Origin of the sequence: Marinobacter sp. 1-3A (assembly GCF_016597775.1) — a bacterium.
Classification (GTDB): Bacteria; Pseudomonadota; Gammaproteobacteria; order Pseudomonadales; family Oleiphilaceae; genus Marinobacter; species Marinobacter xiaoshiensis.
Window position 1 is genome coordinate 230,687 of the sequence record NZ_VCGZ01000002.1, and the last position, 230,686, is coordinate 461,372.

Annotated in this window: 181 protein-coding genes, 1 tRNA gene and 1 riboswitch (2 of these 183 cut by a window edge); of the genes, 105 read left to right on the plus strand and 77 right to left on the minus strand. The window is 54.3% G+C overall.

Translation table 11 applies throughout. The features are described 5' to 3' along the window. The 3 genes in view from fdhF to FE848_RS04245 are tightly spaced (at most 17 nt apart) and all read right to left on the minus strand, a layout consistent with a single transcriptional unit that may run on beyond the window. A protein-coding gene (gene fdhF, locus FE848_RS04235; protein WP_200201503.1) for a formate dehydrogenase subunit alpha crosses the window boundary here: on the minus strand, window positions 1-650 show its 5' end (the start). The gene continues 2,287 nt to the left of window position 1, outside the view; the window shows 650 of its 2,937 coding nt (coding positions 1-650); it begins with the start codon at window positions 648-650; the stop codon falls past the left edge of the window. Window position 651: 1 nt separating this feature from the next. Continuing rightward, a complete protein-coding gene (locus FE848_RS04240) occupies window positions 652-2,211 on the minus strand; it encodes a formate dehydrogenase beta subunit (protein ID WP_200201504.1) in 1,560 nt (519 codons plus the stop codon). A gap of 17 nt (window positions 2,212-2,228) precedes the next feature. Further along, window positions 2,229-2,759, minus strand: a complete 531-nt coding sequence (locus tag FE848_RS04245; RefSeq protein WP_200201505.1) for a formate dehydrogenase subunit gamma — start codon at window positions 2,757-2,759, stop codon at window positions 2,229-2,231. A gap of 92 nt (window positions 2,760-2,851) precedes the next feature. Between FE848_RS04245 and FE848_RS04250 the strand changes: the two genes are divergently transcribed. The 4 genes from FE848_RS04250 to FE848_RS04265 all read left to right on the plus strand — a co-directional run bounded on the left by FE848_RS04250 (window position 2,852) and on the right by FE848_RS04265 (window position 6,907). Then, complete coding sequence (locus tag FE848_RS04250; RefSeq protein WP_200201506.1) at window positions 2,852-3,922, plus strand: substrate-binding domain-containing protein; 1,071 nt, start codon at window positions 2,852-2,854, stop codon at window positions 3,920-3,922. Window positions 3,923-4,029: 107 nt separating this feature from the next. After that, the gene (locus FE848_RS04255; protein ID WP_200201507.1) at window positions 4,030-5,754 is read left to right on the plus strand and encodes a potassium/proton antiporter; all 1,725 of its coding nucleotides are present in this window, start codon (window positions 4,030-4,032) and stop codon (window positions 5,752-5,754) included. A 108-nt stretch (window positions 5,755-5,862) separates the two neighbouring features. Then, window positions 5,863-6,423 carry a L,D-transpeptidase family protein gene (locus tag FE848_RS04260; RefSeq protein ID WP_200201508.1) on the plus strand — a complete coding sequence of 187 codons (561 nt, stop codon included), beginning with the start codon at window positions 5,863-5,865 and terminating at the stop codon, window positions 6,421-6,423. A gap of 202 nt (window positions 6,424-6,625) precedes the next feature. Next, window positions 6,626-6,907, plus strand: a complete 282-nt coding sequence (locus tag FE848_RS04265) for an Lpp/OprI family alanine-zipper lipoprotein (RefSeq protein ID WP_200201509.1) — start codon at window positions 6,626-6,628, stop codon at window positions 6,905-6,907. A 67-nt stretch (window positions 6,908-6,974) separates the two neighbouring features. Here FE848_RS04265 and FE848_RS04270 read toward each other — a convergent pair whose 3' ends face one another. The 6 genes from FE848_RS04270 to FE848_RS04295 form a co-directional block, all read right to left on the minus strand. After that, entirely contained in the window at window positions 6,975-7,727 is a 753-nt protein-coding gene (locus tag FE848_RS04270; protein WP_200201510.1) for an SDR family oxidoreductase, read from the minus strand. Window positions 7,728-7,775: 48 nt separating this feature from the next. Next, window positions 7,776-8,825 (minus strand): L,D-transpeptidase family protein, encoded by a 1,050-nt coding sequence (locus tag FE848_RS04275; RefSeq protein ID WP_200201511.1) that lies wholly within the window; start codon window positions 8,823-8,825, stop codon window positions 7,776-7,778. A gap of 53 nt (window positions 8,826-8,878) precedes the next feature. Further along, window positions 8,879-9,448, minus strand: coding sequence for a TMEM165/GDT1 family protein (locus FE848_RS04280; RefSeq protein ID WP_200201512.1), 570 nt, complete (start codon window positions 9,446-9,448; stop codon window positions 8,879-8,881). A gap of 80 nt (window positions 9,449-9,528) precedes the next feature. Continuing rightward, a riboswitch (yybP-ykoY riboswitch) is annotated at window positions 9,529-9,638 on the minus strand. Window positions 9,639-9,676: 38 nt separating this feature from the next. After that, window positions 9,677-11,071, minus strand: a complete 1,395-nt coding sequence (locus FE848_RS04285; protein ID WP_200201513.1) for a DHA2 family efflux MFS transporter permease subunit — start codon at window positions 11,069-11,071, stop codon at window positions 9,677-9,679. Window positions 11,072-11,075: 4 nt separating this feature from the next. Then, on the minus strand, window positions 11,076-11,501 hold the full coding sequence (locus FE848_RS04290; RefSeq protein WP_200201514.1) for a MarR family transcriptional regulator: 426 nt from the start codon (window positions 11,499-11,501) through the stop codon (window positions 11,076-11,078). A 171-nt stretch (window positions 11,502-11,672) separates the two neighbouring features. Beyond that, the gene (locus FE848_RS04295) at window positions 11,673-12,959 is read right to left on the minus strand and encodes an MFS transporter (protein WP_200201515.1); all 1,287 of its coding nucleotides are present in this window, start codon (window positions 12,957-12,959) and stop codon (window positions 11,673-11,675) included. A 218-nt stretch (window positions 12,960-13,177) separates the two neighbouring features. On the opposite strand from FE848_RS04295, the gene FE848_RS04300 reads away from it, so the two are divergent. The 3 genes from FE848_RS04300 (at window position 13,178) to FE848_RS04310 (ending at window position 17,088) form a co-directional block, all read left to right on the plus strand. Further along, the gene (locus FE848_RS04300; protein ID WP_200201516.1) at window positions 13,178-14,080 is read left to right on the plus strand and encodes a helix-turn-helix transcriptional regulator; all 903 of its coding nucleotides are present in this window, start codon (window positions 13,178-13,180) and stop codon (window positions 14,078-14,080) included. 94 nt (window positions 14,081-14,174) lie between these two features. Further along, entirely contained in the window at window positions 14,175-15,851 is a 1,677-nt protein-coding gene (locus FE848_RS04305; RefSeq protein WP_200201517.1) for an ExeM/NucH family extracellular endonuclease, read from the plus strand. 166 nt (window positions 15,852-16,017) lie between these two features. Further along, the gene (locus FE848_RS04310) at window positions 16,018-17,088 is read left to right on the plus strand and encodes an AraC family transcriptional regulator (RefSeq protein WP_200201518.1); all 1,071 of its coding nucleotides are present in this window, start codon (window positions 16,018-16,020) and stop codon (window positions 17,086-17,088) included. Window position 17,089: 1 nt separating this feature from the next. Here FE848_RS04310 and queE read toward each other — a convergent pair whose 3' ends face one another. The 3 genes from queE to FE848_RS04325 all read right to left on the minus strand — a co-directional run bounded on the left by queE (window position 17,090) and on the right by FE848_RS04325 (window position 18,790). After that, a complete protein-coding gene (gene queE / locus FE848_RS04315) occupies window positions 17,090-17,746 on the minus strand; it encodes a 7-carboxy-7-deazaguanine synthase (RefSeq protein ID WP_200201519.1) in 657 nt (218 codons plus the stop codon). Next, complete coding sequence (gene queC / locus FE848_RS04320) at window positions 17,746-18,411, minus strand: 7-cyano-7-deazaguanine synthase QueC (RefSeq protein WP_200201520.1); 666 nt, start codon at window positions 18,409-18,411, stop codon at window positions 17,746-17,748. Before queC ends, queE begins: the two co-directional genes overlap by 1 nt. A 139-nt stretch (window positions 18,412-18,550) precedes the next feature. After that, window positions 18,551-18,790, minus strand: a complete 240-nt coding sequence (locus FE848_RS04325) for a hypothetical protein (RefSeq protein ID WP_200201521.1) — start codon at window positions 18,788-18,790, stop codon at window positions 18,551-18,553. 442 nt (window positions 18,791-19,232) lie between these two features. Between FE848_RS04325 and FE848_RS04330 the strand changes: the two genes are divergently transcribed. Next, window positions 19,233-19,505: a hypothetical protein gene (locus tag FE848_RS04330; protein WP_200201522.1), complete on the plus strand. Its 273-nt coding sequence runs from the start codon at window positions 19,233-19,235 to the stop codon at window positions 19,503-19,505. 25 nt (window positions 19,506-19,530) lie between these two features. Here the strand turns inward: FE848_RS04330 and FE848_RS04335 are convergent, their stop codons facing one another. Genes FE848_RS04335 through FE848_RS04345 form a run of 3 tightly spaced genes read right to left on the minus strand, consistent with a single transcriptional unit; the run spans window position 19,531 to window position 24,009 of the window. Next, on the minus strand, window positions 19,531-19,944 hold the full coding sequence (locus tag FE848_RS04335) for a response regulator (RefSeq protein WP_200201523.1): 414 nt from the start codon (window positions 19,942-19,944) through the stop codon (window positions 19,531-19,533). 55 nt (window positions 19,945-19,999) lie between these two features. Further along, entirely contained in the window at window positions 20,000-20,551 is a 552-nt protein-coding gene (locus FE848_RS04340) for a hypothetical protein (protein ID WP_200201524.1), read from the minus strand. Then, the gene (locus tag FE848_RS04345) at window positions 20,548-24,009 is read right to left on the minus strand and encodes a response regulator (protein WP_200201683.1); all 3,462 of its coding nucleotides are present in this window, start codon (window positions 24,007-24,009) and stop codon (window positions 20,548-20,550) included. The genes FE848_RS04340 and FE848_RS04345 overlap by 4 nt, the downstream gene beginning before the upstream one ends. Before the next feature lie 95 nt (window positions 24,010-24,104). On the opposite strand from FE848_RS04345, the gene FE848_RS04350 reads away from it, so the two are divergent. Continuing rightward, window positions 24,105-25,184: a hypothetical protein gene (locus FE848_RS04350; RefSeq protein WP_200201525.1), complete on the plus strand. Its 1,080-nt coding sequence runs from the start codon at window positions 24,105-24,107 to the stop codon at window positions 25,182-25,184. Here the strand turns inward: FE848_RS04350 and FE848_RS04355 are convergent. Next, window positions 25,178-25,435 carry a hypothetical protein gene (locus FE848_RS04355; protein WP_200201526.1) on the minus strand — a complete coding sequence of 86 codons (258 nt, stop codon included), beginning with the start codon at window positions 25,433-25,435 and terminating at the stop codon, window positions 25,178-25,180. The genes FE848_RS04350 and FE848_RS04355 overlap by 7 nt on opposite strands. A gap of 195 nt (window positions 25,436-25,630) precedes the next feature. On the opposite strand from FE848_RS04355, the gene FE848_RS04365 reads away from it, so the two are divergent. Then, a complete protein-coding gene (locus tag FE848_RS04365) occupies window positions 25,631-25,975 on the plus strand; it encodes a hypothetical protein (protein ID WP_200201528.1) in 345 nt (114 codons plus the stop codon). A gap of 9 nt (window positions 25,976-25,984) precedes the next feature. Here the strand turns inward: FE848_RS04365 and FE848_RS04370 are convergent, their stop codons facing one another. Then, entirely contained in the window at window positions 25,985-27,271 is a 1,287-nt protein-coding gene (locus FE848_RS04370; RefSeq protein ID WP_200201529.1) for a serine hydrolase domain-containing protein, read from the minus strand. A gap of 193 nt (window positions 27,272-27,464) precedes the next feature. Between FE848_RS04370 and ybaK the strand changes: the two genes are divergently transcribed. Continuing rightward, window positions 27,465-27,935 (plus strand): Cys-tRNA(Pro) deacylase, encoded by a 471-nt coding sequence (gene ybaK / locus FE848_RS04375; RefSeq protein WP_200201530.1) that lies wholly within the window; start codon window positions 27,465-27,467, stop codon window positions 27,933-27,935. Between the two features lie 80 nt (window positions 27,936-28,015). Here the strand turns inward: ybaK and FE848_RS04380 are convergent, their stop codons facing one another. From FE848_RS04380 to FE848_RS04415, 8 genes are all read right to left on the minus strand, one after another. After that, the gene (locus tag FE848_RS04380; protein WP_200201531.1) at window positions 28,016-30,259 is read right to left on the minus strand and encodes an NADP-dependent isocitrate dehydrogenase; all 2,244 of its coding nucleotides are present in this window, start codon (window positions 30,257-30,259) and stop codon (window positions 28,016-28,018) included. A 561-nt stretch (window positions 30,260-30,820) separates the two neighbouring features. Then, window positions 30,821-32,812, minus strand: coding sequence for an acetoacetate--CoA ligase (locus FE848_RS04385; protein WP_200201532.1), 1,992 nt, complete (start codon window positions 32,810-32,812; stop codon window positions 30,821-30,823). A 16-nt stretch (window positions 32,813-32,828) separates the two neighbouring features. Beyond that, window positions 32,829-33,608, minus strand: coding sequence for a 3-hydroxybutyrate dehydrogenase (locus FE848_RS04390; RefSeq protein ID WP_200201533.1), 780 nt, complete (start codon window positions 33,606-33,608; stop codon window positions 32,829-32,831). A 62-nt stretch (window positions 33,609-33,670) separates the two neighbouring features. Continuing rightward, window positions 33,671-35,041 carry a TRAP transporter large permease gene (locus FE848_RS04395; RefSeq protein WP_200201534.1) on the minus strand — a complete coding sequence of 457 codons (1,371 nt, stop codon included), beginning with the start codon at window positions 35,039-35,041 and terminating at the stop codon, window positions 33,671-33,673. Window positions 35,042-35,058: 17 nt separating this feature from the next. Continuing rightward, window positions 35,059-35,604 (minus strand): TRAP transporter small permease subunit, encoded by a 546-nt coding sequence (locus FE848_RS04400; protein ID WP_227715169.1) that lies wholly within the window; start codon window positions 35,602-35,604, stop codon window positions 35,059-35,061. A 149-nt stretch (window positions 35,605-35,753) separates the two neighbouring features. Continuing rightward, the gene (locus FE848_RS04405; RefSeq protein WP_200201536.1) at window positions 35,754-36,839 is read right to left on the minus strand and encodes a TRAP transporter substrate-binding protein; all 1,086 of its coding nucleotides are present in this window, start codon (window positions 36,837-36,839) and stop codon (window positions 35,754-35,756) included. Window positions 36,840-37,071: 232 nt separating this feature from the next. Further along, complete coding sequence (locus FE848_RS04410; RefSeq protein WP_200201684.1) at window positions 37,072-38,484, minus strand: sigma-54 interaction domain-containing protein; 1,413 nt, start codon at window positions 38,482-38,484, stop codon at window positions 37,072-37,074. A gap of 263 nt (window positions 38,485-38,747) precedes the next feature. Continuing rightward, window positions 38,748-39,110, minus strand: a complete 363-nt coding sequence (locus FE848_RS04415; protein ID WP_200201537.1) for a DUF6164 family protein — start codon at window positions 39,108-39,110, stop codon at window positions 38,748-38,750. Window positions 39,111-39,197: 87 nt separating this feature from the next. Here FE848_RS04415 and FE848_RS04420 point away from each other — a divergent pair, with 87 nt between their 5' ends. From FE848_RS04420 to FE848_RS04435, 4 genes are read left to right on the plus strand one after another with little or no spacing between them, the layout of a single operon-like run. Then, complete coding sequence (locus tag FE848_RS04420; RefSeq protein ID WP_200201538.1) at window positions 39,198-40,610, plus strand: DUF2868 domain-containing protein; 1,413 nt, start codon at window positions 39,198-39,200, stop codon at window positions 40,608-40,610. Next, window positions 40,607-42,037 carry a GTPase/DUF3482 domain-containing protein gene (locus FE848_RS04425; protein WP_200201539.1) on the plus strand — a complete coding sequence of 477 codons (1,431 nt, stop codon included), beginning with the start codon at window positions 40,607-40,609 and terminating at the stop codon, window positions 42,035-42,037. The genes FE848_RS04420 and FE848_RS04425 overlap by 4 nt, the downstream gene beginning before the upstream one ends. A gap of 50 nt (window positions 42,038-42,087) precedes the next feature. After that, on the plus strand, window positions 42,088-42,483 hold the full coding sequence (locus FE848_RS04430; RefSeq protein WP_200201540.1) for an ectoine synthase: 396 nt from the start codon (window positions 42,088-42,090) through the stop codon (window positions 42,481-42,483). 6 nt (window positions 42,484-42,489) lie between these two features. Further along, a complete protein-coding gene (locus tag FE848_RS04435) occupies window positions 42,490-43,680 on the plus strand; it encodes a CynX/NimT family MFS transporter (RefSeq protein ID WP_227715144.1) in 1,191 nt (396 codons plus the stop codon). Window positions 43,681-43,822: 142 nt separating this feature from the next. On the opposite strand, the gene FE848_RS04440 is transcribed toward FE848_RS04435, so the two are convergent. Next, the gene (locus FE848_RS04440; protein WP_200201541.1) at window positions 43,823-44,998 is read right to left on the minus strand and encodes a type III PLP-dependent enzyme; all 1,176 of its coding nucleotides are present in this window, start codon (window positions 44,996-44,998) and stop codon (window positions 43,823-43,825) included. A gap of 335 nt (window positions 44,999-45,333) precedes the next feature. Here FE848_RS04440 and FE848_RS04445 point away from each other — a divergent pair, with 335 nt between their 5' ends. Beyond that, window positions 45,334-47,688 carry a fatty acid cis/trans isomerase gene (locus tag FE848_RS04445; RefSeq protein ID WP_200201542.1) on the plus strand — a complete coding sequence of 785 codons (2,355 nt, stop codon included), beginning with the start codon at window positions 45,334-45,336 and terminating at the stop codon, window positions 47,686-47,688. Between the two features lie 32 nt (window positions 47,689-47,720). Here FE848_RS04445 and FE848_RS04450 read toward each other — a convergent pair whose 3' ends face one another. Continuing rightward, window positions 47,721-48,539 (minus strand): ATP-grasp domain-containing protein, encoded by an 819-nt coding sequence (locus FE848_RS04450; protein WP_200201543.1) that lies wholly within the window; start codon window positions 48,537-48,539, stop codon window positions 47,721-47,723. A gap of 160 nt (window positions 48,540-48,699) precedes the next feature. On the opposite strand from FE848_RS04450, the gene FE848_RS04455 reads away from it, so the two are divergent. Further along, complete coding sequence (locus FE848_RS04455) at window positions 48,700-49,068, plus strand: DUF6746 family protein (RefSeq protein ID WP_200201544.1); 369 nt, start codon at window positions 48,700-48,702, stop codon at window positions 49,066-49,068. Here the strand turns inward: FE848_RS04455 and hrpB are convergent, their stop codons facing one another. The 7 genes from hrpB to FE848_RS04490 form a co-directional block, all read right to left on the minus strand. Next, the gene (hrpB, locus tag FE848_RS04460) at window positions 49,069-51,567 is read right to left on the minus strand and encodes an ATP-dependent helicase HrpB (RefSeq protein WP_200201545.1); all 2,499 of its coding nucleotides are present in this window, start codon (window positions 51,565-51,567) and stop codon (window positions 49,069-49,071) included. Between the two features lie 5 nt (window positions 51,568-51,572). Then, window positions 51,573-52,787, minus strand: coding sequence for a YbfB/YjiJ family MFS transporter (locus tag FE848_RS04465; RefSeq protein ID WP_200201546.1), 1,215 nt, complete (start codon window positions 52,785-52,787; stop codon window positions 51,573-51,575). A 97-nt stretch (window positions 52,788-52,884) separates the two neighbouring features. Then, the gene (locus FE848_RS04470) at window positions 52,885-53,550 is read right to left on the minus strand and encodes an SCO family protein (RefSeq protein WP_200201547.1); all 666 of its coding nucleotides are present in this window, start codon (window positions 53,548-53,550) and stop codon (window positions 52,885-52,887) included. 152 nt (window positions 53,551-53,702) lie between these two features. Beyond that, window positions 53,703-54,623 (minus strand): heme o synthase, encoded by a 921-nt coding sequence (gene cyoE, locus FE848_RS04475; RefSeq protein ID WP_200201548.1) that lies wholly within the window; start codon window positions 54,621-54,623, stop codon window positions 53,703-53,705. Beyond that, on the minus strand, window positions 54,620-55,711 hold the full coding sequence (locus FE848_RS04480; RefSeq protein WP_200201686.1) for a COX15/CtaA family protein: 1,092 nt from the start codon (window positions 55,709-55,711) through the stop codon (window positions 54,620-54,622). Before FE848_RS04480 ends, cyoE begins: the two co-directional genes overlap by 4 nt. 64 nt (window positions 55,712-55,775) lie before the next feature. Continuing rightward, window positions 55,776-56,426, minus strand: a complete 651-nt coding sequence (locus FE848_RS04485) for a hypothetical protein (RefSeq protein WP_227715146.1) — start codon at window positions 56,424-56,426, stop codon at window positions 55,776-55,778. Further along, window positions 56,407-57,144 (minus strand): SURF1 family protein, encoded by a 738-nt coding sequence (locus tag FE848_RS04490; protein WP_200201549.1) that lies wholly within the window; start codon window positions 57,142-57,144, stop codon window positions 56,407-56,409. Before FE848_RS04490 ends, FE848_RS04485 begins: the two co-directional genes overlap by 20 nt. Before the next feature lie 53 nt (window positions 57,145-57,197). Here FE848_RS04490 and FE848_RS04495 point away from each other — a divergent pair, with 53 nt between their 5' ends. Further along, window positions 57,198-57,401, plus strand: coding sequence for a twin transmembrane helix small protein (locus FE848_RS04495; protein ID WP_200201550.1), 204 nt, complete (start codon window positions 57,198-57,200; stop codon window positions 57,399-57,401). A gap of 18 nt (window positions 57,402-57,419) precedes the next feature. Here FE848_RS04495 and FE848_RS04500 read toward each other — a convergent pair whose 3' ends face one another. Genes FE848_RS04500 through coxB form a run of 4 tightly spaced genes read right to left on the minus strand, consistent with a single transcriptional unit; the run spans window position 57,420 to window position 61,702 of the window. Next, entirely contained in the window at window positions 57,420-58,307 is an 888-nt protein-coding gene (locus tag FE848_RS04500) for a cytochrome c oxidase subunit 3 (RefSeq protein WP_200201551.1), read from the minus strand. 16 nt (window positions 58,308-58,323) lie between these two features. Next, window positions 58,324-58,923 (minus strand): cytochrome c oxidase assembly protein, encoded by a 600-nt coding sequence (locus FE848_RS04505; protein WP_200201552.1) that lies wholly within the window; start codon window positions 58,921-58,923, stop codon window positions 58,324-58,326. A 13-nt stretch (window positions 58,924-58,936) separates the two neighbouring features. Beyond that, on the minus strand, window positions 58,937-60,520 hold the full coding sequence (gene ctaD / locus FE848_RS04510) for a cytochrome c oxidase subunit I (RefSeq protein ID WP_200201553.1): 1,584 nt from the start codon (window positions 60,518-60,520) through the stop codon (window positions 58,937-58,939). 60 nt (window positions 60,521-60,580) lie between these two features. After that, window positions 60,581-61,702: a cytochrome c oxidase subunit II gene (coxB, locus tag FE848_RS04515; protein WP_200201554.1), complete on the minus strand. Its 1,122-nt coding sequence runs from the start codon at window positions 61,700-61,702 to the stop codon at window positions 60,581-60,583. A 204-nt stretch (window positions 61,703-61,906) separates the two neighbouring features. Here coxB and FE848_RS04520 point away from each other — a divergent pair, with 204 nt between their 5' ends. From FE848_RS04520 to FE848_RS04555, 8 genes are all read left to right on the plus strand, one after another. After that, window positions 61,907-63,235, plus strand: a complete 1,329-nt coding sequence (locus FE848_RS04520) for an MATE family efflux transporter (RefSeq protein WP_200201555.1) — start codon at window positions 61,907-61,909, stop codon at window positions 63,233-63,235. Window positions 63,236-63,433: 198 nt separating this feature from the next. Next, window positions 63,434-64,084 (plus strand): hypothetical protein, encoded by a 651-nt coding sequence (locus tag FE848_RS04525; RefSeq protein WP_200201688.1) that lies wholly within the window; start codon window positions 63,434-63,436, stop codon window positions 64,082-64,084. 42 nt (window positions 64,085-64,126) lie between these two features. Further along, window positions 64,127-64,792: a methylamine utilization protein gene (locus FE848_RS04530; protein ID WP_200201556.1), complete on the plus strand. Its 666-nt coding sequence runs from the start codon at window positions 64,127-64,129 to the stop codon at window positions 64,790-64,792. Next, complete coding sequence (locus tag FE848_RS04535) at window positions 64,792-67,146, plus strand: putative bifunctional diguanylate cyclase/phosphodiesterase (RefSeq protein ID WP_200201557.1); 2,355 nt, start codon at window positions 64,792-64,794, stop codon at window positions 67,144-67,146. Before FE848_RS04530 ends, FE848_RS04535 begins: the two co-directional genes overlap by 1 nt. A gap of 59 nt (window positions 67,147-67,205) precedes the next feature. Continuing rightward, a complete protein-coding gene (locus tag FE848_RS04540) occupies window positions 67,206-68,057 on the plus strand; it encodes a DUF3034 family protein (RefSeq protein ID WP_413785006.1) in 852 nt (283 codons plus the stop codon). A gap of 2 nt (window positions 68,058-68,059) precedes the next feature. After that, window positions 68,060-68,509 carry a group I truncated hemoglobin gene (locus FE848_RS04545; protein ID WP_200201559.1) on the plus strand — a complete coding sequence of 150 codons (450 nt, stop codon included), beginning with the start codon at window positions 68,060-68,062 and terminating at the stop codon, window positions 68,507-68,509. A gap of 41 nt (window positions 68,510-68,550) precedes the next feature. Continuing rightward, window positions 68,551-68,781, plus strand: coding sequence for a DUF1653 domain-containing protein (locus FE848_RS04550; RefSeq protein WP_200201560.1), 231 nt, complete (start codon window positions 68,551-68,553; stop codon window positions 68,779-68,781). 115 nt (window positions 68,782-68,896) lie between these two features. After that, window positions 68,897-70,219: a Na+/H+ antiporter family protein gene (locus tag FE848_RS04555; RefSeq protein ID WP_200201561.1), complete on the plus strand. Its 1,323-nt coding sequence runs from the start codon at window positions 68,897-68,899 to the stop codon at window positions 70,217-70,219. Between the two features lie 471 nt (window positions 70,220-70,690). On the opposite strand, the gene FE848_RS04560 is transcribed toward FE848_RS04555, so the two are convergent. Both FE848_RS04560 and prlC read right to left on the minus strand, forming a co-directional pair. Further along, the gene (locus FE848_RS04560; RefSeq protein WP_200201562.1) at window positions 70,691-70,942 is read right to left on the minus strand and encodes a YheV family putative zinc ribbon protein; all 252 of its coding nucleotides are present in this window, start codon (window positions 70,940-70,942) and stop codon (window positions 70,691-70,693) included. 56 nt (window positions 70,943-70,998) lie between these two features. Then, window positions 70,999-73,044, minus strand: a complete 2,046-nt coding sequence (gene prlC, locus FE848_RS04565; protein ID WP_200201563.1) for an oligopeptidase A — start codon at window positions 73,042-73,044, stop codon at window positions 70,999-71,001. Window positions 73,045-73,250: 206 nt separating this feature from the next. Here prlC and FE848_RS04570 point away from each other — a divergent pair, with 206 nt between their 5' ends. Next, window positions 73,251-73,787: a gamma carbonic anhydrase family protein gene (locus FE848_RS04570; protein ID WP_200201564.1), complete on the plus strand. Its 537-nt coding sequence runs from the start codon at window positions 73,251-73,253 to the stop codon at window positions 73,785-73,787. Here the strand turns inward: FE848_RS04570 and FE848_RS04575 are convergent. From FE848_RS04575 to FE848_RS04610, 8 genes are all read right to left on the minus strand, one after another. Next, window positions 73,784-74,095: a PA4642 family protein gene (locus FE848_RS04575; RefSeq protein WP_200201565.1), complete on the minus strand. Its 312-nt coding sequence runs from the start codon at window positions 74,093-74,095 to the stop codon at window positions 73,784-73,786. The genes FE848_RS04570 and FE848_RS04575 overlap by 4 nt on opposite strands. A 32-nt stretch (window positions 74,096-74,127) precedes the next feature. Next, window positions 74,128-74,961 (minus strand): flagellar motor protein MotB, encoded by an 834-nt coding sequence (locus FE848_RS04580; RefSeq protein ID WP_200201566.1) that lies wholly within the window; start codon window positions 74,959-74,961, stop codon window positions 74,128-74,130. Window positions 74,962-74,965: 4 nt separating this feature from the next. Continuing rightward, complete coding sequence (locus FE848_RS04585; RefSeq protein ID WP_200201567.1) at window positions 74,966-75,739, minus strand: motility protein A; 774 nt, start codon at window positions 75,737-75,739, stop codon at window positions 74,966-74,968. 51 nt (window positions 75,740-75,790) lie between these two features. Continuing rightward, the gene (aroE, locus tag FE848_RS04590) at window positions 75,791-76,618 is read right to left on the minus strand and encodes a shikimate dehydrogenase (RefSeq protein WP_200201568.1); all 828 of its coding nucleotides are present in this window, start codon (window positions 76,616-76,618) and stop codon (window positions 75,791-75,793) included. 12 nt (window positions 76,619-76,630) lie between these two features. After that, entirely contained in the window at window positions 76,631-77,557 is a 927-nt protein-coding gene (hemF, locus tag FE848_RS04595; RefSeq protein ID WP_200201569.1) for an oxygen-dependent coproporphyrinogen oxidase, read from the minus strand. Window positions 77,558-77,565: 8 nt separating this feature from the next. Then, window positions 77,566-78,138 carry an L-threonylcarbamoyladenylate synthase gene (locus tag FE848_RS04600; protein ID WP_200201570.1) on the minus strand — a complete coding sequence of 191 codons (573 nt, stop codon included), beginning with the start codon at window positions 78,136-78,138 and terminating at the stop codon, window positions 77,566-77,568. A gap of 44 nt (window positions 78,139-78,182) precedes the next feature. Then, complete coding sequence (dprA, locus tag FE848_RS04605) at window positions 78,183-79,307, minus strand: DNA-processing protein DprA (protein ID WP_320159499.1); 1,125 nt, start codon at window positions 79,305-79,307, stop codon at window positions 78,183-78,185. Window positions 79,308-79,374: 67 nt separating this feature from the next. Continuing rightward, the gene (locus FE848_RS04610) at window positions 79,375-80,394 is read right to left on the minus strand and encodes a LysM peptidoglycan-binding domain-containing protein (RefSeq protein WP_200201571.1); all 1,020 of its coding nucleotides are present in this window, start codon (window positions 80,392-80,394) and stop codon (window positions 79,375-79,377) included. A gap of 408 nt (window positions 80,395-80,802) precedes the next feature. Here FE848_RS04610 and def point away from each other — a divergent pair, with 408 nt between their 5' ends. From def to FE848_RS04650, 8 genes are all read left to right on the plus strand, one after another. Then, window positions 80,803-81,309: a peptide deformylase gene (def, locus tag FE848_RS04615; protein WP_200201690.1), complete on the plus strand. Its 507-nt coding sequence runs from the start codon at window positions 80,803-80,805 to the stop codon at window positions 81,307-81,309. Window positions 81,310-81,411: 102 nt separating this feature from the next. Further along, a complete protein-coding gene (gene fmt / locus FE848_RS04620) occupies window positions 81,412-82,347 on the plus strand; it encodes a methionyl-tRNA formyltransferase (RefSeq protein ID WP_200201572.1) in 936 nt (311 codons plus the stop codon). 1 nt (window position 82,348) lies between these two features. Then, on the plus strand, window positions 82,349-83,647 hold the full coding sequence (gene rsmB / locus FE848_RS04625) for a 16S rRNA (cytosine(967)-C(5))-methyltransferase RsmB (RefSeq protein ID WP_200201573.1): 1,299 nt from the start codon (window positions 82,349-82,351) through the stop codon (window positions 83,645-83,647). Then, the gene (trkA, locus tag FE848_RS04630) at window positions 83,647-85,023 is read left to right on the plus strand and encodes a Trk system potassium transporter TrkA (protein ID WP_200201574.1); all 1,377 of its coding nucleotides are present in this window, start codon (window positions 83,647-83,649) and stop codon (window positions 85,021-85,023) included. Before rsmB ends, trkA begins: the two co-directional genes overlap by 1 nt. A gap of 152 nt (window positions 85,024-85,175) precedes the next feature. After that, entirely contained in the window at window positions 85,176-86,183 is a 1,008-nt protein-coding gene (gene glyQ / locus FE848_RS04635; RefSeq protein ID WP_200201691.1) for a glycine--tRNA ligase subunit alpha, read from the plus strand. Window positions 86,184-86,185: 2 nt separating this feature from the next. Then, window positions 86,186-88,267 carry a glycine--tRNA ligase subunit beta gene (gene glyS / locus FE848_RS04640; RefSeq protein WP_200201575.1) on the plus strand — a complete coding sequence of 694 codons (2,082 nt, stop codon included), beginning with the start codon at window positions 86,186-86,188 and terminating at the stop codon, window positions 88,265-88,267. A gap of 3 nt (window positions 88,268-88,270) precedes the next feature. After that, a complete protein-coding gene (gene gmhB / locus FE848_RS04645) occupies window positions 88,271-88,840 on the plus strand; it encodes a D-glycero-beta-D-manno-heptose 1,7-bisphosphate 7-phosphatase (protein ID WP_200201576.1) in 570 nt (189 codons plus the stop codon). 24 nt (window positions 88,841-88,864) lie between these two features. After that, window positions 88,865-88,941, plus strand: a tRNA-Pro gene (locus tag FE848_RS04650). Window positions 88,942-89,014: 73 nt separating this feature from the next. Here FE848_RS04650 and FE848_RS04655 read toward each other — a convergent pair. Genes FE848_RS04655 through FE848_RS04665 form a run of 3 tightly spaced genes read right to left on the minus strand, consistent with a single transcriptional unit; the run spans window position 89,015 to window position 95,140 of the window. Further along, complete coding sequence (locus FE848_RS04655) at window positions 89,015-90,097, minus strand: hypothetical protein (protein ID WP_200201577.1); 1,083 nt, start codon at window positions 90,095-90,097, stop codon at window positions 89,015-89,017. A 19-nt stretch (window positions 90,098-90,116) separates the two neighbouring features. Continuing rightward, window positions 90,117-91,214: a hypothetical protein gene (locus tag FE848_RS04660; RefSeq protein WP_200201578.1), complete on the minus strand. Its 1,098-nt coding sequence runs from the start codon at window positions 91,212-91,214 to the stop codon at window positions 90,117-90,119. Beyond that, on the minus strand, window positions 91,211-95,140 hold the full coding sequence (locus FE848_RS04665) for an ABC transporter permease (protein ID WP_200201579.1): 3,930 nt from the start codon (window positions 95,138-95,140) through the stop codon (window positions 91,211-91,213). The genes FE848_RS04660 and FE848_RS04665 overlap by 4 nt, the downstream gene beginning before the upstream one ends. A 147-nt stretch (window positions 95,141-95,287) precedes the next feature. On the opposite strand from FE848_RS04665, the gene hsdR reads away from it, so the two are divergent. Then, window positions 95,288-98,815, plus strand: coding sequence for a type I restriction-modification system endonuclease (hsdR, locus tag FE848_RS04670; RefSeq protein WP_320159500.1), 3,528 nt, complete (start codon window positions 95,288-95,290; stop codon window positions 98,813-98,815). A gap of 18 nt (window positions 98,816-98,833) precedes the next feature. Here the strand turns inward: hsdR and FE848_RS04675 are convergent, their stop codons facing one another. The 3 genes from FE848_RS04675 to FE848_RS18955 form a co-directional block, all read right to left on the minus strand. Next, window positions 98,834-99,094: a bacteriocin immunity protein gene (locus FE848_RS04675; protein ID WP_200201580.1), complete on the minus strand. Its 261-nt coding sequence runs from the start codon at window positions 99,092-99,094 to the stop codon at window positions 98,834-98,836. A gap of 162 nt (window positions 99,095-99,256) precedes the next feature. After that, on the minus strand, window positions 99,257-99,508 hold the full coding sequence (locus tag FE848_RS04680) for a bacteriocin immunity protein (RefSeq protein WP_200201581.1): 252 nt from the start codon (window positions 99,506-99,508) through the stop codon (window positions 99,257-99,259). Continuing rightward, the gene (locus tag FE848_RS18955) at window positions 99,505-101,070 is read right to left on the minus strand and encodes an S-type pyocin domain-containing protein (RefSeq protein WP_200201582.1); all 1,566 of its coding nucleotides are present in this window, start codon (window positions 101,068-101,070) and stop codon (window positions 99,505-99,507) included. The genes FE848_RS04680 and FE848_RS18955 overlap by 4 nt, the downstream gene beginning before the upstream one ends. A 278-nt stretch (window positions 101,071-101,348) precedes the next feature. Between FE848_RS18955 and FE848_RS04690 the strand changes: the two genes are divergently transcribed. The 4 genes from FE848_RS04690 to FE848_RS04705 all read left to right on the plus strand — a co-directional run bounded on the left by FE848_RS04690 (window position 101,349) and on the right by FE848_RS04705 (window position 105,559). Then, window positions 101,349-103,007, plus strand: a complete 1,659-nt coding sequence (locus FE848_RS04690) for an N-6 DNA methylase (RefSeq protein ID WP_200201583.1) — start codon at window positions 101,349-101,351, stop codon at window positions 103,005-103,007. Then, window positions 103,007-104,365, plus strand: a complete 1,359-nt coding sequence (locus FE848_RS04695) for a restriction endonuclease subunit S (protein ID WP_200201584.1) — start codon at window positions 103,007-103,009, stop codon at window positions 104,363-104,365. The genes FE848_RS04690 and FE848_RS04695 overlap by 1 nt, the downstream gene beginning before the upstream one ends. A gap of 88 nt (window positions 104,366-104,453) precedes the next feature. Beyond that, window positions 104,454-105,155 (plus strand): DUF433 domain-containing protein, encoded by a 702-nt coding sequence (locus FE848_RS04700; protein WP_200201585.1) that lies wholly within the window; start codon window positions 104,454-104,456, stop codon window positions 105,153-105,155. Continuing rightward, a complete protein-coding gene (locus FE848_RS04705; RefSeq protein ID WP_200201586.1) occupies window positions 105,152-105,559 on the plus strand; it encodes a hypothetical protein in 408 nt (135 codons plus the stop codon). Before FE848_RS04700 ends, FE848_RS04705 begins: the two co-directional genes overlap by 4 nt. A 20-nt stretch (window positions 105,560-105,579) precedes the next feature. On the opposite strand, the gene FE848_RS04710 is transcribed toward FE848_RS04705, so the two are convergent. Continuing rightward, window positions 105,580-107,145 carry a phospholipase D family protein gene (locus FE848_RS04710; RefSeq protein WP_413785005.1) on the minus strand — a complete coding sequence of 522 codons (1,566 nt, stop codon included), beginning with the start codon at window positions 107,143-107,145 and terminating at the stop codon, window positions 105,580-105,582. A gap of 170 nt (window positions 107,146-107,315) precedes the next feature. Between FE848_RS04710 and FE848_RS04715 the strand changes: the two genes are divergently transcribed. From FE848_RS04715 to FE848_RS04725, 3 genes are all read left to right on the plus strand, one after another. Continuing rightward, a complete protein-coding gene (locus tag FE848_RS04715; RefSeq protein ID WP_200201587.1) occupies window positions 107,316-107,861 on the plus strand; it encodes a rhodanese-like domain-containing protein in 546 nt (181 codons plus the stop codon). A gap of 61 nt (window positions 107,862-107,922) precedes the next feature. Beyond that, entirely contained in the window at window positions 107,923-109,533 is a 1,611-nt protein-coding gene (locus FE848_RS04720) for a tetrathionate reductase family octaheme c-type cytochrome (RefSeq protein WP_227715148.1), read from the plus strand. After that, window positions 109,530-110,141, plus strand: a complete 612-nt coding sequence (locus tag FE848_RS04725; protein WP_200201589.1) for a cytochrome b/b6 domain-containing protein — start codon at window positions 109,530-109,532, stop codon at window positions 110,139-110,141. Before FE848_RS04720 ends, FE848_RS04725 begins: the two co-directional genes overlap by 4 nt. Before the next feature lie 97 nt (window positions 110,142-110,238). Here the strand turns inward: FE848_RS04725 and FE848_RS04730 are convergent, their stop codons facing one another. Then, window positions 110,239-110,679: a hypothetical protein gene (locus FE848_RS04730; RefSeq protein WP_200201590.1), complete on the minus strand. Its 441-nt coding sequence runs from the start codon at window positions 110,677-110,679 to the stop codon at window positions 110,239-110,241. Between the two features lie 218 nt (window positions 110,680-110,897). Here FE848_RS04730 and FE848_RS04735 point away from each other — a divergent pair, with 218 nt between their 5' ends. After that, window positions 110,898-113,258, plus strand: coding sequence for an EAL domain-containing protein (locus FE848_RS04735; RefSeq protein WP_200201591.1), 2,361 nt, complete (start codon window positions 110,898-110,900; stop codon window positions 113,256-113,258). A gap of 45 nt (window positions 113,259-113,303) precedes the next feature. Then, window positions 113,304-113,675, plus strand: a complete 372-nt coding sequence (locus tag FE848_RS04740) for a VOC family protein (protein WP_200201592.1) — start codon at window positions 113,304-113,306, stop codon at window positions 113,673-113,675. Between the two features lie 28 nt (window positions 113,676-113,703). On the opposite strand, the gene FE848_RS04745 is transcribed toward FE848_RS04740, so the two are convergent. The 5 genes from FE848_RS04745 to FE848_RS04765 all read right to left on the minus strand — a co-directional run bounded on the left by FE848_RS04745 (window position 113,704) and on the right by FE848_RS04765 (window position 120,209). Beyond that, the gene (locus FE848_RS04745; RefSeq protein ID WP_200201593.1) at window positions 113,704-115,968 is read right to left on the minus strand and encodes an ATP-dependent DNA helicase; all 2,265 of its coding nucleotides are present in this window, start codon (window positions 115,966-115,968) and stop codon (window positions 113,704-113,706) included. Beyond that, entirely contained in the window at window positions 115,965-117,677 is a 1,713-nt protein-coding gene (locus tag FE848_RS04750; RefSeq protein ID WP_200201594.1) for a VRR-NUC domain-containing protein, read from the minus strand. The genes FE848_RS04745 and FE848_RS04750 overlap by 4 nt, the downstream gene beginning before the upstream one ends. A gap of 95 nt (window positions 117,678-117,772) precedes the next feature. Next, on the minus strand, window positions 117,773-118,804 hold the full coding sequence (locus tag FE848_RS04755; protein ID WP_200201595.1) for a tetratricopeptide repeat protein: 1,032 nt from the start codon (window positions 118,802-118,804) through the stop codon (window positions 117,773-117,775). Window positions 118,805-118,978: 174 nt separating this feature from the next. Beyond that, a complete protein-coding gene (locus FE848_RS04760) occupies window positions 118,979-119,338 on the minus strand; it encodes a DUF4124 domain-containing protein (RefSeq protein ID WP_320159501.1) in 360 nt (119 codons plus the stop codon). 88 nt (window positions 119,339-119,426) lie between these two features. Next, window positions 119,427-120,209, minus strand: coding sequence for a hypothetical protein (locus FE848_RS04765; protein ID WP_200201596.1), 783 nt, complete (start codon window positions 120,207-120,209; stop codon window positions 119,427-119,429). Between the two features lie 397 nt (window positions 120,210-120,606). Here FE848_RS04765 and recC point away from each other — a divergent pair, with 397 nt between their 5' ends. Genes recC through recD form a run of 3 tightly spaced genes read left to right on the plus strand, consistent with a single transcriptional unit; the run spans window position 120,607 to window position 130,144 of the window. Beyond that, entirely contained in the window at window positions 120,607-124,155 is a 3,549-nt protein-coding gene (recC, locus tag FE848_RS04770) for an exodeoxyribonuclease V subunit gamma (RefSeq protein WP_200201597.1), read from the plus strand. Then, window positions 124,152-127,880: an exodeoxyribonuclease V subunit beta gene (gene recB / locus FE848_RS04775; protein ID WP_200201598.1), complete on the plus strand. Its 3,729-nt coding sequence runs from the start codon at window positions 124,152-124,154 to the stop codon at window positions 127,878-127,880. The genes recC and recB overlap by 4 nt, the downstream gene beginning before the upstream one ends. Further along, on the plus strand, window positions 127,877-130,144 hold the full coding sequence (gene recD / locus FE848_RS04780) for an exodeoxyribonuclease V subunit alpha (RefSeq protein ID WP_200201599.1): 2,268 nt from the start codon (window positions 127,877-127,879) through the stop codon (window positions 130,142-130,144). Before recB ends, recD begins: the two co-directional genes overlap by 4 nt. 350 nt (window positions 130,145-130,494) lie before the next feature. On the opposite strand, the gene FE848_RS04785 is transcribed toward recD, so the two are convergent. Then, the gene (locus tag FE848_RS04785) at window positions 130,495-132,303 is read right to left on the minus strand and encodes an ABCB family ABC transporter ATP-binding protein/permease (RefSeq protein ID WP_200201600.1); all 1,809 of its coding nucleotides are present in this window, start codon (window positions 132,301-132,303) and stop codon (window positions 130,495-130,497) included. Window positions 132,304-132,411: 108 nt separating this feature from the next. Between FE848_RS04785 and FE848_RS04790 the strand changes: the two genes are divergently transcribed. The 3 genes from FE848_RS04790 to FE848_RS04800 all read left to right on the plus strand — a co-directional run bounded on the left by FE848_RS04790 (window position 132,412) and on the right by FE848_RS04800 (window position 136,361). Then, window positions 132,412-134,148 carry an ABC transporter transmembrane domain-containing protein gene (locus tag FE848_RS04790; protein WP_200201695.1) on the plus strand — a complete coding sequence of 579 codons (1,737 nt, stop codon included), beginning with the start codon at window positions 132,412-132,414 and terminating at the stop codon, window positions 134,146-134,148. 93 nt (window positions 134,149-134,241) lie between these two features. Beyond that, on the plus strand, window positions 134,242-135,519 hold the full coding sequence (gabT, locus tag FE848_RS04795; protein ID WP_200201601.1) for a 4-aminobutyrate--2-oxoglutarate transaminase: 1,278 nt from the start codon (window positions 134,242-134,244) through the stop codon (window positions 135,517-135,519). 107 nt (window positions 135,520-135,626) lie between these two features. Continuing rightward, window positions 135,627-136,361 (plus strand): VC0807 family protein, encoded by a 735-nt coding sequence (locus FE848_RS04800; RefSeq protein ID WP_200201602.1) that lies wholly within the window; start codon window positions 135,627-135,629, stop codon window positions 136,359-136,361. A 110-nt stretch (window positions 136,362-136,471) separates the two neighbouring features. On the opposite strand, the gene gyrB is transcribed toward FE848_RS04800, so the two are convergent. From gyrB to dnaA, 5 genes are all read right to left on the minus strand, one after another. Then, window positions 136,472-138,886, minus strand: coding sequence for a DNA topoisomerase (ATP-hydrolyzing) subunit B (gyrB, locus tag FE848_RS04805; RefSeq protein WP_200201603.1), 2,415 nt, complete (start codon window positions 138,884-138,886; stop codon window positions 136,472-136,474). 78 nt (window positions 138,887-138,964) lie between these two features. Next, window positions 138,965-140,098, minus strand: a complete 1,134-nt coding sequence (gene recF / locus FE848_RS04810) for a DNA replication/repair protein RecF (RefSeq protein WP_200201604.1) — start codon at window positions 140,096-140,098, stop codon at window positions 138,965-138,967. A gap of 124 nt (window positions 140,099-140,222) precedes the next feature. Further along, complete coding sequence (locus FE848_RS04815) at window positions 140,223-141,494, minus strand: ABC1 kinase family protein (RefSeq protein ID WP_200201605.1); 1,272 nt, start codon at window positions 141,492-141,494, stop codon at window positions 140,223-140,225. Between the two features lie 10 nt (window positions 141,495-141,504). Continuing rightward, entirely contained in the window at window positions 141,505-142,608 is a 1,104-nt protein-coding gene (dnaN, locus tag FE848_RS04820; protein ID WP_200201606.1) for a DNA polymerase III subunit beta, read from the minus strand. Window positions 142,609-142,682: 74 nt separating this feature from the next. Beyond that, complete coding sequence (gene dnaA, locus FE848_RS04825; protein WP_200201607.1) at window positions 142,683-144,149, minus strand: chromosomal replication initiator protein DnaA; 1,467 nt, start codon at window positions 144,147-144,149, stop codon at window positions 142,683-142,685. A gap of 680 nt (window positions 144,150-144,829) precedes the next feature. Between dnaA and rpmH the strand changes: the two genes are divergently transcribed. The 6 genes from rpmH to FE848_RS04855 all read left to right on the plus strand — a co-directional run bounded on the left by rpmH (window position 144,830) and on the right by FE848_RS04855 (window position 151,533). After that, window positions 144,830-144,964, plus strand: coding sequence for a 50S ribosomal protein L34 (rpmH, locus tag FE848_RS04830; protein ID WP_008172542.1), 135 nt, complete (start codon window positions 144,830-144,832; stop codon window positions 144,962-144,964). A 15-nt stretch (window positions 144,965-144,979) separates the two neighbouring features. After that, a complete protein-coding gene (gene rnpA / locus FE848_RS04835; protein ID WP_200201608.1) occupies window positions 144,980-145,387 on the plus strand; it encodes a ribonuclease P protein component in 408 nt (135 codons plus the stop codon). Continuing rightward, the gene (gene yidD / locus FE848_RS04840; protein WP_200201609.1) at window positions 145,387-145,680 is read left to right on the plus strand and encodes a membrane protein insertion efficiency factor YidD; all 294 of its coding nucleotides are present in this window, start codon (window positions 145,387-145,389) and stop codon (window positions 145,678-145,680) included. The genes rnpA and yidD overlap by 1 nt, the downstream gene beginning before the upstream one ends. 4 nt (window positions 145,681-145,684) lie before the next feature. Continuing rightward, entirely contained in the window at window positions 145,685-147,406 is a 1,722-nt protein-coding gene (gene yidC, locus FE848_RS04845) for a membrane protein insertase YidC (RefSeq protein WP_200201610.1), read from the plus strand. 93 nt (window positions 147,407-147,499) lie between these two features. After that, on the plus strand, window positions 147,500-148,888 hold the full coding sequence (gene mnmE / locus FE848_RS04850) for a tRNA uridine-5-carboxymethylaminomethyl(34) synthesis GTPase MnmE (RefSeq protein WP_227715149.1): 1,389 nt from the start codon (window positions 147,500-147,502) through the stop codon (window positions 148,886-148,888). Between the two features lie 182 nt (window positions 148,889-149,070). Then, window positions 149,071-151,533, plus strand: coding sequence for a YCF48-related protein (locus FE848_RS04855; RefSeq protein ID WP_200201611.1), 2,463 nt, complete (start codon window positions 149,071-149,073; stop codon window positions 151,531-151,533). 9 nt (window positions 151,534-151,542) lie between these two features. On the opposite strand, the gene FE848_RS04860 is transcribed toward FE848_RS04855, so the two are convergent. After that, window positions 151,543-152,001 (minus strand): YchJ family protein, encoded by a 459-nt coding sequence (locus FE848_RS04860; RefSeq protein WP_200201612.1) that lies wholly within the window; start codon window positions 151,999-152,001, stop codon window positions 151,543-151,545. Window positions 152,002-152,118: 117 nt separating this feature from the next. On the opposite strand from FE848_RS04860, the gene FE848_RS04865 reads away from it, so the two are divergent. Beyond that, window positions 152,119-152,322 carry a DUF2892 domain-containing protein gene (locus FE848_RS04865; protein ID WP_200201613.1) on the plus strand — a complete coding sequence of 68 codons (204 nt, stop codon included), beginning with the start codon at window positions 152,119-152,121 and terminating at the stop codon, window positions 152,320-152,322. Window positions 152,323-152,428: 106 nt separating this feature from the next. On the opposite strand, the gene FE848_RS04870 is transcribed toward FE848_RS04865, so the two are convergent. Next, a complete protein-coding gene (locus FE848_RS04870; RefSeq protein ID WP_227715150.1) occupies window positions 152,429-152,746 on the minus strand; it encodes a c-type cytochrome in 318 nt (105 codons plus the stop codon). A 391-nt stretch (window positions 152,747-153,137) separates the two neighbouring features. Between FE848_RS04870 and clrA the strand changes: the two genes are divergently transcribed. The 9 genes from clrA to FE848_RS04915 all read left to right on the plus strand — a co-directional run bounded on the left by clrA (window position 153,138) and on the right by FE848_RS04915 (window position 165,941). Further along, window positions 153,138-155,912: a chlorate reductase subunit alpha gene (clrA, locus tag FE848_RS04875; RefSeq protein WP_200201614.1), complete on the plus strand. Its 2,775-nt coding sequence runs from the start codon at window positions 153,138-153,140 to the stop codon at window positions 155,910-155,912. Window positions 155,913-155,924: 12 nt separating this feature from the next. Then, a complete protein-coding gene (gene clrB / locus FE848_RS04880) occupies window positions 155,925-156,905 on the plus strand; it encodes a chlorate reductase subunit beta (RefSeq protein ID WP_200201615.1) in 981 nt (326 codons plus the stop codon). A 16-nt stretch (window positions 156,906-156,921) separates the two neighbouring features. Continuing rightward, on the plus strand, window positions 156,922-157,665 hold the full coding sequence (locus FE848_RS04885; protein WP_200201616.1) for a molecular chaperone TorD family protein: 744 nt from the start codon (window positions 156,922-156,924) through the stop codon (window positions 157,663-157,665). Window positions 157,666-157,695: 30 nt separating this feature from the next. Next, window positions 157,696-158,526 (plus strand): ethylbenzene dehydrogenase-related protein, encoded by an 831-nt coding sequence (locus tag FE848_RS04890; protein ID WP_200201617.1) that lies wholly within the window; start codon window positions 157,696-157,698, stop codon window positions 158,524-158,526. A gap of 10 nt (window positions 158,527-158,536) precedes the next feature. Further along, window positions 158,537-159,628: a P-loop NTPase gene (locus tag FE848_RS04895; protein WP_200201618.1), complete on the plus strand. Its 1,092-nt coding sequence runs from the start codon at window positions 158,537-158,539 to the stop codon at window positions 159,626-159,628. Between the two features lie 25 nt (window positions 159,629-159,653). Then, complete coding sequence (locus tag FE848_RS04900; RefSeq protein ID WP_200201619.1) at window positions 159,654-161,525, plus strand: WD40/YVTN/BNR-like repeat-containing protein; 1,872 nt, start codon at window positions 159,654-159,656, stop codon at window positions 161,523-161,525. Window positions 161,526-161,614: 89 nt separating this feature from the next. After that, entirely contained in the window at window positions 161,615-163,723 is a 2,109-nt protein-coding gene (locus FE848_RS04905) for a TonB-dependent receptor domain-containing protein (RefSeq protein WP_200201620.1), read from the plus strand. 142 nt (window positions 163,724-163,865) lie between these two features. After that, the gene (locus FE848_RS04910; RefSeq protein ID WP_200201621.1) at window positions 163,866-164,921 is read left to right on the plus strand and encodes a cytochrome-c peroxidase; all 1,056 of its coding nucleotides are present in this window, start codon (window positions 163,866-163,868) and stop codon (window positions 164,919-164,921) included. A gap of 261 nt (window positions 164,922-165,182) precedes the next feature. Further along, entirely contained in the window at window positions 165,183-165,941 is a 759-nt protein-coding gene (locus FE848_RS04915) for a substrate-binding periplasmic protein (RefSeq protein WP_310965491.1), read from the plus strand. A 66-nt stretch (window positions 165,942-166,007) separates the two neighbouring features. Here the strand turns inward: FE848_RS04915 and FE848_RS04920 are convergent, their stop codons facing one another. Further along, entirely contained in the window at window positions 166,008-167,828 is a 1,821-nt protein-coding gene (locus FE848_RS04920) for an acyl-CoA dehydrogenase C-terminal domain-containing protein (protein WP_200201622.1), read from the minus strand. A gap of 255 nt (window positions 167,829-168,083) precedes the next feature. Here FE848_RS04920 and FE848_RS04925 point away from each other — a divergent pair, with 255 nt between their 5' ends. The 25 genes from FE848_RS04925 to FE848_RS05045 all read left to right on the plus strand — a co-directional run bounded on the left by FE848_RS04925 (window position 168,084) and on the right by FE848_RS05045 (window position 197,686). Next, window positions 168,084-168,668, plus strand: a complete 585-nt coding sequence (locus tag FE848_RS04925; RefSeq protein WP_200201623.1) for a DUF3833 domain-containing protein — start codon at window positions 168,084-168,086, stop codon at window positions 168,666-168,668. A 37-nt stretch (window positions 168,669-168,705) separates the two neighbouring features. Then, complete coding sequence (locus FE848_RS04930; RefSeq protein ID WP_200201624.1) at window positions 168,706-169,800, plus strand: efflux RND transporter periplasmic adaptor subunit; 1,095 nt, start codon at window positions 168,706-168,708, stop codon at window positions 169,798-169,800. A 3-nt stretch (window positions 169,801-169,803) separates the two neighbouring features. After that, window positions 169,804-172,917 carry an efflux RND transporter permease subunit gene (locus FE848_RS04935; RefSeq protein WP_200201625.1) on the plus strand — a complete coding sequence of 1,038 codons (3,114 nt, stop codon included), beginning with the start codon at window positions 169,804-169,806 and terminating at the stop codon, window positions 172,915-172,917. Between the two features lie 38 nt (window positions 172,918-172,955). Continuing rightward, complete coding sequence (locus FE848_RS04940; RefSeq protein ID WP_200201626.1) at window positions 172,956-174,236, plus strand: MFS transporter; 1,281 nt, start codon at window positions 172,956-172,958, stop codon at window positions 174,234-174,236. Window positions 174,237-174,580: 344 nt separating this feature from the next. Next, a complete protein-coding gene (gene mnmG / locus FE848_RS04945) occupies window positions 174,581-176,467 on the plus strand; it encodes a tRNA uridine-5-carboxymethylaminomethyl(34) synthesis enzyme MnmG (protein WP_200201627.1) in 1,887 nt (628 codons plus the stop codon). Window positions 176,468-176,475: 8 nt separating this feature from the next. Beyond that, window positions 176,476-177,117, plus strand: coding sequence for a 16S rRNA (guanine(527)-N(7))-methyltransferase RsmG (gene rsmG, locus FE848_RS04950; RefSeq protein ID WP_200201628.1), 642 nt, complete (start codon window positions 176,476-176,478; stop codon window positions 177,115-177,117). 64 nt (window positions 177,118-177,181) lie between these two features. Then, window positions 177,182-177,976, plus strand: coding sequence for a ParA family protein (locus tag FE848_RS04955; RefSeq protein ID WP_200201629.1), 795 nt, complete (start codon window positions 177,182-177,184; stop codon window positions 177,974-177,976). Between the two features lie 65 nt (window positions 177,977-178,041). Then, window positions 178,042-178,917 carry a ParB/RepB/Spo0J family partition protein gene (locus FE848_RS04960; RefSeq protein WP_200201699.1) on the plus strand — a complete coding sequence of 292 codons (876 nt, stop codon included), beginning with the start codon at window positions 178,042-178,044 and terminating at the stop codon, window positions 178,915-178,917. 203 nt (window positions 178,918-179,120) lie between these two features. Beyond that, window positions 179,121-179,513, plus strand: coding sequence for an ATP synthase subunit I (locus FE848_RS04965; RefSeq protein WP_200201630.1), 393 nt, complete (start codon window positions 179,121-179,123; stop codon window positions 179,511-179,513). Window positions 179,514-179,528: 15 nt separating this feature from the next. After that, window positions 179,529-180,380, plus strand: coding sequence for a F0F1 ATP synthase subunit A (atpB, locus tag FE848_RS04970; protein ID WP_200201631.1), 852 nt, complete (start codon window positions 179,529-179,531; stop codon window positions 180,378-180,380). A 53-nt stretch (window positions 180,381-180,433) separates the two neighbouring features. After that, window positions 180,434-180,661 carry a F0F1 ATP synthase subunit C gene (gene atpE / locus FE848_RS04975; protein ID WP_200201632.1) on the plus strand — a complete coding sequence of 76 codons (228 nt, stop codon included), beginning with the start codon at window positions 180,434-180,436 and terminating at the stop codon, window positions 180,659-180,661. 95 nt (window positions 180,662-180,756) lie between these two features. Next, window positions 180,757-181,227: a F0F1 ATP synthase subunit B gene (locus tag FE848_RS04980; RefSeq protein ID WP_200201633.1), complete on the plus strand. Its 471-nt coding sequence runs from the start codon at window positions 180,757-180,759 to the stop codon at window positions 181,225-181,227. Between the two features lie 11 nt (window positions 181,228-181,238). Beyond that, a complete protein-coding gene (locus FE848_RS04985) occupies window positions 181,239-181,775 on the plus strand; it encodes a F0F1 ATP synthase subunit delta (protein ID WP_200201634.1) in 537 nt (178 codons plus the stop codon). 28 nt (window positions 181,776-181,803) lie between these two features. Next, window positions 181,804-183,348 carry a F0F1 ATP synthase subunit alpha gene (gene atpA, locus FE848_RS04990; protein ID WP_200201635.1) on the plus strand — a complete coding sequence of 515 codons (1,545 nt, stop codon included), beginning with the start codon at window positions 181,804-181,806 and terminating at the stop codon, window positions 183,346-183,348. 67 nt (window positions 183,349-183,415) lie between these two features. Continuing rightward, window positions 183,416-184,276, plus strand: coding sequence for a F0F1 ATP synthase subunit gamma (gene atpG / locus FE848_RS04995; RefSeq protein ID WP_200201636.1), 861 nt, complete (start codon window positions 183,416-183,418; stop codon window positions 184,274-184,276). Between the two features lie 53 nt (window positions 184,277-184,329). Next, on the plus strand, window positions 184,330-185,724 hold the full coding sequence (atpD, locus tag FE848_RS05000) for a F0F1 ATP synthase subunit beta (protein WP_200201637.1): 1,395 nt from the start codon (window positions 184,330-184,332) through the stop codon (window positions 185,722-185,724). A 36-nt stretch (window positions 185,725-185,760) separates the two neighbouring features. Then, window positions 185,761-186,183 carry a F0F1 ATP synthase subunit epsilon gene (locus FE848_RS05005; protein WP_100687617.1) on the plus strand — a complete coding sequence of 141 codons (423 nt, stop codon included), beginning with the start codon at window positions 185,761-185,763 and terminating at the stop codon, window positions 186,181-186,183. A 119-nt stretch (window positions 186,184-186,302) separates the two neighbouring features. Further along, window positions 186,303-187,667 (plus strand): bifunctional UDP-N-acetylglucosamine diphosphorylase/glucosamine-1-phosphate N-acetyltransferase GlmU, encoded by a 1,365-nt coding sequence (glmU, locus tag FE848_RS05010; RefSeq protein WP_200201638.1) that lies wholly within the window; start codon window positions 186,303-186,305, stop codon window positions 187,665-187,667. 56 nt (window positions 187,668-187,723) lie between these two features. Then, entirely contained in the window at window positions 187,724-189,556 is a 1,833-nt protein-coding gene (gene glmS, locus FE848_RS05015) for a glutamine--fructose-6-phosphate transaminase (isomerizing) (protein WP_200201639.1), read from the plus strand. Window positions 189,557-189,657: 101 nt separating this feature from the next. Then, entirely contained in the window at window positions 189,658-190,518 is an 861-nt protein-coding gene (locus FE848_RS05020) for a TnsA endonuclease N-terminal domain-containing protein (RefSeq protein ID WP_320159502.1), read from the plus strand. Next, on the plus strand, window positions 190,502-192,577 hold the full coding sequence (locus tag FE848_RS05025) for an integrase catalytic domain-containing protein (protein WP_200201640.1): 2,076 nt from the start codon (window positions 190,502-190,504) through the stop codon (window positions 192,575-192,577). Before FE848_RS05020 ends, FE848_RS05025 begins: the two co-directional genes overlap by 17 nt. Beyond that, window positions 192,574-194,229: an AAA family ATPase gene (locus tag FE848_RS05030; protein WP_200201641.1), complete on the plus strand. Its 1,656-nt coding sequence runs from the start codon at window positions 192,574-192,576 to the stop codon at window positions 194,227-194,229. Before FE848_RS05025 ends, FE848_RS05030 begins: the two co-directional genes overlap by 4 nt. A gap of 11 nt (window positions 194,230-194,240) precedes the next feature. Continuing rightward, window positions 194,241-195,797: a TnsD family Tn7-like transposition protein gene (locus FE848_RS05035; RefSeq protein ID WP_200201642.1), complete on the plus strand. Its 1,557-nt coding sequence runs from the start codon at window positions 194,241-194,243 to the stop codon at window positions 195,795-195,797. Continuing rightward, the gene (locus FE848_RS05040; protein WP_200201643.1) at window positions 195,733-197,355 is read left to right on the plus strand and encodes a Tn7-like element transposition protein TnsE; all 1,623 of its coding nucleotides are present in this window, start codon (window positions 195,733-195,735) and stop codon (window positions 197,353-197,355) included. The genes FE848_RS05035 and FE848_RS05040 overlap by 65 nt, the downstream gene beginning before the upstream one ends. A 112-nt stretch (window positions 197,356-197,467) precedes the next feature. Further along, the gene (locus tag FE848_RS05045) at window positions 197,468-197,686 is read left to right on the plus strand and encodes an MbcA/ParS/Xre antitoxin family protein (protein WP_200201644.1); all 219 of its coding nucleotides are present in this window, start codon (window positions 197,468-197,470) and stop codon (window positions 197,684-197,686) included. Window positions 197,687-197,784: 98 nt separating this feature from the next. On the opposite strand, the gene FE848_RS05050 is transcribed toward FE848_RS05045, so the two are convergent. From FE848_RS05050 to FE848_RS05075, 6 genes are read right to left on the minus strand one after another with little or no spacing between them, the layout of a single operon-like run. After that, a complete protein-coding gene (locus tag FE848_RS05050) occupies window positions 197,785-198,120 on the minus strand; it encodes a hypothetical protein (RefSeq protein WP_200201645.1) in 336 nt (111 codons plus the stop codon). Then, entirely contained in the window at window positions 198,117-199,472 is a 1,356-nt protein-coding gene (locus FE848_RS05055; protein ID WP_200201646.1) for a PD-(D/E)XK nuclease family protein, read from the minus strand. Before FE848_RS05055 ends, FE848_RS05050 begins: the two co-directional genes overlap by 4 nt. Next, window positions 199,472-202,510 (minus strand): type I restriction endonuclease subunit R, encoded by a 3,039-nt coding sequence (locus FE848_RS05060; protein ID WP_200201647.1) that lies wholly within the window; start codon window positions 202,508-202,510, stop codon window positions 199,472-199,474. The genes FE848_RS05055 and FE848_RS05060 overlap by 1 nt, the downstream gene beginning before the upstream one ends. 40 nt (window positions 202,511-202,550) lie before the next feature. Continuing rightward, entirely contained in the window at window positions 202,551-203,420 is an 870-nt protein-coding gene (gene dinD, locus FE848_RS05065) for a DNA damage-inducible protein D (protein WP_200201648.1), read from the minus strand. Beyond that, window positions 203,413-204,771 (minus strand): restriction endonuclease subunit S, encoded by a 1,359-nt coding sequence (locus FE848_RS05070; protein ID WP_200201649.1) that lies wholly within the window; start codon window positions 204,769-204,771, stop codon window positions 203,413-203,415. Before FE848_RS05070 ends, dinD begins: the two co-directional genes overlap by 8 nt. Then, window positions 204,771-207,029, minus strand: a complete 2,259-nt coding sequence (locus FE848_RS05075; RefSeq protein ID WP_200201650.1) for a type I restriction-modification system subunit M — start codon at window positions 207,027-207,029, stop codon at window positions 204,771-204,773. The genes FE848_RS05070 and FE848_RS05075 overlap by 1 nt, the downstream gene beginning before the upstream one ends. Window positions 207,030-207,390: 361 nt before the next feature. Between FE848_RS05075 and FE848_RS05080 the strand changes: the two genes are divergently transcribed. From FE848_RS05080 to FE848_RS05090, 3 genes are all read left to right on the plus strand, one after another. Continuing rightward, a complete protein-coding gene (locus tag FE848_RS05080; protein WP_200201651.1) occupies window positions 207,391-208,578 on the plus strand; it encodes a hypothetical protein in 1,188 nt (395 codons plus the stop codon). 49 nt (window positions 208,579-208,627) lie between these two features. Beyond that, the gene (locus FE848_RS05085; RefSeq protein ID WP_200201652.1) at window positions 208,628-208,843 is read left to right on the plus strand and encodes an MbcA/ParS/Xre antitoxin family protein; all 216 of its coding nucleotides are present in this window, start codon (window positions 208,628-208,630) and stop codon (window positions 208,841-208,843) included. 397 nt (window positions 208,844-209,240) lie between these two features. Further along, complete coding sequence (locus tag FE848_RS05090) at window positions 209,241-210,806, plus strand: hypothetical protein (RefSeq protein WP_200201653.1); 1,566 nt, start codon at window positions 209,241-209,243, stop codon at window positions 210,804-210,806. Window positions 210,807-210,945: 139 nt separating this feature from the next. Here the strand turns inward: FE848_RS05090 and FE848_RS05095 are convergent, their stop codons facing one another. Continuing rightward, the gene (locus FE848_RS05095; RefSeq protein WP_200201654.1) at window positions 210,946-211,947 is read right to left on the minus strand and encodes a WYL domain-containing protein; all 1,002 of its coding nucleotides are present in this window, start codon (window positions 211,945-211,947) and stop codon (window positions 210,946-210,948) included. A gap of 149 nt (window positions 211,948-212,096) precedes the next feature. Between FE848_RS05095 and FE848_RS05100 the strand changes: the two genes are divergently transcribed. The 10 genes from FE848_RS05100 to FE848_RS05145 form a co-directional block, all read left to right on the plus strand. Continuing rightward, a complete protein-coding gene (locus tag FE848_RS05100) occupies window positions 212,097-213,500 on the plus strand; it encodes a Wadjet anti-phage system protein JetA family protein (protein WP_200201655.1) in 1,404 nt (467 codons plus the stop codon). Continuing rightward, window positions 213,493-214,155: a DUF4194 domain-containing protein gene (locus FE848_RS05105; RefSeq protein WP_200201656.1), complete on the plus strand. Its 663-nt coding sequence runs from the start codon at window positions 213,493-213,495 to the stop codon at window positions 214,153-214,155. The genes FE848_RS05100 and FE848_RS05105 overlap by 8 nt, the downstream gene beginning before the upstream one ends. Further along, window positions 214,139-217,657 (plus strand): SbcC/MukB-like Walker B domain-containing protein, encoded by a 3,519-nt coding sequence (locus FE848_RS05110; protein WP_200201657.1) that lies wholly within the window; start codon window positions 214,139-214,141, stop codon window positions 217,655-217,657. The genes FE848_RS05105 and FE848_RS05110 overlap by 17 nt, the downstream gene beginning before the upstream one ends. Beyond that, entirely contained in the window at window positions 217,654-218,895 is a 1,242-nt protein-coding gene (locus FE848_RS05115; RefSeq protein ID WP_200201658.1) for a Wadjet anti-phage system protein JetD domain-containing protein, read from the plus strand. Before FE848_RS05110 ends, FE848_RS05115 begins: the two co-directional genes overlap by 4 nt. Window positions 218,896-218,959: 64 nt before the next feature. Then, a complete protein-coding gene (locus tag FE848_RS05120) occupies window positions 218,960-219,328 on the plus strand; it encodes a mCpol domain-containing protein (RefSeq protein ID WP_200201659.1) in 369 nt (122 codons plus the stop codon). Further along, a complete protein-coding gene (locus FE848_RS05125) occupies window positions 219,329-219,943 on the plus strand; it encodes a hypothetical protein (RefSeq protein WP_200201660.1) in 615 nt (204 codons plus the stop codon). It abuts the gene before it with no gap. 88 nt (window positions 219,944-220,031) lie between these two features. After that, the gene (locus FE848_RS05130; RefSeq protein WP_200201661.1) at window positions 220,032-220,958 is read left to right on the plus strand and encodes a nucleotidyltransferase domain-containing protein; all 927 of its coding nucleotides are present in this window, start codon (window positions 220,032-220,034) and stop codon (window positions 220,956-220,958) included. Further along, window positions 220,955-221,587, plus strand: coding sequence for a hypothetical protein (locus FE848_RS19025; protein WP_200201662.1), 633 nt, complete (start codon window positions 220,955-220,957; stop codon window positions 221,585-221,587). The genes FE848_RS05130 and FE848_RS19025 overlap by 4 nt, the downstream gene beginning before the upstream one ends. A gap of 753 nt (window positions 221,588-222,340) precedes the next feature. Next, on the plus strand, window positions 222,341-223,051 hold the full coding sequence (locus FE848_RS05140; protein WP_200201663.1) for a PEP-CTERM sorting domain-containing protein: 711 nt from the start codon (window positions 222,341-222,343) through the stop codon (window positions 223,049-223,051). Window positions 223,052-223,134: 83 nt separating this feature from the next. Then, on the plus strand, window positions 223,135-230,686 hold the 5' portion of the coding sequence (locus tag FE848_RS05145) for a putative Ig domain-containing protein (protein ID WP_200201664.1). It continues 218 nt past the right edge of the window; 7,552 of the gene's 7,770 nt are visible here — the first part of the coding sequence; its start codon is at window positions 223,135-223,137; its stop codon lies beyond the right edge, outside the window.

The following is a 230,686-nucleotide window of genomic DNA, read 5'->3' on the forward strand; positions in this document are numbered from 1 at the left end:
TTGGAATCAAACCCGCGGCCTTCGATGGTCAGTGCAAAGGTGCCTTGCACCTCGTCGCAGGCTCGCACGCAGCGTGAGCAGACAATGCACTTGCTGGGATCGAAGCTGAAATAGGGGTTGGAGTTGTCGATTTCGGCGTCCAGATGGTTCTCGCCTTCAAACCCGTAACGCACTTCCCGCAGGCCCACTACGCCGGCCACATCCTGCAGCTCGCAATTGCCGTTGGCCGGGCAGGTGAGGCAATCCAACGGGTGATCGGAGATGTACAACTCCATGATGTTGCGCCGCAGTTTCGCCAGCTTGCCGGTCTGGGTGGTAACGGCCATGCCTTCGGCCACAGGCGTAGTGCAGGAGGCCGGGTAACCGCGGCGGCCTTCGATCTCTACCGCGCACAGGCGGCAGGAGCCAAAGGCTTCCAGATTGTCGGAAGCGCACAGTTTGGGGATGTTGATGCCGGCCAATGCCGCTGCGCGTAATACCGAGGTGCCTTCGGGAACCGTGATATCACGACCATCCACCGATATGGAAACCAACTCTTCTGAGAGACTGGGCGGTGTGCCCAGATCCCTGGAAAAAGAGTCAAAATCAGGGTTCAGGCCGTTCTTGCCAGGCTCGTAGCTTTGGGTACTTGGATCGTAGTAGTGCAACATATCAAGCCTCCACCTGGTGCGGACTGGCCATCAGGTCTTCTGAGAAGTATTTCATAACGCTCTGTACCGGGAAGGGGGTCATGCCGCCCATGGCGCAGAGGGAACCGTCCACCATGGTTTCACACAGGTCTTCCAGCAATTCCAGATTGCTGTCCCGGTTTTCGCCGGCACGGATACGGTCAATCACTTCCACACCGCGCACCGAACCGATTCGGCATGGGGTGCATTTGCCACAGGATTCAACAGCGCAGAACTCCATGGCAAAACGGGCTTGTTCGCCCATATCCACGGTGTCATCAAACACCACCACGCCGCCGTGGCCAATACCGGCACCGAGTGCGGCGAAGGCTTCGTAATCCATGGGAGTGTCCCATTGGCTTTCCGGCATGTAGGCCATCAACGGGCCGCCCACTTGTACGGCTTTCATTGGCCGGCCAGTAAAGGTGCCTGCGCCAAAGTCTTCCAGCACGGTGCGCAAGGTAACGCCGAAGGCCAATTCAATCAGGCCTCCCTGTTTGATATTGCCCGCCAGCTGAATGGGCAGGGTGCCCAGTGAGCGGCCCATGCCGTAATCCGCGTAGGCTTTGCCGCCGTTCGCCATTATGTATGGCACGGCCGCCAGCGAGAGCACGTTGTTTACCACTGAAGGTTGCCCGAACAGCCCTTTGATGGCGGGTAGTGGCGGCTTGGAACGCACCAACCCGCGCTTGCCTTCCAGGCTTTCCAGCAATGAGGTTTCTTCACCACAAATATAGGCACCTGCGCCGAGGCGCACTTCCAGGCGGAATTTGCGGCCATTGCCGCAAACGTTATCACCAAGATAGCCGTGGGCTTCTGCCCTGCGAATGGCTTCATCCAGCATTTTTTTGGACAGCAGGTATTCCGAACGCACGTAGATAAAGCCAAGAGTGGCGCCCACTGCCAAGCCGGCAATGGCCATGCCTTCGATCAGCATGTACGGATCGCACTCCATCACCAGGCGATCGGCAAAGGTGCCGGAATCGCCTTCGTCAGCGTTGCACACCACGTATTTTTGCTGGCCATGCGGCTCGTCCAGCACGGTTTGCCATTTAATGCCCGCCGGGAATGCCGCGCCACCACGGCCACGGAGGCCAGAGGCTTTTACTTCGTCCACAATATTCTGGGGCGTGAGTGCTGCGGCTTGCTTCAAGCCGGCGAAGCCGCCAAGGGCAATATAATCGTCAATACAAGTGGGATCGGTGATGCCTATGCGGGCAAAGGTCAGGCGCTGCTGCTGTGCAAGGTAGGGGTGCTTTTCAATTTCGCCCAGATACAGTGGGTGATCCGGTTTGCCTTCAAACAGGCCTGCAGCTGCTAACTCGTCTACTTGCTCTGGCTCTACCGGGCCATAAGCCACTCGGCCCTCGGGTGTTTGTACTTCCACCAAGGGTTCCAACCAGAAGAGCCCGCGGGAACCATTGCGCACCAGGTTTATTTCCTGGCCTTGCGCTGCGGCTGCGTGCTTTAGTTCTTGCGCTACACGGTCGGCGCCCAGAGAAAGAGCTGTGGTATCGCAGGGCACATACACGGTTATTGTCATTGGATTTGCTCCTGCCTTCATTTTAGCTGCAAAACAGACGTGGTGAGTGTGTCCGCCAGCTGGTCGAACTTTTGGGGGGTCATTCGGCCGATCGTTTCATTGTTTACGCGAATAGAGGGGCCGCAGGCGCAGTTGCCCAGGCAATACACCGGCTCAAGCGTGAACTCGTTGTCCGCTGTGGTTTGGTGGTAGTCCACACCCAGCTTTTCCTGAACGTGTCGCTCAAAGGCGCGGCCACCCCGGGCCTGACAGGCTTCCGCACGGCATACTTCCAGCAGGTTGCTGCCAGCAGGGCGGGTACGGAAGTGGTGATAAAAGCTGATAACCCCGTGAATATCGGCGCGGGTCTGTTGCAGCATTTCAGCAATAATGGGCACAGCGCCCTCTGGCACATAGCCAATGCGGTTCTGTATGGCATGCAGAATGGGTAAAAGCGCTCCCGGCTTATGCTGCAGGGCTGCGACTTCCTGGCGAATGATGTCAGGGCTCCAATCCTCGGGCAGGACCGCCACCGCTGCGCTGTGGTTAGCGTTCTCTGACATATGCATAATCGTTCCTACCTGTTTTTATTCTGATACAGTAATCAAGCTCTCTTCAGGCAAATTAGCACTCCCAGCACACCTAAGGAATATGAACTCGAATGCATAACAAAAAACTGGACATAGCCCCTGCCTGGGTGTTTCGCACCGACTCAGATGAATTCTTCGAGCCGGTTCTGTTTCGTTTGCTCGAAAGCATTCGCGATACCGGCAAGCTAACGGTTGCGGCAGCAACTGCAGGGATTTCATACCGCCATGCGTGGAACCTTCTGAACCGGGCGGCGGATATTCTGGGGTTGCCGCTGGTGATTATGCGCAAGGGCCATGGCAGTCAGCTCTCTGCCCTTGGTGAAACGTTGCTATGGGCAGAGCATCGAGTGAAAGCCCGGCTGGGACCGCAAATCGACAGCATGACGGCAGAACTTAACGATCAGGTTCAGCAGTTGCTCGCGGGTGCGCAACCCACCCTGCGCCTGCATGCCAGCCACGGGTACTCGGTGGCACTGCTGCCGGAGTTTTCACAGCAGGTAAACATCAACCTGCAGTACCGGAACCCGGAAGACGCTCTTTCTGCACTCAATAGCGGTGAATGCGACGTTGCGAGTTTTCACATACCGACCTGCCCGGCACTCGCTCGACAGATTCTCAGCCACTACCAACGGCACCTGAGCGACAACAATCATCGCCTGATCCGTTTTGTTACCCGGCGCGAAGGGCTGATGATGCGCAAAGGTGAGCATGAACACATTCGCACCTTGAAGGATCTGAGCGAATCCGGCCTCAGTTTTGTCAGCCGCGACCGCCATTCCGGCACCCGCATCCTCTTTAACTTGTTACTGAAGCAGCAGGGGCTTGCAGAGCGCAGCATAAATCGCACGCCTCAACAGGAGTTTACCCACACGGCGATTGCCGCTTTTGTGGCTTCGGGTATGGCAGAGGTAGGCTTTGGTGTGCAGGCAGCGGCGGAGCAGTTCAATCTGAGCTTTATTGAATTGGCGAGTGAGCACTACATGCTGATTTATCGTCAGGACCGAATGCCCAACTCCACACTGGAGCACCTGACCGCACTGATTAAATCGCAGGCGCTGATCGAGAAAATCAACAGTGTACCGGGGTACGAACCGGACAATCCCGGTGAAACCACCACACTTGATGCGCTGGTCGCCAGGTGACATCGAGGAACACTCTTACTTGTCTATCGGGCCCGCGATGGGCAAACTTGGACTAGCCCACTCGCGCTTCCGCCATTTCCCGGCAAGCAGTCACATACGGAGTTCTAATGGATCCAATGCTCACCCTGGTCGGTGCTCTGATGCTTGTCATCAGCATCCTGTTGAGCCCGCTTTCCAGCCGGGTAGGCATGCCGGTCCTGCTTGTTTTCCTTGCGGTGGGCATGATGATGGGCAAAGACGGCCCGGGCGGCATCGAATTCGATGATTTCCAACTTTCCTTCCTTGTAGCCAGCCTGGCGCTCGGCGTTATCCTGCTTGATGGCGGCATGCGAACCCGGGCTGAAACCTTCCGCGTTGGCCTGAAACCCGCCATGTTGCTAGCTACGGTCGGTGTTGCCATAACAGCACTGGGGGCAGCGCTTGTCGCCTGGCTTGTGTTCGATTTGAGCTGGATGACCGCATTGCTGGTGGGCGCCATCATTTCATCCACCGACGCGGCTGCCGTATTTTCGTTGCTGCAGGGGCGCGGACTGCACCTGAATGAGCGGGTGAGTGCCACTCTGGAAATCGAATCCGGTAGTAACGATCCCATGGCGATCTTCCTGACGCTAATGATGGTTACCCTGATTGCCAGCGACGGCGATCACGCCATTCAGGATTCACTGATTCTGTTGTTCAAGCAGTTCAGCATTGGTGGGATTGGCGGCGTCCTTGGCGGCTTTCTGATTTCCGAGCTGACCAACCGCATTCGCCTGATGCCATCACTCTATCCACTGCTGGTAGTAGCCGCAGGCATTCTGTTGTTCTCCGTTATTAACCTGTTGGGCGGCAGCGGATTTTTGGCAATCTATCTTTGCGGCGTGGTGATCGGCAACCGCAAGGTTCGGATGATGCCGATGATTCTGCAGGTGCACGACGGCCTGGCCTGGCTGGCTCAGCTTTGCCTGTTCCTGATTCTGGGGCTTCTGGTGAACCCCTCCGACCTGCTGCCACTGGCGGGAGCGGGCCTGGTACTGGCGTTGGCAATGATTTTCGTGATCCGGCCGATCACTGTTCTGGCGACGCTCTGGCCCTTCGGCTTTAACCGCCGGGAGCTGGGCTTTATCAGCTGGGTGGGTTTGCGAGGTGCCGTGCCGATCGTGCTGGCACTATTCCCGATCATAGCCGGCCTACCGGAAGCACAACTGGTGTTCCATGCGGCTTTCTTTATTGTTCTGGTTTCTTTGTTGGTTCAGGGCACCACAATAACACCGCTTGCGCGCCTGTTGCGCCTGGAAATCCCGGCAGATGGTGAGCCTTTTCGCCGTTTGCCCCTGGACGCCCCTGCGGCGGGCGACCACGAATTGATGCTATTCCCGTTGCGAGGCGAGAACTGGGAAACCCCAAGGTTGCTGAGCCAACTGCGCTTCCCTGAAAACACGGCTGTTGCCGGCGTATTCCGCAACCGGGTGTGTCTACAGCCAAAAGCTGATCTGGAGGTATCCAGTGGCGACATGGTGGCCATGTTTGCCACGCCCAGCGTGCTGAAGGAGCTGGGCAAAGCACTAAGCGGCCGTCACACGCCGAAGTATCTCGCGGAAAGAGCTTTTTTTGGGGACTTTGTGCTGAACGGCGATGCGCTGCTTGGTGATGTAGAGCAGGTTTACGGCATTGAGTTTGATGAGCTGGCCCCGGAGCTGTCGCTGGCTGAGTGCTTTGCCAAACGCACCAAGGGCCACCCGGTTATTGGCGATACCGTGGTCCTCGGGCCCGTCACGCTGGTGGCAAGGGCAACAGAGGCCGACCAGGTCACCAAGGTAGGCTTAAAAATGGATCGGTCACAAAACGTGTGACCTATGCACGAGATAGCCATAAAAGTTAACAAAACCCCTTAACATTCCAATGAGCAGTTATGTTATAAACTGAACTGCGTAAAGATTAATCATTGGTAAGCTTAGGATATGGCTATTCCCCGTTTATTACCCCGATTCCTCCTGGCGTTTTTCATTACGGCTTGTGTTCCGGCCTATGGCACAGAGTTGCTGGCCAGAGCCGATACCCACATGCCGGTAGTCAAGGATTCACCAAGCGACTCCCTGGTGGTGAACAAGGTATTGGTGAAAAAAGGGCAACGCCGTCTTTTCCTGATGAACGGGGAAGAAGTTGTACGCAGCTATCGCATATCCCTTGGGGATAACCCCGAGGGGCACAAGCTCTACGAGGGCGACCAGCGAACCCCCGAGGGCGAGTACACTCTTGACTGGCGGAACCCCGGCAGCGACTTTTACAAGTCCATTCATATTTCCTACCCCAGCAAAACAGATCGCGAGATGGCCGAAAACTGGGGGTTGAGCCCTGGTGGCAGCATTATGATCCACGGCTTGCCAAATGGCGCCGAGGATATGGCCTTTGCCTATGCCGGACTGGACTGGACCAATGGCTGCATTGCAGTCAACAACCAGGAGATGGATGAAATCTGGCAACTGGTCAACGACGGCACCCCAATTCGCATCCTTCCCTGATGACATCCCCGTGGCACAAGTATTAAGTTGCTGTCACATCCTAAGAAAATATACATATACTGAGTTAACATTTACTCTCAGAGTGTTTTACACTGTTTCACGACTCCGGTAGTCAATGCCTATCGGGCCGCAGCTGTGAAAAAGTCGTCTACACTGACTTTTGGAACATCAGGAAATAACTCGACCAATAAGGGGATTTACAATGCGTAAACTGACAATCGCCGGAATCGCACTGGCTACTGCTCTGACTGCAGGCTGTGCAACTACCGATCAGGGCGCTCTTGACGAAGCAAATGCAACTGCAAGCTCTGCTGAGCAGTCCGCAGACAAGGCACTGAACACCGCTAACAGTGCAGCAAGCGCTGCGCGTTCTGCCCAGCAGACCGCTGACCGTGCACTGGCCGCCGCTAAAGCAGCTCAGAAATCTGCTGACGAAGCAAACGAGCGCGCCAAGCGTATGCTCGAGCGTGCAAGCAAGAAGTAATACTTCTGCTTGAAAGCACGATAGAAAAAGGCCGGGAATCCCGGCCTTTTTTATTGCGTCTGATTCGTCAGAACAGCTTCGCCAATACCGAAACCGGCAGGCGGCGGATAAGGAAACCGATAGGCGTCCAGGGCCAGCCGGGTACAAAACTCTCGCTCTTCCCGGACTCAATGGCTTTCACCATCGCCTTGCAGCCGGTTTGTGCATCCACAATGAACGGCGCATTCTTCACCTTCTCATTGATTGCCGTTCTGATGTAGCCCGGATACAGCGTTGTCACCTTGATGGGGGATTTCGCCTTTTTCAGCTCAACCCTCAAGCCCTCTGAAAGCGCCGCAAGGCCCACCTTGGTTGCCGCGTAGGTGTTCACATTACCCGGCATGCCTCGCACAGCAGTTACTGACGACACAGTAACCAGGTGCCCCCGGTTTTGCTCACGGAAAATCTCCATGGCCGCTTCCATTTGCGCCAGGGCGGCAACAAAGTTGGTTTCTGCAGTTTGGCGGTTGGCGTTGAAAGCACCAGTGCCCAGAGGTTGGCCTTTGCCAATGCCGGCATTAACGATAATCCGGTCCAGGGTGCCAAATTCCTCTTGAAAGGCCCGGAACACCTCAAAATTCTGTTCGTGATTATTTACATCAAGAGCACGAATACTGATGGTGATCTGCGGGTATTTACCCGCCAACTCCTCCCTCAGGGCTTCCAGCCGCTCGGTGCGACGAGCGCACAGGGCCAGGTTATCACCTCTGGCCGCAAACTCACGGGCCATGCCCTCACCAAGCCCGGAACTGGCTCCGGTGATCAGTATGGTGCGTTTCATGAATTCTCCCGATTTATCGTTATATGGAAAACTGCGCTGCGCGCGACATCAGAAATACAGCTTCTGTTCCGGCTTATCTGATACTGGGCTCTGTTTGTCTTTAGACGTTTTGTCTGAAGCCACCTGTGAAATCTGCTCTCCCACCATAGCCGGAATACCGTCGGCCTGGTCTACCGCCAGCTCTATCGCCTTGCGCTGAACCTCTACACCCGGGTGTTTCAAGCGGAAGGCTTCAACCTCCTGAGTTACTTCTCGCCATAGGCGATCTCTGTCCTGCTGGCTGTAGTCTTCATGGGGGCGGTGAACTTCAAGCCACACTTCTCCTCCGGACATGCCCATCTTTACCGGCTTATTCACAATCTGGACCGACGTCCCTTTGCTCACCTGATAAACAAAACGCGAAATGTCTTCGTTGTACATGCGAAAGCAGCCATGACTGACAGGCATTCCAACGCCAAACCGTTTGTTGGTGCCGTGAATCAGATACCCCTTCTCACTCAGCAAAAGAGCGTGGGTTCCTAACGGGTTATCCGGGCCAGGCGGAATCATGCGGGGGAGGAAATCACCCGAGGCTGCATGCTCGGCACGAATGCTCTCGGGGGGATACCACGCCGGCGATTCCAATGGCATGGTGACCTTTGCATCGGCCAGTGGGGACGGATTCTCGGAGGTGCCGACGCCCACCGGATAGACCTGCACACCATCTTCTGCGAAATAGTAAAGTCGGTATTCCGCCAGGTTAATCACAATGCCTTCACGGCGGACATCCGGAATTATGTACTGGCGCGGCAGGGTGATGTTGGTGCCTTCACCCGGGAGCCAGGGATCGACCCCCGGATTGGCTTTCACCAATTCCAGATAGCCCATTGCAAGCTGGCTACCCACTTCGGCAAAGGTATCTTCGTACTGGGTGGTAAACACGTCGAGCCGGCCCGCCAGATCCCCTTTGATCTCGAACGTTGGTACACGGGGGCTACGATCCGTTGCCTGCACCGTCGCAGGCTGCTCTGGTGTGCTTTTTGGCTTTGCCGCCCACACCGGCTGAAAAGCCAGGCTTCCTGCTAGTAACGCCAGTACTGAATACGTTTTAAATCCCATAAACCCCATTCCAGATAAACCTGCTTCTTGGCATGCAGTGACAGCCGACACCCTCAGTAGTTCCAAACCACTGATGACAGTGTCACCACCGCCATAACTGCGAACAATATACTTGCACAAACCCGGGCAGCTGCCAGCGGCAATCTGTCCATCAACCAGTGCCCCGCTATGATAACCGGTATATTGGCCAGCAACATCCCCGCTGTTGTACCGATAACAACCCAGAGCGTCTCAGTATAGCGAGCTGCCAGAACAACGGTGGCTATCTGGGTTTTGTCGCCCATCTCTGCGAGAAAGAACATCACCGTGGTTGCTGTGAAGGCGCCCATGCCCAGAAACCGTGAGCTTTCGCTGTCGTCTTTATCTGGCACCAACAACCACAGGGCAATTACCACAAAGCTCAGGGCGAGAATCCAGGGTAACCAGGCTGCAGGAATCCAGGCGGCCACCCAGGCTCCCAACCAGGCCGATAGTGCGTGATTCAGGATCGTCGCAATGAGTATGCCCATAATGATGGGAAAGCGCTGGGAGTAGCGAGCAACGAGGAACAGCGAGAGTAGCTGGGTTTTGTCGCCAATTTCGGCAATGGCAACGGCTACTGTAGAAGTGAGAAATGCGTCCATGGATTCTTCCGGGGCGGATAGTCAGACATGAGACAGCTCACCATCCGCCCTTGGGGGTGAAACTGCCTCAGGTCTCGCCAATTTCACTGAATCCAAGTGAAACACGGTAGCCATGGGGATTGAGCCCCAAGTATGTTGACTACCGTCCGCCCCGGATAACCGATGCGGAGGCTACTCCCCTGAAGAGTTGGACCAATGCTAGTCAATCACGCGGAGTTTGGCAAATCACTAGGCACGCATGCGCCAAACAGGTACCACCGCAACCGCCACAAACACAGCAACCAGCCACCAGGCCGTATGGAACGCATTGATGGTGGGTACGCCGCCGCTGTGCTCACCGAACTCAATAGTCAGTGCCACAATGTTCACGCCAAAAGCGCCACCCAACTGACGGGTAAAGTTGATGGTACTGGAGCCTGCGCCCAGCTCTTCGGGTTTGAGCGGGTTCAGTGCGCCTATAGACAAGGATGGCAGCATAAACCCTATTCCTATCCGGCCGAACACCGTCCATAGCGCAAGCCAGCCAAACGCCAGAGTAAGATTGGATAACGCAAAGAGGATAGCCGATGAAGCAAACATCGCCATGCCGAAAATAACCAGTTTGCGGGCATCGCCGCCGCGGTCAGCCAGTTTTCCCGCCAGTGGGAAGGTCATTCCCAAAACAATGCCCGCTGGCAGCATCAACAGCCCTGCCTGAGTAGCTGTGTAGCCCAAGGCCGTTTGAACGTATAGCGGTATCAGGTAAGTGGAACCAAACAGGGCCAACCCCAGTGCCATAGCGCCCAGATTGGCGTAAAGGAAGCTGGGCTTGCGCAGCAGGCCAACATTCACCAGGGGGTGTTCTATGCGCCTTTCACGCAGTACAAACATGAGCAGAAACACCAGCGCCACCAGCCCTTCGAGGGCAACCCGAACCTCCTGGCCACCCAGGTTTTGCAGGCGGTTCAGAGTATCAAGGGCAAACCCGATAGTGGCACCCAGCAACACCAGCCCGGGCAGATCAAAGCGGTAAGGAGCTGGCCGGGTGGCTGGCACCGGCAGAAATCTCAGTGCCATAAATACGCCAATGAACGTGACCGGTGCTGGTGCAAACATTACAAAACGCCAGTCCAGCTGATCCACCAGAAAGCCGCCAAGAACCGGCCCGAGTGCCGGGGCCAGCACCACGCCCATGCCATAGATACCCATAGCCTGACCGCGTTTATTGCGGGGAAAGATGCGGAACACCAGGTACATGCCCATGGGCTGCATAAGGCCAGCCATGGCGCCTTGGCCAATTCGGGCCGCAATGAGTTGCTCCGGCGAACTGGCAAAACCGCCAATCACGGAAATCACCGTAAATGCAGCCATGGCAACCGCCAGCGTCTTGCGCACGCCGAAGTGATCAAGCAGCCATGAAGAGGCCAGCATGGTGGTGGTCATGGCTGCAATAAACCCGGTTGCCAGCCAGTGCACCATGCCTTGGCGGATATTGAATTCCACCATGATTTCGTGGAGCGCCACGTTCACCACAGTGGCACTCAGCACCGTAGCGATGGTGCCCACCATGACCGTGCAGACGGCTAGCCAGCGCCAGCTGTTACCATATCGGGCCGTCAGCCCCGCAACTGAATTATCACTCAAGTGATTACTTCTGCTTTTCGCCGTTTTCCATGATTCTGTGGAACACCTTCAAGGCAACTGCAATATCGCCTTCGTCCACGCCTTCGAGCATTTCGTCCCGAAGCATGTTGGCGCGGTCGGTGAGGACTTCCATGAATTCACGGCCCGGGTCGGTCAGGTGCAGTCGACGGGCTCTGCGGTCGTTAGGGCATGCCCGGCGCTCAATCAGCCCCTGTTGTTCCAGGTTATCGAGCAGGCGCACAAGTGTCGGGTTCTCAATGGCCATCAATCCGGCCAGTTCGCGCTGGGTCAGGCCTTCACCGCCTTCTTGCAGGTAGACCATTGTGGTCCAGCGAGCCTGGGTAACACCCAGATCTTTCAGGCGTTCGTCTAACAGCTTGCGCCAGCGACGGGTTACCCGGGCGACAGCAAAAGGGAACTGATCTTTCATAACTAATACTCCGTTCCGGGGCCGGATTCGCGCTCCGCGAATCGCGCAGCGCCGACCAAAAGGCTTACATTACAGGAAAGCTACCAATAGCAAGCTAACAATTGTATTAAAAATAGATGTAAACGCAAAACAGAATCGGCAAAAAAACAGAAAAAATACAGATCCTGTGAGTCAGCCCGTTTGGCGCAGGGACTCCTCATGCATTTCTTCAACCTCGGGGGACTCGCAGAACTCTGTATTTCGCGGATCGAGCTCAGTAAGCACAGAGGATGTTTCCGGCATGGCCGGCACATAGTGCTCCTGATCTTCTACTGCCACGTCTTCTGTGTAGGTAATGCGCAGGGATGTAACGATGGCAAGAACCAGCAGGAACCCGGCGTTGCCCAGGAATAAACCTTTCGGACCCAGCAGGTTGATCAGTTCAGCCATCACAATAGGACCAATCACGCTGCCAACACCATAGCTAAGCAGCAGCGTGGCACTGGCCGCCACAATACGTGTGCTTTCCATACGGTCGTTGGTGATCGCAACGGAGATCGGGTAAATCGTTGCCGAAAGGCCAGTGAACGCGCCAACAAGAAGCGTTAGCTGCCAAAGGTTATCTGCACCGGTAAAGCTGACACCAACCGCTGCAAGTGCGGCAAAAGACACCACCCAGAACATTACACGGCGACGATCAAAGCGGTCACAAAGCCGCCCCAAAGGCCAGGCCAACAGCATGGCCGCAATAATAGCACTGGCCATAAAGGTTGAAGTTTTGGCGACATCAAGCCCCATCAGGGTGGCGTAAACCGGCCCCATGGCATAAAACCCACCAATTAGCACGCCACAGATCAGGGCGCCGGCAACACCGGTGAACGACTCTCGGGCCAGCGTGAAAAAGGAGATGCGCTGCACCTGTTCAATAACCGGCGCTTCCATCCGCGTTAGCGACAGAGGTACCAACGCCAGTGTCAGCAAGATTGCAGCAATGGAAAACGGCATGAAGTTGGCGGGGTCGCCCACGTTGATTATGAGCTGACCACCTGCAGCAGAAAGGTAAAAAACAATCTGGTATACCGCGAACATTGCCCCGCGATTGCTGTTGCTCGCGCGGCTGGAGAACCAGCTTTCAATAACGACCAGAACACCAGCAATGGTAAAACCGGAGAGCACACGCAGGAGCGCCCAGAACACCATCGATATCGCCATCGGGTACATTAGTGACGTTACCGCCGCAATCGCTGCAAATACGGCAAACGCGCGTATGTGCCCAACACGGCCGATAATATGGTGTACGTAGAGAGTGCCCAGAACAAAGCCGATGGAATAGCACACCAGCACCCAGCCGATGATGTCGGGCGAAACCGCTTCAATGCTCAGGCGAATACCCAGCAACGTCATCAGAAATGCATTTCCGCTGACCAGCAAAACGATGCTCAAAAGGAGAGCTGAAAGAGAGGCGACCATTCGGGTCATGGCGGAAACTCCGGGGGTTTCTAACAAGCTATTACAGCAGCCCTTTGCGGGCCTGACTACTAAGCACTTCCCGAAGCCGAAGAAGGCCTCAAAGCATACCAACAAGCGGCCATGGCGACGTTTTACAATGTTTTACATTAATGTGCCGTAACAGACCCGCAAGTCCATAGGAGGTAACATCAATAATCATTATTCAACGAAACCGTGAGCGCCTGGTTATGAAAAAAACGGACTGGCCCATCCGATGGGATTTGCTGCTTCGCTACCGTCTCATCGAAACCATCGCACTGTGGGAAGGTCGCCTTACGACAAACCACATTTGCCACAGCTTTGGCATCGGCAGGCAGCAGGCATCCAAGGATATCAATACATACCTGCGCGAACTCGCTCCGGGCAACCTTGTTTATGATCGTCATCTCAAGGGCTATGTGCCATCTCCCCGCTACCAGCCTGTAGTAACCCGCGGGCACGTCAGCGAGTACCTGGATCTTCTGGCCCGCCAGCAAAGCCTCAGCAGCACATTTGAAGCCCTGGATATCGGCTTGCCAGACAGTACCGTTGTATACAGCCCCAACAGAGTCATTGCACCCGAAACCATGCGCGCTGTGGTAACAGCAACACGCCATGGCAGGCAACTCCGGGCCAGCTACTCCTCACTGAGCCGCCCCGAAGCCGTAGAAGGTATTCTTGAGCCACATACTCTGGTGTGCACAGGTGATAACTGGCACCTGCGAGCCTGGTGCGATTCCAACCGGGAGTTCCGGGACTTTGCCCTCAGCCGTTTCCACGCAGCACCTGTGGCCCTGCGGCAAAAAGCCAAGCACCCGATACAGCAGGACGAAGACTGGAACCGCACGGTTACCATGTCCATCTCCCCAGATCACCGCCTTACCGAAGCACAGCAAAAAATCATCGAGCTGGATTACGGCATGGAACATGGCTGCCTGGAAGTTGAGACCCGCGCGGCTCTTGCACCCTATGTGTTATCGCGCCTGGGCATCACTCTGGATAACTACCACCCCGACCCCCTCGTTCAGCAGCTTGAGCTGACCAATCCGGACCACCTAGGGTTTGGCAGCAAACGTGAGCGTGCTCTGAAAGCCGTTGCGGGCCTCCGTTAACCGTTAAGCGAGCAGTGTGAATCCAAGAGCCGGATACCTTCGCGCCCTAGTTTTAATTCTATTGCTGCTGCCGTCCTTTCAGGCATGGGCTGCCATGTCCTGTGGAGGACCAGCAACGCCGATCTCCAAAATTCAGGGGAAAGGCGACCGCTCCCCGCTTGCAGGTCAAAAAGTTACTGTCGAGGGCGTGCTCACACTCGATGCCCGCATGAAAGGCGGTTTTAGCGGCTTTTACCTGCAACAGGCTGACACTGAAACCGATGGCAACCCTGAAACCTCGGAAGCCCTGTTTGTTTACACCCGCAAGAAAACCGGCACGCCCGGTGAGCGTCTGCGAGTTACCGGTACCGTAAAAGAATTTCACGGCCTGACCGAACTGGTTGAGGTAAAGGCGATACAGTCTTGCGGCCCCGCGACGGTTCCTGGCGCTCAGATTTTATCCCTGCCGGGGTCGATTAACCTGGAGTCGCTGGAAAACATGCGCGTACGTGTAACCCAGCCCTTAACCATTATTGATTCCTGGAACCTCGCTCGTTACGGCGAACTAACGCTGGCCAGCAACGATCAGGTTGTGCCTACCGAATATCTGGAACCTGGGCCCAAGGCCGCAAAGATTGCAGCGCGCAACCTGCAGCAGAGGCTGCTACTGGATGATGGCCGCGGCGTGCGCCAACCTAAGCCGATTCCCTGGCCCCCGGGCGGGCTAACGGGCACGAACACCGTACGCAGCGGCGATAGAGTCCATGAAATAGCTGGCATTCTCGACTACCGGTTTGGTGCATGGAGAATACAGCCCGAGCGCCCTCCGGTTTTCAGCCCGGTTAACACTCGCCCTATAGCCCCGTTGCGGCCAGACACCCAACATATCCGGGTGATGACCATGAATCTGGAAAATTACTTCAATGGTGATGGTGCAGGCGATGGTTTTCCCACAACACGGGGTGCGCCAACCGCAAAGGCACACAAAACCCAGCTCAAGCGGCTGGTAGAGGCTCTACAAGCACCAGACCCGGACATACTGGCGATTACAGAACTGGAAAACGACGGTTACAGCGAGACCAGCGCAATAGCGCAATTGACCCGAGCCCTCGGCCAGGAATGGTCTTTTATCGCGACCCCGGGCGCAGATGGTAACGACCAGATACGCACGGGCTTGCTGTACCGGCATGATCGCATTACAGCTGAAGGGCAGCCCGAACGCCTCACCACTGGGCTGTTCAGCCGGCCGCCAATAATGCAGGCGTTCAGGCCCAAGGGCCAAAGCCTATCCATTCAGGTAGTCGTGCCACACCTCAAATCAAAATCCTGCCGGGGTGCTACCGGAAACAACCAGGACAACAACGATGGCCAGGGCTGTTACGCTCACCGTCGCTCAGAGGCTGCTCAGGCACTTGTGCAATGGCTTGAGCAACTACCAACAACCACAGCCCATGTCGGCACGTTGATCACCGGTGATCTCAACAGCTATTACAAGGAAACACCGCTGACCACCCTGAAACTTGCCGGCTTCACCAGTATGGTGCATCACTTCCACCCATGCTCAGCACAGCAGTGTGATCACTACACCTTCAGGTACAAGGGCCAGAAAGGTTCTCTGGATTACGCGCTTGCGTCGTCGTCTCTGGTGCCACGGGTGCTCAACGCAACTACCTGGGCCATCAACGCAGATGAGCCCCGGGCCCTCGGTTACAAGACAAGTTTGCCGGGCACCACTGCCTTACCCTGGCGTTCTTCCGATCATAATCCTGTGATTACCGATATCCGGCTCTGACCCTTGCCTCATATTCCTGAGGGATTCCGCTGATATACCCACCAATTGGCCTGCCACCCCCATTTACCCGTCATTGAAGTCATGGGGGCCGGGTGCTGCAAAGGTCATAATCAGTGTCAGCATTCAGATTTACTGACAACAAGAACAGCGGATAACAAGGATTACCATGCGTGTCTCTGCTTCCAATACACAGGATCTGGGTATGCCGGCCATCTACCTGCATATACTGGCTGAACTGCTAAAAACCATTGGTCTGGACGAGCGCGACCTGCTGCTCAGGGTTGGATTGGACCCTGTCCGGCTGCAGTCAACAGACGTTCGGGTTAGCCACGCGCAAGCCAACGAATTTGTGACCCGCGCCATTATTGAAAGCGGCGAACCCGGCCTTGGCATTATGCTGGCCCGTGAACTGAAACTGCCTTTGCACGGTGCACTGGGCGTGGCTGTGATGAGCAGCCGCACGTTGAAAGACGCGCTGGATATGATGACACGCTACCTCACGCTTCGGGCGCCACATCTGCGCGTTAGCAGTCGCGAGCACGGCGATGCGATGCACTACACCATTCGCTGTGATGGCGACCCGGGGCCCCTGCAAGGGTTCATTGTGGACGCCATGCTGTTTGGCTGCGCCTTCATGGGCGAACAGCTTACGGGCACCACTATCGGGGGGGCGGCGATTCTACGAAAAGGCCCGGAACCCTCGTATTTCCGTCGGTTCCGACAAGCGATCGTGATACCGGTAAACTATGGCTCCCAGGAAGATGCTCTGGTCATTCCCCAAGGCATGCTGTCAGCGCCCATCCGCTTCAGTGACGATCAGCTTGCAGCATCGTCACGCGCCCAGTGTGAAGATGCCTTGAAACAGCTTACAGAAGATGCAGGCTTCGGGTGCCGGGTGCGACGGGTGATTGAAACCAGCTATCCCTTCCCACCAAAGCTGGCGAGAGTGGCGGCCACCCTGTTTGTATCCGAGCGCACATTAAAACGCCGACTGCAGGAAGAGAATGCCAGTTTTCAGAATTTGGTGGATCAGGTTCGGCTGGAACGTGCCCGGGAACTGCTCACCGGCACCAGCATGAATCTGAACCAGATTGCAGACGTTCTGGGCTATGCCGATGCGGCAAATTTTACCCGGGCATTCAAGCGCTGGACGGGAAGCAGCCCCAGCCGGTACAGGGATGCAGAAGAAAAACCAGGCAGGATGTTTCTACACTCCGGCACCCCAGCTCATGCATAAATCAGTCAATGCCGATAATTTTGTGCATTTGTAAGGTCAGACGCCAGCGGGGGTTGGCCAGGCAATAATCCGTCGCTTTGCGGGTATTGCTCTGCTTGATCGGGTCTGTACTGCCGTCGGGCGCCGATGGCGAGGCCATTGGCGACAGGAATAAATGCCGGGCGTTGAAGTGAACAAACCGTTCCGGCATGGCTTCAGGCTGAGGGTACACCAGCTTCAACTCATCACAGGCTTCAATCACCACCGGCGCGTCTGCCTTGGGGCTCACACACAACCAGTCAATCCCGGCGGGTGCAGGCAAGGTACCGTTGGTTTCCACACCCACTTCAAAGCCCACCTTGTGAAAGGCCTCGATCAACGGTTCGTCCAACTGCAGCAATGGCTCGCCACCGGTACACACTACGTAGGGCGCACCCGGCGCATCCGGCCACAAGCCGAGAATATGATCTGCCAGAGCTTCTGCTGTCTCAAAAACACCACCATTCTGGCCATCGGTGCCTACAAAGTCTGTATCGCAAAAATTACATACGGCCGCCGCCCGGTCTTTTTCCCGACCAGTCCACAGGTTGCACTTGCTGAAACGACAGAACACCGCAGCGCGACCGGCTTGGGCGCCCTCACCCTGCAAGGTGTAAAAAGCTTCTTTTACTTTGTACATTAGCGACCTGCCTCATAGGCCAGCGGGTCTGAAAGACCATTCTCTGCAAACGCCTCAAGTCGTTCTACGCAAGACCCACAAAGCCCGCAAGCCTTTTCCCGGCCGTTATAACAGGTCCAGGTGTGAGCGTAGTCGAGCCCAAGCTTAAGGCCTTCAGCCAGAATATCGCCCTTGGTCATGTGCATGAAGGGCGCCTCAATGCCAACGGGCTCATAGTTGGCAACCCGGCATACAGCGTCCATCTTTTCTACAAATTCGGGCCGGCAGTCAGGATAGATTGCATGATCTCCACCATGGGCGCCATACCAAACCGCGCCGGCGTTCACCGTCACCGCATAGCCTGTAGCCAGCGAGAGCAGGATCATATTCCGGTTTGGCACCACAGTGGCCTTCATGTTGTCTTCGTCATAATCGCCCTCGGGTATGTCACCGCCGGAGGTAAGCGCAGAGCCAGACATAACCTCGCTCATGGCACGAATATCTATAACCTTGTGGGGTATATCCAGGGTGGCACACACCGAACGGGCAACATCCAGTTCACGCACATGGCGCTGGCCGTAGTTGAACGATAAAGCGTGAACCTTCAGCCCTTGCGCGCGCGCGCGGTGGAGCAAAGTGAAGGAGTCCATGCCTCCGGAATAGATAACAACCACGGTGTCAGTCATGCAGGCTCCTGGCAAGCGGATAAAGGGTTCTGTAAAGACCGGGTAATCACGAGGCGGTATTGTAGCAGTGCAAAGGCAGGAAGGGTTTACGCCCGTATAAAACGGGCGAAGGTGCCAAGACCTGGAGCTGGTTTCTACGTTAGTGCTTGAGCGCACTCATTTTGAGAGCGATCACTTCCAGACCACCTCTCAAAGTGGACAGCGTCCAGTATGTAACCAGCGCCATCAGCCCTGCACCAATAACGGTGAAGGCCAAATCATCACCAACAACCTGTTCTTTTGCCAGCACCATGTACATGGCCAGCGCGGCGATCAAAATAATTTCTACGACAAAATGGAAACGGAACTTATTACGGGCAGATCCGGATTCGTCGGACATTTTCTTAGGTTTCAACCTCTGGGTATCTATCAGTATGGGTGATTGGTTAGTGTGCAAATTATCCCCCAAACTGCCCCGAACATCTGTACGAGTTAGTGGCTACGGACTTTCCACTACCAAAAACTGCGCGTTCCTTACCCGCGTCTGTAGGGGTTTGCCGCAGCTCTCGGACTATTGCAAACACCGGCTTAACGGATACACTATCGGATCAAATACACCAGAAACGCCCGTTATGATCCGAATGATTCCACAGCTCTTGATAAATGCCGCAGCAGAATGCCGTAAAGGCCACTGTGTGCGTGCGATGGTAGAAGTTATCTAACGGCTTTCGGTCAGTTCCCGGGAGCCTTTCAAGCGACCGGGGCAGCATCTCCAGCAAACCCCGGTTGCCCTCGGCTCCGGGGTTTTGTTTTTGCTGTCGAACAACGACAAGGAGATCACCATGAAAAGACAACACACAACGCGTGCCGCTAACCAGCCTATCAATAACCGGGCAGGGGCTATTCGTCGCCCGGAACAGCTACCGCTGCTGGATGCTATCTGCAAAAAGCTGAACCAGCGCGTGAATCTGGATGACGAGCAGAGGGTACTTGGCGTTTACGAGCGGGGGTGGATCTTTAACGGCGTGCTTGCCAGCCTGGGCAGTGCGGAAGCACGCTACGTTCGCGCGCTGGCTACCCGCCACAACTCCTGGATTGCGCGTCAGGTGGCATAACGCGACAGCACATGGTTTGAGCCGGTCAATGGCGCCGGTTCAAACCATTCATAACAGCCGTATCAGGGCCATGCACCACCGCGTAGTTATTAATCACATCGAGTATCTTTTCCTGCGAGTAAGGCTTCACCACATAACCATTGGCGCCGGCACTGATTGCCCGCTGAATACTGTCGATGGAGTCATCTGCTGTAACCAGAACAATATGCTGGCCATCCCGTGCTTTTTTGAACTCTTTCATCAGTTCGTGTCCGTCTCCATCCGGTAAGCCAAGATCCAGAAGGATAATATTGAACTTACCATCGTCAAACGCCTTGCGGCCCGCTGCTACGTTTTCGCAATCCGTTACATCTGTAGCGCCTGCCTTGTAGAGCATATCCACCAACCGTTCGCGCATTACCGGCTCATCTTCCACAACCAGTACCGTCAGCTTATCCATTACTATCTCCTTTTTCGTCGGGCGCAGGTTGTCCGGGTTTCGTGTATCCCGATGATTACCACGAATCGGCGCCGGTATGCCGGGGAAGGTCCAGAGGCGCATGTGTTGCTCTGGCCGGGTTACCGGCATCTGCTACATGCCCCTCAGCGCGCGGGCTGTAGGCATCCTGATCACCATCACGGGTCAGAATATTGCTGATTGCCACGGCGGTGGAATAGAGCGATATAGCAAGAATGAGCAGAATCGGCTGCACAAACGCCACATACCCCGGCACTTCAGCGCCACTAATAATGCTCAGTATAAGGATGATGGCCGGCCCTAGCACTACAAACAGCGTCAGAGCGATAAAGAATACAATACGCTCCTTGTAACGGCCAAGATCCCGATTTATTACCAACCCCAATACGAATTTGCCTATGGCCAACCCGGCAAGAATGGCCGCAGCTATACTCAGGTCTGCATGCATCAGCATCTCGTAGAGGCGCCCGTCCCATAGGCGCTGCATGCCAATAACAAGAAACGGGAAAAGCACGAACAGTACGTCGGCATAGGTGCCGTACATCATGCTCATGGACTGCTGTTCACGGTGTAACTGGCGCTCACTCATTGATCCGTTCCTGTTTCGTTCTGGGTTAGTTCACGCTCGATCATGTCATTCAGTATCGCAAACTCGCTTTGTATCTGACTCCACTGGGGGTCCGTTTCCTTCACAAGTGCTTCTACAATGCCTGCCTGAAGGGTCATTTCCGGGTAGCCCATGGTGCCAGCAGACCCTTTTATCTGGTGTGTTTCAGTCTGGAGTACTTCCCGGTCACGGTCTGCCATTGCCTGCTTCATTCGCTGCTGGCGTGTGACCAGCCCCGCCAGGAATCTGGCTACCAAGCGGCGCATGGCCTCATCTTCTTCCAGCTCGGCGGGACCGGAATCCAGAAAACGAGCCAGCAACGCTTGCAGTCGATGTTCGTCTATCGGCTTCTCGAGCACTCCGTCGCAACCTGCTTCACGCAGTGCGTCGGTTTCCTGCTGATCGCCCGCCGTGAATGCAATAATCGGTCGCCGGAAACCTGCCTGCCTGAGCAGTTGGGTTGCCTCAACGCCATCCATTTCCGGCATGTGTCTGTCCATAAGCACCAGCTGCACTGTATCTGAAAGTGCCTTGCGCACGGCTTCATCGCCTGTCGCAACAGAGACAACCTCAAGGCCCAGGCGTGTAAGCATTCGCTCTACCAACTGCCGGTTGTCGGCATTATCTTCTGCTACCAGCACCCTGCCGCAATGTTGCGGAGCGGGCACCACGGAGCTACCCGCTTCAACCTCAAGGTAGCGCGCCAAAACCTCATAAAAACGCTGCTTGTCGATGGGTTTCGCCAGGTGCTCATTGCAGCCCGCCAACCGGTAATCGGCAATATCCTCGGTCATGACATTAGCGGTTAACGCAATTACCGGCGTATTCACCCCCGCCTCCCGCAACGCCACGGTCGCATCGCGGCCATTCATCACCGGCATCTGGATATCCATCAGAATCAGATCAAACGGTTCCCGAATGGCCATTTCCAGGGCTTCCGCACCGTTGCCAACGTGCACCATCTCAGCACCCGTGCGGCTCACCAGTAACGATACCAGGCGGCGATTCACGTCGTTATCTTCTGCACAGAGTATACGCCCGGAAAGACGCGGCGCCACAGTCACCGGGAAGCTTCGGCGGCGCTGGTTCAGCTCGGAGGCATCCCGCAGGAAGTGAACCTGCTCCAGAGAGCCCGTGCAAATGGACAACTCGAACTCACTGCCCTCACCGTAGGTACTGCTGACGCGGATACTGCCACCAAGCATTTCTGCCAGCCTGCGCGAAATACTCAGGCCAAGGCCGGTGCCGCCATACTGCCGGGAAATCGCGGCACTGCCCTGAGCAAAAGGATCGAATAGCCGGCCTATCTGCTCCGGCTTCATGCCAATCCCGGTGTCCACAATGCGGGCAACCAGAACTTCTGCCTGGCGCTCACACCGGATTGCCAGGGAGATCGACCCTTTTTCGGTAAATTTAAGCGCATTTCCACACAAATTAATAATAATCTGGCGCAAACGTGTGGGGTCGGTCTGGATCTGTTCAGGCAATGGAAATTCACAAACTATATTGAAATCCAGGCCTTTTTCCCGAGCCCGAGGTTCAAAAAATGCGCGAATCTCATCCAGAAGCTCTGGCAGGTTTACCGAGATCACATCGACATCCAGTTTGTTGGCATCGATTTTGGAGTGATCGAGAATGTCGTTCACCAATTCCAGCAGGTGCCGCCCGCTGCGGACGACCGTCTCCGCGCTGCTGCGCTTTTCCTGTTCATCAAGGTCCGGGTCCATAAGGGTTTCGCCGTAGCCAATGATGGCCGCCAGCGGCGTGCGGATCTCGTGGCTCATGTTGGCAAGGAACTGGCTCTTGGCCTCGGCGGAGTTACGGGCCAGTTCTTTCTCGAGCCGCTCCTGTTCCCGCTCACGTTCAATGCGCTGGCGCCGATGGCTTTCGGTGGAATCAACACAGGTACCTTCCAGATGGGTCGGCTCGCCATCGGTGTCATAAGCGGTGTGGAGCGAAATAATGGCCCAGCGTTCTTCCCCTGAGCGGGTCAGATAGCGGGCCTCAACGCCTTTTACCGTGCCCCGCGCTTGCAATTGCTCAACCACTAGCTCCCGCAGCCGGTCATCGGCTATGCATGCGTCCAACACATCGGGGTTAGCTTCCAGTAACTCCTGGCTGCTACCAAAACCCATCAAGCTCGCCATAGCCGGGTTAGCTGTTACAAATTGGCGTTCGGCCGACATCTGAAAAACGCCCTCAATGGCATTATCAAACAGTGACTGGTATCGCTGCAGGTTAGACAGCGCCCGGCGGCTCCAGCTCAGCGCCTGGCCCTGAACCTGTTTGATGCGATCTGCCAGGGCAAAAGAAAACAGAATAATCTGCGCAGTTAGCCCTATCTGGGGTGCATAGCCTGTGAACGTATTGAGCGGCAGGTAGCCCATAACCGTCATTCCGTATATACCAAAACCAACGAGGGCAAGAGTCCATGCGAAAAAATAGGAGCGGGCCGCTGGGTTGTAATAGCGCCAGGACAAATAGCTCACCACGATCAAAATCAGGCAAAGTATCATCGAGCCGATAACAATCCATTCCATGGCAATGTGGTAAGGCACAAAGAGCGACAGAACAAAGGTAAGAAGCACCGAGTGACGGCACATGATCAAAACCCGGTCCAGATCCAAAGACCGGGTGCGGGTTTCAAGGAGTGCCCGGGCCATCAACAGGCCCCAGAACCAGGTCATGATGATCTGTAGATGCAGATACTCCTTGTTGAACAACGCAGGGCGGCTGTCCAGAAGCTGGATTCCATGTACCTGCTCGGTGGCGATAAACACGCCAGCAGACACCAGATAGAGCACATAGTAGATGTTACTGCGCTCACGAACGGAAACCGCAACAAACAGGTTGTAAGCCAGAATGGCAAGCAAGCTGCCCAGCAGGGCACCCCGGATAATTTCGTCTACCGACACCTTTTCAATGTAGCTGTCCGGGCTCCAGAGGCTGATGGGCAGACGGAAGGTGTTGGTATTGATAATGCGCAGGTACACAGATGAAACGCTACCCGGCTCCAGATCCAACCGGAACGTGGGGTTGGGCACTGCCAGATCACGCTCTGCCCAATTATCATGATAGCCAGCCTTGCGCTGATCGATAAGCTCACCGTCGCGCACCATATACAAGGCAACTTCATCTACCAGCGGCAGAGCCAACTCCAGAATCCATTCTTTACTGGCCACTCCGGGATCCGCACGCACATCAAAGCGAATCCAGTAAGCCGATTCGGTATAGCCAAAATTCAGCACGCCGCTTTCGTGCCGGGTAAACCGCTCGGGCGCCATGGCAAGGATGTCAGGCAAAAGATAAAGCTGGCCGGCATCCTCCAGATACTGGATGCAGCCGCCAAAATCGCGGAGGCTTTCCGTGCCCCTGTCCAGAACAAGCTGACCATTGCGGCACGACTCTTTAGCGCTCGCCACGCCAGGCACCAGAACCATAGACGTGACAAGGCATATCACGAAAAGCAGCCACTGTACTGCTTTGAATGAGGCCGGTTTACACCGTTGCTGCAAAATGTGATCTCCGCGCGGGCATGAGCCTGTTTTATAGTTTATTGTCAGCAGTCGGATCGGGGCAGACCGCCCCGCGGGTATTTACTTTAGCCGTTTATGGCTGCTTTCGCACCTCAGGGCCTTCTGAAATGAGACACTCCTGCTTTTTCACTGCTATCTCCATCGCACTTCTTGGCATCAGTGGGTGCAAGATGGCGGATACCGGGCCTACAGGGATTAATCCTGCGTCTAACGTGGACTACTCGCTCCCAACATTCACACTTCAAGACAGAGAAGGCCTTGAGCCCGTGTTGAAATATACCGTTTTCCGTGATGTTTACCGGGGAGTAGAACCTCTAGTTGCAGGAAACGACAACGGTTTAGCAGCTGAATTGCGCGAGCACCTTGACGCTTTTTTAAATACTGTCCCGACCCAAAGTGGCACCGATTACATCAGTACCCGCAATCCGGTCGACCTGATGAATGAAGTAATTCGCTCCGGACAGGTGGATAATTTTAATGAAGGCCGGCGACTCATGGTCTCGAGCATCAGAGATAATCGGGCCGCAACCTACAACACTCCTGCAAATCAAGTCCTGACGCGTTTCTCAGAATACAACAGTGATGAAAACACCCCTCCGGAAGATCGCGCCTGGATCTACCGAATGCTGGATTGGACTTACAACGCTAATATGGGAAAGGTTTTCCGGGCGATGCTGTTCGTCGCCACTCCACCAGCCCAGACTACCAGTGCTACCCCGGAAATTGCTAGCGCCTCCTGGAGTGGCCGTTACGCCAAAGAAACCTTCAGTGCGACCGGTTTTAACATGCCGGAATATTCAGCAACGAGCTTTGAAGGCCGCTCCCGCGGAAAAGTGGAACTCCTGCAAGAATTCGTTGCCCTGCAAAGAGACACCCTTATTCTTACAGAAGCTTCCGGTGTTTCAGTGAATGGTACAGAACCAGATTGCGTTAGGGCTGTGTTTCAATACAACACGTCACGCGTGAAGGTGTTTATATCGAAAGATAAGCCCTCAAATTCCCCAAACAACTGCGGCAATCAAACAGAGGGCGAACAGGTGCTGGAATACGACATAGTCACAATCGATACTCGTCAGTAGTAACGCTGACCATCCAGCTGCCAATTCTGCAAAAAGCCTTTTTTGCGGTCGATCATGCGCTCGTAGGCTGAAATCATGACGGCTACATGGGGCGCTTTGGCCAGTCGCAAAATTTCGATTCGGCGCTCCAAACGTTCCACTTCGGTGCAGACTTGTTGATGCACGTGAGTACACACACTATCGTGGTGGTCGAGCCGAACCTGCCGGGGCGATGGGGGGATTTCTTCGTAGGGATTTCTTGGCTTATCCATTGCGTATCTCATCCATTGAGTTGCCGCGGTTCCTTCATCAGACTGCAGTTTGCACAACTGTCTAACAAAGTGCAACAAAATGAACAGAGTTTCACTTCTATGCAATAAATCAGGTACCAGCACTACACTCAGAGAATCCTGGCGAATCCGCTGCTATAGTTCCCGTTACCAATTTCACCGCTACCAGGATTGTTTATGAGCCAGACCTCCGTTGCCGATACCCTCAGGGAATACCTGTCTCTGCTAGAGCTGCTGGACGACGCCTACTGGGAAGCCTCCAACATTGCCCACAAGGACATGCTGTACGACATCATCAGTATTTTCAGCCAGGAGGTGTCGGAGATAAACAAACTCAGCATTCAGGATCACCACTATCCCTATGAGGTGATCACTGAAGGCATTCGTCGTGTTGTACCAAAACTGGAAAGGCTGGATGAAAGCCGCGAGGACGTCATTCAGCGCACGCAAACGCTGACAGACTTCCGGGACATACTTTCATCCGTACTCGGTATTCTTGAGGATCAGTTAAGAACCCTGTGAGCGGTCGCTTTAAATGGCCACCGCCGGGCGCTCGCTTTCCGGGCGAAGAGGAAACTCCCGCGCAATGGTGTAAACAAACTTGCCGAGCGCGGGAATGTGGTGACCCACTATGGGAAACCCGGTGTTCAGCAAACTGACGGAGATATCCCGCGCGGCATCGGCCCAGCAAAGCTTGTTGATCAAGCCTACATGGCCAAACGCGTAGCGGCTTCGTTGCCCCCACATACCAACCGGATTACCACCCAGCATCATGCCTGCGCTGAAGCGCATGGGTATCATCATGGTGCGGTCAATTTGTAATGAACCAAACTGCTGAATGGCGCGGCGAACGGTAATCTCGCTACAAATACGCTTACCCTTCCAGGTACCGCCATTGAGCATCATCTGGAAGAATCGGCCCATCTCTTCAGCGGTGCCACACAGGTTACCCGCCGGAATCACAGCTTCCTGGAACAGGGGGTTGTTGGTTACTTCTTCTACCGTCGATATATCGCCGCCAAGTGCGCGGTTTACGATCCACGACACAGGGAAACGCGGTGTCGGCCCGGTAGCGTAGTTGGTGGCCAGCTCATGCAGATTGGGCGCCTCAATTCCGTAGGTAAACCACTTCATGCCCATGGGCTGGCGAATGTGCTTGTCCAGGTAGTTTTCGATGGTGTCGCCGGTTACCTTTTCGAGCACGTGCTGCAGCACATAACCTCCGGTGATGGCATGGTAAGCAACCTTGCCGCCATCTACAGCAATGGCTCGGGATTCACACAACAAGCGCCAGATCTCTTCCTGATCCCACAGCACCTCAATGGGCGTTTCTTTCGGAATGGAGGGAATGCCACCCCTGTGAGACAGAATCTGGTGCACCGTGATGGTACGTTTACCATTTTGTGCAAACTCCGGGCAGTAATAGGACACGGGGTCCATCAGGTTCACCAGGCCTTGCTCAACCAGCATATGCATCAGCAATGCGGTAACTGCCTTGGAGGCAGAAAAGTAGCAAACGGGCGTGTCTGTGGTCATGGCAATTGTAGGGGTGCCAGCCGTATCGTGGGGGCCGTTGCCGCTGGCATGGCCTATGGCCCGATGCAGGATCTGTTCACCACGGTGGCGCACAGATAACTGGATACCAGGATGGACACCGGTGCGATACAAGGCTTCTACGCTTTTCCAGATGGTGTCTACCGTGCGGGTGTCTATGCCCACCGCTTCCGGGTTTTCGCCTGCGGCATCGCGCTGGGTAACGGTAGATAGATCCTTGGGAACCTTGCAACTGTGCAGTGCACGACGGGCTATTGGGTTCATCAGGTACGCCTTGATTGTGGTGGCTATTTTTATTCTATCTTCGCGGTGGGCGTTGTCGGGTTCATTGGCTGAAAACTGCCAACGGCTGCGTCAACGGGTACACCCAATCCAATCCGGCATGTATTTCGGGCCGGTTCAGACGTTATTATAAACGGTTGATAAGAGGGCAAACCAACCGTTTCTGGAGCAGTCTATGACACCCGGTATCGATGCAGCCAGCAAAGCCGGCATTTTTCACACTATCCACGAGTACGAGCACGATTCTGCCAGTGCAAGCTACGGCAACGAGGCTGCAGACAAGTTGGGGGTTGATCCTGCACGTATTTTCAAAACCCTGGTAGTCGCTGTCGATGGTAAAACACTGGCGGTAGGCGTGGTGCCGGTTACCAGCATGCTAAGCATGAAGCTGATTGCCAAGGCTGCCGGTGGCAAAAAGGCTGCCATGGCAGACCCGCAAGAGGTACAGCGTCGCACCGGTTATGTGCTGGGAGGTGTGAGCCCACTGGGCCAGAAAAACCGTATAAAAACCTTTATTGATGCCTCCGCTGAAGGTTTCGAGACGGTCTACGTGAGTGCTGGCCGCCGCGGGCTGGAGATTGAGCTGTCTCCGACCGATCTCGCCAGACTGACCGGGGGAAAACTGGTGCCTCTGCAGCAGGCATAAAAAAACCCGGAGAGCCGATTAAAGGCTTTCCGGGTTTTCATTCCAGGTGGCCGGGCACGATGCCCGGATACCGTCAGGGGTTACTTAACCGATGCACGGGCATCCTTCAAAATCTTGTTGAAGGTTGCGCTCGGCTGCATAACTGCCTCCACCTTTTCTTTGGGTGGGTGGTAGTAGCCACCGATATCGGCAGGATGACCCTGGATAACGCTCATTTCTTCCAGAATCTTGTCCTTGTTCTCTTCCAGCTGTGCAGACATCTTGGCGAAGAACTCTTTCAGTTCTTTGTCGCTGTCCTGAGATGCCAGCTCTTCTGCCCAATAGCGAGCCAGGTGGAAATGGCTTCCACGGTTATCCAGCTCACCCGTTACCCGTGAAGGCGACTGGTTGTTTTCCAGCAGGCGCTCGGTAGCTTTGTCGAGAGTCTGGCCCAACAGGCGTGCACGGTTGTTGTCGTGCTTCTCACCCAACTCGTCCAGAGATACAGCAATGGCCAGGAATTCGCCCAGTGAATCCCAACGCAGGTGATCTTCCTGCAGTAGCTGCTGCACGTGCTTGGGAGCAGATCCGCCAGCTCCGGTTTCGTAGAGGCCACCACCGTTCAGCAGGGGGACAATCGAAAGCATTTTGGCGCTGGTGCCCAGTTCCAGAATCGGGAACAGGTCGGTCAGGTAGTCACGCAGTACGTTACCGGTTACCGAGATGGTATCAAGACCACGAATCAAGCGTTCCATAGTCCAGCGAATAGCACGCACAGGCGACTCAAGGCGGATGTGCAGCCCTTCGGTGTCGTGATCCTGCAGGTAAGTATTCACCTTCTTGATCAGCTCGGCGTCGTGCGGGCGCTCGTCGTCGAGCCAGAACACGGCTGGCATACCAGTCGCACGGGCACGGGTAACGGCCAGCTTGACCCAGTCGCGAATCGGCAGGTCTTTGGTTTGACATGCACGCCAGATATCGCCTTCTTCGACATTGTGCTCAGTCAGCACTGTGCCGTCTTCAGCCAGAATGCGCACGATACCGTCTTCTTCTATTTCAAACGTCTTGTCGTGGGAGCCGTATTCTTCAGCCTTCTGCGCCATCAGGCCCACATTCGGTACTGTTCCCATGGTGGTGGGATCAAAGGCGCCGTGGGTTTTGCAGAAATTAATCATTTCCTGATAAATCGTGGCATAAGTGGACTCAGGCATGACGGCCTTGGTGTCTTTCAACTTGCCATCGCGCGCCCACATCTTGCCTGAGTTACGAATCATTGCCGGCATGGAGGCGTCAACAATCACATCACTCGGTACGTGCAGGTTGGTAACACCCTTAACGGAGTCAACCATGGCGATTTCCGGGCGGTGCTCGTAGGTCTTGTGCAGGGCTTCCTGAATTTCTTCCTGCTTGGACTCTGGCAGCTGCTTGATTTTCTCAAGCACAGACGACAGACCGTTGTTCGGGTTTACGCCGATTTCGTCAAACAGTTCGCCGTATTTGTCGAAAAGCTCTTTATAGTAAATCTTCACCGCGTGACCAAACACGATCGGGTGAGAGATTTTCATCATGGTGGCTTTCACGTGCAGTGAGAACATCACGCCGGTCTTTTCGCAGTCTTCGATAACGTCTTCGAAGAATTTGCACAGCGCTTTCTTGCTCATGAACATGCCGTCGAGCACTTCACCTTCCTGCAGTGGCAGGTCGGACTTGAGGACGGTTTGCTCACCCTTCTTGTTCTCGAACACAATGCGGGCGTTTGTTGCCTTGTCGAGGGTTATGGACTGCTCATTAGAGTAAAAATCGCCCCCGCGCATGTGTGCCACGTGGGTACGTGAAGCCGGGCTCCATTCGCCCATACTGTGGGGATATTTGCGTGCAAATGCTTTAACTGCTGCTGGTGCACGGCGATCAGAGTTACCTTCACGCAGAACCGGGTTTACGGCACTGCCAAGTACTTTGGCGTAACGCTTGGTCGCATCTTTTTCTTCGTCGGTTACAGGGCTTTCTTTGTAATCAGGAACCTTGAAACCCTGGTCCTGCAATTCTTTGATAGCTGCACGCAACTGCGGAATGGACGCAGAAATGTTCGGCAGTTTGATGATGTTGGCGTCTGGGTCTTTGGTGTATTCGCCCAGTTCTGTCAGTGCGTCTGGAACGCGCTGGTCTTCCTCAAGGTAGTCCGGGAATGTTGCCAGAATACGCGCCGCCAGGGAGATGTCGCTGGTTCCAAATTCGATACCAGCCGGCTTGGCGTAGGTCTCAAGAATCGGTAGCAGTGACCGTGTTGCGAGGGCAGGTGCCTCGTCGGTCAGTGTGTAAATAATCTTTGCTTTGGATGATTTCATTTTCGTCCTCAGGCTAATAGGTGGGTTCAGGACGGTCATAGCTGGATCAGGCGTCTTGTGAACGACTGAGCTTCGCAATGACTGATTTTTTAAACTTTTGATAGACCTACTAAGATAGCATTTTTTTGTAATCTCGGGTTACGATCTTAGTATAAGAACGGACTAAAAACCCTTGATCTTCGGTAACTGGGGGATCAAATGAGGGGAATTTACGAAACTTTCTAACATTTTGGCGTGTTGGCTTTGCTGGCTTGGGAGTATCGCGATGGGTGTGCTTTCTCCCAAAACACGCTCCTTGCGGCACCCCTGCGGGGTCCGGCCCACAATCATAGATTGTGGTCGTTCGGCTTTCGCATGAAGCTACGCTTCATAAACGCTCGGCCGAACCCATGTGGCGCTTGGGCTCCGCCATCCTTGGCTCCGCACAGTTTTGGGAGAAAACACACCCACCGCTCAACAAACTTTTCAGTTAATTCCAACAACCCATAGGGTGAAAACTCTGCACCGGGGTCACACTGCAAAAAATAGAGACCCGGATGTTTTACCCCTTCACCTGTTCAGTCAACCAATCGGCAAAAGGTTCTCTTCCGCAAGCCGCTCGCAAATCTGGTCCAGTGCTTCGGGGTTACCCAGGGCATCGCGGTTGTCGGCTTTGGTAGAGCCGTTGATCAGGCGGGCTACGGCCAGCTCTACTTTTTTGCCACTGCGGGTGTAGGGGATGTCTGGCACCTGCACTATGTGCTTGGGCACGTGGCGTGGGCTGGCGCCTGTGCGGATTCGGGCTTTTAGCTGTTTCAGCAAATCGCTGGTGACTTCCTGGCCGTCAGCGGGCACCACGAGCAATACGACTTCTACATCACCATCGATTTGCCGGCCAACCACGAGGCTGTCTTTTATGGCCGCTTCGGTTTCTACCTGGCGGTAGATTTCGGCGGTGCCGATCCTTACGCCGCCGGGGTTGAGGGTGGCGTCGGAGCGGCCGTAGATGATGGCGCCGCCGTGTTCGGTGAATTCTATGAAGTCACCGTGAGCCCATACGCCGGGGAAGGTGTCGAAGTAGGCTTCGCGGTAGCGTTCGCCGTTGGCGTCGTCCCAGAAGGCGACGGGCATGGAAGGCATGGGCTGGCGGCACACGAGCTCGCCTCGGCCCTGGTCTACGGGTTTGCCGTCATCGCCGTAGGCTACGGCGTCGACACCGAGAAAGCGGCATTGGATTTCACCACGGCGCACAGGCAGCAAGGGCGTAGAGCCTACAAAGCAACCGCAGATGTCGGTGCCGCCGGCGATAGAGCCCAGCAGGGCTTTGGGTGCGCCTTGGCTGTATACCCAATCATAGTCTTCGGGGAGCAGGGGCGAGCCGGTTGAAAACACGACTCTCAATTTGCTCAGGTCGAGGGTTTCGGCCGGAGCCATTTCAGCTTTGCGGCAGCCTGCAATGAACCTTGCACTGGTGCCGAAGTGGGTTACGCGCTCATGCGCTACTGTATCCCAAAGGAGGCTGAGGCTGGGGTAGCCGGGTGAACCGTCTACGGTGATTACCGCAGCGCCTGTTAGCAGGGCGGAGGCTTGCCAGTTCCACATCATCCAGCCGCAGGTGGTGAAGTAGAGGAACCGGTCTTCCGGGCCTACGTCGCCGTGCAGCATGAGCTCTTTGGCATGATTGATCAGCAGGCCTGCGGTGCCATGTACTATGCACTTGGGTTTGCCGGTGGTGCCGGAAGAATAGAGTATGTATACCGGGTGATCCGGATCGACTGGCGTGTACGAAGGCGTTTCGCCCGCGCCATAGGCAATGGCCTCATCCCAGGTAGTAACCAGTTCACCCGTAATTTGTGCAGTTTCAGGTAGCTGTTGAACACTGACCACGCATTTCAGGGTTGGCAGGCCGGCGATCAACTGTGCAAACTCTTCTTGCCGTGCCAGCACCTTACCGCCGTAGCCGTATCCGTTCACGACAATCAGTGCAGAAGGCTCAATTTGGCCAAACCGATCCAGAATGGCTCCCACACCGAAATCAGGCGAAGCAGAGCTCCAGATAGCACCCAGGCTGGTTGCCGCCAGCATGCCGGCGAGCGCCTCATAACCGTTGGTCACCACACCGGCTACGCGGTCGCCTTTTTGGATGCCTTTGCTAAGCAGGAAGGCTTCCAGGGCACCCACATCGGCTTTCAATTCGCCATAGGTACGGCGCAGAACAGGGCGCGTCTCGCAATAAGCCACCACAGCTTCTTTATCGGCGTGTTCCCCCTCAGCATGGCGCAGCAGGTTAGCCGCGAAGTTCAGCTTCATACCCGGGAACCACTCGGCACCCGGCATATCCCGCTTACCCAATACTTTGCTGGCCGATGTTTCGCAGATCAGCCCACAATAATCCCAAACCTTTGCCCAGAAGCTTTCAAGGTCATCAACAGACCACTGGTGCAAAGCGTGGTAATCAGCAAAAGGGCCATAGCCCTGCTCTTCCAGCCAGGTTTTGAAGCGACCCATTTGGGTATTGGTCAACTCGCCTTCCGATGGAGACCAGACTATTGGGGACTGCTCAATAACGCTCATCCGTTGCTCCTGTTGCTTACTGCATGTGCCAGCCGTGGCTGACTACAATAGATTGTCCTGTAAGAGCGGCTGAAGGGAAGGCCGCCAAGTGCACCGCCATTTCGGAAACATCTTCCTGCGTGGTGAATTTGCCATCTACTGTGTTTTTTAGCATCACCTTGCTGATGACTTCCTCTTCGGAAATGCCCAGCTCTTTCGCTTGCTCCGGTATCTGTTTATCCACCAGTGGCGTTCTTACAAAGCCCGGGCAGATAATGTTACTGCGAACTCCGTGCTCAGCACCCTCTTTGGCAACGGCGCGGCATAATCCAAGCATACCGTGTTTTGCCGCCACATAAGGTGCCTTCAAGGGCGAGGCCTCCAGTGAGTGCACTGAGCCCATGTACAGCATAGTGCCTCCACCGTTGGCGTACATTTGCTTCAGCGCCGCCCGGGTAACCAGAAATGCGCCATCAAGGTGCACGTTCATTACCCGGCGCCAGTCCGCATACGCCAGCTTATGAACCGGGTCTATGTGCTGGATGCCGGCGTTGGCCACGGCAATGTCCAGACCACCCCAGGCCTTTACAATGGCCGCTACGCCCTCGTCCACGGCGGCCTCATCGGTTACATCCATGGCCAGAGCCATGGCGGTTCCACCAGCTTTCTCTATAGCGTTAACGGTGTCTTGTACACTTTCCAGCGTAAGGTCTGCCACAGCTACACGGGCACCTTCACGGCCATAATGTTCAGCGATTGCCCGCCCAATGCCTCGCGCTGCGCCAGTGATAAGAGCGATATTGTTTTCGAGACGCATGGTGTTTGCCCTCTGGTTATTAATCAATTTTTGTTAGTGAAAACCTGCGCAAAACGTACGTGTCAGGAGCCGCCGTACACTTCATTTGGAAGCCATGTCGCCAGCGGCTGGAACCAGAACACCAGTGCCAAAGCCAGAAGCTGCAGCATGATGAACGGCAACACGCCCAGATAGATGTCCCGGGTGGTAATACCCGGCGGGCATACTCCCTTGATGTAAAACAGTGAGAAGCCTACGGGCGGTGTCAGGAACGAGGTCTGCAAACACATGGCAAACATGATGGCGAACCACACCGGCTCCACGCCCATTTTGAACAGCACGGGCGCGACCAGCGGCAACACAATCAAGGTGATCTCCACCCAATCCAGAAAGAACCCGAGCAGGAAGGTGATAAGCAACACGGTCAGCAATACGCCTGTGGTGCCATAGGGCAAACCGGTGATTGCACCTTCAATAACTTCATCTCCGCCCAACCCGCGCAGTACCGAGGCAAACACGGTGGCACCGATAAAAATGCCAAAGATGAAGGCCGAGGTGCGACTGGTTTGGTAAAGGGATTCCTTCAAAGTCTCCATATCGAGGCGTTTGCTCACAAAGGCCATGAGGAGCGCGCCACCGGCACCCACCGCAGAGGCTTCTGTGGTAGTCGCTATGCCAAAGAAGATGGAGCCAAGCACGGAAATAATCAGGGCCATGGGCGGCAAAATTGCCCAGAGCACGCCAATCCAGGCCCGGATATCAAGACGCTGCCGGTTAGGCGGCGCCGGAGCCAGGTCCTTTTTGATATAGGAAGCGATGATGATGTAAAGGATGTACAGCATGGCGAGCATAACGCCCGGGATCAGCGCGCCCATAAACAGCTTGCCTACGGAAGCCTCCGAGGTGCCGAGGCGATCGGCCATCAATACCAACATGATGCTTGGCGGCACCAGAATGCCCAAGGTACCGACCGAACACGCCGTGCCCACTGCCAGAGACTTGTTGTAGTTCGCCTGCATCATGGGGCCAAGAGACAGCATGCCCAGCAGCACCACCGAAGCGCCAACAATACCGGTAGATGCCGCAAGCAATACGCCAACCAGTACCACTGTAATCGCGTAGCCACCGCGCAAGCCGCCAAGCACGCGCACCAAACTGTGCATCAGCTTTTCGGCTATGCCTGAGCGGTCAAGCATGATGCCCATGAAGATAAACATGGGCAGCGCCACCATCAACTCGTTGGCAACTATGCCGTAAATCCTGGCGTCCAAAACGCCAATGGTTCCCTGCCAGGTAAACCACAGGGGAGAATCCAGGTATTCGACCATTACGTGGCCGACAATACCGAATACCAGGCCTATACCCGCCAGTGACCATGCAACCGGGAAACCCGAGAGCAAGAGCACCATAAAGCTGGCGAACATGGCGATAACAAGAATCGCTTCTACACCCATGACGTTAGCCTCGCGGTTCAGGGATTAGGATGGCCGACGGAGCGCCGATCATCGTAGGGAGGCTCAATAGCCCTGGGAAAACGGAACAGGTAGGTGGTGCAACGTGTGGCGCGGGATACCAGCGCGACCATCACAAACACCAGCCCCAGAGGCAGCATGCTTTTGAATATAAAGCGATAAGGCAGCCCGCTGGGTGCCTGCGAGTGCTCCATGTATGTCCATGCGATCCAGGCGTAGGGCACCAGAGCACTGATCATCAGCGCAATGATGGGCAGCGCCAGCAGCACAATTCCCAAAAGCTCGATAATGGCTTGGGCTTTGGGACTGAATTTCTCTTTCAGCACATCCACACGAACGTGGTCGTCCCGCACAACGGCATAGCCCAGTGTGAGCATGGTGGCCGTTCCGAACAGGTGCCAGGACAGCTCTTCAAGGGCAATGGAGCCCTGAGACAAGACATAGCGGGAGAATACGTTGATCAGAATTACGATCAGCACGGCAATCCACAACCAGGAGGCGAAGCGGCCAACAGCCACAACCAACCGGTCAAGGTGCCAGGACATCGTATTGATTGGCAGCGAATCTGTGCCGGATGCCTGGGCGTGCTTATCTCCTGAGATATTGGTATCAGTCACAAAAACCTCGGATTTTTCGGATGCAGGGCAGGATGCGGGTAACGGCCAGCCGTTACCCGCGATATATCATCCGTTGATCAGTCGTACTTGTAGAAATCCCGTGGCAGGTAGCCATTGGAGTGCCAAATGGAGTGATGCTTCATGAAATCACGCTGGCTGGTCAGCACGCGATTAAACATTTCATCTTTGGCAGCAATTTCATCCAGCACCTCATTCGTGACCTTTTGCAGTTCACGCAGTACAGGTTCTGGCAACGTCTGAGCGTTTACGCCTTCCTTCTCGTAATCACGCAGTGCGGTTGGCTGGGCCCACTCGCTTTGAGCAAAGCCTTTAAGCGTGGCAGATTCGCAACCCATTTCGATGAGCGCGCGGCTCTGTGGCTCCAGCTTCTCCCAAACATCTTTGTTCACCAACAAGTGGGAGGTGGTCAGAGTTTGGTGCCAACCGGGCATGATGTAGTTCTTGATGATTTGATCCAGGCCCAGCATCTTGTCGATGGCCGGCTGAGAGAACTCAGTGGCATCAATCGTCTTACGCTCCAGCGCCTGATAGATTTCGCCGCCCGGAACCATGGTTACGGAAGCCCCGAGCTTCTCCAGAACCTTGCCACCAATGCCGGCAAAGCGGATTTTCAGGCCATCAAAATCTTCCACGCCTTTGATTGGATTGGCGAACCAGCCTGCGCCTTCAGGGCCGATGATGCTGCATAGCATGGGATGGATGTTGCGCTTGGCATAAATTTCTTCCAGCAACGCACGGCCGTCGCCCTCGTAATACCAGGCCAGATAAGCGGGCGGTTCCATGTTGAAAGGTGCACCGGAATACAGCGGTAAGGCGGGGATAGTGCCTTGGTCGTATCCAACCCAGGTGTAGCCTGCGGGGTATTTACCACCGCCTACAGCATCCATGATCTCAAAGGGTGGAACCAACTCATTTGGCTCGTAGTAACGCAGCTGAATATCGCCACCGGATATGGCTTTGAGGTTTTCTGAAAGGTGTTTGACGGGCGTTGTCAGCCCAATAAGATGTGAGGGGAATGCCAGAGGCACCTGCCAACGAATTTTCTCCGCCGCCAAAGCGTTGCTGCTTACCATAGCGCCTGTCATAAGCGCTGCCGCCGTAACACCCAGGGTCAAACCCGAAAGCTTTTGCTTGATCGACATATAACTGATCCTTCTTGTTGTTGTATCTGGCGTCAGCCATTGTTTTCTGTGTTGTTCTGACGTCCTGAATGGCAGACTGAGCAGAGACTGTGCCAATCAGATTTTTCTCATTATTATCAACAACATAAAAAAACACCGATGCACAAGAGGCAGTATATTCGTCCGGGAACCTGGACACTATTGAACCAGAGTCGTATAAAACTGTCCTGAACTCAGGACGAATGTCCGGAAATCAGGACAGTCTGGCGAGTTTTTCGTAAAGCACTGAGCGGGAGATACCCAGTAGCTTGGCGGCCTTGGTGCGGTTACCCCGGGTTGCAACCAGTGCATCTTCAATCGCTTGCGCCTCTGCCTTGGCCAATATATCGGCCAGCAGCTTGACAGGTCGGGGGGCTGTCCGGGCGATACTGCCCTCGCTGCTACGGGGCAGAACCTTGAAAATGGCATCTGCATCCAGCACGCCACCTTCTTCGCTCATGGTCAGGGCTCGCTCAAGCACATTGCGCAGTTCTCGAATGTTTCCTGGCCAGTTATAACTGGCCAAAGCAGCAACGCCGGCATCGGCAATCTCGGCCCGCATATCCAGGCCTTCACTGACCTCCCACAACAGGGTTTCACACAGCAGCCCAAGATCCGCCAAACGATCCCGCAGCGGGGGTATGGGGATTTCCAGTACGTTCAGCCGGTAGTACAAATCCGACCGAAAGCTGCCATCGGCAATCATGGCTTCGAGGTTGCGGCTGGTGGCTGCAATGACCCGGACATCGACCGGGATAACCTTGTTGGAGCCCAGGGGCTCAACCTCCCCCTCCTGGAGGACTCGCAGAAGTTTTGCCTGCAGTGGCAAGGGCATATCGCCCACTTCATCCAGAAACAGGGTGCCACCATTGGCTAGCTGGAACTTGCCTTCACGCATCTTCCGGTCAGCGCCGGTATAGGCGCCTGGAGCGACGCCGAAGAACTCGGCCTCCAGCAGGTTCTCCGGGATAGCCGCCACATTCACACCCACAAAAGCTTTGTCTGAACGTCTGGAAACTGAATGTATGGCTTGAGCCAACACTTCTTTACCGGTTCCGGTTTCACCCAGCAGAAGCACGGCCATTTCGCGCCCCGCTGCCAGCCGCGCGCGGCGCTTTACTTCAAGTGCGCCCGGGCTCGCGCCAACAAAATCCCCAAGACTGTACCGGGTACTCCGGGCTTTTTTAGCCAATGCCTTACGTGCAGCCGCAAGATCCTTATGCAGGCTTCGGTACTTGCTCACCAGTGGCGTTAAGGGTTGCAGATCGTCATAGAGTACGAAGGCGACCGCACCTTCTATCTCGCCCGCTTCGTCGTAATAGGGAAGCCGGGTAACCACCAACTGTTGCTGCTGGTACTCCATGATATCCAGCAGCAGGGGCTTTCCGGTTTCAACGACTTCAGGCATGCGGGTTTCAGGAATAACCTGACGCACTGGCCGGCCAATGGCGGCGGCCTGGTCTTTAAGGCCGAGAAGCTGTGAATAACTGCTGTTTATCCAGGTAATCCGGGACTCGCGATCTACAGCGATAGCGCCCGCGCTGGCTTCCTCAAACATAGGGAAAAGCGCTTCAATAAGCTCTCGGGTTAGCCCGTTTTTATTATTGCTTCCGAACAACTGTGCCATGTAGCGCTTACCGCCGGAGTCAGAATTATTCATAGTAAAAGCCTTGGCACCCAGCCGCGCGAGGTGCTGCATCAGAAGTATATGGCCCTGCCTGCAAGGCGAGCAAACGAAGGGCGCGCGTACTAGCTGCTATGCGCATCTCGTGCCATATCCATATCTATCTGATCTTTTGAGCTTTCTTGTTTTTAGCCTTCCAAGCCTTCACTTTAACTGTCCGGACTTCCGGACACCATAAAAACAAGGCATAGAGAATTGTTGAAAAGCTATCCTATGCGGATAAACGGCAGCAGGCTGAGAGCGCCAATGGTGAGAATTGCCAGGAGGGCAGCCAGAGTGCGTACAGGCTTTTTACGGAGCATATACCAGACACCGCCACCCTCGCCCTGCGAGCGCCATTGCTCATAGGCTTCTCGTTGGCTGTGCAAACGCTGGTTCTGGTATTCCTGCAGCAGAGTTTTGGCTCTTTGCGCTTCTTCTGGGTCGTGCACCCAGAAACCACCCATGCTAATGCCCCAACGGCTTGGCGGGGTTTCGTAATAACGCACATCGTGGGCTTCGAACAACGCCCGGATTTCCTCGGCTTCATCGTCGGGTACGTGGCGCAAATTCATCAAATGATGGGGCATGACGACTCGTTATCTGGTATCGGACGGGGTAATGCCGATATCCTAACACCATAGACCCAAAGACCGAATTTATCACCGGAACCCTTCATGACTGATTCTTCCCTCCGTTTGCTGCTGGATTTTGATGCCTGCGCCCAAAGAGACAAAGGCCAGGCTCCGGCATTTCTGCACCGGCGGGATCGCAAGTTTGCACTCACTTGCGAGCAGCAAAACGTAAAGCCCACCCCGAAACGCTGGCTGGCTCATATCAACCATCTGAGTGGCCCGGGCGCTGGAACGCCCCCTTCGGCGAATACCCTGCGCTTCTGGCAGCGAATCAACTCTGGTTTCATGGTTGCAGGCACCCTGTTTGGTTTACTCACCATGCTTGGCTTGCTGTTCTACGATGGGGGCCAGCGTATCAACGTGACGGTTATCGTCGCATTTGTCGCCTTTCAGCTATTGCTGGCAGTGCTGACCACCGTTCAGTCTCTGGCTGGCTGGCAACCCTGGCGGGCGCTGCTCCGGCGCTTTCGCAATCATCCGGAATCACCGGTTTTCACAAAGCTTCAGCCAGTACTCATGGCACGGGCCGCACACTTGGGCGGCGTGTGTTTTTCCCTGGCTGGCCTGGCGACCCTGCTTGTTATGGTGGTGCTGCAAGACCTGGCGTTTGGCTGGAGCACCACGCTTGAAACCAATGCCAGCCGCTATCACAGCCTGATTGCTGCGATTGCGACGCCTTGGGCCTGGATTTGGCCAGCCGCTGCGCCGGATTTAGCGCTGGTGGAAGCCACACGATTCTTCCGTGCCAGTGCCGGAGCGGCCGGCATGGAGCCGGCACGTTGGGGCCAATGGTGGCCTTTTATAGCCATGCTCTGGACAACCTGGGCGCTTTTGCCACGGCTTATTCTAGCCTTGTTGGCAGGTGTGCTGATCCGGCGCAAAGCCCGGCAACTGCTTGCCAGCCACCCGGCCATGCAGGCACTGCTGTATCGAATGGAAACTCCGGCTCTGGATACCGGCAACCAATACAATGATGCTTCAGACTTACCGGATACCGACACCCAACTCAAACTGCAACCCTTGCCAGACGCAGCCATTGTGCTGTGTTGGGCTGGAGCAGGCGACCCGGAGCTGCCGGATGCTCTTGCCAGCGGCAAAAGCCTGATTGCCAAAGCAGGCGGCAGGCTTTCGCTCGAAAACGACCGGCAAACACTGAAAAAAATAGCCGAGCAACTGGCCGAGCAGGCTGGTCGCACGGTTATTGTGGTAACCCGCAGCTGGGAGCCTCCCACTGGGGAATTGGAAGACTTCCTCACCAATGCCCGCGAGCACTGGCCCAAAGGCACCCGGGTTGCACTGGTGCCACTTGCCACCCGCATAGACCGGGAGCCAGATGATCATCAGGTTCAGCAGTGGCTTCGTTTTGCCAAGCGAATCGGGCTGGAGTTTGTAACGGTAAGCCTGGTACCCATTTATGGAACCCTTGCCGATGTCAACGGGGGATACATGGAATGAACAGCGCACCCACATTTGCCGTTGTCGGCCATCCTAACAAGGGAAAGTCCAGCGTCGTGGCAACCCTGTCCCAGAACGACGGAATTGCCATTGCGCTGGAGCCGGGCACCACACGCAAGCGCCAGTCATACCCGCTGAGAGTGGACGGCAAGGTTCTCTACACACTGGTGGACACTCCGGGCTTTCAACGCCCCCGGCGAGTGCTGGAATGGCTTGAAGCCCACAGTGTATCTGCCTCAGACCACAGCGAGACGGTTCGAGCATTTGTTCTGCAACATCAGGGCGACAGCCGCTTCACTGACGAGTGTGAATTGCTGACACCGCTGATTGAAGGTGCGGGAATCATCTATGTGGTGGACGGCTCCGCCCCATACAGCGCCGAGCACGAGGCCGAGATGACCATACTGCGCTGGACCGGCCAGCCCAGCCTGGCGCTGATCAACAGCATCGGGCCCGACGATTACAGCGACACCTGGCACTCCGCGCTTGGCCAGTTCTTTCAGATTGTACGCAAATTCGATGCAGTTCGCGCCCCGTTCGAGCAACATCTCAGCCTTTTGCGCGCCTTCGGGCAGCTTGAACCAGACTGGGAAAAACCTCTGGATCAGGCAACGCATCACTTATCGGCTCAGCGCGAACAGCGTCGACACCAGGCAGCCGGCATCATTGCCAAGGCATTGCATGACATGATGTCGTTTCAGGAAAAGCGCACCCTGACACTGGATCAGGTCGCAGGCACCAGCGACAGCACCCTGGCGGATCAGCTCCGGCAGCGCTGGTACCAACACCAGCGTCAACGGGAACAGTCGCTGCGGGTTCAAATAGAACACCTGTATCAGCATCAGAGCATCCGGCGACAGGAAGCCGAGCTGGAATGGCACAGCGATCACGACCTGTTCTCGGAAGACAGCCGGAAGCACTGGGCTGTTAGCAGGCGCTACCTGGCCACAGCCGGTTTTGGTGCAGGCGCGGTCAGTGGCGCCGGGCTGGATGCCCTGACCCTGGGTTCATCCCTGGGCACTGGAGCTTTGGTGGGTGGACTGATCGGTGCAGCCGGTAGTTATTTATACGGAGGCAAACTCTCCCTGCCGGTGCTCAATATTGGCTTGCTGCAAGACGGCTTGAAAACAGCCACTTTCGGACCCGTTCAGGATAGCCAGTTCGGGTATGTGGTGCTCGGGCGAGCGGTGGATCACTGGTGGCACATCAGCCACCGCAACCACGCGGGCAGGGACCTGCTCGATCTGCAGCCGGCAGATCATCACTGGCTCGAGCGCCTCGATAAAAAGAGCCGCCAAACCATCCAGAGGACCCTGGATAAATGCCGAAAGCAGCAGCCCCTGGATGGCGCTCAGCAGCAAAAATTTAACGCCGCTATAGAGCAATGCATGGCAGTTTATGACGACTGGCGGTTGAACCGGACCTGAAATGAGTGTTTATACTGTATGGCTATTCCATCAAGCAACGAGGAATGCTCATGAAGATTGTAAGAATTCAGGACATCATCGGTACCGAACGTGAAGTGCACGGCCCAGGCTGGACCAGCCGTCGTATGTTGTTGAAAAAAGACGGCATGGGCTTCTCTTTCCACGAAACGATCATCCCTGCCGGTGCTGAGCTGAACCTGTGGTACAAGCACCACCTGGAAGCGGTTTACTGCGTAGCCGGCAATGGAAGCATTACCGACAAAGCCACCGGTGAAACCCACCAGATCTCCGACGGCACGCTGTACGCCCTCGACAAGCACGATCAGCACACCCTTCGTGGAGGCACTGAAGACATGCGCCTGATCTGTGCATTCAACCCGCCAGTTACTGGTCAGGAAGTACACGACGAAGACGGCGCCTACTTGCCGGATACCAGCGAAGACTGATCTTTCTTGTCTGTAGCTGAACACCCTGTGCCATCCGCACCGTCATCGACAGCAAACCTGCTGCCGGTGGCGATATTACTTTGGCTGGCCGGGGTCTATTTGCGCATCCCCATTCTGGTTGCGCCACCGCTGGCCCCGTTTATCGGTGATGAGCTGGCACTGTCTCAGACCCTCACCGGTGCCCTGACCACACTGCCCATCCTTATGCTGGCCATAGGCTCCATGCCTGGTTCTCTATCCATTTCCCGCATTGGCCCACGCAACACACTGGCACTGGCCATGCTCATTATGGTCATCGGCTCCGCGGGCCGCGGGCTGGCACCCGACACCATCACCTTGATGCTCACCAGCGCCGTTATGGGTGTAGGCATAGCCATGATGCAGCCCGCACTACCGGCACTGCTCCCCCGCTGGCTGGAACCCAAAAACCTGGCGCTCGGCTCGGCCATTTACATGAACGGCATGCTGATGGGCGAATTCATCGGCGCAGGCATAACCCTCCCCGTGATCATGCCGCTGCTGGACAACAGCTGGCGCGCAACCATGCTGGTATGGTCATTACCCGCACTGCTGGTCGCCGCAGCCCTGTTCCTGCCCAAGCGCGATCTGGCAAGACCCACCCGAAAAGTCGCCTGGCTGCCGGACTGGAAAAACCCGCTCACCCTGAAGCTTGGCCTGCTACTCGGTGTATCCGGCGCCCTGTTTTTCGGCGTCAACGCCTATCTGGCGGCCCTGCTGGAACAAAGAGGCGAATTCGACAACCTCACCGAAGCCCTGTTCTGGTACAACTTCGCCCAGGTGATAGCTTCGCTGCTGATGCTGAAAATGGCCCGCTACTGGGTAGGAAGAAAAGCCCCACTGCTCATCATGCTGATACTCAGCCTGCTGGGAACAATCGGCTTGTTGGTGTTTACAGGATGGTGGGCAATCGCCAGCGCAACGTTCATGAGCTTCACTGCTGGCGTACTGCTGATCATGATGGTGGCACTGCCGCCGCTTTTGGTGCCTTCCAGCGAAACCGGCAGACTATCGGCCGGCAACTTTCTGGTCGGCTACACAGTAGCATTTACCGTTCCCATGCTGGGCGGCCTACTCTCAGACTGGACCGGCGACATAAAACACGCCATAGCAGTAATGATTGCCTACGGAGTACTCGTCTCCCCATTGGCAATCAAACTAAACCTGCAAAGGCAGTAGTGCGCCGCACCAATGGCCGAAGGCCGGGGAGCGGGGTGTCTTTTCTGCCGGGAAAAAGATGTCTGAGCGAAGCGAGTTGTTTTTCCCAGAAGAAAAGACACCCCGCTTCACGGCCCACCCCAATGAAGCAGGCCCTCAGTCTTTAGATGTAGTAATCCTTCAACGGAGGAAACCCGTTAAATTCTACTGCACTGTATGTGGTTGTGTAGGCTCCAGTGGACAGCCAGTACATACGATCGCCGATGGCCAGATTCAGTGGCAGCGGGTATTTGTGGTGCTCGTACATAATGTCCGCACTGTCACAAGTCGGGCCCGCAATAACACAGTCTTCGCCTTCACCTTTCTTATCCGTCCAGATGGGGAACTTGATCGCCTCATCCAGAGTTTCAATAAGGCCGCTGAACTTACCCACGTCAGTGAACACCCAGCGGTGCAACGCTGTGCGCGACTTACGGGCGATCAAAACCACCTCGCTCACCAAAACACCTGCGTTGGAAATCAACGAGCGGCCTGGCTCGATAATGATTTCAGGCAAATCTTCGCCAAAATCTTCCTTCAGGAAGCGGGTGATTTCCGATGCATACACCGCCAACTCGTTGGTACGGTTGATGTAATTCGCCGGGAAACCACCGCCCATATTGATCATCTTCAGCTCGATACCATCTTCTTCCTTCAAGCGTTCGAAAATGACCTTAACCTTGTTCAAAGCCGAGTCCCAGGCACCAATTTCGCGCTGCTGGGAACCCACGTGGAAGGACACGCCGTAAGGCACCAGGCCAAGATCCCGAGCCAGAATCAGCAGGTCCATGGCCATGTCATTCTCACAGCCAAACTTCCGGGAAAGAGGCCAATCTGCTGTTTGCGTGCCATCGGTCAGAACACGCACGTAAATCTTCGAGCCAGGCGCCGCCTTGGCAATGTTACGCAAATCCGCCTCGGAGTCCGTGGCGAACATACGAACACCCTTCTCATAAAAAGTACGAATATCCCGCGCCTTCTTGATGGTATTGCCGTAGCTGATCCGATCACCGGTCACACCTAGGCTCATAACCTTTTCCAACTCATACACCGACGCGATATCAAAGCTTGCACCCTTGTCCCGCAGCATGGTCAGAACCTGCGGAGCCGGGTTGGCTTTCACTGCGTAATACACATTCGCGTAAGGAAAACCGTCTACCAACTCGTCGTACTGACGGTTGATGGTGGCGGTATCAATCACCACAAAAGGTGTTTCCTTGGTATCCGCAAACGCCTTGATCCGCTCAAAGGTCTCGGCAGTGTAATAATCGGCGATGTTAGCGTTGGCTGACTCGGTCATGGATGGTGGTCCCCCCAGGGGTAATAAAGCAATATTGAATAAGGGCACCAAACCAAAATTGGCCCCCTGCAATGGGCGCGATAATCAAGCTTTTCCCACCCCACAGATATGAGCACATCTACCCATAATTTGTACAGCGATCTGCTCTCAAGAATGGCCGTCAGGTCGAGTAGCCGGGGCCCTTTCTGTCGGGAAAAAGATGTCTGAGCGCAGCGAGTTGTTTTTCCCGACAGAAAGGGCCCCGGCTACTCGACCTACCCCCAAATAAAGAGGCCTTAGCGAACACCTATTCAACCGTCTATAATTCACAAAACTCAGACGACTACAGGCCCCCAATGCCGAAACTCATTGCAGCTGCATTCCTGGCCCTGCTATTTCTGGCAGGCTGCGCCGAAAACACCACGCCGCCCACATTCAAACAAGCATTGCCCACTGCAACTCACCAACCCGTGAGTTTCAACGAAGACGTGCGCCCCATTGTGGAAGCCAAGTGCCTGGCTTGCCATAGCTGCTTTGACGCCCCATGCCAGCTCAAAATGGAATACTCCGACGGCCTGATTCGCGGTGCCCACAAAGATCCTGTTTACGACGGCGCCCGCTTTAACACCCAACAAACCACCCGCCTGGGCATTGACGCCCAAACCGAACAACAGTGGCGAGAGATGGGCTTTTACTCCGTGCTGGCCCGAGGCGACCAAACCCGCAGTCTGTTCGAGAACATGATTCGCCTTGGCAAACAGTATGAGTTTGCACCCAACAGCAAATTGCCCGAAAACATAGAATTGGGGCTGTCCCGTGCTAACCAGTGTGTCAGCAACGAAGATTTCTCAGATTACGCCAGCGACCATCCCTATGAAGGCATGCCACTGGCCGTAACCGGCCTCACCGACGACGAATACGCCACGCTCACCGGCTGGATTAATCAGGGTGGCGCTATCAGCCCGCTGGTTGCCAAGTTAAATGACGCCGATCTGAACCACATTAACCGCTGGGAAGCCTGGCTGAATGATCGTAGCCCCCGCCAGCAATTGATCAGCCGCTGGATTTACGAACATCTTTATCTGGCGCACCTGTACTTTGAGGATGAGGGGGCCGATACCCGCTTCTTTGAAATCGTGCGTTCCTACACGGTGCCGGGCACCCCTATCGACATGATCGCAACCCGGCGCCCCAACGACGACCCCGAAGGCCCGGTGTATTACCGCCTGCGCCCGGTTGCCGGCAGCATTGTGCACAAGCGCCACATCACCTTCCCGTTCGGGGAAAAGCCTTTTGAGCGCACCCGGGAGCTGTTTGAAGCCGGCGATTGGCAGGTAGACACCCTGCCGGATTACAGCCGTGATAGCCGCGCCAACCCGTTTGTAACCTTTGCAGACATACCGGCAAGAGCCCGCTACCAGTTCATGCTGGATAACGCAGAGTACTTCACACGCACCTTCATTCGCGGGCCGGTATGCCGTGGCCAGATTGCCACCGACGTAATCCGGGATCACTTTTGGGTTAGCTACCACGATCCGGAAGACGATCTTTACTTAACCGATGCGGAGTATCGAGACAAGGTAAACCCATTACTGGCATTGCCTGGTCAGGACAGCGCACTGCTGGATCTGGGGGAAAACTGGATTACCTATCAAGGCAAGCGTAACCGCTACCATGAACTGCGAAACCAGGCCTACAGAGAGGCTTACCCGAAAGGTGCCTCCCTCGACCATATCTGGGATGGCGACGGCAAGAATACCAACGCCCTGTTAACGGTATTCCGCCACCACAATAATGCCTCAGTACAGCGCGGGCTCATCGGCCAGGTGCCGCTAACCAGTTGGTGGATGGATTACCCGCTGTTTGAACGCACTTATTACGAGCTGGTGGTTAATTTCGACGTGTTTGGCAATGTGGCCCATCAGGTTCAAACGCGACTCTACTTTGACCTGATCCGGAATGGCGGTGAACAGGATTACCTCCGGTTGATACCGCCAGGGGAGCGCAATCGGGTTTTGCGCAATTGGTATCAGGATTCAGGTTCGCTAAAACTGGATTACAGCTACGCCAGCATGGACGATACGGTCCCCTCACAGGTGCCCTATGCCACTTCAGCTTTTAATGAAGAGCTGGGCGCTCGCATGCTGTTGAAATTCCACAAACTGAATGCTGAACGGGATGACCCTATCAACCGCTGTGGCGGCAGTGACTGTGGCCGCAAAGATGAACCAGAGTGGATTCGGGAAGCCGATCAGGTACTGTCTGAGTTAGCTGCTACCCGGGCTGAATTCCTCCCGGCAATCAACTACCTGCCAGACGTTACCTTCTTGCGGATTCACAATGGGGAAGGGCAGCGCACGGTTTACACGGTTATCCGCGACCGCGCCCACAGCAATGTCGCCTTCCTGCTGGGAGAGGATTCACGTTACCAGCCGGAGAACGACAAGCTGACCATCTACCCGGGAATCATCGGCAGCTACCCCAACTTCATCTTCGACATTCCCGCCGCACAGCTCGGCTTGTTCAAAGACCGGATGAAGGCCCTGAAGGCAGAGGAACCAAAAGCGTTTGAATCTCTGGTGAGCGTATGGGGCGTACGCCGCACCCACCGACAATTCTGGGAAATTCTTCACGACATTACCGCCTGGCACCGTGAGCACCAGCCCCTGCAGGCAGGAATTTTCGACATTAACCGTTACGAAAACCTGTAACCCTTTAACTGTCTAACTCTCTAACCCAGGGCTCAAACCGCCACAGGGTGGAATGGCTCGGGGGTGTTGGATCCACCAGGGTCCCGGGGCTCACTCTGCTGTTGCAGGTATTCCAGAATAGCGTCTTTCAGATCGCTGCCCTGGCCCAACCCCTGATTACCGAATAAGCGGTTGAATTCCAGCACAAAGGGATAGCCTTCAACCAAGGCAATATCGAAACCGGCGTGATCCACGCCAAGCTCTCGGGCAAGCCGCAGCGCCAAATCGGTCATCACCTCCGGCACCGGGCTGTTATCAATCTTGCCGCCCTTGGATACATTGTTGTAAAAGCCCTGATCCGCCTGGGTGCGCCAATAGGCTGTCACAACCTTATCGCCCACCACCACAATGCGCGCATCGCGATCCAGCGGCAGGTATTCCTGAGCGTACAGGACCTCGGTGCGATCGCAGTATTTATGCCAATCGTCACGGGTTTCAATCAGCCACACACCTTCGCCCATGCTGGCTTTGGGCAGCTTTGCCACAAACGGCAGCGCCATCACACTCCAGATGTGCTCGCGCTCCTCCGGGCCGTTAGCCTCAATGATTGTCCAGGGAATGTGCTCTGGCGCAACCGCCTCAAACGCCCGGGTCATTTCCACTTTGTCGTGGCCAATGTGGTAGCTCGCCACACTGGGGAACACACGACATTTCAAGCCATGTACCAACGCATTGAGCTGCCAGTATTCGGGGAATAGCACCCAGTCTGCATTGCGCAGCAATTCTTTATGGCGCAGGTAATTCTCCGGTTTCAATACCGTCGTATCCGGAAAGCCAAGTGTGCGGAAAATATTAAATGATACGAAATTCATGGGCGGGATCGCGCTGAGTGAAGTGCGCAATTTTTAAGCAGTTTCACCTTGGGCGCAAGTATTTTTTTGTGGGCCAAATTGACGGTGGTCATGGCTTTCAGTAACGCAACTGATAATAATTCGCATTACATTATGCGTTAACTTACCACGGAGCTTTACCATGACAATCGTTCGCCAGTTTACCGCCGTAGCTGCCTCCCTGCTGATCGCCGTGCCCGCATTTGCCGGCGACAGCAGCCACTTCAAAGGCCAGCCAGCAAACACCCTTGAGCAGGCCGTTGCCAATTTTTCCGAGTACAACACCAAGCTGGAGAAAGTGCTGGCCGGTGAACTCACCCCGGAAGCCATGAACGAAGTACACCAACTCACCTACACTCTTGAAAATGCCCTGCAAAAGCTGGATGACGAGATTGATGCACTTGAGGATACTCTGGAGAAAGTCCACAAGGCCTCCGAGCATGCAGACCCGGATACCGTGCGCACCGCCGGCGAACAGTACCTCAGCAACAGCCGGAAAATGATCAAGTAGTTATTGGCGGGGCTTTCGTTTAACGCCCTGCTGGGCAACAGCGGTTAGCGGGTCTTCTGGCCAGGGATGTTTGGGGTAGCGGCCACGGGTGTCTTTGCGCACCTGGGGGTAAACGTTAACCCAAAAGCTGGCCAGATCGGCCGTAACCGCCAGCGGCCTCTGGGCCGGGGAAAGCAGGTGAATCAGCACAGGCACTTTGCCGCCCGCAACCGCAGGTGTCGTTAACCAGCCAAACAGGGCCTGCAACTTGGCCGCCAATACCGGGCCATTCTCTGCGGTGTAATCCAGGGTTACGGAGCTGCCGGTGGGAATGGTCAGGCTGGTTGGGGCCAACTCCCCCAGCTGCTGCTGTTGCGGGTAGTCCAGCACACTGCTCAGGACATTCTGCAGGTTCAGTTTGGCCAGATCAGACCAGCGGCTGATGCCGCTCAGGAAGGGCCCAAGCCATTCTTCCAGAGATTCTGTCAGGGCTTGATCACTGACATCCGGCCACTGCCCGGGAAAGTGCCTGGCCAGCATAGCAACTCGCGCCTGCCACTGCCGGGCAGCGGGCGTCCAGGGCAGGTTATCCAGGCCTCTGCGCCGAACGGCGGCGAGTATGCCCTGCTGAATCAGTTCCGGTGAGGGTTTTGCCAGCGGTTTTTCGGCAAGGAGCAGTGCCCCCAGCCTGCGTGTTTTGCGGGCGATCACTGTGCCGCGTTTATCATCCCATTCCGCTTCATCCTGCTCTCGAATATGAGCCGCGAGATCGGCTTCCAGCGTTGCAAGGTCCACTGGCGCTGCCAGATAAATCCTTGCTTCTCTGGCCTTACCGTCCAGATCTGCCGCCACCAGCCATTCATGCCGGGCCAGCCCATCGTCGTCTCGCAGTAGTGCGCCTTTGCCGTTGCTGAGCTGGTAGCGTGGTGTATCTCCGGGGCGGCGTTTGCCGATGCGATCCGGGTAAGCGAGCGCCAATAAACGCCCCACTTCCGTGGCCGTTGGCATGAGTTCTTGTTCGTTCTTCTCATTATCGCCAGACGCTGACAAACGCCTGGCCTGCTGGCGCAGTGCCTGAAGACGGTGCGGGTCTATACGTTGAGAACCTCGCTCTCCGCGAAGGGCGCGGATGCGTTCATGCATGTCAGCACCGGCACCCGGGCCCAGCAAGTCCCTGTCTTCCAGCAACGCGGCCAGCTCCGCCGCCAGCCTGCCCAGCCCAAGCGATCGCCCGAGTAAGACCATGTGCGCCAATCTGGGGTGAATGCCCAACCCCCGCGCTGATTTTCCGTGATCGGTGATTGCGCCGTCATCATCCAGCATGTCCAGCCACTGCAGAAGTTCCACACCCTGCTGCCAATGGGCGGGTGGGGGCGGGTCGATCCACACCAGGTTATCCGGCGTTCGGGCGCCCCACTGGGCCAGTTCGAGCACCAGTGGCGCCAGATCGGCCTCACGAATTTCTGGTGGCGTAAAGTCTGCCAGCCCGAACTGTTCCGACTCACTCCATAACCGGTAACACACACCCGGCTCTACCCGGCCTGCGCGACCTTTCCGTTGCTCTGCGGAAGCTTTGGAAGCCCGGCCAGTAATCAGCCGTGTCATGCCACTATTTGGGTCAAACACAGCTCGGCGTTGCTGGCCGCTGTCCACCACCACCCGCACGCCTTCAATGGTCAGACTAGTTTCTGCGATAGCGGTTGCCAGCACGACTTTGCGAGTGCCCTCTGCAGCCGGCGCAATGGCCTGATCCTGCTCTGCCGCTTTCAGGTTGCCGAACAGAGGCGCGATGACAACGTTCGAGGCTACCTGCCCGGCCAACGCTTGAGCCACCCGGAGAATCTCTCCTGCACCCGGCAGGAACACCAGCACCGAGCCGGGTTGCTGCGCCAGAGCTTCGGATACAACTGCAACGACCTGATCGACCAGCCTTGGGTAGCGCTGCGTGGTGGGCGCCGGGCGATAGAACACCTCCACAGGAAAGGCTCGCCCTTCGCTGCTTAATACGGGTACATCTCCGAGCAGGCGGGCAATGGGGGCTGTGTCCAGTGTGGCGGACATCACCAGTACTCGCAGATCTTCCCTCAGTGCTTCTTGTGTCTCGCGCACCAGTGCCAGCCCGAGGTCGGCCTGCAGAGAGCGTTCGTGGAATTCATCGAAGAGCACAGCGGCGTAGTCTTCCAGCATGGGGTCGCTCTGGATCAGCCGGGTGAGAATGCCTTCGGTCACAACTTCTATGCGTGTGGCGCCAGATATCTTGGTGTCCAGCCGGGTGCGGTAGCCTATTGTTTGGCCAGGCTGCTCTCCCAGTTGCGACGCCATAAATCGGGCTGCGGAGCGGGCGGCCAAGCGCCGGGGTTCGAGCATCAGGATTTTACGACCCTGCAACCAGGGTGCATCCAGCAACGCCATGGGCACCCGAGTGGTTTTACCCGCGCCCGGAGGTGCCTGCAGCAGAGCTGTGGTGGCTTGCTCCAGGGTTTGTTTTAGGTCTGGGAGGATATGATCTATTGGGAGCACGTTTTTCAATCGTGCGGGATCGTTCTTGCGTGCCAGGCTTCCGGGCGGGGCACGAAGTACACGAAGATCAGGCCGAAGACCAAGGCGCCCACGCCAATTCCGAAGGCGGATACCAGGGTGCCGCCGGCGTCGAGCCATTGTTTGGTGAGCCAGGGGCCGACCATTTGGGTGAAGCCGTAGAGAGCGACCATGGCAGCAGACAGTCGTGGGCCCTGGTGTGGGTGCAAGGCGCGGCCGAGGCGTTGGGTGAGCAGTACGGTGCCAAGGAAGGTGCCACCTACCAGTGCGGCGCATAGCAGTATGCCTATGGCGCCCGGCAAAACCACAGCGGCCAGAACACCTGCCAACTGGATCAGGAAGTTCAGTTTCAGGGCGGGAATGTCGCCCATTTTGCTGCCGAGCTTGTTCCATACCCAAGCCGCGGGGATGGTGCTCAAGGCGACGATGAGCCAGGCACCATCGAGCAGCCAGTGTTCAGCATCCAGTTCCAGTTTTGCCAACAACGGCAGAAAGGTCATAGGGAGGATATAACCCAAACCGGCGCCGGCGTAGGACAGAAACAGCGGAATACTGGCTCTGTCTATGAGTGGGGTATTTGTGGTGGTTTTGCCATTGGTGGCTGGTTCCTGGTCTGGCACATCCAGTTTTATAAGCCGGTGAGCGCCCCATATAGCCAAAGGAATGGATGTCAGAGCCACTGGCCACCAGCGCGCAGCGCCTTCCAGCAAATCCGCGGTACCGGTTACCAGCCCGCTGGAAAGCAGCAAGCCCAGACCCACGCCAATGTAGACCAAGCCACTCATGCTGGACCGATTACGCAACACCAGCCACTCTAGAATCAGCGCCGGTGCCTGCACGAAAACAACACCATTAGCGACGCCATTCAACCAACGTGCGGTGGCGATAGCTGTAAGGTTGTCTGTTTGGGTAACGAAGATCGTGGTTACCACATGCACTACGAGAAACGCGGGCAGCAAAATACGGATATGACTAACCCGGTGCCAGCGAATCGCCAGCATGGCACCCATCAGATAGCCTAAATAGTTCCAGGTGGCGATTGCTGCGCCTTCCGGCGCGGTGAGCTGGCCGTCGTCGATCAGGTAGGGCAACAGCGGGGTGTAAACAAAGCGGCCCAGCGTGTGCACAACCATAAGCACAATGGCCCCTGCGGCCAGAACGCCAAAGAGCTCTTTCGGGGTTGTCGTGTTCTGTTTGTACATACTGTCGGTTCCGGCGAATGCATTTTCAGCCGAGCAGTCTATGCGAGTCGCAGAGCTATGTCAGTCGGACCTTAGCAGAACAGGCTGCTTATCCGCCTCAGGTACGCGGGTTCTCCCTGTTGGCTTTTGCCCACAGGTAAATGCGTTCGAACGCTTCCGCCAGATGTTCCGGGTTGTGGGGTGGCTGAATCAGTGCCGCCAATTGGCCATCCGGATTTATCAGCGCAAAATGCCCGCTGTGATCTACAAGCAGTTCACCGTCGACGTCTCGGTGTACAAACACGGCACTCAGACTTTGCGCCAGCGCACGCAATGTATCCAGATCCCCGGTCAGGCCGTGGAAGTTCTCGCCGAAAAACCCGGTATAGGCTTTCAGCTTTTCAGGCGTGTCGTGTTCCGGGTCGGCTGTGACCAGCAGGTAATCCGGCTGGGGTAGCTCTTTCGAAAGTAGCTTATCGGTACGGCGCAGGTTGGCCATGGCCGCCGGGCAGATATCCGGGCAATTAGTGTAGCCCACAAACGCGAAGGTCCACTTGCCCCGAAGGCTTTGGCGGGTAACGGCTTCGCCGTTTTCGTTGGTAAGCGCGAACTCGACCAATGGCCGCGGCTGGTCATAAACATAGGTGTTCATTTCCGCCAGATCCGGAGCTGGAATTGGCTCCCCGCTGTCCACCAGAAATACCTGCCGACCTATTACCAGGCCAAATACGAGTACGACCAACAGCAGAAGTACAAACAGCGTGACCTTTAGCGAACGATTCATTATTGCTCCAGTTAACTGCCTTGGCCGGTTTTATAGTGTGCCAAGGAGGAGGGGGGATGCCTTTTCTTCTGGGAAAAACAACTCGCTGCGCTCAGACATCTTTTTCCCGCCAGAAAAGGCATCCCCCCTCCTCCCCATAAAATTTTCCGGCTTCAGAAAAATACATAGTGGTCTACAAGGAGTACCACGAACAGGGCCATCAGGTAAGTGATGGAGTATTTGAAGGTGTTGAGAGCTACCCGGCGATCGTCGCCTTTCAGTAGTTTTATGGCGTACTGGAGGAAGCGCAGACCAAGTACCAGCGCACCGGCCAGGTAAATCCAGCCAGACATACCTGTGACGAAAGGTAGCAGGCTGACTGCCAACAGCATCAGGGTGTAAAGCAGGATGTGCAATTCGGTGAATTTATTGCCGTGGGTGACCGGCAACATGGGTATGCCGGCTTTCGCATACTCTTCTTTGCGGTGAATAGCCAGGGCCCAGAAGTGCGGGGGCGTCCAGGCGAAGATGATGAGAACGAGCAACAGGGCATGGCCTTCTACCTGGCCAGTTACTGCTGTCCAGCCGAGCAATGGCGGCATGGCGCCGGCGAGGCCACCGATGGTGATGTTTTGGGGCGTTGCCCGTTTCAGGAACAGGGTATAAACGCCGGCGTAACCTACCAGAGAAGCCAGGGTTAACCATGCGGTGAGATGGTTCACCTGCCACATCAATACCACCATGCCTACGCTGGCGAGCAGTGTGGCGAACACTATGGCTTCTACCGGGGAGATTTTGCCGGTGGCCACAGGGCGCTTGCGGGTTCGGGCCATCACGGTATCTATTTTCTGGTCGACCACGTGGTTGACCACGGCGGCAGCACCGGCAAGAAAGGCTATGCCCAGGTTGCCCCAGATCAGCACGCTCAGGCTGGGCAAGCCGGATGTTGCCAGCAGCATGCCAATGGCGGATGTCAGGATCATCAAGGCCACAACGTTGGGCTTGGTCAGCTCCAGATAATCCCGCCAGGATATACTCTTTGCGGATTGGCTGGTCGTGTTCTGGGCCGGCAGTACGTCCACTTGCTCACTCATGCCGTAATCTCCTGATGCATTATTGTTGTATGTGTTGCTCTTGCAGCCTGAGTTTGAGGCAGCTGGTGGTGCTGCCAGATCAGGTATATCACCGACAGCAGCAGCCCGGCACCCATGGCGTTGTGGGCCACTGCAACCGGCAGGGGAATATGGAAAATAATGTTGGCGAGGCCAAGGGTAATCTGGGTCACCAGCGCTGCGGCAACAAGCAGCACCGGGCCGCGCAGCCCAGCACTGGCACTTCTACGCCAGATCAACGCCAGTAAAACCGCGAAGTACCCCAGAACCACCAACGCACCAACTCTATGGGTTACATGTATAGCTACACGCCCATGGGCTGTGAGCTGCCCGCCCAGATAGTTAGGGCCCACATGCTGGGTAATATCGAACCCGTGTTGGAAATCCATATCTTTTGGCCACCACTCACCCTGGCAGGTGGGCAGATCGGTACAGGCAACGGCAGCATAATTGGCCGCGGTCCAGGCGCCCAGGGCAATTTGCAGAATAATGAGCAACAATCCGCCATAAAGCCAGGGGCGGAGGCTTGCCAAGCGGGAGGCGTTCGCGGTGGGTTTTATGGGTTCTTCAAGTGATCGTTCAGAATCACTACCCTGAGCCGTCGCGAATTTTCTTAGGCGCAGAACCAGCAAGGTCAGCAGGCTCAGCGTGGTAAAGCCGCCAAGAAGGTGAAGCGCAACCACTTGCGGCCAGAGCTTTAAGGTTACCGTCCACATACCAAAAGCGCCCTGCAGCAGGATAAACCCGGCAATGAACAGGGGCAGCTTGAATGGCACACCGCTGCGGCGTTTTCGCACCGCAGCTGCAGCCAGGCCAAATACCACCAAACCTAGTGTTCCAGCGGCGTAGCGATGAATCATTTCCGGCCAGCCTTTGGCCACATCCACGGGGGAATCGGGGAAGCGGGCATTGGCTATGGCGATATTCGATTCGCTTTGGGGTACGGTCAGGAAACCGTAGCAGCCAGGCCAGTCAGGGCAACCCAGCCCTGCGTCTACCAGCCGTGTCCAGGCGCCCAGCATGATCACCACAACCGCAAGTGCGACGGAGAACGTTGCCCAGTTTGCCATGGCGCTGGCTTTAGGCTGTCGGTCGGTAGATGGATGATTCAAGCGTGTTCCTCCAAGCTGAGCCTCAGCCAACCTGTGACAGTTTCAGCAGATGTTTCAAATCCTTCAGCATATCCTTTCCGGAATTCTCCGAACCGTAGTGCATCATCACATTGCCGAACGGGTCGATCAGCAAAATGCGGGGATCCTTTTCCGGATTGATTCCGGCAGGCCAGGCTGTGGTTTTTCCGGCCATTGGTTGCAAGCGCTCCATCAACCGGTATTCAGTGGGCCACCGCGCTGCCAGATCGCCGGTAATATCACCCAGCACTGCGGCTCTTGATACCCGATTAGCATTTTTTCCAAGAGCAATGTTCACTTGTCGAGCCAGATAGAGCAGCTCTTCACACCGGCTATCACACTCTCCAGCCGCAACCACCAGTAACCACTGGGGGTCTGTCTTGCCGGCGATAAAGCGATTAGCCAGAGGCTCACCCGAGAGCGTTTCAAGGTTGAGTTCAGCTACAGGCGTTGGTGGGCTGATGAGAGCACCCTGATTGGTGTGGCCTGCGGGATTCAGCCAACCGGTATAAAACATGATGGTGGCCAAAATCATTGGCCCGAAACCAAGCGCGAACAGCAACATGGCTGTGCGCCGCCCCCTGCGAACCTGTTCGGGGGTTGGGCCTTCTGTTTCTTCTTGCTGTGGTAACCCGTTAGCCATTGTCATTGTCATTATTGCTTCCTGTCTTTCGATAACTCGCGACTACACTCAATATAGTCAGCACCAGTGCAAGCGCAAACCATTGAGTCGCATAACCGTAATGGGTTTGCGGGCCCATGAGGTCCGGTTCCCAATCTGCACGGTAAGCGCCCGGCTGTTCACTACTGTTCAATCGGATAATAGCATCAGGCAGCTCAGGGATTTCAACTCTCGCAACCTGCGCGGGAAGCGTCTGTATCCGCCGTGGCCAGCCTTCTGCAACCGCTGTTTTTGTGGAAAGTACGGGCGGCTCCGGATAGGGATTTAACCGGCCGCTTATGCTGAAGACACCTTCAGGGGGAGCCACATCAGGCAATTGATTCCGCGTTCTCGGTGCAGCTATCCACCCTCTGTTAACCAGAACAGCTGGGCCTCGAAGCGGGTGGAAGGCGGTAATAACTTCATAGCCGGCAATGCCATCACGGGTTCGATTGTCCAGTAGCCAGCTTTGCTCACCGAAAAGCCCTGTAACCGTAATTGGCCTGCCACTATCCAGCCCACTGGCTACTTGCTCTGCCCAATCAAGGTTCTGAGCTTCCTGCTGCCATTGCTCCAGCAGAACCTGCTTTTCTTCCGCCCGGTTCAACTGCCAGATTCCCAGCCCCACCAACAACGGCAAAAATGCGCCCGTAAACACCATTAAACGCCAGTTTAGCTGCCATTTTCGAAGCTTTTGTTTTGCCTCAGTCATGGTCTGCTATAGTGTTTCTGGCTTTAATCAGAACAAAAAACAGAGACTCTTTTATGCTCAAAGCCCTTATCATTTTCCTCATGCTCACCGTTATCATCAGTCTTTTCAGCGGCCTTTTCTTTCTCATCAAAGACGGTGGCAAAACCAATCGGGTGGTGAATTCTCTTGCTGTTCGGGTAACCCTGAGCGTGCTTCTGCTGGGGGTTATTCTTCTGTCTCTCTGGCAAGGGAGCCTGACCTTACACCCGACTCCCTGAGAACCAACCCTTGTTGCATCAAATGACATACACGAACACAAACAGGCCCAACCAAACCACATCCACAAAGTGCCAATACCAGGATGTCGCTTCAAAACCGAAGTGATTGTCTGCGGTGAAATGCCCCTTTTGGATGCGTATAAACATAATGATCAGCATCAGAGTACCCAGCATCACGTGAAAGCCGTGAAACCCTGTAAGCATGAAAAAGGTACTGCCATAGATGCCTGATTGAAGCGTCAGATTAAGCTCTTGATAGGCGTGCATGTACTCTTCCGCCTGGAAGAACAGGAACACCACTGCAAGCGCAATGGTTGCCCCCAGCCAGATTTTCAGTTTCTTTCTGTTATCCGCTTTAATGGCGTGGTGGGCGACTGTTATGGTGAACGATGACGTAACAAAAAGAATGGTGTTTATCAGCGGTAAACCCCAGGCACCAATAACAGACTTTGGTGGCGGGAAAGCTTCGGGGTCCGGGTTGTTGATCAACGGCCAGGTAGCCTGGAAGCCTTCCCAGAGCATATTGGAACTACCGCGATCGCCCTCACCCCCGAGCCAGGGCACTGCGAACACTCGGGCATAAAACAGGGCACCAAAAAATGCTGCAAAGAACATGACTTCCGAGAAAATAAACCAACTCATCCCCCAACGGAATGACCGATCCATTTGTGGGCTATAGAGGCCGGAGCGGCTTTCTTTGATGACGCTGCCAAACCACCCAAACAGCATGTAAATCATAACCAATATGCCCGCCCAGAAAATCATCCAGGCACTACCGGTGCTCTCTCCCTGATTGCTGGCGACCATAATTGAGGCCGCACCGTATAGCATGACTCCAAGGCCTACCGTAGCAATAATGGGCCACTTGCTCTGTTCGGGAACGTAATAGCTCTGATAATCCGCCATAGCAATCTCCGATGGCTTATCCGTTATCGTTTATTGTTGTGTTTGTTGCCTTTGATACTGTCGCTTGTGGCTCACCCTGATCATAAAGTGTGTAGGACAGGGTCAGCTTGGTAATGTGGCTTGGCAAATCCTGATCCACAATAAACACCAATGGCATTTCCGTATTCTCGCCCGCGGCAAGGGGCTGCTGGTTGAAGCAGAAACACTCGGTTTTGTGGAAATACAGCGTGCCCTCCGAGGGCGATAAGCTGGGCACCGCTTGGCCAACCATATCTCGATCTGTGGGGTTTTCGGCATAGAAATTCACGGTGATCGCTTCCCCTGGGTGCACTTCAACGCTGCGTGCAACCGGCCGGAATATCCATGGCATGCCCGGCCCATTCTGGGCCAGAAACTGCACCTTCACGGTCCGGGTCATGTCTGCCGCTGATTGCTCGGTAGACTCGTAACGGCCGCTGGTCTTCCCGTTAATGCCAGTGATGTCACAGAAGACGTCATACAGCGGCACCATCGCAAAGCCAAAAGCGAACATTCCGAACACGCTGGCAATACACCAGCCAACAACCCGCGAATTACTGCGCTGGGGGGCAGCTTTGTTAGCCGGTTGCTCAGCCATTTTCGTCAGTCTCCTATTTCACATCGGGTGGCGTTGTGAATGTGTGATAAGGCGCAGGTGAAGGAATCTCCCACTCCAGGCCTTCAGCGCCTTCCCAAGGCTTGGCAGGTGCTTTTTCACCACCTCGGGCGCACTTCACAACAATCAGAAGGAACAGTAGCTGGGTCGCCCCGAACATGAAGGCACCAACACTAGACACCATATTGAAATCGGCAAACTGCAGTGCGTAATCCGGAATCCTGCGCGGCATACCGGCAAGACCCAGGAAGTGCATCGGGAAGAACGCCAGGTTCATGCCGACAAAAGACAACCAGAAGTGGGTTTTTGCCAGGGTTTCGTCATACATATGGCCCGTCCACTTCGGCAGCCAGAAGTAGGCCGACGCGAAGATACCGAAGATGGCACCCGGCACCAGTACATAGTGGAAGTGAGCAACCACAAAGTAGGTGTCGTGATACTGGAAGTCGGCCGGAGCAATCGCCAGCATCAAGCCTGAGAAGCCGCCGATGGAGAACAGGATCACGAAGGCGATGGCGAACAACATGGGCGCCTCAAACGTAAGCGCGCCCCGGAACATGGTGGCTACCCAGTTAAACACCTTAACTCCCGTGGGTACGGCAATCAGCAGTGTGGCGTACATGAAAAACAACTGGCCGGCCACTGGCACGCCCACAGTGAACATGTGGTGTGCCCACACAAGGAACGACAAGAGTGCGATGGCACCAGTGGCATAAACCATAGAGGCATAGCCAAACAAGCGCTTACGGGAAAATGCCGGAATAATCTGGGAGATGGCCCCGAACGCCGGGAGGATCATTATATAAACCTCAGGGTGCCCGAAGAACCAGAATACGTGCTGGAACAACACGGGGTCGCCGCCGCCAGCCGCATTAAAGAAGCTGGTGCCAAAGTTGATGTCCATCAGCATCATGGTGACCACACCCGCCAACACCGGCATTACGGCAATCAGCAAGAACGCTGTGATCAGCCAGGTCCATACGAACATGGGCATTTTCATCAGCGTCATGCCCGGCGCCCGCATGTTCAGTACCGTGGCAATTACGTTGATCGCGCCCATGATCGACGATACACCCATAATGTGGATGGCGAAGATAAAGAAGGTTGTACTGGGCGGGCCATAGGTGGTGGAGAGTGGGGCGTAGAAGGTCCAACCAAAGTTAGGTGCACCGCCTTCCATAAACAGGGTGGAAACCAGAATCAGGAAGGCGCAGGGTAGCAGCCAGAAACTCCAGTTGTTCATCCGTGGCAGCGCCATATCCGGCGCACCAATCATCAGCGGTATCATCCAGTTCGCCAGCCCGACAAACGCCGGCATAACCGCACCAAAGACCATAATGAGGCCGTGCATCGTGGTCATCTGGTTGAAGAATTCCGGCTGGACAATCTGCAGCCCGGGCTGGAACAGCTCTGCCCGGATAACCATGGCCATGGTTCCGCCCAGTAGGAACATGGCGAAGCTGAATATCAGGTACATAGACCCGATATCTTTGTGGTTCGTGGTCAACAACCAGCGGCTGATGCCGCGAGCCGGGCCGTGATGATGATCTTGTGCGTGGGTACCTGCAACCGCACTCATGAAAACCCCCGTTACCGCCAATTATTGTGGCTGGTGATATCTGTTATCTGGCGTTGATTACTATTGATTCTTGTAATCGAAGATTTCTTTTGGTGTGACCATGTCACCCATCTTGTTACCCCAGGCGTTACGCTCGTAGGTAATGATGGCCGCAAGATCTGCTTCGCTCAGCTGGCCACCAAAAGCCTGCATTGCCGTGCCTGACACACCGTTGACGACAACATCGATGTGCGCGGCTATGTCTCCGGTCGCAATTGCGCTGCCTCTGAGTGCCGGGAATGCAGGGGGCACACCATTACCATTAACCTGGTGGCAAGCTGCGCAAGCTGTCGCGTAAGCCTTTTCGCCACGCTCCATCAACTCATCCATGGTCCAATCTTTCTGGGTCAGCTCACGCTCTTTCTCTGCTGCAGCTTTCTGGTCGGCAACCCAGGTGTTGTACTCCGCCTCTGGCACTGCCTTTACCACCACCGGCATAAAGCCATGATCCTTGCCACACAGTTCTGTGCACTGGCCCCGATAGGTGCCTGGCTTGTCTACACGGGTCCAGGCCTCGTTAATGAAGCCGGGGATCGCATCTTTCTTAACGCCAAAATCCGGAACCCACCAAGAGTGGATTACGTCGTTTGCGGTCAACAGGAAACGAACCTTCTTACCCACCGGAATCACCATGGGGTTGTCTACTTCGAGAAGGTAGTTCTCGCCCTTGGTCTGCCGGTTGTTTATCTGATCTGAAGGTGTGGTGAGGTTGGAAAAGTAGCCAAAATCTTCATTGATATATTCGTATTGCCACTTCCACTGATAACCGGTCACCTTGATATCAATGTCCGATTCGGTGGTGTCATACATATCAATAAGGGTGGCCGTGGCAGGAATCGCCATAATGATCAGAATAACGAGCGGTATAATCGTCCAAAGAACCTCAACCAGTGTATTCTCATGAAAGTTGGCTGGTTTTGCCCCCTGGGACTTGCGATGGGCGAAGATAGACCAGAACATAATCCCGAATACCACGACGCCAATGGCAACGCAGATCCAGAAAATGGTCATATGTAGGTTGAATATATCGTTACTGGTACCGGTTACCCCGGGAGTCATGTTCACCGTCCAGTCCGCCATGGACAGTGCGGGAAACAATAGACCGCCTGAAAGGGCACCTACCCGCTGAGCGTGCACGCGCATACTGTGTCTCCACAGAGTATTATTCTTGTCGGATTTTGCGTAATCCCTCTGCTCTTAACCGGTGCTCGCATACACCAGCAAAACTCAGAGCGAAAGCCTGCTTTTGGATACATCACCATCGAGTATAGACACAGATCAAAAAAAGACTAAAAAGTCATTAAACCCAAAACAACTAACCAAACTCCTTTAAGAAGAAAATCGAATATGGCACTCAAGCTGTCGGTTACAGACAAGCGTTTATGGGCTCTGGCATGGCCATTGATGCTCACCAATCTCACCGTTCCTTTGTTAGGACTGGTGGATACGGCTGTACTTGGGCATCTGGAAAGCCCGGAATATCTGGGCGCCGTGGCGGTTGGCGCAAACCTGTTCACCATCCTGTACTGGACCTTCGGCTTCATGCGCATGGGCACTACCGGGCTGGCCGCCCAAGCCTGGGGCAAGCGCGACAGCTTCAGCCAGGTTGCCCTGCTTTTGCGTTCAGTGATGTTGGCGGTGGGTATCGGCCTGCTGTTGATTCTATGCCATCAACCGCTGATCCGAATTGGGCTGGCTCTGATGAATGCCAGCCCGGAAGTCACCGAGCTTGCCGCTGAGTATGCCGCCATCCGAATCTGGAGTGCCCCGGCAGTGCTGTGTCAGTACACGCTTGTGGGCTGGCTGATTGGTACGCAGTATGCTCGCGGGCCGATGATCATGCTGATTGTGGCCAACGGCCTGAATATTGTGCTGGATGTATTCTTCGTGACAGTGCTGGGATGGAACAGTCGTGGTGTAGCGATTGCCACGGTAATTGCCGAATACGGTGCTGCCAGCATTGGCTTTGCGATCGTGTTGCAGCGCATGCCCGATGGGCAAAGGCTGACCCGGGAGCTGTTCGGAACCCTCAAGGATTACCTGGCCATATTGCAGGTAAACCGCTACATCATGGTTCGCACCATAGCACTGCTGTTAGTGCTTGCATTTTTCACCGCTCAAGGGGCCCGTCAGGGCGACACCATTCTGGCAGCCAACGCGGTGCTGATCACCTTCCTGCTTCTGATATCCAATGCTCTGGACGGTTTTGCCAACGCCGCAGAAGCGTTGATTGGCGAAGCTGTAGGCAGAAACAGCCGGCGGCGCTTTCTGGTGGTGTTCCGCTGTGCGCTGCGCTGGTCTTTATGGGGGTCTCTGCTACTGACCATTCTATTCGTAGTAGGAGGTCGCAGCTTGATTGCACTGCTGACCGGCATTGAGGAGGTTCGCACCACGGCCTGGCAATACTTGCCCTGGCTCTGGCTACTACCCTTTGCTTCTGTTTGGGGCTTTCTGTTTGACGGAGTGTTCATCGGCGCAACCCGCACCCGGGATATGCAGAACACCATGCTGTTTTCTGCACTGGGTGTTTTTGCCCCTGTTTGGTGGCTGACCACGGGCTGGGGAAACCACGGTCTGTGGTTCTCGCTGATCTGTCTTATGCTTGCCCGCGCGGCCAGTATGGGCTGGCTATGCTGGTCCCACACTCGCAATGATCGATGGTTCAGCACCCTTTAGCTGTGGGCAAATGTTAACAATTTCTGACAGTCCAAAAATCGCAGCACAGCAAATCTCGTCTACACTTGTCAGAAACGAAGGGCGCCTCGTGTTGGTATGTGGCGGCAACCAGCCGCAACACAGTTGCCCGGTTACCCACTGCCCGTTACAGGAGGCGCCTTGCGACCTCAACTTGTTCAGACACTGGCATGTCCTCAAATGACTCCACAGGCAGTTCTGGAAATCATTGACCAAGCGCGACGCAAGGAAGCTCGCTCTGGAACCTTTCTGAAGCAGTTGCACCAGAAGGCGGCGGCGTTGCCTTCTGCCGTCACCATTGAGGGCTACCAGCCTGCATCCTGCCTGTTCCAGTTCGTCATTGAATACATTGAAATGGCTCCGCGGCTTATTGAGTGTGTGGATGCCTGCGCTCGGGAAGCCGGTACTGCTCGGCTATTCGATCCCTTTGTGAAAGCCGCCATCGGTTATTTCACCGAGCCATCAGTGCTGCTTTTGCACTACGATGGCCTCGATGGCCTCCTGATCCGCGCTTATCTTTGCCACCGCTTGATGGAGGAGATGCATGAAAACAATCACTCCATTCGAAACGGTGGGCTTGTCGATATAGAAGCAACTCGTGCTAACCTCTTGGTGCACGAGCTGATTGGTGAGCCCTTTGCAAACGAACTGGACGATTCAATCACCGTAACCGTGCTACAAATTGCCGGCACACCGGATTATTATGAACTTAATCTGGACCCCTTCATTGAGCAGGTGAACAATGACGCCTGGAACTGGATGCGACGTTATTGGGAAAGCCTCCTGACCCGCAACCATATCCGCTTTTCGCTGGGCTCCAGCCTGACCTGACCCGGGCAGCAAACTCCGGGCAATTGAAAGGTTTTTATCAACATGACAAAGCAAACCGTTTTGCTGCTGGCAGGGTGCCTGCTGTTCACCCCTGCGCTGGCAGAAGAATTAACGGTACGAATTCAGATCACCGACGGCACGGGCCCGGTAACAGGTGCGCTGGTATTCACGCAAGATAGCAGCCGCGCGGCCCCCATTCAGACAGAAGTGGTTCAGAAAGATCGCATGTTTCACCCCCACGTGCTGATCATACCCACCGGTTCCAAAGTAGACTTCCCGAACCGGGACAACACTCAGCACCATGTGTATTCCTTCTCGCCGGCAAAGCCCTTTAATCTTGAACTCTACGCGGGCAAGCCTGAGGCCCCGGTTGTATTTGACCAGCCAGGCATTGTCGAGCTGGGCTGCAATATTCACGACCATATGCAGGCGTTCATTGTGGTGGCAGACACCCGCGCCATCGGGCAAACCAACGAGCAGGGCGAGGTAAGCCTCCTACTCGATTTTGGCTCCGCTCCGGCACCCGGCGCACTTGACCTGAATATCTGGCACCCCCGTTTGCCAGACAACACAAGGCCGGTGATCCGGGAAATCGATGTCACCAGTCTGGCGGGCGTTTCCGCAACATCGATCCCCATTGAGCTAGACCCGGAGCCACGGCATGATGGCCCTCTGGATCACCTTCAGAAACGCTTTCAGGAGCTTTGATGGGCCGCTTGGCTAACCGCATCGGATTCCGCGGCCGCCTGGTTACAGCCATGGTCGCGTTGGTGGCTCTGGTCAGCCTGTTGATCGGTGCACTCTTGATGGTGTACCTGTTCGAAGATGAAAAAAGCAGAGCTCTGGAACAGCTCACCATAGCCGAGCGTTTGACCAACGAAGTAATCGCCCGTCGCACCGATCTGGAACTCTCCCGGTTGAACGTGGTTGTGCGTGATTTCGGCTTTCGCTCTGCCATCGCCAGCCGCGACCCGGCCACACTCAGCAGCGCTCTGGAAAACCATAGTGGCCGCGCCGGGGCAGATTTCGCATTATTACTGGACCAACGAGGCGAGCTTCTGGCATCCACCCTGCGCCGGGATCTGCCGGACATTGCCCCCTCACAACTCACCAATGCCCGCCAAAACGGCTCTGGCCGCTCACTCCTGGCCATTGACCAGCGTGGCTATGAAGTACTGACTGTTCCGGTTGAGGCGCCTGGGCTGCGGGCATGGTTGGTGGCGGGGTTCGAGCTTGATCAGGACTTGGCAGACATCATTGCCAGGCTCAGTGGCAGCTCCATCATTTTCCGCACAAGCGCAGACAGCCCAAGTGGCTTCACCAGTTTTGCGGCATCATCGGATATCAACAGCGCCATGGACCCTGCATTACTCCAATCGGCAGGTGGTCACAATTTCATCGAAAGCGCTCGCTATTTTACACGTACACTCAATCTCGGTGCCTCCGGACAAGGTGCCTTTGAGGCTATCCTGATGATCAGCCGGGAAGCCAGCCTGCAGAATTACTACAGCCGGGCTCTTGAAATAGCTCTGCTGGTGGCGGCGATTATGGTGTTTGCCACCGTTCTTGCACTGCTGGTGGCACGCTATCTGGGCAGGCCGGTGTTGCAGCTTGCCCAGTACGCCCGCGCCGTGGGGCAGGGGCTAAACCCGCACGCGCCAAACATCCGAACCGGCGGTGAACTCCTGCAGCTACGGGATACCTTGAGGGATACCCTGGCCCAGCTCAGCCGGCGCGAAGCCGAAATCCGCCATGCTGCAACCCATGATGAAGTAACCGGGCTCGGGAACCGTAATGCCTTGATGCACATGGCGACGGAAGGCTTCCGGACAGGACAACCTTGTAGTCTGATAGGGCTGCGTGTGAACGATCTTTCAGACATCAACGATACCCTCGGCATTGAATTCGGCGACAAAGTGCTGCTTGGCCTGTCGCAACGGCTGCGGGACGAACTCTCCGATGCCCACCATATCGCACGAACCGGTGGCGGTGAATTTCTGGCATTGCTGCCAGCGTGCAGCCCGGAGGCTTTGGATCAAAGAGCGAAGGACCTGCACGCCAGCGCGGAATCACCTCTGAATGTTGATAGCACGCCGTTTTCACTACGTACCACCCTGATATCCATGCAACTGCCCAACGACGCGTCTAATACAAATGAGCTGAGGCGCCGTGTGAACCTGACATTCGAGCAAGCCGTGCAACAGGGCAGCGCGATCACACTTTACGAACCAGGCCAGGACGAAAACCACCTGCGCGAGCTCAAATTGATTTCCGACCTGCACAGCGCCATCCGCAACAATGGCCTGCACATGAACTACCAGCCCAAGCTGGACAACCACACAGGCAAGTTGCTTCAGGTAGAAGCACTGGTGCGCTGGATACATCCGGAGCTGGGCTTTATCTCGCCGGAAGAATTCATCTTTCTGGCAGAACAGTCTGGCCAGATCCACGAGCTGACGGATCATATTTTACAACGGGTGGCCGATGAGGCCCGCGCCTGGTTCCACGAAGGTCTGAATGCGGGCGTAGCGATTAATCTCTCCGCAATGGACCTGACCAGGCCGGGGCTGGCCGAACGCGTAGCCCGAACCTTCGCAGACTGGCACCACAGCATGGATCGCATCACGCTTGAGGTCACAGAAAGCGCACTGATGGACGACCCGGTAGAAGCCATGGCGACGTTAAATCGCCTGCGGGATCTGGGCGTTACGCTGTCCGTTGACGATTTTGGCACCGGCTACTCTTCGCTGTCCCAGCTACGTAAACTGCCGGTTCAGGAGCTGAAAATCGACAAATCCTTTGTTTTGAAGTTGAACGCTGAACCTCAGGACCAGTTGATTGTGAAATCCACCATCGACATGGCCCACGGCCTTGGCTTGAAGGTGGTCGCAGAAGGTATCGAGAACCTGGAAACCTGGAAGCTGCTGCAGTCCTGGGGCTGCAACGTAGGCCAGGGCTTTTTCCTTAGCCGCCCGGTTTCCAGGGCTGACCTTATGCAGACAGCCGCTAGTCTTTTGGAGCGCCAGCACGAGCTGGCCGATATGTCTCAGGAGCATTCTTAATGACGCGCCTTGTTGCACAACCTATTAAAAAACTGTGGACCGGAACGCTTGTGCCGTTGATGGCTCTTGGGCTTCTGGTTTCTCCCGCGGTTATGGCCGATGTGGGTAGCCGCATCTGGGCAACCGGCGGCGTCACAACCATAGAAGGCAGCGCGGGCGGCGGCCTGGTGCCCTGGGCCATGCTTGGAAGCTACGCCAGTGACGAAGAGTGGGGCGGCACTCTTGCCCTCAGCCGCGCCGAGGTCGACGACTACAGCTTGGCTGTTACTGGTGCTGGCTTGAACTGGAACAATCGGGTTGAAGTAACCATCGCGCGCCAGACTCTGGATCTGGACAGCCTGGTATTCACCCTGAAAAACGGCTTCGGGCTGGAACAGGATGAACTAAACCAGGATATTTTTGGTGTGAAGGTGCGGTTGGCTGGCGATGCTCTCTACAGCCCCTGGGGGCAGTGGTCAGCGGGTGTACAACACAAGCGACAACGGGATTTCACCGTGCCAAACGCCATCGGCGCCCGGGACGACAACGGCACCGATGTGTACTTCTCTGGCTCCAAAGTATTTTTTGCCGCTGTATTTGGCCGTAACCTTCTGGTGAACGGCACTTTACGGGGCACCCGAGCCAATCAGGGCGGGTTGCTGGGTTTTGGCGGCGACTTGAACAACAGCTATGAAGTAATGGTAGAAGCCGGTGTTGGCGTATTTATTAACCGACAATGGCTGGTGGGAGCCGAGTACCGACAAAAGCCCGACAACCTGAGCTTTGCCCGCGAAGACGACTGGTGGGATTTGTTTATTGCCTGGGTGCCGGATCGCCGCCTGGCGGTCACAGCTGCATTTGTGAACCTTGGCGATATCGCCACCCTGGCAGACCAGCAGGGTATTTATCTGTCTTTGCAGGGGAGTTTCTGATCATGGGCCTGCGCATAACGAAGACAACCATTGCCGCACTTTTAATCACAACAGGGCTTGTTCTGGGCGGCTGCCAGAGCCTTCAGCATGAACCGGATAACCGCCTTTATATGCAACTCGGTGAACGCTCCGGGATTGCCGATGTGGTAGAAGATTTGCTCTACCTGATTGTGGCTGACGAACGCATTAACCATCAGTACAAAGGCATGAACGTTGCCCAGTTCCATCGCAACCTGACTGACCAGCTGTGTGAGCTTAGTGGCGGTCCTTGCACCTATACCGGGCGGGAAATGCGAGAGCTGCATGCGGATATGGGGATCACAGCGACTCAGTTTAATGCGCTGGCAGAAAACCTTATTCTGGCTATGGAAAAAAACCGGATACCCACTGCTGCTCAAAATCAGCTGATTAAACGGCTTTTGCCAATGTACCCGGACATCAGGCATCTTTAACAACCACCAAGAGCCACTGCCACCATAGGGAAGAGCACAGAATGACTGAAAAAAAGATCGAGATCCGGCCTGGCCGCTACCGCCACTATAAAGGCATGGATTACGAAGTAATCGATATTGCCCGTCACAGCGAAACCGAAGAGAAGCTGGTGGTTTATCGCTGCCTGTATGGCGACTACAGCCTGTGGGTGCGCCCGCTCAGCATGTTCCGGGAAACGGTAAACGTGGCGGGCGAGCAGGTTCCGCGTTTTGCCCGGATTGATAAGGACTGACGGTTACACAAGTCTTTTGACTCAGCTGGCCAATTACTGCACATTACCGCGTTTTCATAATGCCAGCCTTCGCGAGAGGGCCGGATAATCCACCACGCGTACTCGGAGTTTTCCCATGAATGCCGTCGTTGCCGCGGTGCTGATCATGCTCGTGCTGAGTTTGGCCCGCATCCACGTTGTTGTTGCCCTTATCGTAGGTGCCGTATCTGGCGGCCTGATTGCGGGACTGTCCCTTGAAGCCACCATTGCGGCCTTTAATAACGGGTTGGGCGGCGGTGCCACAGTTGCTCTTTCGTACGCCACCCTCGGTGCTTTTGCCGTTGCCATAGGCAAATCCGGCCTGGCCCACGCGCTGGCAGACAAAACCCTGGCCATGGTCGGCCAACAGGAAAACAGCGCTGCGGCTAAAAGCGTGCGTTACATGATTATTGGTGTGCTGGTGCTGATTGCCCTGTCGTCACAGAACATATTGCCGATCCACATCGCGTTCATTCCGCTGGTTGTACCACCCATGCTGTACGTGATGGCCAAACTCAAAATGGACCGTCGGCTTGTGGCCTGTGCGCTCACCTTCGGTTTGATCACGCCTTACATGTTCCTGCCCATCGGCTTCGGCGGCATTTACCTGAATGACATTCTGATGGCCAAAATCAGCACCAACGGCGGTGAAACTGAAGGCCTTAGCGTTATGCACGCCATGGCTCTACCTGCCCTGGGCATGCTCTGCGGCCTGCTGGTTGCGGTATTCTTCACCTACCGCGGCGACCGTGAATACGATCTGGAAGCTATCACTCGCACCGAACGCGTAAATGTATCCTACAGCTCCGGCACATTGTTCATGGCCGTTGTCGCCATTGTGGCGGCCTTCGTGGTTCAGCTTTGGCTGGAATCCATGATCCTCGGTGCTCTGGCAGGCTTCCTGCTGTTCAACCTTTCCGGCGTGGTTAAGTGGAAAGAAGCTGACGACCTGTTTACTGAAGGCATGAAAATGCTGGCCATGATCGGCTTCATCATGATCGCTGCGTCTGGTTTTGCGGAAGTAATGCGGGAAACCGGCGAAATCGCCACGCTGGTACAAAGCTCTGTAGACATCATCGGCAACAACAAGCCCATGGCCGCTCTGCTGATGCTGCTGGTAGGCCTGATGATCACCATGGGCATCGGTTCATCCTTCTCCACCATCCCCATCATCGCCGCTCTCTACGTGCCTCTGGCTCTGGAAATGGGCTTCAGCTCCCTAGCCATCGTTGCCCTCGTCGGCACCGCCGGCGCCCTGGGTGATGCCGGCTCCCCAGCCTCTGACTCAACCTTGGGGCCCACTGCCGGTCTGAACGTAGACGGCCAGCACAACCACATCTGGGATTCGGTAGTGCCCACGTTCTTGCACTATAACCTACCCCTGCTTGGGTTTGGGTGGTTGGCTGCTATGGTTCTTTAATTTTGGAGTTAGCCTTCCTTTCTCGTAGCCTGCTGGTTTTGGGGGCTACGAGGTCACGGTGGGTCTTTTCTTCTGGAAAAAAGGAACTCGCTGCGCTCAGACATCTTTTTTCCGCCAGAAAAGACCCACCGCACCCTCTAGGCACACAGGACAGATATCGCTAGGGAAAAATGGAGAGAGGGGAAGCATTCCTGTCAGTATTTCTAGTGTTGCCAGCTCCGAATATGAGAAACCATAGTCTGGAATTTGAAATCTAGAATCTGAAATCCAAACCGTACCGAACGATTTGAACGTCCTTATCTTTTAACCCGAGTTGCCCTCGTAGTATGAACAAGAGGACGTGGGGAGATGTTTTTCTGCCGGGAAAAAAATGTCTGAGCGCAGCGAGTTCTTTTTTCCCAGAAGAAAAATATATCGCCGCGGCCTCGATCCCCGCTAAGCCAGCAGGCTAAAAGCCTTAATCTTTAATCCCTAGTCCTCAGACCCAGCCTTAAAGAAAACAACCTGCTTAACCGTATGATCATCAGTGTTATCACGCTGATTAACCCGAGTCTCCAGTTCAGCATTCTCAGGCACCTCAACATCCGAGATGGCATCGGTAAAACCACAAGCCACACACTCGCGAATCTGCTCACCGGCATCGTCGGTAAACATCTTGATCTTGTCCATCTCCGCGCAGCGGGCACACACTGCACCGGCTATAAAACGCTTTGGGGTCGCCATAACGTAACTCCAGAATAGGTCTCCGGTGGCTGTAACAACCACCGGAGAGAATTGGATCAGGCCGCTTCGTCTGTAATGCCGGTCTGCTTCAACAAGGCATCCACCTGCGGCTCACGGCCACGGAAGGCTTTGAACAGCTCCATTGGTTCCTGTGACCCGCCTTTTTCCAGAATGTTCTGCAAGAAAGCCCGTCCGGTTTCAGGATCGAAAATGCCGTTTTCCTCAAACAATGAGAAAGCATCGGCCGCCAGCACTTCCGCCCACTTGTAGCTGTAGTAACCCGCAGCGTAACCGCCAGCGAAGATGTGGGAGAAGGCATTCGGGAAGCGGTTGAACTCTGGTGCTTCCACTACCGCAATTTCATCACGCACAGTACGGTGCATGTGCAGCGGGTTGGTGGGCGCCTCTTCTGTGAATTCCGCATGCAGGCGAAAATCAAACAGGGAGAACTCCAACTGTCGCACCATAGCCATGCCGGACTGGAAGTTTTTGGCCGCCAACAACTTCTGCAGCAAGTCTTCCGGTAAAGGCTCGCCGGTTTCGTGGTGGCTGGCAATCAAGGCCAGAGACTCAGGGTTCCAGCACCAGTTTTCCAGGAACTGACTGGGCAGCTCTACCGCATCCCAGGCGACACCGTTGATGCCGGATACGTCCATGACTTCCACCTGCGTAAGCATGTGGTGCAGGCCATGGCCAAATTCGTGGAACAGGGTGGTTACTTCGTCGTGGGTGAGCAACGACGGTTTGCCGTTCACCGGTGGCGTAAAGTTGCAGGTGAGGAAAGCCACCGGCAATTGCAGTGCGCCGCGCTGATCGCGCCAGCGTACCCGGCAATCGGCCATCCAGGCGCCACCACGCTTGCCCTGGCGGGCAAACAGGTCAAAGTAGAACCAGGCGATGGGCTCACCGTTGCGGCTGATGCAGTAGGCGGTGGCATCTTCGTGCCAGGTTTCTACGTTCGGCTTGGCTTCAATCTGTATATCAAACAGCTTCTCCGCAACCCGGAACAAGCCTGGCACCACTTTATCCACAGGAAACCAGGGGCGAAGGGTTTCGGGGGAAATGTCATAGCGCTGCTGGCGAAGCTTTTCGCTGTAATAGCCAAGGTCCCAAGCCTTCAGGTCATCCAGGCCGTGTTCATCTTTAGCGAAGGCCTTCAACTCGGCATAGTCTTTCTCTGCAACTGGCTTGGATTTGGCCGCCAGCTCATTAAGAAAGCCCAGAACTTCGTCGGTATCACGGGCCATCTTTTTGGCCAGTGACCGCTCGGCGTAGTTGTTGAAGCCCAATAGTTTGGCCAATGCGTGTCGGCGCTTGAGGATTTCGGCCATTACCTGGGTGTTGTCCCAGGTTCCAGCATCTGGCCCTACGTCTGAGGCGCGGGTAACAAAGGCTTCGTAGACTTCGTGGCGCAGCTCGCGGTTGTCACAGTAGGTCATAACCGGGAAGAAGCTGGGGAAATCCAGGGTGATCACGTAGCCATCCAGTTCTTTCTGGCTGGCAGCCTGCTTGGCGCCTTCAAGGGCAGATTCCGGAATGCCGGCCAGTTCTTCTACATTGGTAATGTGTTTGAACCAGTTCTGGGTGGCATCCAGCACGTTGTCGCTGAAGCGGTTGGTCAGTTCCGACAGCTCGCGGGAAAGGTCCGCGTACTGCTTTTTCTGATCATCCGGCAGATCCACGCCGCCAAGGTGAAAGTCTCGCAGGGTGTTATCCACGGCTTTGCGTTGGGCTTCGCTCAGTTCGCTGAAATCATCCCGGGCTGCGAGCTTTTTGTAAGCTTCGCACAGGGCTGAGTTCTGGCTGACTTCGGTGCTGTATTCGGTGAGCTTTTCCAGGCAGTTTTTATAAACTTTGCGCAGGTCGTCGTTGTTCATCACGCTGTTGAGGTGCGAGATAACCGACCAGGCGTTGCTCAGCTTGTTTTCAAGTGATTGCATGGGCTGAACCAAGGTATCCCAGGAGGGATCTTCATTCTGAGCCAGGCTGGCGATTTTCACGCGGTTTTCGCTGAGTATCTGGTCAATGGCCGTTTCCATGTGCTCGGTGCGCACGTGGTCAAACTTTGGCAGTAAGTCGTCAGTCAGTAACGGGTTATTCATGGATCCCCTTCTCAGCTGTTCAAATGTGAGGTAGCTTCATTTATATCAATCATCGGAGGAAGACGTCTGTGTGGAGGCTTTGCCAAAACACGCCATGAATACGTCCATGTAGGCTCGGCTCCGCCATCCATGGCTCCGCACGGTTTTGGCAAAGCCTCCACACAGCCGCCCCCAACTTCCGGGCAAACGCAACTAAGGTATATGTAATGACGAATATACGTTCTCACAAGGGTATCACGCCAGATTTAGGAGAGCGCACTCTGGTGGACCCCAGTGCGGTAGTAATCGGTGATGTCAAAACCGGTAAAGACTGCTCCATCTGGCCGATGACCGTGGTGCGGGGTGATATGCATAAAATTCGCATCGGAGACCGTTGCAGTATTCAGGACGGCTCGGTGTTGCACATCACTCACGCCAGCGATTTTAATCCGGGTGGTCATCCACTCACCTTGGGCGACGATGTCACCGTGGGGCACAAGGCTTTGTTGCATGGCTGCACTATTGGTAGCCGGGTGCTGGTGGGTATGGGCTGTATCATTATGGATGGCGCGGTGGTGGAGGATGAGGTGATTGTGGCGGCAGGTTGTTTGGTGCCGCCGGGCAAAACACTGGAATCCGGGCACCTTTATGTGGGCTCGCCGTGCAAGAAGGCGCGTGCTTTGACCGATAAGGAGCGCACGTTTTTTGCCTACACGGCGGCCAACTATGTGAAGCTCAAGGATGAGTATCTGGCCGAGGCTTAGTGCTCGGTTGCTGCGCTTTTTTTCGCGCCAGCCTGTTCCAGCGCCCGGGCGTAGTCTGCGCCTTTGTGGTGCTGGGATACGTGATCCAGGAAGGTTTCGCCTGCCTCGTCAGTGGCGTTGAGATCACCGCCAGCTTCCACAAAGAAACCTACAAAGCGTTCAAAATCCTCCGCTCTCATGGCTCGGTATGCTTTCAGCAGGGCTGTGTAGTCAGAACCCTCTTCTTTTGGCGAGCTTGGCAGGTGGCTTTTTACGCGCTCATCGCTCCACTCTTCGTCGAGAACCTTGGGTTTATCAGGGCCGCTCATATTCACTCTCTCCTCTCTAGTTCTATTTATGCTCAGGGCAGGATTTCCACCGGCAAGTTGCCAGTTGAGATGGATTCGTCGCACTCCGGATCACGAATGGCAATTTCCACGCGGCGGTTCAATGCCCGGTTTTCCGCCGTATCGTTCGGAGCCAAGGGGTTGGTTTCGGCACGGCCCGCGGCGACAACGCGCTCGGCGGGCACCTGCTTGCTCAACACCAGCTCGTGCACCACAGATACCGCACGGGCGGCAGAAAGATCCCAGTTGGATCGATACCGGCTGCTGGATATGGGCCGATCGTCGGTGTAGCCAGACACCAGTACATCACCGGTACAACCCGCCAGCACGTCGACCACCCGTTCGATAATGGGGATCATCTCTGGCTTGATATCGGCTTGCCCGGAGCGGAATGTGGCCTCTTCCGAGAACCGGATAACGACTTTGTTCTGGTCGTAATTGACAACCAAAGCCTCGGAAGCAACCTCGTTTTCAAGTTCGCGGATCATGCGACTGGCCAGATCCAGCACGCCGCCGGAAATAACGGTGTCTGCGGTTTCAGGCGCTCGCTCATCAATAAATTCAGGTTCCCGGGTCTGGGACTCTGTGGGTTCGGGCAGGGAGACAGTATCAGATTCCACCAGGGTGATCGGCGAGCCGCCTATGCCGTCACCCAGTACGTTCGCAGATCCAAAAGCCACGGACATGGAGTTGGCCATGGCTTTGTATTTTTCGATATCCATTTCCGCAAAAGACAGCAGCAGAATAAAAAACGTCAGCAGCAGCGTGGCAAGATCGGCAAAGGTAACGATCCACGCAGGTGTTTGATTTTTCTGCTTGGGCTTTCTGGCGTTCCGGATAGATTGCAAAACCTCAGGCCTCCCGCTCCGGCACCAAACCTCTGCGGTGTTCTGGCGTTACAAACGAGGAGAGCAGTTCGGTCATCACTCTGGGGTTTTCCCCGCGCATGATGTTGCGCATGGATGTGATGATCAGGATCTGGTTGCGGCTTTCGTCTTCCGCCTTGAGCTGAAGCTTGTCCGCCAGTGGCAGGGCAATCAACTGGGCAATAAAGGCTCCATAAAGCGTGGTCAGCAAGGCAATGGCCATTGCCGGGCCAATGGATGAAGGGTCGTCCAGGGAGTTGAGCATCTGCACCAGCCCCACCAGGGTGCCCAGCATTCCAATAGCCGGTGCCGACTCGCCTATACCCCGGAATACTCTTTCTGCCACCTCGTAGCGTTCCGCCATTTGTTGGGATTCCTGAGCCAGGGCTTCTTCAACCAACTCAGGCGGGTGGCCGTCTACGCACAGGTAAATGGCCTTTTGCAGAAACTCATTGGTAGTACGATGATTTTCCAGGCCCAGAATACCTTCTTTACGTACAACCATAGCCAACTCGCCAGACTCGCGAATCAGGTCGGTAGGGCGTTCAACTTTGTCGGTAAAGGCTGCACTCATGGCCAAGCGGAAAGCGCTCATCACCGATGACATGCGGAATTTTATGAGTGTGACGGCAAAGGTGCCACCAATGACAATGGCCAACCCCGGCAGATTGAGGAAGGTAAGAAGCGAGGCGTTGGCCAGCATCGCCAGAATCACAATCAAAATGCCGGCGACAAGCCCTACGAGGGTAAGAATGTCCATGCATAGTCCTTCATGGATAGCATTTATGGATAGCCCTTACGGGTTATTGTCTTAGTCGTTTCGCAATACATCAATAACTGGCGCTGTGGCTGGCTGCACTCCCCGCCACACACGGAAGGATTCAGCGGCCTGTTCAATCAGCATGCCCAAACCATCAAATACCCGAACGGCTCCATTATCCAGAGCCCACTGGTTAAACGTGGTTGTCTGCAGAGAATACATCATGTCGTAAACGACTGTATCCGCCGCAATCACATTCTCGTTAAGGGGCGGCAAGTCTCCCTGCAAACTGGCACTTGTACCGTTGATAATCAAATCAAATGATTGATCTGGTTCATTAAATCCACAAGCGTTTAGCTTGGTATCATTAGCTTCATCTGCAAACAGTGTAGCCAGTGCCTCAGCTTTGGCCACTGTGCGGTTTGCGATCGTCAGGCTCGCGGGTTGCTGCGCAAGCAAAGGCCCCAATACGCCACGTACGGCACCCCCTGCACCCAGAATCAGTATGTTTGCGCTTTTCAGCTGAATACCATGATTGACGGTAAGGTCCTGCACCAGCCCCTGGCCGTCGGTATTATCGGCCACCAACTGGCCCTCACTGTTCTGATACAGCGTATTGGCCGCACCGGCTTTTTCCGCTCGTGCCGCGCGCTGATCTGCCAGTTCCCACGCCTGTTCCTTGAAGGGAACCGTTACGTTTAAACCCTTGCCGCCACCTTCAAAAAACTGGCGCACCGTATCCGCAAAGCAATCCAGAGGCGCCTGAATGGCGGTGTATTCCACGGGCTCGCCCGTCTGCTTTGCAAAAAGGCTATGGATTCTTGGCGACTTGCTGTGATTGATCGGGTGGCCGACCACCGCATAAAGCTCGTTGCTCATTTCTAACCTCGTTTACGTCGCGTTACCGGCAAGCCAATCGCGCCCGGTCAGAAAGTGCTCAGTCAAGCGTGCTTCTTCGCTGCCCGGCTCCGGTACCCGACTGTAATCCCAGCGCACCAATGGTGGCAGCGACATCAGGATAGATTCTGTGCGCCCGCCAGACTGCAGGCCAAACAGGGTGCCACGGTCGTACACCAGGTTGAATTCCACATAGCGCCCGCGCCGGTAGAGCTGAAAATCCCGCTCACGCTCACCGTAAGCCTGATCCATGCGGCGCCGTACAATGGGCTCATAAGCTTCAATATAGCTGTCGCCCACGGATTTCATCAGCCCGAAATCCTGCTCGAAATCCCCGGTGTTGTGGTCGTCAAAAAACAGCCCGCCGACTCCCCGGGGTTCATCCCGGTGTTTCAGGTAAAAATAATCGTCGCACCAGTCTTTGTAGCGCTGATAAGTATTTTCTCCAAACGGCGCGCAGGCGTCTTTGGCGATTTGGTGCCAGTGCACGCAATCCTCATCAAAGCCGTAATAGGGCGTCAGATCGTAACCACCGCCAAACCAGTAAACCGGTTCACCTGTTTCCGGCGTGGCGATAAAAAACCTTACGTTGGCGTGTGATGTAGGCACATACGGGTTATTCGGGTGAATCACCAAGGAGACACCCATAGCCTCCCAAGGCGCACCGGCCAGGTGAGGGCGATGGGCAGTGGCCGACGGCGGCATGGTCGCACCCATTACATGGGAGAAGTTAACCCCGCCCTTTTCAAAAATACGGCCGTCGCTGATGACCCGGCTCACACCGCCGCCGCCCTCCGGGCGATCCCAGGCATCACGTACAAACTCTGCACCACCTTCCAGTGCTTCCAGGCGCTGACAGATGGCATCCTGCAATTCAAGCAGATACTGCTTAACCGCGTTGCTATCGGGTTGCTGTGGCATGAATTCTCCTAACGAAGCTGTTTACCGCTAACAATATCAATAATTCGGCTGGGTTTCCGGTTACCGCCAAGGGCTCCCGGCACAATCTGATCAAGCTGATCTTTGAAGTAGTGGCCCACCTGCTCTGCATCTCGGGCTGGTTCTTCCCCGGCGGGATTGCAGGAGGTGGAAACCAGAGGCATATCCGCAGCTTCACACAAAGCTTTAACCACAGGGTGCTCGCTGACTCTCACCGCAATGGAGCTGTGACTGCCACGCACCCACTCTGGAATCTGTTGGTTCACGTCCGGCAGCAAACAGGTCACCGGGCCGGGCCAGTGGCTCAGTGCCGCCAATTGAAGAGGCTCGGGCAGAGGGTCCAGCAGGAACCGGATCTGTTCCACAGACGCCGCCACCAGAATCAGGCCTTTCTCAACCGGCCGGTTCTTGAGCTGAAGGATTCGGGTGACCGCCTGGAGATTCCAGGGATCACATCCGAGACCCCACACAGCCTCAGTGGGGTAGGCAATAACGCCACCTTGCAGGATTGTGCTGCAAGCAAGCTGTATCTGCTGATCGTTTAGCGGGTTGGGTGCAGCCATGCTGATGTTGTCAGACCAAAACGGGGTGAATCATCACACCGGGCTCAGGCGATTTTCTGGAAACCTCCGGGGGCGGAACTGACCAATCCTTCAAGCTCGAGAAGCAGAAGGGACTGGACAAGCTGATCTGCCGGAAGACCGGTAGCCATACACAGTGTATCGGTTGATTGTGGATCATACCCTAATGCCTCAAACACCGCGATTTCCCTGCTGTCCAGACCTGCCAGCGGGCTGGCAGCCGGTGCTTGCGAATGCTGTTCCAGCGGTTGCGCCCAGGAGGCACCCAGCTCCTCCAGAATATCGTCTACCTGTTCTACCAACCGGGCACCCTGTTTGATCAGATAATGGCACCCCCGTGCCACCGGACTGTGGATCGATCCGGGAATTGCAAACACCTCACGCCCTTGCTCCAACGCCAGGCGGGCGGTGATAAGAGAGCCGCTTTTAAGCCCGGCCTCGACCACAAGAATGCCCCGACTCAAACCACTGATAATGCGATTGCGCTGGGGAAAGTGTGCGGCCCTCGCCGGTGTACCCGGCGGGTATTCCGACACCAGCAGGCCATTCGCGATCACCCGCTCACCAAGCCGGCGGTGCTGGTTCGGGTATATGCGATCAAGGCCACAGCCAATAACAGCAATGGTGGGGTGCCCGGCATCCAGAGCGCCCGCATGGGCTGCACCATCAACCCCCAAAGCCAGTCCACTGGTGACCAGCAACCCCCGCCCACTCAGCTCTCCAGCAAATGAACGGGCGTGGTCAAGGCCTGCAGGCGTGGCGTTACGGCTGCCAATAATACCAATCTGTTCGCGGCTCAACAGGCTCGCATCACCTCGCGTGTATAGCACCAGAGGGGCATCGTGGATGTGCCGAAGGGCTTCCGGGTAGTCCGGGCTTTGCCAGCTCAGGATGCCGATGGCATGTCGTTCACAGGCCAGCAGAACTTGCCGGGTAGTGCGAACACTGGCGTTGGTCTCGTCCTGCTGTTGCCACGCCAGAATTGCCGCCACGGTTTCAGTGTGCAAGCCAAGTGCCCGGAGTGTCGCAGCGTTTTTGGTGAGCAGTTCAACAAGGTTGGGAATGGTTGCGAGCATAGCTCGCCGGCGGGTACGCCCGAATTTAGGCAAACAGGTAAGAAACAGCCACTGCGCAGAGGGGAAGGTAAACACAACATCATCCTTGAAAACAACAAAGCCGGGCCATCCTGGCCCGGCTTTTAATTAACTGATCACTGAATCAGGGGTTGGTAACCTTATCGCCCACTGAAAGCGGACGGGTTGCCTGCAAAATTAGCCCGTAACTCATTTTTTCATAAACCTGGAACACCATCAGCAAGCCAGCTCGCTCGGAAGGCAGCTCAATGGTTTCGTTGGTAACCGGATCGCGGGCCAGATTACCACTCTTGAGAATGGCCATCACGTTACCGGCTTCGAGCCCTTCGCGGGCACCACGGTTAATCGTAACCACGTTGTACTGGCCAATCTGGGTAACGCCACCGTCCACTGACATCATCTTGCCTTCAATCTCCTGAGCTGGAGAGCTGGGCACAAAGCTGGTGGTCAGGCGACGGTCTTCATTAACCAACAAGCGGTCGCCAATACGCACTTCTTCACTGGAGCGGGTCAGATCCAAAGTCAGAACTTCGCCGTTTTCTGCAGAGATATCACCACGGGCAATGCTGCGCGCTTCCAGGCCAAGAAACTCACCGGTATCCGGATCAACAAATTCCTGGCTGCGACGGAAAACGCCAACTTTATCAGCTGGCTTCTTGCCGCGGGCATAAACCCGATCGCCAGCACCGAGCACTATGCGTGCGTCTTTACCTTCGAGGATATACGGTGCCGCATCGATCTGCTCAGGGGTGACGACACGGGTGTCCGTCAGAAAGCTGCTGATTGCATCCAGAGGAATAGCCGGGATGGGTGTATCAATCCGCTCAGAGCGCACCTGCGGGGACAGTTTCACAACACCGTTGTTCGACGTTACCTTGGTGACGCGGGGTTTGCCGTCGATATAAACCAGAGCAAGCCGATCGCCCGGGTAAATCAGATGCGGGTTTGCAACCTGGGGGTTAACGTGCCAAATTTCCGGCCAATACCACGGATTGCTCAGAAAACGCCCTGAAATATCCCAAAGAGTATCACCCTTCACAACAGTGTAACGCTCAGGATGATCAGACCGCAGTTCAGGTGCGGCGTGAGCCCAGGAGGTTAATAGCAGCGTAGTGGCTGCCAGAGCGTACAGCAGTTTCCTCATTGTCTAAGTCCTTGATCGCGTGCCTTGATTCTATGCATTCTGGTAAGGATGCAGCCAGTTTTCTGCAGCTTATTACGTTGTTATGCAACTTACTATAGAAGATGTCTCGCAAATTGTGATGTTATCTTTTGTTCCTCCAGTAAATTCTATGGGATTTACCGAAGATTTCAGCGATTACCTGGTCAGTTTGTACTCAATCGACAATATGGTGGATAATGTACCCATCAGAGGCAACGCGCTGCGTATCTTATAGTGTGAAGGGAACAATTTGCGCTCTACGCTGTCGCATTTCAGAGATCGCTTTCACACGGTTACAAAAGACAACGTTAAAAGTCAGCCAAAGCCGTTAGTCATTCAGAATGTCAGCCGAAATTCCTGACGTTCGTCATACAGGCCAAAAGTACGAGCATTATGATACTAGATATTCTTGAATACCCGGACCCCCGTCTGCGCACCATTGCCAAGCCGGTGGACGAACTGACAGACGCCGACCGCAAGCTGATCGACGACATGTTCGAGACCATGTACGATGCGCCCGGTATTGGCTTGGCCGCGACACAGGTCAACGTTCACAAGCAGATCATCGTTATGGATTTGTCTGAGGACAAAAGCGAGCCAATGGTGTTTATCAACCCACAAGTTGAAGTACTGGATGGCGAACTCGAAGCCATGCAGGAAGGTTGCCTCTCGGTTCCAGGCTTTTATGAGGATGTAGAGCGTATAGAGCACTGCATGATTCGCGCACTGGACCGTAACGGGAAGCCATTTGAGCTCGAAGCTCGCGGCCTGTTGGCGGTTTGCATCCAGCATGAGATGGACCATCTCAACGGCAAGCTCTTCGTAGATTATCTGAGCAACCTCAAGCGCAACCGCATTCGCAAGAAGCTGGAAAAGCTTCAAAAGCAAAGTGCGTGAATAGTGCCTGATGGCCGCGTGAGGATAGTGTAAAAGCTTCGACAGTATCGGACCGGGCCATGCCCGGTCTTTTCGTATTCAACGAGACAGAGACCCAACACCGTGCGACTCGTTTTTGCTGGCACTCCGGATTTCGCAGCAACCGCTTTGAGAGCGCTGCTGGGCACCCACCACACCCTTGTAGGCGTATACTCCCAACCCGACCGACCCGCTGGCCGGGGCCGCAAGCTCCAGCCCAGCCCGGTGAAGCAGGTTGCACTGGACAACAACATTCCAGTGTTCCAGCCGGAAAGCCTGAAAACCCCGGAAGCCCAGCAGGAACTGGCCGATCTAAAGCCCGACGTAATGATCGTAGCGGCTTACGGGCTGATTCTGCCCCAGGCCGTGCTGGACATTCCTGCCCACGGCTGCCTCAACATCCACGCCTCTCTCTTGCCGCGATGGCGTGGTGCGGCGCCAATCCAGCGTGCCATTGCAGCTGGCGATGCAGAAACCGGCATTACCATCATGCAGATGGACAAAGGTCTCGATACTGGCGCCATGTTGCTGAAATCCGCAACGCCTATCGGAGCCAATGATACCGGCGGCAGCCTTCACGACCGCCTTGCCGAGCTAGGTGGCCAGGCGATCATCGAGGCTTTGGACCTGCTGGAAAAGGGCAGCCTCCAAGGCGAAGTGCAGGACAACGAACTGGCCTGTTACGCCCACAAACTGTCCAAGGAAGAAGGCCATATCGACTGGTCGTTGAGCGCTCTGGCGATTGAACGCCTGATTCGCGCCTTCAACCCCTGGCCGGGCACCTATACGGATTTTGAAGAACAACGGCTGCGAATACACGAAGCCACGGCCATTGAAGAGCAAAGCTCCAAACCGGCCGGCACAGTGATAAGCCGGGAACGGGAAGGCATTGATATTGCCTGTGGTACCGGCACCTTGCGCATCACCCGCCTACAGCTGCCAGGGTCTCGCGCCCAGAGCGTGAATGACCTGATAAACGGGGGCAAACAACTGCTTTTACCCGGACAGGAGCTGCGCTGACATGGGCGACTACGACCAACCCCTGCGCGCCGTTGCGGCGGATGTTCTTCTGGCGGTGGAATGCGGTGAATCTTTGTCCCAGTGCCTGCCACCGGCACTGCAACGGGTTGCTCTCAACGAACGCCCAGCGCTTCAAGCCCTGTGCTACGGCACCTGCCGCTGGTTTCACCGCCTCGACAGTGAGCTGAATAGCCGGCTTAAAAAGCCCATTAAAAGCCAGGACCGTATTGTTCACCACCTGATGCTGGTCGCTCTTTTCCAGCTCCGCTTCAGCCAGCAAGCTTCCTACGCGGTTCTGAACGAATCGGTGGAAGCCTGCCGCACCCTCGACAAGCCCCATCTCACTGGCCTGGTGAACGGTATTTTGCGATCCGCCGAACGCGAAGGGGCCCCGGAACCACAAGATGACGCCAGCCGTTTCAGCCATCCCGGCTGGATGGTCGAAAAGCTGCGCCATAACTGGCCCGATAGCTGGCAGGCGATTCTCGAAGCCAACAACGCCCAGGCACCCATGACACTCAGGGTTAACGCCCTGCGCTTCAGCCGGAATGAATATCTGGCCTTGCTGAACGAAGCAGGCATTGAGGCCAGTGCCACACGCTTTGCACCCCACGGCATCCAGCTTGGCCGGCCGGTGCAAGTGGATCAATTGCCCTGGTTTGCCGATGGCGCCGTGAGCGTACAGGACGAAGCTGCGCAGCTTTGCACCACCCTGCTGGATCTCGCACCGGGGCAACGGGTTCTTGATGCCTGTGCGGCTCCGGGTGGAAAAACCTGCGCCATCCTGGAAAGCCAGGCAGAACTTGCCGAAGTGGTCGCCATTGATGAATCCGCCGCGCGCTTGCCCAGGGTTCAGGAAAATCTGGACCGGCTGGATCTGCACGCCAGCCTGCTGGAGGCGGATGCCGCAGATATTGAGCAGTGGTGGGATGGCCAGGCTTTTGACCGCATTCTTCTCGACGTACCCTGCAGCGCCAGCGGCGTTATCCGCCGCCATCCGGACATCAAACTGCTGCGCCGTGAAACCGACATAGTGCCCTTGGCGAGCATACAGCTTGGGCTTCTGGAAGCCATGTGGAAGGTACTGAAGCCGGGAGGGCGATTGGTCTATGCCACCTGCTCCGTGTTCCCTCAGGAAAATCACCGTATAATCCAGAGGTTTATTAAACAGCAGAGCAGTGCCGTTCTTATTGAGCCGGAGGCTCAGTGGGGGACTGATATGGGCGCCGGGCGACAGCTTCTCCCCGATCCAATCAGCCATGACGGCTTCTTCTATGCCGTGCTGGAGAAACCTGAATAATGAAGATCCTGATCCTCGGTGCCGGGCAAGTGGGCGGCACACTGGCAGAAAACCTGGCCAGTGAAGCCAACGATATAACCGTTATCGACACAGACGCCGTGCGGCTTCGGGAGCTGCAGGATCGCCTTGATATTCGTACCGTACAGGGCATGGCCTCTTACCCTTCTGTTCTGAGCCAAGCCAACGCAGAAGATGCCGACATGCTGATTGCTGTGACCAACAGCGACGAGACCAATATGGTTGCCTGTCAGATTGCCTCCATTCTGTACAGCACGCCCAAACTGATCAGCCGCGTCCGCGCCAGCGCCTACCTGTCGAACAAAAAGCTGTTCGGGAGGGAGACCGGTTTCCCCATCGATGTGATGATCAGCCCGGAGCATCTTGTTACCCGGCACATTACGCGCCTGGTTGAGTACCCCGGCGCTCTGCAGGTACTGGAATTCTCCAAAGGGCTGGTTCGACTGGTTGCCATCCGCGCCACTGAAGGCGGGCCGCTGGTGGGCCGCGAGCTGTCTTACCTGCGCACGCACATGCCGAAAATCGAGACCCGGGTTGCCGCCATTTTCCGAAAGGATCGGGCGATTATGCCCAAGGGCGATACAGTGCTTGAAGATGGCGATGAGGTGTTTTTCATCGCCGGCGCCGATCACATACGCTCAGTGATGAGCGAGCTGCAACCGCTGGTAAAGAACTACAAACGGATCTTTATTTGCGGCGGTGGCAACATCGGCCAGCGCCTGGCCTATACCCTGGAAGATCGCTATCAGGTAAAGCTGCTTGAGCGAGATCATGATCGCTGTGTACTGCTTTCCGAAGGCTTGCGCAAGACAGTGGTTCTTGAAGGTAATGCGGCAGACAAGGACATACTGCTGGAAGAGAACATCGAAAATACCGATGTGTTCATTGCGGTGACCAACGATGATGAGGCCAACATTATGGCTTCCTTGCTGGCCAAGCGCCTGGGCGCCCGCAAAGTGTTCACCCTGATCAACAACCCCGACTATGTGGATCTGATCCAGGGTGGGGAGATTGATGTAGCAATCTCGCCTCAGCAAACCACCATTGGCAGCTTGCTTACCCATGTACGCCGTGGCGATGTTGTAAACGTTCACTCGCTACGCAGAGGCGCTGCAGAAGCCATCGAAGCAATTGCCCACGGAGATCATAGATCCTCCAAGGTGGTTGGCAGACGCCTGGATGAAATCAATCTGCCTCAAGGTGCGACCATTGGTGCGATTGTGCGCCACAACGAAGTACTCATCGCCCACGACCACTTGCGAATACAACCGGACGACCATGTAATCCTGTTCCTGGTGGATAAATCCCGGGTACGGGAAGTTGAGAAGCTCTTTGCCGTAGGGCTGACCTTCTTCTAGTTCAAAATCAACAGCATGAAGACAACTTAGAAATACCGCTTTGGCGCGCGTATAATGCGCCTTTTTCCGAATGGTCCTCTTGTGAGCGGGCCACACACAGACCGAATCAGCAGGCATACGTTGTGACAGAGCAGGCGAAAAACAAGGCAACGATCAGCACCACTCCAGACATCAAGACGTTTCAGGGCTTGATTCTGGCGCTGCAGAACTTCTGGGCGCAGCATGGCTGCGTAGTACTTCAGCCCCTGGATATGGAAGTGGGCGCAGGAACCTTTCACCCGGCTACCTTCTTGCGGGCCATTGGGCCAGAAACCTGGAATGCGGCGTATGTGCAGCCAAGTCGCCGCCCCACAGACGGCCGCTATGGCGAAAACCCCAACCGTCTGCAGCACTACTACCAGTTTCAGGTAGTGCTCAAGCCTTCTCCAGACAACATTCAGGAACTGTACCTTGATTCGCTGCGCGCTCTGGGGCTCGATCCGCTGGTTCACGACATCCGTTTTGTAGAGGACAACTGGGAATCGCCTACGCTGGGCGCCTGGGGTCTGGGCTGGGAAATCTGGCTGAATGGTATGGAAGTCACCCAGTTTACCTATTTCCAGCAGGTGGGTGGCCTGGAATGCTATCCGGTTACCGGCGAGCTCACTTACGGTCTTGAGCGCATTGCCATGTATCTGCAGGGCGTAGACAGTGTTTATGACCTGGTGTGGACCGAAGGCCCGGACGGTGTGGTCACATACGGCGACGTGTTCCACCAGCAGGAAGTGGAAATGTCCACTTACAACTTTGAACACGCAGACGTCGAGTTTCTGTTCCAGAGCTTTGATGTTCACGAGCGCGAAAGTGCACGGCTGATTGAAGCTGGTCTGGCGCTGCCTGCCTACGAGCAGGTTTTGAAAGCATCTCATACATTCAACCTGCTGGATGCCCGCCACGCTATCTCAGTCACCGAGCGTCAGCGCTTCATCCTGCGCGTGCGCACTCTGGCCCGCGCCGTGGCCCAGGCGTACTTCGACAGCCGCCGCAAGCTCGGCTTTCCGCTAGCCCCGGAAGCCTTACGCCAGGAAGTATTGGCTATTGCCGATGCAGCCGATAACAAGGCCAACGGCAAGAAGGGTAAAAAAGCGAAGCAGGCACCACAGGCAGAGGGAAAGGCATAATCATGGCAAAGCAGGATTTTCTGGTCGAACTGGGCGTTGAAGAACTGCCCTCGAAATCACTCAAGCCACTGTCTGATGCATTCACTCAGGGTATTATCCAGGGCCTGGAGGCTGCCGGCATCGAATTCGGTAAGGTAGAAGCCTTTGCCACGCCCCGCCGCATGGCCGTGCGCATTCGCGATCTTTCTGATGCACAGCCCGACAAGCCGGTTGAAAAGCGCGGCCCGGCGGTAACAGCTGCGTTCGATGATTCCGGTAACCCCACTCGCGCACTCACCGGCTTTGCCACATCTCTGGGCGTAACTCCGGATCAGCTCGACACTCTGGAAACCGATAAAGGAGCTTGGCTGGTCTATCGCGCCGTAGAGAAGGGCAGGCCAACCGTCGATCTTATGTCCGGGCTGGTTGAGCAATCGCTGGCGTCCCTGCCTATTCCCAAGCGCATGCGCTGGGGTGCTCACCGCACAGAGTTTGTGCGTCCTGTTCATTGGCTGGTGATGCTGTACGGCAACAAGGTTATTGACACGCCTATCATGGAACTGACGCCCGGCAACAAAACCCTGGGCCACCGCTTCCATTGTCCGAAAGCGCTGATTATTCCAACGCCGGCAGACTACGAAATTGTCCTTGAGCAGGAAGGCTACGTGATTGCTGATTTCGCCAAACGCCGGGAAATGATCCGTGCTGGCGTCAGCGCCCTTGCCGAAGCTGAGGCGGGTGGCAAAGTGGTGATCAATGAAGATCTTCTGGATGAAGTTACCGGCCTGAACGAATGGCCTGTGCCGCTTATGGGCCGGTTTGACCAGCGCTTCCTGGAAGTTCCTGCGGAAGCCCTGATTTCCTCCATGGAAGAGCACCAGAAATACTTCCACGTAGTCGACAACAATGGCGACATGCTGCCCCTGTTTATTACCGTCGCCAACATTGAGAGCAAAGATCCCTCTCAGGTTGTCTCCGGTAACGAAAAAGTGATTCGTCCGCGCCTCGCCGACGCCGCCTTCTTCTACGAAAACGACCGGAAAATCCGCCTGGAAGATCGTGTAGAGCGGCTCAAACCGATTGTTTTCCAGGACAAGCTTGGCAGCATTTATGACAAATCCGTTCGGGTAGCTGCTCTGGCGAGTAAGATCGCTGCAGCAATTGGCAGTGACCCGGCTCTGGCCGAGCGCGCCGCCATGCTGGCGAAGACCGACCTGGTAACCGAGATGGTACTGGAGTTCAGCGATCTTCAGGGCATCATGGGTCAGTACTACGCAGCCGACGACGGCGAGCCGGCCGATGTGGCAAAAGCGATGAACGAGCAGTACATGCCGCGCTTTGCCAAAGACAGCCTGCCCACCACGCTCACCAGTTGCGCCCTTGCCATTGCTGATCGCCTGGATTCATTGGTAGGCCTGTTCGGCATTGGCCAGCCACCTTCCGGTACCCGTGATCCCTTCGCCCTGCGTCGCGCCTCTTTGGGCGTACTGCGCATCATCATTGAGCGGGAACTGCCTCTGGATCTGCAAACCTGCTGTGAATGGGCAGAAGAGAACTTCACCGGGTTGACCGAAGAAAATACCGCCGCCAACGTTGTTGATTACATGCTGGAACGGTTCCGGGCCTATTACGATGAGCGCGGCATTGGCGCCGAGGTATTCCTCGCCGTGCACGCACGTCGTCCCACGCGCCCGCTGGATTTCGACCGCCGGGTAAAAGCTGTGGAGGCCTTCCGTCAGATGCCAGAAGCTCTGGCACTTGCCGGGGCGAACAAGCGGGTTTCCAACATTCTGTCCAAGCAGGGTGGTGAAAGCGTTGGTGAGACCGTCAACAACAGCCTGTTGCAAGACGCCGCCGAAAAAACCCTGGCAGACCAGCTGAATCATCAAGCCGAAAAGGTGCTCCCGCTATTTGAGAAAGGCGACTACGCCGGTGCGTTGCAATCCCTTGCATGCCTGCATGATCCGGTAGACAGCTTCTTCAGCGAAGTGATGGTCATGGCAGACGACGCCGCCGTACGGGACAACCGCCTTGCGCTGCTGAACCGCCTGCACAACCTGTTCTTGCGGGTGGCTGATATCTCACTGCTCCCTGCTGCTGGCTGACCCATGCTAATCATCCTCGACCGGGACGGGGTCATCAATGAATACGATGGCAGCTACATCTGCACGGTAGATGACTGGCACCCGATTCCCGGTAGTATTGAAGCGATGGCACGGCTTTGCAAAGCTGGCCATCGCATTGCCATAGCCACCAACCAGTCGGGCATAGCCCGGGGTTTCTACGGCACAGACATACTGGATGGGATGCACGAAAAAATGTCGCGGCTACTGGCAGCCGAGGGCGGCCAGGTCGAATTCATCGCCTACTGCCCGCATCATCCTGATGATGGCTGCAGTTGTCGAAAACCCCTTACCGGGTTACTGGAGCAGATCCAGAATCACCTGCAACTGGACACCCTCGAAGGCGCCATTATGGTAGGAGACAGCCGCAAGGATCTGGAAGCAGGCGCTGCCGAAAACTGCCAGCCTGTACTGGTTCGAACCGGCAATGGAAAAGACACAAAACGCAGTCTGAAAGACCGGGCGATTCCCGGCGCAAGCGTTGCAATATATGACAACCTGAGTGCATTTGCGGATGCCCTGTTGTCTGGCTCAGGGCTAGAATTAGTCAATTGAATCCGTATAATACCGGCGGTTGATCGGCGTGTGGCGCAGCTTGGTAGCGCACTTCGTTCGGGACGAAGGGGTCGCAGGTTCGAATCCTGCCACGCCGACCATTTTCCCGCTTTGTTTTTCTCTCGTCTGTTCTTCTTAATGCAGCAAAGCTAGCATTGCATCGCCCGCTCTGATTTATGCTGACCGCGTCGTCTTAGTCCTATGCCTAGGTAAGTAGGTCCAACTATTCCTCATGATATCCAGCCGCCCCGGAGTGTTCAGCCGCAGCACCTGAAGCGCCATCTCGTCGTTTTTCTGTTTCCAGGTGTCGTTGTCCATGTCCCGCCAGTAACGGGGCGGGCGATTGGTTCGTCGGTCGTGTTCGGCGGTAACCGGGTCATTGGCGCGATGCTCTTCCCACAGGGGAATGTCCGGCAGTGGCCGGCTGGTGTCCATGAAGTTCTGGAACAGGTCCCACAGGGCGTAGCATTCCTCGGGATTGGTTTTGCCGATCAGGGTGCCGATGGGGATCAGGATGTTGCGATACCGGTGAGCCAGGTACAGAGTGTGCACCACCCCGCCGCCGTGGATCAATTCGTTGGAGGTGTAGGCATCGAACTCGTAGAACGGCGCGGTTTCTTCTTCCGGCTGGCCGGTTTTACCCCAGGTGCCTTTTTTATCGTAGTGAAACACCGTCACCAGGCCGGTGCGGCGATTGAGTTCCCACAGCGGGCCCTTGTCCGGCTTGATAAGCTGCCGGGGGAAGAGTTTGAACAGGGCTGTGGGGATGAGGTTGCAGGCGATTAAGGGCCCTAAGAACGTTGCTAGTATTGGGAGAAATGCAAGAAGAGTCGCCCCGAACGGCTCACTCTTTGGCCGAATATGGAGATGGCCTGCGAACCCTAAGGCGATTGGGAACATCATAAAGGCAATGATGATGGGGTTGCCAAACGCACTGAAAAACAAAAGGGTGCGTGTTCTTAGTGCTGCTGTCGCATGGCGATAGCATTCATGGTCAATGCGCTGATGGCTCTGCAGGTCTCCAAACGGGGTTGGGTTTTTCTCGAATTTCCGGATCATTTCGGGACGGTTTCGCCGTCGAATGATCTGTGGTGCGACATCCTCTGTGTGCCCCCAGGGCAGCTTCCGGTCGGTTTTTTGGTTAAACCAGGGCAAGGCCGGGTTGGCACCCGGTGCCGGACGCTTTTGCTGGGGAAGCTGTTCGGAATTGTAGGCTTTCGGGCCGTAGTATCCCGATGCAGGTTTATCCGTTGTCATCCCGTGGTTCCCAAAACGTTCACTCAGTGGCCTGCCGTGAGGCAAGGGGCTTCCGGGGCCTGGGCCTCGGTGAGTAGGTCCAACTGTTCCGCATAATATCCAGCCGCCCCGGGGTGTTCAGCCGCAGCACCTGAAGCGCCATCTCGTCGTTTTTCTGTTTCCAGGTATCGTTATCCATGTCCCGCCAGTAACGGGGCGGTCGGTTTGTTTTTTGATCGTATTCCACCGTCACCGGATCGTTGGGGCGATGCTCTTCCCAGAGGGGAATGTCCGGCAGGGGCCGACTGGTGTCCATGAAGTTCTGGAACATGTCCCAAAGGGCGTAGCATTCCTCGGGGTTGGTTTTGCCGATCAGGGTGCCGATGGGGATCAGGATGTTGCGGCACCGGTGGACCAGATACAGGGTGTGCACCACCCCGCCGCCGTGAATCAGTTCGTTGGAGGTGTAGGCGTCGAATTCGTAAAAAGGGGCGGTTTCTTCCTCCGGCTGGCCGGTTTTGCCCCAGGCGCCTTTTTTATCGTAGTGAAACACCGTCGCCAGGCCAGTGCGACGATTGAGTTCCCACAACGGGCCCTTGTCCGGCTTGATGAGCTGCCGGGGGAAGAGTTTGAACAGGGCGGTGGGGATGAGGTTGCAGGCGATAAGGGGCCCGACAAAAATGGCCAGAATTGGGATAAAAGCAATCAGCATCTGGCCAAAGGTTTCGTCTGGTGGGCTAAGTCTCCAGTGGGAGAAAAAGCCAATTGTTACCGGCAGCATCATAAAGGCGATGACGAAGGGGTTACCGAAGGCATTGAAAAACAGAAGAATACGGGTCCTCAGTGCCGCCGTCGCATGCCGATAGCATTCATGGTCAATGCGCTGATGAGTCTGCAGATCTCCGAACGGCAGTGGGTTTTTCTCGAACTTCCGGAGAATTTCGGGACGATTTCGCCGCCTAATGATTTGCGGCACGACATCTTCTGTGTGACCCCAGGGCAGTTTCCGGTCAGCTTTTTGGTTAAACCAGGGTTGTGCCGGATTAGCGCCCGGTGCCGGGCGCTTTTGCTGGGGGAGATGTCCGGAATCATAGGCCTTCGGGCCGTAGTATCCCGATGCAGGTTTATCCGTTGTCATCCCGTGGCTCCCGGGTTGCTGAATTCGTTGATCCAGAAAAGCTGCTTGTTGTCACTGAAGTCCGGTTCCGTATGTTCATTATCTTTGGCGTCGAAAATAGTTGAATCCTTGGGTGGCGGTGCCGGAAAAGCGAGTTCCCGGATGCCGGTTTCCAAACGGATTTGGGCTTTTGGCTGCCAGGAGTAGCGCGCATTGTGAGTGCTGAGTGGTATGCGAAGAAATTTGGTCGTTTCCGTATGGGGAGAGGGTGTCCTGACAATGTATTCGTAGCCATCCGGCGTGGCGCTCTCCCGGAGAATATAGCTTTGCATTTCGGTGTCTGGAACCTGCTGAGGGGCCAATGGAACCGAGTGGTTGCTGTCCTGCTTAACTCGGTGGCGGAGCAGTTGAAGCTTGAACGTCATTTGTTGTTCCGTGAAGCCGGTCAAGCCCGGTAAATTCGTTTCCAGGCGGATGAGGTGTGTTGACTGGGCAAGATCATGATTGTCCAACCCCTGGCGTTTCAGTGCTACGCGGGTGATTTCGGGAATCGGAGATAGGGTTACCCGTACCTGAGAGAGCAAGTAGACCAGTCGGTACCAGGCTTCCAGAGCATTGTTGTCGCCTTGCAGGTGAGGCAGTCCGCCATGTTCACCGAAAGGGCCGTTTTTGAGCCAGTTCTCTATGGGTTCATCTTCGTAGAGTGCCACAAGTACCGCACCACCAAGGATCAGGCATAGGCCTGCCCACCCCAGAGGTCCCATGCCGAGTAGGGTGAGTTGGGCGGGTACCATTGCCGAGAGTGTTGTCACCACACCACCTACAGTAACGACGCCGTGACCGAGAGCTGCCTGATCGCCAGTGTTTATGGCGTAGATGGTGTCAGACAGGCTGACGCCTGTAAGGGCGAGACCTCCGATGCCACCAAGCAGCATTTTTACGGTCAACGCTTTTGCGCCGAAGAATTTCGCGATAGCTGTAGCGGCCTGATGTTCGAATTCGTAACTCAGAACAGCGGATATTTTTCTTTTGACGGCTTCATTAGCAAACCGCTCTGAAAGCAGAATCAATGCTAACCCAGCACCATATAAAGAGCTAATTGTTCCCGAGATCGCTCTCAGGCGCCCACGCTCCCTCGCAATCCGGTCTTCGTTACTTAGGGCATTCGCCACATTAACCGCCTCAATAGCCAACACCGCCAACGGCAGTGCCGGCGTATTCAGCACCCGGTGCAACCGGCTTCGCTCGGCAGCGTTGAGGTCCACCCGGTGGGCTTTGGCTTCGCCCTCCAGCTTGCGAATCTCCGCGTTGATATCCCGAATCCGGCCACCGGTCTGTTTCAGTTCGTCGACCACCTGATTGTACCGGCTCTGGGCCGCCTGCAACTTCGCCCTGAGTTCTTCATGGTTGCCATTGGCTTCGGCCAGGGCCCGGCGTGCCAGGGTCAGGTTATTCTCGGCTCGGGTGAGTGCCTGGATAGCCTGGGTGGTGGGCTTGTCCCGGCTCAGTACCCAAACCAGTGCCTTGCCTGCGGCGGGCGTTTCCGGGTTATAGCGTGCGCCGTCTGGCCCCAGATCTTCCAGGCCTAGTATGTATTTGCCCTGGGCAATGGCGTCGCTCAATGTCATTTGCCGCAAATCCGGCAGCATTTCAGGCATGGCCCGGCGTATGCCTTCCATCGGGTTCGCCATGGCGGCAATGCGCTGGGCCATCAGGCGCTGCTGGATAGTCTGCCGGGTGTGGGCGTGTTGCTGTTCCAACCGCGCACTGGCGTCATCGAAGTCTTTGAGGGCTTTGGCGGCGGCCTGTTCTTTCCTGAATGCTTGGTCGCTGTTGCGCTTCATCCATTCCCGGCTGGCCGCGTCGTGTTCGGCTTTCAGGGCTGCGCGGCGCTGGGCCAGGCGGGTTTGTTCGTCGGTCAGGTTCTGAAGTTGTCGGTCGTTGTTCTCCAGCGCGGCCATGGCGGAGCGGATGGACTGGTGTAATTCACTGTGCGAGCTGTCCAATGCCTTCATGCCGGAGTTCATGCCCGCGAGCATCAGAGTGGTCAGTGCGCCGCTTTGAATGTCATCAGCTAAACGCAGTCCTTCCACCGTCAGTATTTCGCTCAAATCCTCCGGCAAATCCAGCTTTTCCAGGGCGGCGAGGGCGGCGCCCCGGAATACACCGGTGCCATCGTTGGGTTCGGGTGTTTCCGGGGGCTGGTAAGGTTCGGTTTGGCTGTCTAGTGTGGTTTGCGGCCACAACATGCGGGCGAGAGAGACTTCCTCTCGCGAGGCACTGGCGGCGGCCTGTTCGGTACACAGCGACCTTACCCAGGCCTTGCCGTCGCTGTCCGGGCTGGGCTGGCTGTGTTCCGGGTCCAGTGGGTCCTGCTTGCAGGCGGGCTCCAGGGTGTCGCTGATAAAATGCCCGGCGCAACGGAAGGCAGCAGCGTAGTCAAAACCCTCGGTGCTGAACAGGTCCGCCAGGGCTTGTTGATAGGGCTGGCGTTTCAGGCATTGCAGCAGTTCGGCCTGGGCCAGTGTCAGGTATTCTTGCCCCAGGGTGCGCTCTTCGGTCATCAGTACCCGACGAATTTTTTGCCGGCCACTGGAGGGCAGCGCCAGACTGTATTTGGCCAGCGGGTTCTTCTGGCGACCGATCCGGCCCGGCAGGATGATCTGGTTTACCAGGAGGGCGTTTTCCAGTTGCGGATTTTTACGGGCTTTCTCGGCACACAGTGCCAGCAGATGGTGAGCCGTATTGATGCGTGCCTGTTGGTGCCGCATCTCGTAAAAATGATCTTCAACTCGCAGGCCGCAAACGCCCCGGTTTCTCAAATCCTCAAGGGCGTCTGTCTGGCAATCGCTGGTTCGCCACTCATCGTAGCTGAATGGCCGCTTCGCTGGGGTTTCGCTAGCGCGGTCCAGATCTTTTTGAATCGCAATGCCGAGCGCGGCCGGCTCGGGGTGTTGGAAGGGGGCCAGGGGCTCGGTGCGCTCACCGGCATTCCACTCTTCATAAAGGCTAGCCGCCATATCCAGTGCTTTGCCGGCGTAGGTTCCGGTGGTATCGGCCAGGTACTCCCAGGGCCGCTCAAATTGCCATTCTTTGGCTGGCGCTCTGGGTCTTTGTGCGTCAACTTTGTCTAACCGGAATACGGTTCGTTTAGCGGCATCGGGCCAGCGGGCAAAGCCCATCTGGGGTTGGTCGGCGGGGTACAGGTCCCGGAACTGGCTGCACCGGTAATGTCGAAGCCCGGAATCGCTCTGCAGGCAATTCAGCCGCGCTGCAGAGAGGGGAGATTCGCTGAAGGCGGCTTCAAGGGACTGGTCCTGGCCGTCAAGGCGCACGGGTACCCATACATCGGCCAGCGGTTTACCCACGGCGGGGCGACGGTCTTCGGTAAATTGGCCGTCTTCCGTGCGATGGTCCGCGAGCCTTACGTCGCGGAATTGCGGCTGTTTACCTTCCCAGGTGATTTGCAGCTCTCGCCAGAGCATGCCGTTGCGGAACAGATACAGAAACCCGGGGCGGGCGAGAGCCGGCCAGGTCAGGTGTTTGCCTTCGTGATTCATTCCCCGTACCCAAGCCATGGGCACGGTTGGCATCAGGATATTGGCGGTGGTTTCGGACTGGATGCTTTCGGGCGCCGGGGCATCTGTGAGCGGAAGGTGAATCGGCGCACCGGATTCTGCATCCACTTCCAGCACCGCACGGCTGGCGGGCTGGTTGCGCCAGGGCCAGATGTGCAGGACGGATTCCGCGTTGCTGACCTCGCGCAGATAACTTTTCTGGATACCATCCGGCAGGCGCCGTGCAACCCCGGGGAACGGAGCTTCTGCCGCCTGAAAAACCACCGGGCGTTGCCCCTGGCAGTGGTTGTTGCCAAGCACTGCAATAATGAAATCACAGAAGGTGCAGGGAGGGCCGTCTGAAAGGCGGCTGTGGGCCAGGTTGCTCATATTGACGTTCCTTATCAATGGCTGAGAGAAGCTTCTTGCTTCAATAGGCACGGATTGTAGCGAGCCCGACGGTTGCTGTCACACCAGCTGCCATATAGTTGATAAGTCTGCTAATGTTCTCCCGTGCAACTGTCGCGGAGGGATACAGTGAACAAGGCAGCGGAATTCAAGTCCGGCAATTTTATGTTTTTATCAGACCACGACGCCCTGTTCGTGGAACTGGCTGAATCAGCCGAGCGTGCCTTCTCCAGCGACCCCAACACCACCCTGATCAAACTGCGCCAGCTTGGCGAAGCCCTGGCCCAGCATCTGGCCACGCTTTCAGGCATCGAGTTCGACGAACAAACCAGCCAGTCCGAACTGCTGTACCGCCTGAACCGGGAATTGCGGCTGGAACCGCAGATCAAAGAGCTGTTCCACATCCTGCGCATTGAAGGTAACAAGGCCACTCACCAGTTCCGCACCCAACATAAAGAGGCCATGGACGGCCTGAAAGTAGCAAGGGCACTGGCTATCTGGTTTCACCGCTCCTTTGGAAAAACCGGCACCCACTTCAAGCCCGGCCCCTTTGTACCGCCAGCCGACCCCAGCACCCAGCTGCGCCAACTTCAGAGCGACATTGAAAAGCTCCGCCATGAGCTTCAGCAAACCAATATCGAGTTGGACAGTAGCCAGCAGCTCAGCCAGCTAATCGAGAAAGAGAAGGCCGAATACGAAGCCCTGGCCTTCGCCATGGATGAAGAATCCCGCGCGTTGATGGAGCAGGCGCAACAGCACGAACAGGCTTTAACTGAACAACAGCACGCCTACGAAGAGAAAATCCGGGCTCTGCAAAAGCTGCTAACAGAGCAGGGTGAGCAGAGCATTAACCAGCAACGTCAGCAGGTGGCCAAACAGACCAAAGCCGCCACTGACACACTGGTGCTGAGCGAAGAACTCACCCGCATACTGATCGACCAGCAGCTTGTCGATGCCGGTTGGGAGGCAGACAGCCAGGAAATCACCTATCAAAAAGGCGCTCGCCCCGAAAAGGGCAGCTACCGCGCCATTGCCGAATGGCCCACCAATCGTAACGGCGAAAAGGGCCGTGCCGATTACGTGCTGTTTGCTGGCCTAACGCCCATTGCCGTGGTTGAAGCCAAGAAAGAAAACACCAACGTCGCCGGCAAGATTCGACAGGCCGAGCGCTACAGTAAGGGCTTCAAGCTAGAGGCCCCGTTAGTCGGCGCCTGGGAACTGATGGGCCGAACCATTGCCTGGCCGGCCGATGAAAGTGGCCATTTCCACGTGCCCTTTGTGTACTCCTGCAATGGTCGACCTTACGTGCCGCAATTACTGGAACAATCCGGTACCTGGTTCCGGGATGTGCGGGAGCCAAGCAACACACGCCGCGCCCTGCAACAGTTTCACACCCCCGGCGGCTTGCTGAACCTGCTTGAGCGAGACCAGGAAAACGCCGAGAAACTTCTCAAAAACGAACCCTTCGGCTACCTCAAACTGCGGGACTACCAACAAAAAGCCATAGTCGCCACCGAGAATGCCCTGGCTCGCGGTGTTCGCACGGCACTGCTGGCCATGGCCACCGGCACGGGTAAAACCCGTACCATCATCGGCCTGATGTACCGGTTCCTGAAAGCCGAGCGCTTCCACCGCATCCTGTTTTTGGTGGACCGTACAGCGCTGGGGCAGCAAGCCATCGACGCCTTCAACGAAGCACCACTGGAGCAGAACCACACCCTCAGCAAGATCTACAACGTGGCCGAGCTGGGCGACATGGCCGCCGAAGCGGAAACCCGCATTCAGGTGGCCACCGTGCAGGCCATGGTGAAACGCATCTTCATGAGCGACAACCCGCCGCCCATCGACCAGTTCGACTGCATCATCATCGACGAAGCCCACCGGGGCTACACCCTGGACCAGGAAATGACCGAAGGCGAACTTGCCCTGCGGGACACCAGCCAGTACCTGTCCAGCTACCGCCGCGTGCTGGATTACTTCGATGCGGTGAAAATCGGCCTCACCGCCACCCCGGCCAAGCACACCAGCGAAATCTTCGGCAAGCCCGTGTACACCTACTCCTACCGGGAAGCCGTGGCGGATGACTGGCTGATCGACCACGAACCACCCATTCGCTACGAAACCCTGCTCAGCCAGAATGGCATTACCTTCGAGAAGGGCAAGCCGGTCGAAGTCATCAACACCCGGACCGGCGAAGTGGACACCACCGAACTGGAAGACGAACTCAGCTTCGAAGTGGACGCCTTCAACCGGCGGGTAATCAACGAGAACTTCAACCGGGTGATCTGTGAACAGCTGGTGCAAGAGCTGGACCCGTTCGGCGACGAGAAAACCATGATTTTCTGTGCCACCGACCTGCACGCGGACATGGTCAAACGCCTGCTGGACGATGCCTTCAAGGATCTCTACAACGGCCGCTACAACGAAGCCGCCGTGGCCAAGATCACCGGCCAGAGCGACAAGGTGGACCAGCTTATCCGCCGCTACAAGAACGAACGTTACCCCAACATCGCCATCACCGTGGACCTGCTGACCACCGGCATCGACGTGCCGCGTATCTGCAACCTGGTATTCATGCGCCGGATACGCTCACGCATTCTTTACGAACAGATGATCGGCCGCGCCACCCGCCGCTGCGACGAGATCGGCAAGACCGTGTTCCGCATCTACGACCCGGTAGACATCTACGCCGCGCTGCAGGATGTAAACACCATGAAGCCCCTGGTGAAAGACCCCAACATCACCCTGGAACAACTGGTAAGCGAACTCACCGACGACGAACAGCTGGAAAAAGCCCTCAACAGCCCTGGCGAGTTACCGGACGAAAGCCAGGCCGACGTGGTGCTGAGCCAGCTCAGCCAGAAACTCATGCGGGTACTGCGCAAAGCTGACAACAAAGCCGAAAACCGCCCGAAACTGAGGCAGAAACTGGACGAACTGCAGCAGAGCTGGGGCGTGGAACCCAAATCCCTGCATACCCACCTGCATCAGCTCGGCCCGCGCCAGGCCTCGGAATTCCTCAAGCAGCACAGTAGCCTGATTTATCAACTAGCAGAGGTGAAACATCTGGTTGGCAGCGAGTCCATGCCGCTGATCTCCGACCACGATGATGAGCTACGTTACCGAGGCCAGAACTACGGCCAGTACGACAAGCCCGAAGATTACCTGGACGAATTCAATCGATTCATCAAAGACCAACTCAACCAATCCGCCGCGCTGGCCGTGGTGGTCAACAAACCCCGGGACCTCACCCGGGAACAGCTACGGGAAGTGAAGCTGCTGCTGGATAACCACGGCTACTCCGAAGCCCGCCTGCAAAGCGCCGTGCGCAACCAGACCAACAAAGACATCGCCGCCAGCATCATCGGCTACATCCGCCGCGCCGCCCTGGGCGAGCCGCTGATTCCGTTCGAACAGCGGGTAGCGGAAGCCATGGACCGAATCTACACCCAGCACAGCTGGACCCCAAACCAGCGCAAATGGCTGGAGCGCCTGGCCAAGCAGCTGGTGCACGAAGTCATCATCGACCGGGAGTTTGTGAACCATCGCTTTGCCGATGATGGCGGCGCGAAGCAGATGGACAAGGTACTGGGAGAGCAGCTGGATACGGTGCTGGAGGAATTGAATGAGGCGATGTGGCCGGAGCGGAGCGCGTAGCCATTCTAGCCAACAGCATCACTCCGCAGATTTAAAACCAGGCAACCCGTTCTGAGCCCGCCATTGCTCAACAATTTCGACAATACGCTCTGGCGTTGAATCCTCTGGATTCTCCGGATAAAAAATCAGGTCAGAACCAGCTGGGTGCTCTGAAACAGCAATAAAGTTTTCCAACAGACGATCTTGGTGCTCGTCAGATCCTTCCGCTTCATAGATGGCTACCACCAGCGCCAGAAATTCGTTTCTGGTGTAGTCTTGTAATTGATTCTTTGGCTCCATAGCAGAACGTTATCCTCGATGAATGTGTATGTGATTTTTTGGCGTATTTACTCGCAAATTCACGCCCCCTGAGCCGATCTGCGATCTGTGCAGGTACAGAAACAGCATCGAAAATAGATCCGCCCCGGTTTTCTCTTTGCGATAGTTGTGTTGCGGAAAGAACTATCGCTTGAACCCAGGTAATCCTTGATGTGCTCTCCAATTCTTTACAATTTCAGTAATCCGTTCAGGAGTGGCATCAGCCTCATCGTCAGGGTAGTAGATCAGGTCTGAGCCATCAGGGTGCTGTGTCAAACAGCAGAACAGTCTAACTAGTTGCGTGTGCTCATCCTCACTGGCTACATTGACAGAGCAAATGTCCTGAACGAGCTTTTTGAATTCGGCTTCAGTGTATTCTTCAATCCTATCTTTCATAGATTGCCCTTTGAATGAATTCGAATGTGGTTTCTTGGAGTAGTGATCGTCATGTTGTCGAGGTCATAGACTGCCCCGCCATTTTGAATTTCTTCTAGGTGGTGTATCTCATACTTCTCACGCCCGCCAGCCTGATCTCTGAATCTAGGGAACGGAGCATAACCTTGTTTTATTAGCTCTTGGTTTGAGCCTTTAAATTGGGAGAGCAACGTATGATCTCCGGAAACTTCTAGCCAAAACGCCTCTCGAAACCGATCAAAACTCGCAAACTCACGCCCCCTGAGCCGATCCGCAATCTGCGCAGGTATCGGCGCTCCAAGATCTCTTGAGGCATTCTCTAACCAGATTCCGGTAATTTCTTCTCCATTTCCAGTGACGACCCCTCGTTCATCGCGAGCAGTCTTCCGGAAAACCAAATACAACGGCTCAATTCCACTGTCAGTCGGAAAGCTGACAATCAGCTCAACCTGATCCTCAAACGGCCGCTGGTAGCCCGGCGGCAAGTGTTCCTGGCCATCCTCCTGGATGGGCGTCACCAGAATGCTGTAGGGATCAATCCCGGAATCCGCCGGGTATTCGGTGCTCACAACCGGGCGGTGGCCGCTGTCATCCGGGTACCAGACGAGAGTGAAATCGTCATCAACCACCACTTCAAAATTCTCGCCCTTGAGCTCTGCGTGAGCAACCGGAACCCGGTCTTTGTATCCGGTACTGTCATTAACGTGATAGCCGGCCACCCGGAGGTTTCCGGTGGCATCCACGTGCAGATGAAAGCGTACCCGAATGGCCGCCTCGGTCATTTCTCGGAGTTCTTCCTCCGTGTAAAGGGTGCCGTCTCCGAGCTTGGATGGCCAGAGAGCCAAAAGCACTGAACTGGCAACAGTACTCAGTACACTGGCCCCGATGCGGGCGGCCATGGCCCAGCCTTTTGCCAGCCTCATTGCCGAGCCGGAGATCAGGCCCAGCGGCCGCAAACCGTTTGCACCAGGGCTGGTGACTGTGGCGGGGGCGAGCATCGCTAATGTGCCGAAGTTGCTGGCCTTTTCCTCGCCCTCATTACTGTCGGTATCCCCGGAGGGGCGGGTGCAGGACTTGGCGAATACCTTGGGCCCCAGGGGCGGAAGCCCAAAGTTTTCCGAGATCACCACCGGCGGGGGTAGAGGCTCGGGGGGTGGCTCAATCACCGGGCGTTCCGGCGTGTAGTCGAGCTTGGGCGGTGGCGGCAGGCTATCGGAATGGGCGTAGGCGGTGCCTCTGGAAGGAAACGCTTGCCGGTCACCGAAGCGTTTTTCGAAGGCCGTGACGGCATTCTCTGCAATGGCTATCGAGACGCTTTCCGTGGGAACAATGCGCCCGGATACCAGCCTGAAAACGGGAACCGCCGGGATCTCTTTCAGCAACACCTGCTCGCCACTGGCAAGCTGGTCTCGTAATCGGGCAGGGGTAAAACTGGAGCTCGAAAGGTAGCTGGCCAGTTCCTTATCGGAGTATTGGTCCCAACCACCCTCGATCATCAACGCTTCGTGAAGCGCAAGCGAGTGTGGGTCTGCTATTCTGGTCACGTCCGTGTTTACACAAAGTATTAAACGGCACAATCCATGCCTGAAGTGTGATCAAATGTACCGGAATTGCTGAGTTAGTCCAAGCCTACATCGAGTATGTTTACTGCATCGACATAGGCTTAATCTGTGTCGATTTTTCGGTGTTTTTTCGACTTAGCCCATTCGACATGCATAGAAAACCGGCTTTTCTTAACATGTCGCCCGCAACGTGCAAAGATTTCGGCATTTTTTATACATGAGGCGCTGACGAAAACGTCGCGCCTATCAAAGGATCACCCATGACCAACAACGACATCGTCCAAAAACTCTGGAACCTCTGCGACGTTCTGCGGGACGACGGCATCAACTACTCGGACTACGTCACCGAACTGGTGCTGCTGCTGTTCATTAAAATGGTGCACGAGAACACCGAAGCCGGCACCCTGAAAAAGCACCCGCTGCCCGAGGGCTGCCGCTGGAGCGACCTGAACGGCAAATCCGGCATCAACCTGCTGAACGACTACAAACGCATCCTGCTCAGCCTGTCCACCGGCAAGGACGGCGACGGAACTCTGGTACATGACGACCCGCTGATCAGCGCCATCTACGCCGACGCCCAAACCCGCCTGCGGGAACCCCGGCACCTGGAACAGATGATCAAAACCCTGGACCAGATTGACTGGTTCAGTGCCCAGAAAGACGGCCTGGGCGATCTGTACGAAGGCCTGCTGGAAAAGAACGCCAACGAAACCAAATCCGGCGCTGGCCAGTACTTCACCCCCCGCGCTTTGATCAACACCATGGTGCGCTGCCTGAAACCGCAGCCCGGGGAGATCATTCAGGACCCGGCAGCGGGCACGGCTGGCTTTCTGATCGCCACCCACGAATACATCAAAAGCCAGACCGACGACCTGTATGACCTGACCGCCGAGCAAAAACGCTTCCAGACCACCCGGGCCTACGTGGGCATTGAACTGGTGCCCGGCACCCGCCGCCTGGCCCTGATGAACTGCCTGCTGCACGGCATGGAAGGGGATACCGAAGGCGTGGTGCACCTGGGCAATGCCCTGGGCCAGACCGGCGCCGGGCTGGCAAAGGCCGACGTTATCCTCGCCAACCCGCCCTTCGGTACCAGCAAAGGCGGCGACGCCAGCATCACCCGGGACGACCTGACCTACAAAACCAGCAACAAACAGCTGGCCTTTTTGCAGCACATCTACCGCAACCTCAAACCCGGTGGCCGCGCCGCCGTGGTGCTGCCGGATAACGTGCTGTTCGAGGCCGGCGTGGGCACCGACGTGCGCCGGGATTTGATGAACAAGTGCAACCTGCACACCATCCTGCGCCTGCCCACCGGCATCTTCTACGCCCAAGGCGTGAAGACCAACGTGCTGTTCTTCACCAAAGGCAGCGCAACGGACAAGTACCAGGAAGAGAACTGCACCGAACACGTCTGGGTCTACGACCTGCGCACCAACATGCCCAGCTTCGGCAAACGCACCCCCTTCGGCGAAAAACACCTCGCTCCCTTCGAAGCGGTCTTTTCTCCCTCTCCCCTCGCGGGAGAGGGCCGGGGAGAGGGGGCTGCGTCCACCGCCCACCCCTCAGCCCGCACCGAAGGCGAATACAGCTTCCATTCCGAAGCCATAGACCTGCCCGAACACAGCGACGAGAACGAAGGCATCGACCCACGACTGGCGCATAGTAGATGGCGCCGCTTCAGCCGCCAGTGGATTGCCGAACACAAGGGCGACTCGCTGGATATTTCCTGGCTGAAGGATAGTGACAGTGTGGATGCGGCCAATCTGCCGGAACCGAGCGTGTTGGCGGGTGAGGCGATGGGGGAACTGGTGCAGGCGCTGGGTGAGCTGGATGCGTTGATGCGGGAATTGGGGGCTGAGGAGGAGGCTGATGGGGCTCGGGTGCTTTTGGGGGAAGTGATGGGTGGGGAAGATTAATGGCCGAGCACGATATCCCCGATGGCTGGATACAAGCCAAAATCTCAGAAATCTCTATCAAGGGTCTGCAGCGAAAGCCGGCGACCGATGAAAGCTTCACCTATGTGGACATAGGCAGCATCGACAGAAGCCTAAAAGCGATTTCAGCCCCTCAAGTGATTTCTGGGGACAGCGCGCCCAGCAGGGCCAGGAAAGTTATCGAAAACGGCGATGTTCTGGTTTCTCTTACTAGGCCAAACCTCAATGCTGTAGCTCTGGTCGACCAGAAATTTCACAATCAAATCGCGTCAACTGGATTTGAAGTCATTAAACCTGTGCTGGTTGATAGTCGCTATATTTTCGCACTGGTGCGCTCAAAAACTTTCATCGATCAAATCAGCGGTGTCGTTCAGGGTGCGCTTTACCCTGCGGCGAAGTCCTCCGATGTTCAGAACTTTGAGTTTCCGTTACCTCCCCTCGCCGAACAAAAAGTCATCGCCGACAAACTCGACACCCTGCTGGCCCAGGAGGCAAACACCAAAGCCCGCCTCGAACGCATCCCTCAAATTCTCAAACGCTTCCGCCAGTCCATGCTGGCTGCGGCGGTGAGTGGGCGGTTGACGGAGGAGTGGAGCTGCACAAACGTAGAATTGAGAGAAATCGCTGAATTTCAGAATGGATATGCGTTTAAAAGTGGCTGGTTTGAGAACTCAGGAACCCACCAAGTAGTGAAGTTGGGCAATATCCGAGATGGCCATATCGCACTTGAAAACTCCCCTGCCTATGTCGGTGACGAATTAGCGAAGGAGTTCAGCAGATATGCGCCTAGTCCCGGCGACATATTAATCAGCATGACGGGAACACGCTTTAAGAAGGACTATGGGTTCGGCTGTATGATCAAAGATGAAAAAAATCTCTTGATTAATCAGCGAGTAGGGCGTGTTATCCCGGACCGGGCAAAGGTTAGCCCAGAATATCTATCCCTGTTCGTTCGATCAGATGTCTTTCGTGATCAATTTTTTGATGGAGAAACGGGGGGAGTTAACCAAGGAAATGTTGGGTCCAAACACATTCTTTCCATTCTCATCGAACTACCAACCATAGATATTCAGAGGGGAATCGTCCGCCGAGTAGACCAACTCTTCGCCCACGCCGACCGCATCGAGCAACAGGTCAACAGCGCTCTGGCCCGCGTCAACAACCTTACCCAGTCCATCCTGGCCAAAGCCTTCCGGGGCGAACTTACCGAGCAATGGCGCAAGGACAACCCGGAGCTGATCAGTGGGGAGAACAGTGCGGAGGCACTGCTGGAGAGGGTGAAAGCGGAGCGAGCGACGATGAAGCCAATAAAGAAACCCCGAAAGAAAGCAACTTCATAAGTTGAACCTGGGGCTGTCTCAAGTTCAGAAGCAGCAAGGTGTGCTATGCTCTCAGGGCTTAATCAAGTTGCGTACACACAGGTGAGTTGTGGGAAGCCATCACGATATCAATGACCTAGAAGCCAGCCTCCTCGGGGTGGGTTTGTATACTCCCGCCGAGGCGGCTGCCTATACCGGGATTCCTTCGCCCCAGATACGTCGTTGGCTGTTCGGCTACTCGTCTGGCGGGAAACACTATCCAGGCATCTGGTCCCCACAACTGGAAGGTAAAGTGGATCAGGCTCTGGGCTTTCATGACTTGCTGGAAATTCGCTTCGTGCACGCTTTCAGGCGTCATGGCGTGAGCTTACAAGCCATTCGTTTGGCTTCCATGCATGCCCGGGAAATGTTTAACCAGGCCTATCCATTTACCTGCAAGCGCTTTCAGACAGATGGAAAAGCCATTTTTGCCATCGTGCTGGAAGAAACCGGTGACGAGAGCCTGCTTGACCTGGCAAAGAAACAGTATGCCTTTAAGCAAGTAATCTCCTCCTCCCTGTACCGGGGTATCGAATACGCCAACAACGAAGCCCAGCGCTGGTTTCCACTAAGCCGAAACCGAAAGGTTGTCCTGGACCCTGCTCGGAATTTTGGCAAACCGGTTTTAACAGAGACAGGCATGACAGTAGAAGCAATTGTCAGTGCCTGGCATGCAGAAGAGAAGAACACCAAACGCGTGGCCGCTCTGTACGAAGTTAGCGTGGCTGATGTGGAAGCAGCCATCCAGTTTGACCAAAGGTCCGTTGTTTGAAATTTTTACTCGACAACAATCTCCCTCCGCCTTTGGCGAGAGCCCTCAACGAACTGTCAAAACGCGAGGGCCATATCGTTGTTCATTTGACTGACAAATTCCCTCCCTCGACCCCAGATATTGAGTGGATAAAAGCTCTGAAAGCTGAGGGCGATTGGGTGGTGGTTTCTCAGGATCAGTTCAAGAAAAGCGACTTGGAAAAGCAGGCTTTTCGAAGGGCTGGTTTAACCGTATTTTGTCTTGCAAAGCACTGGAGCAAAGCGTCCTATTGGGACAAAGCACATCAGATTGTTCGTTGGTGGCCGGCTATTATTGACCAATCTGAACGTTTGATAGGCGGGGCGGCACTTCGTGTCCCGTGGCAATATCGTCAACCGGGGCGTTTTGAACAGATCAAGGGTTGACCGCCACATAGCGACCTCCCCTACAACAAATGCTCAATCGGCAAAAACGAGAACATCGAAACCAGCATCCGCTTGATCAATCCGGTTCCGGGATCACGGCTGTGCCGTATCTCTTCTTCGCCGTTGCGCTCTATCCACTGCAAATCGCCATCATCGTCAAGAACCAGTTCATAGGCGGTTACGCGGGTTTGTTCTTCGAAGTGGTCTTCCATCATCCGGGTCAGTTCCGGGCTTTCAATCACAAAGCCCAGTTCAGTGTTGATGTGCACTGATCGGGGGTCAAAATTGAACGAGCCTACGAACAACCGTTTACCATCTACCGCAAAGGTTTTGGCATGAAGACTTGATGAGGAGCTGCCCATCAGGTTGTCCTGCAGTTTGCGCTCCACAGGCTCCTGGCCTGGTACTTTGCGCAACTCAAACAGTTGCACCCCGGCTTCCAGCAAGGGCTTGCGGTATTTGGCGTAGCCGGCGTGCACCATGGCCACGTCGTTGGCTTCCAGGGAGTTGGTGAGTACGCGCACATGAACACCCTTACGCTCCAATTCCTGGAACATTTTCACCCCGGCTTTGGTGGGAATAAAGTAGGGGGATACCAGGGTGATAGAGCGCTCGGGTCGGCCCATGGCCTCAACCAATTGCCGGCTCATCAGGCCGTTCTTCGGCTTTTTGCCCAGCACTTTGGCGGGGTCGTCGCTGACCATGGAAACGGGCGACCAGACAAAACCGAGATTGCCATCGAGCAGGTTTTTCAGAAACTGCGAGTCGGCCACCGCACACACATATTGGCTTGCCTCAGAGCTTTCGCTGCATTCCCTGGCGGTTGCCACCACCTCTGCCAGGCCAGCGTCGCGCGCTTCGGGCAAAATCAGCGCTGCAGGGTAGGCCGATGCACTGGCCCAATAGCGGTCAAAATCGCTGGAAAGATCACTCACCACCGGGCCAATGGCTAACACGTCAAGATCCGCAAAAAGCGCTCCCGTTCCGGCGCCAAAATACTCATCCGCTATATTGCGCCCGCCTATAATCGCTGCCTGATTATCGGCAGTGAACGATTTGTTGTGCATGCGGTGATTCAAACGCGAGAAGCTGGTCAGGTAACCAATCCATTTGGGGTTGCGCACCACGAACGGATTAAACAGGCGCACTTCTATATTCGGATGGGTATCCAATGCGGCAAGCGTTTCATCAAGGCCAGAGATGCCATTGTCATCAAGCAAGAGACGCACGCGCACACCTCGCTCTGCGGCCCGGTAGAGCACGTCGAGCAACATGGTTCCGGTGATGTCGTATTGCCAGATGTAATACTGAACATCCAGGGTCGCTTCAGCGCCTTCCGCCAATAGCACTCGTGCAGCAAACGCGTCGTGGGCATTCTCGAGCATTACCACGCCACTTTTGCCCGGGTGCGCCAGGGCCAGAGGAGCGATTGCGCGCCCCAGCCGGGTATCGGCAGTTTGATCACTGGGTACCGACCAACTTTCTGTACGATCCACCAAGGGTGGCAGGGCGCATCCGCTTATGGTCAGCAATATGGCAAGAAGGGACAAAAAGCCCGGATAATGCCGCCTGGGCCGGTTCAACAATGGATGCACTCCTTCTGAATTAGAGGGTTAAGTGTAGCAGCTCTCCTGCCACTATTTTGATCTCGATCAAACCTGTGATTATAAGCTTATTCCAACTCTTGAGACTTCCGCCCTGTCAGGGGTATGGTAAATGCTGCCCCTACTGTATTGCGACTTCAGGAGAAAACGCGATGAGGCTGTTATTAAGTGTACTTCTCATAACCTTCGGGCTGAGCTTTCATGCGTCAGCGGATGAAGCCCTCTCTCTTACTCCACAGGAAACCTACGACCTGGTTCAGACACAGGGCGACCAGATGCTGTTCATTGATGTGCGGGATCCGGTTGAAATCATGTTTATCGGCTTCACCGATGTGGCAGACACAAACATTCCCTTCATGCTGGCCGATCGAAGCAAGTTTCTTGCTGACAAAGGCCGGTTTGCCATGCATCCCAACCCGGACTTTACCGCCAGTGTTGAGCAGGCACTGAAGGATAAGGGGCTCAGCAAGGATGCCCTGATTGTCACCATGTGCCGATCTGGTTCAACCCGTGGCAAGCCCAGTGCCGATTTTCTGCTTGAGCGCGGTTTCACCAACGTGAAGTACATCGACCATGGTTTTCAGGGCAGCAGCTCAAAAGAAGGCAAAAAAGCCGGCATGAGAATTGTGAACGGTTGGCAGAACGATGGCTTGCCATGGTCCATGACGCTTAATCCGGAAAAGATATACCAGCCCTGACACTAGCTATACTCACAGGGCACGGGCGATTCCTTAGACTGATAACAACATGGAGGACGTCATGGCCAAGTTGATCATGGCTTACCCAAGTAAATACCTTGTGGTAAGCGCGTTGGCCGCCCTGCTGATGTTTGCAGGCACCCCCGGTTGGGCTGCGATTGAGCGCAGCCCTGCCACCGCCGATCACACCAAATTCAAATCCCTCAAAGGCCCGTTTGAAAACGCCAGCGAGGTAACTGAAGCCTGCCTGGAGTGCCACACCGAAGCGGCAGGGCAAATCAAGGAAACCACCCACTGGACCTGGCTTTATCAACATAAGGAAACCGGGCAAACCCTGGGTAAAAACAAGGTTATCAACAGCTTTTGCGGTATGGCTGTTACCAACGAGCCCCGGTGCACCTCCTGCCACGTAGGCTACGGCTGGAAGGATATGAATGAGCCGCCACCAGAGGCGGATTCTGCCGTGGACTGCCTGGTGTGCCACGACACCACCGGCGACTACTGGAAGTTCCCGACTCTCGCCGGCGACCCAACCTATATACCCAGAGAATGGCCCAAAGGCAGCGGCAAGATGGTTCAGCCGCCAGACCTGCCCAACATCGCCCAGAACGTGGGCGCATCGGGCCGGGCTAACTGCGGTAGCTGCCACTTTTACGGTGGTGGAGGCGACGGTGTAAAACACGGCGACCTCGACTCCTCGCTAGTGTCACCTGACCGCTCTCTCGACGTACACATGTCACCAGATGGCGCCAACTTCAGTTGTTCCGACTGTCACTCAACCTGGGGCCACAGTGTTTCCGGAAGTCGCTATCAGGTAAACGCCAAAGATACCCTGGGTATTGATATCCCCGGCCACACCGATCTCAGCCGGGCGAGCTGCGAATCCTGCCATGGTCCGGCCCCCCATGAGAAAGAAAAACTGAACGATCACGTAAACAAAGTGGCATGCCAGACCTGCCACGTACCCGCTTTTGCCCGGGGTGGTGTGCCAACCAAAATGTGGTGGGACTGGTCCACTGCCGGCAAGCTCGATGAAAACAGCAAACCCATTACCACCTACGATGAAGATGGCCATGTGAGCTATCTGAGCGAGAAGGGCGACTTCCGCCACGGCGAAAATGTAATGCCTTACTACGCCTGGTTTGATGGCACCGTTGAATACACCATGGTAGATGAACAATTCGATATTGATAACCCGCCGCTGGAGATCAATCGGCTGGATGGTGAGCCAAACGACCCCGGCTCGCGCATCTGGCCGTTCAAGCTGATGCAGGGCAAACAGCCTTTTGATACCGAGTATAAAACCTTGTTGGCAACCCACGTATTTGGCGCTGATGACGCTTCACTATGGAGCAACTATGACTGGCCCAAGGCCCTGGAGTTTGCCAGCGAAAAATCCGGGTTGCCCTTTAGCGGTCACTTCGACTTTATTGAAACCCGAATGTACTGGCCCATAACCCACATGGTACCAACTGCAGATAAGGCTCTGCGCTGCAGCTCCTGCCATACCGCAGAAAGCCGCCTGGCAGGCATTGGTGGCATCTATATGCCGGGGCATAGCAGCAGCCCCTGGCTCGATAGAGTCGGCTGGCTAGTAGTGGCGTTGACCCTTGCCGGGGTTGTGATTCACGCCCTTGCCCGTGTGGTATTCAGCAGGAGGAAGCAATCATGAGCCGGGTAATGATTTTCAAGCGCTTTGAACGCTTCTGGCACTGGTTTCAGGCTTTGCTGATTTTCAGCTTGTTGATTTCCGGCTTCGAAATCCACGGCAGTTATTCGCTTCTGGGCTTCGGTGACGCCACGCGGTTGCACACCATCGCGGCCTGGTCACTGATTGTGCTTTGGTTGTTTGCCATCTTCTGGCACATCACCACCGGTGAATGGCGCCAGTATGTGCCCACCCGCGATGGCCTGTTTGCGGTGATGCACTACTATCTGATTGGCACCTTTACCGGTGCCGAGCACCCTTACCGTAAAACCACCAAAGCCAAGCACAACCCGCTGCAGCGGCTGGCGTACCTGTTCTTCAAGCTGGTGATCTCACCCATCATCTGGTTAAGCGGCCTGTTGTATCTGTTTTACAACGATTGGCCGGCGGTGCTTGCCGGGGCGCTCAGTCTTGAGGCTGTCGCACTGGTTCATACGGCTGCTGCCTTCGCCATGCTGGTGTTCATCATCGCCCACGTGTACATGACCACCATGGGGCATACCCTCACCAGCCACATCAAACCCATGGTGACTGGCTACGAGGATCTGGACGAGCCAGCAGAAAAGCACTGATACGCTGGCCGTTCACTAACCAGACAGCCACAAAAAAGCCGGCCCTTGAATTGAACAGAGCCGGCTTTTTTATGCCTTACCAAACTGTGGAAAGGTCTTAGAAAGTAAAGGTACGCATCGCCGGGTTCAGCATCTGGCCTGCCATTTCCGGTGGCATCGCCACACCCACTCCGTCAATCAGGTCGTTCTTGGTATAGTCACTGTTAGGCAGGTACAGCGCGCAAACGTTGGCAACACCGCCTTGCTTCAGCAGGCCACGCAGCATCTGGCCGGGGGTGAGATCTTTCGGCTTTAATGCCGGTGCTTCGTAGCTTTTAAGGGCCAGATCGCCCGCCTTGTCACACAGCAGCACGTTCACCTTGGCACCCTGCTGCGCCATGGTGTTGGAAAGCACCATAGCCATACCCTGGGTTTGCAGGGATTCGCTTGAAAGAATCACCAGTACTTCATCAACCATTTTCTCATCTCCTGCCTGAGTGCTGATGGGTGCCACCGCAAAAACGGCCGCTGCAACTAATACTTTAAGTGATTTGATCATGATGGAGTGCTCCTTTATGGGTTTTATCATCGGTATTCACCCAGACTAGACCCACCCTGCATTTTGTTCAGTGACAAAGTCACCTTCACTCGCACTATTACCCCCTACTGCTATTATCTTATATCAAGGTTTCACGCTCACCCGGTTCACCAAATGTCACAAAGTATCAAATCTCGATCTGTTAACATTTCATTCGCCGGCTTCTCCAAGGATCCTGAATGAACGTGACGGAAAATGAAAAAAGACGACTCGCAGCGGTTATACGGCTGGGGATCCTCGACACTCCGCCGGAAGAACGGTTTGAACGCCTTACCCGAATCGCCCGCCAGCACTACAGGGTCAGAACAGCGCTGTTCACGATACTGGATCACGACCGTCAGTGGTTCAAATCACATCAGGGGCTGGAAGTTACCGAAACGCCTCGCTCGGTAGCATTTTGCGATCACGCCATACGGCAGGATCATATTTCAGTTGTGGAAAACGCCTTGGAAGACCCGCGTTTTCGGAATAACCCTTTTGTACTGGATAGCCCACATGTGCGCTTCTATGCAGGCATGCCCGTGCGCGAACCTGGCGGCTTCAAAGTCGGCACCTTGTGCATCATTGATGACAGGCCTCGACACTTCAGCGAGAAAGACCTGGATGTTCTCCGCACCCTGGCAACCATGGTGGAGGAGGAGCTGGAGCGCTCATATATTGAGTCGGATAAAAGCGAGTATGTGCCTGTTTCCCAGCTCAACCGGGCCATCCAGCATGCCCAGAATGTGTTCCTTACTAGCGACAACGAACGCTCGGCTTTCAGCCAGATGCTCAATGACCTGCTCGCCCTCACGGGTAGCCAATTCGGGCTTATCGGCGAAGTACTGCATAAGAGCAACGGCGCACCGTTTCTCAAGGTAGGCGCTATTACCAACATCGCATGGAGCCCGGAAACCCAGGCCCTGTACCAGGACGTGGAACGCCGGGGCATGGTTTTTGATCGCCTGGACAATATTCTCGGGCTACCCATGGTGTCCGGCGAGACCATTATCTCCAACGATCTGTCCCAGGACTCCCGGCGCGGTGGCCTTCCTGCCGGGCACCCGACTATCAATACATACATAGGTATCCCGGTATTTTCCGGCGATACTCATCTTGGCATGATTGGCCTGGCTAACCGAGCCGAAGGATACTCCCAGAAGCTTGCAGACGAGCTGGCACCTCTGTCACAAACCCTCGGGAATCTGATCGAGCGTAAACGTCTGTACGAGGAGAAGGGCAGCCATAAAAGAGATCTTGAACTGGCCGCGAATTACGATGCGCTAACCGGTCTGCCCAATCGCCACCGGCTCACCGAATTATTTGAGCAGGAACTCTATGAAGCTGGCCAAAGAAATGGCCAGGTGTCTGTATGCTTTATTGATCTGGACGGATTCAAGAGCATCAACGACGAACATGGCCACGCTGTAGGGGATGCGGTTCTGAAATCCGTTGCCGAAAAGCTCAAGGCAACGGTACGCAGCCACGACATTGTGGCTCGCCTGGGCGGTGATGAATTTGTGGCTATCCTGCGGGATGTAGGCGATGAACGGGTTTACGCACGCCTTCTGGATGCTATCCGGCAGCCCATCAACTTTCGGCACCATGTACTGCAGGTTTCCGGCAGTATGGGCGTTACGGTATACCCGGAAGATAACGTGGATTCTGATCTGCTCCTCCGCCATGCGGATCAGGCCATGTATGCGGCCAAGGAAACCGGCAAAAACTGCTACAAGATATTCGACCTTCAGTCGCACTCTTCCCGAAAAGAGCGGGTTCGGGTGCTGGAACAGATCGACACGGCCCTGCGCGAACAGCAGATGGAGCTGTACTACCAGCCCAAGATCTGTTTCCACCACCACTGTGTAAACGGGTTTGAAGCGCTCATTCGTTGGAACCACCCGAAAGAGGGTGTTCTTAGCCCTGCGCATTTCCTTGAGCATATTGAATACACCGAGCACGCGCGCACCCTGGGGAACTTCGTCATCCGCGAGGCGGTAAAGCAGCTTATGGCCTTTGCCCGGCAAGATCTTCCATACACGCTGAGCGTGAACCTGAGCCCCTGCCACTTCCTGAGCGAAGAGTTCAAAGACGATTTGTCGAGTACGCTGGAAGACTGCCCAATAGAGTTACGCAGCCGTCTCATTCTGGAAATTCTTGAAACCACCGCAATGGACGACACCGAAACGGCCATCAAGAACCTGAAAGCCAGCCGTGAACTGGGTGTGGATATTTCTCTGGATGACTTCGGAACCGGGTATTCATCTCTGGACTATTTCCGGCGACTGCCTGCGCAAGAGATCAAAATTGACCGTTCGTTCGTAATGGACATGTTGAGCGACCCAGACGACAGCATGATTGTAAGTGCTATCGTAAGCCTCTCGAAAAGCTTCAAGAGAAGGCTGGTTGCCGAAGGCATTGAAAATGCCGACGTTGAACGCAAACTGATTGACCTTGGCTGCGATCTTGGCCAAGGCTTTTTCTACAGCAAGCCTCTACCACTTCCGGAAGCCCTGCATTGGGCAAAACATTTCCGGTGGGAAGACAGGCTAACCGCTTAACGCCAACCGCGCAGGTACAAAAGGCGCGTTACAGGAGATTAGAACATGATTGGATACGTCACCATTGGTGTCAGTGATATGGAAAAGGCCAAGAAGTTCTACACCGAACTTCTGGGAGATATGGGCGCGAAGCTCCTGCTGGATATGGGCCGCATCGCATTTATTGGTGAAAGCATGAATTCCCCGATGCTGGCGGTTTGCACGCCCTTCGACGGCTCCCCGAACCACCCGGGCAACGGCAATATGCTGGCCTTACAGCCAGGCTCGAAAGACGCGGTTGATACCTACTACAAGAAGGCTATTGAACTGGGTGCAACCTGTGACGGCGAGCCCGGACAGCGTATTCCAAACCAGTTTTATGGTGCCTATGTGAAAGATCCAGACGGCAACAAGCTGGCGTTTTTCCAGTTCGGCTAATCTGCTCAGCCTCAAGACTGGGATAGCGTTATTCAGTTGTCTCAGTCTTGAACCACCACTCCGGTAACAACCCTCGAATCTGCGGCTGCATAAAGCGGTCGTCAATCAGCCAGATCACCCCACGATCGTCCGGCGTGCGAATCACCCGGCCAGCGGCCTGAGCCACTTTCTGCAGCCCAGGAATCAGGTAGGTGTAGTCATAGCCTGCACCAAACCGCTGCTGCAGCCGATACTTGAGAATCTCGTGCCAGGCATCAAAGGGCGGCAGGCCCAGGGTAGCCACAAACGCGCCAATCAACTGCTCGCCCGGCAAATCGATACCTTCGCTGAAAACGCCTCCCAACACAGCAAACGCCACGCTACCGGATTCTTCCCGGAACCCTGCCAGAAACTCTTGTCGCTGCTGCGGGCTCATTCCCGAATGCTGCGAACGCTGGGGCACATCCGGCGCGAAGTAACTCAGTGCGTTGCTCACTTCATTCAGATATTTAAAGCTGCTGAAAAACGCCAAGTAGTGCCCCGGGCGATCCCGAAATTGCTTCGCGATCAGTTCTGAAATGGGCTCCACCGATGCCTCGCGATGAGCCTGCCGAGTGCTGATCTTTGGTGTGAAATGTACCTGTAACTGATCGGCACGGAAGGGGCTGGGCAAAGAGCTGAAACGGCTATCCTCCGGCAAACCCAGCAAGTCCCTGTAATACACGCCCGGGCTGAGGGTGGCAGAGAACAGCAATACTGAGGCGGCGGCCTGAAATCGGTCCCGCAGGAAATCCGCCGGCACCAGATTCTGAATGGTAACGCTTGCCCGGCCCCGGCCTTCGCGGCGAAATTCGCACAGGGAATGGTCACCAAAGGAGTCCGCCAGCTTCATAAAGGCGACGGATTCAAACAACACTTCCTGCAACGCCAAATCCGGCGGGTTATCTGCAAGGTAATCTGACAGCCCGGATACCAGCCCTTGCAGGCTGCTGGTCAATGCTGAAGGCAGGCTGTCGAGAAACACCGGCGTATCGCCATTTTCTGAATGATCACGAATAACCCCCTGCCAAGCCCGGGCGGTTCGATCCAGATGGGGTTTCAGGGCCTTGGGTGCGGTTTTTCTCACCTTCAGCAGCCGTTGTTGATCCAGCTGTACCGAATACATGCCACGGCCCCGATCCACCAGGTTATGGGCTTCATCCGCGAGAACGGAGGTTTTCCAATTGTTCTGCCGGGTGAGTCCATGAAGCAGGGCAGACTGATCAAACATCCGGTTCACATCGCCAATGATGACATCACACCAGCGCGCCATTTCCTGCGCCAAAAAGTAAGGACAGATATTGTGACCGACGGCGATCCTGGCCAGCGCCTTCTGCGTTAACGTTGTGCCCACCTGAGCGGCTTCGGCGCGGGCATCCGGCAAGCGATCAAAGAAACCCTTGGCCAGTGGGCAGGAATCCCCATGGCAGGCTTTATCCGGGTGTTCACAGGCATCGGTCTTGGCCACCAGTTCCAGAGTGCGGAGGGGCCAGATATGTGGGTCATCCTGTGCCGCCCGCAAGCGCTCTACCGCATCCACCGCCAACTGCCTGGCGGTGTTTCGGCAGGTGAGGTAAGCCAGCCGGTCGTGCTTGGCTGTGGGCATGGCCATCAGCGCGGGGAACAGGGTGCCCAGAGTTTTACCCAAGCCTGTGGGTGCTTCCAGCAGCAGGGTTTCACCTTTTACCGTGTTTTTGTAGACGGTTTCAGCAAGCTGTCGCTGGCGAGGGCGAAACTGTTTGAACGGGAAACGCAGAGCACCAAGGCGAATGTCCCGCTGCTCCCGATGGTGGGCTTCCTGCTCTGCCCATAACCGGTAACGTCCGCACAGGATTTCCAGTTCTTGCCATAGCTCCTTGGCAGTGGCAGTTTCAGCCACCGATGTTTCCCGGTTGTTGCCGATATTGAAATACACCAGCGACAACTTCAGGGTTTTCCGATTTTCCTGTTTGCAGAGCAGGGCGCCGTAGGCTCTTAGCTGGGCTCGATGCAACGCCCGTTGATGGGGTCGTATTCGGGATAAGTCGCCACGGTGGGTTTTGATTTCCTCCAGCAGGCCAGAGTGTGGGTTATACTCATCAGCTCGGCCATATAGCTGCAGCCCCATGCACTCACCGGTAAGTGAATACTCGCTTTTATAGCCGTACCCGCGTTTACCCTGAATGGCCTGATGGCCAAGGATACCCTCTTCAGCGCTGGGTGCCGGAGTGTAACGAAAGTCCAGATCACCTTCTCTCGCAGCAAATTCGCAAAGGGTTCGAACTGCCACCCTCATGTTGTTGCCTCGCTGTCTTGCCAGCGGAGGTAACACACGCTGGCGGCAATGCCCTTGCGAGCAAAGAAGTGCAGCCAGCGGACCTGATGATCCTGTAGTCGGTCGCCCGGGCCTTTTACTTCGATCATTTCATAACGGGGCTTATTTTCGTCGATCTCCATGGAAAACTTAATAAGATCTGGGAACCCGCTACGATGTTCGCGAATATTCAATAAGATCCGTTCAAACATAATCTGCAAGTCTGCGGCGGGAATTCTATCCAGTGCCAGGTTCAGCAATTCTTCATCAAGCGCCGGCCAAACAACAAAAGGATTGGTGATGCCCTGCTTGGCGGCGTAGGTATCCAGAATTTTCTGGCGATAGCTGCCATTCTTCAGTGCAGCAAAACACTGATCAAACGCTGCTTGCCGGCGACTCACAAAATCCTCCCGAACCAGATCCGCAGGCCCGGTATGAAAGGGATGAAAGAAAGCACCGGGAATGGCTTTGAATATGGTGTGCCAGCACAGCAACCCGAACAGACCGTTGATCAGGGTGTTTTCCACATAGAACACAGGCGCTTCCGGCGTGGAAAGATGATCCCGAACCACCATCTCAACCGAGCCACCGGTTTGTGGCAGGGTCAGCGTGAACTCCCGGATTTCAGGATTTGCCGGCGCGGACGGAACCGGCTCGCCTACCTTTTTCGCCAGCCGCTTAATAATACGAGCCAAACCCTGAGCTTCGGCATCGCTTAGCTCTCCATTTCCCCACTGAGCGGCGATAGCCCAGGCTTCCTCAAAGCGTTTCATTCGCTCCAAAAGGCGCAACCGCTTTAATCCTGCTTCCCGGTGACCACTGCCGGCCAATACCTGCAGCGCCAGCTCCCGATCACTCTGGCGCTCCGCCTGCCTCCCCAACTCGAGCAATAAGCGATCACGACGGCTGGTCAGCCAGGGGTTGTTTGTGGCTGCGGGAATATCCGCCCAAACCTCGACGGCTGGCGCGCCAGCATCCAGGCTCTCGCGACAATGGTGCATAGCCAGATAAGTATCCACCTCGCTGCGTTGAGAGAACGCCCGTGCTTCGGGGGTAAACTCCACCTGCTCATAGCGGTGATGGCCTAGCTCAACTAAAACAAAATCTGACCAGCTCTGGCGTAAGTTGCCGAAGAACATCAGGCGAATGCGATCGAACAAAGCCATGTAACTGACCTGCACCACAGGGGAAACCGCGTCATCAAACCACTCCTCCAGCCTGCGAGCATCACTAAAGGTTTCCTGCAGGACTTCCTTCATTCGGGCTTTGGAAAGATTTTTGGCAAATCCGGCTTGCTCCAGTATTGGTGCAAAAGCCGTGCGCAGTTCAACCAAAGTAAACAGGCGGAAAATATCATCCAGAGCCAGCAGGGGATCAGCATCCAGCCAGCCACCGGCAATCAACTCATCAAGCGCCTCTGCTTCCGGGCACCCCAACTCCGGGTAATTCAGCTTATCGGTACGGAACAGATCCCCTGTGCGCATCACCATGCGAGTCAGCAAGGCACGGGCAGCGCGAGACAACTCAAAAAAATCGCGCAAACAGCCTCGCTCCGGCTCCAGCAGCAGATCCGAGTGATGGTTTGCCACCCAGGCGACTACCGTTTCCATGTTTTGCAGGTAGTACAGGGGGTTTTCCAGATCGGCGGCGGCAGGACGCTCATGGCCCGGACCCAATATCAGCTCAGACATGCCTTAACACCATTCTTCGTTCCTGCAACTAAGGAGAATCCGGTGCATTTCGCTCGGTCACAGGCAGGTAACAAAAGCGGCTGCGAGAGTTTAGATTAGCTTTCAGTCAACTGCTGTAGCCGCTGGTAAATCTGCCTGGCTTCCATACTCCCAAGATCCATGGCCCTCTTCGCATCGGCTTTAGCTGCATCAAAATCTTGCAGATGGTAATAAGTGCCAGAGCGCTCCAGATAGGCCCGAGGGTCATTCGGCTTTATCAAGAGGTAGGCTTGCCAGTAATCCAGAATGTCACGGGTTTTCCCCTGCACGAACAGGGCGTGATCAGCCAACTGGTAGTAGCGAAACTCACCGGGACTCATTTCGATCGCGCGATCCAGAATTACCTTTGCCCGTTCTGGTTGATGACCCTCAATCAACTCCTTCGCCTGTCTGAACAGAGCCTCTGCAGATCTGGATGCCTTGGCAGCCCCGTCTGCGGACGGTATGTTCGGGGTGGCAGCATAAGCCATTAACTTTAAACGGAACTTGTTAATCCACTTGTCATCGGGTCTTAGGGCATAGGCACGCTGAATGTCTATGAGTGATTCATCATAACGTTTGACCGCCGCAAAGGACTTGGCGCGCCAGTAATAGTAATCTCCGTCCTCCTTATCCTGATTGATTGCCGCATTAAAGTCCGTCAAGGCTTTCTCATGCTCGCCCTGCCGTGCGTAACTTTTACCCCTCACGAAGTAACTTCTCGGGCGCCCGCCTTTATCAATCGCTATGGAGAGAAACCCACTAGCTTCCGAATACTCTTTGTTGATGTATGCCATTCGCCCGGCTTCGTAGTAGGCGTAAGAAACCAGCCGGCGAAGCCTTGGGTTGGTATCCACATGATGTTGTGCATTATTTGCAAAGCTGATCATGGACAATGGCGACCCTCCCCATTTTGGGTCCAGGGTTTCAATGTAGTACTTCCTGGCCAAATAGTTCTCTGGGTAGCGTTTTATCGCCTGTTCCAATGTGCGGAGGGCGTCCGGATAGTGTCCACCGGATTTGGCGATATTGATACGCAGGCAGTATGCCCACAGTGCACCATCTTCGAGGAGCAAAGCGCGGCTCACATCACTCTCTGCCCGGTCCATGAAAGCCACCATCCGGTAGATGTTTTCCTGCGGAGTTTCAGCAATATACGCGCCGCCGCGGGCTTCCCAGCCGCGATGTACCAGATAGGTCGCGCGTGCGAGGTACCCTTGATATTGCTGGGGATACTGAGAGATCCAGCGGTCAAATAGTGCCTCCCAAGCCGGAACATCCTGCTAGAATATCTGGTAGGTATCACGGAGATGTAACTCGTTAGTGATATCCTTCTTGACCGCTTGCAAGCGGTCAGCCAACACGCTGTTCAATTCGCCAAACTCCTCATTCTCGAAAAGCTTTCTTACCCGAAGCGCATCGCTTGCCCCAGGCTGACGATACTGGCTCTGAGCTTGCACGCTCGGAACAGGAGCCTTTGCCGGTTTATTCGATACCTCTGTATTTCGTTTCTGTTGATTGGGAGGCGGCTTATCGCTGAAGTGCGTACGGCCATCATCGTCGACCCACTTATAGATTCCCGCCTGAAGACCAAGCGATGTGAATAGGCAAAAGAACGCTGCTATCATGAGTACGCCGTGCACAGTAACTCCTTGTTTTAGTTCAAGTCGTAATCGAAGATCTGGAGTTGATTCTAATAATGAGGTTTTCCTTTTTGGTACCGCGCACCAACTAATGTAATTCTGATGAATTCAGATTCATCGCTGTTCGAGCCCTGAATTCAAATACACGAGAACCAACTTGTGTCACCAGATCGTAAAAGTATTCTGCATGCTCTGGCATATCAAAATTGCTACTCAGTTCAAAAAAAATATTTAAAGTGCCGTCCCGAATCTCCAACTTATAAAAAAGCACAACGTCGGCAATTGAGCAGAAAAATTCCTTCATACTTTCTTCAGCATCTTTGGGAAAAAACTTGTAGAACAGCAGAGCTCTTTCCAAACTTGATAAATCAGCCCACTCGTCTTCCTCAATAGAATCCGGAACACTTTTTCGTACAACCAATAAATTCGGACAATCCAGGTTATAAAACCCAAGCACCACTTCTGAATCATCTCTAATCATGATTAAAGGGCTATCCTGATCAGATGGCGCTAACCAATATTCATTCGTATCCCAAAATAGCAAAGAGAGACTATTGAAAAGCCTGGTACTCCGCCTCTGAGCATCAACAAAATAACCTGAGGACACCAATTGGCTCTTCACTCTTCTGAATTGGTTATCCAGAAGCCTGGTTAGTCGCCAAGCAAAAAGAAATGCCACGACCACTAACAGAATCAGCGCGGTCTTTCGATCAATCGACCAGCCGAGCTTTTCCAGGGTAGCAATAATCCCTTGTGGCAATATGATAACCATCAGAAAAACTGCAACTGAATTCCAAAACACCAGAGTTGGTTTACGAAAAAGTTCCGCAAACTCACGCCCCACTCTGGTTAAAAATTTCTCATCTTTCATTTTTTACGATCTGGATTTAAAGAAGTTTCCCGGCCTGGCGCTGAGCACCTTCCAGAATTGACTCTGCAATATGCAAAGGAAAATCGCTTGGTAACAAGGTTTCCACTTTACCAAAGGTCGATATTACCATGGTCGAGAAAGCCAATAGGAAGCTTGAGCAAGGCCTCGATTCGGCTTCTGGCATTTTTTACTGCTGCAGCCAAGGCTTCAGCAGATGTGACTTTCATAGCTATAGCCACTAGAGGATTAACTCAGAAATATACCCTGTAGGGGATAAAACACTCACAACCAGCCCTTCCAAAAATTTGAGCAGCAGAGGTTTGCGCTATCCGCTTATCTACCCACATGCGGTAACCTGTAGCATCGGAATTGCCTCAGATACCAAACAGGGAAACCCATGCCCGAACACGCCGCCATCACCCCCGGTTTTCACGCCGTCCACGCAAACCATCTCGAAGACCTGCGCCGGGCTGTGGTGTTTATCTGCCAGCAGAACCCACTGCCGCCGCTGCAGAGCGAAACCTTTTTGGTACAGAGTAATGGTATTGCCCAGTGGCTGAAGCTGGCGCTGGCAGAAAAGCGTTCGGACGATGGCAACGAAGGCGGGCTCGGTATTGCCGCCGGCATGGACTTTCTGTTCCCGGCGCGGTTTATCTGGCAAGCCTACCGGGCCGTGCTGCCGGATGGTGAGGTACCGGAGCAATCCCCCTTTGATAAGCGCCGATTGGTATGGCGACTTTATCGGCTGCTGCCGGAACTGGTCCATACCGACGAGGTATTCAACCCGCTAGCGCGCTTTCTGGAAGGCAGTGATCCGGATTTGCGAGCATTCCAGTTGGCCGAAAAAGTAGCGGATTTGTTCGACCAGTATCAGGTGTTCCGCGCTGACTGGCTGGCCGCCTGGGAGCAGGGCCGGGATGTGGTGATCACCGCTCGCGGCGAAGAAAAGCCGGTTGAGGACGATACCCTTTGGCAACCGATGCTCTGGCGCAAGCTGGTGGAAGACACAGGCGCTGAAGCCCACACCAGCCGTTCGCAGATTCACACACGGTTTATGGCTGAAGGTCAGCGAATTACTGCGCCTGCTCATCCGAGCCGTTTGCCCAAGCGCATCGTAGTATTCGGGGTTTCGTCGCTGCCGCGCCAAGCTTTGGAAGCTCTATATGTGCTGAGCCGTTTCAGCCAGGTGGTACTGTGCGTTCACAACCCGTCGCAGTTCTACTGGGCGGATATTGTCAGCGACCGCGAATTACTGAAAGCCGAACGCAAGCGAGGCAAGGTTCACCAGACACTGTCGAAGATTGAAGATGCCGACCAGCTGCATCAGCACGCAAATCCACTGCTGGCAGCTTGGGGAAAGCAGGGCCGGGACTACATTCGTTTGCTGGATGAATTCGACAATCCGGATGAGTATCGCGCCAGCTTCCAGACGCCAGATCAAAAGATCGATATCTTCTCCGAACACGGATCGGATCAGGCTCCCTGCCTGCTGCATCAGCTTCAAAATGACATCTACAATCTGACGCCCCTTCAGGAAATCCGGAATGAACAGCGCGAACTCGATCTGGATCACGACCATTCCATAGCCTTCCACGATGCCCACAGCCCGCAACGGGAAGTGGAAATTCTGCACGATCAGCTGCTGGCGGCCTTCAATGCAGATACCACTTTGCGGCCCCGGGATGTGATGGTGATGGTGCCGGATATCAACGTCTATGCGCCGCATATTCAGGCGGTGTTTGGTCGCTACACTTCCGGCCTCAAGCGCCACATTCCGTTCACCATTTCTGATCAGGGCCAACGCCACCACGAGCCTGTGTTGATTGCCCTGGAAACGCTCATGTCGTTGCCGCGCAGCCGTTTCGGGGTGAGTGAGATCATCAGCCTGCTGGAAGTGCCCGGTGTTCGCGATCGCTTTGAAATTGCAGAAGAGGAAATCCCCTTGGCACGGCGCTGGGTAGAAGGCGCCAACATTCGCTGGGGTCTGCACGGTGCTCACCGGGAAAGTCTGGAGTTGCCCGCCGGCTTAGATCGAAACACCTGGCAAGCTGGCCTGCGCTCCATGCTTTTAGGTTACGGCATGGGCGACGACGAGCCTTGGGCGGGTGTTCAACCCTACGGCGAAATCGGAGGGCTGCAAGCCAGCTTGGCAGGCCGTCTTGGCGAATTCGTGTACCGCCTGGAAACCTTATGGCAAGAGTTGCAGGCAAGCCGCACACCCCAAGAGTGGGAAGAACTCTTCTCGGCCATGCTGGAGCAGTTTTTCCACAAAGTGGAAGGGCATGATTTGTTGCTGCTGAACCGTTTTCGCCGGCAGCTGGAGCAGTGGCTGGAAGACACGATGGCCGCAGGGCTGGACGAGCAATCGTTACCGCTGAATATCGTGAAGGACGTATTACTGGAAGGCCTGGATGAGGGCGGTCTGAACCAGCGTTTCCTGGCGGGCAAGGTGAACTTCGCCACACTAATGCCCATGCGAGCGATTCCTTTCCGCAAGGTGTGCCTGCTGGGCATGAACGACGGCGATTATCCTCGCTCACGGCCACCGGTGGATTTTGATCTGATGGCTCAGGATTACCGCCCGGGCGACCGCTCCCGCCGGGAAGACGACCGGTACCTGTTTCTAGAAGCCATGCTCTCGGCTCGCGAACAACTCTATATCAGCTGGGTAGGGCGCAGCATTCGCGACGACTCACCCCGGCCGCCTTCAGTGCTGGTCGGCCAGCTGCAAGATCATCTCGACAGCTTGTGGCAGGTGCCAGGAAAACCAAAGGATTCCGTAACCGCCGCACTGACCACCAGCCACCCGCTGCAACCGTTCAGCCGGGATTATTTCCCCCAGGTACAACACGCACGCAGCCTGTTCACCTACGAGCACGAATGGCGCGGTGCCCATGGCAACGAAGCAGAAGAGCGGCGCGAGCCGCAAACGGCCCTGCCGTATCAGCAACCCGAGGAACCCATCACCCTCAACGATCTCGCTGGCTTTCTGAAAAAGCCTGTGGATACGTTTTATCAGCGCCGTTTGCAGGTGCGTTTCGAGGATGTGGAAGACGACGACACGGATAACGAAAACTTTGATCTGAACGGTCTCGACCGCTGGCGTCTGGATACCGAACTGATTGAGCAGGGCCTGCTGAAAGCCGGTAACGATGAAGACCTGCACGAGCGCCTGGAAAGCACACTGGATCGTATGGCGCGGCGAGGCGACCTGGGTATGGGCGTCACCGAGCACAGGTTGCGAAGCGATCTCTCTGGCCGCTTACCCGATCTGTTCCAGCGCTATCAAAGCGCCTTGGCCGAGTGGCCCGAAGCGATCAGTGAACCCTTGCCGTTTGAATATCGTCTGGCCAATAACACGGGATCGGTAGAAGTGCTGGATTTAATCAACAACCTGCGCCGCAACCACGAAGGCAATACCTGCCGCCTGATTATCGCCGGTTCCAGCCTGCTCACCGGCAGCGGTAGTAGCAAGAAGCTCCGTTACGCCAACCTGATGCGGGACTGGGTAATTCATCTGGCCGGGCAACTGACCACACAACTGTTTGAAACCCTGATTCTAGGCAAGGAAGAAGGCCGGAAAGTACGCTTTGCACCATTACCAAGAGAAACCGCCGCCAAGCATCTGGACGCCATACTGGCGCACTGGATAGAAGCTAGCACCCGCGCGTTACCGCTGCACTGTGAGGCCGGATTTGCCTGGATTTACAGCTTCTACCAGAGCAAGAAATTCCTGGGTGACCACGAACGCGCCATCAGCGATGCCCAGCAGGCATACACCACTGCTTTGGAGCGGGACACTGGCTATTTACGAGGCGCTTTTGAAAGCGCAGAAGCCCTGATGGAAAGCGATGAATTTGAGGCCTTGCTGCACGCGCTTTATGTGCCCCTTTGGGAGGCCGAACAGGATAAATCCGCCGCTGGTCAGATTGAGGGCAAGCTATGACGGCTACAACCGTGACGAGAAACCCGAACCTCGATCCACTGGCGCTGCCCCTGAACGGCAGCAGCCTGATTGAAGCCAGTGCGGGTACCGGAAAAACCTTCACCATCGCCATTCTTTACGTGCGCTTTGTGCTTGGCCACGGACAACCCGAAGACAGCCCTCTGGCTGCCGGCATGCTACCGCCCAACCTGCTGGTGGTGACCTTCACCGACGCCGCCACCAAGGAACTGCGGGATCGCATCCGCACCCGGCTTACTCAGGCCGCAGAGGTGTTTTCCAGCAACGGGGAAGGCCTACAGCCCACACCGGAAACCGCGCTGATCCATCAGTTGCGGGATAACAGCTACCCGGATCCGACCACCTGGCCGGACTGCCGCAAAAAGCTGCTGCTGGCCGCCGAATGGATGGACGAAGCTGCGGTGTCCACCATTCACGCCTGGTGTAACCGGATGCTCACCGAGCATGCCTTCGACAGCGGCAGCCTGTTCCGCCTGTCTCTGGAAACCGATCAAAGTGAACTGCTCGATGAAGTCGCGCGGGACTACTGGCGCACTTTTATCTACCCGCTTTCGCCGGTACTGATGGATGAAGTGCTGAGCCATTGGAAAACCCCGGACAACCTGCGCGCCTCTGTGCATAACCTGCTTGGCGACGCTGATTCTTTCGACGTCGCCACCGACGATGTTAAGCAGGCCATCGAAGCTACTGTGCAAAAGCGCATGGAGCAGGCGCAGGCCCTGAAATCCTACTCTTGGTCAGACTGGAAACCCGAAGTCACCGACATGCTGATTGCCCTCAACAAGAGCAAACGCCTGCACGGTGGCAGCATGAAGCCGATGATTGCCGCTTGGGACAAACTGCGCGATTGGGCCGCTTCCGATGAGCTTTACCCGGAGGGTCTGGACAAAGCCGGCTTCCAGAACCAGACACCGGAAATACTGCCCACAAAACTCAAAGGCGAGGGCGATGCACCCCATCACCCAGCCTTTGATGCCATTGCAGAGCTGATCGAATTCAGCCAGAGCCTGCCCAGCGCCGAGGCCGACATTCTCCGGCACGCCAGCCGCTGGATTGCAGCGCGGCTGGAATCGGAAAAGCAAAAGCGCTCGGAAATGGGTTTTGACGACCTGCTCACACGGCTGGACGATGCCCTTCATGGCTCCCGTGGCGATCAACTGGCGGCCACCATTCGTCGCCAGTTCCCGGTTGCGCTGATCGACGAATTCCAGGACACAGATCCGGTGCAATACCGCATCTTCAACCGGATTTACCGGGTAGCGGAGAACCAGCCGGACACCTGCCTGCTGATGATCGGCGATCCGAAACAGGCCATTTACGGCTTCCGCGGCGCCGACATCTACACCTATCTGGACGCCCGCACCGGCGCCCGCGACCGCACCTGGACGCTGGGCCGCAACTTCCGTTCGTCCAAACCCATGGTGAAAGCGGTCAACCGGGTGTTTGAACATGGCGACCTCAACAGCCCGGAAGGTGCCTTCCTCTTCGGCAAAGGCGATACCTCACCCCTGCCATTTCAGGGGGTAGACGCCAACGGCACCAAGCGCCTGTGGTCGGTGAATGGCGAGGTACAGCCCAGCCTCACCCTGTGGTCACTGGAAAGTGACCAGGAAGACAAGAACGGCAACCGCAAGGGCCTGGCAAAAGGCGCTGCCACAACGGATGTAGCCGAAACCTGCGCCAGCGAAATCGCCCGACTGCTGACACTTGGCCAGCAGGGACTGGCCGGTTTTGCACTGGAAGAGAACAAAGGCGACCTGGAGCCGGTTGAACCCAAAGACATCGCCATTCTGGTGAATAACCGCAACGAAGCCGCTGCGGTACGGGATGCGCTGGGCCAAAGGCGCATCAAGAGCGTGTACCTGTCTGACCGGGATTCGGTGCTTACCTCGCAAGAGGCAAAAGAAGTGCTGTGCTGGCTCAAAGCTTTTGCCGAGCCACGGCAACTGGCCTACGCCCGCGCGGCTCTGGCCACGCCCACGCTGGGTTTGCCTTGGCGCTATCTCGACCAACTGTTGATCGACGAGATGGCGCTGGAGCGGGAGATTGACCGCTTTATGGGTTATCAGAAGCAGTGGCAGGGCCAGGGTGTGCTGCCTATGCTGCGCAGCTTCCTGATGGACTTTGATGTACCCGGCCGTCTGTTACAGCGCCCGGAAGGCGAACGCCGTCTCACCGACATTCTGCACATTGCCGAACTCTTGCAACAAGACAGCCTGCAACTGGACGGCGAACACGCATTGGTACACCACTATACCCAGATTCTGCGGGCGGCGGACGAAGAGGACGAACACCGCACCCTGCGCCTGGAAAGCGATGCTGGTCTGGTGAAGGTGATTACCGTGCACAAATCCAAAGGCCTGGAATATCCCTTGGTGTTTCTGCCCTTTGGCACAGCCTTCCGCGCTCAAAGCGAAAAACAATCGTTCGTGCGCTATCACGATGACCACTCAAAACTGATCACTGTGTTTGATCCCACACCGGAAGACGTTGCCCGGGCAGATCAGGAGCGGCTGGGCGAGGACATCCGCAAACTCTACGTGGCCCTGACCCGCGCCCGCTTTGCCACCTGGGTCGGCGTCGCGGAGATTGATAACTGGCACCTCAGCGGTCTGGGCTATTTGCTGGGTGGAGAGCCTGCTGCGCAACACCCGCTGAGTGACGCGCTGAAGCATCTGGTTGATGGCCACACAGAGCTATGTACAGAGGCTCTGCCAGACGCTACCGGATTGCGTTACGCCGAAGAAGCGCCCGCAGCGCTCGGGCCAGCACTGATCTCAACCCGCGAAGCCCGGGAAGACTGGTGGATTGCCAGCTACTCCTCACTGGAATACACCGGGCTTTCCGGAACCGGCATAGCCTTCGCCGGGGAGGTGGAAGACGCCGAAACCCAAAACCTGCTGGAAGAGGGCGCTCACAACCCTGAGGATGAGGACACAGCGATTCTGCTCAGCCACAGCCTGCACAATTTCCCGAAAGGCGCAGGCCCAGGCACCTTCCTGCACGATCTGCTGGAGTGGTGCGTACAACAGGGCCTGCAACACATTGTGGATAACCCCGAACACTTACGTGAACAGCTCTTTCGCCGTTGCAGCACGCGGGGCTGGACTGACTGGGTAGATACGCTTGCGCACTGGATCCTTGCGCTCATTCGCCAGCCGCTGCCATTGAGTCGCAATGGCGGTGAAAGCGTCAGCCTGACCGCCCTTGACACCCTGCGCCCGGAACTGGAGTTCTGGTTTGAGAGTCGTAACGTAAGCACCCGGGCCATGGACAAACTGGTGACTCAACACACCCTCAACGGCGCGGACCGCCCGCGAGTGGATGACGGCCGCTTCAACGGCATGTTGAAAGGCTTTATCGACCTGGTGTTTGAACATAACGGGCAATATTACGTGCTGGACTACAAATCCAACTATCTTGGCGATAACGATAGCGCCTACACAGATCAGGCCATGGGCGAGGCGATTCTGGAGAAGCGCTACGACCTGCAATACATCCTCTATCTGCTGGCCCTGCACCGCTTGCTGAAAGCCCGCCTGCCGGATTATGACTACGACCAGCACATCGGCGGTGCGGTGTATCTGTTTTTGCGCGGCGTGCACGCGCCAGGGGCAGGGGCGTTTACCGACAAACCACCCAGAGTATTGATTGAACAACTGGATGCTATGTTCGATGGCAAGGCAGCCGGGGAGGTAGCGGCATGAGTAAGACAAGGAATACCGAAAACCAGTTTTCCTTTGATCTGGACGAAGCCGAAGACACTGGCCTGGCCTTGGAGCAAACCGAAACTCTTCTGGAGCTTCTGGATAGCTGGCAGCAAGCCGGCTGGATTCGCCCTCTGGATGTACGCTTTTCGCGGCTGATTCAGGATCTGTCGGAAGAGCAGGGCGAAGCACCGCAACCTCTGGTTTTGCTGCTTGCTGCACTGACATCCCATCAGGTTGGCCGGGGCCATGTGTGCGTGGATCTGGCCACGCTTCTGGCGGATGCGGACAACACATTATCACTGCCGCCGGAGGAGCCTAACAGTAATCTCTCCCCACAAACCAGGGGCATTCTGCCAAACTCATCGGCGGAGCAGGAAATCACCGATGGCAGCTTCAATGGCCCGGGAGAACTCCTGGCTCGCGTATCAATTCAGGAATGCATCAGTGCTCTGGATAAGGCCTTGTCGGTAAGTGATGGCTCACATACTACGCCGCTGGTGTTAACCGGCACTCGACTGTACTTGCGCCGATTCTGGCGTTACGAGCAGCAAATTGCCGCCGGTATTCTGCAGCGGCTGGCGCAGCCATCCACTCTGACTGACACGTCTTCAAGCGCGGCCTCAACACTCAGCAATGCTCTGGACATATTGTTCAAGCCACAGGGTTCTTCGGACTCTCCTGTGGACTATCAAAAACTCGCCTGTGCACTGGCCGCCCGCAACCGTTTCGCAGTGATTACCGGTGGCCCGGGCACCGGCAAAACCACTACTGTGGTGAATTTACTGGCCGCCCTGCAGTCCGTCGCAGGCGAATCCACCGAGCGCGATAGACGCAAATACCGTATTCGCCTCGCAGCGCCCACAGGCAAAGCCGCAGCCCGGCTGAACGAATCCATTGGCGGTGCCGTCAGCCGTCTGCCACTGGCGCAGTTACCGGGGCAGGTGTCTCTGGCGGACATTCCCACCAAAGTCACCACCCTGCACCGGCTTCTGGGCAGCCGCCCGGACACCCGCAAATTCCGCCATAACCGCGACAACCCGCTGCTGGTGGATATTCTGGTGATCGACGAAGCTTCCATGGTAGATCTGGACATGATGGCGTCGGTGTTTGACGCCCTGCCCGCCAACGCCCAACTGATTTTGCTGGGCGATAAAGACCAACTGGCCTCGGTAGACGCCGGCGCTGTGCTGGGTGAATTGTGCCAACGCGCGCCAAGCGGGCACTATCTGCCAGAGACTGTGCAGTGGCTGAAAGCCATAACCGGCACCGACATCCCCGCAAACCTGCAGAACCCCGAAGGCCAGCCGCTGGATCAGGCCGTGGCCATGTTGCGCAAAAGCTACCGCTTTGCCGAAGGCAGTGGCATTCGCCAACTGGCCGAAGCGGTCAACACCAACACCTTGAGCGACAGCATGCTTCAGCAGGCCCTCAGCGCCGGTTTCGAGGATGTGGTGTGGCTGAATGGCCGCACCAGAAAACCCTCGCTGGAAGACAGTCAGACGCTGATCTGCAGTCATGCGGTCAGTGGCAGCCCGGAAGCTTTTCAAAATAGCGGGGAAGGACGAATCCATGGCAACAGCCAGCTCTTGCCGCCACCCGTAGGCTACCGTCACTACTTATCACTGATGAATAACCACGAACTGAACGCCAGCAGCTCAACAGAGCAGTGGGACGAGCTGGCAAGATCCGTATTGGAGGCCTTCAGTGATTTTCAGGTGCTCTGCGCCCTGCGCCGTGGCCCCTGGGGTGTAGAAGGGCTCAACGAACTGATCGCTCACAACCTGCTCAAACAAAGACTGATTCCCCGTGCCGAAGGCTGGTACGCCGGGCGCCCAGTGCTGATTACCGGCAACGATTACAACCTGGGCCTGATGAACGGCGATGTGGGCATTACCTTCAGCCTGCCCTGGGCCGCTGACACACAAACCAACGACGAACAACCAAAATCCGTACTGCGCGTGGCCTTCCCCAGCAGCGACGGCAGCGGCGACATCCGCTGGATATCACCCAGCCGGCTGCAACAACTGGAAACCGTGTACGCCATGACAGTGCATAAATCCCAAGGCTCGGAATTCAATCACACCTGCCTGGTATTGCCCGACCGCCTCAGCCCCGTGCTCACGCGAGAACTGGTGTACACCGGCATCACCCGTGCAAAGAACTGGTTCAGCCTGATCACCGGCGACGCCAGCGTGTTTTCGGAAAGTGCGGAGCAGCGGGTAGTTCGGGCTTCGGGGTTGGCTTCGGTTTTGTCTCGGTGATTGCTGGTTTGGTGCGTCTGCATGACTGGGGAACCGGCTCCCAAAAAACGCCCGTAAATACTTCCATGTAGGGCTCGGCTGCAGCCATCCTTGGCTGCAGACGTTTTTGGGAGCCGGTTCCCCAGCCATGCAATCCGAGCTTGTGCAGCTCTCACCATCTAAAAACCGATTAGCTTTTCTGAGGCATAACACCAATGTTCGGGCGGCTCTCCGGCAGAGGCTTCCGAAAACCTGGAGCGCCAAGGATGGCGCGACGGAGCACTACAGGGAAGTATTTACGGGCGTTTTTCGGAAGCCTCTGCCGGAGAGCCGCTTACTCCAAGGTATGCCCAGAGCTTCAGTCAGGCACTTCAATCTGTCAAAGATACGTCATCCTCACTATGCTGTTGCTGCAGCCACAACCTTGCGTAATAACCATTCTGCGCCAGTAACTCACTGTGGCTGCCGCTTTCCACAATCTGGCCCTGATCCATTACCAGAATCGTGTCGGCATCGCGCACTGTGGATAAACGGTGGGCGATTACCAGTGTGGTGCGCTGACGACTGACTTCGTTCAGGGCATCCAGGATTGCCTGTTCGGAGATAGAGTCCAGTGACGAAGTGGCTTCGTCGAGAATCAGCAACGGCGGGTTTTTCAACAGTACGCGGGCAATAGCAACTCGCTGTTTTTCACCGCCAGAGAGTTTCAGGCCACGTTCGCCGACTTTGGTGTCGTAACCTTCTGGCAGGCTACGGATGAAGTCGTCCAGGCGCGCCTGCTTTGCAGCATGGTGTACCTCCGCTTCGGTAGCCTCCGGCCTGCCGTATGCGAGGTTACTGTACAGGGTGTCGTTGAACAGAACGGTGTCTTGCGGAACCACTCCGATTGCTGAGCGCAGGCTGTCCTGGCTAACCTCGCGAATGTCCTGGCCATCAATGGTGATGCTGCCCTTATCCACGTCAAAGAATCGGAACAGCAGGCGGGCGAGGGTGGATTTACCTGCTCCGCTGGCGCCCACAACTGCCAGTGTGTGCCCGGCTGGTATAGTGAAGTTCACATCCTGCAGAATCTGTCGATCTGAACGGTAAGCGAAATGCACGTCAATAAAGCCTACCTCGCCTTTATTGACGAGGAGTGAAGGCGCCCCGGGAGCATCTTTAATGGCTGGTGTTTCACCAAGCAAACCGAACAGGCGCTCCACATTCACCAAAGACTGGCGGATTTCCCGGTAAACAAAGCCCAGAGCATTCAAGGGGATAAACAGCTGAAGCAGGTAAGCGTTGATCATGGTGAAGTCCCCCAGGGTAATAACCCCACTGGCCACTTCTCTCACGGCCATCACCATCATGGTTATCATGGCCAAACCAATAATGAGCGCCTGGCCGGAATTGAGTGCAGCCAGAGACAGGCGGTTCTTCAGGCGTGCTTTCTCCCAGCCTTCCAGATTCTCATCGTAAAGCTCGGCTTCGAATTTTTCGTTATTAAAGTATTTAACGGTTTCGTAGTTGAGCAGGCTGTCGATGGCGCGGGAGTTGGACTGATTATCCCGGGCGTTGGCCTCACGAACGAACTTGGTTCGCCACTCGGTGACTCTGATAGAGAAAACCACATACACCACTACTGCGATGAGGATGGCAAACACATAGCTGGCGTTGAACGCCACAAACAAAATGCCTGCCACCATCAGAATTTCCAGCAGGGTAGGCACTATATTGAACAGGGTAAAACGTAGCAGGAAGCTGATACCCGTAGTGCCTCGCTCTATGTCCCGGGCCAGCCCGCCGGTTTTGCGATCCAGATGGAAGGCCAGTTCCCGGTCATGCAAATGGCGGAAAACCCGCAGCGATACCCGCCGCATGGCGCGCTCGGCGACCCGCGCAAACACAGCATCCCGCAGCTCACCGAACAGCGTGCTGCTAAACCTCAAGGTTCCGTATGCAACCACCAGCACGATGGGAATCCACAGCAACAGCTCAGCCTCGCGGCCCTGATCCAGATAATCCACAATGTATTTCAGAGCCACCGGAGTTGCGACCGTTGCCAGTTTAGCCAAAATCAGGAAGGCCACAGATAGCGCTACCCTCCCACGGAACTCGGCAAGATAGGGCCAAAGCCCGGCAATCACTTTCCAGTTCGGTTTATGGTTAGCGGGGTAATCACTGTCAGCATAAGCGCGCAAGGGACTTCCTTCATTTTTACGGAGAGGACAAGCGTATGATAGGGCTTGTGAATATTACTGCACCTCAACTTCAGGAGTAACATCATTAACACACGTCATCGGCAGGCCCTGAAACTGATAATCGGCTTTATTCTTCCCTATCGCAAAGCGGTTGCCGGCGCTTTGGTGGCACTGGTCATTACTGCAGGTATCACGCTCGGTTTGGGGCAGGGCCTCAAGATTCTGGTGGATCAAGGCCTGGCTACGGAATCCCCGGCTAACCTGGCCCGGGCTGTTGGTCTGTTTTTTATGCTGGTGTTGGGGTTAGCCTTTGGTTCTTTCGCGCGCTTTTATCTGGTTTCCTGGATTGGCGAAAGGGTGGTGGCGGATATCCGCAAGCAGGTATTCAATCATCTGATTGATCTGCACCCCGGGTTTTTCGAGCAGAACCGTGCTCTGGAAATACAGTCGCGATTTACCGCCGACACCACAGTGCTGCAATCGGTCATCGGCTCAACCGTCTCCATTGCCCTGCGCAATGCTCTCATGCTGGTGGGCGGCCTGGTTTTGCTGTTCATCACCAATGCCAAGCTGGCCGGGATTATCCTGCTGGGGTTTCCTCTGATTATCGCGCCTATCCTGTTTTTCGGTCGACGCGTTCGGCAGTTGTCGCGGCTAAGTCAGGACAGAGTTGCAGATGTGGGCAGCTACGTGGGTGAAAACCTCACGCAGATCAAAACCGTTCAGGCCTTCAACCACCAACCCCATGACCGACAGTTTTTTTCCGAGGTTTCCGAACGGGCTTTCGATATCGCCCGAGCCCGCATAAAACAGCGTGCATGGTTAACCACCTTGGCCATTTCTCTGGTGATGGGCGCTGTCGGTGTTGTCATCTGGATTGGCGGTCTGGATGTTATCCACGGCCGCATTACCCCGGGAGAGTTGGCCGCATTTCTGTTTTACAGTTTGTTGGTGGGCGTAGCGGCAGGCGCAATCAGCGAAGTCATTGGTGAGCTGCAACGGGCTGCTGGCTCCGCTGCACGGTTGTTTGAACTGCTCCAGACAAAACCGGCATTCATCCGGCCGGCAGAACAAGCAAACGAGTTCCCCGGGGCCATTACCGGCGAAATTTCCATCGAGGGCCTTAATTTCAGCTACCCCGGCCGGAGCGAACACCCGGCACTGACCGATATCTGTCTGCACGTTCGTGCCGGTGAAACCCTGGCGCTGGTCGGGCCTTCCGGTGCAGGAAAATCCACCTTGTTTGATCTGCTGTTGCACTTCTATCAGCCCGACAGCGGTACCATTCACATTGACGGAACAGACAGCGCCACGGTTTCCCTTGAAGCGCTACGCAGCTGCTTTTCACTGGTACCCCAGAACCCCGCGCTGTTCCATGGCACCGTGGCAGACAACATCCGGTACGCCCGCCCGGATGCCAGCCATGCCGATGTTGAAAAGGCCGCACGTATTGCCCACGCCCACGAATTCATCGAGAAGCTGCCTGAAGGCTACAGCACGCAACTGGGCGATGCAGGGCTAGGGCTATCTGGTGGCCAAAATCAACGGCTGGCTATTGCCCGTGCGCTGCTTGCTGATGCTCCAATACTGCTGCTTGATGAAGCGACGAGCGCGCTTGATGCTGAGAGCGAGAGCCTGATTCAGCAAGCCATGCCGGCCCTGACATCCGGAAGAACTACCCTGGTGATTGCCCACAGGCTTGCCACCGTGCGTGATGCTGACCGTATTGCCGTACTGGAACAGGGGCGCCTTCTAGCCGTCGGCACCCATGATGAGTTGATGCAAGGGAATGAACTTTACCGGCGTCTGGCCGATTTGCAGTTCCGGGAGCAACCGGTGAATTAATTTATTCCTTGCTGTCAGTTTGTGTCATTCCGTTCTACTCCCTACACTGAGGAACGAGATTGTTACTATCAGAGACACAGGGAGAATGGCAAAGTGAGCAACAAAGAACTTCAGGCACTCAAAGAACGCTATGTTGCAGCAGGCGTTGCGAGCCCAAATGAGCAATTTGCTGACCACGCAACCAACGCAGAACTGTGGGACGCTGACGGCAAACGTATGATCGATTTTGCCGGTGGTATTGGTGTTCTCAACATCGGCCACCGCCACCCGAAAGTAGTGGCAGCGATCAAAGCCCAACTCGATAAGCTGATGCATACCTGCCAAACGGTTATGCCCTATGAGGGCTATGTGCGCCTGGCGCAGAAGCTGAGCGAAGTCACTCCGGTTAAAGGCCATGCCAAAGTAATGCTGGCCAACTCCGGTGCGGAAGCACTGGAAAACGCCCTCAAGATTGCCCGAGCGGCCACTGGTCGCACCAACGTCATCTGCTTCAACGGCGGTTATCACGGCCGCACCTTTATGACCATGGCAATGAATGGCAAGGCAGCACCTTACCAGACCGACTTTGGCCCCATGCCAGGAAGCGTATTCCGCGCACCTTATCCTGTTCCGTATCACGGGGTTACAGAGGAAGAAGCACTGCGTGGCCTGCAGATGACTATGAAAGCCGACTCTCCGGCAAACCAGACTGCTGCCATCGTGCTCGAACCGGTACTGGGCGAGGGTGGCTTTTACGCAGCACCAACCAGTTTCCTTAAAGCACTACGGAAAATTTGTGACGATAACGGCATCCTGCTGATTGTGGACGAAGTTCAGAGTGGCTTTGGCCGTACCGGCAAGATGTTTGCGCTTGAGCACAGTGGTGTTGAAGCTGACATCATTACCATGGCGAAAAGTATGGCTGACGGTATGCCAATCTCAGCAATTGTTGGTACCGACAAAGTCATGGACTCGTCCGGGCCCAACTCGTTGGGCGGCACCTATACCGGTAGCCCGACTGCCTGTGCGGCTGCCCTTGCTGTATTCGAGGTATTCAAGGAAGAGGATATCCTGGGCAAGAGCATACGCCTTGGCGAAAAGCTGAATCAGCGGTTTACCCAGTGGCAGGAGCAGTTTACCCATGTGGACAACGTACGTGGGTTGGGGCCCATGGCGGCATTCGAAATGGTTGAAAGCAAGGAAAGCCGTAAACCAATGCCCGAAATGGCTGCAGCAATTACCAAGAAAGCCCAAGAGAAGGGACTGATCCTTCTTAGCTGTGGCATGTTTGGGAATACCCTGCGTTTCCTCATGCCGGTAACGATCGAGGATAGTATCCTTGAGGAAGGCTTGGCAATCGTTGAAGAGTGCCTGAAAGAAGTCGGCGCCTGATACGTTTTAGTTGAGTCATTTGTGAAGCAAGCCGAACCTCCGGGTTCGGTTTTTTTATGGCGTTCGTCGTATACTGGCCCGAGCAGTTTAACTAATCAGGCAGAGCCATGACCGCACCAAATACTACCGCCGTGCCCGACCACAAACCCAGACCTTGGGTCGATCTTCTGGTCAGCATTATCATTCCATCCGTTATCTTGATGAAGTTCAGTGGCGACCAGCATCTTGGCAGTGTCAACGCCCTGATCCTGGGCCTGGCCTTTCCACTAGGGTGGGGCCTTTTCGAGCTGATTCGTTACAATAAAAAGAACTTTATAGCCTTGCTGGGCCTGGTAAGCGTGGGTCTAACAGGTGGTATCGGCTTGCTGGAACTGGATGCCGGCTGGCTCGCCATAAAGGAAGCAGCTATTCCCGCAATCATTGGTCTAGCGGTGCTTGCCTCAACACGCACGAAATACCCCCTGGTTCGCACGCTCCTCTACAATCCTAATGTGCTCGATGTCGATAAAATTCAGAAGACCCTGGAAGAAAAGGACCAGGTAGAAGAGTTCGAAGGGCGCCTGCTCAATGCCAGCTACTTTTTTGCCGGCACCTTTCTGTTTTCTTCCATCATGAACTACGTTCTCGCCCGCTGGATTGTCGTCAGCCCGTCCGGTACCCAAGCGTTCAATGAAGAGCTTGGAAGGATGACTCTGGTGAGCTATCCGATGATTGCCATCCCCTCTATGGTGATGATGATGCTCATTTTCTATTATCTTTGGAGAACCATCCGCAGGCTTACGGGCTACACCCTGGAAGAAGTCATGGCGCCTCATTTGGCGGAGAAGGAAAAAGCCAGGTAATCAGCTTCGTATGACGGAAGATAATGCAGTAATCCAGTGAGGCACCCGGTTTTCAGGTATAAAAAAAGCGGCCACAGTGGGCCGCTTTTTTGTACCTGCTTAAAACCCCATTAAATGTCGAGGTTGTGCACTTCCAAAGCGTGAGCCTGGATAAAGTCACGACGTGGCTCTACATCATCACCCATTAATGTTGTAAAGATCTGGTCTGCTGCAACAGCATCATCAATCTTCACTTTCATCATGCGGCGGCTATCGGGGTCCATGGTGGTTTCCCAGAGCTGATCCGGGTTCATCTCACCCAAACCCTTATAGCGCTGAATGGTCAGGCCACGCTGCGCTTCCTTCATCAACCAATTCAGTGCGCCCTCAAACGACAACACAGCCTGCTTACGCTCACCACGCTGTATGTAGGCTCCGTCTTCAACAAGGCCATTCAGGGTCTCGCCAAGGCGTGCAATCGAAGCGTAGGACGGTGAGTCGAAGAAGTCATGGTTAAACACGTACTCCGTCGGAATACCGTGTACATGAATGGTTACCATGGGCAGGAACAGGCCCCGCTCAGAATCCTTTTTGACGGAGAAGGTAAATTTGGTTCCGGTGCGGGTGTCCAATTCCAGACCATCACCCAGACGACTTGCCCAAGCAGCTACTGCTTGCTCATCCTTCAGATCCTCTGCTTTCAGAGTATCGTTGTGCAGCATTTGCTCCAGCACCATCGCAGGATACGCGCGGGACAGGCGCTCAATCATCGCCATAACCGCCTGATAATCCTTCACCATGGTCTCAAGGGCAGAGTCCTTGATAGGTGGCGCTTCCGGGTTCACATACAGTTGTGCACCTTCCAGAGATGTCTGGGTGAGGTAGGCTTCCATTGCCTTCTCATCCTTCAGGTACTGCTCCTGCTTGCCACGCTTGACCTTATATAAGGGAGGCATAGCAATAAATACGTGGCCACGTTCGATGATTTCGCGCATTTGGCGGAACAGGAACGTGAGCAGCAGCGTGCGGATGTGAGAACCATCCACATCGGCGTCCGTCATGATAATGATGGAGTGATAGCGAAGCTTGTCAGGGTTGAACTCTTCCCGACCAATGCCACACCCCAAAGCCGTAATAAGAGTACCCACTTCAGCAGAGGACAGCATCTTGTCAAAACGTGCTTTCTCCACGTTCAGGATCTTACCTTTCAGCGGCAGGATAGCCTGGGTTTTGCGGTCTCGGCCCTGTTTGGCGCTACCGCCGGCCGAGTCACCCTCCACTATGAACAGTTCGGATAGAGCAGGGTCTTTCTCCTGGCAGTCTGCCAGCTTGCCGGGTAGGCCGGCGATATCCAGAGCGCCTTTGCGACGGGTCATGTCCCGAGCTTTACGCGCTGCTTCACGGGCACGCGCTGCTTCAATCATCTTGTTAACGATCAGTTTGGCTTCGTTAGGCTGCTCTTGCAGGTATTCGGCAAAGCTCTGGTAGAGCTCCTGCTCAACGGCCGTTTTTACTTCCGAAGAAACCAGTTTGTCTTTTGTTTGCGAAGAGAACTTGGGATCAGGAACTTTCACACTGATGATAGCCGTCAGACCTTCGCGGGCGTCGTCACCGGAGGTGCTTACCTTTGCCTTTTTACCCAGACCTTCCTGTTCAATGTAGTTGTTCAGGGAGCGAGTAAGTGCTGAACGGAAACCTGCCAGGTGAGTACCACCATCCCGCTGGGGAATATTGTTAGTGAAGCAGTAGATGTTTTCCTGGAAGGCATCATTCCATTGCATGGCAACTTCAACCACGATGCCGTCTTCCCGTTCCCGGGTAAAATGGAAAACCCGGTTTATAGGCGTTTTATTGGTATTGAGATGCTCAACAAACGCTCTCAATCCGCCTTCGTACTCAAAAATTTCTTCCTTTCCACTGCGCTCATCCGTCAGACGAATGCGAACGCCACTGTTCAGAAACGCCAGTTCCCTGATGCGTTTTGCCAGAATTTCGTAGTGGAACTCAATAGTAGAAAAGGTTTCCGGAGACGGTATGAAATGTACCCGGGTACCAGAAGCTTCCGTATCGCCAACAGGTGCCAGGGGCGCAACGGGCACACCGTGTGTGTACACCTGTTCATACACCTTGCCATCGCGACGGATAGTCAGGGTGAGGGTAGAGGACAACGCATTTACAACCGAAACGCCTACACCATGAAGGCCACCAGAAACCTTGTAGGAATTATCATCAAACTTACCCCCGGCATGCAGCACCGTCATGATAACTTCGGCAGCGGATACGCCTTCTTCCTCGTGGATATCCACAGGAATTCCCCGGCCATTATCCTGAACGCTTACCGACTCATCCGGGTGAATAATGATGCCTATCTCGGAGCAGTGTCCTGCCAAAGCTTCATCGATGGAGTTATCCACCAGTTCAAAGACCATATGATGCAGGCCGGTTCCATCATCGGTATCGCCAATATACATCCCTGGCCGTTTTCGTACCGCATCCAGCCCCTTCAGGACTTTGATATTGGCGGAACTGTAGCTCGATTCACTCATTAGGAAACTCCTGAAGCTTAAGGGCCGGCGCAATCCTGAAGCAGCATTTTGTGCGGCTAAAAGGTCGGTAGGCCGGTTTTATTCTTCCTTCAATTTGCCATGTTCCACGTGGAACATTCGGTAATCAGGTATTTGGTTATTCTGCCACAACGACTCCGGATCAGGATGTTCAATGGCGGTAATAAATACCTGGCAACGTAACTGCTGTAACTTCCGAGCCAGCATGGTTCTGTGGCTCTCATCCAGCTCGGCGTTAATATCGTCAACCAAAAAGCTTACCTGCTTTCCAAGATCGTTTAACACCATGCTCTGGGCAATCTTCATCAGAATGACGAGGGTCTTTTGCTGGCCGCGAGAAAAGGTTTCCGCCACCGGTCGTCCCTGAAACCTGATGCGGATGTCTGCACGGTTTGGCCCATAAAGGGTATGCCCCATGCGGGCTTCCTGCTCCCTGTGACGTACCAACACATCAGCCAGAGACTGACTCGTGTCCCATCCAGGGTAGAATTCAAGTTTCAGCCCGTCTGTCCAACTCACATCCACTTCGTGAACCAGGCTGTCGAACGCCCTTTTGAACTGATCAAAGGCGGTCTTTCGGGCATCGCTTATTCGTTCGCTCAGTGCCACGTACTGGGTATCCCAGATACGCAACATGGATTCGTCTAGTCTACCATTTCTCAGCGTTTGATTCCGCTGTGATGTGACTCTCTGGCACTGTTGCCAGCTTGAAGCGAAAGAAGGTTCCACGTGGAACACTGCCCAATCGAGAAATTGCCGACGTTTTCCGGGACCTCCCGCGACAATGTCAAACACGCCCGGATCGATTACCGAAACTGGCAAATGCATCGCGAGCGAAGATAAGCTGCGTACACTTTCTCCATCGACCCGCAACGTCGTTTCTTTTTGCGCAACATCCCGGGAGATCCCCAGGCGATGGGCAAGAGCCCCTTCTCCAGGATTATTACGATCGCTGTCAAACCCATGATCCAGGCCACCAAACACGGTGAAACGCTGCTGGCCATGCTGCACAACTGCCTGATGTCTACTCACCCGGAAGGATCGGCCCAAACCCAGATAACCAATTGCTTCGAGCACGCTTGTTTTGCCACTACCGTTCGCACCGTGAAGAAAGTTGAAAGACGGTGAGAAGGAAACAGGTTCAGCAGGAGACAGGTTGCGAAAAAACTCGGTATGAAGTTTAACCAGCGCCATAGGAAGCAAAGCTCGTCGCGGCAGCAAGAGGAATGGAACGAATCCACGAAAAAAGGCAGCAACTCGCGAATCACACGAATTGCTGCCTTAGTGTACAAAACCAGGCTTGCGAAGGCGACCGCCTTCAGTGAAGCATATTCAGGCGGTCGTCCATAAACACATCCATTTCCGGCGCGAGAATATGTACGTATCGATCAAAATACAGGAATTGTTTCAGAAGCAGAGCGAACTCCCTCGGAAAGTGCAGGCCGTGGCTTTCACCGACCTTCACCATATCCATAAGAATGCTATTCACGTCGTCCTCAGCCTGGTCCGCCTGATAAGGGACATGATCGGGCACCATTTTATCCATTTGCTGGTAAAGTTTGCGCAAATCTGCAGCAAGATCGTCTACCTTCACGGTATGCTTGGTAATCCCGATACGGATCATGGCATCTGCCATGCCCTCGAAATTCCCAACCATCACTGCCGATATAAAATCACTGACCGCTTCCCAGGTGTCTGGGCGAATACGTCCAACAATACCAAAATCAATAAACCCTACGCGCCCATCCTTCAACACCATCAAATTGCCTGCGTGGACATCCGCATGGAAAAACTCGCACTTCGTAAGGCTGGCAAACCAAGTGTTCATGGCCGTGATCAGCGTTCGTTCCGGATCCTTTGCATAACCGCGGATGCTTTCCAGGTCCGTTAAGGGTACACCGTGGAACCGCTCCATCGTCAGGATCCGGCGAGTACTAGCATGCTCATATACCGCTGGGACTGTTGCATCTTCATTATGGGTATCATGAAGGAACTTCCGGAATACCTTGAGGTTGTTCGCCTCTTTAATAAAGTCACACTCCTCCATCATAGTGCGTTGAATTTCTTCAACGATACCTGAGAGAGACGTCCAGGAGAGCTTGGGTGCGAGGGTTTCCAGGATACGTGCCGATAGGTACAGGAAGTTCAGGTCGGTCAGCAGGATATTTTCAACACCTGGCTTTTGGACTTTGATGACCACGTCTTCGCCAGTCACCAGGCGCGCCGCATGTACCTGGGCAATGGAGGCGGAGGCCAGAGCTACCGGATCAATCTCGGAGAACACTTGATCAATCGGCCGATTCAGCTCTTTACTGATAATTCCTTTTATAACACCGAACGGCAAATTAGGCGTACGATCAAGACAGTACTGAAATTCCTCCACATACTCTTTCGGGAAGAAGGTCGGTGAACTGGCGATGAACTGCCCGAGTTTAATGTAGGTTGCGCCCAGTGATTCGAAAGTCTGGCGCAGCATACGCGGAGCAGGGGGGCGTTCCCCCCTGACCCAATTGACACCGGTTCGGCCGAGTACAGAAAGTGTTTGCCCTATTCTGAATACGCCTTTGATTCCGTTCGTTACGGTGCCCATTTCTTATCTCCTATAGCCTCATCGGCATAACCACATAAAGGCAGCGGTTATCAGTTTGCGATTCGATCAATGCACTGCTGTTGGGATTCGACAGGGTGATCTTTACCTGCTCATCATCCAGCGCATTCATTACATCTATCAGGTAGCCTACATTAAAACCGATCTGTAGTGATTCGCCCTGATAATCCACTGGCAGCGCGTCTTCGGCCTGTTCCTGATCCGGATTGTTTGCAAACACCTGCAATTCGTTTGTGGCCAGGTTCAGCCGAACACCGCGGATATTCTCATGGGACAATATTCCGGCGCGCTGAAGGGTGTTTTTAAGCGTGCCACGATCTGCCAGGACAATCTTGTCACCGCCGCGGGGAATTACCCGGTTATAGTCCGGGAACTTGCCTTCAATCAGCTTGGAGGTAAACGTGTACGACCCAACCGTCGCTCGCAGATGGTTATCACCAATAACCAGAGTAACGGGTGTTTCTACATCATCCAGCAGGCGCGACAACTCAAGCACGCCTTTACGAGGCACAATTACCTGCCGAGGTTCGGCACAACCGGTGTTCAACTGAACGTGGGCCATAGCCAACCGGTGACCATCGGTAGCAACCGTGCGCACGTGGTCCTTATCTACTTCAAGCAATAAACCGTTGAGATAGTAACGCACATCCTGCTGGGCCATAGCGAAGGCAGTTGCGTCGAACATACGCCTCAGTTCTTTCTGCGGCAGCTCCAGCCGGAAACTCTCAGGCTCATCTTCCACATTGGGAAAATGCTCAGCAGGCAGGGTAGACAGGGTAAAATGACTTGCACCACATCGTACATGCAAACGATCGCCTTCAAGCACAAGCTCGATTGGCGCTTCGTCTCCTAGAGACCGACAGATATCTGAAAGCTTGCGGGCAGGGACGGTGATACGCCCTGGATGGTCAACATGGACAGGTGTTACCCGGCCGACCAGTTCAACTTCCATATTTGTCCCGGTCAGAACCAGGGTGTTGTCTTCGGCTACCAGCAATACGTTGGACAGTACCGGCATGGTCTGCTTTTTTTCAACAACACCGGCAATGCTTTGCAAAGGTATGAGCAGGGATTCACGGCTGATCGTCAGTTTCATGTCACTCAGCTTTCTATTGTTGGAAGGATGAATGTAATCTTTGCTTGAGGCTTCACACATCTTCTGCACAGAAGTCAGGTGGTCAGCAATCTCATAAAGTTCTGATAGTCCTCGCGGATACCAGGATCTGTTTCCTGAAGCTCCACAATTTTCTTGCACGCATGCAAAACGGTGGTGTGATCTCGACCACCAAACGCATCGCCAATTTCCGGCAAGCTGTGATTCGTCAGCTCTTTGGACAACGCCATGGCGACTTGGCGGGGCCGGGTTATCACACGAGTGCGCCGCTTGGAATGAAGATCCGCAACTTTGATTTTATAGTACTCAGCCACAGTACGCTGAATGTTATCTATGCTTACTTGCTTCTCATGCAGGGCAAGCAAGTCTTTCAGGCTTTCCCGAATAAACGGCGGCGTAATTTCCGAGCCGGTGAAGTGAGCATTCGCTATCACCAAACGAAGCGCGCCTTCGAGCTCTCGCACGTTTGATCGTATTTTCTGGGCGATAAAAAAAGCGGCTTCGCTGCTTAATTTAACATTGGTTTGCTCAGCCTTTTTCATCAGAATCGCAACCCGCGTTTCCAGCTCAGGGGGCTCAACCATCACTGTAAGCCCCCAGCCAAAGCGGGACTTTAGACGCTCTTCCATATCCACGATTTCTTTCGGAAACCGGTCACAGGTTACGATGACCTGCTGCCCACCTTCCAGCAACGCATTAAAGGTATGAAAGAACTCTTCTTGTGAGCGCTCTTTACGGGCAAAAAACTGGATATCATCAATCAGCAAGGCATCGACTGACCGGTAATACCGCTTGAATTCATTGATGGCGTTCAGCTGCAATGCCTTGACCATATCGGCAACAAATCGCTCAGACCGCAAGTAAGCAACCTTTGCGTTAGGGTTGCGGCGAACAATGTCGTTCCCGATTGCGTGCATAAGGTGGGTCTTACCCAAACCCACACCGCCATATAAGAACAGCGGGTTGTATGCACCACCGGGGTTCTCGGCAACCTGCATGGAGGCGGCTCGTGCGAGTTGGTTCGACTTGCCCTCTACAAAAGTGTCAAACGTAAAGCCCTCGTTCAGAAAGCTCTGGTGCTTGATATCACCCTCTACCTGAACCGGCCTGCGCCCACCGTTGGATGTGTACTCATTAAGCTGTGCTTGCCGGTTACCGCCTGAAGTTGCTGCAACAACCTTTTCTTCTTCAGTCACCCTGCCACCGGACTCTTCCTGAATCCGCTTGCCGGTATCCTGCTTAACCAGCTCGGAGCGCACAACCGGCTCACTTTCCCGGGGAGCTGAGCCTACTTTCATTCCTACTCGTGGAGCCTGGCCACCGTTTAAATCCTTCAGCACTTCTTCTATACGACGGAGGTACTTCTCATGGACCCAGTCCATCACAAAACGGTTAGGGGCAAACAACATCAGTTGCCCTTCCCGATGATCAGACTGAAGAGGCCTGAGCCAGGTATTGAACTGTTGTGCGGGAAACTCATCCCGGAGTACTTCAAGACATTGATGCCACAGTCTGTTCGGCACGACAGCCAGCTCCCGATAACCCATAATTTTCTCGGACCTGACAACAACTGTCCGATCCCGAAAGATGACCACGGATTCTAACCCGCCAGACCCTTCAGTGAAAGAGCAAAAGGCTCTTCATGAACACCCTGTGGAAATTTATCTACCTATTTATCAATATTTTACATACTTGTGTACAACCTTGTGTACAGAAAATTCCTGACTGAACAGTTACACACAACCCTGTGTGTACAACCGATCCTCAGCTCTGTGCACAATCACCTTGTCTTTCGGTGGATAACTCAAACCTCTTCCCTCATCCCTACTTGTCCACAATCCGTTATGAACTCATCCACAGGGCTTAGGGCCACTTTTACGATCCTTTATCAATGACCCAATTATATGATTTTATTAGTATAATTTCAGTTCTCCACAGAAAACAGCCCCTGTAATAACAGTAATAATAGAATTCTTTAAAGAATATTAAAAAGACCTATAACTACTATTATTCTGCTGATCACCTCCAGGTGGCTGGTTTGTTTTCCAACCTCCCCGAACATACAATCCGGCATCGGCATAAGCCCCTACCAATAAACATTGAACCCTCAGCAGAATTTGCATAGAATGCCGCTCCTGTTTTGGCTATTAATTTTTTAAGCCATTTCCTGAATGTCCAACACACGAATTGTGAGATAGTCACCATGAAAAGAACGTTTCAACCAAGCGTACTGAAGCGTAAGCGCGTTCACGGATTCCGTGCCCGTATGGCAACTGCCAACGGCCGCAAGGTAATTTCCCGTCGTCGTGCCAAAGGCCGTGCACGTCTGTCTGCGTAATCTGTCGTTCGCCTCATGAAGGCTTTGAATTTTCCGAAATCACATCGCCTGCTACGGCCAGCTGATTACGGCAAAGTCTTCAACGACGTACAGCTGAAGGTTCCGCACAGGAATTTTCTGATCCTGGCTACTCCGAATAATCTCGGACATGCCAGGATCGGTCTTGTATTTGCGAAAAAGAACCTGAAACTGTCTGTTCAGCGAAACCGGATCAAGCGCCAGGTACGGGAAACCTTTCGTAACCAGCCTGAACTTCCCGGAATGGATATCATCGTTCTTGGACGCCAAGGGCTAGCAGCAATGGACAATCACGCCGTCCGTGCTTCTCTCGATGGTCTCTGGCATCGGTTATCGAAAAAATACTATCAGCTACCGCCATCTCGGCCAGCAGAAACCACTTCTGCCGGTGAGGGAACAGGTTAATGCGAAAGTTGCTTCTTTTTCCCATCCGCTTCTACCAGTATGCCATCAGCCCGCTAATGGCCAGCCATTGCCGCCATTATCCAACCTGCTCACAATATGCTGTGGAAGCTATTTCTCATCACGGTTCACTGAAAGGTCTCTATCTGTCAGTTAAACGCCTGCTGAGATGCCACCCTTGGGCCGAAGGCGGTTACGATCCAGTACCTGGCACTGTAAACTCTGCTCCAGAAGAAACGACCTCCTGTTGCCCTCGGGCTGACCATTCCCCAATAACAACCCAGACCAGACAGTAACTCTATGGATATTCAACGCATCGTATTATTTGCCGGCCTGGCTATTGTCAGTTATCTGATGGTACTTGCCTGGAACGAAGATTATCACCAGCCGGTTCCTACTGAGCAGGTTGCAGAATCCGGGCGTATCCAGTCCGATAACAGTTCGGCTGATGCCATGGTACTTCCAGGCGAGGTCTCCCAGGGGAGCACAACCGCAAATCGTGCAAACGAAGAATTTACAACACCGGAAACTGGCCAATCCGTATCCAGTCCTGCTTCTTCCGGTGTAAGCGTAAGTGATCAATACATCACAATCCGCACCGATGTACTGGATCTGGTTGTTGATCGTGTTAGTGGCAACCTCGTCAAAAGCTCTCTACTTAGCTATAACAAGTCGCTGAATAGTGAAGAACCTCTCACGCTTCTCAACAACACTGAAAACCGTTTTTATGTGCTTGAAAGCGGTTTGATTGGCCAAAATGGCCCGGATAGTGCCAAGAACGGACAAGCTCCCGTATACACCACAGATGCCACCAGCTATGAACTTGCGGAAGGCGAAAACGAACTGACCGTTAATCTCGTTCACACCATGGATAACGGTGTTCAAATCACCAAGCGCTATCAGTTCGCCCGTGACAGCTATGAGATTCGCGTTCGTTATCTGATTGATAACCGTTCCAGTGAGAACTGGCAGGGTAACTTTACCGGCAAGATTGTTCGTGACCAGTCACCAGATCCTACGTCTGGCCCCAGCATGGGTATCAAGGCGTTTCTGGGACTGGTGACCAGTTCACCTGAAGACCCTTACGAAAAATATGACTTTGGTGATCTGGAAGACAAGCGCATTAACGAAACAGTCACTAACGGCTGGATGGCATTTTTGCAGCACTACTTCCTTGCTGCCTGGGTCCCTGATCGGGACCAACCCGCACAATTCCAGACCACTCGCCGTGGTCCCCTGCATGTAATGGGTTTTGTATACCCGGCAACAACAGTCGCACCGGGCGAAACTACAGAAATCGGTGCCAGTGCCTATGTAGGGCCGAAGATTATCGATCGTCTTGAAGCTGTTGCACCCAGTCTCGACCGTACTGTCGATTTCGGTTGGCTGTTCTTCATCTCCTTGCCGCTGTTCATCATCATGGAATGGTTCCACAGCTGGGTAGGAAACTGGGGTGTATCCATTATTTTGCTGACCGTTCTGGTTAAAGCTGTGTTCTTCAAACTATCAGCAACCAGCTATCGTTCAATGGGGCGTATGCGGGCAGTTGCACCACAGCTTACCCGTCTGAAAGAACTGTACGGCGATGATCGCCAGCGCATGTCTCAGGAAATGATGGCGCTGTACAAGAAAGAAAAGATCAATCCGCTGGGTGGCTGCCTGCCAATTCTGGTACAGATGCCAGTGTTTATCTCCCTGTACTGGGTACTGTTCGAAAGCGTACAACTGCGCCATGCGCCATTTATGCTCTGGATCCACGACCTTTCGGTAATGGACCCTTACTTCATTCTGCCGATCCTTATGGGCGCCAGCATGATGTTGCAAATGAGCCTGAACCCGACGCCTCCCGATCCCATGCAGGCGAAGATCATGAAGCTGATGCCAGTAGTATTTACCATCTTCTTCCTGTGGTTCCCGGCAGGTCTGGTACTCTACTGGTTGGTAAACAACATTCTTTCGATCAGCCAGCAGTGGTACATTACTCGCAAAATCGAAGCAGAAATGGCCACAAAAAAGCACTGATCCTGTGACCGTTTGATTGTTCAGTAGAGGCTCCGCAAAGGGGCCTTTACTGTTTCAGGAATGCACAAAATTGCTGTGGAAGAGGCATTACCCATGAACCAGAACCCTGGAATCTCCAATACGCCCGACACCATAACAGCCATAGCCACAGCACCTGGCCAGGCTGGCGTAGGAATTGTTCGAGTATCTGGGCCACTGGCAAAGGACATTGCCACCGCAATGCTGGGGTATTCGCCAAAGCCCAGATACGCCCATTACGGGCCTTTTCTGGATAAGAACAGCGAGTTGATAGATGAAGGCATCGGGCTGTTTTTCCCGAATCCGCACTCGTTTACCGGGGAAGACGTTTTTGAGTTGCAGGGCCATGGTGGCACCATCATTCTGGATCTTCTGTTGCGGGAAGTCCGTCGACTCGGGGCCAGGCTGGCTCGCCCTGGGGAGTTCTCAGAGCGTGCATTCCTTAACGACAAACTGGATCTTGCCCAGGCCGAAGCCATTGCCGATCTCATTGAAAGCAGTTCAGAGCAGGCGGCTCGCTGTGCAGTAAGATCCATGCAAGGAGTGTTTTCACGGCGGATCGAAACATTGGTTGAGGCTGTTACACACCTGCGGATTTATGTAGAAGCTGCCATCGACTTTCCGGAAGAAGAAATCGATTTTTTGGCCGATGGCAAGGTAGCCACTGATCTGCAGGCGTTGCTGGCACAACTCGAGGATATTCTGGGCGAAGCCCAGCAAGGCACCATTCTGCGTGATGGCATGAAGGTTGTAATTGCAGGGCGCCCCAACGCCGGAAAATCCAGCCTGCTCAATGCCCTGGCCGGTCGCGAAGCGGCTATTGTAACTGCCATTGAAGGCACTACACGGGATGTGCTGAGGGAACACATCCACATTGATGGTATGCCTCTACATATTGTCGATACCGCTGGTCTGCGGGACAGCCCGGATGAAGTGGAGCAAATAGGTATTGCTCGTGCCTGGGATGAAATACGTCAGGCAGATCGAATTCTGTTAATGGTGGATGCGACCACCACTGAGAAAACCGCACCCCATGAAATCTGGCCAGATTTTATCGACCAGCTACCCGCTGCTGCACCGGTTACAGTAATCCGGAATAAAGTTGATCTGAGTGGCGAAAGCGTAGGGCTTTCAGAGGTATCTGGCGACGGTACACCAGTGATTCGACTGGCAGCCAAGTCCACCGATGGTCTGGACGTGCTCAGGGACCATCTTAAGCAATGCATGGGCTTTGCCAGCACCACCGAAGGTGGCTTTCTGGCCCGTCGCCGGCATCTGGATGCGCTGGAGCGTGCAAAGGACTTTCTTGTACAAGGCCAGGCGCAGCTGGAAGGCTATGGTGCTGGTGAGTTGTTGGCTGAAGATTTACGGGCAGCCCAGGATGCCTTGGGAGAAATCACAGGGCAGATTACGCCGGATGATTTGCTTGGAAAGATTTTTGGTTCGTTTTGCATTGGGAAGTAGAAATATCAACCACATCAGTGGACTGTATGGAACACCCATCAGAGATGAGTGGTTTTGATAAGTGTTTCCTGGTGAGCTTATTTGACAGATCCCAACCCCCTGCCTATATGGATACAGTAACCGTATCCGCTGGATATTGGTTCGGCTGAACGGAAAACTCCACCCACGGGGGTGTCTCAGCCATGGATATTTTTAATAGCAGAAACGTCTTTTTTAGCCCATCTATTCGCCCGAGTGGCGCCTTTCCAAGAGTATTTCTTTGGCTAACGCTGATCATGGTGCCGTTACTGGCGTCCTGTGGCGGGGACAACGATAACAGTAATAATACAGCTCCCGCGGCGCTCTCGATTAGCTCCCAGCCAACCAGTCAAACTGTAACAGAAGGTTCGGCTGCCCTGTTTTCCGTAGCGGCTAAAGGGACCGGGACACTAAGCTACCAGTGGCGTCGAAACGGCAGTGATATTGCCGGCGCGCAAGGGAGCAGCTACACCTTGGCGACTGCAGCATTGGCAGACACGGGTGCCAGCTTTACGGTGCGGGTGTCCGATGACAACGGATCTGTTGATAGCGCTGCGGCCATCCTGACGGTAAATGCCGCATTGGCTGCGCCGACAATTACAACCCAGCCTTTGGCGCAGTCAGTTGAACAAGGCCAAAAGGCCACTTTCACAGTGACTGCAGGGGGCACTGCTCCATTAAGCTATCAGTGGCAACGGGACAATACAGATATTGCAGGTGCCAACGCCGCCAGCTATACCACTCCCGTGCTCACCCTCGCAGCGGACGACGGCGCTGTTTACAGAGTGATTGTGACCAACCCGGTGAATAGCGTTACCAGCAGCGATGCCGTAATTACAGTTACCCAAACACTTTTGGCCTGTTCGGGCGGTGCGCAAGCTGGCTGGTGCTGGATAGAACCCAAACCCCATGGCAATACCCTCCGAGATGTTGAATATCTGGGCGCAGATGTGTTCGTGGCGGCCGGTGGCGGTGGCGTATTCATGCGCTCCACTGACGGCGGTGCCACATGGAGCACCAGTTTTGCCATCGGTAGCAGTGTTAACGCCATGCATTTTGTCAGCAGCACCTTAGGATATGTAGTGGGTGATAGGGGTTTTATCGCTCGTACTGATGATGGCGGGCAGACCTGGTTGCCTCAGATAAGCACCGTAGAAACCACACTGCACGAAGTACACTTCTTTGACGCGAACCTGGGCCTCGCCGTTGGCGACTCCGGGACTATTCTTCATACCACAGACGGTGGCGGCACCTGGACACCGATCACAGTGCCGGCGTTCGGACACGCTTTTGGAGTGAGTTTTGCTGATGCCGATGTTGCCATAATTGTGGGTTCAGGCGGTGCCCGCCTGCGTTCTGTCGACGGTGGCGCCAGCTGGAACCGGATTGATACACCGGCTGGCTGTCAGACCTGCACTCTGATAAGCGTCACTTTCACCAGCGCCACCACCGGTTTTGCCGTTGGTGATATATCGAACTCATTGATGCGCACTGACGATGCCGGCCAAACCTGGACGAAGGTGCCGGGAATTAATGCTGCAGGAGGGAGTGCCGATTGCAGATTGGAAGATATCAGATTTTCAGGTACCAATGCCCTGGCTGTATCCACCTGCGGTTCTGTTACACGTTCCACGGATGGAGGGATAACCTGGACCAAATTCCCGGCGGGCGGTAGCAGGTTGGAAACCACCACTTTCGGCGTCGCGTTCGGTACGGGTTCCGCCATGGCAGTGGCAGTGGGGGGTGAAGGTCAGATCTATCGCACCACCAATGGGGGAACAAGCTGGACCAGTATCTTCCCTGAACGTGTGCCACAGGACTTCTATAACGTGTATTACAAAAATGCCAGTACGGCTTACATTCTGGGCAGCACAAGCTATAAGTCAACCGATAGCGGGCTCACATGGGTTGAGGATTCATCGCTACCTAGCGGGCAGAGAGCGATGGCTTCAACCAATGCGGGACTGTTTACTGCGGGGGGCAGTCAAAGTATCTTCCAATCGGAAGACGGGGGACTTAACTGGAGCCGCGTTCTTGCTGTGCCGTCTGGTTCCGATCTTTTCACCAATTTTTACTTTTTCAACTCCATGATTGGTTACGCCTATGGTGACGGGGCAACTGTTAAAACAATAGATGGGGGTCTTACCTGGACTTATGTGTTTGGTGGAAGAAACCCCATCGTCGGAATCCATTTTTATACCAACCAGGTTGGTGTGATGGTGAACATTAGAGGCATTTATCGCACCGTAAACGGGGGAGCAAGCTGGTCCGAAGTCCAACGCTCCCTGAAGCGCCTTGCAGGTGCTGCATTCTCGGGTAATCGTGGGGTTGTCGTTGTCTCTAATGGCTCCGTGTACAGATCATCTGATCAAGGAGCAACGTGGATTGAGGCTACCGGAGTGACTACCGAAATCTTCAGAGGGGTAGGAAGTAACCCATCCGGCACTTTATCTATCGCCTACACCGAGTCGGGCAACATGCTGAAGAGTGTGGATGGCAGCAGCTGGAGCAAACTTGCATCGCCAGTGGGTGGCCGGATCAACATGCTCAGTTACTATAACGACTCGTTAGGCCTTGCAGTTGGTGATGATGGGGTTATCTTGCGCACAACGACCGGAGGGGAATAAACGAACCCTCTACAAACAACACACCTTGAACTTCCTGCCGCTACCACAAGGGCAGGGTTCATTGCGCCCGGGTTTCAGAATACCTTCATCCGGTTGGCCTTTGAGGTAGTACCAGCGCCCATCTTCCCGCACAAACACGGAATTCTCCTGCAAATATCCCCAGCCCGACCCCATGCGATAAATAGCCTGAAAGTGCACATGGCCTGTATCGCCTGTTTTTCCACTATCCATAATTCGTAGCGATACCCAGTCTGGTGAATCGTCCAGATTCAGCCTGGTTGGTCGCGTGCTTTGGTGCCAACTGGATCGCAAATAATCTTCCAGCTTCAGAGCAAAACCGGTGAAGCGTGAGCGCATGAGCGCTTCAGGGGTTGGGGCAATGTCTCCATCATGGTAGCGCTGACAGCAGTCCGCATAGTTACGCTGGCTGCCACAGGGACAATATGAGATATTGGTTTGATCAGGCATAAGGTTATAACCATTGTGCTTAGGGCTTATGCAGGCAAGTATACCAGCCCGATCTGGAGGCTGATTTCAGCTTTTTTGGTTGAGTGCCTGGGCAGTATCAATTTAGAGGTGATGACTATGTCTATTGAGCGTCTTGTGTTTGCCATTGCAGGAGCGTTCGTTCTCCTCAGTGTTGTTTTGTCGCAATTGCATTCTGTTTATTGGCTTTGGTTCACCGCATTTGTGGGTGCAAATATGTTGCAGGCAGCCTTTACCGGGTTTTGTCCTCTGGCGAAAATTCTGAAGGCGCTGGGTAAGAAGTCTGGAACGGCCTTTAACTGAAAAAGCAGTTAATACAAATAAGTAGTTTGATAATAACGATAAATGCCGGTTTATAGTATTATTTTATAAACTGGCATTTATACTTTAGTTATTTTAAAACTAATATTTATTGCTTGCTGTAATAAGCAGACATATCCGCAATATCTTTATCAGTCAGGTTTATTGCCTGGGGCGTCATAACTGCCGACATGCCTCCGTTCCGCTCTCCCGCTCGATAAGCTTTCAGGGCCATCTCAAGGTATTCTGGTGCCTGGCCAGCAAGATTTGGATATATCGGCGCTGTGGATTGGCCGTCAGCACCGTGGCAGGCAACACAGGTGATGATTTTTTTTGCAACAGCATCAGCGTCCACTGCGACTGCCGGCATGGCAAAACCGCCAAGGATAAGGCCAATCAGCGTGTGCTTTCTCAGTACCGTTTTCATACCTACCCCCAGAGTCTCAACCTATCCACAGGCTTTCATGCTTTATCAAAGTAAGCGCCAGGACATGCCTTTTTGCAAGGATATGCTGAGTATGTGCTTGCTCATATTTGACGTACATCAAGATGCGCAGTGACATTCACGGCAATAGGTATTTTACGGCATCTTTGAAAAATTCACCTATGATAATTTGAGAGACGTTGCCGATGACGAAAGCGCATTGATGGTTTATAACATTGTTTCTTATATGATAACTGGTGCCATTAACACCTCTTTCCTTCGCAAGATTGCACATCGGACAACCCGTTAATTTCGAGCGTGACGAACAGGTCATAAACAAGCCGCAGCCGGCCTTGATCGGCGAAAAGCGGCAATTGTCGATGAGGAGAGAGTCATGGGAATGTGGAAGCTTAAGCGCCGCGATTTCCTCAAAGGTTTGGGCGCAACGGGTACCGGGGTCATGCTCAGTGGCAATGTTTGGGCGTTGAACCGGCTACAGCCAATAAAAGATACCCTGGCTACAGAGTACCCCTATCGTGACTGGGAAGACCTGTACCGCAACGAGTGGACGTGGGATAGCGTCGGCCACGCGGCACACTGCATCAACTGCATGGGTAACTGCGCCTGGGACGTGTACGTTAAAGACGGCATAGTTATCCGGGAAGAGCAGATCGCAAAATACCCTCAGGTTCACGAGAACATTCCCGATGCTAACCCTCGCGGTTGCCAGAAAGGTGCCATTCACTCCACGTCCATGTACGAAGCGGATCGCCTGCGTTATCCCCTGAAGCGTGCTGGTGAGCGTGGTGAAGGCAAGTGGCAACGCATCTCCTGGGATCAGGCCACGGAAGAAGTGGCCGACAAAATCATCGATATTTTTGTCAAACACGGCCCCGGAAAACTCAAGACTCATCAGGGCTCCGGCAACCAGACCATGGTTCGCCAGTCTGGCCCTGCGCGCTTTGCGGCTTTGGTAGGCGGCATCCAGCTTGATGGCTTTACCGTAGTAGGGGATTTGTTGACCGGCGCTCATCTGGCCTATGGCAACCCGCTGGAAAGCTTTACCTCCGATGCCTGGTTCGATGCCGACTACATCATGCTGGGTATGATCAACCCCAATGCCACCCGTATCCCGGACGCCCACTACATATGGGAAGCCAAATACAACGGCGCACGTATTACCAGCACCTCACCGGATTACAACCCAAGCGCCATCCATACCGACTTGTGGATGCCTATTGAGCAGGGCTCGGATCCGTTCCTGGCCATGTCTTTTGTAAACGTGATTCTGGAAGAGGGGCTGTACAAAGCAGACTTCATCAAGGAACAGACCGACCTGCCCATGCTGGTGCGCCGGGATACCGGCAATCTGTTGCGGGAATCAGATCTGGTGGAAGGGGGTTCCGATGAAGTGTTTTACCACTGGGATCTGAACACTAACAAGGCCGTAAAAGCCAAAGGCTCCATGGGTGACGATGACAAAACCCTGAAGCTCGACAATGTGGACCCGGCCCTTGAAGGCACCTTTACGGTAGAGCAAGGCCTCAAGGTCACCACGGTATTTGAGCAGGTCAAGCAGGAAGCGGCGAAGTTCACACCGGAAAAGACCCGGGAACATACGGGCATTCACCCGGATATCGTGCGCCAGGAAGCACGCCTGCTGGCCAAGTCCAAAAAAGCCATCATCATGCTGGGCTACATCACCTCCAGCTACTCAAACTGCCTCTACACCTGCTGGGGCTATGCCCTCACGCTGGCCTTGACCGGCCACGGTGGCCGTACCGGTGGCCTGGATACCTCATGGGTTGTGTGGAACCACCCCCGGTGGAGCGAACTGGCCGGCTTTGAAGGCAAAAAATCAGCCCGTCTGGAAGCCGGTGGTTTGGGTGAATTCCTGCGTGGCGGCATGATGGAAGGTGCTCGCAAGCACTTCGACAACAAAAAGCTGAAAAAACGCGTTGGCTTCGATCTCGATGAGATGGAAGAGATGATGAACGAGTCCATGGAAAAGGGCTGGATGCCGTATTACGGTGAAATCAAAGGCATGATTTCCATTGCGGACAACACCTTCCGCCGCAACAAGATGAGTAAGAAATACCGCGAAGAACACCTGCGCCAGGCGGAAGAGTTGTACGTGAATATCAACGTGCGCATGGACTCCACCGCCGAGTGGGCCGACTATGTGCTGCCGGCAGCCAGCCACTATGAAGCCTGGGATATCCGCACCCAGGGTTACCACCGCTTCGCCAACATATTTACCCGTTCGGTTGAACCGGTGGGCGAATCCAAGCCCGACTGGGAAATCATGGCGCTGCTCACCAAGAAGATTCAGGAACGCGCCATCGCCCGCGGTATTGGCCCGATCCAGGATGGTGACGTAACCCGTGATCTGCACACCATTCACGACGACTTTACCCGCCAGGGCACACTGAACACCGACTACGATGTGCTCAAACACATCATTGAAGACTCCCCGGAATTTGGTGGCGTCACCATTGAGGAAGCCGCCGAGAAGGGCTTCATCGTGATGAATGAGCACGCCGGCCTGAACCAGCCCCTGAAGCCGGATGAAGGCTATAACCCCTTCACCGCGCAAACCGATGGCAAGAAGCCCTATGAAACCCTGACCGGTCGTATCACCTTTTTCTGTGACCACCCCTGGTTCAAGAAGTTGAACTCCACTGTACCCACTGCGCGTTTGCATGCGGGGCCCAAGGCGTCCAACTACCCCTTGGAATTCTATTCGCCTCACGCCCGCTGGGGTATTCACTCCAACTGGCGCAGTAACAAGTACCTTCTGCGTTTGCAGCGGGGCGAACCGAACATCTACATCAATCCGCAGCTTGCTGAGCAGCGGGGCATCAAGGACGGCGACACGGTGCGGCTGTTCAATGCCAACGGCGACTTTTACGCCCAGGCCAAGTTCTACCCGAGCATTCCGGTGAACTCCATCATGATGGAGCACGGCTGGGAACCGCATCAGTACATCCAGCGCAAGAACATGAACATGTCCAATGCCGTGTTCCTGCAGCCGCTGGAATTGGCGGGCGGCTGGGGTCATCTGCAGTTTATTTACGCCAAATGGAACGCTAATCAGCATATCCATGAGAGCTGCTACGACATTGAGCTGGCAAAGCACGAAGACATCACCGACCCACGAGCCGTTTAAGAGGAGAAAATCATGACTGTTAAACGCCAACTCAGCATGGTCCTGGATCTGAACAAGTGCATCGGCTGCCAGACCTGCACCGCAGCTTGCAAACTCATGTGGACCAACCGCAACGGCCGTGAGTTCATGTACTGGAACAACGTGGAATCCCAGCCGGGTAAAGGTTACCCACGGGATTACGAGAACATGGGCGGTGGTTTCGACGCTGACGGCGCTTTGCGTCTGGGGCGCCAGCCCAGCCAGGAAGACTATGGTATTCCTTGGGAGTACAACTACGAAGACGCGCTGATGACCGGCACCGACCCCTGGCTGCGCCCCAATGTGAAACCCACCTGGGGCGCCAACTGGGATGAAGACGAAGGTCTGGGTGACTACCCCAACAGCTACTACTTCTACCTGCCGCGCCTGTGCAACCACTGCGCCAACCCGGCGTGTCTGGCAGCTTGTACCCGCAACGCTATCTACAAGCGCCAGGAAGACGGCATTGTGCTGGTGGATCAGGAGCGCTGCCGTGGCTATCGCTACTGTGTAAACGCTTGCCCGTATAAGAAGATTTACTTCAACGAGGAAATATCCAAATCCGAGAAGTGTATTTTCTGCTACCCGCGCATCGAAAAAGGGCTGCCCACCGCCTGCGCCCAGCAGTGTGTGGGTCGAATTCGGTGGATAGGCTACCGCGACGACGAAGACGGCCCGATTCACAAGCTTGTGGAGAAATACAAAGTGGCCTTGCCGCTGCACGCAGAATGGGGCACCGAACCCAACGTATTCTACGTGCCGCCCCTGTCGCCGCCCAAGTTTGGCGAAAATGGCGAGCAACTGGATGAGTCCCGTATACCCCTGTCGTATCTGGAAAGCCTGTTTGGGCCTCGCACTGGAGAGGTTCTGGACACGCTGCAAGATGCGCGTCAGGCCAAAGCCGATGGGGAAGACAGCGAACTCATGGATATCCTGATTGGCTATAAACACGCTGAAATGTTCAAACTGAGCTGACGCCGGGAGGCATGCAATGACGCAATTAGCAGCGCCCGCTGTCCGGCAGCATGAACGGGAGTTCGCCGAGGCGCGCGGGGCTATCTATCGGCTTGCCGCCGTGGCCCTGAGCTATCCCATGGAAGAAACCTGGGAAGCTCTCACCGATGGGCGCCTGCAAGAGGCGCTCAACGAAGCCTGGCAAACGCTGGGTGGCGAACCCTGGCCCAGGTTTGAATCAAGCCCGACTTCGCAAGATCTGCAAGTGGGTTACATGGCCACGTTTGTTCACGGTAAGCGGGGTAAACCCAGAGTGCCATTGGTGGCCAGTGCCTACGACAGCCTGGTAGGCGGTCTGACACCTGGCGCCTATCTACTGAATGTTCAGGCATTTTATACCCACTTTGGGCTAACAGCGGCAGTGGACGACGAAGGTCACAAAGATCAGCCTGATCACCTTATAGCGATGCTGGAGTTCTGCGCACTGCTGTGCCATCTGGAGGTTCAGGCACTGGAAAACCAGCGGGATGCTGCGCCTTACCGTCGTGCTCAACGGGATTTTCTGGTGCGATACCTCAGGCCCCTCCTGCAAACCATTCGCGCAAAATACGCCCATGAAAATCAGCACGGTCTGGATGCCAATCTGGCTCATTTGGTGAAGGTGCTCCCGGACTGGACCCGCACCCAACAACTGGCGCTGGAAAATCAGGTAGGGCCATGCCCCGAAGAAGGGGCACGAAAAGCAGGCCCCGAAACCACCAGCCAGCCCATGTGGGACTGAACCCAACCGATTAGCATGAGGAACCATGCCATGACATCGAAAAACATCGAAAACGGTCGCCTGGCAAAGAGTATTGGCCGGCTAACCGGCACGCTAACCCTGGCGGCCTGCATCCTGGCAAGCAGCAACCTACTGGCTGATCACACCGATAGGAACCCGAACGTGAGTGAGGTAAAAGCCTGGGATACGGTGAAAGTTTCTCGCATTCCTGATGGCATTTACTTGCGTACCCAAAACGACCCGGACGACCTGATTTGGGATCGCTTACCAAAGTATCGAACCAACCTGTTACCGGCACCCCCGGTACATCAGTCGGTTGGCCTGCGTTTCGACGAAGGCTCCACACGTGGCAAGCATGTGTATTTCCAGATAGCCCGTTCGGATGAGCGTTTATACATTCGCCTGCATTGGAAAGATGCCAGCGAAGACCGAGCCACCACCGTAGACACATTTGGTGATGGTGTGGCGGTGCAGTTTGCACTGAAGGATGTGGATACCTCATACATGATGGGGACTGATCACGAGAACCCTGTAAACATCTGGTACTGGCGCGCCGATGCGGACAAAGTGGAGAATCTGGCTGCGGGTGGCTATGGCAGCACCACCACCTTGCCCCAACAGAGTGTGAAAGGCGCCAGCGCCTACGTGACCAGCGACGTTCCGCAAAAGAGGGAGTGGCAAGTGGTGATGTCGCGACCGTTCAAATCTGATGGCGAGTACGATGTGGATTTTGATCGTGAAACCATCCCTATGGGCTTTGCCGTATGGCAGGGTAACGACAGCGAACGCGATGGCAACAAACGCGTAACCCACACCTGGATCCTGCTGGACACCAGCCTGGATGGCAGCACCAAGAACTAAGGAGCCTTAGATGGCGGTTTCCCATTTTCCCGGTCGTGACCCACTGGCTCTGGTACCGGAAGATTGCGGCCGTGGCCATGCCTGCCAGTTCTGCCCAGAAGAAGAGCAGTGCAAGCTGGACAAGGGGCAACACGAAAAACGTCTGATTGAATCCCGCCTTGCGCAGATTGGCCAGATTATTATGGTCATGGCCAACAAAGGCGGCGTGGGTAAAAGCACCGTGTCGGCCAACGTAGCTGCAGGGCTTGCAGCTCAAGGATATCGGGTAGGAGTGGCGGATGCCGACATCCATGGCCCAAATCAAAGCCGGTTTTTCGGTTTTGTGGGTCAGCGCGTGCGCTTGGGCAAACAGGGATTACCGCCAAAGGATTTTGAGTTTTTTGGTCTGGAGCACCCGGTAAAGGTTGGTTCTTTGGCCTTCATGATGGAAAGGGACGACACCCCCATTGTCTGGCGGGATGCCTACAAGCACGACTTCATGCACCACCTGATTGGTTCATTCAATTGGGGACCGCTGGATTTTCTGGTAATCGATATGCCGCCGGGCACAGGCAACGAGCTGATTACCCTGGCAGATATGCTTGAAGGCCATGATGTAGCCGCATTACTGGCCACGACACCCCAGGAAGTGGCGTTGATGGACAGCCTCAAAGCCGTGCGTTTTTGCCAGGAGCGTGGCATGCCTTTGCTTGGCGTGGTGGAGAATATGGCAGGCGTAACCTGCCCCCACTGCAGTGGGCATTTTCATGTATTCCCCCGCTCTCATCTGGCGGATGCTCTGGCAGCAGCCGATGTGGCATCTGTGGCACAAATCCCCTTGTCGCTGGCATTGTCCAGTGGCTCTGATACCGGAATACCAATTGTGCTTTCAGAACCTGAAGGCCCGGAAGCACAAGCGTTCGCACCGGCCGTCGACGCTTGTGTAGCACACGCCAAGGCGAGTTTTGCTGACGCCGCAAAGCAATCCCTGCATGGGCTTGCACAGGCCAGCCTGGAAAGCGACGAACTTGAGCAGGCGCTGGGGACCGTTCCACCAGAACAACGAGACGCCCTGCGCCAACAACTGGAATCCTTGCTGGGTAACAGTAACGAGCCTTCCTGACCCACTCATATTCGAGAGAATTGCCATGACTGACACTCGCGCGCCGGAACGCCGTCGTTTTTTTCGCCAGCTTTTAGGCACAGATAATGCCAGTCAACCCGGCCGCGCTCCCTGGCACCGGGTACCGGAAGTCGGTGCCGGCGATGGCGACGTGCTCTGGTCGGGCTGGACCGGCAATGGCGAGCTGTTTGTTGTGGGCGATGAAGGCATGGTATTGCGCTATACCAGCAGCGCCGATGCCGGCGGTTCGCAATGGCAGCATATGACAGTGCCAACGCGCCTGCCGTTGCACGGTATATGGGGGCCTGCTGCTGATAATCTTTATGCCGTGGGCTGGATGGGCGCTCTGTTGCACTTCGATGGCACACAATGGCAGCTGCTGCGGGGTGGGGTGATTGATGAAAAGGGTGGCCGATTTGCTGCCTGTAAAGAAAACACGCCCCTGTTTGCCATCGACGGTAACGATCAGGGCATGGCTTGGGCCGTGGGTGACGATGGCGTAATTCTGCATTTTGACGGTGCCAACTGGCAGTCCGAGCAGAGTCCAACCCAGGTTAATCTGCGGGCAGTCGCCTGTGGACCCAATAACACCGTTTACGCCGCTGGTGGCGAAGGCACTGTGCTCCACCGTGACAGCGAAGGGTTGTGGACAAAACTCGATTGCCCCTTGGGTTCCGGATTTCATGCCTTGCTGGTAATGGGCGATGGTAGCTTGCTGTTAGGCGGTGGTCGGTATTTTGTTAATCAGGGCGGCTTTCGTGGAGAACTGGTGCGTTATCAGAACGGCCAGTTTCAGGCTCTCAAATTTGATGAGCCCATGCCGCGCCTGAGATCGCTCAAAGCCTATAAAGGCGGTGTGCTGATTGTTGGCGACCAGGGTCATTTGTACTACTTCAAGGATTTGCGCCTCGACAAGCTGGAGAGCAACAGCCATCACGATCTGATGGATATTATCCTGCTGTCTACAGGCGAGGCACTGGTGGTCGGTGATTTCGGCACCATCATGACGGCTGCCGAAGATTTCACCCAGGCACTGGCACCGCCGCCCATGGCCGCCGCGGCCAGCCCCTGGCAAACCATGGTTGTGCCCACCGAAAACCAACTCTGGGGCATTACCGAAGGCCCGGACGGCACCTGTTATGCCTGTGGCGAAGCCGGCACAGTGATACGCCTGCGAGGTGGCAGCTGGGAGTTGTTACCGGCCCCCAGCGAATTGGCGGTGCATTGTTTGTGGGATACCGGGGCAGGGCTGTTTGCCGCCGGACAACTGGGGCGTATCTATCGCTTCGATGGCCAGCAGTGGGCATTGCACTATGATCTGAATCTGGATCTCACCATTCTTGGCATGTGGGGCAGCAGCCCTGAATCTCTTTATGCCGTGGGCGATGAAGGTCTGATTCTGCATTTCGACGGCTTGCGCTGGCAGCGGATGCCCAGTGGCACTCAGTCTGCCCTGTACAGTCTATGGGCCATGGATGACGAGCACATGCTGGCCCCCGGCGACTTCGGGCTGGTGTTGAGACACAACGGCAAAGACTGGAGTGAGTTCAATGTGGGCACCGAGAATTTCCTTTATGGAATCTGGGGCGACAGCTTGAGCAATATCTACGCCGTTGGGCTGTCGGGCACCCTGGCACATTTCAATGGCCAGCGTTGGCAGCAAATGGCTACGCGCCTGCGGGAAGACCTGCTGGCGATATCCGGTTCAGATGCCGCAGGGGCTTTCGCTGTGGGTACCCGGGGCTGTGTCCTGCGACTCGATCGTGATCAGTGGGTAACAGAGGTAAGTGGCAGCGATGCCGGTTTACGGGCGGTTTGTGCTACCCGCAGTGGAGCAGTTTATGCAGTAGGTGATCGGGGAACCGTGTTGTGCCGCAACGGAAAAACGGGGCATTAAGGGCTTTATTCACATAAGTATTATTGCTATTTGTAAATGAGAAGTAATATCATTCGTACCTTTCTGACATCGTCAAAAGGAGGAATGGTATGTTGTTTTATCGGATAGCCATGGGTGCGGCCTGCAGCGCGCTTGTTTTCAATACGGCGGCACAAGCGCAACCTGCGGAGCTGAATGAGCTGGTGGTAACCGCCTCCGGCTTTGAACAAAGCCAGTCTGCTGCGCCTGCCAGTATTACTGTTATTTCCGGTGAAGAGATCCGTAGCAAACAAGCGTTCAGTCTTACGGATATTCTGGATGACGTGGAAGGCCTGGATGTCAGTGGCTCTGCCGGTAAAACTGGCGGTTTCGATATACGCATGCGTGGCATGCCCTCAGAATACACCTTGATTCTGATTGATGGTCGCAGGCAGAACACCGCTGGCAGCGTAACCCCTAATGGTTTTGGCCAGACCGCAACAAGCTTCCTGCCGCCCCCTTCCGCAATTGAACGCATTGAAGTTGTACGTGGTCCCATGTCGACCCTTTACGGATCTGACGCCATGGGTGGTGTTATCAACATCATCACCCGCAAAGTTGGCCCGGAATGGGCATCTACCCTCACAGCAGAAACGACACTCAACCAGGACAGTGATTTTGGTAACAGCCGAGCCTATAGCGCCTATACCAATGGACCGCTGGTGGACGACCTGATTGGCTTTCAGCTGCGTGGTCGCTGGTTTGAGAGGGATGAGTCCAAACTGGAATATCTGGACTTGAACGGCGATCCGATTGAAGTCAGCACCCGAGGGCCGAGCCCGGTTGAGTCTGAACAGTATACGGTTGGTGGTCGCTTTACTGTAACGCCCGGAGAGTCGAATGACCTTTGGTTGGATATCGAAAGCAGCAAACAGGATTACGATAACTCAGAAGGGCAATTGGGTACCTTGGGCGTAAAAGGTTACAAACCGGAGCTGGAGTTCGATCGTGACCAGTTTGCTGTGGGCCACACTGGTCGGTTCGATATCGGCACGCTGGAAACCAGCATCATGAGAAATGTGACGGAAACCATCGGCCGGGTTATTCCCGAAGGTGTGCCCGGGAAGACGCCGGGGTCTGACCGGGAACTGAAAACGGAAAACCGTGTAATCGACAGTAAGTTGGTAATGCCATTAGCCAATCACGTGGTGACAGTCGGCGGTCAGTGGCTTGATGCACGGATGATCGATGGCGTCGCAACGGACGAATTCAAGCAGAAAACCCAAGCCCTGTTCGTAGAAGACGAGTGGTTCCTGGCCGAGGATCTCGCCCTGACTCTGGGTGGCCGGTATGACCACCATGATTCGTTTGGTGGCCAGTTCAGCCCACGAGCCTATCTTGTGTGGAACTCTACACCCGAGCTAACGGTTAAAGGTGGCGTAAGCCGAGGTTACAAAACACCAGGCCTTGAGCAGTTGGCCCCCGGCGTTATCGGTTTTACCGGGCAGGGCACCATCCCACTGTTCGGGAACCCGGATTTGAAACCCGAGAAATCAACATCAACGGAACTGGCAGTGATCTACGAAAAGCCGGCGGGCTACCGGGTGGGTGCAACGGTGTTCTACAACGAGTTCACTGACAAAATTGCAGAAGGCCCCGACCTGCTGAACTGCAGTTATGCACAAGATCCAAACCGACCCGGCTGTGTTGATAGGGGTAACTGGCCTCTGGCGGATGTGTTTGGCCAGGACCTGAACATTGATGAAGCCATTACCCAGGGCGTGGAGCTGCATGGCTCAGTGCCGTTCGCGCAGGATTGGCGTCTGGGTGCAAACTACACATACACCGACAGCGAGCAAAAATCCGGAGAGAATAAAGGCGAGCCGCTTACTGATACACCGGAGCATATGGCGAATATTTCCTTGCGCTGGGTGCCTTCCGTTCGCTGGTCAGCCTTTGTGAAGGCCCAGTACGAAAGCGAGCGTTACCGTGCGCGGGACAGGATCAGAGGGGCTGCTTCGTATGCAGACCTGGGTGATTTCAAATCCGTTACCCTTGTGCACCTGGGTGGCCAGTATCAGGCTTCAGAAAACCTGGGTTTCAGTGCCACCATATATAACCTTCTGGATGAAGACTTTATCGAGTATCAGGCCTATGACAACGGCGCCCAATACGGAAACCTCTACGCCAACTCGGAAGAAGGTCGGCGTTTGTGGGTGTCTGCAACCTACTCATTCTGAGACACATCAATCGCTGATATGAGAATTTGACGGTCGTCAATTTTGCTGCCGGTAATTGTGCCGGCAGTTTTCAAATTATTTACAAAAATTAATCTTCTGCTAGCTTGGTAACAGTAAATCCTGTTAATGAGAGAGCAGAAAGATGAAACGGCAAACACTGAAGCTTGCTATCGCTGTCAGCCTTGGCCTTACCGCAGGAGCAGCCATGGCTGCCGACTTGCAGGATCGTGCGCGGGACATGTTTTCGGCGATACCCCAGTACCCACCGGTTATCGATGGCAACGAACTGACGGAAGCGAAAGTTGAGCTTGGTAAGATGTTGTTTTTTGAGCCCCGTCTGTCCGCAAGCCATCTGATCAGCTGCAATACCTGCCACAACGTGGGTATGGGTGGACACGATTACCTTCCTGTCTCTATTGGCCACGGTTGGCAGAAAGGGCCACGCAACTCGCCTACAGTCTTTAATGCTGTCTTCAACGCCGCCCAGTTCTGGGATGGCCGCGCGGCGGACCTCGCGGAGCAGGCTAAAGGGCCGGTTCAGGCGGGCGTTGAGATGAGCAGCACGCCAGAGCGCGTTGTGAAGACATTGACCAGCATGCCAGCCTATGTTGAGAAGTTTGGTCAAGCCTTTCCCGGTGAGGATGATCCGGTAACCTTTAACAACATGGCCATTGCGATCGAAGCGTATGAAGCCACGCTGATTACGCCAGATGCCGATTTTGACAAGTTCCTGCGCGGCGATAAAACAGCCTTGAACGAGCAGGAGCAAGAAGGTTTGGCACTGTTCATGGATAAGGGCTGTGTGGCCTGCCATGCGGGCGTTAACCTTGGCGGCCAGGAATACTATCCGTTTGGCCTGGTAACCAAGCCTGGTGCCGATATTCTGCCCACCGGTGACAAAGGCCGGTTTGCGGTTACCGAGACGGCCTCGGATGAGTACGTATTCCGTGCTTCACCCTTGCGAAATATTGAGCTCACAGCCCCTTATTTTCACTCAGGCGCCGTTTGGAGCCTGGAAGAGGCGGTTGCAGTTATGGGTACCGCTCAGTTGGGAGCAGAGCTGAATGATGATGAAGTAAAATCTATCACCGCTTTCCTGAAAACCCTGACCGGCAAAATACCGGAAGTGCGCTACCCGGAGTTGCCGCCAAGCACAGACAGCACCCCGAAACCAGAATCAATGGTGCTGGCTCAGTAATCTGCAAGTCCTTGGCCCTGTTACTCCCTCATGTGATTTTCGGGGTAACAGAGCCACAGGTATTTAACGTCCTTTCCTGAAGGCTGCGGGTGTTTTTTGGCCGCCTTTAACTCATGTGGGTTTTACGAAAACACACATTTTACTTCTGAAATAGTCATTATCATTGCGGTAAGCTAGCAGTACTCAGGCTTGAGTACTCGTTTGAGCCCGTTGCAAGGTAGTGCTTGGGTCGAACTTATTGAAGAGAAAAGGAGAGTTTCTGTGAGGAAGAGCGTTCGTCACATAGTGCTACTAATGGTGGCAATGATAGGAAGCATGGCGTCGGGGCAGGGTTATGCATCGGATAAGCTGTTTCTTTATACGGAGAACTTTCCGCCTTATAACATGAGTTCCTCCGGGCGGGCTTTTGAGCACAATGGAAATAGTATCGATGGTATTTGCACTGAAATGGTGAAAGCCATTCTGCAAAACACCGATCTGGATTACGTGATCAAATTACGTAACTGGGATTATGGCTACAATCGAGCCCTGGATAAGCAAAATCATGGTATTTTCTGCACAACCTTCACTGAAGAGCGTGAGAACCTTTTTAAGTGGGTAGGCCCACTGACCAAAAACCTTTGGACAATCTTCGCCGGCAGCGGGACTAACCTGAAGATTGATAAGCTGGAAGATACCAAAGGCATGCTTTATGCGGGATATCGCAATGACGTCATGACCACGTATTTGCTGGATCGCGGTTACAAGGTGTCTGCTATGGAGAGTGACGACATCAACCCGAAACGTCTTGAGCTCGGTCAGGTAGATCTGTGGATTGCTGACCGGCTGGCTGGTCCTTACTTCGCATCCCAGCAGGATGTAGAAGGGCTTGAACCGGTCTTTTCGTTTAACGAGACTGAATTGTACCTGGCCATGAACCTGGATACTTCTGAAAAAATCATGCAAAAACTGCAGGAAGGTCTCAGAAAGATCAGGAGCAATGGCATGTACGAGGCTATAGAGACCAAGTACGGACTTTAAGCACAGAAAGTTATGCAAAAAAAACCCGGGTAGGTTCCTACCCGGGATAAAGTATCACCGGTTGATCTATCCGGTGAAGGCCATATCTTCCGCACCTATCTGCATCAGGTTTTTGCTGGGGCTCAGCATGCTACTTGCGTGAGCCTGGGATCTGGGAAGCAGTCGCTCGTAATAGAATTCTGCAGTTGCCAGTTTGGTGGCATAGAAAGCCTCAGAGTCATCGCCGCCGTTATCCAAGCGATCTACCGCTGCTACCGCCTGTCGTGCCCACATGTAAGCCATGGATACGTAACCGCTGTACATAAGAAAGTCGTAGGATGCAGAGCTAACCACATCGCGATCCTTTCGCGCGGCAAGCATGATCCGCACGGTAAGCAAATTCCATTGTGCCGTAAGCTTGAGCAGCTCCACTGCAAATGGGCGCACACGGCTGTCGGTCAAATGCTTACGGGCAAAGTTTGCAATCCGGGCGGTGAATTCACGAACTGCGCCGCCTTTGGTGGTTAGCAGTACCTTACGGCCCAGCAGATCCAGTGCCTGAATACCGGTGGTGCCTTCATACAAGGTGGCAATCCGGGTATCCCGGGCAATCTGTTCCATGCCGTGTTCACGAATGTAACCGTGGCCACCAAATACCTGCATACCAAGGTTTGCTGCCTCGTTCCCAAGTTCCGTCAGGAAACCTTTAAGAATCGGGGTCAGAAAGCCCAGTTTGTCATCGTATTTTGCTGCCTTTTCATCATCACCGGCGGCGTAGCCTTCAACCATATGATCGGCCAGGCGGGCGGCGTCATAGAGCATGGCGCGGCCACCTTCAGCGATAGCTTTCTGGGTCAGTAGCATGCGGCGAACATCGGCGTGGTGAATCAGGCTGTCAGCGACATGTTCGGGGTCTTTCTTACCGGAAAGCGCACGCATGGAGCGGCGCTCTTTGGCGTAGTCCAGAGCCCATTGGTATGACAACTCAGCGGGCCCGACACCTTGAATAGCGGTACCGATACGAGCCGTGTTCATAAAAGTGAACATGCACTCCAGGCCTTCGTTCTCAGGACCGATCAGGTAGCCGGTTGCGCCATCAAAGTTCATAACGCAGGTAGCAGAGGCCTTTATGCCCATTTTCTTCTCGAGGCTGCCACAGACCACAGCGTTACGCTCACCTACGCCACCTTCGGCTGTGGGTACAAACTTCGGCACGATAAACAGGCTGATGCCACGGGTGCCCTTGGGTGCGCCCGGCAGACGAGCCAGAACAATATGGATAATGTTCTCGGTAAGATCGTGATCACCGGAGGAGATAAAGATTTTGGTACCCGTTACTTTGTAAGTACCATCAGCCTGCGGCTCGGCTTTGGTTTTTACCTGGCCCAGGTCCGTCCCGCACTGGGGTTCGGTGAGGCACATGGTGCCGGCCCAGCGGCCTTCTGTCATAGGCAGCAGGTAGGTGGCTTTCTGGTCGTCAGAACCGTGCAAATAGATGGTGTTCATGGCACCCATGGACAAGCCCGGATACATGGAGAACGACCAGTTCGCTGTACCCATCATTTCCTGCTTCAGCAGGCCCATGGAAGCGGGCAGACCTTGGCCGCCGTATTCCTCCGGGGCAGAAAGCCCCTGCCAGCCACCCATCACATATTGATCGTAAGCTTCTTTGTAGCCTTTCGGGGTGGTTACCTCGCCATCTTTCAGCGTACAGCCTTCTTCATCACCTGGCTGGTATAGGGGGCTTAGCTGCTCCTCACTGAAGCGAGCGCATTCGGCGAGGATAGCGTCCACGATATCCGGAGTTGCGTTCTCTCCGCTGGCCAATGTGGCGTAGTGCTTTGGGTAATCAAACACTTCATTCAGCAGAAACTTCATGTCACGCAAAGGCGCCTTGTATACAGGCATAATCAATCCTCTGTACTGGTCTGAAAATCTACGAGCGGGGATTATTCACCGCCAGGTTGCGTGCAGTTTTACGGCATAGTGTGGGGGATTCCATTGACGAAAAGCGCTCATGGCGGTGTCAGTAAAGACAGTCCTTGATTTTTCCACAGGCCATCCGCTGATCGAAGAGCTCTCCCGGGGCGTATTTCAGGTATCAGGCAATGAAGCGTTAATCCTGATCGCAAGACTGAATGGAAATACCCGTTGGAGAGGTTTATGAAGAGTGTAAAAAAAGTGCAAAACCTGTGTTCTGTGATACCCAAAATCGGGCGGCGCTCTATACTCGTGTTAACCGCCATTTTGGCGCTTTTGGGGGGCTGCTCTGGTCCGGCGCTGACGGATTATTCGGAACGTGAGCCCAAGCTCGTTCCTGAAGATTTCTTTAACGGTGAACTAAGCGCCCGTGGCGTGGTCAAGGACATGTCCGGTGAAGTGATTCGCACGTTCGATGCGGATATCTCCGCATCCTGGGACCAATCTGGTGTGGGTACCCTGGATGAAGAATTCCGTTTTGATGATGGCGAAGTGCAAACCAGGATCTGGACGTTAACACCATCGGCAACCGGCGACAGCTTTCATGCCGAAGCGGGCGATGTGACGGAGCCCGGAACCATGCGCTGGAGCGGTAACAGCATAAACATGAATTACGTGCTTCGGATAGCCTATGGCGATGGAACCCTGGATGTACGAATGGACGACTGGATGTATCTGGTAACGCCCGACACATTGATTAACCAGACCACCATGAGCAAATGGGGGGTTGATGTCGGTGAACTTGTGCTTGTGATACAGAAAAAATAATGCCCGGCAGTGGCCGGTCTGTCTGCTGAGAGACTCTATGTTGAAACAATGGCTGATCGGTTTGCTGCTGGTCGTATTGGCACTGGGTGCTGCGTTTATTTATCAGGGCCTGGATGACTCGTCTCAAGCCCAGGATGATTCTGAGCGCCCCCCCAGTGCAGTAAATACAGTGCTTCCCATAATCGACACGGTGCAGGATCAGGTCAGGGCAGTTGGCAGCCTGAAAGCCGTAAGTGCCGTTAAGCTGACCACAGAAACCAGCGGCCGCGTGGTAGGTATCAATCTGAAATCAGGTCGCCCGGTAAAACAGGGCGACCTGTTGTTGCGGCTTGATGATCGGCAGGCAAGGGCAGATCTGGGTGTGATTGAAGCACAGTTGGCAGATGCCCGGCGTCAGTACGAACGCGCCAGAAGCCTGCGTGACAACAACAGTATCTCCCAATCTTTCGTAGATGAGCTGAGAACCGCTGTAGAGGTGTCCGAAGCTCAGCGCACTGCGGCCCAGGTTCGGCTTGAAAACCATCGCATTGAAGCGCCGTTCTCCGGCGTGGCGGGCCTGAGCGATATCAGTATCGGCGCTTATATTACCGCAGGCACCACCATAACCACTTTGGATGCTACATCCCCCATGGAGCTGAATTTCTCCATTCCCGAGCGCTTTCTTGGCCAGATCAATCCGGGCCAGAAGGTGCAGGGCAGCTCCCCGGCTTACCCTGATCAGGCATTTATTGGCGAACTCGTTGAATTGGGTTCCCGCATTGACGAGCTTAGCCGCTCCTTGCCGGTTCGGGCCCTGATTGATAACACTGAGGGGCGATTGCGCCCTGGCCAGTTCATGTCCGTTAGCCTGACCTTGCGTGAACGCCAGGCTCTGGTTATTCCGGAGCAGGCGGTGATGGTTCGTGGTGCTGAACAATATGTATTTGTGGCAGAAGACGGTATTGCACGGCGTGTGCCCGTAACGGTTGGCTCACGCATGCCCGGGCGCGTGGAAATTGCGAAAGGACTGACAGCAGAAGATCAGGTAGTGGTGACCGGCCAGGACCGTCTGAGCAGTGGTGAGCGCATCCGGGTGACAGATGATGAAAACGCGATTCCAGACAACCGGTTTACCAGTGCTGTGGGGTCGTAAGCGGTGATTCTTTCAGATATTTCCATCAAACGCCCGGTATTTGCCACGGTTCTCAGCCTGTTGATTGTCGTGTTTGGTTTGGCCGCTTTGTTTGGCCTGCCCGTGCGTGAATACCCCGACATTGACCCACCCGTGGTATCCGTTTCGACCAACTATACGGGTGCGGCCGCTGAGGTGGTTGATACCCAGATTACTCAGATCATCGAAGGTGCCATCAGCGGTATAGAAGGAATTCGTTCTATCCAGTCGTCCACCCGCCAGGGTGGGTCTTATACCACTATTGAGTTTTCCCCCAGCCGGGATGTGGACATTGCCGCCAACGATGTGCGCGATGCAATTTCGCGAGTAAACAACCAGTTGCCGGATGAAGCAGATCCACCCGTGGTGCGCAAAGCGGATTCCGATGCCCGACCCATGATGTGGGTGACCCTGCGCAGCGATGTTTGGGATTCAGCCCAGATGAGTGATTACGCCGACCGGGTTCTGGCAGACCGGTTGGCCGTGGTCGATGGCGTTGCCGATGTGCGAATTGGTGGTGAGCGCCGTTATGCCATTCGCGTGTGGCTCGACCGGGAACGTCTGGCGGCTCGCGATATCACTGTGGCCGAGGTAGAGCGTGCCTTGCGCGCTAACAACGTAGAACTACCCGCCGGTTCGGTAGATTCCTCCACACGTAACTTTACCGTGCGGGCTGAAGGCAGGCTGGCGACGGTTGAAGAATTCCGCGAATTAGTGGTTCGGCGAGATGGCAATCAACTGCTGCGCCTCGGAGAGGTCGCCGATGTGGTTATGGGTGTAGAATCCGATATCGGGCGCTTGCGGGCCAACGGCCAAACAGCCATTGGCATGGGTATTATTCGTCAGTCCAAGGCCAATACCGTGGCAGTATCAGATGCTGTCCGGGGCGAGCTGGATAAAATACGGGAAACCCTGCCACCGGAAATAAGCATCACTGAAAGCTACGACGAATCTGTTTTTATTCGCGCCTCCATTCGCGAGGTAATGATCACCCTGGCGATTGCCGTGTCGTTGGTCATCCTGGTGATATTCCTGTTCCTGCGCTCCTGGCGCGCTACGCTGATTCCGGCAGTAACTATTCCGGTAGCGGTAATCGGTGCCTTTATCGGCCTCGGCTTTTTGGGCTTCTCCATCAACGTGCTCACCTTGCTGGCAGTTATACTCGCCATTGGCCTGGTGGTGGACGACGCCATTGTAATGCTTGAAAACATCCAGCGCCGAATTGATAAAGGCGAGCCACCACTGCTGGCGGCCTATCGCGGTGCCAGGCAAGTAGCCTTTGCGGTAATTGCCACCACACTGACTCTGGTTGCCGTGTTTGTACCCATTTCGTTTATGGGCGGCAACATAGGCCGGCTGTTTGCGGAGTTTGGTTTCACTCTTGCGGCGGCAGTTGTTGTGTCCAGTTTGGTGGCACTGACTCTGGCACCCATGCTTTGCTCCAAATGGTTAAAGCCCAGCCCGGAAAGTGGGGAAGGGCGTGGTTTTTGGGCCATCATCGAGAAGGTGCTTAACGGACTCACCAGTGGATATGAGCGGCTGCTGAAGTTTTCACTCAATCAAGCGGGCCTGGTGCTGGGCATTGGTCTGGTAGGTTTGGTTGTGGCAGTTGTGATATACCCGAAACTGCCTCAGGAACTGGCACCTATTGAGGACAGGGGCACGATTATTATGCCCGCCAATGCGCCTCGGGGTGCTACCGTTCAGTACACCGATCACTATGTAAAGCAGGCAGAAGAAAAGCTGATGCCTTTTCTGGAAGATGGACCGGCCAGCCGCATGTTGTCCATTGTCGGCTTCCGCGAGCGGGAAGACAGCGCGTTTATTATTATGGGGTTGGCCCCTTGGGACGAGCGGGAGGTCAAGCAGCAGCAGGTTACCAGCGAGATTCGAAAAAAGTTTGATGATATTTCCGGTATTCGCATGGCGGCCATTAATCCGCCAGGGCTGGGGCAGCGTGGCTTTAGCCAACCGGTAGAGTTCGTGGTTGCCGGGCCGGACTATGAATCCGTACAAGCCTGGAGTGACGAACTGGTAGAGCGGGCCAAGGAAAACCCCAACCTGTTGAACCTGCAAACCGATTTTGAACTCACCCGGCCGGAGCTCAGTGTTGCCATTGATCGCGAACGAGCAGCAGATCTGGACATTACCATTGAAGATGTGGGCCTTACACTGCAAACCATGTTGGCGTCACGGAAGGTAACCACCTATCTGGAACGTGGCCGCGAGTACGATGTCATAATGCAGGCAGATGATGCCAGCCGTGCCACCCCATCGGATCTGGGCCAGATATTCTTGCGCCCCAGAGAAGGTGGCGACCTGATTCCACTGCAGGCACTGGTTTCAATCACCGAGAAAGGGGCTAACCCCGATCTTCGGCGCATAGATCGCCTGCCTGCCGTGGTTATCAGCGGATCTCTGGCAGATGGCTACGATCTTGGCTCCGCACTGACCTATCTGAACACCTTGGCGGTAGACAGCCTGCCTTCAGAGGCCAGGTTGAGCTACCAGGGGTTGAGCCGGGAGTTTCAGGAATCCTCTTCAGCGATTTATGTCACCTTTGGTTTGGCCTTCATTATCGTGTTCCTCGTGCTGGCGGCCCAGTTTGAAAGCTGGATTCATCCGCTGATCATCATGCTCCCTGTGCCATTGGCAGTAACCGGCGCGCTGCTGGCATTGTGGTGGAGCGGCATCAGCTTGAACATATATAGCCAGATCGGGATCATTATGCTGCTGGGGCTGATGTCGAAGAACGGCATATTGATTGTGGAGTTTGCCAACCAGCTGCGAGATGAAGGCTACGCGGTTAAAGAGGCAATTCTGGCGGGAGCATCCTTGCGCTTCCGGCCGGTATTGATGACCACTATATCCACAGTCTTCGGTGCAGTGCCTCTGGTGGTTGCCACGGGCGCAGGCGCAGAAAGCCGTGCAGCAATTGGTATGGTGATTCTGGGTGGGCTGATTTTTGCGACCACGCTTACGTTGTTTATCATTCCGGTGCTATACAATCTGCTGGCCGGCTTTGCGAAATCCGCCAATGCGATTGAACATGAGCTGGAGCGTCAAGCATCTTTATCCCAAGCCAGTTCGATCGATTAATGAGCGGGCTGGCATGACCCTACAATCCGGATGTTTTCATGGCCATATCCAGCCAGTTCCGCCTACTGGGACAGCGTCGATTTTTGCCGTTTTACCTCACTCAGTTTTCCGGGGCGTTTAACGACAACCTCTATAAAAGCGCACTCCTGTTGCTGATTGCCTACAAGACCACGGGCTTGATGGGGCTATCTGTGAACACGGTAATCAATCTGGCTGCGTTTCTGTTTATTTTGCCGTTCTTTCTGTTTTCCGGCATTGCCGGGCAGATGGCGGATAGCTATGAAAAAGCCGCCATAATCCGCAAGGTAAAACTGGCTGAGATAGCCATTATGGTACTGGCCACCCTGGCACTCTGGATTGGTTGGTACGAAGGGCTCCTGGCGTTGCTGTTCCTGATGGGGGCCCAATCTACGTTTTTCGGGCCGGTGAAGTACGCCATTTTGCCCCAAGTGCTTGGAGATGATGAACTGGTGGGCGGCAATGGCCTTGTGAGCATGGGCACCTTCGTGGCGATTTTGCTCGGCACCATAGCAGCCGGTTTGCTTATGGGGCTTGAGGGGGCCGCAAAGCTGACGGCCACAAGCGTACTGGTGATGGCGGTTCTGGGCTATATTGCCGCAAGACAAGTGCCAGACACCGGAGTTGTCAGCAACGGGCAGGCAGTTCGCTTCCGCCCTGTTTTGGAAACCTGGAACCTCATGAGTGTGGCCGCCGAGCGCAAGCCGGTACTCTGGGCGATTCTCGCCATTTCCTGGTTCTGGTTTCTTGGTGCAGCCTATCTCACCCAGTTTCCCAATTTTGCCCTGAGTAATCTGCGGGGTGATGAAACTGTGGTCACACTTCTGCTATCCATGTTTATTGTGGGCATATCGATCGGATCGATGATGTGTGAGCGCCTTACGCGACATCGCATCACTCTTGCCCCTGTTCCCTGGGGCGCACTTGGCCTGACTCTGTTAGGGATAGATCTGTTCTTTGCAGTACCGGCAAGCCCGGAGCCTTCTACCTGGTGGACTCTGATGACCGACCCGGCTTACATCCGGGTATTGCTCGATCTGGTGGGCATCGGGGTTTGTGGCGGGTTGTTCATTGTGCCCCTTTACGCATTTATCCAGCATGAAACCCCTCAAAATAAACGGGCGCAAATCATTGCGGCTCTCAATGTAATCAATGCGCTGTTCATGGTTGCGAGCGCGCTCACAGGTATCCTTGTGCTCGGGGTTCTGGATGTAAGCATTCCGGGCTTCTTCTTGCTGTTGTCATCGGCTAATGGGCTGGTGCTTATCGCGGTGTGGCGGTTGAGACGGCGGACAGGATAAGAGCCTGTGGATAATTAATTGGATAAGCTGCGGACAAGCTTTGGATAGTTTTTACTAATACCTTTTAAAACAACGGGTTGCTTGTCAATACAAGGCTCTTGATAAGCAACAGATTTGTGGATAACTTTATTGAAAACTATTTGAGGAGAGCTGCCCAAGCCTATGAAAACCTGATGATTTCGGTTTTCCACTTCATTGGAAGGGTAGCTGAACAGTTATTTTTCGGGTGTTGGCTGCCATCCGTAGGTGCTTCTGGTTAAAATTTGCACATTCTGACTGCATTTTTCCGGGTGAAACGTTATACTCCCGGCCCTGTTTTTATCCCCCGATTTCCGAGGTGAGCTGTGGATTTTCCGACCCGTTTCGATGTAATTGTCATTGGTGGTGGCCATGCCGGTACCGAAGCTGCGCTTGCGGCCGCGCGCATGGGCTCGCAAACCCTGCTGCTGACCCACAACATTGAAACCCTCGGGCAGATGTCCTGTAACCCGGCCATCGGTGGCATTGGCAAAAGCCATCTGGTGAAGGAAATTGATGCCCTTGGCGGCGCTATGGCACAGGCCACGGATCTGGCGGGCATACAGTTCCGGGTACTCAATAGCCGCAAAGGCCCGGCTGTACGGGCTACCCGTGCTCAGGCTGACCGGGTTCTGTATAAGGCAGTCATTCGCCAGGTTCTCGAAAGCGAGCCAAACCTCACCTTGTTTCAGCAGGCTGCAGATGACCTGATTGTGGAAAACGATCAGGTAACCGGCGTGGTGACCCAGACAGGCATCCGGTTTAACGCCAAAACCGTTGTGCTGACAACCGGCACCTTTCTCGGCGGCGTTATCCACATTGGCATGCAGCAGCATTCCGGCGGCCGTGCCGGCGATGCTCCAGCCAACGCGCTGGCTCAGCGGTTGCGGGAATTGCCGTTTAACGTGGGCCGCCTGAAAACCGGCACACCACCGCGTATTGATGCTCGCAGTGTTGATTTTTCAGTTATGCAGGAGCAGTGGGGCGACAACCCAGCACCAGTGATGTCGTTTATTGGCAACCGGGACCAGCATCCTGAGCAAGTGTGCTGCTACGTTACCCGCACCACCGAGCAGACCCACGATATTATTCGCAGCGGCTTTGATCGCTCGCCCATGTTTGCCGGCAACATTGAAGGTGTCGGGCCGCGCTATTGCCCGTCGATTGAAGACAAGGTTAACCGCTTTGCCGACAAGGACTCGCATCAGATTTTTGTAGAGCCAGAAGGCCTGACCACCAACGAACTATACCCGAATGGCATATCCACCAGCTTGCCATTTGATATTCAGCTGGCGGCAGTGCGTTCCATTCCGGGTTTCGAAAACGCCCATATCACGCGACCCGGTTATGCCATTGAATACGACTATCTGAACCCCCAGGATCTGCGCCACACTCTGGAAACCAAGTTTATCCAGGGCCTCTATTTCGCTGGCCAGATCAACGGTACCACCGGCTATGAAGAAGCCGGTGCCCAGGGTTTGCTGGCGGGTATCAACGCCGCCCTGCGGGCGCAGGAAAAGAGCGAATGGTATCCGCGCCGCGATGAAGCCTATCTCGGGGTGCTGGTGGACGATCTGATCACCATGGGGACCAAAGAGCCTTACCGCATGTTCACCAGCCGCGCGGAATACCGGCTTATCCTCCGTGAAGACAATGCTGATCTGCGTCTCACCGAAACTGGCCGCAAGCTGGGCCTGGTGAACGACGAGCGTTGGCAAAAATTCAATGCCAAGTTTGAGGCCATTGCGACAGAGCGCAAGCGTCTGGAGACCACCAGGATACACCCTGCAACTGAAGCGGGTGAACGTGCCAATAACTTTCTCAAGCAACCCATGACCCGGGACCACACCCTGGCTGAGTTGCTTCGCCGCCCGGAAATTGCATACAGCCACGTAGCGGAGATTGGGGCCGCGCAATCGGAAGACCCGGTTGTGGCGGAACAGGTGGAAATCGAGATCAAGTACGAAGGCTACATTTCGCGCCAGACCGATGAAATCGAGCGTTTACGCCGGAATGAGAACACGGCGCTGCCTATCGACCTTGATTACGATGCCATCGGCGGGCTGTCGAATGAGATCAAGCAGAAACTGAAAGAGGTTCGACCGGAAACCGTTGCCCAGGCATCGCGAATCCAGGGTGTAACGCCGGCTGCGATCTCGCAGATTCTGGTAAACCTGAAAAAGCGCGAGTTATTGCGCAAGCAGAGCGCCTGAATGCTGCCATGACTCAAACTCTCTGGCAGCGCCAACTCCGGGAAGGGCTGGGGCACATGCAGCTCTCCCTCGATGACCACAAGCAACAACAGCTGTTGGCATTTCTTGCTCTGCTTAACAAGTGGAACAAGGCATACAACCTCACGGCTGTGCGCAACGAGGGGGAGATGGTTTCCCGACAGTTGCTCGACAGCCTCAGTATTCTGCCTTGGGTAACCACGGAACATCTTCTCGATGTGGGTGCCGGCGGTGGCCTGCCGGGAATTCCTTTGGCTATTGTGATGCCGGAAACGCGCTTCACCCTGCTGGACAGCAACGGCAAGAAAACCCGCTTTCTGAATCAGTGTGTACTGGAGCTGGGCCTCAAAAACGTGGATGTTATCCATGGCCGTGCCGAAGACTGCAAGCCGGAACAGCCATATAGCCAGATCAGCAGCCGTGCGTTTACCGCCTTGGATAACCTGGTGGCCTGGTGTGGCGACCTGCTGGCGCACAATGGCAGCTTCCTTGCCATGAAAGGCCAGTATCCGGATGATGAGGTGGCTGCCCTTCCAGCGGGTTGGCAGGTATCATCCACGCATACTCTTGGCGTTCCCGGCGCTGGCGGCGAGAGACACCTGCTGGTCCTGGGTCGGTCAGAGCAACTCTAACCAGAAAAAACCCAGTACTCGCAACAGTATTCGGCAGCGGTATTCATTAACAAGGAGGCGAGACATGGCGCGCGTGATTGCAGTGACCAATCAAAAAGGTGGTGTGGGCAAAACCACTACCTGCGTCAATCTTGCAGCCTCACTGGCCGCCACCAGGCGCCGGGTTCTGCTGGTGGATATGGATCCCCAGGGCAACGCCACCATGGGCAGTGGTGTTGACAAAAGCTCCCTGGAACTATCGGGCTACGACTTGCTTACCAAGCGTGCGACCGCTGCCGAGGTGATTATTCCTGCAGAGGCCTCCGGCTATGACATCATGCCGTCCAATGGCGATCTGACCGCCGCTGAAGTTGAGCTGATGAACGAGATTGGCCGGGAGCATCGGCTCAGGCTTGCCATCAATGGCGTTCGAGACAACTACGATTACATTCTGATCGATTGCCCGCCCTCACTCAGCCTGTTAACGGTGAACGCTCTGTCTGCCGCTGATTCAGTACTTATTCCCATGCAGTGTGAGTACTACGCTCTGGAAGGTCTGGCTGCACTGATGAATACCGTGGAGCAGATCAAGGAGACGGTTAACCCGAATCTGGAGATCGAGGGCATCCTCAGGACCATGTACGACCCCCGGAACAGTCTCACGCTGGATGTGTCTGGCCAGCTTACAGAGTATTTCGGAGACAAGGTGTACCGTGCGGTAATTCCCCGTAACGTGCGTCTTGCGGAAGCGCCCAGCTATGGCATGCCCGCATTAAAGTATGACAAAACCTCCAAGGGTGCGATTGCTTACCTGGCGCTGGCCGGTGAAATGGTGCGTCGCCACGGGGTGAAAAAGACATCGGCTCCGGTTGCGGTGTAACATAGTGGCTGGTCTCTCTTAATAAAGAAGCACAACGACTATCAACGGGAAGAATGACTGACACCATGGCGGCGAAGAAACGAGGATTGGGCGAGCGCGGGCTGGGAGCCCTGCTGGCCGGCTCCAGGGTGAACCTGGATCAGGAGCTGAAAAACCATGACGGTGAGTTGCGGCAGGTTCCTATCGATCTGATCCAGCGCGGCCGTTTTCAGCCACGCCGTGACATGGATCCAGCCGCTCTGCAGGAGCTGGCAGACTCCATTCGCCAGCAAGGGGTGATGCAGCCCGTTGTTATTCGTCCCATTGCGGAAGGCCGCTACGAGCTGATTGCCGGTGAGCGCCGCTGGCGGGCTACCCAAATGGCGGAGCTCGACAGCATCCCTGCCATCATCCGGGATGTTCCCGACGAAGCCGCCATTGCCATGGCGCTCATCGAGAACATTCAGCGTGAAAACCTCAATCCTATAGAAGAGGCCTTCGCGCTCCAGCGCTTGCAGGACGAGTTCGGCCTTACTCAGGCCCAGGTAGCGGAAGCTGTGGGTAAGTCCCGTTCCACCATCACAAACCTGCTGCGACTGATTGGGCTAACCGAAGATGTGCGCTTGATGCTGGAGCACGGCGATCTCGAAATGGGCCACGGCCGGGCCATGCTGACACTCACGCCGGAACAGCAGATGCAGGTGGCCAAACAGGTTGTCGCCAAATCCTTGTCGGTGCGCCAGACTGAAGCCCTTGTTCGCCGGCTGCAGCAGGAAGCCGGCGCTGGAAAACCGGCAAAGCCAGGCGCCATTGATCCCAATATACGTGCCCTGCAGGATGATCTTGCGGAGCGTCTGGGAGCAAAAGTATCCATTGCCCATGGTCAGCGGGGTAAAGGCAAGCTGGTTATTGAGTACAGTTCACTGGATGAGTTGGACGGTATTCTGGGCCATATCCGTTAATTGAAAATAAATTCGGAATTCTGACTGAAAGCCACTAACCACCAGATGTCGTGACCGCAAAGGGCGGGACCCACTAGGTGTGTGATAAATAGCAGTTCTCAATCCCGATGTGACGAAAAACCAGCCAGGTTTAGTGCAGAGTCTGGTTGAACAACAAGTGCTTAAAACATATAATTTCGCGCGATTGGAATTATGGCGGTGATATGAAACCTCGGCAATCTCGAATCACCAAGGTTCCGTTGGCCCGCTGGCTGATCATGGAGTTTACAGGGCTGAGTGTTTTCAGTCTCTTATGGTTACTGCACAGTCCTTTGGCCGGTTATTCCGCTTTTGTTGGCGGTCTTATATTTATAGTGCCGAACGCCTGGTTTGTACACCGGGTTTATCGTTACCAGGGCGCACGTAACGCGCATCTGATGGTGGGGAATTTGTTTCGGGCGGAATCCACTAAAATCGCCCTTACCGCAGTTTTCTTCGCGGCCGTTTTCACTTTAATGGAGCCGGTACATGTACCGGCTCTGTTATTCACTTTTGCTGTGATGGTCCTGGCAGGTGGCGCATTGCGCTGGCTGATACGGCCTAAACCACGGCGATGACTGGACGAGAGCAGAATGGCTGATACCCCAGTAGAGTATATAAAGCACCACCTCCAGAATCTGACCTATGGCAAGCTTGAAGCTGGCTACGAGCGATTTGATGGCAGCGTGATGAGCGAGTCCGCATGGACCTTCGCCCGCACCGCGCAGGAAGCCTCCGATATGGGGTTCATGGCTGTCCATGTGGACACTTTGGGCTGGTCCATTGCAATGGGTCTCCTGTTTCTGGGACTTTTCCGCTATGTCGCAACGCGTGTCACTACCGGTGTGCCGGGCGCTTTGCAGAATCTGGTGGAAGTCACTGTAGAATTTATCGAAAACCTGGTGCGCGATGGCTTCCATGCCCGCAACCCGATGATTGCACCGCTGGCGCTGACCATTTTCGTGTGGATTTTGCTGATGAACATGCTCAAGTTCATCCCGGTAGACTACGTGCCCATGCTGGCTTCGGCTATGGGTCTTGAGTACTTCAAGATTGTCCCGACGACCGATCCCAACGCCACCTTTGGTATTTCCATAGGCGTTTTCCTGCTAATCATCTTCTACAGCCTGAAAGTGAAAGGTATTACCGGTTTCGCCAAAGAGCTGAGCATGCAGCCTTTTAATCACTGGGCTCTGATTCCTGTAAACCTGGTATTGGAAGTTCTGGTTCTGGTAGTGAAGCCTATCAGTCTGGCACTGCGTCTGTTCGGTAACATGTATGCTGGCGAAGTAGTGTTTATCCTGATCGCACTGTTGCCGTTCTGGGCACAGTGGACACTGAACCTGCCCTGGGCAATTTTCCATATTCTGGTAATTCCGCTGCAGGCATTTATTTTCACAATGCTGACAATAGTTTATCTTGCAGCGGCGCACGAAGATCACTGATTTACCCGTTAAAAAGCAAACCCTTAACTATCTGAAAAACTGAGGAGTTCTCAATGGAAATGGTATATATTGCAGCAGCGATCATCATCGGTATGGGCGCACTGGCCACCGGTATTGGCTTCGGTATTCTGGGCGGCAAACTGCTTGAAGCTACAGCCCGTCAGCCAGAAATGGCTAACCAGCTGCAGGTTAAAACCTTCATCATGGCTGGTCTGCTGGACGCCGTTCCAATGATCGGTGTTGGTATCGCGATGTACCTGATCTTCGTTGTTGCTGGCTAATCAGCCCAATAATGCGGGCGCTGCTCTTGTAAACAGAGCCTGGCGCCCGGTTTTTTGGTCTCCAGCACGCAACGAATAGCAAGAGGTATATTGCCGTGAATATAAACCTTACGTTGATAGGGCAATCGATTGCCTTCGCTATTTTCGTCTGGTTCTGCGTGAAATATGTTTGGCCGCCTATTACGGCTGCCATGCAAGCGCGCCAGAAGAAGATTGCTGATGGTCTTTCCGCTGCTGACCGGGCTTCACTGGACCTTGAGCTTGCTCAGGAGAAAGCCGCCCAGCAAATGCAGCAAGCCAAAGAAGAAGCTTCCGTTCTGATTGATCAGGCCAACAAGCGTGCCGCTCAGATTGTGGAAGCGTCCAAAGACGATGCCCGCAAAGAAGGCGAAAAGCTCATTGAGCAAGCCCGAGCGGAAATTCAACAGGAGCGTGTTCAGGCTCGCGACGCACTAAGAACTGAAGTGGCATTGCTTGCCATTGCCGGTGCCGAGAAGATTCTGGAAACCTCTGTCGATGCCAAAGCTCACAGCGAGATGCTGGACAAGCTGGCAGCACAACTCTAAGCGAGGGTCCCATGGCAGAACTGACTACGTTAGCCCGGCCCTACGCAAAAGCCGTTTTTGAAGCCGCGAAAGAGCGAGACGCCGTTGGATCCTGGGATCAGGCTCTTGCTCTTGTTGGTATGCTGGCAGCTGACGGCGCTGTGAAGAAAATTCTGGCCAATCCTGGCCTGTCTGAGCAACGCAAGGCAGAGCTGTTTTTCGATACTGCTGAAGAACAGATGCCCGAAGCGCTCAGAAACTTCCTGTTGATTCTTGCTGAAAACAAGCGTCTGGCGTTGCTGCCGGAAATTTCAACCCTGTTCACCTTCTACCGCGCAGAACTTGAGCGCACGGTAAACATGAAGGTAAGTACTGCGTTTGAAATGACTCCGGAAGAGCAGCAAAAGCTGGCAGAAGCATTGTCCAGGAAACTGGAGCGTAAAGTCGCCCTGGAAACCGCTGTTGATCGTTCGTTGATTGGCGGCGTGGTGGTAAATACCGGCGATTTGGTTATTGACGCTTCAGTCCGTGGCAAGCTGGCCAAAATGGCTAAAGCTCTGGGCTCCTGATTTCAGCAAAAGGTTTGAGGACAAAGGCATGCAGCAACTGAATCCATCCGAGATCAGTGACATCATTAAAAAGAGAATCGAAAAGCTCGATATCTCTTCTGAAGCAAAAAACGAAGGCACTATCCTGTCTGTTGCAGATGGTATTGTGCTGATTCACGGCCTTGCCGACGTAATGTCCGGCGAAATGATCGAATTTGCTAACGGCACATACGGCATGGCGCTGAACCTTGAGCGCGACTCTGTCGGTGCCGTAGTACTGGGCGACTATGAAGGTCTGGCTGAAGGCCAGAAAGTTCGTTGTACCGGCCGTATTCTTGAAGTGCCTGTTGGTCCGGAATTGCTTGGTCGCGTTGTTGACGGTCTGGGTAACCCGATCGACGGCAAAGGCGAGCTGGGTACTACCCTGACCGATCCCGTTGAGAAGGTAGCACCGGGTGTTATCGAGCGTCAGTCTGTTGATCAGCCGATCCAGACTGGTATGAAAGCGATCGATACCATGGTTCCGGTTGGCCGCGGCCAGCGTGAGCTGATCATTGGTGACCGTCAGATTGGTAAGACAGCTGTCGCCATCGACGCGATCATCAACCAGAAGAACTCCGGCATCAAGTGTATCTATGTTGCCATTGGCCAGAAGCAGTCTTCGATTGCTGCGGTTGTGCGCAAGCTTGAAGAGCATGGTGCGATGGATCACACCATTGTGATTGCCGCTGGCGCCGCAGACCCGGCCGCGATGCAGTTCCTGGCACCGTACTCCGGTACCACCATGGGTGAATACTTCCGTGACCGCGGTGAAGATGCCCTGATTGTATACGATGACCTGTCAAAGCAGGCTGTTGCTTACCGTCAGATCTCCCTTCTGCTGCGTCGTCCACCAGGTCGTGAAGCTTATCCTGGTGACGTTTTCTATCTGCACTCCCGTCTTCTGGAGCGTGCATCCCGCGTAAACGCGGACTACGTTGAAAAGTTCACCAACGGTGAAGTGAAAGGCAAGACCGGTTCTTTGACCGCACTGCCAATCATCGAAACCCAGGCTGGTGACGTTTCGGCTTTCGTACCGACCAACGTAATCTCCATTACCGACGGTCAGATCTTCCTTGAGACCAACCTGTTCAACTCCGGCATCCGTCCGGCGATGAACGCTGGTATTTCGGTATCTCGGGTAGGTGGTGCAGCTCAGACCAAGATCATGAAGAAACTGGGCGGTAACATCCGTCTGGCGCTGGCTCAGTATCGCGAGCTGGCAGCGTTTGCGCAGTTTGCTTCGGATCTGGATGACGCGACACGTAAGCAGCTCGAGCACGGTCAGCGTGTTACTGAACTGATGAAGCAGAACCAGTACAGCCCAATGACTGTGGCTGAAATGGGTAGTGTTCTGTTCGCAGCTAACGAAGGCTTCCTTGATGACGTAGACGTCGCCAAAGTTGTTCAGTTTGAAGCCCAGTTGTTGGATTGGTTGCGTTCAGAGCAAAAAGAACTGCTTGAGAAGATCGGTGCCGAAGGCAACTACAACGATGACGTTGCCGCAGGTCTTAAAGCTGCGCTGGAGAAATTCAAGACCACTCAAACCTGGTAACACCGCTGGCCCGCTGCGGCGGGCTTGCAGGTCCAAATGAGTGTCTAACTTGAAAGGGCAGTGATCTATGGCCATCGGAAAAGAAATACGTAACCAGATCGGCAGCATCAAGAGCACGCAAAAAATCACCAGCGCCATGGAAATGGTTGCGGCGAGTAAAATGCGTAAAGCTCAGGAACGCATGCGGGCTACGCGGCCTTATGCGGAGAAGATGCGCCAGGTAATTGGACACATTGCCAAGTCCAATAAGGATTACCGTCATCCGTTCATGATTGAGCGTGAGGTGAAACGTGTAGGCTACATCGTTATCTCCTCCGACCGCGGATTGTGCGGTGGTTTGAACTCCAATGCGTTCAAATTGCTCGTGCGCGAAATGCGTGAATGGAAAGACAAAAATGTTGCGATTGACCTCTGTGCTATCGGGCAGAAAGGCGCTTCATTTTTCCGCAGCTACGGTGGCAACGTGGTCGCGGCACTGACACACATCGGTGACGATCCCAGCGCGGAAGTTCTGATCGGTAACGTCAAGGTGATGCTCGATGCTTTCAGTGAGGGCAAGATTGACCGCCTGTATCTGGTGAGCAACGAATTCGTCAACACCATGACGCAACTGCCGAAATCAGAGCAGCTACTGCCGCTGCCGGAAGGCATCGAAGAAGATATCGGTACCCAGTGGGATTACATTTACGAGCCGGATGCACGTCCGATTCTCGACGGGCTACTGCCACGCTATATTGAGTCCCAAGTGTATCAGGGCGTGGTAGAGAACCTGGCTTGCGAACAGGCCTCCCGAATGATTGCCATGAAGAGTGCTACCGATAACGCCGGTGACATTATCAAAGACCTGCAGTTGGTATACAACAAAGCTCGTCAGGCAGCCATTACGCAAGAGATTTCGGAAATTGTGAGCGGCGCGGCATCGGTCTGATTCGCCACAATCCTACTGGTATTATTGACTATGAAGATAACGAGGAACCGAGCATGAGTAGCGGACACATCGTTCAGATCATTGGCGCGGTTATCGACGTGGAATTCCCACGTGACGCCGTTCCAGGCATTTACGACGCACTGCTGCTTGAAGGTGGCGAAACTACACTGGAAGTTCAGCAGCAGCTGGGCGACGGCGTTGTTCGCACCATCGCGATGGGCAGCACTGAAGGCCTGAAGCGTGGCCTGAAAGCAGAAAACACACACAAGCCGATTTCGGTACCTGTGGGCACCCAGACTCTGGGTCGCATCATGGACGTTTTGGGTCGTCCTATCGACGAAGCCGGCCCTATCGGTGAAGAAGAGCGTTGGGCTATCCACCGCAAAGCACCGAGCTATGCAGATCAGTCAGCTTCTGCCGACCTGCTGGAAACAGGTATCAAGGTTATCGACCTGATCTGCCCGTTCGCCAAGGGTGGTAAAGTTGGCCTGTTCGGCGGCGCCGGTGTGGGCAAGACTGTTAACATGATGGAACTGATCAACAACATCGCGAAAGAGCACTCCGGACTCTCCGTATTCGCAGGTGTTGGTGAGCGGACTCGTGAAGGTAACGACTTCTACTACGAAATGAAGGACTCTAACGTTCTTGATAAAGTAGCGATGGTCTACGGCCAGATGAACGAGCCGCCAGGAAACCGTTTGCGTGTTGCCCTGACCGGTCTCACCATGGCTGAGAAGTTCCGTGACGAAGGTCGTGACGTGCTGTTGTTTATCGACAACATCTACCGTTACACCCTGGCCGGTACCGAAGTATCTGCACTGCTGGGTCGTATGCCCTCAGCGGTAGGTTATCAGCCGACTCTGGCCCAGGAAATGGGTGAGTTGCAGGAGCGTATTACCTCCACCAAGACTGGTTCTATCACGTCCATTCAGGCGGTATACGTACCGGCGGATGACTTGACTGACCCGTCACCAGCTACCACTTTCTCGCACCTTGATGCGACTGTGGTACTGAGCCGTGACATCGCTTCCAAGGGTATCTACCCTGCGATCGATCCGCTGGACTCCACCTCCCGTCAGCTGGATCCGCTGATCATTGGTCAGCAGCATTACACGGTTGCCCGTGGTGTGCAGAACGTACTGCAGCGCTACAAGGAACTGAAAGACATCATCGCCATTCTGGGCATGGACGAACTGTCTGAAGAAGACAAGCAGATCGTTTCCCGTGCTCGTAAGATTGAGCGTTTCCTGTCTCAGCCGTTCCACGTTGCTGAAGTATTTACCGGTTCACCTGGCAAGTACGTGTCTCTGAAAGAGACCATCAGCAGCTTTGAAGGCATCCTTGCCGGTGACTATGATGATATGCCTGAGCAGGCGTTCTACATGGTTGGCGGCATGGACGAAGCCATCGAAAAAGCGAAGGCCATGAAAGCGAAAGAAGCGAAGTAATCCTCTTTCAATTTCTGACCCAAGAGGCTTAGAGATATGGCTATGACTGTACATTGTGACGTCGTAAGCGCTGAGAAGAAGATTTACTCCGGTCTGGTAGAGATGCTTATCGCTACCGGCACCGAGGGTGAGTTGGGCATTCAGTTTGGCCATGCTCCGTTGCTGTCCGCGCTTAAGCCGGGGGCAGTCCGGATCATCAAACAAGGTGGCGAAGAGGAAATCCTCTACGTTTCCGGGGGATACCTGGAAGTGCAGCCAAATCTTGTAACATTGATGGCCGATACAGCGGTGCGGGCGAAAGACGTTGATGAGGCTGCCGCAGTGCAGGCTCAAAAAGACGCCGAAGCAGCATTGGCGAACAAGACGGGTGAGTTTGAGTACTATCGTGCGGCTGCAGAGTTGGCCGAAGCGGCTGCTCAGCTACGCACCCTGCAAAAGCTGCGCAAAAACGTTCGATAGAACAGATTGCGAGAGCTTGCATCGAAGAAGCCGCATCCTTCCATTCCGAGGTGCGGCTTTTTTGTTGTGTGAACTACCATTGATATAGAACCCCGACCACGTAAGGGAGTTGTTGCCCCATGTCACCGTTGCACGTTGTTATCCTGGCTGCCGGCCAGGGATCAAGGATGAAATCATCGCTGCCGAAGGTTCTGCATAAAGTGGCAGGGCGGCCGATGCTCCATCACGTGATCGAGACTGCCCAGACATTGGGCGCCGAAAAAGTACATGGCGTGATTGGCCACGGGGCTGATCAGGTACGAGAGGCTTCAAAGGCTTACAGCGTAAGCTGGGTGATGCAGGAACAGCAGCTGGGAACAGGCCACGCTGTCGCTCAAACACTGCCTGAGCTGCCTGACGATGCCAGGGTTCTGGTGCTTTATGGTGATGTGCCCCTGACCACAGCACAAACCCTGCAGGGTTTGGTGCAGGGTCTGGACGAAACCACCCTTGGGTTGTTAACGGTGACTCTGGACAACCCCCAGGGCTATGGCCGTATTTTGCGCGACCAAGCGGGGCAGGTTACCGCCATCGTTGAACAAAAAGACGCCAGCCCGGATCAGTTGGCTGTTAATGAAGTCAACACAGGCATTCTTGCCGTAAGTGCGCGCCACTTGAAAGCCTGGCTTCCCCAGCTATCGAGCAGCAACGCCCAGGGCGAATATTATCTCACTGATATTATCGCCATGGCGGTTCAGGCTGGCATGACGGTAAACGTGGCTCAGCCGGGCAACCCGTTTGAAGTACAGGGCGTGAACAATCGCCTGCAACTGGCCGAGCTTGAGCGCTGGTATCAAAGCCGGGAAGCAGAGCGCCTGATGACTGAAGGCGCCACCCTGGCTGACCCATCGCGAGTGGATGTGCGCGGTGAACTCACCATCGGCAACGACATACTGATCGATGTGAATGTGGTCTTTAATGGCAAGGTGACACTGGGCAGCCATGTATCCATCGGTCCCGGTTGTGTCATCACCGATAGCAATATCGCCGATGGCGTCCATATACATGCCAACAGCGTCATTGAGCAAAGCAATGTGGGCCCCAATGCCAACGTTGGGCCCTTTGCTCGCCTGCGGCCAGGCACGCAACTGGCAGCTAACAGCAAGGTAGGGAATTTTGTTGAAACAAAAAACACCATCGTTGGCGAGGGCAGCAAAATTAACCACCTGAGTTACGTGGGTGATGCTACGCTGGGCGCTAACGTAAACGTAGGTGCAGGCACTATTACCTGCAACTATGATGGCGTGAACAAGTACAAAACCGTGTTGGGCGACGGTGTGTTTGTAGGCTCCAACAGCGCGCTTGTGGCGCCGGTTACGATTGCTGCAGGTGCCACAGTTGGTGCTGGCTCTACGATTACCAAGGATGTGCCTGAGCAGCAACTGGCCGTAGCCCGGGGTCGCCAGCGCAACATCTCCGGCTGGCAAAAACCGGAAAAACACTGACCGTAATTTTCTCCCGGTAATTACCACGATTTTTTATCACGAACAGGACAGACAGCATGTGTGGCATTGTAGGTGCAGTTTCGGAACGGGACGTTCAGGGCATTCTTCTTGAGGGCCTGCGCCGCTTGGAATACCGGGGATATGATTCTGCCGGTATGGCCGTTCTGGATGGCAAGAGTGCCGTTCAGCGCGCTCGGGAGGTGGGCAAGGTAGCCTCGCTTGCGGCTGCCATTGAAGCCAACCCACTCACAGGTTATCTGGGTATTGCTCACACCCGTTGGGCAACCCACGGAGAGCCATCACAGCTTAATGCTCACCCACACATGTCTGGCGACCGCCTCGCAATCGTGCACAACGGTATCATCGAGAACTACCAGGAACTGCGCGAGGAACTGAAGGCCGACGGCTTCAAGTTTACGTCTGAGACGGACACAGAAGTTGTTGTGCACTTGATAGAAAAGAACTACCGCGAACTGGGCAAACTGTACGAGGCGGTGAAGATCTCTGTAACCCGCCTGCGCGGTGCCTATGCGCTGGCAGTGGTGCATGCCGATGAGCCTGACCACATGGTGGTTTGCCGTGAAGGTAGCCCGCTGGTTGTCGGCGTGGGGATCGGTGAAAACTTCATTGCGTCTGACCAGCTTGCGCTGCTCCCCGTAACCGACCGCTTCATTTTTCTGGAAGAAGGCGACCTTGCGGATATCCGTCGCGACCGTATTGAAATTCACGACCGCAGCGGTGCACTTGTTGAGCGCGCCACCAACCGTTTTGAGCACAGTGCAGACTCCGCCGACAAAGGCGAGTATCGCCACTACATGCTCAAGGAGATTCATGAGCAGCCAAGAGTCATCAAGGCCACCATGGAAGGACGAGTCACCGCCACCAAGGTATTGGAACAGGCCCTGGGGACCGAAGCTGGTAACCTGCTGCAGGACGTTCGCCATGTACAGATCATTGCCTGTGGTACCAGCTACCACGCTGGCATGGTGGCTCGCTACTGGATTGAAGATCTGGCAGGTGTGCCTTGCTCCGTGGAAGTAGCCTCCGAGTTTCGCTATCGCAACCACGTAATCCAGAAAGACACCCTGTTTTTGTGTATCTCACAGTCTGGTGAAACCGCCGATACGCTGGCCGCACTGCGCCAGGCAAAAAAAGCCGGTTTCCGCGCCGCCCTGGCGATCTGCAACGTACCGGGCAGCACCCTGGTGCGCGAATCAGACCTGGTTATCATGACCCAGGCCGGCCCCGAAATTGGCGTTGCCTCCACCAAAGCTTTTACCACCCAGCTAACGGCCCTGCTGTTATTTACTTTGGCACTGGCGCGTAAAAATGGCCTGAGTGAAGAGCGGGAAGCCGAGATCGTCAAAGCGCTACATTTGGTGCCGGGCCAGGTGAACGACGTGCTGGCGCTGGATGGTGAAATCGCTGAAATGTCCATGCGCTTCATGGACAAAAACCATGCCCTGTTCCTGGGCCGTGGTTCTCAGTACCCGGTGGCGATGGAAGGCGCGCTGAAGCTGAAAGAGATTTCGTATATTCATGCAGAAGCCTATCCCGCAGGCGAGCTAAAGCATGGTCCTCTGGCACTGGTGGACAGCGAAATGCCCGTAGTTACGGTTGCCCCCAACAATCACATGGCCGAGAAGCTGAAATCGAACCTGGAAGAAGTGCGTGCCAGAGGCGGCGAGCTATTCGTGTTTGCGGATCGTGCGGCGAACATAAAGCCGGAAGATAATATCCACGTGATTCAGCTTCCGGAAGTACACGAAATCACCGCACCGATTGTGTATACCGTGCCGTTACAGTTGCTGTCGTATCACGTTGCCGTGCTTAAAGGCACAGATGTGGACCAGCCCAGAAACCTCGCAAAAAGCGTGACGGTAGAGTAAACCCATAGCACACTGCCTTCTTCGTGTGGGATGGTAATAAAGTTGGTAACAAGGTAAAAGAGTTGGTAACTTTGGAATAAAGTTGGTAACAGGCGGTCGGTGTGGCAAAGTTTGGCTATTCTCCTATGGAGCTATCGGGAATGGCTAACTACAAACTCGACAAAAAAACTGAAAAGTGGATCAAGGAAAACCGTGGCAAAGGAAATGGTAAAGACTACCATCCATGGCTCACGGTCAGAGATCTACCCTCCGAGGGGCGTTCGCACCGGGTGATGGGCCACTTGACAGGGCGAACCCACCATTTCTTCTCTGACACAGAACTTGCGGCTTTTTTGTTAATTGAATGGAACCCGGATGTCATTGATATCCGTGAGCAGTTTCCTCTCCGAATAGAAGACACTCTCTCACTGGCTGAACAAGCCAAAATTTCTCATCCCGCAGCAAGCGGATACCACCAGATCATGTCCAGCGATTTTTTTGTCGACCTTTCCACGTCGACTGGGCCACAGAGTATGGCGATCCAAGTGAAAGTCTCATCCGACCTAATGGATCCGCGAACAGTAGAAAAACTGGAAATTGAGCGTCGGTATTGGAAACTTAAAGGTATCCCCTGGTATCTGATAACCGAGAAGCAAATGCCCTCCACCGTAATGGCAAATCTTGATCTGCTTTATTCCGCACGAGTGCAAGGTGAGAGCCTGGAGGTCTTATTTCAGAGTTTGCCGATCTATGTCAGTGCGTTGGCAGATAACCCTAATACCAGACTCCCGGACATTGGAATGCTGATTGACCACTCTTACTCACTTGAGCCAGGCACATCGCTGGCTAGGTTACGGGCACTGGCAGCTTTGAGAGTATTAACGTTCGATATCTCCATCCCGTGGAACAAGCTGGTATCGAGAGACCTGCAGGTAGTAGAGGATATCGAGCTGCTGAGGGCTAGTTATGCTGCGAATCAATGACGTCTTTAAGCTCGGGCGGGAGCGGTATCGCATATTGGCATTGGCGGGCCAACACGCTATCTGGATGAATATTGACTCAGCTAAAGGGTGGCCTGAGCTGGTCAAAGTCACTGAGATCGAGCAATGGATATTAGATGAATCACTTCGCCGGGTAGAAGATCCCTACTCGGAACTCGCCTCGCTAGCCGTGGAACAGGGCAGTAAAGCCCAAATGATTCGGGACCAGCGGTATGAGTTAATAGCCCCTTTGATTGTTGATGAAGAAATTTATTACCGCAGTGGCAGGGGTCCGTTAGTCCAGTCTCGTAGTGACGAAACCGGCAAACCCAGAAAATCGCTTTATAAAAACCTCCGTCAGTACTGGCAGAGAGGAGTGGTGCCCAATGCGTTGTTACCTGATTACCGAAAATCCGGAGGAAAGGGCCAGAAAAAAGTATCCAGAAAGAAATTGGGCCGACCTCGGAAAATTTCGCCGGGTACCGGGATTACCGTCGATGGCTCCATCGGAAAGATGTTTCGTCTGGTACTTGATCGCTACTACGTCAACGACAAGGGCCATAGCCTCCCATACGCTCATCGACGATTCATCGATATGTTCGAGGCTGCTAATCCCGATGTACGGCCAGAAGATTATCCAACACTTGATCAAATCAGATATTTTTACAGAAGAGAGTATGAGAACGCCGATCGGATTCGCTTAAGAGCAAACAGAATCTCCTACCAGAAAGATATACGACCGTTAATAGGGACCGCCACAGCAGGAGTGCTGGGCCCAGGCTCAAGATATGAAATTGATGCAACGATTGCTGATGTTTACCTGCTATCGGCAGACCGGCAACGGATCATCGGTCGTCCGACTCTGTACGTGGTGGTTGATGTCTTTAGTCGCATGGTGGCGGGCTTTTACATAGGGTTGGAAAATCCATCCTATGTCACAGCAATGAGTGCTCTGACTACGTCCATGTCAGACAAGACTGAACTCTGCGCCCGTTATGATCTGGAGATTACGCAAGAGCAGTGGCCAACTGTTGGGATCCCAGATGCCATCCTTGCGGACCGTGGCGAATTACTCGGGCATCAGATTGAATCCCTGGAGAAAGCGTTTGGCGTGCGCATTGAGGTTACACCGCCATACCGGGGAGATGCGAAAGGGATAGTTGAGCGTTATTTCCGAACCCTGCAAGCTGAATTCAAGACGTTTGCGCCGGGTGTCGTGACAGGGACAAAAGTCAGAAAACAGGGCGGAAAGGACTACAGGCTTGATGCAACACTCACTCTGGACGATTTCACCCAAATCATGCTCGCCTCGATTCTTCACCGGAACCAATATGCAGTGCTGTCGAAGTACGACCGCGATCCGGACATGCCAAACGATATGGCGTTAACCCCTCTCAACATCTGGAATTGGGGTATACAGAATCGAACCGGTCGCTTGAAGAACGTATCGGAACAAGCCTTGCGCATTGCTTTGTTGCCACGCCAAAGAGTCCACCTTTCTGATTTGGGGATTAGCTGTTTTGGTGCTTATTATACGTCTAAGGAGTTATTAGCATCTGGCTGGCTGCACAGGAACGGAGATCGCAGAGTCACAGGCCTTCGGGCAGCTTATGATCCTGCAGTGGCTGATTATATTTATCTTTTCCCGGAAAAAAACGGTTCGGAATACTGGGTGTGTTCTCTGACCGATCGTTCGCGCCAGTTTCGCGGCAAGTCCATGTGGGAGTTATGGGCCACTCAGCAAGAACAACGAAAAGCGACGAGCGTTGCCAAAGTGGCTGAGACAACCAGCAAACGAGACCTGGAAAATCTGGTCAGCAACACTATCAAAAACGCTGAGCGTTCGCGCCCCGCCATCAATAAACAGCAATCGAAAGCCGCAACAGTCAGAGGCATACGTGATAATCGCAAGCAAGAGCGAGATGCTCAAAGAGCTGAACAAACGAAGGCGCGGCAACCTGACACTAGTAAATCGAAATCTGATGTAACCTACCTACATGGCAAGCCCGACGATGGCGCCTTCCCGGATTTTCTGGATGAGCTGTTTGGAGACGATGAATGACTTTACCTTCAGGCATGGTGAGGGCCGTTTACCAGGACACCGGGATACCGTCATATCATGGCAATCCACTGATTGAGGCCTTACCGCCAATACCAGACCGTAAACAGCTCATAGCCGGGCTCAGTGAGGCTATGGAGCTCCGACCGACAGAAGTATACCTGGACGGCCAGACACGCGTGCACATTATCTCCCAGCTCCTGGACGGTTTTTTTCAGCCGCTGGCGCGTCACATTGAGCTTGAATCAAAAATCTCGATCATGCTGCGTCAGGGATATGTGGGGCGCAATATTGCCACTGGTGATCTTTCGGCCCACCTACAGAACGGATATGAGCGAATCAAGAGCGGAGACTTAAAGGCATTTCGCTTTGATCACGTGGAGTCGACTGCGAAAAGCCTCGCATTCATTGGGTGCTCCGGTTCCGGAAAAACCAGTTCGCTAAATCGAATCCTGGCAACCTATCCACAGATGATCCATCACCCGAAACACAATTTCACGCAGATTGTGTTTCTGAAAATCGATTGTCCTCATGATGGCACTCTTAAGAGCCTCTGCCACAATTTTTTTCGGGAAATCGATTCCATCCTTGGGACAGATTATGTCCGGCATTATGGTGAAAAGCGTCACGGCGTAGAATCAATGATTGCGCTGATGTCGCAATTGGCAAACACCTACGCGATTGGGTTACTGGTCATTGACGAAATGCAGCACCTGAACCTCGGTAAAGCCGGGGGAGCCGAGAGGATGCTGAACTTCTTCGTAACTTTGGTAAATGAAATCTCCGTACCAGTGGTAATGGTCGGAACACCAAAGGCGCGACCGATATTTGAGACAGACCTCCGATCTGCACGGCGCGGGGCGGGGTTTGGGTCAATATTGTGGGAACCACTGCGTAAACCTAGAGCCGACGAAAACGTAGACCGAACTGAATGGGGCGCGTTCACAAAAAAGCTGTGGAAGTACCAGTGGCTAACCAAAGCCAATGACACCATGTTGGACGATTTAAGAGAGCTATGGTTCGATCTGTCTCAGGGGATCATGGATGTTGTGATCAAATTGTTTGTCCTGTCCCAGATTCGAGCAGTTGTAACAGGCACGGAACGAATCACACCCAATATAATGAAAAAGGTGTATCAAGACGAACTAAAGCAGATTCACCCGATGATGGAAGCTTTGCGCTCTGGCGACCCAAGCAGAATTGCCCAGTTCTCAGATCTTATAATCCCTGACGTGGATAAGAAAATTCTGGAACTCAGTACCCTCCTGGAGTCGAGCAAAGACCAGATCCGGAAATCTGTTCAGTACAACGGAAACGAACAGGCAATTCGCCTGCATAACATGCTGGTTGATATGGGGTATGAGTCAGACCTTTTGGAGCCGTTAATTCAACGAGCGTTTGAGGAGCACCCTGACTTACAGCTAAAAGACCTGATGCCGATTATTCTTGAGTGGTACAAGTCTTCCGAGCAGGTGCGGCCGGTGACGGAAAAGCAAAAAATCAAATCGGTCAAAGTGAAAGAGTGGCAAACCCTCGACTCAGATGATTTGCGCTTTATGCACTCTCAAGCGGCGAACGAAGACGAGATGCTGGATGCCGCGCATCAATCGGGGCTGGTGTTTAACAGCGCCCAGTGGCTGGGTTTTGGTAACTAGGCCTAGCTGCCATGCTGAATTTCCCGATTCCATATCCTGAAGAGCTGATATACAGCACAGTGGCCAGGGCAGGAATTCGGGAAGGGATTGTTAGCCCTAAGGAATTACTGGATGACGTGTATGGTAACCGCAACGTCATTGCGACGCTGGATTTGCCTAACCAGCTGCAAAGGATTTCTACCTGGCTGCCCTCTGGATATACCGTCGAAACGATTGCCTATCGGCATACTCTATTCCCCTTGTATGCCCCATTTATCCCGGAAGAACGCCGCAAACGATGTCTGGCATGGATGGCCGGAGAATCCCGAGGTGCAGTGCACTTGTCGATGGGTGTAACCGCATCGCTTGTGAAGGTGCCGGGTCATGTTCGGTATTGTTCCGGGTGTCTGAAGAAGCAAAAACATACCTTTGGAGAATATTTCTGGAGGCGGGAGTGGCAGATAGCCGGAGTGGACTGCTGTGAAAAGCACGGCGAACTCATCAATACGGCCATTGCTCGTCCCTTAGCGGATCAACATCGGTACCACGACGCTTCTCCTGATACTTGCCCATTATTTCCCCAGCGGCCAGCTCGTAGTGAATCTCGGATGATTCTAGCTCAGGTCAGGCAATTATTGGGACAACAGCCGGCCACGTCACCGAGTTATCAGCAGTGGTCTATTTACTATCATTGGTTGGCTATTCAGCGTGGCTTTATTCGCGGTCAAGCTCACATCAACCATAGTGAGATTGCCAAGGCCGTGACCTCTCTTTGGTCTGCAGAGTTTTTGCGGCGATATGGTTTGGGGATAGATCGGAACTCGGATTATTGCTGGCTGCGGGCGATGTTCCGGAAGCATCGGAAATCCTTCAGCTACCTTCAACACATTATTGTTCACCACGCGCTATTGCCAGAGGGCTGGTCGATTGTCGATGTTATTGGCAGTGTTAGAAAGTTGCCAGCGCTCTCGTCACCAGTGTCAACAGTGGGGATTCCCACTGGCACGAACCAATGTTTGACGCAAGATCAGCAACATTGGATGAAGATGCTGGCAGAGCAACCACCGAAAAAGGCTCGCTCGGTAGCCCCTGCGCTTTACGCACGATTGTACCGGTACGATCGACTTTGGCTGAAACAGGCAAATCAGACACAGCCACGAGTAAACGTTAATAAAAGAAAACCGAGAGTTGACTGGCGGCGGCGGGATCTGCAATACGAGAGTAAGTTGCGAGAAATCGTGACATTTTTGTGGGCTGACCAACGGGGGCCCCGGCGGTCACAGACGTATTTATTGAAGCAGTTGGGTAAGCTCTCCACTTTGGAAAAGCAGATCGACCGGTTGCCGAGGACCAAGCAGTTGCTTGAACGCTACACCGAGAGCGTTCCCGACTATCAGATGAGGCGGCTAAGAAATGCATGGTGGCAACTCAAGCAGGAGTTCGATCACCCACCACGTTGGCGATTAATACGCGTTGCCGGGCTCAGCGAAACACGACTCACCAAAGAAGCACGAGATTACTTGAATGACCTCGAAGAAAATGATGACAACTCCAATAATCAAGGGAGTCGAGGACAACAGTCGAGTTAAAGAAATCGGTTCTATACACCGGCGTCTCGGCACCGCAGACTGGCGAATTAATATTAAGCTCGACCCTGGTCAGCGCAAAAAGCATTTCAGTCTCTCCCAAGTGGGGTTGATGCCAAGACGGCGGCTTCTCAACATTACAGCGACAGGTGATGTGGCACGAGCAGGTTACGAAAAGGAAATTCAGGTGTATGACGCGACTACCTGGGGGCACTGCCTGATAGGCGACTGTCCAATCAAAAATATCCGCGAGCAGGAAGATTATGAGCAGTGGTGCTTCCATTTTGAGTCTGGTGGTGTCGAGTTCTTCTTGCCTCAAATTGAGCTAGCCAGAGTTCTCTTTTTTCACTCTTCGTACATGACTCGGCTCGCTATGAGACCAAATGGGTTGGAAGAAGAATTTGATATTCAACCAGGTGAGGAGCCAGACACTAAAGAGATTCACATTTTACCGACTTGTTCATTGCCCGTGACTCCTCGTGGTAACACGGAACAGCGTAGGGTGTTGGCTTGGATTCTTCTGGATGATGACGTTCGACGATCATTCAGTAGTATTGCTCAATACCAGTTGACCGAAGGCAAGGAACTTAATGGTTATCGACATTGGCGTTTTCAATTTGATCCTCCTGCTTTAAAAAACGTAAAGATATCGTTACGTGGACAGTACCTCCCCGAATCTGAAGTCATGTTCGTTTATGAAATTGATAGCATTAAAAATCTGAGTACCCACAGTTCGAAACAGGTCGAGTTTTTTGATCCGAAACTTGGTGAAAAGCAAACAGGAAATGCCATGAATCTTCAGGAGACCGGCCTACCGACGGAGGAGTTACAAATAAACGATGATGAGTTAGCTTCATCGGATACTGGTGAATATCAGCTTCAAGTTCCACCAGTGATACTGTCATTTTCCGAGCCTGCCTACACTACTCGTAAGCCTTATGACGGTCGGAGACGAACCGGAGGGCGCAAAGGAACGAAAGAGATACATGTAACAGGTGACGCTCACATTGAAGTAAGCACCGACGAACCTACCATCAGGGGGGAGATTCCCGCAGGTGTATTTGATGGTATTGATGACCAGAGCGATGACTCTCATCTTTACCTTCATAGATTCAAAGCGTTCGTTTCAATGGTTGATCACCTGGAGGCAAAAGGATGCGAAGTGCTCTCTGGAGAGATCCGAAAATTGCCTGTATTGCAAGGTCATTCCAAATATCGTTTACCTGACGGCAATCCAAGATGCGTGGTTTATCGAGTACTGAAATATGAGCACCAGATATACGCGCTCGTGGAAGTAGATACCACAGATAAGGAAAAAAGACTGTCGACGTTGCTTATAAGACAACCAAATGACGTTTACGATTGGAGCTCGAAGGTTGAGGAGTTATGCCAGCTTTTGGTCAAAAAATCGTTATGTTGGCCAACAAAAAAATTGGATAGGGAGTTCTCAGAAGGATACAAACGTATACCTCACCAGAGGGTTTCCGATCACAACAAGTTGATACTGGACTCTGCGTCAGTGGAGCAGTGGGCAAAAAGGGTGCTAGGCGCTTTCTTTTGACACATTTGGAAGTCCATTTTTGCGAATTTAGCCGGGGATTGAGAAGATATATTGATATCTGGCAAGGGACGGATTGGAACACTCAGGTGTTGTAGCAACTGGAGATCCACCGATGACTAGTGATCAAATGACAACCGACGAGCTCAGGAGCCTGGCCTATACAGAGGCAGTGGAGCTGTTTGAGGGTGACAGCAAAGCTGCGGACAGATGGCTGTCCTCGCCGGCACATGGTTTGGGAGGTTGCGCGCCAGGCTCACTGATGAAGACCAAAGAGGGTATTGAGAAAGTCCGCACGTTAATCGGGCAGCTGGAGCGCGGTGTCTTACCATAAAGCCCGGAATCGAATGATCTATCCGTTCTCTCTGGAGATATACCGGACGCAGTTTCGTCCGGCTCAGAAGCTGCTGTTAGTGACATATCAGTAAAGGCTCACACACTCCGTAGTTCTTCAAACTTGGTCCGTGGCAGCCACTCAATTGCTAGATCGCTGCCGCGAACTTTTACAACGCCCTGGCTAGCGTTCGGTTTATCGTGTTTGGCGCGATACACCAGCAAGGTGTCCAGCAGCTCCATCAAATGCATTTTGAAGCCGGAATCCTTCAATGAATCGTGATCAGCCTCCTCGAATCGCCAACGAGCATGATCGAGACGGTTATCATCGGAATCACTCAGAAAAAACACTTCCCCTTCTGCTCGATTATCTGCCAGGTACTGTTCCGCCAGTTGGTTGAGTCGGGTTTGATCGAAGTTAGCGTCGTAGCTCATATCTCGTTTCCTCCTGATAAAGTCGTGCTGTCAGCACAACTCAAGCCTGTTAAAAGTTCGTCCAGAACGCGCCGTTGTGGGCTGTTAGAAAAATCGGCAAGGTGGATGATGCCTTGGTACTCAAGGGCTTCGGCGTATGTCATAACCCGAGGAAATATCTTGCTTTTCAGTGCAGCAGGCTCTGAAAGCTTCAGAGTCGGCATCAGGCCCTCTATAGAGCGATCAGCATGCTCTGTCAGCAGGCAGCCCACATGGAGCATCTTGGAGCCGTAAAACAGCATAAGAACCGCCTCTTTGGCCCATGGCCCGGTCTCCAGTCGATAGAAAGCCCCACGGTTACGCGTCCCATTACCCGCTCGGAAAAAATTAAATCTAGGCGCGTACAGGAGGCCGGAAGCATCTTTTTGAAAAGCGGTATGGACGAAGGGGCTCAGCAACTCTACGTTTTCCGGCCCAATCCTGGTCATGTCACCTTTACTGACAAACGGCTCGAATAGCTCTTCGAGATTGCTTGTTAATGCTTGTTCAAGCCAACTTGCGTGTATGGCAGGTAATTCTCTGGTCAACTGGATTGCCTGCTCGTGGTGTCGCTTTCCCTCGGCAATGCCCTCTTCGAGAATGTCTTTTAGCGTTTTCACCTTGCTCACATACTCCTTCGTTGCACGTTCTACCACTGCCTGATAATCCTGCAACGCCCAAGCGATGTGAGATTGCCGGTCAACAGCGTTAACGCATGACTCAAGCCAGGTATGAATGCTGTCTTGTTGGGTATTTTTCCGGTAACTGAGATTTTGATAGTGAGCGACCGGTTGGCTGCTGGCGTTGAGCAAACGGGATGTTCGGTGACAAACCGTTAACCCGCCCAAACCAAAGGCAGAGGGGGCCTGTCGATTTTTAGTCAGGTAAATAAACAGCGTCTCGTCTGCCTGTGCCGGATCCGTGGCACCAACAGCCTCAAGATAGCGCGCCACCTGCCGCTTTTGATCCTGAGCATTGAGCTTGTTTTCGATAACAATCTGACGCTTGCCATCCGTTATCCACAGATCAATCTGGTCTTGTTGACCATCCGGGCAATGTTCTTTCAGCACAGTGACGGATGACAAATCTAACCAGTCCGGTCGCCCGATTGCCTCCAGAAAGAGTTCCAGAAATCGTGTTCCCTGGTAATGTTTCCCCTTGGGATTCAACAATGAATAGATAAACCGGGTATGGAGCCGGACTTCATCATTGACGGACAGAACCGAGCTGAGCAGATTAAAGTCATTCAATCCCTTTCGTTTTTGTTCTGCTTGCTCGCCTTCAAACCTATCCAGCGCAGCGAAGAGTTCTTCCCGCGAGTCCATCTTGCGCATTACCCTGTCCCCACGTTTGTTTTAACCTGGTTATACACAGCCCGCATCAGGTACTGGGACGCGATATTACGGAAGGACTCGTCGTTCATCAGGCGTATGAAAATGTCTTCGTTGCCGTCCATGCGCTCTACAAACAAGTTCTCAAGCTGCTTGTTAAATACCGGTTCGAAGTTCTCCAGGCTGTTAGCCATGACGGCCTGGCGTAGCTGTTCGTTGGCAACGGCGGTTTCCTTCACCTGATCGAAGAACAGCTGATCTGCCGGGGTAAACTCAGTACCAAATCGCTCATTGAGCTTGTCGACCAGTGTCGATAACTGCACCTCTTCCTCTGCCTGGCCGGTGCCGACTTCTGTCGGGCCATACAAGGCTTCCGGCTCGCCTACTTTCAGGTCGATGGCTCCTTCACTGATTTTCTGCAGCCGGTAGTATTTCAGCTCTACCTCGTCATCAACCTGCACTGTGCGCGTATCGGTGGTGTAAGGCAGTTTGGTGAGCAGGAAGCGGGCATAGGTGTACAGCTTCTCGTGGTCCGAGTCCTGATAAGGAATAATCTGGGCAACGAAGCCGTACAGGTTACGGAAGCTGACTAACTGCCCCTTGAACAGGGCTTGGTCTTCCTCGCTCAATTTCTTGAAACGCTCGACAGCCAGGTCAATCAGGCTGTTCAGCTTCTTATGCTCGCCGCCTGTTGGGTTCAGTCGGTTGCGGAACCAGATCTCGCACCACGCGCTTACCTCACCCTCGGTGAAAATCTGCCAGGTGGACAGCGTATGAGCCAGGGTATTGAGCTGTTGTGGGTCGGTATCCTCTTCCTTGGTGGTCACCTCGTAATAGGGTTTGAACGCCTTGTAGATTTCATCCGGCTCATTCACGAAGTCCAGGACAAAGGTGTCTGTCTTGCCCCTGGCCGTTCGGTTAAGCCGCGACAGCGTTTGCACCGCCTGAATGCCGGACAGCTTCTTATCCACATACATGCTGTGGAGCAGTGGCTGGTCAAAGCCGGTTTGGTATTTTTCAGCGACCAGTAACACCTGATATTCCTCGGTGTTGAATTTATCCGGTAGCTCAGACTCCTTGATGCCCTCGTTCATACCGACTTCGGTAAATGTCTTATCAGCATATTCCTTGAGAGCGATTTCTCCCGAGAAGGCTACAAGGGACTTCACATCCTTATAGCCTTTGGATTTGATGTACTTGTCGAAGCCCAGCTTGTAGCGCACCGCATGTTCACGAGAGCTGGTCACTACCATGGCCTTTGCCCTGCCACCGATCTTGTGGCGGGTATGGGTGCGGAAGTGCTCAACAATCACCTCCACCTTCTGCGCTATCTCATAGTCGTGGAAGGACACAAAGCGAGCCAACGCCCGCGCTGCCTTGCGGCGCGGCACTTCAGGGTCATCCTCCACCTTCTGGATCAGCTTGTAATAACGCTTGTAGCAGGTGTAGTGGGCCAAAACGTCATGGATAAACCCCTCTTCAATGGCCTGACGCATACTGTAGTGATGGAACGGAGCTTCGCCGTTAGGTCCCGGTTCGTTAAACACCGCCATGGTCTTGAACTTAGGGGTAGCGGTGAACGCAAAAAAGCTCAGGTTGGGCTGTTTGGCACGTTTGAGTTGCTCTCGGATCAGCTCTTTCTTGGCCTCATCGCTCAGCCGCTCGTCTTCCATATCCAACAGCTGCTCGGCGATGGCTGATTCGATGCCATCCTTGTTCAGGATCTTGCGCAGCTCCATGGCGGTTTCGCCACTCTGCGAGCTGTGGGCCTCATCCACAATTACCGCGAAGCGTTTGCCTTCCGTCGAAATTGAGATGCCTTTGCCTTTTTGCTCTAGCGTGCGGATGGCCTGACTGATGAAGGGGAACTTCTGGATAGTCGAGATGATGATCGGCACCCCGTCAGCCAGCGCCTTGGCCAGTTGCTGAGTATTCTCGTCGATCTTCTGGACAACGCCCAACTTGTGCTCGAACTGGAAGATGGTGTTCTGTAATTGCTGGTCGAGTACCCGGCGGTCAGTAATCACCACCACGGAATGGAATACCTTCTCGTTGTTGGCATCGTGCAGACTGGACAAACGATGCGCCAACCAGGCAATGGAGTTGGATTTACCGGAACCCGCAGAGTGCTGCACCAGATAGTTATGGCCGGAGCCCTTGGCTTTTGCGTGCTGGGTCAGAGACCTGACGGCATCCAGCTGGTGGTACCGTGGGAAAATCAGCGTTTCCTTGCGGTGGCGCTTGATTCCCTTTTCGGTCACGACCGTTTTCTCCTCTACCTGAAGGTGCAGAAAACGGGCGAGGATATCCATCAGGCTGTCCCGCTCCAGCACCTCTTCCCAGAGGTAGGCGGTACGAACATCACCTTCCATCGGCGGGTTGCCTGCGCCGTGATTAAAGCCGCGGTTAAAGGGCAAGAAAAAGGTATTCTTACCCTCCAGGTGCGTGGTCATAAACACCTGCTCGGTATCCACCGCAAAATGCACCAGGCAGCGATGCTTGAAGGCAAACAGCGGATCTTTGGGGTTGCGCTCAAAGCGATACTGGTGCTTGGCATTTTCAACCGTCCAGCCGGTGGCCGACATGGCATTTTTCAGCTCCAGCGTGGCAACGGGAAGGCCATTCACAGCCAGCACCATGTCTGGAATGGCACCCGTTTGGGTATGTACCTGACGAATCACAGTGAGCTCGTTGGTGGCGTAACGTTCAGCTGCGCCACTATCAATACTGGTATTAGGGGCAAAATAGGCCAGCTTCACCGACTTGCCGACGCATTTAAACCCTTCACGCAGCACGGTCAGCGCCCCTTTTGCGGCCAGCTCCTTGGTGAGTGCATCCAGCAGCATGCTCTCGGCTTTGCTCGCATCCAGGTTGTTCAGCCGCTCCCAGATCTTGGGTTGTGTGTTCTGCACAAAGCGCACGACCTCTGCCGGAAACAAGGCGGTTTCCGCATCAAAACCGGTGGCATCCCCCTTTTCATAGCCGCCCTGGGTGATCAACGCCTGTTCTATGGCGTTCTCAAAGTCGATTTCTTTGTGCATAACCTGTATTCCTTTTAAAAACCTGGCTGGGTTTTAACCACTACTCTTGTTGGTCAGTGTCGTCGTTTTGCTGTTTTCCCAGCTTCTTCTGCGCGTTCTCTACTTGTTTAACGCTTTTATCCGGCGTGGGCAGGTTTTCTGGCATGGTGCCGCCCAGTTCGCCAATGGTTTGCCGCACTTTCTGGCCTACTTCGAAATGGGTTTGGTTGGCCTGCCGCTTGCCCTGAATCTTGTCCCGGCGCAGCTTATCTTCTGCCTGGGTAGCGCGGAACAGGTTGGCAGCGAGCTCAGTGCTGCCCATGTAATCCAGAATCTTGTGGCTTTTCTTCAGGCCCTTTTTGGCATGAATATCCTTGGCACCCAGCCCTCCGTACAACCCTTTGTAGCCATGATCCTGAAAAATGGCGTAATCCAATGGGGTATCCACGCCAGCGTCCTGAGCAGCCGCCGCCAGGTACTTGTTGTGGGCGATAAGTTCTTTGCGGATGGCCAGGCGTTTCTCATCCTCGGAGAGGGATGTGAACTGCTCGCTGTCCTCCAGCTCCTGTCGGCGTGTCTGGATAGCAAAATAGGTCTGGCCGTTGGCGATGACCGGCTTCGTAGGGTCGCCGTTCTGGACGATCAGGTAGCAGGCATAGCGTGACAACCGTACATCTGGGACCTTGCGTTGTGCTCCAGAACCAATGTCGACCATACCGAGGATGTCCTCGAAATGGTCATTAGGGTCTAACCCGCTGTTTTGGCAGGACTCTTTCGCTTTATTGATAACCGGCTGGAAATGGCGGTATTCAGAGTACTCAAGAAGCTTGGAAAGCTCACGGGCGGACCAGTATTCATTTCCTGCCTCATCCAAACGACGACGGTTCTCAAAACTTGCATGGTGAGTATTGGTGGACGGTGTATCAGCCATGGGCAACCTCCCTTTGCTCTGTGGTAGTGGGTATGCAGAAGTCCCTCACATCGATTTTGCCGGTGACGGCATTGGTGATCAGGGCTGCGCGGTATTCCTGTAGGCGCTGAATTACTTCTTCAACTTTCGCAAGACGATTATTGAAGTCGTCACGAATATTGGCAACATAATCCTCTATTTGCTGTTGCTCGCCATGAGGCGGTAAAGGGATAAGTGTGTTTAGTAAATAGTTTAGTTCTATACTTTCTACTGTACACCCCGGCTTACTCCACAAAGGTAAGAGATCTTTTTGCAGCCCGTTAATAAACCAATGTAAATAACCGGGATTAAGCTCTGTATTAGTTATTAGAGCCTTCATATCTTGATTAAGAGAGACTAAGCACGTATTTCTTGCAACTGGAATCGTGTGTCGTAATATGCCTGAGCGAACTACAATCAATACCGCATTCGAATTAATCAACCTCGTGGCACTTTCTTCAACGCCTTTCTCGGTCAGGTAATCCTCCGTTGTATTGATAAAATCATGTTTCATATCTTTTGGTGAAACCCAAGGAATATCACCATTCCAATACTCGGGTTTGCTTGTATTAGGGGTTCCTCCACCTAGCACAGAAACCAAGAATTTTAGGCGTTTATATCGCCAATGCGCAGGAATCTCCCCCAACCATTCAACACCCGAATCCTTCATAGGTACCGATGGATCCAGCCCTTTGGTGACCGCCTGACTGATCAGCGCTGTGCGTTGCTCAGCCAGCTTTTCCAAAAGCGCCTGCTTTTTGGCAATCAGTGCATCAATCTGAGCAGTTTTGTGGTCAAGGAAGCCAACTATTACTTGCTGTTCTGTCTTTGGGGGAATGCCAGTAACCAAATTCTTTATGAAATCCTCTGGTACTCGTTTCTGACCTCCTGCGCCATACATTTCTGACTCTCCCAAATCTCTAAACCAGTCAGAAACTGTCAGGTAAAACAGAAAGTCCGGATCAAGTAGCTCCAGATCAGCTCGGAGAACATGGAGTTCTGTGGTTCCAAAAGCGCACTCGTTAGTTAACCCCTTGGCTATTGCCCCTTTTCCGTTCTCAAAGCACGGAGTAATTTTTGCAACCACTACATCGTTATCACGAAAATAGGTGTATCCACTGCCGATATCGCCAAGCTCCTTATGTTCATCTAACCGGATACCTCCGTTTTCACCGACAGCATCCATAGGAACGAATGAAACAAGTTCTGAATCGGATAGGGTGATCTCATTCTTGCTGGGATTCAGCGTCACAGCAAAACGTAAGCGCATAGCCTTCCAGTGTTTTGGAAGCCCACTATCATCGTATGCAGGGTAGGAGGAGTACCGACTCATCAAACCACCTCCGCCAACATGGCTACGATTTCCTTTTCCAGCTGGCTGATCTCACTCGCAATCTCTTCCAATGGGCGTGGTGGCTCATATACATAGAAATGACGGTTTAGCGGTATCTCGTAACCAACTTTGGTTTTGCTATGATCAATCCAGGCATCAGGTACATGCGGCAACACCTCAGCGGCCAGGTAGGCCTTACAATGGTCTTTTACCAAGGCTAGCAGCTGCTCATGGCCGGTTTCGTTGTCGTATTTCAGCGGTAAGGGCAGGCTGATATCGATGGGCAGAGTCACACTCTCGGTATCACGCAACTCCGGATCCGGCTCTGGATTGCCCTTCTTGTCACGACAAATGTCGGCCTCTGGGTCTCGCTCTGACAGCGCCGCCAGTATCGCTTTCTTCACCGGAGCACCTACCTTGAGGTCGGCCTTCTTCAAAGCCTTATTCAACACGCCTTCGAATTCGTCCCGGTTCTGATAAAGGATGTTGTCATCCAGCTCTTCCAACAGGTCTTTGATGGCAGCCTGAGTCTGTTTGCCCGCCTCAATTTCCGCCTGATAAGCTGCCGGGTCTTTACGTTTTTTACTGGTGGCCAGGTTGGCAAAGGCCCGTTGCTCGTCCAGGCGAGCAATACGCTCAGGACTGGCCTGAAAATTCAGCCTTAACGGGCGCTCTACAGTAATTTTCAGGTAACCAAAATCACGGTTATCAAAGATCTTGCTGACGGTACGGATTTCGGTTGCTGTCGGCCTTGATGAGCCTTTGCTGTGTACGGGTACAACAGAGGTCGCATCGTGCTGATGTTCAGCGTACAGGCGCACCAGCTCGCGGATATGCTCCTCGGCCAGCTCGTTTCGCTTGTTGCCCAGGCTTTTGTCCATCTTTTTGTAATGGCGGGTGCCGTCGATTAGCTGTACTTTGCCGCGGCGGTGTTCGGGCTTGCGGTTACTGACAATCCAGACGTAGGTGTAGATGCCGGTGTTGTAGAACATCTGGTCCGGCAGGGCCACGATGGCATCGAGCAGGTCGTTTTCGATAATCCAACGGCGAATATTGCTCTCACCACTACCGGCATCGCCGGTAAACAAGGGGGAGCCGTTAAAGACCACGGCAATCTTCGAGCCGTCACCACCCTCATTGATACCATCCACCAGCTTTGGCGGGTTGTGCATCTTGGAAATCATGTGTTGCAGGAAAAGCAGCGAGCCATCATTGATTCGGGGCAGACCCGCACCAAAGCGCCCGGAAAAGCCCTGGTCGTCGTACTCTTCACGAACGAAATCTTCTTCCGGCTTCCATTCAACCCCAAAAGGCGGGTTGGAAAGCATGTAGTGGAATTTCTTCTCCGGGTGGCCATCGTTCGGTACGAAGCCGTTGTTTTTGTTCTTGGCGTCTTTCACGCCCAGCGTGTCCCCATAGATGAGGTTATCGATGGGTTCGTCTTTGATCAGGAGGTCTGAGCAACAAATGGCGTAGGATTCCGGGTTGTACTCCTGGCCAAACAACTCGATGTGGGCATCAGGGTTCAACCCTTCATGGTTACCGTCACCGCAAATGTACTTTTCAGCTTCCGAGAGCATGCCACCGGTACCGGCTGTGGGGTCGTAGATACTCCGGTAAATGCCTGGCGCGAAGATGCCTTCCTCATCGGTAAACAACAACTGCACCATCAGCCGGATGACTTCACGGGGGGTAAAGTGGTCCCCGGCTTCTTCGTTGGCCTGTTCGTTAAACTTTCTGACCAGCTCTTCAAACAGATAGCCCATTTGCAGGTTGCTGATGGTCTTGGGTGATAGGTCAATCTCGCTGCTACAAAACTCCTTGAGGATTAGATACAGGCGGTTGGCCTCATCCAGCTTGGCGATTTCAGCCTCAAAATCAAACTTGTCAAAGATATCCCGAGCGCGGGGTGAAAAACCCTGGATGTAGGCAATCACGTTGCCCGCAATGTTCGGCGGATCAGCCAACAGTTTTTCAAAGGTGAAACCGCTGGTATTGAACAGTTCCTGTTTGCGGCCATCGGTGGCGATGCGGGATAGCGCTTTTTCCAATGCAGGGCCGGTTATGCCGCGGGCTTCCAGACGTTCCTTCTCAGCCAGTACCTTTTTCTGGTTTTCCGCCAATACCAAGTCAAAACGACGCAAGACGATCATTGGTAGCATTACCCGCCGGTACTGCGGTGGCCGATACGGGCCTCGCAGCTTGTTCGCGATGTTCCAGATGAAGCCGACAAGGTTTTGATGATGGTTCTGCTGCATGATTTTCTCGGAATTGAATTCAGGTTTTAGAGCGTTTGGGCATGCTTAACCATGCGTTCTGGTTCAGGCAGGTGCTAGAGGAGGGTCAGCGCGGTGTTTCGGAATACTGTGGTTGTGAAATCACAGGCGATATCCCTCCGTGGGCAACTTGATGATTCGGGCTACAGTCTACTTTCAAAACTTTCACATGGGAAAGTTCAGGCAGCATTTCGGATGCCAACAAATGGGGTTACTGAGTTCCTGAGAAATTAACAATCCTCTTATCGGCGACCAGGTGGGTGCTAGGAGACTGTTAAGTGTTCGTTCGGCTTTTCAGCTATATATGAAAAATGTCACTCTTCAAGTGGAGGAGCTTATATCCATGGAAACTTCTGCTGCAATTACTCGGGAGTCGCTATACGAGGAGGTATGGACTGAGCCGGTTTCCCGGGTCGCACCTCGCTACGGGATCTCTGATGTTGCATTGGGAAAGGTGTGTCGTAAGTACAGAATACCTTTGCCGCCTCGGGGCTACTGGGCAAAAATCAATGCCGGAAAGTCACCCAGAAAACTCCCGCTTCCAATCGCCAGGGAGTTTGTAAGTTGCTCTTTGCCTCTCAGTCGATCGCCCACCTATGATCCGAACAACCCCGATGCCTCTCGGAAAAAGGCCATCACCGCCCAGGAACGGATCGGGCTAATCGCGGTGCCAGAGGAACTGGAGTCACCGCATCGACTGATACAAGCTGCATCCAAGCGATTAAAGCGAAAGGCAGGGTGGGACAACTACAAGGGGCTGCGCTCAGCGTCGGCAGAAATATTCGATTTCGAAGTGACTCACGGCGCCATCAATAGGGCACTATTGGTAGGCGATACGCTGATAAAAGCGCTTGAGCGCCAAGGTATAAAAGTATGGGTGGATCCTGAGAAGAGTCGTACTTTGATAGGAATTGGCGACACCTCGTTGCCAATAGCCATTAGCGAGCATGTTGCCAGAACCAAACATAAGGTAACCGCAGCGGAGCAAAAAGCCATTGAGCGCTGGCGACGATCTCCAAATCGTTGGGGGGCCGGATATCATTACCCAAGTCCGCCTGACTATGACTACCACCCGACCGGGAAGCTGACGATTTCAATCGGCATCTATCCTTCAAGAAGTTGGAGTGATACCCCTAAGACCTCGTTGGAGCAAAGGCTGCACCAGGTTGTTGCCGGTGCTTTGGACCTGATTGAAGAGGAACGTATTCGCACCGAAGAACAGGAACGCAGGCGTCTCGCCTGGCAAAAGGCAAAAGACCGGTATGACCGTCAAGTGGAGCTTCGGAAACAAGAGCTGGCGCAACTTGAGAAGCTGAAGGCGAGTGCTGCGCAGTGGCTGGAAGCAGAACGGTTACGACAATATATCGATGCAGTTGAGCAATCAGCGGTAAGTGATGGCAGGACAAGTGAGGAACTTGCAGACTGGATTGCTTGGGCTCGGATCAAGGCAGATTGCATTGACCCATTGGTAGCGGTATCGGATGCGATCTTGGATAGCCCGGAACCTAGGTCGCCGGGCTATTGTTACTGACAGGACTGATGCTTACAGAAAGCAGTGAGAAACTATTGGAGATTCGCTCGTGAAGGATCAAATCAATACCTTGGAGGAACAGCGGGAAGCTGCCAGGGAAGCGGCCATTGAGGCGTTTGATGGCGATGTGAAGCTAGCAGAATGCTGGCTAAACCAACCGATTAAGGTTCTCGGGAACGAGAGGCCGATCGATTTCATGGATAGCCTCGCACGCATTCGAATTCTCAGAAGCGTCATCGCCAAACTTGAACACGGATTTCCGTAGACAAAGATTTTCTATCAAAGTCGATTACGTGAGAGCTGACGCCTGAGAGTGAACGAATGACCGCTTTTGGGCGTCAGCGGCCAAGCCGGGCCTTGCTCCAGAAAAAACCGTCGCAAAAATTCCAGCAGCCGAGCATGGGCGTCTGAGTCTACAGTTGAACCGCAACATCGCATTCACTGATAGGAGAAACAGATATGTCCAAGTCACGTAGCAAAGGCACAAACCAAAACGCGAATCACCACTCGGATCAACTGAATTCGAATCGCGGTACTAATGGAACAAATCCGGCCAACGCCCACGTTAATGGCAACCGTGGCGGCCAGCTGAACCCAAATCGCAAACGATAAGGAAGCGGAAAGGTTCAAAGCCCCCACGCTGCTGGGGGCTTGCCTCCCAAATGAATATGACAGAATCCATCAGTTTCCCAACGCAAGGTGAGTTGGTCACCTATGCCTTCAAAGCCTTCGGGTTATTACCCACCAAGTACGATCGCGACTCCGAGTTCCGCGACAAGGCTAGAAGTTTTCAGAAGCTACTGAGCAGACTCAAAGACGAAGAGGGCCAGCTCACAAAGAATTTTGAGAAGGCTCTTGCGACATTCGATGAACGCCTTTCCCAGTATCTGGACGACAAGCAGGTCCGAGGGATAATCCTGGGTGTCTTGGCTGATCTATATCGAGAATACAACCGGACGATAATCGAGGAAGGCACATACCGCCCAAAGAACGATACGCTGCTGTATTTTCTGTTCACTCGCGCCACATCAGCTCTGGTGGAAGCCGCCACATTCCATTCGCTTCGTCAGCACAAGTTGTCCGGAGAAGACTTGGTACCCTATCTGGATATGTTTCTTCCCGACATCTCCACTGATGATGAGATTGTCTGGCCGATGGCTAAGGTCATTCGCTGGATCTATTCCGAAGCGGATTGTTCACAAATACAATTCCACGCTCCCGGAAGAGGCCCAGCCTCAGATAATCCAACGTTAGAACAGAACCTTGAGAATGCTGGAAACTGGGTAAGAGACGATGCGTTTCCGTCCTTGCCTTCGTTGCTGGCCAATTTCCAGTCTTCTCTGGCGCTGCAGGAAGGTACTCGAAAGATCCCTGAGAGTTTGAGCTCATCCATTGCGCTGCGACTTACACTGGCCCGAATATCGACGGCTGTATGCAAGGACATTCTGGCGGTCTATGGAGTGGGCGTGCTTAAGCAACTGACTACAAGCGTGCGGCTCTACTTCACTACAATTGCCGATGAAGTGAAGGAGTTTCGAAACGAGCTCAAACGGGCAAATAAAACAGACGATCTGAGTCAGCTCCCAGATCCGGTGTGGCAAGGAGCATGCTCACACTACTCAGAGTTCTTCCAGTTCAAGAAAAAGAGAGCGCTTGAGACTCTTCAAAAGCTCTATGCTGGTGATCCCGAAAACCCATTCAAGCCGGTTGTTATCGAGAAGCTCGCACGTGATATTGGACAGTATCCAGTGGTCACCCGCATGGATCAAATGTTGTTTAGCTCCGCCTGGTTTCCCAGCCGGGAGTTTGAGCGCCTGCTCAATCGAGGGTTTGAACTGAAGCGAGATACGCGGACAACAGAGTTGGACGTTGATCGGTTCGAGCAAGAATTATCCTTGGCCAACTTGGAAGAACAGCTGGCTTGGCTTGGCCCATGGCTTAGAGCGATTTGCCTCTACAGAGCAGAACGTTTCGCAGACGCCTTTGAGCACAGCGAGAAAGCGTACACGCTGGGAAAATACCGGGCTGGGCGCCACCAATACCGCCTGGTGAACCAATACATGGAACTGTGCGCAAAGACCAATCGTCGTCTGAGGTTCAAGCAGGCTCTCGACTGGGCAAACTATGCAGGTATCGAGGTAAGATGGATACGCTCTGAAGAACAGAGTAGAGACCAGATTGATTTCGCGTTTGAGGTCTTGAGTAAGGCAATTTATCCCATCCTGTAGCATCCAATTTATTATTCTACCGAACCGGGCGACAGCTTGCTCTACCGCCCCTGGATGCATCCAGAGTCGACCTTAGGTACCAAAATTTCGCTAGCTCCTGAGTACCGTTCGGAACTGGACCAAGCCGGCAGTTGTCGGCTTAGTCAGGTTTGAACCCAACTTCGTGTGCAGGCCTATTCGAATCTGCTGTATAGGCAAAGACAGGCCAAGCTATAGGGTTATCATGGACAGCCATTTCGTATTCGACCTTGCTCGAAGGAATGCGATTGTCGACAAGGAAATACCCGATCAAGGGTTTGCGCATAGTGACCCGCTTCCAGGCGCCACCTTCTTCAAGCTCATAATCAGACGCGATTAATGCCTGCTGCTCACCACTGAGGTGTGGGTTCGGCTTCAACTCAAGCTCAACAATCTGTTCCCAATCGGTATCTGCTTCAGGTGGTACTCCCTTGTACTGCTCGAAAGCGGACGCATTTTTTCCCGAGCTTTTATCGCTCCTTGGTGCCGTAACAACTTCTGGATTGCTGTTGAAACGGCCAATTAGGAAGTCTCGATAACCCATGTGGTCCCAGCAAAAGGCACGAACGTGGTAACGGTTGTTAACGAAGGCAACAGCTGTCGGAGTTAAACGCCTGGTCCGGCCCTTTGGGGAACTCATTGTTGCGATCACAGCTTCGATAGATCGCTTGTGTTCAATAGCCGACAACAATCGAGCCAGAACCGTCAAATCATGCCGGCGCTGAAGCATTGGCATTTCTGTGGCATGCCCAGCACTGGGCGGCGCGTAATCTTCAATTGACTGCCACTGGAGGTCTTCGCCCGATAACAGCACCGGCTCAAAGGTTTCCGTTGGCTGATGGTAGGGAATGCCAAGTTGGTAGGGTTTCATCGCTGTCGGAGCGATCTGCTGATAGAGCTTGATGTCTTTTTGAGCCTGAGGCCGCGAAATTCCGAACGTTTCCATCAGCATGGTCGTGGTCAGCCGCCGCTCCCATAACAGTTGACGTTCGATGAAGCACAAACGCAGCCACTGTGGGTGCGAAAAGGCCCCGGCCTCAATCCGTCGACCAGCCAGATTCGCTGCAGACAGAGTGCTAGTATCTTCGCTGATCGCAGGTTTTATGTACTGCAAATACTGCATGGCAGGGCCCTTTAGCTGCTGGTTGCGTTCATATGTCCAGAATTTTAAGCCAATACTGTATAAATATCAGCTACCAATATAAAATATAGGGGTGTATAAAATATAGTGTTCCCCGTAAGTTCGGGTGTCAATCTTCGAGGGATGAGCCGGTGAGTTTCGCCACACTTAACACCAATTTGTTCAAAGCGATCGCTGGCGATAATGGGCGGTTAATGCTCGACCTGCTAGTAGAGCTCGATGCGTTTCTTGATCCGGCGCAGCTGGCGGATGAGCCGACGCCACAACAGGTGAGAGTTTTTCTTCGCGACTATCTCGCCAATAGTCACTTACGCCTGGAAATTGAATCAGGTGAGGCCGCAACCACCCCGCAAAGCCCAGAACATTATGTTTACTACCGGTTGCGCGATACAGGATGGATCCGAGAAGAGCTGGAAATCGGATACCGTTATGTGGTCTGGATGGCTCAAGAAGGTAGGCGACTACTGCAATTCCTCAGGAGTATGGGTGCTGAACACCCATCGCTTGGTGTGGTTTGCTTGTCGGTGCGCTCTAATCTTGCCGAAGTGGTTAAGGATCCGGCCAATGGGTCTTTGATCCGGAAAGCAGCCGATGACATGGAAGGCTTCCTCAACCGCCTCCGAGCCCTCGTGGGCAATATTCGCGAAATACACCATGTGATTAGCGGCGGAGACGCGTCAGGCAGTGGGAACTTCAATTTCTACTTTGAAGAGTACCTGGGTGAGCTATTTCTGCCGAATATTGAGAAACTCGCGTTGAAGGGCAACCCCAACCTTCACGCCAGCAAAATTCGCAAGCTGGTAAGTGATATACGGTTTAATCCGGAGCGGCTGGAGGTGTGTGCTAAGGCATACCAGCGAGACGATATAGCGAATCCATCGACTGAAACGGTCGAAGCCGATCTGGATCGACTGAGTCTTGCGTTTGACGGTATTGGGCCCTTGTTCAAAAAAACACAGGACTATGCGCGGCGCATTACCCGTCGAATGCATGAAAGAATTAAATACACCGTGCACACTCCCAGCAATATAGGCCAACAGATCGAGGATTTGCTTGATCGTATTGGTCGGAATGATTCGATTGAAACCCTGCCCAGTCCGGTGATCAGCGAAAAATTAATTTCCGAAAGCCGTTTGGCCAAACCTAAGGCGAAATCGGTACCGGCGGTCGCAACGGTTCGCAGGCAATCCAAGCCCCTGTGGGAAAAGCGAGCCTATAACCAGCTCAAACAAGAGCACATTCACTTCCAGAGATATGACCCTGACCGTGTGGTGAGGTTTATTGAGACAAATATGGGCGACCGAGCTCAGATGACCACCGATGACCTGATCATCAAGACTGCGGACGACATGATGGCAGCGTTGCACCTGCGCTTGTTGGCGCAAGGTGTTTCCAAAACCCACGCTCTTTATCCCCTGTTAGCTGAGTACAGCGTTACCTTCGACGAGCAGGAATGGACTCAGCTTGAATACATGGCCGGTCGTCGACTGATTATCACCAGGCAGGCCTTCTCGGAGATATCACGAAATGATTAATGACATTGTGCTGAGAGAGCTAAAAGAAATTGCGTCGCGAAACTCCGACGACTACGCCGACACTCTTCGAAAAACAGCAGCCTACCTGCTCCAGAAGCAGTGGGCCTGGAAAGGTAAGCGAGGCCAGAAAGAGCACTTCAAAGTCTGCGAGGACAATGCCACATATTTCCATAAGCTATTCGATGCACTGGACATGGACTGGTATTACGATCGCAACTTTGGGTATGTGGGGGTGCTGCCCAGAGGCACTGGAAGCCAGCTGGATATCACGGCGACCGTGTTTCTGCTGATATTGCGCAAAATGTATGACACTGAGGCCTCGATGGGTCGCACGGACCTCGGCCGCGTCATGCCGCCATCCGTGGAGCTGCTTAATCAGTATGAGCAAGTTAAAGGTGAAAGACCGATACTGACCGCTACCACCGAGGCTCTAGATACCCTTCGAAAGAGGGGAATCATTGAACTTGGGCCCAGAGATCCGGACACCAAGCTTCCTGATGTGACGGTGTTGCCTAATATAACGCGAGTGGTAGGCCCGGCCTTTCTTGGATCGCTCGAAAGCTTTATGAACAGCTACGCTACAGACTCAGAACCCGGAGATGAGTCACACCTGACCACTGAACCTGCGGAGGCGTCTGATGACAACGCCGAATAACCCAATGCCAGCGCATTTCCTTCAAAATTTTGTTTTCGCACAGTGGTATCTCTTGGATCTGGAAACCCTGGATGTGGGTGTAGCCGCCTCTCTGTTGTCGGGTGAGAATGGGGCCGGGAAAACAACGATATTTGATGCTATCCAGTTTGTTCTGATGGGGGGAGATCAAAGGCGTATTAGCTACAACGCAGCTTCTGACGGAAAAGCGTCGGGACGCTCTGCCAGAAGCTACGCGTTGGGCGAATTCAAGGAAAACGATGTCACCACTTTCGAGCGGGAAAGTGCCAATACCTACATTTTCTTGAATTGGTACGACCACCACCAGCAGCCCTATTCGTTTGGGGTCTCTATCCACGCTACTCAGCAATCGGCCAGCATTGAAACTCGTGGTCACATCCTCAAAGGGCGCCATGTTTCCGAGGTAGACCTTTTATCCTCGGAGGACACCTTTTTACCGTGGCGTGAATTCGTTGATCGTATGAAGTCGACCGCCAAAGAGTACCGGGGTTCGATGAGCTACGAGATGATCGACGGGGCAAGGATTATGCGCGAAAAGTTCGCCGAGATGATGTCGGTTGATCAAACGCGCGGTGGGAAAATTGAGCCCGAAATGCTGGTCAAAACATTGTCCAGTGCGTTACAGCTGAAGATGGATAGTCCAATTGATTCGTTTATCCGCGATTTCATTTTGCCGCCCCAACCCATAGAAACAGAGCAGCTTCGCGAGGATCTGCTTGAGCACCGTCGCATCGAGGATGAAATCGCGCGTGCGGAGAGTCACAAACTGGTTCGTGAAGCTTTGATCACTGAAACAGATAAGGTGACGAGGCACCGGGCCGATGCTCACTTTGAGTTATGGGTCTCACAGGAGGCTGAAGCGGCCAGGCTTGATGAGCAAAACAGTGATCTTGAGGACCGTCTGGATCAGCAGCTAGACAAGTTTGATGAAGCAGAACGAACGATTAAGTACCAAACCCCTCGACTGCCTGATCTCAAACAGCGTCATGAGGATGCTCTGATAGCATGGCAAAACTCAGATGCCGCAAGTCTGAGTAAAGCCGTCGAGGCGGCACAGAAAAATGTCACGCATGCAACTACCCGTTTCGCTGAGCTAAACACCTCCCTCAGAAAAGCGGTGGGTGATATCAGTCGCCAACGCTTTGCTGACACTTTAGACATTACCAGTTTTGAACAACTGGCGGAGCAGTGGGCCGAATGTTCCGATCTTCTCGCCCGCGCTGACGTTGCCAGTCTCACTTCATCAGATCACGAAAATACCGCAAAGGTAACTGCGGCTCTTCTGGATGCCAGGCCGGTCCTAGATGAAATTTCCACACGGCTTGAAACGGCAGATAAACATGTCAGCCATGAACTGAAACAAATCAACGATGATGGAGAAGCACTTCAATCGCGAGTTGAAAGGTTGAAGAAGGGGCTTTCGGACATTCATGCGTCAACCAGCCTAACCATTGAACTATTAAAGCAGAAGGGTATTCAGGCGGTGCCCGTTTGTGATGTTTGCGAGATCACCAATTCAGAGTGGCAAGAAGCTGTTGAATCCTATCTCGGACCGAATCGCGAAGCTCTCGTAGTTGCAAAAGAAGATTTCGGTCACGCACTTGAGATCTACGAAGCCACCCAGAAACAAAGCCCACGCATCAGGCGAGCACGCCTTATCAATCCAGATCTAGCCCTGCGCGAAAACAAATCTCCCACTGCAGGAATGGTCTCAACACTGATCGAAACCCAGGACCCGGTAGCCCGGGGCTTCATGAACATCATCTTGGATCGAACCAAGATGGCCGCGACCCGTGACGAACTCAGGCGCGAACGTAAAGCACTGATGGCCTCCGGTTTAACGGCAGGCGGCGCAACGATTGGCGGCACCTCTCAAATTGACGGTCTGCTGATTGGTAAACATGCCAAAGCTCAGCAGCTGGATCGGCTGGAAAAAGACCTTGATAACCTGGCACAGCGAGTTGCCAGGTTTAATGGCCCGGCGATAACGCTGAGTAAGCTTAACCGTCAGTGGGCGGGCTTTTGTGCGGCGGTCACCGATGGCGCCGTCGCGCTGCAAGAGCAAAGTCAAAACCTAGCAGCCTACGAGCAAGCTCTCTCCGATGCCAGGGAACAGCTGCAGCCTCTTACCTCTGAAGATGAGCGCCTTAAGTGCGCCAAAGAGAAGGCTGACCAGAACTATCATGACTGCAATGAAAAAATCACACAGGCAAGAAACGACAAACAACAGGCAGAGGCTACCATCAAAAGCCTGAAAGCTGACTTAGAGCAGGTTCGTCCTTTACTGGAGAGGGCCCAGGAGCAACGCCGCAAGACAGAGGCATCGGAATTGCACGACACGAATAAGGCGCTGGAACGCTGGGAAGCCTATGAACAGAAATATGAGGGGGCTGACGGTCACTACGCACTGATTCGCAATGAGGCGGAAGGGAAGAAAAATACCGCCCGGGAAAAAGAACTGAGATCACGTGGAGACCTGCATGTAAAAGTGATCGAATTCACCAATGATTTTTCAGAAGACATTGCCAATCGGACTGAACTTCTGGAGGCTGCCAAGCCTGAGAACGATGACCCTGAGGCCTATTTTGTCATTAAGACTGATTGCACCGATTGGGTGGAGCGTATCCTCGCCGCTCAGCTCCTAGATCATCGACAAGCTGCCCAGGAAGCTGCCGAGCAAATGGAAATGAACTTCCGGGGCATCATCGTTGGGGAGCTTCAGAATCGCTTTGAGCAGATGCGATACACTTTTCAGCAGCTCAACAGTGTTCTCAAGAGAATTCCTTTCCACGACAACATCTACAGCTTTCACTTCAAGCTCCGTGAGACCGAGAGCTTGGCCACTGTTTACGAATACATAACAACCGTGGATAGGGAGCAGGCCGAGTTGGTTGGCACCTTATTCGAGAAAGATTCCGAGCATCCGGCCCTCGAACTGCTGAAAGAGGCTCTGATCTCTGGGGATGACCTGATTAATGAGATCCGGGATTACCGCTCGTTCTTCCAATACGATATGAAAATGCGTAATCCCAATACGGGTGAAGAGCGTCGGGTAACCGAAATGCAAAGCACCGGTTCTGGCGGGGAGAAGCAGACTCCCGCTTATATCGCTCTGGCGGCGAGTTTCATGAATGTTTACAAGATTCGTGAAAACTCTCCTCGGGGTGCCTCTCTGGTTCTCCTGGATGAAGCGTTCAACAATATGGATGGGGGGAACGCCAGTGGTGCCGTTGCCTTTCTGAAAGAGATTGGTCTGCAGCTAATAGTGGCTGCGCCGCCTGAGGTCACCCTCAAGATCGGTAAGGAAATGGACCAGATCTATACCATCTGCCGGGAAGGTCGTGATGTGGTTATCGACCACACAAAAATTTTCGAGGGAGGGCATAAGTTGATTGATCAACGCAACCCTGTCTACCACCCTGAGCTTGTCATTGAGCGAGCCGCTGAATTAAAAGCCAAAGCGGAGACAATCACTGGGGTATGAGCAATCACGTCGAGACATTTCTCGCGCAACTGATCAAGCACATCGATAGGCCGGATGGTGTAGTGCCCCAAGCACGGATACGCATTACAGATCACGCCTATCGGTGGTACTTCGCACTTAACAATAGTGCGAAGACAGCCCTTCACCGAAGTTTAGAAGCGCTGGAGCATCTCGACATTCAGTATCAGCGTAGAGTGGCCCTGGGTGCATTCAAGCATATTGAGGCGGTTCAAATTACTGATGGATGCCGGCTCATGGCGTCTCAAGGGCTAACCCCGTTGGCGGATGACATAGAGCTCGCCTTCGAACAGCTTGAGGCTGCAGAATTCAATATACCCTGGTGGGAAACGACTAAGCGAGATATAGCGGAGGCATGGTCAGCCAACAAAACATTCAATGGTGTTAAGCGACAGCAATCCGCGCGGCTTTTCGATGCCATGAAGGTTGTCGAGTGGATCGTTCAGTCTGAAGACACCTCGCCAGTCCCTGAGATGAGAACCCTCAGCACGATGCTCTTTAATGACTCCAAGAAGCTTGAGGAGAAGAGTTTCGCGAATCTGATTCGTCGTTTGATGGTCGGTCAACTGGATGATGACGTGGCAAACCTGATGGACGATGGACCGAAGTTGCTGGAGCATTATGGGATCAGCAAATACCCAATGCCAATGCGGTTTAAAGCGAACGCCCTGCTATTCTGCCGAGGTGTTGTTGATTTGTCCGCGCTCCACTACGGGATCGGTGTTTCCCCGGATGAAATTAAAGGTATTGAGTGGCGCCAACGACCACCGTATTTGCTCTTCATTGAAAACCGAGCCAGCTTTGAGCGGTATGTGCGGGAGATTGATGATGCGGGTGTCGTCATTTACACCGCTGGGTTCCCGCCCCGTGCCTGGCTGCATGCAATAGAGATCATTATCGCTGACGTCCAAGATGAGGTGCCGGTTTATCACTGGGGCGATCGTGACGTGGGTGGTTATAGAATCCTGGCGTTTCTGGCGAAACGACTTGATATCGATATTCAGCCATACCTTATGGGGGTGGATGCTCCTGTACCATCTGAGATTGGTGACGAACTCAAAGCAATACCTGTCGTAGGGTTGATGGAGGCGATTGAGTCAGCGCGAGGTTATGCTGCAATCTCTGCGCTTTTTGAGGATCTCGGTAAGTGTCAGGGTACAGGCTTACCGTGGATTGAGCAGGAACAAATTACGCCCATTAGCCCGCTGGAAAAAAGCTAACGCAACGGCTGAGATTTGATGCAAGCTCCTCAAAGCAATGCCATTCAGATTCGTAGAGGTTAATTTGAACTACATCTCAATAGATGGAGACGATGTGGGCAGGAAGATCACGTCACTCTATCTTGAAAATGCGACAGCTAAGCTCTCTCAATTCTGTGATGAGATGAAAGGTGCCACGGAAAAAATATCCAATTTCCTCAAGGGGCAGGGGTTTGAGGTAATTTTCTGTGCTGCAGACGGTGTGGCAGCTTCAATAGAAAGTGATATTGATTTTGAGCGCGCTTTCACGGAACTCTGCAAGTTTGCTCCAGAGGGTATTACTCTCTCAGCGGGGGTAGGTCAGTCACTGAGTCAGTCCTACATCGCCCTTCTATCTGCGAAGAGTAACGGTAAGAACTGTATACACCGATATTCAAGGATTGGAGAAATCTAGATGGTTCGGATTATCCGGTTTGATTCACTACTCAAGTATGTGGCGTACACAACTGTCGCCTTGAGTATCGGAATCTACGCCTTTGTTCAGGCCATATGGCTTCCAGATTATTCTCTATTTAAGGTCGTCACGATCTCCTCAATTGTCAGCACATTTATAGTGACCTTACTAATGCTCCCTTCGTGTTCGCGGAAGATTTGGGCATTCATAGGGTATATTAACGAGTCCATCTACCCTGACCTGAATGGAACGTGGCAGGGTGAGATAACCCTCGAAGATGGAAAGGCCATAGAGGTTCGAGCTGTAGTTCGCCAAACTTTGCTTTCCACGGAAATCGATATCCATGGTGAAACGATGAAATCTGTCACGCTCGACACAACGCCCAGCATGGAAGCCGGGCAAAAGAAACTGTACTACGTTTATCGCGCTGACCCGAAGAATCCCGCATGGCCAAGCTATTGTGGCTCGACGATTTTTGACGTACGTCGCGTTCAGTTGGAAGGTAATTGCCAGTTAGAGCTTTCCGGCAAGTATTTCACAGATCGCAAAACCGTCGGACGGATAGTGTTGCGCCAGCTCGGGAAAAATAACAATCATGATGTCTCTTTCTACTAGCGTCCGGGTTCTCCCGGCATGAACGTTAGGCTCGTGTTAAATCCAGGAACGATAGTAACCCATAAGTTCACCAATACTCGGAGCGATTATGTCTCAGTACTGGAATGACCGATTCTCTCGATGGTCTCGACCACCGAGCGATAGTGAAGAAGCTAAGGCAGACCGGGCCGCAAGAATGGTGGACGACGCGATATCCGGGCATGCTCCTCTGGAAGGCAAAAGAATAAGCGTATATGGAACAGGCTCCTATAAAAACAATACGAATACTAGAAACGAAAGTGACATTGATATTGCCGTGGTTCTCCACGATTGTTTCTTCTCAAAATATCCGAATGGTAAGCCGCCTCAACCAGAAGACTTAGGTCATGCAGGTGGAGTGAAGTACGGCTTAAAAGCATTTCGCGAAGATGTGGGAAAAGCTTTACGCGCCAAGTTTGGCGCAGACGGAGTGACCGCTGGCTCAAAAGCATTTGACGTCCACTCTAACACTGCTCGACTAGACGCGGACGTTGCGGTTTTCCTAGAGCATCATAGGTACACCGGGAAGCAAAACGCGGACGGGACATGGCACTATTTAGAAGGTGTCGAAATGAGGGGTAAGGATAATTCAAGAATTATTAACTGGCATGGAGACCACTATGCAAATGGTGTTGACAAAAACAACCGCACTGGTCGTCGATATAAACGCGTCGCAAGAGTTTTAAAATGTCTTCGCGACGATATGAAACAGAGTACAGACGAGGCGACACGAAAAGCCGCTGACGTGCCCTCTTTTTTGTTGGAATGCTTGGCTTTCAATGCTTCAGATGGCTGCTTCCAGCAAGGCGACTTATACGACGACTTAAAAGCTGTAATCACTGAGGTTTGGAATGGCACAAAGCCAGAAACAGATGATTTGGTCTACTTGGAGGTTAGCGGACTAAAATGGCTTTTTGGTAGCGAGCAGCCGTGGACCAAAGCTGGAGCACATTCGTTCCTTCTGAAAGCTTGGCAGCATGTCGGGTTCAGCAAGTGAATAGGGCGTATGCAACCATCATTGTAGGATTGGTCGTCGCTACTTGGGCTATCTATCTATTGCTACAAGGGCAAACTTTGACATGGAGCTACTTGGGACCGTTCTCGGTAGCTGTCGCCGTGCTCACCGCCACGGCCTTCGTATTCAAACATTGGGCTTGGCACTGGCCTATTGTTCACTTGCTAACCAAAACACCTAACTTAACCGGGACGTGGGTCGGGAAGCTTAAATCTGATTATATTTATGATGGGGAAACCGAACCGCGTGGCCCAATAGATGCGGTCCTTATCGTTACCCAAACAGTAGACGAAATTAACGTTCGCCAGTATACGAAAGAGTCATCATCAACCACGGTCGCTGCGTCAGTAACGGCGGAGCCTGGCGACAAGTTCATTCTAGCAACGGTTTTCTTAAATGAACCAGAAATAGAATTACAGCAAACCCGCAGCCGTATGCATTATGGTGCTACACGACTGGGCATAGAAGGTCCTCCGAGATCGCCAGAGAAACTAGTTGGGAATTATTGGACAGCTAGAAAAACGTCGGGGTCAATAGAGTTTCAGTTGGTAAGTCGAAAGCGTGCGCACTCATTCGAGCAGGCATGGCGACTCCAAAAAACTGCCAAGTGAAGGATGCAGGGGCCCCTAATCAAAGGCTGTCTAACCATGCGCTTCAACCGATCGCTAGTGCGGCGGTTGAGCCCAGGCGTCAAGTGTTTATGACTGAAACTTGTGCGATTGATGTAATGATCCGAAAGACGCGCACCGCGTTCTTACAAAGTCACTGGCGGGCATTTTGACTATGGAAGCCTTTACCTGGCGAGCATGGCCGGTGAGTCTTATGTCCTGCCCATCTCTCAGATTTCAGAAATACAGGATCTTGGTAATGGGCGGCACATTGTGGTTTTGCCGAGATGGTTGGCCCGCAAAAGCGGGCTTCTAAAGTACGAGCGTAAGTTATAGTCTCGGTAGCTGACTAGCAAATGCACCCACCAATTTGCGGGATGGTTGTACGACCATCCGTACCGTTTTCGAGACCCATTTCGGGAAGCTTGAACCTTTCGCTGGAAGCTCGCCAAAAAAAGTTACCAACTTTTTTATGATAAATTTGGACGTCTTTTTCGTAGAACGCCCCAAAAGTTACCAACTTTATTTTTTCTAACCGATTTTTGATCGAGTAAAGTGAGGCTTACAGAGGTGATTTGTTACCAACTTTATTGTGATTCCACACTTCGACAAATAAAGCTTGGTCTCCGGTGAGCTTTCAGAGAAGGCAGTGTATAAAACATCTGTTTTTATTCCTTTGTGTAAACTTATGTAATATTATGCGGAAAGAGTTAACAGGATTTAACTTTTCTACATTACAAGGAATGTTAACAGGCTATGTTTTCAAATCTGCTTGCCAGGACTGTGCTTTCTGCCAGCCTTCTAGTACCTGCATTATCCACCCATGCTGCCGTTATAAATCTCACAGATTGGGCTTTCAATATTGACGGCGTAGTCTCTGAGGCTTACTTGGGTGATGCGATGCCGGGAGATGGCTTCCTGGACCCTTCGACCGGTCTGGGTTCTTTGTCCTTTGAGCTGTCTGGCGCGGGAAATCACTCATGGATCGGGTTCCTGGATCTGGATTTTGATGCCCACCTGAATACCTACCTTAACGAATATGGCTTAGCTCACGGGGCCGTTGCTAGTGGTCAGAGCTGGCAGATTGACGAGCCGGGTTATGCGTTTGGCACTATCTATGACAACGTGATTGCGGGCGCTCTGGACAACACTAACCACCTGCCATCTGACCGCCCGGATGATGTGTCTCTTGCTCTAGGCTGGAACTTTGACCTCGCACAAGGTGAAACGGCACTCATCACACTGACGCTGAGCGACATGCTGGCAACCTCCGGCTTTTATCTTGAACATGTAGACCCCCAGACTGGCCCAGGCTTCGACGACACTGCATCGGTGTACTTCTGGAGTTCCCTGGAGATCTTCGGGGCGGACGTGCCAGTTACAGTTCCTGAGCCTGGTTCCCTGGTATTGATGGCGCTGGGCCTGATAGCCGTATCGACACGACGCTTGCGTTACACACCTGCCTGAGATGACACCAAGAAGATAATGCAACCCGCCGGGTGACGCCTTTGCGCCTGGCTGGCATTCGCCTGATGACAAGGACGTTAATAATGCTCACCCTGACTTCTTTCCGATCGTTTGTTGTATTTGCAATGTTGCTGGCAGCTCCTATGGGCTTGCTACAGGCCGCATTGCTATCACCTGACGCCATAAACGTCTCTATCGCGCAGGGACAAAGTCTTACGGTGCAGCGCTCCATCACTCTCAGTGAATCCGGGCCTGCCGCTAACCGTGTGGATGTGGTTTTCCTGGCTGACAACACGGGCAGTATGGGGGGAGCCGTTAAAGCCGTTAAGGATAACGCACGCGCAATTCTGGATGCGATTGCAGGAGGGGACCAACGATTCGAAGGGGTAGACGTTGCCTTTGGGGTTGGGCGATATCTGGGTGATCCTCGAGAATTCGGGTCTGCTGCTAATGCGGCCGACCGTGCCTATCAGCTTCTCCAGCCGGTCACTGAAAACAAAGACGATGTTCAGGCAGCTATCAATCAGTGGTACGCCCGGGGTGGCGGAGACGCTGCAGAAGCGAATTTCTTTGCACTCCACCAGGTGGCAACATCTGGCGCCGCCACTGATGGTGAGGGTTCTACCGACCGAGGTTATTCAACAGGCGCTGACACCGGATGGCGTGATGGTGCAGCGAAGATCATAGTGTGGTTTGGGGATGTCCATTCCCACACATCTAGCGTAAGCATGCAGGAGGTCATATCCGCTCTTGAGCTGAACGGAGTGTCTGTCGCTGCGGTAAACACCCGTGGCTCAGGGCAGGGAATCGATTCAGGTAGCCAAGCAACTGACATTGTGACCGCAACGGGTGGTGTGCTGGTCAATGGCGTTCAGAGCCATGCGGCCATGGTTGATGCCATTCTCAGTTCAGTCGGCACCGTGACCTCTCGCGTTAATCTTGAGCTGCAGGCTCGTGGTGATACATCCGGCATTGCGGTTTCTTACGAATGCGCTTCACCAGAAGGTTGTGAGGATGTTCCCTCAGGGGAATCCCGCCTGTTCAATATGACAGTGACCGGACATGTGCTGGGGGCCTACGATTTTGAAACCTACGCACCGAGGCTTTCAGGTGTATCTGGCAGTGATCGCGTCACCGTTCGCGAGTGCGTCAGCGATGTTCGCACTCGGGCGAAGACCGGTCGTGTTCAGGTCATGTGGTCGGATACCGGCGCCCATCATTACTCCGTTCAGCGTTCGGATGCTGTCGATGGCCCGTTTGAAGAACTGGTGACGACCACCAGCCGCTATTCAACCTATCTTGATACCGGTGTGCAGAACAACAATACCTACTACTACCGCATTGCCGAGATGGATGCTGCTGGCGCCGCTGTCTGTGAGTCTGGCGTCGTATCGGCAGTTCCGCGGCACATGCGTGATCGTCCCGAGCCAGTGAACCATGCTCCTGTCATTTCCAGTACCCCGTCTGAAAGCGCTACACAGGGCGTAGGCTATATCTATCAGATCCTGGCCTCGGATCCGGATGGAGATGCACTGAGTTATCACCTCGATTCTGCGCCTGTGGGTGTGCAGATTGATAGCAATACAGGTCTCGTGGAATGGACCCCTGGCCGCGATGATGTGGGCAATCAACAAATCGTGATCGGCGTAGAAGACCCACTGGGCCTGAGGGCCACGCAGCTGTGGACTGTCCAGGTAGCAAAAGTCAATGAAGCACCCAGGATCACGTCTTCGCCTGTGGGCTTTGCCCGTGTTGGCCAAGCCTATGAGTACGCCGTAAAAGCAGCTGATCCGGATCCGACCGATACGCTGATTTATGTTCTTGGTGCCGCCCCTACAGGAATGCTCATTGATTCGGCGACGGGCGTTATAAGCTGGATACCGGCAGACAACCAGGCAGGCCAGAATCCTGTGTCTGTAACTGTGGAAGATCCGTCAGGACTGTCAGACGAACAGTCGTTCAGCATTGAAGTTACTGCCGTTAATCGTGCTCCAACAATCATCTCGACACCGATCGCTAATGCAGCCACCGGGGTTGAATACAACTACCTGATTGAAGCTCATGATCCTGATGCCGGTGATTCGCTCAGCTATGCGCTGATTAGCGGTCCGTCGGGTATGACAGTCGATGCGAATAGCGGCCAGTTAAGCTGGGTGCCGACATCGGGTCAGATTGGCGTAAACGCAGTTGAAGTCAAGGTGGAAGACGCCGCTGGCCAGTCAGATACGCAAACCTTCCAGGTTGAAGTTGTTGTTAGCGGGAACCCGCCCATTATCGATTCAGTGCCCGTGACTACTGTATTTGCGGGAGAGCTCTATCAATACTCCGTAATCGCTTCCGATCCGGACGGTGATGCGCTTGTTTATCGTTTAAGTGAAGCACCAGCTGGCATGTCGGTTTCAGAAAGCGGCACGGTAAGCTGGGCTCCATCAACAGCTCAGGTTGGCTCCCACCCGGTTACTGTTGTTGTAGAAGACGACAGAGGTGCGTGGGTTTCGCAGGCATTTGACTTGGTTGTGACGGAAAAGAACACGGCTCCTGTGATTACGTCTGCTCCTGCACCAGGTGTGGAGCTTGGTAGCACCTATGCCTATCAGGTGATTGCCAGCGATGATGATGGCGATGCTCTGACCTACAGCCTGCCTCAGGCGCCTGCTGGTATGGTCATAGTGGCAGATTCTGGTGTCGTTTCATGGGTGCCTTCCCCCTCTCAGCTTGGCAATCATTCGGTCAGGGTGCTTGTTAGCGACGGCAAGGGTGGCAGTGCCAGCCAGAGCTTTACGGTTGTTGTCACAGAGCGGCCCAATGTTGCGCCTGTCATCACCAGTGCAGCACCGACATCGGTCGTGGTTGGCGAAACATACAGCTATCAGTTGATGGCAACGGATGCTGATGGTGATGCCGTCACGTTTGGGACTGTCAGCATGCCGGCCGGGATGACAGTAGATACGTCCGGTTTGGTAGCTTGGTCGCCCGCGTCTGCGCAGGTTGGAATTCAGAACGTAAGATTTTTTGCCGACGACGGTAAGGAGCGCTCCTACCAGAATGTCGCTATTGAAGTTGTTGAAGCCATACAGCCGTTGCAGGTTGAGCTGACCGCCTCCCCTCAAACGGTGGATGAAGGCGATATCGTAACCATTCTGACGGTGGTCACTGGTGGTAAAGGTGAGCGCACAATAAATTTGAATGTTGATGGTACCCCTCTGCCTGTCAATGGCAGCGGAGAAGCAATGTGGACCGCCGTCGGCACGGGCGCAAAGATTATTACCGCCACGGTGAGTGACACTGAAACATCAGTAACAACCACCGCAACAGTGACTGTGCGCGATCCCGGCGATACGGCCAGTCCTGTGGTAACACTGGAGGGGCCAACTGACGGCACCGTTGTCACTGCACCCACGGAAATCATTGCCACCATCACCGACGACAACCTTGCCGGTTATGAAGTACTTGTCGCGCCATCCGGTACCGACCAGTGGCAGGTGATTGCCAAGGGCGATGCCAACCAGAATTCGGCCGCCGTTGCGACTTTTGATCCCACGATGCTGACCAATGGCCAGTACGACCTGGCCATCATTGCGATCGATGTTAATAACCTCTCAGCTTCTGACATGATGTCTCTTCAGGTTGAGGGCGATCTTAAGGTTGGTAACTTCAGCATAACCTTGCAGGATCTGGAGGTTCCGCTGGCAGGCATCCCCATTCAGGTGACCCGGACTTATGATAGTCGCAGGCGCCATGAAGCACTGGATTTCGGTCACGGCTGGAGCGTGGGCTATCAGGACATAAAAGTAGAAGAATCCAGGGTCCCGGGTCGCTATTGGACACTGAACGAGTACCGAAGTGGCCCCATGGGAATGCTAACCGATTTCTGTATCGAGCCCTTGGGTGCGCCAGTGATTACCATCACGCTGCCTGGCGGTGATGTGGAGAAATTCGAGACCTCAGCGTCGCCTACCTGCAATACCTTAACCGTAATTCGGGATGTGACTCTCAAGTTCACGCCGGTTGGTGACACCCGGTCGACCCTTCGGGCTTTGAACGACAACAATGCCTACTTCATGGGCGACAGCCTGGTGGAAAATGGCTACTACTCCAGCCCAGTGGACCCGAGCCGGTATGAACTGACCACAGAGACCGGCTACAAATATACCCTCGACCAGACGTTCGGCATCGAGAAGGTGACGGACCCCAACGGCAATACGCTGACCTACACTCAAAATGGAATCTTCCATTCAAGCGGAAAGTCCGTCGTTTTCGAACGGGATGGTGATGGTCGTATCACCGCCATTGTTAAGCCAGGTGGAGAGCGGCTGGTCTATAGCTATGACGGCGAAAACAACCTCATCGCCAGTGCCGATGCCATGGGTAACGCGACCCAATACACCTACAATCGCAGCCATGGCCTGCTGGACATTATTGACCCCATGGGCCGGCGCATGGTTCGCAACATCTTTGATGAAAGCGGCCGCCTGATTGCCCAGGAAGACAACGAAGGCAATCGCACCGAGTTCAACCATGATGTAGAAGGCCGGCAGTCCAGCGTCACCGACCGCAATGGCTACACCACCTTCTACTACTACGACGAGCTCGGTAACGTTACTACCCAGGTGGATGCCGCCGGGAACACCTGGAACTACGCATACGATGCTCAGGGGAACCAGATCAGCCAGGTGGATCCCATGGGTAACACCACCCATGCGAATTTTGATGCGCGCAATAATCAGCTTAGCGCCACGGATGAACTGGGGAATACGGTCGCGTTTACGTATAACAGCCGAGGCCAGGAACTGACCATTCAGGATGCTCGTGGGAACCTGTTCCGGAATACCTACGACACCGTAGGCAACCTGCTGAGTGTTACCGATCCTGAAGGTAATATTGCCGGCAATAATATTAATGCCAAGGGGCTCGTGACCCGCAGTACTGATCTGAACGGCAACGCCACCAATTACACCTACGACAGTGATGGCAACAAGCTTACGGAAACAGATCCGCTGGGCAACACCACGCGTTATACCTACGACGCTAACGGCAACGTGCTGACCGAAACACGCTCCCGGACTGTCGGTGGCGCTACCGTTGATGATGTAACTTCTTACGTATACAACGCCAATGGTCAGTTAACTGTGACGGTTTACCCTGATGGTAGTACGACCGCTACCGAGTACGACCTGGCCGGAAATGAAACGGCGACGGTTGATGGCCGTGGAAACCGGACCGAATACCGGTACGACGCCTATGGCCGATTGGTCGAGACGTTACACCCTGACGGCTCCATTGAAACCAAAGCCTATGACGGGGAAGGAAACCTGGTGTCGCAAACCGACGCCTTGGGCCGGACCACTACCTATGCTTACGATGCCCTGAATCGGGTTGTCCGCACAGTCTATCCGGATGGTAGCCATACCAGTACGGCCTATGACGCCGTCGGACGGGTAATCCGGGAAACTGACGGCCTGGGCAAGGTTACTCAGTACGAGTACGACGCAGCCGGGCGCAGGACCGCGGTAATCAATGCTCTCGGTAACCGACACAGCTTCAGCTACGATGCCGATGGCAACCTGGCGAGCGAAACGGATGCCCGTGGCCACACCACAACGTATACCTATAACACTCTGGATCAACGTATCAGCACGCGCTTCCATGATGGCACGGAGTTGCATTCCAACTACGACGCTATGGGCCGGCTGCTATCGGAGACAGACCAGAGGGGCCGCAAAACGGAATATCAGTATGATGCACTTGGCCGCCTTACCAAGGTAACCGATGCCACGGGTGGAGAAACCGCCTACACCTACGATTCGGCCGGCAATAAGCTCACCCAGACGGATGCCGAAGGCAGGACAACCCGCTGGACCTACGATAGTGAAGGGCGTGAACTGAGCCGGACGCTGCCAATGGCTCAAACGGAAACCTCTGTCTATGACATTGGAGGCAACCGCGTAAGTCACACCGACTTTAACGGTGACACCACCAGCTATTCCTACGATTCACGCAGTCGCCTGGTCAGAATCCGCTATGCCAGTGGAGATGAGGAAAGTTACACCTACGATGCAGTAGGCAACCGGCAGACGGCTACTTCAACGGAAGGTACGACCCAGTACGTTTACGACAACATGGGACGCCTGACGGAAGAAACCCAGCCTGGTGGTTCGGTAATACAGTACCAGTACGACAACGCCGGTAACCGGACGAGAGTGACAGTTCTGACGGGCGGTGATTCGGTCACAACCAACTACACCTACGATGTTCTTAATCGGCTGCAAACAGTAACCGACAGTGAGGGCACGACTACCTATACCTACGATGCTGCGGGCAACCGCAAGTCGGTCACTTATCCAAATGGAAACGAAACCGCCTACGACTATGACGCACTCAATCGCCTGACGAAGCTGACCACCACCAATGCCCTGAACCAGGTATTGGCAGACTACCGCTATACGCTGGATGCAACCGGGCGGCGGACCAGCGTTGAGGAACGCCACAATGGGCGGGTGGCTCTTTACAGTTATGACCAACTGTACCGGCTGACCAAGGAACTGGTGACAGACCCAATCAATGGCAATTACAGTGCTGAATACCAGCATGACAAGGTTGGAAACCGGACCTACAGCATCATTGATGGCGTGGGTACGACATACGTTTACGATGATAATGACCGTTTAACTTCACAAGGTGGCACCTCGTATGCCTATGATGATAACGGGAACACCTTAACGGAAGGTATTGATTCTGAACTAACTACTTATATCTATGATGCAAAAGATAAGCTGATAGGTGTTGAAAAAATAATATCAGGAACTACGACTAACAGTAGCTACACCTATAATATTGATGGAATTAGAACGTCTAAAACGGTAGGAGGCGTTAAAACCAAGTTTGTTGTAGATAGTAATCGTGATTATGCCCAAGTGTTGTTTGAACTTGACTCCGCCGATATGGTTCAAGTTCAGTATACCTATGGTGATGATCTGATTAGTCAGGATAGGTTAGGTGGTGTTTATTATTATAATTATGATGGTTTAGGTTCCACAAGAGCTTTATCTAATGGTTCAGGAGTAGTTACCGATACTTATAACTATGAAGCGTTTGGTGAGCTCTTAAACTCTACTGGCTCTAGCAGTAATAGTTATTTGTTTGCGGGCGAGCAATTAGATTTCTTCATAGGGCAGCAATACTTAAGGGCGAGATATTATGACTCAGGCATAGGACGGTTCACCCAACAAGATACTTATATGGGGAATAAGTTTGATCCTATAAGTTTGCATAAGTACTTATATGCAAACGGTGATGCTGCTAATTGGACTGACCCTACTGGTAACTTTGGCCTGAGTAGTATCGGTGCTAGTTTACGTGTGAATGGGATTCTAAGTACTACAGCTACTACAGGAGGCAGGTCTTTAGTATCTCGCGTATTAACAGGTGCTGGTAGAGAAACATTTGGCATTGTTGGTGAAGAACTCATTGCTATTGCTAAGCAATCATTGTTAAATATTTTGTTAGCAGAAGCTGGGGGTGTTAAGTTTGCAAGCGCAGCAACGAAAGGCACTGCGGCACATAAAGAATTTGAGAAGTTAATTAAGGACCTGAACGGCAAGTACAAGAAGTTTGGATTACGAGTTGCAGCAGAAG

Coding starts and splice junctions, on each gene's coding strand:
- glmU (WP_200201638.1), top strand. CDS start 186,303: ATGTCACCGTTGCACGTTGTTATCCTGGCTGCCGGCCAGGGATCAAGG.
- FE848_RS04455 (WP_200201544.1), top strand. CDS start 48,700: ATGACAATCGTTCGCCAGTTTACCGCCGTAGCTGCCTCCCTGCTGATC.
- dinD (WP_200201648.1), bottom strand. CDS start 203,420: ATGGCTGATACACCGTCCACCAATACTCACCATGCAAGTTTTGAGAAC.
- FE848_RS04415 (WP_200201537.1), bottom strand. CDS start 39,110: ATGCCCCATCATTTGATGAATTTGCGCCACGTACCCGACGATGAAGCC.
- FE848_RS04940 (WP_200201626.1), top strand. CDS start 172,956: ATGGCCATATCCAGCCAGTTCCGCCTACTGGGACAGCGTCGATTTTTG.
- FE848_RS04925 (WP_200201623.1), top strand. CDS start 168,084: ATGAAGAGTGTAAAAAAAGTGCAAAACCTGTGTTCTGTGATACCCAAA.
- FE848_RS05035 (WP_200201642.1), top strand. CDS start 194,241: ATGCTGAATTTCCCGATTCCATATCCTGAAGAGCTGATATACAGCACA.
- yidD (WP_200201609.1), top strand. CDS start 145,387: ATGCGAAAGTTGCTTCTTTTTCCCATCCGCTTCTACCAGTATGCCATC.
- FE848_RS04905 (WP_200201620.1), top strand. CDS start 161,615: ATGTTGTTTTATCGGATAGCCATGGGTGCGGCCTGCAGCGCGCTTGTT.
- FE848_RS04660 (WP_200201578.1), bottom strand. CDS start 91,214: ATGACAACGGATAAACCTGCATCGGGATACTACGGCCCGAAGGCCTAT.
- FE848_RS04895 (WP_200201618.1), top strand. CDS start 158,537: ATGGCGGTTTCCCATTTTCCCGGTCGTGACCCACTGGCTCTGGTACCG.
- FE848_RS04240 (WP_200201504.1), bottom strand. CDS start 2,211: ATGACAATAACCGTGTATGTGCCCTGCGATACCACAGCTCTTTCTCTG.
- FE848_RS05140 (WP_200201663.1), top strand. CDS start 222,341: ATGTTTTCAAATCTGCTTGCCAGGACTGTGCTTTCTGCCAGCCTTCTA.
- FE848_RS04855 (WP_200201611.1), top strand. CDS start 149,071: ATGGATATTTTTAATAGCAGAAACGTCTTTTTTAGCCCATCTATTCGC.
- FE848_RS05105 (WP_200201656.1), top strand. CDS start 213,493: ATGATTAATGACATTGTGCTGAGAGAGCTAAAAGAAATTGCGTCGCGA.
- recB (WP_200201598.1), top strand. CDS start 124,152: ATGACGGCTACAACCGTGACGAGAAACCCGAACCTCGATCCACTGGCG.
- FE848_RS05045 (WP_200201644.1), top strand. CDS start 197,468: ATGACTAGTGATCAAATGACAACCGACGAGCTCAGGAGCCTGGCCTAT.
- FE848_RS04245 (WP_200201505.1), bottom strand. CDS start 2,759: ATGCATATGTCAGAGAACGCTAACCACAGCGCAGCGGTGGCGGTCCTG.
- FE848_RS04985 (WP_200201634.1), top strand. CDS start 181,239: ATGGCAGAACTGACTACGTTAGCCCGGCCCTACGCAAAAGCCGTTTTT.
- recC (WP_200201597.1), top strand. CDS start 120,607: ATGCCCGAACACGCCGCCATCACCCCCGGTTTTCACGCCGTCCACGCA.
- FE848_RS04470 (WP_200201547.1), bottom strand. CDS start 53,550: ATGAATCGTTCGCTAAAGGTCACGCTGTTTGTACTTCTGCTGTTGGTC.
- FE848_RS05090 (WP_200201653.1), top strand. CDS start 209,241: ATGAATATGACAGAATCCATCAGTTTCCCAACGCAAGGTGAGTTGGTC.
- FE848_RS04665 (WP_200201579.1), bottom strand. CDS start 95,140: ATGAGCAACCTGGCCCACAGCCGCCTTTCAGACGGCCCTCCCTGCACC.
- FE848_RS04250 (WP_200201506.1), top strand. CDS start 2,852: ATGCATAACAAAAAACTGGACATAGCCCCTGCCTGGGTGTTTCGCACC.
- FE848_RS04400 (WP_227715169.1), bottom strand. CDS start 35,604: ATGTCCTGGCACCTTGACCGGTTGGTTGTGGCTGTTGGCCGCTTCGCC.
- FE848_RS04860 (WP_200201612.1), bottom strand. CDS start 152,001: ATGCCTGATCAAACCAATATCTCATATTGTCCCTGTGGCAGCCAGCGT.
- atpG (WP_200201636.1), top strand. CDS start 183,416: ATGGCCATCGGAAAAGAAATACGTAACCAGATCGGCAGCATCAAGAGC.
- FE848_RS04445 (WP_200201542.1), top strand. CDS start 45,334: ATGCCGAAACTCATTGCAGCTGCATTCCTGGCCCTGCTATTTCTGGCA.
- FE848_RS04390 (WP_200201533.1), bottom strand. CDS start 33,608: ATGCGTCTCGAAAACAATATCGCTCTTATCACTGGCGCAGCGCGAGGC.
- FE848_RS04290 (WP_200201514.1), bottom strand. CDS start 11,501: ATGAAAGATCAGTTCCCTTTTGCTGTCGCCCGGGTAACCCGTCGCTGG.
- coxB (WP_200201554.1), bottom strand. CDS start 61,702: ATGCGCGTGCACGCTCAGCGGGTAGGTGCCCTTTCAGGCGGTCTATTG.
- FE848_RS04305 (WP_200201517.1), top strand. CDS start 14,175: ATGTCCTGTGGAGGACCAGCAACGCCGATCTCCAAAATTCAGGGGAAA.
- FE848_RS04410 (WP_200201684.1), bottom strand. CDS start 38,484: ATGGCACAGTTGTTCGGAAGCAATAATAAAAACGGGCTAACCCGAGAG.
- FE848_RS04560 (WP_200201562.1), bottom strand. CDS start 70,942: ATGGCGACCCCAAAGCGTTTTATAGCCGGTGCAGTGTGTGCCCGCTGC.
- FE848_RS05040 (WP_200201643.1), top strand. CDS start 195,733: ATGACCTCGAAGAAAATGATGACAACTCCAATAATCAAGGGAGTCGAG.
- FE848_RS04370 (WP_200201529.1), bottom strand. CDS start 27,271: ATGAACCCAATAGCCCGTCGTGCACTGCACAGTTGCAAGGTTCCCAAG.
- FE848_RS04330 (WP_200201522.1), top strand. CDS start 19,233: ATGAAAAGACAACACACAACGCGTGCCGCTAACCAGCCTATCAATAAC.
- atpD (WP_200201637.1), top strand. CDS start 184,330: ATGAGTAGCGGACACATCGTTCAGATCATTGGCGCGGTTATCGACGTG.
- FE848_RS04335 (WP_200201523.1), bottom strand. CDS start 19,944: ATGGATAAGCTGACGGTACTGGTTGTGGAAGATGAGCCGGTAATGCGC.
- FE848_RS05130 (WP_200201661.1), top strand. CDS start 220,032: ATGTCTCAGTACTGGAATGACCGATTCTCTCGATGGTCTCGACCACCG.
- FE848_RS04550 (WP_200201560.1), top strand. CDS start 68,551: ATGACTGAAAAAAAGATCGAGATCCGGCCTGGCCGCTACCGCCACTAT.
- FE848_RS04890 (WP_200201617.1), top strand. CDS start 157,696: ATGACATCGAAAAACATCGAAAACGGTCGCCTGGCAAAGAGTATTGGC.
- rpmH (WP_008172542.1), top strand. CDS start 144,830: ATGAAAAGAACGTTTCAACCAAGCGTACTGAAGCGTAAGCGCGTTCAC.
- FE848_RS04920 (WP_200201622.1), bottom strand. CDS start 167,828: ATGCCTGTATACAAGGCGCCTTTGCGTGACATGAAGTTTCTGCTGAAT.
- FE848_RS04505 (WP_200201552.1), bottom strand. CDS start 58,923: ATGGCTGAGCAACCGGCTAACAAAGCTGCCCCCCAGCGCAGTAATTCG.
- aroE (WP_200201568.1), bottom strand. CDS start 76,618: ATGAGCAACGAGCTTTATGCGGTGGTCGGCCACCCGATCAATCACAGC.
- FE848_RS04480 (WP_200201686.1), bottom strand. CDS start 55,711: ATGGCAAACTGGGCAACGTTCTCCGTCGCACTTGCGGTTGTGGTGATC.
- FE848_RS04490 (WP_200201549.1), bottom strand. CDS start 57,144: ATGACTGAGGCAAAACAAAAGCTTCGAAAATGGCAGCTAAACTGGCGT.
- FE848_RS04385 (WP_200201532.1), bottom strand. CDS start 32,812: ATGAGCGTTATTGAGCAGTCCCCAATAGTCTGGTCTCCATCGGAAGGC.
- FE848_RS04450 (WP_200201543.1), bottom strand. CDS start 48,539: ATGAATTTCGTATCATTTAATATTTTCCGCACACTTGGCTTTCCGGAT.
- FE848_RS04380 (WP_200201531.1), bottom strand. CDS start 30,259: ATGAAATCATCCAAAGCAAAGATTATTTACACACTGACCGACGAGGCA.
- atpB (WP_200201631.1), top strand. CDS start 179,529: ATGGCTGATACCCCAGTAGAGTATATAAAGCACCACCTCCAGAATCTG.
- FE848_RS04960 (WP_200201699.1), top strand. CDS start 178,042: ATGGCGGCGAAGAAACGAGGATTGGGCGAGCGCGGGCTGGGAGCCCTG.
- FE848_RS04420 (WP_200201538.1), top strand. CDS start 39,198: ATGACTGATTCTTCCCTCCGTTTGCTGCTGGATTTTGATGCCTGCGCC.
- rsmG (WP_200201628.1), top strand. CDS start 176,476: ATGACTCAAACTCTCTGGCAGCGCCAACTCCGGGAAGGGCTGGGGCAC.
- FE848_RS04900 (WP_200201619.1), top strand. CDS start 159,654: ATGACTGACACTCGCGCGCCGGAACGCCGTCGTTTTTTTCGCCAGCTT.
- mnmE (WP_227715149.1), top strand. CDS start 147,500: ATGAACCAGAACCCTGGAATCTCCAATACGCCCGACACCATAACAGCC.
- clrB (WP_200201615.1), top strand. CDS start 155,925: ATGACTGTTAAACGCCAACTCAGCATGGTCCTGGATCTGAACAAGTGC.
- FE848_RS04955 (WP_200201629.1), top strand. CDS start 177,182: ATGGCGCGCGTGATTGCAGTGACCAATCAAAAAGGTGGTGTGGGCAAA.
- glyS (WP_200201575.1), top strand. CDS start 86,186: ATGGCAAAGCAGGATTTTCTGGTCGAACTGGGCGTTGAAGAACTGCCC.
- FE848_RS04690 (WP_200201583.1), top strand. CDS start 101,349: ATGACCAACAACGACATCGTCCAAAAACTCTGGAACCTCTGCGACGTT.
- FE848_RS04530 (WP_200201556.1), top strand. CDS start 64,127: ATGACAAAGCAAACCGTTTTGCTGCTGGCAGGGTGCCTGCTGTTCACC.
- FE848_RS04260 (WP_200201508.1), top strand. CDS start 5,863: ATGGCTATTCCCCGTTTATTACCCCGATTCCTCCTGGCGTTTTTCATT.
- ctaD (WP_200201553.1), bottom strand. CDS start 60,520: ATGAGTGCGGTTGCAGGTACCCACGCACAAGATCATCATCACGGCCCG.
- FE848_RS04520 (WP_200201555.1), top strand. CDS start 61,907: ATGGCACTCAAGCTGTCGGTTACAGACAAGCGTTTATGGGCTCTGGCA.
- FE848_RS04525 (WP_200201688.1), top strand. CDS start 63,434: ATGACTCCACAGGCAGTTCTGGAAATCATTGACCAAGCGCGACGCAAG.
- FE848_RS04585 (WP_200201567.1), bottom strand. CDS start 75,739: ATGGACATTCTTACCCTCGTAGGGCTTGTCGCCGGCATTTTGATTGTG.
- FE848_RS05030 (WP_200201641.1), top strand. CDS start 192,574: ATGACTTTACCTTCAGGCATGGTGAGGGCCGTTTACCAGGACACCGGG.
- atpA (WP_200201635.1), top strand. CDS start 181,804: ATGCAGCAACTGAATCCATCCGAGATCAGTGACATCATTAAAAAGAGA.
- FE848_RS04910 (WP_200201621.1), top strand. CDS start 163,866: ATGAAACGGCAAACACTGAAGCTTGCTATCGCTGTCAGCCTTGGCCTT.
- glmS (WP_200201639.1), top strand. CDS start 187,724: ATGTGTGGCATTGTAGGTGCAGTTTCGGAACGGGACGTTCAGGGCATT.
- FE848_RS04395 (WP_200201534.1), bottom strand. CDS start 35,041: ATGGGTGTAGAAGCGATTCTTGTTATCGCCATGTTCGCCAGCTTTATG.
- FE848_RS04715 (WP_200201587.1), top strand. CDS start 107,316: ATGAGGCTGTTATTAAGTGTACTTCTCATAACCTTCGGGCTGAGCTTT.
- FE848_RS04735 (WP_200201591.1), top strand. CDS start 110,898: ATGAACGTGACGGAAAATGAAAAAAGACGACTCGCAGCGGTTATACGG.
- FE848_RS04265 (WP_200201509.1), top strand. CDS start 6,626: ATGCGTAAACTGACAATCGCCGGAATCGCACTGGCTACTGCTCTGACT.
- FE848_RS05060 (WP_200201647.1), bottom strand. CDS start 202,510: ATGCACAAAGAAATCGACTTTGAGAACGCCATAGAACAGGCGTTGATC.
- FE848_RS04725 (WP_200201589.1), top strand. CDS start 109,530: ATGAGCCGGGTAATGATTTTCAAGCGCTTTGAACGCTTCTGGCACTGG.
- FE848_RS04500 (WP_200201551.1), bottom strand. CDS start 58,307: ATGGCGGATTATCAGAGCTATTACGTTCCCGAACAGAGCAAGTGGCCC.
- FE848_RS04255 (WP_200201507.1), top strand. CDS start 4,030: ATGGATCCAATGCTCACCCTGGTCGGTGCTCTGATGCTTGTCATCAGC.
- trkA (WP_200201574.1), top strand. CDS start 83,647: ATGAAGATCCTGATCCTCGGTGCCGGGCAAGTGGGCGGCACACTGGCA.
- FE848_RS05115 (WP_200201658.1), top strand. CDS start 217,654: ATGAGCAATCACGTCGAGACATTTCTCGCGCAACTGATCAAGCACATC.
- FE848_RS04745 (WP_200201593.1), bottom strand. CDS start 115,968: ATGAGGGTGGCAGTTCGAACCCTTTGCGAATTTGCTGCGAGAGAAGGT.
- FE848_RS04485 (WP_227715146.1), bottom strand. CDS start 56,426: ATGACAATGACAATGGCTAACGGGTTACCACAGCAAGAAGAAACAGAA.
- FE848_RS05095 (WP_200201654.1), bottom strand. CDS start 211,947: ATGCAGTATTTGCAGTACATAAAACCTGCGATCAGCGAAGATACTAGC.
- FE848_RS04300 (WP_200201516.1), top strand. CDS start 13,178: ATGAAAAAAACGGACTGGCCCATCCGATGGGATTTGCTGCTTCGCTAC.
- FE848_RS04275 (WP_200201511.1), bottom strand. CDS start 8,825: ATGGGATTTAAAACGTATTCAGTACTGGCGTTACTAGCAGGAAGCCTG.
- FE848_RS04495 (WP_200201550.1), top strand. CDS start 57,198: ATGCTCAAAGCCCTTATCATTTTCCTCATGCTCACCGTTATCATCAGT.
- recF (WP_200201604.1), bottom strand. CDS start 140,098: ATGGCGCTGGTTAAACTTCATACCGAGTTTTTTCGCAACCTGTCTCCT.
- FE848_RS04695 (WP_200201584.1), top strand. CDS start 103,007: ATGGCCGAGCACGATATCCCCGATGGCTGGATACAAGCCAAAATCTCA.
- queC (WP_200201520.1), bottom strand. CDS start 18,411: ATGACTGACACCGTGGTTGTTATCTATTCCGGAGGCATGGACTCCTTC.
- FE848_RS04340 (WP_200201524.1), bottom strand. CDS start 20,551: ATGAGTGAGCGCCAGTTACACCGTGAACAGCAGTCCATGAGCATGATG.
- FE848_RS05110 (WP_200201657.1), top strand. CDS start 214,139: ATGACAACGCCGAATAACCCAATGCCAGCGCATTTCCTTCAAAATTTT.
- clrA (WP_200201614.1), top strand. CDS start 153,138: ATGGGAATGTGGAAGCTTAAGCGCCGCGATTTCCTCAAAGGTTTGGGC.
- FE848_RS04800 (WP_200201602.1), top strand. CDS start 135,627: ATGACCGCACCAAATACTACCGCCGTGCCCGACCACAAACCCAGACCT.
- cyoE (WP_200201548.1), bottom strand. CDS start 54,623: ATGAGTGAGCAAGTGGACGTACTGCCGGCCCAGAACACGACCAGCCAA.
- FE848_RS04430 (WP_200201540.1), top strand. CDS start 42,088: ATGAAGATTGTAAGAATTCAGGACATCATCGGTACCGAACGTGAAGTG.
- FE848_RS04350 (WP_200201525.1), top strand. CDS start 24,105: ATGAGCCTGTTTTATAGTTTATTGTCAGCAGTCGGATCGGGGCAGACC.
- FE848_RS04730 (WP_200201590.1), bottom strand. CDS start 110,679: ATGATCAAATCACTTAAAGTATTAGTTGCAGCGGCCGTTTTTGCGGTG.
- FE848_RS04535 (WP_200201557.1), top strand. CDS start 64,792: ATGGGCCGCTTGGCTAACCGCATCGGATTCCGCGGCCGCCTGGTTACA.
- FE848_RS04680 (WP_200201581.1), bottom strand. CDS start 99,508: ATGAAAGATAGGATTGAAGAATACACTGAAGCCGAATTCAAAAAGCTC.
- FE848_RS04600 (WP_200201570.1), bottom strand. CDS start 78,138: ATGGCTGCACCCAACCCGCTAAACGATCAGCAGATACAGCTTGCTTGC.
- FE848_RS04655 (WP_200201577.1), bottom strand. CDS start 90,097: ATGACAACGGATAAACCTGCATCGGGATACTACGGCCCGAAAGCCTAC.
- FE848_RS04405 (WP_200201536.1), bottom strand. CDS start 36,839: ATGTCGATCAAGCAAAAGCTTTCGGGTTTGACCCTGGGTGTTACGGCG.
- FE848_RS05025 (WP_200201640.1), top strand. CDS start 190,502: ATGCTGCGAATCAATGACGTCTTTAAGCTCGGGCGGGAGCGGTATCGC.
- FE848_RS04440 (WP_200201541.1), bottom strand. CDS start 44,998: ATGACCGAGTCAGCCAACGCTAACATCGCCGATTATTACACTGCCGAG.
- gyrB (WP_200201603.1), bottom strand. CDS start 138,886: ATGAGTGAATCGAGCTACAGTTCCGCCAATATCAAAGTCCTGAAGGGG.
- FE848_RS04540 (WP_413785006.1), top strand. CDS start 67,206: ATGGCTCTTGGGCTTCTGGTTTCTCCCGCGGTTATGGCCGATGTGGGT.
- FE848_RS04750 (WP_200201594.1), bottom strand. CDS start 117,677: ATGTCTGAGCTGATATTGGGTCCGGGCCATGAGCGTCCTGCCGCCGCC.
- gmhB (WP_200201576.1), top strand. CDS start 88,271: ATGCTAATCATCCTCGACCGGGACGGGGTCATCAATGAATACGATGGC.
- ybaK (WP_200201530.1), top strand. CDS start 27,465: ATGACACCCGGTATCGATGCAGCCAGCAAAGCCGGCATTTTTCACACT.
- FE848_RS05125 (WP_200201660.1), top strand. CDS start 219,329: ATGGTTCGGATTATCCGGTTTGATTCACTACTCAAGTATGTGGCGTAC.
- FE848_RS04570 (WP_200201564.1), top strand. CDS start 73,251: ATGACGAATATACGTTCTCACAAGGGTATCACGCCAGATTTAGGAGAG.
- prlC (WP_200201563.1), bottom strand. CDS start 73,044: ATGAATAACCCGTTACTGACTGACGACTTACTGCCAAAGTTTGACCAC.
- FE848_RS04425 (WP_200201539.1), top strand. CDS start 40,607: ATGAACAGCGCACCCACATTTGCCGTTGTCGGCCATCCTAACAAGGGA.
- queE (WP_200201519.1), bottom strand. CDS start 17,746: ATGTACAAAGTAAAAGAAGCTTTTTACACCTTGCAGGGTGAGGGCGCC.
- FE848_RS04675 (WP_200201580.1), bottom strand. CDS start 99,094: ATGGAGCCAAAGAATCAATTACAAGACTACACCAGAAACGAATTTCTG.
- FE848_RS04545 (WP_200201559.1), top strand. CDS start 68,060: ATGGGCCTGCGCATAACGAAGACAACCATTGCCGCACTTTTAATCACA.
- FE848_RS04930 (WP_200201624.1), top strand. CDS start 168,706: ATGTTGAAACAATGGCTGATCGGTTTGCTGCTGGTCGTATTGGCACTG.
- FE848_RS04865 (WP_200201613.1), top strand. CDS start 152,119: ATGTCTATTGAGCGTCTTGTGTTTGCCATTGCAGGAGCGTTCGTTCTC.
- yidC (WP_200201610.1), top strand. CDS start 145,685: ATGGATATTCAACGCATCGTATTATTTGCCGGCCTGGCTATTGTCAGT.
- FE848_RS04870 (WP_227715150.1), bottom strand. CDS start 152,746: ATGAAAACGGTACTGAGAAAGCACACGCTGATTGGCCTTATCCTTGGC.
- FE848_RS04280 (WP_200201512.1), bottom strand. CDS start 9,448: ATGGACGCATTTCTCACTTCTACAGTAGCCGTTGCCATTGCCGAAATT.
- FE848_RS04325 (WP_200201521.1), bottom strand. CDS start 18,790: ATGTCCGACGAATCCGGATCTGCCCGTAATAAGTTCCGTTTCCATTTT.
- FE848_RS05080 (WP_200201651.1), top strand. CDS start 207,391: ATGGAAACTTCTGCTGCAATTACTCGGGAGTCGCTATACGAGGAGGTA.
- FE848_RS04555 (WP_200201561.1), top strand. CDS start 68,897: ATGAATGCCGTCGTTGCCGCGGTGCTGATCATGCTCGTGCTGAGTTTG.
- rnpA (WP_200201608.1), top strand. CDS start 144,980: ATGAAGGCTTTGAATTTTCCGAAATCACATCGCCTGCTACGGCCAGCT.
- FE848_RS04355 (WP_200201526.1), bottom strand. CDS start 25,435: ATGGATAAGCCAAGAAATCCCTACGAAGAAATCCCCCCATCGCCCCGG.
- FE848_RS04755 (WP_200201595.1), bottom strand. CDS start 118,804: ATGGACCGGGCAGAGAGTGATGTGAGCCGCGCTTTGCTCCTCGAAGAT.
- FE848_RS05075 (WP_200201650.1), bottom strand. CDS start 207,029: ATGCAGCAGAACCATCATCAAAACCTTGTCGGCTTCATCTGGAACATC.
- rsmB (WP_200201573.1), top strand. CDS start 82,349: ATGGGCGACTACGACCAACCCCTGCGCGCCGTTGCGGCGGATGTTCTT.
- FE848_RS05070 (WP_200201649.1), bottom strand. CDS start 204,771: ATGAGTCGGTACTCCTCCTACCCTGCATACGATGATAGTGGGCTTCCA.
- FE848_RS05050 (WP_200201645.1), bottom strand. CDS start 198,120: ATGAGCTACGACGCTAACTTCGATCAAACCCGACTCAACCAACTGGCG.
- FE848_RS04345 (WP_200201683.1), bottom strand. CDS start 24,009: ATGGTTCTGGTGCCTGGCGTGGCGAGCGCTAAAGAGTCGTGCCGCAAT.
- FE848_RS04965 (WP_200201630.1), top strand. CDS start 179,121: ATGAAACCTCGGCAATCTCGAATCACCAAGGTTCCGTTGGCCCGCTGG.
- FE848_RS04740 (WP_200201592.1), top strand. CDS start 113,304: ATGATTGGATACGTCACCATTGGTGTCAGTGATATGGAAAAGGCCAAG.
- FE848_RS04720 (WP_227715148.1), top strand. CDS start 107,923: ATGGCCAAGTTGATCATGGCTTACCCAAGTAAATACCTTGTGGTAAGC.
- FE848_RS04310 (WP_200201518.1), top strand. CDS start 16,018: ATGCGTGTCTCTGCTTCCAATACACAGGATCTGGGTATGCCGGCCATC.
- hemF (WP_200201569.1), bottom strand. CDS start 77,557: ATGCCACAGCAACCCGATAGCAACGCGGTTAAGCAGTATCTGCTTGAA.
- FE848_RS04610 (WP_200201571.1), bottom strand. CDS start 80,394: ATGAGGAAACTGCTGTACGCTCTGGCAGCCACTACGCTGCTATTAACC.
- FE848_RS04815 (WP_200201605.1), bottom strand. CDS start 141,494: ATGGGCACCGTAACGAACGGAATCAAAGGCGTATTCAGAATAGGGCAA.
- FE848_RS04465 (WP_200201546.1), bottom strand. CDS start 52,787: ATGTACAAACAGAACACGACAACCCCGAAAGAGCTCTTTGGCGTTCTG.
- FE848_RS04365 (WP_200201528.1), top strand. CDS start 25,631: ATGAGCCAGACCTCCGTTGCCGATACCCTCAGGGAATACCTGTCTCTG.
- dnaN (WP_200201606.1), bottom strand. CDS start 142,608: ATGAAACTGACGATCAGCCGTGAATCCCTGCTCATACCTTTGCAAAGC.
- FE848_RS04295 (WP_200201515.1), bottom strand. CDS start 12,959: ATGACCCGAATGGTCGCCTCTCTTTCAGCTCTCCTTTTGAGCATCGTT.
- recD (WP_200201599.1), top strand. CDS start 127,877: ATGAGTAAGACAAGGAATACCGAAAACCAGTTTTCCTTTGATCTGGAC.
- FE848_RS04575 (WP_200201565.1), bottom strand. CDS start 74,095: ATGAGCGGCCCTGATAAACCCAAGGTTCTCGACGAAGAGTGGAGCGAT.
- FE848_RS05055 (WP_200201646.1), bottom strand. CDS start 199,472: ATGCGCAAGATGGACTCGCGGGAAGAACTCTTCGCTGCGCTGGATAGG.
- FE848_RS04270 (WP_200201510.1), bottom strand. CDS start 7,727: ATGAAACGCACCATACTGATCACCGGAGCCAGTTCCGGGCTTGGTGAG.
- FE848_RS04765 (WP_200201596.1), bottom strand. CDS start 120,209: ATGAAAGATGAGAAATTTTTAACCAGAGTGGGGCGTGAGTTTGCGGAA.
- atpE (WP_200201632.1), top strand. CDS start 180,434: ATGGAAATGGTATATATTGCAGCAGCGATCATCATCGGTATGGGCGCA.
- FE848_RS04885 (WP_200201616.1), top strand. CDS start 156,922: ATGACGCAATTAGCAGCGCCCGCTGTCCGGCAGCATGAACGGGAGTTC.
- FE848_RS05005 (WP_100687617.1), top strand. CDS start 185,761: ATGGCTATGACTGTACATTGTGACGTCGTAAGCGCTGAGAAGAAGATT.